The organism is Alteromonas sp. ABV4_150 (assembly GCF_056311745.1).
Genome location: NZ_CM149971.1, coordinates 2,940,732 through 3,171,417, shown reverse-complemented (window position 1 = coordinate 3,171,417; position 230,686 = coordinate 2,940,732). Strand labels below are relative to the sequence as shown.

Here is a 230,686-nt window from a genome sequence, read left to right as displayed (position 1 = left end):
ATCTTTCTTGAACTCTTCAACTAGGTAGTTAATAACACGGTTATCGAAGTCTTCACCACCAAGGTGTGTGTCACCGTTAGTTGCTAGTACTTCAAACGTGTGCTCGCCATCTACTTCGTCGATTTCTATGATAGAGATATCGAAGGTACCACCACCTAAGTCGTATACCGCAACAACATTGTCGCCTTGCTTTTTGTCCATGCCGTAAGCAAGAGCAGCAGCAGTAGGCTCGTTGATGATACGCTTAACTTCAAGACCTGCGATACGACCTGCATCTTTAGTCGCTTGACGCTGAGAGTCGTTAAAGTAGGCAGGAACAGTGATTACTGCACCAGTTACTTCCTCGCCAAGATAGTCTTCAGCGGTCTTCTTCATTTTCTTAAGTACTTCAGCAGAAACCTGAGGAGGCGCCATTTTTTCGCCTTTCGCTTCTACCCATGCGTCACCGTTATCAGCACCTACAATTTTGAAAGGCATGATGTCGATGTCGCGCTGTACTTCTTTATCTTGGAAGCGACGACCAATTAGACGCTTAATAGCGAATAAGGTGTTTTCAGGGTTAGTTACCGCCTGACGCTTCGCTGATTGACCTACAAGTGTTTCACCATCGTTTGTGTAAGCAATGATTGAAGGTGTTGTACGATCGCCTTCCGCGTTTTCAATTACGCGAGGTTTGTCGCCGTCTAGAACTGCGACACATGAATTCGTTGTACCTAAGTCGATACCAATGATTCTACCCATTTCGTGTCTCCGAATGATTTTCTTAATACTGTACTTTTAGTGGGGTTATTCCCCGTCTTTTCAATAGATGCCAGTAAAAAAACTGACATTTTTGTGTGTTCGTCGCAAAAAGCGTCTTAAGCCTGCGTATCCACACCGCCGCTTGGTGCACGCGATACCATAACCATGGCAGGGCGTAGCAAACGACCATTAATTTGATAACCTTTCTGCATCACAGCCATCACTGTATTTGGCTCGTGGTCTGCACTTTCTTGCATAGACATTGCCTGATGCAAATCAGGGTTAAAGGTTTCACCCTGCGGATCAATAAGGCTTAATCCAAATTTCTCAATAGTGCTTAAGAAAGTTTTGTGGGTCATTTCCACACCTTCTAAAAGCGGCTTCACAGCTTCATTATCACCATCGGTCATTTCGATAGCGCGCTCTAAGTTATCGATAACAGGAAGCAATTCGCCAGCAAAACGTTCAAGCGCAAATTTACGCGCTTTTTCTACTTCGCCTTCAGCGCGACGACGTGCGTTATCAGCATCTGCGCGAGCTCGAAGTACACCATCCTGCTGCTCTTTAATGGTTGCTTGCGCTTCAGAAAGTGCGGTTTCTAATTCGTAAATGCGCTGCGCATTTTCGTCTAGCTCTACACCTTCTGCTTCTGATGCTTCTACCTGCGCTTCATCAGCATTAATTACAGTCTCATCTACTGTATTTTCCTGTTCTGCCTGCACGTCGCGATTATCGCTCATGCCTACCTCCAAACGTTTTTCTTAATTAGGCGATGCCCAATAACACTAAAATTACTGGGAATAACTTCGTTGCGCTTAGTTATGGGGCTAGTTTTAAGGTGATCAAGGGTATCCACAATAATTTTGTGGACGATTTTAAAAAATACTGAGAAATTTTAGTTTTAATTTAAAAACTACTCATGACTCTAAGTGATGTGTTTAAAACGAAGCGTCCTGAATTCTCGCTTCCCACTTTTATTATCAAATATTTTTTGATAAACATTCAAAAACAAGCCTGTTACTGTTTGCAAATTATATCTCTACACTTCTCCTGCCAGTCGCAATTGAGCTGTACCGACTTTTTACCCCGTACCAAAAATTGGAGAAGAGAGATGATCAAATTAAAGCAACTTGTTATCGCTACTACTGTTGGGCTAAGCATGTTAAACGGCGTGGCCTTCGCTGCTACTGAAGTAGGCCCATTAGAGCCTGTCACCACATTTGAAGATGTGAGAGGTGCAGGTATTACCATTACTCCATCTGGCCGATTACTCATTAGCATGCACCCGCTTGATAATCCAAAGCTAAAGATTGTTGAGGTAATGGCTAATGGATCTAAACAACCCTTCCCTAATTTAGATTGGGCAGATGGCCCAGAAACTGGTGATGTGGGCTTTAGTGCCGTTATTGGTATACACAGCGATAGTCAAGGCATTGTCTGGATGCTAGACATGGGAAGTGAAACCTCACCAGCCAAACTCGTTGCGTGGGATAGCAATGAAAATGCCCTGCTTAAAACCATTGAACTTGATAGCAAAGCACTTAAAGCAAATTCGTTTGTTCAAGACTTTGTTATTGATGAAAAGCACAACAAAATTTATATCGCAGACATGACATTTGGCAACTTTGCTGGTGCAACAAAGCCGGCAATTATTGTCGTAGACACCGAGACGGGCGAATCTAAGCGCGTATTAGAAAGCGCTTCTTACCTTATGCCTGAAGATAGAGAGCTTGTCATTGAAGCATCGCTACTTGCCTCTAAAACCGATGATGGTAAACCAAACCCACTTAAATTTGGTTTAAATCCAATAGCCTTAGACCCAGCCTCTGACACACTTTATTTTGGCGCGTTCACCGGCACCAAAATTTATCAAATATCAACATCCGCTATCGCCGATACGTCGCTATCAGACAATGAACTAGAGAAATCTATCCAAGTATTTGGCCCCAAAAACCCTAGCGACGGTATTGCACTAGCGCCAGGAGGCGGCGTGTTAGCCACCGATTTAGAAAATAACGCGGTTGGGTTAACAACTAAAGGAAAGTATCAAACGCTTATTCAAGATAAGCGCCTGTCTTGGCCCGATAGCCTTGCAACAAGCAACGGTTATGTTTACGTCACTCAAGACCAGCTGCATCAGCACCCAGCTTTCAGCCAAGGGCTAGGTAATGCCAAGCCACCCTATGTGCTTTATCGCTTCCGCTTTGAGCAATAAATATAGATAGAGAATCAAACCTATTCTCTCTATTTATCCCTAATTATTCTAATCGTCTCGGGGGGGGGGCAATCAGCCCCTTACTTTTACTAATAACTGAATTTATGTGAGGAAACTGGAAGATGTGCCACATGTGAAAACCGTGTTAATGTAAACGTATGAATAAAATAAGTTTTCGAGAGAACTAATTTGTGCGTCCAACTGCACGAACTATCTACTACATGGAATATCTATGCTAAGTATCTGGACGGTAGGCACTATTGTCGGTTTCTACCTTCTCGCGCTTTTCGCTTTAGCATTTTGGGGCGACAAGCACTTACGCGATAATCGGCAGCACCCTGTGCTTTATAGCCTAGGACTTGGCGTACACTGTACATCTTGGGCTTTCTTCGGCACCACGTCGCAGGCTGCCCAATATGGCTGGGCAGTTATTCCCACCTATTTAGGCATTATGCTCACCATGGCATTTGCCTTTCCTGTAGTGCTTCATATAAGTCGATTATGCCAGCAACACAACATTAGTTCGCTAGCTGACCTCATCTCACTAAAGTACCAACACTCTCATCTAATCGCCGCACTTATCACTTTGCTATGCTTTTTTGGCGTTGTGCCCTATATAGCATTGCAGTTAGACGCCATTACGAAATCGATAAATTTGCTTACCGCAGAGCCACAATCAAGCACACCATGGTTAAGTATTTACGTAGCAAGTTTACTGGCCATATTCGCCATAACTTTTGGTACGCGTACGCTAAACTTGACGGAAAAGCATCCTGGATTACTTCTAACCATTGCTTTCGAGTCGGTGGTAAAGCTTGTGGCGCTTTTGGCAGTAGGCGTTTTTGTTTGCTTCTTTTTATTCGATGGCGTTTTAGATTTAGTTTCTAACGCCTCGTCAAATGACAGTGCCAGAGACGTCATTTACGCTGATAGCGCACCCTGGGTTTATGCATCACATGTAGTTCTTGGCATTTGTTCCATGTTCGTACTACCTAGGCAGTTTCATATGAATTTTGTCGAGCAAAATGGTGAGAGCGAACTTCGTACTGCAAGGTGGTTGTTCCCACTCTATCTACTCGGTATGACGTTGTTTGTTATCCCCATCGCCCTTGCCGGCAAAATGCTGCTTCCGGCAACAGTAAGTTCAGATGCCTACGTACTCGCCCTGCCCTTATCGACCGAAAACATCGCCCTTTCCGGCTTTGCTTTTATTGGGGGATTATCGGCTACCACCAGCATGGTAATTGTAGCTACCCTAGCCCTTGGAATCATGATTTCTAATAATGTGGTCACCCCACTTTGGCTAAAAGCACGCTTGAAAACATCACCAAACCGCTCTATGGAGCCAAGCAATATTCTCTCTATCCGGCGACTTACCGTTTTAATCGTACTTAGCATCGCACTGTGGTATCACTTAAATGTTAGCCAAGCTGCGCCTTTGGTGAAAAGCGGCGTAATTGCCATTGCTTTATTGGGGCAATCTATGCCTGCACTTATGTTTGGTATTTACTGGCAACGGAGTACGAAAACTGCAGCTATTTGCGCATTGCTAGTGGGCTTTGTTTGTTGGGCTGTATTTCTACTCTACCCCAGTTTAATGTCTAGCTACTATTTTAATCCAGTACCTACTGACCAAGCTTTGGGCCTGGGATTTGCTTATTCATTAATGGCCAACTGCATAACCTTTATTGCCGTAGCGCTGATCACATCAGAACGTGGCGCTAAACAGAATAATGCAGAAACACCACATGACGGTGCTCCTCATCTACTCGTAAAAGTCCGTGATTTAATAGCGCTTACCGAACGTGTTCTTGATACCGGTACTCATAGTCAACTTGTGCAGCAACTTTCTGTAGATGTTAACCGCGCCGCAAGCAGCGGATATGCAAGTCAGGCTCTTATTGACAGAGTGAACAAACTGCTTGCCGCCCAAGTGGGAGCACCGAGTGCGCGAATTTTATTGGGCGCGATTGCAAATACCAGCAGTGATAGCTTGCCTGAACTGGTTGATTGGGTAGAAGAAGCGTCCCAATCGTTTCAATTCAACCATGAAGTACTTCAATCGTCTGTGCAAAATATCGAGCAAGGTATAAGTGTACTTGATGACAAACTACAGTTGCTGGCATGGAATGATAGATACGTAGAGCTTTTTGCCTATCCCAAGGGATTTCTCAAAGCAGGCATGTCTATCACTGAAATACTCAATTTCAACGCCAAGCGCGGTTTATTTAGTTCCACTAATATAGAGCCCGAATCTATCACTATTCAGTCTGAAATTGATAAACGCGTTAGTTTTATGTTGGATGGTAGTCGCCACAAATTCATAAGAAAACAAGCTGATGGAAAAGTAATCGAATTAAACGGCGCTCCGCTACCTGGTGGAGGATATGTGACTACTTACAGTGACATAACTGAGTACATCGCAATTCAACAGCAGCTCGAAAACTCGAAATTGGAGTTGGAGGAACGGGTAGCTATGCGCACCGCAGAGTTAGAGGAGGCTAGGCGTCAGGCAGTGCTGGCAAATGAGAGTAAAACGAAGTTTCTCGCAGCTGCCGGCCATGACTTAATGCAGCCTTTCAATGCGGCGGCGTTGTTTGCCTCGATGCTTAATAAAAAAACTGAAGGCGGTGAAATGGCAGACCTGTCTGAGGGAGTCGTCAACTCGCTTGATAGTGCTCAGAGTATACTTACAATGTTACTGGACATAACTAAGCTAGACGCTGGTGTATTAAAAGTTCAAAGAAGTATTTTTCCTTTGAATGAAATCTTATCTTCATTGGCTCAAGAATTCAGCATTATTGCTGAGCAAAAGGGACTCAGCCTTAGCTACATCCCCTCAAGTTTATTTGTATATAGCGATAAAAATTTACTGAGAAGAGTTGTACAAAATTTACTGTCCAATGCCGTTCGCTATACGTCAAAGGGAAAGATAGTAGTCGGTATAAGAAGAGCAGCATGTTTAAACGAAAACATTCAAAAGTCTAAAAAGATAAGAATAGTAGTCTGCGATACCGGTAATGGTATCGCCGCCGATGAGCAACAAAACATTTTTAGTGAATTCCATCAGTTAGATAATCCAAATAGTAGTGAAGGCATCGGTTTAGGTTTAACGATAGTTGAACGAATATGCCGCTTGCTAGGCCATCGAATATCACTAGAATCAACTATTGGGAGAGGCAGCTGTTTCTCCATTCATCTAGATTTAGCGCATACACCTGAGCCATGCAACCACCAACATATTGCTCATAACCCACCTTTTCAGCTATCAAAAAATTCTGAGTTCAATGCCAATTCGCCTTCAGCTTTTTTACTTGGGCGCTCTGTATTGCTTATAGAGAATGATGATCAGGTCGCAGCAGCAATGCGTTCATTGCTAGGAGATTGGGGAGCTGAGATTTACTGGATTAAAGGACAGCAGGATAACCTGCCTATTAGAAAAAGCTTTGACGTACTAATTGCAGACTATCACCTTAATGCAGGTGAGAAAGGCATTGAGTGTGCAGACCTACTTGCTCAAAACGGCTTTTTGTTCCATTGCACGCTGCTCATTACAGCTAATCGTAGTCATAAAGTGCGGGAGGAAGCGGCTTCACTAGGTATGGCTTACTTACCGAAACCTGTAAAACCGCTCGCGCTGAAACGTCTATTGAAACAAGGTCTTGAAAAATAACTACTCTGGCAATCCAATATGCATTTTAGCGGTGCTATATTCCAACGTAACAACAAAGTCTTTTAACAGGTCGTAACCAATGAGTCCAACGACTTTCTTACCACCGAGTCTGCTTCCTAATTCTTTGTATTGGCTTTCTATATGTGTCTTTTGACCTTCAGTAGGAAAACTCACCTTAACATCACTGATCTCATACGGCCCAAATTTGACAGTGTCAGCTGTTGCAAACTCATTAACACCAGAACCGTTTACTCCATAAGATTCCGACGTCGCCTCAACTTTATCTAATAGACCAACTCTAGATGCCACTTTTCTGTCAACAAATAATGAACCCGAATTACCTGTGTCAATAAGAAGCCAATGTGCTTTACCGTTGATTTCAATTTCCGCAATAGGCATTCCACTCCCCTGCTGGACCACAGTGCGAACATTAGCCACATCGTACATATTCACGCTGTCTCTAGTTATCAGTCTCATTTTTTTGTTGGGGTAGTCTAATTGAACAATGAAGTTTTGAAAAAAGCTTGCCCCTAAAAGCAGACCGTTTGAATGATGGCCTAGGTTTCCTTCAACCAAGCTATCGAGTTCGAAATCTGAGCCAAATATATTTACTTTCACATTATTAAATGTGCTTCGCTTCTCAATTTTATATACTCCCTGAATCTTGACCGCTCTTCCGCCATCTAACTCAAGGTCATGTTTTCCAATGAACGCTTTATTAATACTGTTTATCTGCGCGCCGGAATCGAGCATAACGCGAGACTCTATACCCTCTATGGTTACAGGTAAAAATACGTGGCCTCTGTCGAGTGTAAAGTCAGTCCAGTGAGTAGCTGCAGCGCGGCAAAAGAGAGGGAGAAATAAAGCAATTAATAGTGCAGAACGCTTCATAAAAGTCCTTTTTATTAAATTTTGATTTTTTGGTTATCTGAAGTAAAGCTAACACATAGTTTTTGCGACTACTATTCCTACAGAATATTCGTTAAATTTTAACAACCAGGGCGCTAGACATGCATCGCATTTTTGAACGCTATGCCCGCCTTGGTTCTATTAATCACGCCAAGCTTTCTTAACACCGCAGAGACATGTTGTTTAACGGTAGACTCAGAAATGTCGAGTTCGTAAGCAATCTGCTTATTGAGCAAGCCATCTGATACCATGCGAAGTACTTTGAGCTGATGAGGCGTGAGTTGTTTCAATCTAGCCGTGAAATCACCTTGGTCGGATACACTTTTCGCACCAGAGACAGCTGAATTTTGTAGCGAACCCGAAGGTATCTGAACTGATGGAGGTATCCAAGTTTCCCCATCCAATACTGTATTTACTGCGTCAATAATGCACTCAACCGAGGCAGATTTAGGAATAAAACCACTTGCACCTAGTGCAAACGACTTTGCCATGACGTCGGGTTCTTCTTGTGCGGTAATAACCACTACTAGGACATCAGGGTATAGCGCATGTACTTGTGCAAGGCCATTTAACCCTTCGTTGCCTGGCATGGTAAGATCTAAGAACAGTAGGTCTATGTCTTGATCTTCCTCAAGATGAGAAAGGGTACTTGGGAAGGTAGACGTCTCAACAAGCTCTAGGTGCTCCACGCTAGTTAATGCATGACACATAGCGGCCCTAAACAAAGGATGATCGTCAGCAATCAAAATTTTTACGGACATAATGCTATCAACTTGTAACTACCTTGTTAATTAACATACTATCACGCCGGCCTAAAAAGGTTAATGCTGTAGCGTAACTAGTTACACAAGACCTTCGCCCCCCAATATTCTCGTAGGTATCAATCGGGTAAAAGCGAACGCGCCTAAGCACAAAGGCTTAGGCGTGATGAACGTCGTTAGGTTTACTTAAGCTCTATCGTTTAGAATCGATAACCTACCGTAAGATGCACTGTACGTGGATCACCGTAATAACCGATAAGTGTTGTATCGCCTCCGAGACCTGGCCCAAAGTTGCCCTCACCGTCTTGTGTGACAAAGTCATATCCACCAACCAGATACTCTTCATCGGTCAAGTTTTTCACATGTAATCCGGCATACCAGTCGCCTTCAACACTCTCCAAGCGCGCGCTTAAATTCACCATACCGTAAGCATCTTGTTGAATAAGGTCGCTGGTTTCAAAGATAAGGTAATCATCGCGGAAGTAATAATTGGCGTTGAAGGTAATATCTCCGAAGCTCGTTTCTAGAAAGTAATTAGCATTAAAGTTAAAGGTATTCTCAGGTGTACTGGCTAGGCCAATCAACGGAGGAATGGCATTGTTTTTCTTAATCTCGAAGTCAATATAGCCGTAAGCAACATCAAACTGCAGGTTATCGGTTGCTACCCACGTCATTTCTAACTCGGCACCTTTGGCGGCAGTTTCTGCTGCGTTGCGCAGACGCTGATCAAGTGCGGTAGGATCGGACAAATCCCCTTCTACACCAATGTACTGACGATCTTTGTGATCATATGAAAATAAAGTGACATTCATACGAAGCGCGTCGCTTAAATCGCTTTTCACGCCCACTTCGAAGCTATCTACGACTTCAGGTTCAACACCAGGCTCATTGGTTTGAGCACGAGGGTTAAAGGTGCCCGACTTAAAGCCTTGTGAGTAACTTGCGAAGAACATGGTATCGCGGTTCATTTGATATTCCAGCCCCACTCGCGGGGTAAAGCGAGACCAGCTTTCTACAGCCGGCGCATCCAAGACATCATCACCATTAGTGTCTGTCCCCAGTACCTGAGGAACTAACTGTCCGTCAGGGCGCACATAGCCATCTACCCAGTCTGTGTAAGGATAAACATTGGCAAATATCAAACCGTTGTTTACAAATGCGCTCTTTTCTTCATCGGTGTAACGGGCACCAAGAGAAAGCGATAGCTTATCGGTAACGTCGTAGTTCATTTGCGCATAAGCAGCCCAGCTTTCTGAATTATTGCAGCCCGTCACCTCCCTGGTTAATCCTGGCGCTCCTAATGATTGACCGAGCACACCTAGGATTGCGTCAAAGTTTCCGCAGCTTTCACCGTCATAGAAGTATAAACCGGAGACAAGGCTGAAAGTATCTCCAATGTAGTTAGCTTGAATTTCATGAGTATCGTTACTGTCGTCGTACTCTGCCGGTACATCGAAAATAGGCAAGGGTGTATTGTCGAAATCGATGTTGGTAGGTGAATAGCTTTCTCTGTGCGAACCAATATATTTAAGCTCTAAATCATCATTCACTTGGTATCGCGCAAGCCAATTATAGCCTTCTAACTCAACTTTATTCCACGTCGGAAGGCTAGTATAGGAATCGAAAACCGAATCAGGTACAGGCGCATCTGTCAAAATACTGGGAATTAAACGATAGCCGCCTTTCGCGTTTGATGTATCTTCGGTTTTATCCCAACCAATGCGGAAAAATAGATCTTCGCTTGGATGAATCTCAAGTGTCACACGGGCTGCCCAAAGATCTTTGTTATAGTTTTCTTTGTCTTGGTTAGGCAACGCGCTTACTAAGTATTCGCCGAAACCATCGCGGTTTAGATTGGCATAACCCACGCCAAGGTACACCGTATCTTCAATCAATGGAATTTGACCGGTCACTCTAATATCTCGCTGACTGTAGCTGCCTACGGTAGCCTCAACATTCATTTGCGTATCGCCAGTCATTTCTTTAGTGACGTATTTAACTGCCCCACCAATGGTGTTCTTTCCGTAAAGGGTTCCCTGCGGGCCCCGTAATACCTCAATACGCTGTACGTCTAACAAATCAAGTACGGCCCCTTGTGGGCGAGCAATATACACATCATCCACATAAATACCTACGCCGGGTTCATAGCCCCATAGCGGGTCTTGTTGGCCTAATCCGCGAATAAATGCTGTCAAAGTGGAATTGGTACCGCGACTGGTTTGTAGCGTAGTGTTGGGCGAAAACTGCTGCACTTCAGTCAGCACGCTAATCCCTTTTTCGCCAAGTTCAACCGCACCAATAGACGTGATAGCTACCGGCGTCTCCTGTAGCGACTCTACAGTTTTTCGCGCTGTCACCTCGATGCGTTCTAGCTTTCCCTTTTGCTCTTGTGCGTCAGCATTGACTTGATCATCCTGTGCGAATACTGGCGCTGTACTTATTACGCTAGCCACCGCAAGGGCACATAAGCTACGCATGGGACGTTTTACTGTAACTCTATTAAGTTCTTTTGTCGTAACAGCGGCTGAATACGATTGATAGGGTGATACCAAGCTATAAATGTGTGTTGATTTAGACATAGTGAGTCCTTGTTGTTCTAAGTTTTAGGGCCTGTTGGTCTTTGCTGTCCTTCAAATGCTGTACTTCAAAGATCAGCAGGCTCACGTCACTGTCGGGTGTATTGCCTACGGTCAAAATCACTTTAGTTAATTAATTGTTAATAGTATGTAGTACCATCGTACTATGGGATTTTTAGAAAAGTAACGTCAAACTTTATGTCTGTTATGAATGCTTTTTATTTGATTTGCATACACTTTGTGGTTTTGGGTGTGAGCAAATCTTTAATCGACTTAACTGTTTCGGATCATCTGCGGTCACAGATTTTTTAAGGATAATAACTATGTTAAGTATGATTGGCTTAGTAGGCGGTCTGTTGTTGCTTATTGTTTTGACAATACGCGGAATGAACCTCTTTATTGCTGCACCTTTGTGTGCACTTGTGGTTGCCATCACCAATAATATTGGCGTATTCACTGGCGATGTGAATTTTGTTCAAACCTATATGAGCGGTTTCTCAGGCTTCATTGCTTCTTGGTTTTTCATGTTTTTACTTGGCGCATTATTCGGTAAATTCATGGAGGATACAGGGGCCGCGGATGCTGTTTCTCGCTGGATCATCACCAAGATTGGTTACAAGCGCGCTGTGTTAGCTGTTGTGCTAGCTTGCGCTATTTTGACCTACGGTGGTGTAAGCGTATTTGTTGTTGCGTTTTCCGTCTACCCAATGGCGGTAAGCTTGTTTAAGGATGCCAACCTGCCCCGCCGCTTTATTCCAGCAGCCATGGCGTTTGGATCGGTTACATTTACGATGACCTCGGCGGGCTCGCCCGAGATTCAAAACTGGATCCCTATAAAGTATTTAGGCACCTCACCTTTTGCAGCATGGGAAGTTAGCCTTATCGTCGCCATTTTCATGGCATGCTTCGGCTACTGGTGGCTGGCTAAAATGATCAGAAAAGCCGTTAATAACGGCGAGGTGTTTGAAGCCAGAGCAAGCGACCCTGAAGTGCGAGACAGAGCGCTCCCCCACCCACTTACCGGCATTGTGCCCTTAGTGGTTGTACTAGCCATTTCATTTTTATTCCACGAAGAGCTAGCTCAGCTTGCCCTTATTCTTGCATTAGGCGGCGGCGTGCTGTGTTTGCTGGCTATTAACTACAAGCATTTTCACAGTTTACCAGCTGCCATAAATGCAGGGACGACTGGGGCATTGATTGCCATAGGTAACACTGCCGCTGTTGTAGGGTTTGGCTCTATTGCAAAAAACACCGAAGCGTTTCAAACAACGGTAGCGCTTATGACCCAAATTCCTGGTAACGAACTGATTGGTGCCGCCATTGCAGTGAGTGTTATTGCAGGGTTGACCGGCAGTGCATCAGGCGGACAAGCCATTGCCTTACCCTTGGTGGCTCCACATTACCTTGACCAAGGCGTAGAGCCAGAGCAGCTACATAGAATTGTGTCTATATCATCTGGCGCGTTGGATTCTTTACCTCATAATGGCTATGTAGTGACCACCATACGGGCCATTTGCAACGAAACCCATCAGGCAGCGTATTGGGCTGTGGGTGCACTGACTGTAGTAGTGCCAGTGATTGGATTGGCAATGGCAATTGGCTTATTCAGCTTTATGTAGCATGAGCTCAGCCGGCAAAAACGAAATTGAGCGAAGGGTTAGCGCTGATATATTCGTAGCCAGGGCTACTTTACATACAGGCTCTGTTGAAGGAAGTCAGCGCCTTGGAAAAGGATTGAGGGTTAAAGAAAATGAACTGGATAACTAGGCGTACTCAAAAACATATGGGGAGTGAAAGTAAGCGCAGCAGCCAGCGTTTAGAGGAGCCACGTGTTTTGAGGTCACAAAAATATATGACATCTACCAACCTGATAAGTTTGTACTTAGCTGGAAATTTACGCGTCCTATTGGGGTTGCTTGCGTCATTTCTACTAACGTTACACGTTCAGGTAACAGCTAGCGAGGTCGAGCAAAAAGATGCTCTGATAGTAGAAAAGCAGATATTTGAAATGCCTCACTTCACAACCTTTGGTGGTAAACAAATCAAAAATGTAAAGGTAGGTTGGGAGGCATACGGAACACTAAACGATACCAAGAGTAACGTTATTCTCATAACTCATTACTTTTCAGGCTCTTCTCATGCAGCGGGGAAGTACAATGAAAACGATCCAGTACCGGGTTACTGGGATAGTATTATCGGCCCCGGGAAAGCCATTGATACAGAGCGCTTTTATGTAATAAGCGTAGACACTTTGGTCAACTTAAATGCTTACGACTCTAGCGTGGTCACCACCGGCCCAGCATCAATAAATTCAGACACGGGAAAACCGTACGGACTGGACTTTCCCGTTGTCACCATACGTGACTTTGTAAATGTTCAGAAAGCTCTTCTTGAAAGCTTGGGTATTAGCAAACTTTACGCGGTTGTCGGGCCTTCTATGGGCTCCATGCAGGCAATAGACTGGGCGAGCGCCTATCCCAACTGGGTCGAGCGTATGATTTCGGTTATCGGCGCAGGTCAAAGTGATGCATGGACCACCGCAGCACTGGAACACTGGGCAACACCAATAACGCTTGATAAAAACTGGAACAATGGTAATTACACCCAAAAGCAGGCTCCCCTTGATGGCTTAGCGGCCTCGCTTATGCTCATTACGCAAAATGCTCTTACACCTTCGTTTTTCAATGAACAGGGCAACCTATTGGATTTTAGAAATATTGAGTCGGCGCCGCTTAATGACATACGCCAGTCACACAGTATTGTGAGCTGGCTTCGCGAACGAGCAAAAGCTCGCGCTAAGAAAATGGATGCTAATCACCTTTTATATTTGGTTCGCGCTTGTCAGCTTTTTGTTGCTGGACACCAAGATGGTCTGGAGCAAGGGTTGGCGTCGATAAAGGCAAAAACGCTTTTTATTCCAGCTCAAACGGATTTGCTTCTCATGCCTTACTTATCACAAAGTGCACATCAAGAGCTTATTTCAACTGATATCGACAGCACATTAGTTACGCTAGATGGCAAACTAGGGCATTTAGAAGGAGTAACCAACATATCCGCTCAAGCCAAGGCCATTCGCCAATTTTTAGAAAATGATAAGGCAGCAATGCAATGATAAAATCTACACCCTTTTTACGCCACGCGCTGTGTCTTTCTCTGTTAAGCGCTAGTGCGCTTAGCTTTAGTTCGTCAAGTTTCAGCGCAGATGCATCAGCGCAAGGTGATATTCCTTCGCTTACCCTCGATTTAGAGAACGTAACCGTATCTGGCTTGTCCTCAGGCGGTTATATGGCAACACAATTCCAATTAGCACACAGCGATTGGGTGAATGGCGTTGGCGTGATTGCAGGCGGACCCTACTTTTGTGCTCAAGGTGATATAACCACTGCGCTTGCACAGTGTGTAAATAAGGTCGAGGGAGAAATTAGCCTTAAAGCACTAAACGAAAAAGCTAACCAATACGAAACTGACGGAAAAATAGCGTCGCTTTCTAATATGAAAGACGCAAAAGTCTGGCTTTTTCACGGCACGCAAGACACCAGAGTGATTGCGCAAGTGAGTGATTTGCTGTTTGAGCAATACAAATTGTGGACAGACACGGCAAATATTACCTACGTCAACGATAAACCCATGGCACATTTGTTTCCCACAGAAAAAAACGGCGTGAACTGTATGAAATCTGAAAGCCCCTTTATTGGGAACTGCGACTACGATGCAGCAGGCGCCATGCTCTCTCATCTTGTTAAAGATGTTTCGACACCAGACGCTTCACTTTCAGGGCAATTACATTCTATTGATCAACAAAAAATAGCCGGGAGCGATGCAAAAACACTAGCAAGCGAGGGCTTTGTGTACGTGCCAAAAAGCTGTGCACAAGGCGAGCCTTGTAGAGCCCATATAAGTTTTCACGGCTGTAATCAGTATGCCGGTGCCGTTGGCAATGCCTACACCACTCAAACAGGGCTGAATAAATGGGCTGATGACAATAATATTGTTGTAATGTACCCACAAACGAAAAAGTCGCTGTTTATGCCGCTAAACCCTCAAGGCTGCTGGGATTGGTGGGGCTATGCGTCTAGCGATTATGCGAACAGAGACGGCGCGCAGATAAGGGCGGTAAAAAATCTGCTGTTTTCATTAAATAGCGTACCTTCATCAACTAACGCCGCCGGGAGTACCAATGAATAAACGCACAATATTTATCACGGGCGGCGCAAGCGGCATTGGCTTTGGCATTGCCGAGTCTATGATGGAACAAGGCCACCATGTGATCATCGCTGATATAAATGAACAAGCGGCAAAAGATGCCGTGACAAAGCTTGCACATTTAGACGGCTCTGCCAGCGCAGTGGCTGTAGACGTATGCAATGCAGAGCAAGTCGCAGCACTGCCAGAGGTATTAGGAAAGCTTACCGTCGATGTATTAATCAACAACGCAGGACTACAGCACGTTTCTCGTATAGAGGATTTTCCTTCTGATAAATGGCAGCAGTTAATTAACATTATGCTGGTTGGCCCTGCTCTGTTAACCCAAGCTTTTTTGCCAGCAATGCGAAAGCAAAACTACGGACGCATTATCAACGTAGGCTCTATCCACTCTTTGGTAGCGTCGCCATACAAATCCGCTTACGTAGCGGCAAAGCACGGTTTACTAGGTTTCGCAAAAACCATCGCGCTTGAAACAGGTGACTGTGATGTAACGATAAATACCCTCTGCCCTGCGTATGTTAAAACCCCCTTAGTAGAACAACAAATTGCCGCGCAAGCGAAAGAGAATAACGTAACCGAGGAAGAGGTAATAACAAAAATCATGCTAGAACCCATGCCTAAAAAACAATTCGTAAGCGTTGAAGAGCTTGCAGATACCGCAAGCTTTTTAATGTCCACTAGTGCCCGCAATATTACCGGGCAAACCATGGTACTCGACGGGGGTTGGACGGCCCGATAGTTGACTGTGCCTATAGCACTTTACTATTGGTAGTTGTAGCGTGCCGCTTCGTATGAAAAAGACTGCAGGAACAGTCTTTTTTCGTTTTAACTTCTAGCAAAAACACTAGTCCCAGAGTGAGACATAGATAGCGACCATCTCTTCAATCGTAGGTACGCGAGGGTTATTGCCCGGAGAGCCTGATGCCAATGCTTGCTCTGCCATTGTTGAGGTCGAAGCAAAAAACGTCTCTTTATCAATTCCGAACTCGGCTGGAGTGGGCACTTGTAAATCAGCATTAAGTGCTTTTAGCTCATTGATAAGCTTTGCGTTCGCCACATCATCTGAGTCACTGTGCTTAGCGACACCCATCGCGCGGGCACATTGTGCATAGCGCACTGGTGCACTTGGAGTTGAAAAAGCGGTTACAGCAGGTAGCAGCATGGCGTTAGACAAACCATGTGGCACATGGAACGCAGCACCGATAGGCCGGCTCATTCCGTGAACAAGGGCCACTGAGGCGTTTGAAAAAGCAATGCCCGCGAGCGTTGAGCCCAGCATCATTGATTCTCTAGCCGCTTCATTTGTAGGGTCTGCAAATACAGTGCGTAGGTTAGGCGCAATTAATGCCATGGCCGATAACGCCTGTGCATCGCTATAAAGATTGGCTTTGCGGCTTACAAACGCTTCAATAGCGTGGGTGAGTGCATCAATGCCAGTATCGGCGGTAACGCGTGCAGGCAAGCTTTGCGTTAACGAATAATCGACCAGTGCTGCCGTTGGCATAAATCCTAGGCCAACACACAACATTTTCTCTGTTGTATTTTCGTCAGTAATAATAGTGAATCGCGTTGCTTCAGAACCTGTGCCCGCCGTTGTAGGAATAGCGATAACTGGCAATCCTGCTTCATCGACAACTCGTGGGAATTTGTAGTCTCGCATTTCGCCGCCGTATTTGCCCAATATGGCAATGGCTTTTGCGCTATCGATAGGGCTTCCGCCACCTAAGGCGATGATGCTGTCATAATCATCGGCAAGAAATACATCCACACCTCGGTTAATCGATTTTACCGTTGGCTCTGGGACCGTATCTGAAAACACATCTGCGCTAATTCCAGCCTCTTTTAGCACTCGTACTATGGCAGTGCTGTATCCCAATTCAACCATCACCTTATCGGTAACCAATAACGGTTTGTGACAATTAAGACCTTTAAGGGTTTCAGCAACCCGCTGACTCGCTCCCTTCCCTACGTGCATCACTCTAGGCAGAATAATTTGATGAGACATGCTTCCCTCCAGTATTTACGTTTCTCCAGCATACCTGCAGCAACGCTCAAAGCAACGAACATGTAAAAATAATGTTATTTTCTCTAGCTCTGTGTTTTATTTTTAGGTGTTAATTGAAAGCATTGTGCTTCTTGCGCAATTAACTGATGGGTAAACACTTGTTATTAGATCTGATAATGCTACAGCGAAGTCTTGTTTTTCAGTATTTATAGCATCACCTTATCTGAAATGAGTGATAGACTGGGCGAGACACTCTTCTGGACTAAGACTATGAAAAAATTCGGTATAACTTCATTGCTTATAGCAATTATCGCTTTAGTGATCTGGCAATGGCCGAAACCTAATGCACCTTTACTTTCTTCAAATGAGGCCATGCCAGCCATGGAGAGTTTGCCCGACAATTTCTTTGATACGCAAGTAAACCCTGTGTTGACCCAACGCTGTGTGGTGTGCCACGCCTGTTATGATGCGCCATGCCAGCTTAAAATGTCTTCACCAGAAGGTATAGCAAGAGGCGCTAATAAAGAAAAAGTGTATGAAGGCACGCGACTCACTGCCGCTCAACCAAACAGAATGTTTCTCGATGCTCACGGCGTGAATAGCTGGCGGGAGCGTGGCTTTTTCGATGTATTGCCAACAAAAGAAGATTTCAACACTGCGCCAACACAATCCTCAGTGCTAGCGCAAATGCTTTTATTGAAGCAACAGCACCCTTTGCCCAATACCACTCATTTAGATGACAGCTTCGATATAAGTCTGAGCAGACAAAACCAATGCCCCACGATAGATGAAATGGGCGAATATATAGCTGGTCAGCCTTTAGGAGGAATGCCCTATGCTCTGCCTGCGCTATCGGATTCTGAGCATAGTACGCTTATTCAATGGTTAACCCATGGTGCGCCTTTGCCCTCGCCTAAGATGCTCTCACAAGAACTAAATGAGAAAGTATCTGACTTGGAAGCATGGCTAAATGGGGATAGTAACAAGATGCAGCTCTCTGCTCGTTACATTTACGAACACCTGTTTACATCGCATCTCTACTTCGAAGATATTTCAGAAAAAGGGAAAACGCCTCAGTTTTTTAACCTAGTGCGTTCGCGTACTCCACCTGGACAAGCGTTAGACATCATTGCAACTCGAAGACCCTTTGATGATCCTAAGGTCGAACGCGTTTACTATCGCTTGCAGCCTGTGCATTCTGCTATCGTGAGCAAAACACACCAAGCTTACGCTATTAATCAGAATCTTTTGGATAAATGGCAATCTTGGTTTGTCGATGCAGAATTTATTGTCGAAACCTTACCTTCTTACAAATCTGAAGTAGCGGCAAACCCTCTAACGGCTTTTACTTTATTGCCGGTAAAAAGTCGTTATCGATTTATGCTTGAGCGTGCTCAAAACACTATTATGGGTTACATCAAGGGCCCGGTATGCCGAGGACAAGTCGCACTAAACGTGATTAACGACCGGTTTTGGGTGTTCTTTGTCGACCCAGACATAGCAGCTTCTGAGAAAGTGAATGCTTTTTACGCGTCCCAAAAGGAAAACCTTCACCTTCCTGCCGAAAAAGACAGCTCTGCGCTAGCGATAAATTGGGCAAAGTATGCTAAACGCCAAGGCGACTATATGCGTGCAAGAACAGCATTTCTAAATAGCGAGTTTAAAACCGGAGAACACCTAAACGTATCGAGTATTTGGGACGGCGACGGTAACAACACCAATGCTAGCTTAACTGTATTTCGCCACTTCGATAACGCCACTGTAGCAAAAGGATTGGTGGGTAAACCGACTAAAACAGCTTGGATTATTGACTACGCCTTATTGGAACGTATTCACTACTTACTGGTGGCAGGCTTCGATGTTTACGGCAATTATGGCCATCAACTGATGACCCGTTTGTATATGGACTTCTTGCGTATGGAAGGTGAGTCCAACTTCCTCAACCTGCTTCCTTCGGCATCTCGTCAGGAACTCTTAAATGACTGGTATCAAAAGGCCAGCCCCGAACTCACTGATTATTTAGAGGGTGATTTTAATAGTTTCGAACAGCCTACAGGCATAAAATATGAAACAAAGCGCCCGCAAAAAGAACTCTATCAGTTGCTATCGAAGCACTTAGCAAAGGTTCAGCCACAAGCCTCGACATACAATAAACAGCTGTTATCAACCCAACAGTATGAAGCGCTAGCGAGTTTAAACTCACTTCCTGCTCAGCAAGCCACACTGATGCCTGAAACGACCATGATTGTGGTAAAAGATGACCAAAATTCAGATAAGATAGATGTGTTTACTGCCCTCAGAAACAGTGCTCACTATAATGTAAACAGTCTGTTCGATGAAGAGGAAAACCGCGAGCCATCTAAAGACTCAATTACTCTAGTGCATGGGCTATTAGGTAGCTATCCCGATGTGTTTTGGTACATCAACGCCTCGGAGGTCACCGCATCGATAGAAAAGCTGAATGCAGTTAAAAGTGAAGCTGATTACCAAGCTTTCCTCGACAAAGTAGCTATGCGCCGAACAAACCCTAACTTTTGGGTCTTTAGCGACAAATTGATTCAGTGGTCTGGCGAGCACTACCCTATTGAAGGCGGCCTCCTTGACTATAATCGATTAGAAGATCGCTAAACCTGGCACTCTACATCGTTTTACGCTTTTCTTTTGCAAAATACCTGTGCTAATGTCCGACCATTGGAAATGAAAGGACATTAGCATTCCATGCCCTATCAAACCGTTGCTTTAATTGGAAAACCTCAGCACGCTGCAACTCATGACAGCTTAAATATTCTTGCCGAATATTTATTAGCTAAAGGCTGTAAACTACTCGTTGAGGAAAGTATTGCTGAAGAGCTTGAAACTGAAAACGTTAAAAGTTGTAACCTTGTCACTATTGGTAAAGAGGCTGATCTTGCTGTTGTAGTAGGTGGTGACGGCAGCATGCTTGGCGCTGCACGTGTACTGGCGCGTTTTGACATTCACGTTGTAGGCGTAAACCGCGGTAATCTCGGATTTTTAACAGATATTCACCCTGATGATATTGTTCAACAGCTTGACCTTATCTTCGATGGCGACTGCGTTGTTGAAGAGCGCTTCTTATTAGAAGTAGAAGTTTATCGGCACGAAAAGCTGAAAAGTAACAACTCTGCCGTAAACGAAGTGGTGCTGCACCACGGTAAAGTTGCTCATATGATGGAATTTGAAATTTATATCGATGAACAATTCGTATTCAGTCAGCGTAGCGACGGATTAATTGTCGCCACACCTACAGGCTCGACTGCATACTCCCTATCTGCCGGTGGCCCTATCATTATGCCAAAGCTGGATGCACTAACGCTGGTGCCTATGTTTCCTCACACACTGAGCAGTCGTCCCATTGTTGTTGATGCTGACAGTCAGGTATCGATGAAAGTATCAAAGGTTAACAGTGACTCGCTGCAAGTGAGTTGCGATAGCCATATTGTTCTACCCGTACTTCCCGGTGATGAAATTCGCATTAACAAGAGCGTAGACAAGCTTCATCTTGTTCATCCTAAAGGCTACAGCTATTTCAACGTACTTCGCAAAAAGCTAGGTTGGGGCAGTAAGCTTTACTAGTCTTATTCCCCATTCCTCTCACCTAACGTGCATTTATTACATTAGCCTGTAGCTTTTTCTTAATCGCTACAGGCTTGAAAAATAAAGATTTTTTAATCTTATAGAATTTCTCCAATTAAAACTTGTACTTATAAAAATCTCAGATTTCGGCATACCCGTTGCAACTGTCAAAGTAAGTCGTTGGCACAGGGTCAGTGAAATTTTGACCCTCTTGATGTTTTTCATCGTGCTAATTTATTTGCATTCAATAGGAGATATCATGAGTAACACCAATATCAAATTTACAGCCCCAGGAATGGATAACGATGCTGCTGCCAAAACAATTAAGGTATTGGATCAGCGATTGGTTGCACTATTAGATTTACAGCTAACCCTGAAGCACATTCACTGGAATGTAGTAGGACCAAATTTTATTGGCGTACATGAAATGCTAGACCCTCAGGTAGATGCAGTACGCGAAATGACAGACACCATTGCCGAACGTATTGCAACGTTAGGCGGCGTACCAAAAGGCACACCAAAAGCTATTGTTGAAGGTCGCAGCTGGAATGATTACGAACTAGGAAAAGGCTTAGTGCTTGACCACCTTAAAGCACTAGACGCTGTTTATGACGGTGTAAATGGTGACCATAGAAAAGCACTAGAGCTTCTTGGTGAAATTGATCCAGTATCGGAAGATATGATCACCGGTCAGCTAGCAGACTTAGAACAGTTTCAGTGGTTTGTACGCGCACACATTGAATCTGGAAGCGGTGAGTTGCAGCAATAAGCTTTATTATTAGTTTTTATATAGTTATCTGACTATTTATAATCCAATTAAAGTTGGAATTCGAAAGGAGAGCTTAAGCTCTCCTTTTTGCTATCGCATTTCACTTAGAATAGTACTGTATAAATTTCTGTAAAACACGCTCTCTCATTAATTTCGTTTCTGCAGGTTACTCATAACCCCACATAACCTAGCGAACATATAATATTGATTCTTCAGTCTTTATTATCTTCTTTCTTAATTTTAGCGAAATTTTTTCACGACTTAACTTTACACAGTCAAAATACTGTATATATTATCAGTTACTGTATATATCATCATGTTCAACTTATTCGAGTGTGGTTATGTTAGCGCATCTTTCTATTTCTAATTTTGCTGTTGTAAAACAATTATCGGTTCAACTGGAAAACGGGTTGACTGCAATAACCGGTGAAACCGGCGCAGGTAAATCAATTGCTATTGATGCGTTAAGCTTGTGCTTGGGTGAACGTGCCGACGCAAATGCTGTGCGTAAAGGAAGTACGAAAGCTGAAATCATCGCACACTTTTCTTTGAGCAGTAACGCGTTAGCTAAAGCTTTTCTCGATGAACATGAACTTACCTCAGACGAGGATGAAAACAGCTGCTTTATTCGCAGAGTAATTTCTAAAGAAGGTCGTTCAAAAGCGTTTATCAATGGTATTCCCGCTTCACTTCAGCAGTTAAAAGGCTTAGGCCAATATTTATTAGCCATTCACGGTCAAAACACACACCTGCAACTGTTGAAAGAAGATCATCAAAGAGATTTAGTTGACGGTTACGCTAAGCATGATGAATTGTTAGTGCAAGTTAAAGAAACCTACTCTCTATGGCGTGATAAGCAGCGCACGTTAAAAGCGCTTCAAGAACAAGCCCAGCAGCGAGAAGATAGAATTCAGCTGTTAACCTATCAGGTTCAAGAGCTCGATGAATTTGCTATTGAAGAGGGCGAGTTCGAAGAGTTGGAAGTAGAGCACAAGCGCTTAAGCAATGGTCAAAGCCTTTTAGAACAAGCGCAGACTAGCGTGTACAACTTATATGAGAATGATGAAGGCAACGCTTTATCAGTAATTCAAAGCAGCATTGAGCGTTTGGGCGAATTAGAAGCCCATGATGCAAGTCTAACGCCTATGATAGCGTTACTAAACGACGCGGCAATTCAAGTAGAAGAAGCTGCGGGGGAGCTGCGCAGCTACTGCGATCAGTTAGAAATTGACCCGCTTCGTCTACAGCAAGTTGAAGCGCGCTATGCAAAGGCAATGGAGCTGGCACGTAAACATAACGTTATGCCAGAAGGGCTGTATCAACACCATCAAGAACTAGCCGCCGAATTTAACTCGCTGGCTGAACAAGAAACCCTTTTAGGAACACTTGAAGGCGAAGTAGAAGAAGCGCGAGCAACATACCTAACTGCGACCAAAGGGTTGTCTGAAAGCAGACAACGTGCTGCAGGTAAATTAAGTAAAGATATTGAGGACCAGATTCGTCAAATGAATATGCCTCATGCAAAAGTCGATATTCAAATTCAGTACGACGAGCTTAAGAAGCCTGTTAGCACAGGTCTTGATACTGTCGAGTTCAAAGTGTCTACCAACCCTGGCCAAGATGCAGACAAGTTAGAAAAAGTGGTGTCAGGTGGTGAATTGTCACGTATAGGGCTAGCTATCCAAGTGATCGCAAGTGACAATCACGCTACGCCTACTATGATTTTTGATGAGGTCGATACAGGTATCAGCGGGCCAACTGCGTCTATCGTTGGCGGTCTGTTGCGCAAACTGGGCAAGCAGTCACAAGTAATGTGTGTAACGCATTTACCACAAGTAGCTGCACAGGCGCATAACCAGCTTTTCGTTACTAAGCTTACCGATGGGGAAAGTACAGAAACTCAAATGCTACCGCTTACCAAGCAAGACCGCATTGATGAGTTGGCGAGATTGCTAGCCGGTGACAAAGTAACCAAGTCTGCCTTAGCAAACGCAAAAGAACTGCTAAAAAGCGCAGCATCGAACTAAAATGCAGTTGATTGGTCATAGTTGTCAATGTAGCATGCCTTCGCGCTTGCAATAAAACAGCCTCGAAATTCGCTTCTGCGGAATTCCCTGGCACTAACAAAGGCAATACTGGACAAATTAACGCATGAAGTTGCAACACCTATTAGTAATTCTTGGTATCACACTTACATCAACCGCTTGCTCGAACTGGATATATCGTATCGACGTTCCTCAAGGAAACTTTCTTGATCAAAGAGACGTTAAAAAACTGCGCGTTGGAATGACAAAAGAACAAGTTGTTTATGTACTAGGCAACCCCGTTGTTCAAGACTCATTTGACGACGACACTTGGTACTACGTTTACGATATGAAGCGCGGTATGGAAAAGCGTGGTAAAGATTTTCAACAGCAGATGGTGATAAACTTCGTTGACGACAAAGTGACCACGGTTGAAGGAGACTTCGAATTATCGGAAGACTTCAACACGCCACTTGATAACTAATCATATTTAAAAAGGTAGCTATTTCACGCTACCTTTTTAGTTTCGCATGTTCTTGGTAACAACGTCTGCTTTTCGAGTTACATCACTTACCTGATTGAGGTCTACATGGAACACAGTTTTTGGCACAGTAAATGGCAGAAAAATGAAATTGGATTTCATGAACCCGAAGGCAACGCGCTTCTTATCAAATATGCCTCTTCCCTGTTGGATGCTGAAAACTCTCACTCAGCTTTGAAACGCATATTTGTTCCGCTATGCGGGAAGACCCGCGATATCGGCTGGCTACTTTCCCAAGGTTGTGAGGTGGTAGGTGCTGAACTGAGTGAAATGGCTATCATACAGCTATTTGAAGAGCTGGGAGCCGAGCCTACCGTTACCCCAACAGCTAAGGGTAAGGTTTATGCTAAAGACGGCTTAACCATACACGTGGGCGATATTTTTAAACTCACATCAAGCGACATAGGTGACGTTACTGGTGTTTACGACAGAGCAGCTTTAGTTGCACTGCCTAGCCCCCTTCGCGAGCAATACGCTGCACACCTAATTGCTATTACTCAATGCGCCCCTCAGCTAATCATTTCATTCGAGTATGACCAGAATGAAATGGCCGGCCCTCCCTTTAGCGTAAACGAAAAAACCGTTGACGCTCTTTATTCAGCGGAATACAACATCCAAAGGTTAGAGCGCTCGGTGCTTGAAGGCGGCTTAAAAGGAAAAGTGGACGCTGATAACTTAGTATTTCACCTAGTCGCTAAATAACCTTATTTTGCATTAAAACTCACAAATACTCGACTAAAGCGTTAATAGCTTACCTGTTTAAAAATCGCTTTATTTATTAAGTGACGTTAAGCGCTAAGAAAAACGTGTCTATATGGGGTGTTATTTTTCTCGCCATGCCCGGTCAATAGTGTCCGAAAGTGGTTGAAGTAAATATTCTAGAGCGGTGCGTTCACCGGTTTGTACAAACACTTCAGCTGGCATCCCTGGAATAAGACCATCTGAAGGAAGTTTCGCTAGCTCTTCAGCTGCTATACTTACTCGAATTATGAAATAAGTCATACCCGAACGCTCGTCTAACATACTGTCGGCTGAGACATATTGTAGCTTTCCTGTCAGTTCAGGTGTCGTCCTTTGCTGAAGACCAGAGAGTTTGACTCTTGCACTCTGCCCCACCAGTAAGTCATCTACATCCGTAGGTAATACTTGCCCTTCAACAATAAGCGCGTCATTGTCTGGAACAATCTCCATAAGCAGTTGCCCTGGGACTACCACTCCTCCTTGGGTATGCACATTTAAACCAACAATTAATCCATCAACCGGGGCTTTAACGACCATTTGTTGCAGGTGGTGTGTTGCAGCATTAGCACGCTCTTGTAAATCAATAATCTCTGACTCAACATCTTGCAGTTCAGCCAGCACCTGCTCATGGAAACTACGCCTCACTCGGATAAGCTCTAAGCGCTTTTCATCAATACTCGCTTTCGCACTGGCAATAGACGACACAAGTTCGCCAGCCCTTCCCTCAAGTTGGGCCAAATTCCTTTCTAGCTCAAGCAGACGCTCATTTCCGACTAACCCTCTAGCTTTAAGGTTTCTAAGATTTACCAGTTCGTCTTTACTTATCCTAATTTGGGTTTGAGTAGAGGTTTGTTGACTTTCAAACCCCGATATTTGTGATTTGAGGTTTTCAATTTGTTGATGCAGAATTTCTTGCTGGGATACCTGCACAGAACGCCGAATCGAAAATAAAGATTGCTGAGCGTCAATAAGGCTATTTTTATCTTCATGCTCTCTATGCAAAAATCGCGTAAAATCAGGCTGGTCAGTATTGTCCCTCTCGGCTTGTAAACGACTACGTTTCAACTCTGCTGTGAACAGTGCCCCCGCGACAATTCCTAATGAAGACTTGGCTTGAACGGGATCTAAAATTACCAATGTATCGCCCTTTTTCACTCTCTGTCCGTCAGAAACTATTATTTCGTTAACAATTCCTCCGTCAAGGTGTTGAATTTGTTTACGGTTGGAGTCTACTTTCAGTTGGCCTACTGCGATAATAGCACTGGCGAGTTTCGCAGAAGACGCCCAAGCCGTCGCTCCTACAAGAAATACCAGTAAGATAGTTACGCCAGACACAATGGGCCCCTTCAGTGATGTCTTTATTTTAGGTAAATCGTCGTTAGCTATATTCATTTTTAGGTACCTGTTTTTTGAACAGCAGGCCTGACGAGTTTAGCCATAATTTCATTGGTGGGGCCAAAAGCAGCGAGTGCACCGTTTTGCATGACTAATAACTTATCCGTTAAGTTCATGAGAGCTGGGCGATGCCCTATCACTAGAACTGTGGCACCATTTTCTTTCAGAGATTTTATCGCAGCAGCGACGGTACGTTCTGCCTCAGCGTCTAAAGAAGACGTGGGTTCATCAAGTAGAATGAGCTTTGGCAACCCAAAAACTGCCCGCGCTAGCGCTATTCTCTGCCTTTGCCCACCAGACAAAGCGTCATCAAAGTTATCCGCAGCAAAGTTATAGCCATTATCCAAGCCAAGGATCATTTCATGTACTCCAGCAAGCTGCGCTGCCTGCATGATTTCATTTGGATCTGCATCGGTAAAACGGCTGATGTTCTCCGCGATTGTTCCAGGAAAAAGCTCCACACTTTGCGGTAAGTAACCAATGTGAGGCCCTAGTAATTTTCTGTCCCACTGAGCGTATGTCGCGCCATCAAGGCGAATATCACCATGGGTAGGCTCATAAAGCCCTAAAAGCAATTTACCTAAGGTACTTTTACCCGCTGCATTGGGCCCTGTTATTCCAATTACCTCACCCGGATTTATGGTTAAACTTACATCTCTTATCAGTGGCTTTTCACTGTTCGGAAACTGAAAGATAGCGTTTTGAACGGTTAACTTGCCTTTTGGCTCTGGCAACGCCAGCGGTTCAGTCAAGGGAGGTAAACTACCTTGATATTCTAATAATCGTTCCCTCGCGTCACGGGCGGCAACGACTAAGCGCCACCCACTTATTGATGCTTCAATAGGTGCTAGCCCTCTTCCCATTACAATTGAGGCTGCAATCATCACACCAGGTGAAGATTCTTGCTCTATCACAAGGAATGCCCCCATTCCTAAAATGCCTACTTGAAGCGCAAATCTCAGGCCTTTCGATATTGCCGAAATGCCGCTACTACGGGAATTGGCAAGGCCTCCAAAACTCAAGCTTTTTAAATGTGGAATATTCCATTTAGCAAGAATATGGCTGCTCATCCCCATTGCATAAACTGCATTCCGGTTTTTTCCGCACACATCCGTATAGCGGTGAGCTTGGCTAGATGCATTTTGACTGTCTTTTTGCGCGACGCGGGTCATTTTCTCGCCTAAAAGCGCCAGGCTAAAAAGTACAATCGCGCCTGCCAGCGCAATATGCCCTAACATTGGATGCAGAATGTAGATTAACGCTAGATAAAGCGGTGTAAACGGTGCGTCCATTATTGCGGTGAGTGCCGGTGATGAAAGAAAACTGCGCACGGTGTCTACATCACGTAGTGGCTGGCTATGCCCTCCCTGTTCAATAATTTTTTTAAACAAGTAACCGCTCACTGTTTTATCGAAGGCATTACCTAAACGAGCGAGTAAGATCCCGCGAACAATATCTAACGTGGCCAACACAATCAGTGCAACCAAAGCAAAAATAGTCAGGAAAAGTAGAGTGGCATGACTGCCTGAAACCAATACTCGATCATAGACCTGCAGCATGTACAGGGGGGAGACCAGCATCAACAGGTTAATGGCTAAACTAAACAGAAAAACATAGAGGAGCGCTGACTTAATGTTAGCCAACGCTTTATTCACAGGCATCAATCCATTGCCATTCTTCATAGTCACTGTCCGTAATGTTCAAGGCGTGCTTAGATTTAGCGGTTTACACTTTTCTTCGAACAAGCATCAATATCAAACCTAATGACAGAATTGACAGCGCTGAAGGTGCATTAGCTTGAACGACTGGCTCGCCCTCTATTTGGAATGCAAAATCAACACCCGACTGAGAATAGTTGGCAGCTCCCGATGGAGCGAAAGGGTTTAATGACCAGCTATACTCGCCAAAAACCGATGGCATTGATGCATAAGCCCATCCAAAAGCAAGTTCATTGTTGAGAAAGGGATCTGCTCCAACATTAAGAAAGTAATCGCCGGGTCCTAAAGTAAAGTTGACCAGTTCGATTTCGTGACGAAACAATAAACCATCGCCAACTCCCGTTTTAGAAAAAGTTCCACCAGTACCCGAAGCGCCTGTTGCACTAAACAATGGTGAATTGTGATCGAACCCAGGTTCATCTCGATATAAGCGCAGCGAAATGTATTCACTCCCAGTTAAAGATGGAAGGTCGAAAGACCAAAAACTAATTTTGTTAATAGTGGTCATCTGTGTTAGAGAAAAGTCCTCTAAAAGGGAAGGAGGATTAGTTAATGAGAATGTATTATCGATAAAAGATGTAGCGCCACCAACTGTTGGAACTAAAGGCTCGTTATTTACTATTAACGCAGCGCTAACACTTGCAGAACTTAAACTTAGTATGCATGCCAGTACGGACAATATTGATCCATACTTAGATAACGAATGTTTCATATATCTTCCTTAATCTCGGTGTAATTTGCTATCTAACTAACCAACTATAAGTCTTCATACAAAACGTTACTGCTTGTTTGCAACCGCGTGACCTTACTACCTTGTAGCTTCTATTTTAGCAATTATTAAGCCACTAAATTTTTATTTAAAATTCAATAAGCTAAAAATCAAGTTGGGTGTCACCACCCAACATATGTATAAAAATCAGACACCCTATCGAATTAAGTAATCGTCATATTGCGTAAACTGACTTTCACTATCATCGAACTCTAACGCTAGTTCAGCGATCAATGCCTGTTTTTCATCGCTAGTAGTAAGTGCAGCCGACTGCTCGCCTCTCTGTAAAGCGTAATTCAGCGTCATCGCTTTGCTCATACCACCGCTGTTCGTTGATAGTTGGGCGAAATCAAATTCAACATTGCCCTCAACCTCACTTGTTAAAGATAAACTGCTCTCGGTAGGTGTTTCTTGGGCATCTATCGCGTCAGGTACTACAGGCAATGTCGAAACAATTCCTCCTTTATCCTCAATAGATTTTACTGCAGGTTGAGTTTGCAAATCCTCACCCGCCATTATCAACTCGCTCGATACTGCTGATAGGCTCTCATCTTGCTCATCTTGCTCATCTTCAGACTCAATCGGGTATGTTATTACAGGCAGTGTAAACATAATATCGTCATCAATTTGAATGACTTTCCCTACTGATTCGAGTAGTGGGACTTCACCGTCCGAAGCCGTTTCACCTAAGCCTACAGATACGCTTTCGTCTGGTTCCTCATCCGACTCGATGGGCTCTCCCACCACCGGCAGTGTTGAAACGATACCTTTCTTACCCTCAACTGCCATGGCCGAATCAGAACCAACATCGCCTGTACCCGCCAACTGTTCGTTGGTATCAGGTGAAATTTTTTCGCTGTCATTTTCATCTGACTCAACAGGGTCTGATACTACAGGTAATGTTGACATCACGTCTTTACCATGAGCTGCTAGTGCCACCTCCTGCGTGTTGTCGTTATCGTCGGTTGCAGCTGCAACATCTAATGCCATTACAGATGCCCCAACCAACCGAACTGGGGTAGGCAATATCGACTTAACTTCATTTTCAGTTTGATCAGGAGTGGTTACCACATTTGGCAACGGCGTTGCCGTTGAACTATTGTCCAATTCATCAGCTGGGCTAATTAACTCTGGTATAGGCAGAATAGACATCGTAGCGTCTGGCGTTACTTCTAAAAACTCTTCAGCTACATTTACAACATTATCGCTACCACGGAAACCAACTTGAATAGCATCAATAAGTAATTCACTGCCTGTATTAGCCTCTCCTGACGCTGCAACGCCATTGTCGTCAGCATAACTTCCGTAGACAAACTGTCCGTTGACATCATAAGCACCTGCAGTGATCACAAAGTAGTCAAATGCATTTTGAGTAGTGAAGCTCATTGAAACCTCGCCACTAGCGCTACCGTTAACCAAATATTCATCAACCAGATTACCGCTTTCATCAAAGAACTGAACTCTGGCTTGCTCATCAAGATTGCCGGATTCATTAGTATACAAATCAGTAAACATAATCTCGCCACTCATCGCTGACGTATCGATATCGAATCGGATTCCCTCGGTACCGTCTAACTGCTGGAAGAAGGAGCCCGTTTGTGATGTGCGACCAGATACACCTAAATGTCCGAAAGCAACATCTTGCCCCTCAATACGCCATGAGTCCCAACCAACGAAAGACATTGCTGACCATGCTTCATTTAAGTCGGCGGTATTTGCTTTATGTGCTAGTGTGATTCCTTCGTCGGTCCAACTATTCTGCCAAGCATAGGGGTCAAAGAAATTAAAGAATAGTGACGCATCACCAATGCGGGTTCCTACGTCTACATCATCTACAACGCCCACATCATACGTGCCAGACGCAGTGACAAGCTGAACACTAACTTCGTATAGACCAAGGTCACCGTACTCGTGTAACAAAGCATTTGGATCGTTAAAGCTTTCAGACGTGCCATCTCCCCAATCTACTATCACTTCTAAGACAGGCTCATCACTGGATATTTGCAAATCAAGCTGCACTTCTTGGTCTCGAAGGGTAAATTCCTGAATAGAGCCCGTTGCCGTAGGTTCGCTGATTTCTTCGTTTACCGTAATCGTGGTGCTGGCAGCAACAAACTCTCCATCTTCATCAGTAATAAGGAGCTCTATAGTCGGATTAGTAATTGCTCCGTCATAGCTATGAACGTAATCCCCTGCTCCGGTGTAAACAGAAGTTGTTCCATCTCCCCAGTTGATAACGGCGTTTGAAATGGTATCGTCACCCGGCTCCACAACCTCGCCAAAGTTGATCGTAAACGGTGCATTAGCATCGACGCTTGCGTCCGATGCAACTGACGTAGTTGGCGCTACATTGTTGATCGTGACATCAATCGTGCCTGCGTCAAACGTGCCTTCGTCATTGACGATCTGCACACTGATAGTGGCACTGCTATTACCGTCTGCGAAGGTGTGGGTAACATCACCTAAATCAGCTACCGACTGAACCGCTGAACCATCACCCCAGTCAATAAGGTATTCGGAAACCGGATCATCACCGGGCTCCACCAAGTCAGCTAACGTGAGGGTGTACACACTGCCTTCGTCTGTCTCACTGGCGCCACTTACCGTGATAGATGGGGCTACGTCATTCACTGCAACGCCAAGGCTTGCTGCCGTGTAAGTGCCGTCTTCATCTGTCACTATTAAGCTAATAACTGGCAAGCTATCACCATCAGCAAAGGTATGGCTGTAATCACCTGCTCCTGTGTAGGCTGTGGTCGTGCCATCGCCCCACTCTATAACCGCATTGGTCACCGTGTCATCGCCAGGGTCAAGGATGTCGCCAAATGTGTAAGTCGCTTCGGTGCCTTCATTGACCTCGATAGGTCCGCTTATACTACTCACAGGTGCTACATTATTTACTGTGACATCAAAGACCTCGGTATCAGATTCACCTTCCTCATCGGTCACCGTAATTGACACGGTTTGCTCAGATGCGCCATCGGCAAACACCGTCGACACATCAAAGCTGTTCGACGTTGTAGCAAAGCTCTCATCAACGTTACCGTCATTATCCCAGTCAATATCTACGGTATAGCCTGCAGCTCCATTGTCCTCACCGTCAGTGAAGTTAATAGTGCGAGTAAAGGTATCACCTTCATCAATTACAGCATCTGCCTGTGAAGCTACATCCACGGTATCCGCTGGCGCACTCACACTCACTGCCTGCGTAGCGACATCGCTAAACACACCGTCTTCATCTTCCAAACTAACGCTGATAGTAAAGTCACCCACTGTGGTATAGGTGTGCGACACATCGCCCACACTGCTGTAGGTTTCTGTTGTGCCATCACCCCAGTTTACGGTAATGCCATTTCCAACAATAGTGTCATCGCCCGGGTCGATTATTGCCCCTAGGTTCAGGGTATACGCGGTGTTTTGAATACTGGTCAACGCGCCTGTTAATGCTAACGTTGGCGCTACGTTGTTGATCGTGACATCGACGGTCCCACCATCAAACGTGCCTTCGTCATTCACGATTTGCACACTGATAGTGGCACTGCTATTACCGTCTGCGAAGGTGTGGGTCACATCACCTAGCTCGGTAACTGACTGCACAGGAGTACCATCACCCCAGTCAATAAGGTATTCGGAAACCGGGTCATCACCGGGCTCTACCAAGTCAGCTAATGTGAGGGTGTACACACTGCCCTCGTCTGTCTCACTAGCGCCACTGACGGTGATGGATGGGGCGACGTCGTTCACTGCAACGCCAAGGCTTGCTGCTGTGTGGGTGCCGTCTTCATCGGTTACTATTAAGCTAATAACTGGCGAGTTATCGCCATCAGCATAGGTATGGCTGTAATCACCCGCTCCTGTGTAGGCTGTGGTCGTGCCATCGCCCCACTCGATAACCGCACTGGTCACCGTGTCATCGCCAGGGTCAAGGATGTCGCTAAAGGTGTAAGTCGCTTCAGTGCCTTCATTGACTTCGATAGGTCCGCTTATACTGCTCACAGGTGCTACGTTATTTACTGCGATATCGAAGGCCTCGGTATCAGACTCACCTGCATCATCGGTCACCGTAATTGACACGGTTTGCACAGATGCGCCATCGGCAAACACCGTCGATACATCAAAGCTGGTCGACGTTGTAGCAAAGCTCTCATCAACGTTACCGTCATTATCCCAGTCGATATCTACGGTGTAGCCTGCGGCTCCATTGTCCTCACCGTCAGTGAAGTTAATAGTGCGAGTAAAGGTATCACCTTCATCAATTACAGCATTGGCCTGTGAAGCTACATCAATCGTATCCGCTGGCGCACTTACGCTGACCGCCTGTGTTGCGACATTGCTAAAGGTACCGTCTTCATCTTCCAAACTAACGCTGATAGTAAAGTCACCCACTGTGGTATAGGTATGCGATACATCGCCCACACTGCTGTAGGTTTCTGTTGTGCCATCACCCCAGTTCACGGTAATGCCATTTCCAATAATGGTGTCATCGCCTGGGTCGATTATTGCCCCTAGGTTCAAGGTATACGCGGTGTTTTGAATACTGGTCAACGCACCTGTTAATGCCAACGTTGGCGCTACGTTGTTAATGGTGACATCAATAGTGCCTGCGTCAAACGTGCCTTCATCATTCACGATCTGCACACTGATAGTGGCGCTGCTGTTGCCGTCCGCAAAGGTGTGGGTCACATCACCTAGCTCGGTAACTGACTGCACAGCAGTACCATCACCCCAGTCAATAAGGTATTCGGAAACCGGGTCATCACCGGGCTCTACCAAGTCTGCTAGTGTAAGCGTGTATACACTGCCTTCATTTGTCTCACTTGCGCCACTTATAGTGATAGATGGCTCTATATCTTCGACATCTACGATAAGCGTGGCTGCGACATGAGGATCAGCATCTTCGTCTGTGACTAGGAGTCTAATACTGCGTGTAGCATTTCCATCTGCAAATGTATGAGCGTACTCTCCAGCCCCAGTATAGGCTGTGGTTGTGCCATCGCCCCAATCGATTACAGTATCGGAAATAGCATCATCACCAGGGTCGACGATATCACCGAAGGTGTAGGTCACCTCGCTGCCCTCATCAACGGAAGTCGGGCCTGTGATAATAGAAGACGGCGCCACGTTAAGAACATTGACAAATTGTGTCCCCGCATTTTCAAAAGTACCGTCATCATTGACGACATCGACCGAAATATTAAAGCCGAAAGGGCCGTCACTGTAGACATGAGTCTGCGTACCAAATTCATCACCATCGATGGTTTCAACTGTACCGTCACCCCAATCAATAACGAACTCCTGAATGGGATCATCACCTGGCTCAAACACACTAGCGGTAAGGCTATATACAGCCCCTTCGTTAACTGAACCTCCACCATGAAGATTAAGGGTAGGTGCTACATCGCCCACAGTCACAGTAAACGTTTCTGTATCTGTTTGTCCGTTCACATCGTCAGATACGGTAACAGTGACATCATAAACGCCGTCATCGGCAAAATTATGAGCAATGTTAAAGTCTCGACTGAATATGGAAACGTCATTCTGAACACTACCGTCTCCCCAATCGATGGAGTAGGTCCAGCCATTACTATTCTGATCTGTTGGGTCAGTAAACGAAATAGCCTGAACGAAAGTAGCGCCCTCATTTGCAGTTGCATCAGAGATTGCCTGAACATCCAAAACTTCGGCAGGTACACTGACTTGCACGTCTTTTGTTGAAACACCTTCGTATGTGCCATCTTCGTCGACAAGGTCTATAGAGATTTCGTAATCGCCGGGAGTGGCATAGACATGGGTAACATCACCAGGGCTGTTAAAGGTTTCAACGGTGCCATCTCCCCAATCGACGATGAAGTCTGTCACTGTGTCATCGCCAGGGTCGCTCGGATTGCCTAACCTTAGAGTATATACCTGGTCTTGTTCGACATCATTGTTTCCGAACAGACCTATTGATGGGGCAACATTGCTGATAGTTGCTTGATACGTTTGTGTCTCTATTGCTTCGGCTGTACCTGATTGGTCGTCTACCGTAACCGTAACGGTGTAAACTCCATCGTCAAGATAACGATGGCCGGTATTAAGCGTGCCTGAATTCGTTGTATATTGAGAGGACTCACCGTCTCCCCAGTCCACGTTTACCAGAAGTGTATCACCATCAGGATCGGTGAAGTTTATTGTGTGACTAAAACCAACTCCATACGACTCAGTTCCCGTATCGTCGGCACCTACGCTCATCCCTGGTGCGTCATTTACAGGTAATACAGTAATATTTGTTGTAGCGGGCTCAGCAAAGTTTGCCCCATCACTGCCCGCCCAAGTAAAGCTATCTAGTCCATTAAAATCTTGATCGCCAAGATAAGTTAATACACCAGCTTGAAGCGCATTTATATCAAAAGTCTGTCCTGGCGCTATAGCCACACCATTGAGTGCAAGAACACCGCTGATGGGAAGTGTGATAAACGCAACTTCTTGAAGTAGCTCCCCTTCAGGGTCAACAAATGCATTTAAAAACTCGTTTGCGTCGATAACAATACTCTCGTCTTCGCTTCCTTGAACAACAAAATCCGTGGTTTGAGGTACCTGATTACCGAAACGCTGCATGATGACATCATAGCCATCAGCGTTCCCCATCCACGATGTCCATGACGCGATAAACCCGCCATCGCTTAATGCTGCCAGGCTTGGCTCATACTGTGTGCTACTAGTATTTTGATTTATCAACTGTGGAAGGTCTATAAGGCGCCCACCTTGGTCAAACTCTTGCACAAACACGCCGTCGCCACTACCGTCATTGCCAGTAAAGGCAATGGCAAAACCACCACCAGCAAGCGCGACAATGCTTGGGTCATATTGAGAATATAGATAGTCTTGATTGACCCTAAACTCTTCGCCTACTGCAACGGATTCGCCTGCGGCGTTAAACGTAAAGCGTTGTGCGTAAACGCCCGAGTGATATAGGTCGGCCGTATTATCAGTCCAAGTAATAACAAAGTCTCCGTTGGCCAGCCCAGCAACTGCGCTTTGCGTCTGGCTTCCGCTTACCGATGTATTGACTTGGAATTCGCTACCAACTGTATTGCCGTTGGCGTCGAATACCTGAGCGAAGATACCGGTACTGCTAGCATCTGGGCTTTGCCACGATACGACATAGCCACCTTCAGGTAACCCTGTCGAGCTCGCTAGGGCACTAATATCGGCAGTGTCCTGATTACTCGAAACCGAAGTGTTCACCAGCAATTCGCCGTCTAATGCTTGACCTGTGGCATCGAAGCGCTGCATCGCAACACCCCACCCGCTATTATCACCAGTATCCGAATCAAATGTCTGCCAAACAACAGCAAACTCACCATTTGGTAAAACTGCGATTTGTGAATGACTTTGGGTGCTCGAAGCTTCTGTATTCACAACAAACTCAGCACCATTGTGCGGAGCCTGATTAAATGGCGTACCGTCATTATTAAACATACGCCCAATGACTGAAGACCCTGAACCATCTTGCGAAGAGTCAGAAGAGGTCCATGTCATTACGAAAGTACCATTATTTAATGATTGCACGGTAATATCGTTTTGCGTACTAGTGAGTGTTGTATTCGCTATTTGATTAGAACCAACTGGATTGTTTTCGTTGTCATAAGTTTGGAAATATACATCGCCGCTTTCACTGTCTTGCCAAGAGACAATATAGCCATCAAGTTCTCCGTTGCTGTCATACAGTGCTGATGTCTGCGATGCTGATTGGTATCCAGAAGTATCTGTGTTTACGGCTCTCTCTGGTTGTAGCGTCGGTAAATTGCCATCCAAGTTTTGAGAAATATTAACGACAATAGACTGCGCTATACTTGAACCGCCTGCGCCATCAGTTAAGCGTACGCTATAGGTACGAGTCGATTCTGGAGCATCCGAGATATTTCTGTAAGTGACAGCTTCGAGCAGGGACTCTATGGCCTGTGCACTCGCATTAGCATTAAACGTAACCACGAGAGCAGTGTCGTTGGTTCCGCTAGAGTCTAAGGTACCAATCACCGTGCCTTCATACAAAACGTCGCTGCCAGACACAGCAATTTCGTTTGCACCAGAGCCTTGATTTTGAATCCCTAAGTTGTCTTGGGGGAAGAAAGGCTGACGTCCAAGCTGGTCACCTTGTCCATAAGAGGAAATACGTGCAATCTCTAGTTGTCCACCTGTAAAATCGGTCGTATCGATATCTGCGACACCGGCACCGATAAACAACAGCTGGGGAGCAAAGTTAAGACTGGATTCACTAAACTCAATGGAGTTAGATGCAATTTCAACGACAGGCGCTTGACTCGTTTCAAACTGGCCATCACTGCCAAACATGCGCATAAGAATGCCATAGCTGTTTGCTTGATCCGGTTCGGTGTTATAGCTCGTCCAGGTGACTGCGAATCCACCGTTACTCAGTGCAGTTATGCTAGGTTCATAGTTTCCGTTAACATTGTTAGTCTCTGCGCGTTTTGGACCGTCAACAATATTGCCACCATTGTCGAACTGCTGAACAAAAATACTGTCCGGATTGTTTGAATCTAAGTAGCTTACAGCAAAACCACCTCCGACTAATGCGGTAACATCGGGCTGGTACTGTGCGCCACTTGTCTGCTCGTTTACGCGCAGCAATTCTCCGACAGCTTGACCGTTTGCATCGAATAGCTGAGCAAAAACGCCAGCGTTACTGGTATCGTTGTTGTCAGTATAAGTCACAACAAAACCACCATTGTCTAGTGCTGCCACTTTCGGCTGGTACTCGCTATCACTGGTATCGGCCACTGTAATTGCACCTGAGAATGTACTACCATCGTTGTTAAAAATTTGAGCTTCTATGTCAGAGCCTGTTCGATAGGTAACGACCAGCTTTCCGTTGGCTAACTCAGTAATATCCGGCTCACTCTGAGTACCGGAGGTTATGGCGTTGGCAAGAGTTTCGTTTATAACGCGGTTTCCATTAGCGTCAAACGTGGTTAAAAAGGTACCGCTGTTGTCGCCTACACCGTTGCCGCTGAAAATGGCAGCAAACCCACCGCTAGCCATTGATGTCAAGCGCACCTGTGACTGGGTGCTAGACAAAGTATCGTTGATAATAAAGTCGTCGCTTTGCTGCACGCCATTTAAGTCGAATAGGCGACCAAATATACCCGAGCTATCGTCTTCCCCACGACCTTGCCAGGCAACCACAAACCCACCAGCCACTGCCGTTACACTTGGGTAAGTCTGTTCTTGTGGGGTGTATTGATTAACAATAAACTCGTTACCTATTGGTGAGCCATTGGCATCAAAGCGCTGCCCCACAATACCACTACCCCAACCATCCTGATTCTGCGATTGCCAAACTACCACTAGCGAGCCATCTTCCAATTCTGTCACTTCTGAATACTGCTGGTTGTTTTCTTGGAAAGTATTGACCTGAATTTCGTCTCCCTGGGGCGACGCGCCATCGGCAACGGGTTCAACGACAAAGTTAATCGCATTATTTGATGTGCTGTTGCCTTCGCCATCGGTTAAGCGCAGAGATATGGTTCGTTGAAGCGTAGGGCCATCTGAAGAGTTGAGGTAGCTTAATGCTTGAAGTAGAGCGTTTATGCTAGCTTGATTTGCATTGGCATTAAAATCAATATGAAGTTCACTACCGTTAGCGCCATCTTTGGTAATGCTGGCGAAAGCGGTACCTTCAAAAGAAATAGTACTTCCAGATACACTGATCTCTCCTAAACCGTTCCCGGAACTTAATACAGAAAAATTATCCTGTTCATTAGCACTGACAAATTGACCTTGTGCACCATAACCAGTAATCACAGTAACGGTTAGGCTACCACCGTTAAAGTCATTAGATTCAGCGCCGAATAAATCAGCACTAGAAATAAATGCTTCAGGGGTATCAGACTCGGTCAAGATGATTTCGTTAGGCAAACCAGCAATTTCAATTTGACCCGAGCCATCAGAAAATTGACCGTCACTGCCAAACCCTCGCCAGAATACTCCATAGGAATTGTTTACCCCAACTTCAACGTTATAACCGCTCCAAGCAGTAATGTAGCCACCGCTGGACAAGCCCAACACAGCAGGCTGCCAATCGGTGCTGACGTTATTAATGTTGACCTGATTGTTACCGTCAATAGCGTTTCCGGCAGCATCAAATTCCTGGGTAAAAATGCCATCAGGTGAGGCACTTGAATAGTAACTTACAACAAATCCACCTGTAGCCAGCGCATCTACTTTAGATTGAGATTGACTGCCCAACGTCCCTTCGTTCACCCGAATTTCATCGCCAATTATATTGCCACTTGAATCAAACAGCTGTGCAAATACACCTGAACCATTGCCGTCATTATTGACCGTATAAGAAACTACAAAGTTTCCATTAGACAGAGCCGTGATATCTGGCTCCCGCTCTGTCGTTACGGGGCGGTCAATAATAATTTCTGGCGCTAGTGTGGTTCCGTCTGCATTAACTAAACGAATGGTTATTTGATTACTACTTTCGTATGTGACAGCAAGTTGCCCGCTAGCCAATTCTGTGATCGAAGGATCAAACTGTGACCCACTCGTAGATTCATTGATTAAGAACTCTGCGCTTAACGGTGTACCATCTTCATTAAATAAGCGGCCAAATACCCCGCTGCTGTCGCCGACACCATTACCTTCCCAAACTGCTGCGAATCCACCGCTGCTAAGCTGGATAATTTGCGGGTCGTTTTGAGTGGAACTTGTGGTTTCGTTAATTACAAATTCACCACCAACTGGTTCACCAAATTCATCAAATCGCTGCGCAACGATACCGTAACCGCTGCCATCAACACCGCCAGTGTCTGACCATGCTACCACAAACCCATTGCCGTTAGCCGCTACTGATGGCAATGACTGTGAACTTAACGTGCTGGTATTGATAGCGATTTCATTGCCAATGGGCGCACCATTATCACTGTATCTCTGAGCGAAGATACCTTGGCCATTTCCGTCTTGATTGGCATCAGACGTCCAGACCATTACAAACCCGCCACTTGCCATTTCAGCTAATGCTGGTGTGGTTTGGTTGCCCAACTCAAAACTGTTTGCCTGTATGTCGCTAGTCTGTGGTGAGGAACCGTTCGCTACTTCCGTGATGTTTAGCGTAACAACCTGATTTGCGCTAGAACCTCCATCACCGTCGGTCAAACGCAACGCGACTTCTCGACTGGCCTGTGGAGAGGTAGAAAGGTTTGAGTAACCGATTGACTGCATTAACGCGTTTACAGCTTCTAATGTTGCATTTGCATTTAAAGCGATGTGTAAACCATTCCCCGCTTGCCCATTTTGTGTAATGGTGCCTATTGCGGAGCCCGCATAGCTCACCGTACTTCCTGAAACCCCAATCTGACCCTGTCCGACACCTTGATTATCGATAGTAAAGTTATCATCAGCAAACTCTTGATTTGTATTTACGATATCCCGATACCCACCCACAATATCGACTGTTAAAAGGCCTCCATCAAAATCTGCCGAATTACTATCAAGAACATCAACATTGCTGAAAATAAACTCAGTATTGGCACTTTCAGTAATCGTGATTTCCGCTGGAATATTTTCAATCTCTGGGCCATCGCTACTACTGAAATCACTAGCAATGCCAACTAGCTGTTGACCTATTTCATAGGTGCTATTAGCAGGTGATGTAAGATTATATCCAGACCAAATAACTGCAGCGCTCTGATTTCCAACACTCACAATTGTAGATTGGTGGTCTGTACTCGGCCCCGAGCCAGCTAAAACTGGCCCATCCACTTTTGTAGGGGTAGTACCTGTAGCTTCAAATTCTTGGACGTACACGCCCGCATTTGCCCCCCAAGTAACGGCGAAATTACCATTATCCAATGAAGCTATGTCAATGCCATCATTAGAATTCCAGCTTGTTTCGCTGGTGTTAACAATAAACTCATCGCCGATAAAGTTGCCGTTTGCATCGATGCGTTGACCGCGGAACCCCCAAAAATCTTTTGCAAACTCATCAATATAGTGCCCCCAAACGAGTACAAAAGTGCCGTCATCAAGCGCAGTCACTGCAGGTTGGTTCCATACATTACCTTCTGACGTATTTACTTTGAATTCAGAAACTAGCTCTGTTCCATCTGCAGGATTAAAAATTCGCGCAAATACATCGTCACCTGAGTTGCTCTTCCACGTTGCTACCACAGCGCTTGCTGAGGCTGCTAAGTCGGCATTGCTTTGAGAGCCCGAAATTGACGTGTTCGCTAATAATTCAGTAGTTGTGGCAACACCAGCATTATCAAAAAAGCGCATACCAATACCAATACCGCTCGTATCGCCTGTGGCACTATCGTAAGTGTCGAACGCTACGACGAAGCCGCCGGTAGCCAGCGCAGTAACGACGGGGGTCCCTTGCGTGCTGGATAGGTTTTCATTAACAATAAATTGGTCGCCAAGGGCTTGACCAGAAGCAGTAAAGCGCTGGGCATAAACATTTATGTCGCTGTTGGACTCGCTAGTAACACTCTCCCAAACCACGACGAAAGACCCATCACTGAGTCCTGCAACGTCAGCGTTGGTTTGATTGCCGAAGTTTTCCGTGTTAACCACGAACTGGTTACCAACTGCTTGTCCATTTTCATCAAAGATTTGTGCAAATATTCCATTGGAACTGCCATCAAGACTGTTTTCGCCAGTCCAGGTAACGATATAACCCCCACCCGATAACTCGCTGGCAGATGGTATAGTCTGGTTACCAGCAGTCACTTGGTTAATTAGAGTCGGCTCACCAACAAGGTCAAAGTCATTTACAGACTGCTCAAAATTAAGGTTGTAATCTATATTCGTTGAGGTGCTGTTAGCACTGTCGTATACATAGAGCCTAACACTTCTGGTGTTAAGAGCGCCTGAATCGCTGCTATAGCCCAGTGCTTCAATTAAAGCTTCAACTGCTTCATCGGTAACGCCAGTCGTAAAATCAATACGCAGGTCATTGCCCGCTTCTCCATTGTCAGAAGAATCAATTGAGGCAAACACAGTACCTTCATACGAAATAGTAGAGCCACTCACACTTATTTGGCCATAACCCGTTCCTATGTTAAGCACGCCTAAGGTATCTTCGAATGTCTCGTTGTTTGAAATATAACGCAACGTCAAATACCCACCGTCTAGGCTATTTGCCCCCTTGTATTCAAAGTTAATGTTGCTGTCTAATAACGCCAGCTGACCTACAACATCCGACTCGTTGAAGGTTACATTCCTGTCAAAGTCTTCCATTAAAAAGTCTGGCGCAGACACCGAAGAGCGTATATCAATAAAAATGGCATTTCCCTGAGTAGCTGCACCATTGCCGTCGGTCACGCGAATCGAGATAGTCTCGTCATTTTCTACATTGTTTTGAGAGGCATAAGTCAAATGCTCTATCAATGCATCAATAGCTATTGACGTTGCGTTAGCGTTGAAAGTGACAGATACCCCATTGCCGTTTGCGCCATTTTCACCACTCGAAATTTGCCCGATCGCTGTTCCCTCGAAACTGACATCACTGCCACTTACAGAGATTTGACCAAGTCCCGTGCCGGTTGTCTCTATGTCAAGCAGGTCATCAGCATCGCTTTGGGTAAGATAGAACACCTCTAACATACCGCCGTCAAAATCATCGCTAATGTGAGTAAAATCCACGTCCGCATCAATTCTCACAGGCGTTGATGCTACTGAATTTACAATCTGCCGCGTATCAGTCAGGTCATCCAAGCTAGGTGGCGTAGAACGGTTGAAATCGTTGGGGTTACCAAAAATGTTTTGAAATACGCCCCAGCTGCTATCATCGGGTTCTAAAGAAGAGTCAGCCCAAACTGCAATAAAGTTGTTTGACGATCCCAAGCCAGTTAGAGAAATATTATCAACACTGGACACTGAGGTACTGCTAGCTAGCACTTCGCCGTCAATGGGAACCCCATTACCGTCGAACTCTCGAATGAATGCACCATTATTGTCCCCAACGCCATTACCCGTCCAGCCAACGACAAAGTTACCATTAGGTAAAGTCGCGACGCTAGGCTCTGTTTGATTTCCTGTCAGCGTTTCATTTACCTGAATGAGATCGCCGTTAACGGTTCCATCTGCATTGTAGCGCTGGGCAAAAACGCCATCATTGCTGCCATCTGTGCTTTGAAACACAACGACAAAACTGCCATCTGAGAACGCCGCAACCTGGTTATTTTGTTGTGATCCATCTAACAATAAGTCTATTTCGCCACCAAGTGCATTGCCATTGTTATCAAAACGCTGCATTACTATGTCGCTACTGTTTCCCCCTGCTTGAGTAGAGGAATACCAAGAGACAACAAAGCCACCGCTAAAGCTGCTAATAGACGAGTTGTATTGTGTATTTGAACTCGTAGTGTTGGCCGTAAATGATGCGCCTGCGGGCGTACCATCAGCATTGAAGATGCGCACTGATATACCCCAGCCGGAAGCATCGCCGCCGCTGTCAGACCAAGTTGTTGCAAACTTTCCATCTGACAACGCGACCACGTCCACCAATGACTCTGTGTTGTCTGAGCCATCTCGCAACAAAAACTCTGAGCCTAAAGGTGAGCCATCTGACGCATAACGCTGTGCAAACACACCGCTGCTATCCGAAATACCATATCCATCCCAAGTGATGACAAAAGAGTTATCGCTTAAAACAGTCACAGCCGGAGCTGATTGAGCGTTTGTGGTTGTTGTATTGACTAAGAACTCATTACCCACAGGTAGTCCATTAGTATCAAAACGCTGTGCATAGACGCCCCAACTACTGTCATCTTGGTTAGTCGAAACCCAGGTAACCACGTAACTGCCGTCCGAAAAACTCGCGACATCTGGAGTGAATTGGCCCCCGGCTGTAAATGTATTGACTAAATCTGGCCCAAATACAGAATCAGTTCCATCGGTGTCGGGTGAAACATTTACGATAATAGTTTGATTACCGGTACTGCCTCCATCACCATCTTCTACGTTAAGAGACAGGATTCGCTGTGCGTTTGGTGCTTCTGATACATTGGCATACGTTAAGTTTTGAACTAGCGCTTCGATAGCTTCTGATGTTGCATTGGCATTTAATTCTATGCGCAGCTGAGTGCCATTTTGGCCATCGTTAACGATACTACCAATCACAGTTCCGCTATAGGATATCGTTAAACCCGATACCCCAATTTGACTTGGCCCGTTACCTTGATTATTTACGCCTAATTGATCCTCTTCCCCACCAAACTGGATGTACCCAAGGGTAACAACACCACCGTCAAAATCGCTCGAGTCGCTATCTTGTAGCGACACCGCTGCATCCAAAATTTGAGGTGCATTGTTTACTACGTTTTCAGCAAATGTTACTTCATTGGCAAAACCTGAAAGCGTAGGATTTTGGTTTGTCGATTGGCTTCCAAAGAACGACTGGAAAACACCATAACTATTTCCATCGGCGCTATTTTGATCGTGGTAAGTGATGACATAATCGCCGTTACCCAGCGACGCCACACTGGGGCGGGTTTGCGTGCCGGATTGCTGCCCTATATTGACTAATTGGTCGCCATCTAAGGGCTGCCCATCTGAAGAAAATTCACGTCGAAATACGTCGATACTATACGCAGAGTACCAAGTGACGACAAAATTGCCGTTTGGTAGATGATCAATGCTTGGGCTGTTTTGACCAGAAGCTGGATTTTCATTTACAACGAACGTTTGGCCCTGCGCATTGCCCGTAGCGTCATAACGTTGCGCTAATATTGCACTACCACTGCCATCTGACAGGTTTGTCGTATCCTCCCATGCCACAACGAAGCTGCCATCTGCGGCATAAGAAACCTTCGGCGTGGCCTGATTGCCCGCCGACAAACTGGTTACCTCAATTTCTGAGCCTAACGGTGTTCCATCGTTAGCAAATTGCTGAACAATAATTTCGTTCGACGTACTGCCATTGTGATTATCGGAATACCAGGTAATTGCAAACCCAGTTGATGACGCATCAATACTGGGGGAGTACTGAGTACCAGTGACTGTAGTATTTGCAACTAATTCGTTGGTTACGGCGGTTCCGTCATTTTGGAATATTCGATATGAAACGCCCCATGAACTGCCGTCTCCACCAGCCGAGTGCCACGTTACTGCAAAGTTACCGTCAGACAGTCGTACCACGTCAGGAAGTTCTTGCGAGCTAGATACAAAGTCATTAACTTGAAATTCATCACCTAATGCCAAACCATTTGCGTCGAATAGCCTTGCTTTAATTTCGACGTTATCATTTGTCCCATGTCCCCGCCAAACCACCACATACGAACCATCAGCAAATGTGGTGACTTTGGGGTCATTATCTGTTTGACCTGCAGTTACGGCTGATTCTTGACTCACAAGAAATTCTGTACCTATAGCATTGCCGTTGGCACTAAATCGCTGACCGTGAATACTATAAACACCATTGTTATTTTCTTGATCTTCACTTTGCCACACCACGACATAACTGCCATCATCAAAAGCAGCAACATCCGACTTCTGTTGAGCTCCATTGGTGAATGTATTGACTAGAGAGGAGGTAAAAGCAGTGACTGTCGAGTCAATTTCAGCGCTAATATTGACAGTAAAGTCAATATTTTCGCTCGATGCACCATTTGCATCGGTAAGCCGCAGGCTAATGCTGCGCGCTCCTTCGGGGCTATTAGAGGTGTTTCGGTAACTGGTTGCTTCCAATACGCCCTCAACAGATTCTGTTGTCGCATTGGCATTAAAGGTAATAACAAGCTGACTACCGTTTTGCCCATCACTTAGAAGCGTACCAATTTGAGTTCCCTCATAAAACACCGAGCTTCCCGAAACGGCCACTTGTCCTGCAGCATTACCCTGATTGAATAGCCCCAATTGATCGTCGCTAGAACTCCCAACATTATAACCTACGGTGAGTGTGCCGCCGTCAAAGCCTACACCTGACACATCAGCTACTGATACACCAAGCTCCAAAGGCACAAGACCGGCATTGACCAGTGCCTCATCAAAGTTATAGCTAGAAGCGAAACCCGTTATCTCTGGTCCAGTTGCATCGGCAAAAGAGCCAAAACGATTAAGGCTGATATCGGTGTTATCGAATCCGGTGCCGCTTTGTTCAAAAGCGATGAAGTAATTGTTGCCCGAACCAATAACAACAGGATTATCAACAGATGTATTTATATTTGATTCAACCCGTAACTCACTGTCTATAGGCACTAAATCAGAAGTAAACTCGCGGCGCATGATGCTGCCTAAATTCACATCGTTCCACGTAAATACGTAATTGCCGTTACCAAGTTGAGCGATATCAGGGCGGTATTGAGTGCTTAAGTTATTTTCATTAATAACGATTTGTGCCGTAAGTGCACTATGAGAGGCATCAAATTTTTGAGCGACAATACCATAACCACTTCCGTCAGCGTTCCCTGAGTGGTCGACCCACGTTAGTACATAGCTTCCATCGGCCGATGCATTCACTTCGACGCTGAGCTGATCTCCAGCCTGACCCAACGTAATATCAAGTTCTGCACTGGCAAAGGTGCCATCATTGTTTACCGCACGAGCAACGACATCACTCGAACTTCCGCCAGTCTGCGTACTTGAGTACCAGCCCACAATATATCCACCATCATACGAATCGACGGAAGGTGCATATTGGGTGCCAGTAATAGTGCTATTTACGACAATTTCATCGGTAACGGGAGCTCCGTTGGAATCGAAAATTCTTGTTACGATGGACCATCCACTACCATCGGCACCCGCACTTTGCCATGTTACCGCGACATTGCCGTTTGACAGACGGGTAATCTGACTGTCAGATTGCGTACTTGACGTATATTGATTTATTTGGAAATCATCAGTGGCAGGGGTACCGTCAGAATTGAAGATTCGCCCGTAAATACCTGAACCGTCTTGCCCAACCTCTCCAGCGCCATCCCACGTGACCATAAAGCTACCGTCAGAAAAAGTGGCGACCTCAGCATTCTGTTGCGTTGAGTCACTGGGTAAAAAGTCGGACTGGTTTATCTGAAGTTCTAAGCCAATAGGCTCACCATTGGCATTAAAGCGCTGGGCATGTATTCCGTAATTATTGGTATCGTTTTGTGAGTAGCTATCCCAAACAACGATAAAACTACCATCGTCGAACTCGCTGATAGAAGGACCGGACTGTGTTGAGTTAGTAAAAGTGTTTATCCTTTCTGTTGTTCCTACTGACGCAATTGAATCATTAGTTTGTTCAACGATAATTTCTGTTACAACATTGCTACTTGTGTTGCCTGCACCATCGTCGAGTCGAATAGAGATCGTACGCGTTGCTTGAGGGCTTTGTGAGCTGTTAGCGTATTGAACATTTTCCAGCAACGCTTCTATAGACTCTACATTTGCATTGCTAGTTAAATTAACAATTAAGTTGCTGCCGCTATCCCCACCTTCAACGATAGTGCCTATCACGTTTCCTTCATAGGTAATCTGATTACCGGACACACCAATCTGCGAAGACCCAGTCCCCTGGTTACGTATCGAAAGTGAATCTTCGCTGCTACCTCCTACCACATAAGCAATGGAAAGCTCGCCTCCATCATAGTTTGCAGTGTCTGTGTCTACCACTGCGACAGCAATATCAATGATTTGTGGGGCAGCATTTACTACATTTTCATCGAAAACGACTTGCTCAACCATACCTATAACTTCTGGAGGGATATCTACAATAGGGTTGTTTGTCGTGGAGAAAACGCGCTGCACAATACCTGCTTGTGCACCATCATCAGTGGTAAAACTGTCTGAGTCCCATGTAATAACAAATTCACCGTTTGAAAGTGCAGTGATATCGGGGGTGTATTGGCTTCCATTAGAATTCGACGCTGTGGTTGCAAGCGTTTCAATACCAATAGGCGTGCCATCTTGCGCAAATTGTTGATATACGACACCCGATTCAAAACTGCCGTCTAAGGTAGTTCGACCGTCCCAAGTCACGACAAAAGTATCGTCATCGAGCACAGCGACATCGGGCCTGTTCTGCGAACTACTCGTTGTGGTATTTACTAGAAAAACGCCCGATGCGTTGGTTCCATCAGCATTAAAAAGTTGTGCGTAAACTCCGTCACCTGAACCATCAAAGCCAGAATTTTCTTCCCAGACAACGACAAAGTCACCATTGCTAAAATATTCAATTTTGGGGGTGTCTTGGTCCCCACCAGTTTGAACTCCAACCTGAACTGTCGGACCTTCGGCACTTAATTCATTATTGAATTGCTGGAATCGAACCACGCCGTTATTGCTACTTGGATACCAAGTAGCTGCGAACCCTTCAGCATGGGCACTTATATCTAAATAATAATTAGTTGTGTCGCCCTGTACGGTAATTGCCTGTTCTGTTGAGACTGCAGTTAGTGAGCTATCGAATGCTCGAAAAACAAGCTCAGCATTATTACTGCTGTCGCTACGCCATCCTATGACTATATTGCCGTTGTCTAAGGTTGCGATATCCGGATAATCTTGTGTAGAAGATGTATCTGCATTTATCAGTACGTTAGCTGTAGTAGGCTCACCGGATGCATTGAAATGTCGAGCAAAAATTCCAGCTCCGTCCCCCTCACCAACGCCATGCCAAGCCACCACAAAACTACCATCAGCCAGGGTAGTCACCTTGGGATTTTGCTGATTACTATATGAGTTAGACGGAACATTCACTTGAAACTCATGCCCTATTGGTGTGCCATTTGCGTTAAACCGCTGGGCATAAATACCATATGAATTTCCGACATCTCGTGTTGAATGCCAGACAGTAATATAGCTGCCGTCAGCAAACGCTGCGGTATGATTGGCACCTATACTGTTGTTGATAATAGAGTTGACTAAACGTTCGTTGCTGATAGGAGTTGCCATAACTTTTGTCCTTAAATATTGAAATGACGTGTAATTTGATTAGTAACCCACCACCAACAACGAGTAGGTTTGAATTTTGTTTTGATTAAATGATTTTCTGAACGGCTCAGCTCACAATTAGTGAGCGCGCGAAGGGAGTTAAGAGTAAGAAAGAGTAAGCTGAGAAATATTTCGAATACAACAATGCCATGAGGACAACGTTGCGTTACTTCCTTAAAAAATATGTTCATCCTTGAAGATAGCCTTTTTTTAATTACTTTGAATGTAACTAAAACAACTATCAATTTTCGCCGTAGAAGGGCTTGCGACAACTAAACGTAATACCTACTGCACCACGCACCAATATTGATTATTTAGCGTTTCGCCTTGGTAGCATAAACCATACCCACATTAAATAGCGTATATTTTTCATACAACTATAACTTTCACAATGTTGTCTGCTTTTTGAACTGTAAATAATTTCGACACCTGTAAGAATAAATCCAATTCATTTGTATCAGAGGCCCAGCAGCGCCTCAACACCAAACAATATCGCACCTATTAGACCGCCGACGATAGTGCCATTAATGCGCACTTTTTGAAGATCGCGGCCAATATTTAACTCTACCTGCTCAGCCATTTCACGTTCATCCCAACTATTGATGGTGTCGCGAATGTGACGGGTTAGAAATTCAGCCAACTCAGGCGCCATATATTTAGCCGCTTCTCCAATGTGCTTATTGAACGCTTTTGCTAGCTCACTGTCTTGCGTTAACGTGGTACCCAAATCGTTTAAAAGGCTCGACACCTTTGTTTCTGCTTTACCATTTTGCTGTTCAAGAGATGTTAAAAGCCATTGATGAAACTTGACCCATGATTGCTGAACATACGCGTTTAACGCTGGGTCATTAACGATTTTTTCGCGATAGCTGTTTACCTTTTTCTCCATTAACGGGCTGTGTTGCAATTCGTAGAGGAATTCATGTACTTGCTCGTCAAACGCATGTCTAATAGGATGGTGCTCATCTTCGTATATATCTTCTAAGATACTCGAAACCGCTTTAACAGCGATGAGAGCCCCCTGCTCGCTTAGCCAGCTAGACGGCAATAGCTTTTCAATACGACTGTATTCGGTTTTTAGCCATACCACTAACGTGTCTGCTATATATATTTGGGTTTCTGGCTCTGCAAGCAGCGTGGCTAACTTCCCTAACACCCTATCAAGCACAACTTGGTGCTGGCGCTCCTTCGTAACAGCGCTCAACGAGGTTGCCATCAATTGCCTAAGATCAAGTTGTTTAATGCCCTTCTGTGCGGTTTTAGCGATAAACGCTTTCACAGGTTTGTCATCGAGCACGCGCAGAACGCCTGCAAAAGCATCGCATAGAAAGCGACTTAAACGAGTAGCGTTTCTGTCTTGTGACAACCATCTTCCAGCGCCCTTCGCAGGGTCGCTGTCTCGAATCAGTTTTTCTATCGCCTCGGGGTGAAAGAATTTTTCCTTAACGAACAATGACAGGTTATTAGCAATAACAGACTTGTTACTAGCCACAATATTGGTGTGCGGAATAGGGTACTTCGCTGGAATTGGCTTGAACAACGCGGTTACGGCAAACCAGTCAGCAAGACCACCGATGAGCGCCGCCTCACTCGCCATTTTTATAAGCCCTAACCACCATGCACCCTGTAAATTTGGGTAGAACTTGGGTAGTAATACTGTAAAGACAAATACGCCTGCGGCAAAAACCAAACAGGCCAATGCGAGCCTTTTGGCTTTGTTCAGCTGTGCATATTTGTCCGTCATAAACTACTCCGTTTAAATTACTTGTTTACCATCTTGGTCAATTAGTGGTGTACCGTCTTCTTTAGCAAAAGGGCCTTGTGGCCATACAGGCAAAATATCCAGTACAGCCTCACTTGGGCGGCATAATTTCACTGTTTCTTTCGCGTTATCAGAATAGGAATTACCTTCAACTCTCCCAAGAGGTAAAGAAACTGCTTTTTCGTGTTCACCTTTGGGAATGCAAACAATAGGCCTATTCACTAAAACGGGATGTTCCAGCATCAATTCAAAGATGATTTCGTTACTCACTGTTTCATCAAGTAACCCTAATTCAGCAGCAGGCGACTTTGTTGTGCGAAGCGCTTGTCGAGGGTTAAGGTTAGCTGCATTCAATAAATAAGTTAGTTGTTCACGTTCCCACCCAACACGTAAATACTCAATAACCTGCACCTCATACCCTGCGGCCTTGATCACCGCCAGTACATTCCTAGACGTGCCGCACTCTGGGTTGTGATAAATCTTTATCATCGCTTCTAACCTCACTAAAAAGTAAAAACCACATATACCAACATACTATTAAAATTCGAGGACAGACACTCGCAAAGGCTAATACCTTGCCTGTACTCGTTGGACACACACTCAAATAGCTACCTGTACTTCTTGGACACACACTTAAAAAACAACTTGTGGCCAAATACAATTCGAGGACGGACACTCACATAGGTTAAACCTTGCCTGTATTCGTTGGACCCACACTCAAATAGCTACCAGTACTTCTCGGACACACACTCAAAAAAGCAGCTTGTAACCAAAAAGATGTATTCACATTGAGTGTCTGTCCATTTCTTTAAATAATTTCTTCAAGCGAGTGTCTGTCCCCTTCTGAGCTTAGGGCCATGTGGTACAAAATGGTCAAATTCGCCATCCGGTGGCAGATGAAACTATAAAATTAGTCATTACACCATTGAGGGAGTCTCCTCCCTTTGTCATATTAAACTAACCTTCTGATTTTAAATGCTTTTTAAGAGTGGCATGATACGTGAAATGTATTTTATAAATACACAACAAAATTTGTGTTTGATAACAATACCGTTGAAGCGTGTTATTAAGTATTTATAAAATAATCAAGGATATAAGAATATGAAAAAGTCTATTATTGCTAGTGCAGCTATGTTGCTTTCAACCTCTTTGCTTACTGGCTGCGTTATCCATGTTGGCGACGCTAGCGCATTAGAAGGCAGCGATTTCAGTTCTATTCTAGGCAATATTGACATAGCTGAAGGGAAACACGCTGGCGATATTTCTTCTGTTAATGGCAATGTGGAAATTAGCGATCATGGTGGCGCGGATGAAGTCAGCATCGTTAACGGCAATCTTGAAATGGGTAGCCATGTGTCTGTCCGAAATATCGACATTGTAAATGGCGATGTAAGTGCAGCTTCACACCTCAGTGTGCTTAAGAGTGTAGAGACCGTGAATGGAAATGTTACGCTTCCTACGCAAAGTAGAATTGGCGGTAGCGTTGAAACAGTGAATGGAGACATAACAGCCGTTGATACAACCATTGAAAAACACATCAAAACACTCAACGGCGATATTACTTTGTCTGGCTCTTCTCACGTTTTAGGCGATATCGTATACAAGGAAAGTGAAAGCTCTTGGGGTAACAAGTCGGATAACAAACCCACTCTATCAATTAGTGCCTCGGTCACTTTAGACGGTAGCATTATATTGCATCGCCCTGTCAACCTAGACATTGAAAGTGACGAGTTAAAGCAAAAAGTCGTTGTAAGCTACGGCGGTGCAAAGTAACGTAGCCGCTTTAACAACAAAGTTTAATGTTTCGGAAATACATGACTGAACATGAAAAAATGCTCGCTGGCGATTTATATTACCCGTCAGACAAAACCTTAACGGCATTGCGTAAGCAATGCCGTATTCAATTAGACGAGCTTAATGCAACTTGCCAAAGCGACCACAAAAAACGTACTAGATTGCTAAAACAGTTGTTTGGCAGCACAGGGAAAAGACTGTACATCGAGTCTTCGTTTAAATGTGATTACGGCGAAAATATTCACGTAGGCGAAAACTTTTATGCCAATTTCAATTGTGTCATTTTGGATGCGGCAAAGGTAACCATTGGTGACAACTGTATGATAGCGCCCCAGGTAGGACTTTATACAGCCACCCACCCCATAGACCCCGCGCAAAGAGCAACAGGTATAGAGTTCACCAAGCCTATTACTCTCGGCAATAACTGCTGGATTGGTGGGATGGCCGTGATAAACCCTGGCGTGACATTGGGTGATAATGTGGTTGTGGCTTCTGGCGCGGTGGTAACCAAATCTTTTGGAGATAACCTAGTCATAGGCGGTAACCCAGCCAAAGTAATCAAAGAGATTGAACCCGTCGCTCAAAGTGTTTAACGATTTAGCCGATGCCTTTAAGAATGGAAGCTTTTATGAAAAAGGCCTTTTTCAACGAACTCACCATTCCCCTAATCACTGAGTCAATTTTATTTGCTGAAATAAGAAGTGTTAAAAGGCCGCGGATGTAACCAATAAAGCGACCTTAAATTGATGTCGAATACAACGAAACAAGACAAGGCTAGTAAACTTAACGCTAGCCTTATTCACCTTATTATTTACACCCTAACAAAATATCAACTTTGCTAAGCCCTAATCCCAGCTGGGAGCAAAATCAGGGTTAACAATACGTTCGCCATTATCAAGGTCGTCAATAAGAATAAGCTCTTCTTCACTAAGCTTAACACCACCATAAGCTAAATTCTCCGCTAGGTGTACTTCACTGGTTGATGAAGGAATCGCGTAAATGTGACGTTTCTCCATCCACGCCAATACCACTTGCGCCGGCGTAGCGTTATGGTTTTGAGCAATGTTTAACAGCGTTTCGTCTTTCATTACTTTTCCAACAGCAAACGGCATATACGCGGTAGCTCTAATACCTTTTTCCTTGCCAGCTTCCACAACTTTTTTGTTTTGCATGAAAGGATGAATTTCAATTTGATTGGTGTAAATTTCGCCTTCACCTAAAATTTCTTCAGCTTTTTTTAGCAAATCGATAGTGAAATTAGATACCCCTATATGACGCGTAAGTCCTAGCTCTTTTGCCTTGGCAAGATTACCTAAGTAACTTTCTAGCGAAATATCATTTCCTGGATACGGCCAATGAATAAGAAGTAAATCTACATACTCTAGCTTCAGCTTTTCTAAGCTTTCGTGAACACTGGGTATAAAGTGATCGTCGCCCAAGGATTCATGCCACACTTTGGTGGTAACAAATAGCTCGCTCCTTTCTAGCCCGCTGGTTTTTATAGCATCGCCAACTTCAGCTTCGTTATCATAGATTTGTGCGGTATCGATGTGCCTAAACCCTACTCTTAGGGCCTTACTTACTGATTCACGGGCCTCGTCACCTTTTAAACGAAACGTTCCCATTCCTAGTTGAGGCATGTCTTTCATAACAATCTCCTATTCCGTGTGCCTTTAACTACTTGACGTAGCTGATTCGTAAGTTCCTACGCCACGGTTTGAAAAGAAGATCGAAACGCGCTTAATGATTTATAGGATTATTTCAACAACTCTTGTTGTTATTGGACATGTGTTTGACAGTGGTATAAAAAAAGCCGATAGCATTTGCTAGCGGCCTTAATTAAGTACTCACATAGATATCGTTGGATACTATTTACGTTTGCCTGGACGCCCAGCTCGCTTATTCAAGCTTTGTTGCTTACGCACCTTATGCTTTTTAACCGAGCGACGCATACGGCTTAAACGCGCATGGTCAAGCTTACCCTGTCGTACGTTAACCATAGTTTGCGTTTCATCCGGCAATTGAACATGGCTACGAAGCGCGTTTACGTCTTCTAATACTAGCTCTACCCACGCACCTTGCGGTAGACGCTTTTGCAGTTCAATTGGGCCATACTTAACACGGATCAGGCGGCTAACCTGCACGCCTTGCGACTCCCAAAGACGACGCACTTCGCGGTTACGCCCTTCTTTCAACGTCACGTTGTACCAACGGTTCATGCTTTCATCTTCAGCATGCTGCGGCGTAGGCGCACCTGAAATTGTCAGGAACTTTGCTTCGCCGTCTTCCAGCTCTACCCCTTTTTGAAGGGTGTTTAGCGTTTTGCCCGTTACCTCACCGAATACACGCACTGCGTATTCGCGTTCTACTTCACATTTTGGGTGCATTAGGCGGTTTGCCAATTCACCATCGTTGGTGAATAACAGCAGGCCACTGGTGTTCATGTCTAGACGACCAACGGTGATCCAGCGCCCTAATCGAATGGCGGGAAGGCGGTCAAATACCGTATCGCGACCTTCAGGGTCGTGACGGCTACATAATTCACCTTCAGGTTTGTTGTACATCAACACGCGGCAGATTGGCTGTTCTGTTTGACGAGATAGCAAATGACCATCAACACGAATTTGTGCTGTGTGATCGACTCTATCTCCTAATGTCGCTTTAGTGCCATCTACCGATACTCGGCCTTCTTCAATCCAACGTTCCATTTCTCGTCGCGAGCCTAGCCCTTGGTTAGCCAGTACTTTTTGCAACTTTTCAGTCATGGGTTTTCACTCTTTAATTGCTTGTTTACGGTCGCACGGTCTATTCAGACGGTGCCTCATTTAACACCTTAAGCGGCGAGTCTGACGCAACGCTTTCTGCCATGTTTTCGAAAACGTCTGCATTGGGCAAATCGCTCAACGACGTCATCGAAAAATAGTCCAAAAAGCTTTTGGTAGTTGCATAAAGCGCTGGTCGCCCAGGCACTTCTTTGTGGCCCACTACCTTTACCCAGTCTCGTTCTGTGAGTGTCTTAATAATATTACTGCTTACCGCCACGCCCCTGACCTGCTCTATTTCTCCGCGGGTTATAGGTTGACGATAGGCAATGAGTGCCAAGGTTTCGAGCATTGCTCTAGAATACTTTGGCGCATTTTCCTGCCACAATTTGCTTAACCACGGGCTTAACGCATCTAACGACTGAAAGCGATAGCCACTTGCTACTTCCACCAGTTGAATGCCTCTTGGCTGATAGTCTAACTTTAGTTCGTTAATCACCTTACTCAAGGTTCTATCAGCGACGGTAAACTCATTGAGTACCGTTTCTTTTAAATGCTGCTTTGAAATAGGCTTATCAGCAACAAATATTGCTGCCTCTACCAATTGTTTAAGCTGCGCCGTGTTAATTTTCTTCATGGGCACCTAATTTTACATGAATTTTTGCATAAGGACCTGCCTGAATGCATAAAATTAGCTGTTCTTTTACTAATTCTAAAATTGCTAAGAAGCAAACCACTACGCCAGCTTTACCTTCTTCAACCGTAAATAGGCGTTCAAGTGGCGTATATTCTGTTGTTGTGAGTAACGACAAGATGAGCGACATGCGCTCTCGCGTGCTCAGTGCTTCCCGTGCAATGGTATGGTGTTCAAACGCTTCAGCGCGCTTCATGGCCGCACTGAACGCCAATACAATTTCAGCTAAAGACACATCGGGCTCAATGCGAATTGGCGCCACATTCTCACTTAGTTCAACGTGAGTGGTGAAAATATCCCGCTCAAGTCTAGGCTGTATATCTAAATCTTCCGCCGCCTGCTTAACTAGCTCGTATTCTTTTAATCGGCGAATAAGCTCTGCGCGAGGGTCTTCTTCTTCGTCGGAATCATCACTGCGTTTAGGTAGTAGAAGCCTGGACTTAATTTCTGCCAATATGGCTGCCATCAGCAAGTACTCTGCCGCTAGCTCTAATTTTAGCGACATCATGGCATCCACATATTCCATATACTGCTTGGTAACATCAGCGATGGGCAGTGTGGTGATATCAAACTTTTGTTTTCTAATCAGATAAAGCAGTAAGTCGAGCGGCCCTTCGAAGGTTTCTAATATGACCTCTAGGGCATCGGGGGGAATGAAGAGATCTTCAGGCTTTTCAATTAGCGCTTCGCCATTAATAAACGCAAGTGGCAACGGCTGCTGAACAGGTGTCGAAAGCCCCTTCTCAACAGAGGCATCATTATCGTTATTATTGTCTTCAACAAGCTCTGACACAGTTCCACAACCGTTTTTACGCGCTAACAAAGCGGCGATTATTGATATTATTATTTACGCGTTCACGCGAGGGCCTGTAGTGCTTCGCTGTACATCGAAGCGCTAAAGGCCCTCGCAACATAGCTTACGGTTTCCTGCTATAACTTTCACCTGCAACAAGCAAAAGAAACTAGTTAAAATAGGCTATCTACAACAGCCTGTTTGAAAAACAGTCAAAAAAGTTACTCAAAGGGAGACGGATCGCCCGTGCCATGTCGCACAATTACTGGTGTGTCTTCCGACAAATCAACCACGGTAGTGGGCTGCTCACCAATGTAACCACCGTGAATAATAAGCCCTACTTGCTTTTCTAAGTTGTCGCGAATGACATCTGGGTCTGATTCAGCCATGGTGTTACCTGGCAAAATCAAAGACGTAGACATCAACGGCTCGCCCAGCTCTTCCAATAATGCAAGTGCAATAGCGTTGTCGGGCACGCGAATTCCAATGGTTTTACGCTTAGGGTTTTGCAACCGCTTTGGTACTTCGCGGGTCGCTTTCAACACGAAGGTGTAACGCCCTGGTGTATTGTTCTTAATTTGCCTGAACGCCGTGTTGTCTACCTTTGCGTAAATTGATAGCTCAGACATGTCTCGACACATTAAGGTAAAGTTGTGATCTTTATCGATTTGACGAATACGACACAACTGTTCAAGCGCCTTTTTGTCTTCCATTTGGCAGCCTATGGCGTATCCTGAGTCTGTCGGATACACCACCACCGCACCCTCTCGAATTAACTCACAAGCCTGACTAATTAGGCGCTTTTGCGGGTTGTCGGGGTGCACATAGAAAAATTGACTCATAATTACTTCCTTTTCTTAAACGCGCAGAACGATACTACTTTGCCAACGAGGTAAGTGCCTGTCCACTCGTAAAGCTTGCTGGTTAAGCTCGTTGGTAAAACTCGCTTTTAAGCTTTTTACCAACCAATTCTCGGCATTTTAATTAGCTTTAGCGCCCATCAACCGTACGTCAACCATTTGCCTTACCTTGCCCATTTATACCGAGAGCGCTGCAAATTAGATTTCCATAACTCTCGGCCATCTGCCCTTCAAATTGTTTCCAATTATGCCATACGGGTGTGAGCTTACTGCTAATGCCGAGGTTCTTACCCAGCTCAGTCCAACGAGACGGAAAGTGAAAATCAGAGCCCGCCGATGCTAGTAACTGATGGGTTTGTGCAAGCTCATTAATAAGCTCTTGTTTGGTTTTATTGATACCTGGAAATGCGGTTTCAATGGCGTCGCCACCGGCTTGTTCGAACAAGGCCACCAAACGCCGAAGCCACTTCGCTGTCATATCATAATGGGCTGGGTGAGCCAGTACGGCTTGTCCACCTGCATCGTGTATCCACTCGATAGCCGTTTCGATACTTGGCCACTCTGCTTTAACTGCCGCGCGTTTGCCTTTTCCTAAATACTTTTTAAACGCGGCGTCCATACTTGGCACACCGTAATTGTTTACCAATACTCGCGCAAAGTGCGCCCGTGTCACCTGGCCAACGCCCGCTAGCGCTTTTGCTCGCGTTAGAACACCTTCAAACCCACACTTTTCGAGCTTATCAGCAATTTTTTCAGCCCGGGCTTCTCGGGTTTGAGACTGGCCTTCAAGCCGCTCAAGAAACGTTGGGCAGTGTCTGTCCACATTTAATCCAACGATATGGATATCGAAACTGTGCCAAGTGGTGGAAATTTCAACACCATCAATAATAGTTAATGCACGTTTTTGCTTCGATTGGGTAGCATGTGCTTCTTCCAAGCCGGCTACGGTATCGTGGTCGGTAACGGCAAGCGCATCCACCTGCATGGTGTGCGCGCGAAGGATTAATTCTTCTGGCGTTAAGTGACCATCAGAAAATTTTGTGTGGCTATGTAGATCTATTTTCAATGTCTTATGCAAATTTTAGGTTGACACAAAGGGCAATTTGTTTTCTTCTATACACACAAAGTATACGTACTAACCGCTTCAAATCCTATTGAAGTTTGGAAAAACAACGAGTAATTCATGCATTCATACAATATTTCAACAGCAATGACAGTTGCAGCTTGGTGGTGGCACTCCCTAACTTAACGGGCGGTGTGCACTGTAGTGCGTGAATGAATACACATAAAGGCCCGTTTATACGGGCCTTTTTTTTGTCTTTTTGCAGTTGGAGAGTAGCAAAAATGAGTTTAGCGGAACTGGGGATTTCCCCAGGTAAGGTAGAGACAATTGAGCAGGTGGGACACTATGTCGATGATCCACTTGCTGCGTTTGCCCACCTTTGTGGCAATAAAAATAACGCACTGCTTTTAGAGTCGGCAGAAATTGATTCTAAAGACGATTTACAAAGCTTGTTAATGGTTGACGCAGCACTGCGCATGGAATGCCGGGGCAACCGCGTTGAAGTGAAAGCACTGACAGGCAACGGCGCTTCAGTGTTACCTTTATTTGTTGACCACGCCCCTGACGGCCTACACATTAAAGAAAGGACAGACACTTCGATTACGATGGTGTGTGATGAAGCTGACGGTGAACTTGACGAAGACAGCCGCTTAAAGGCCGCAAGCGTAATGGACGCGCTTCGCATTGTTATCAATAAGATTACGCCAATCCGCCAACATCCCCACGCCATTTTCTTAGGCGGTGTATTTGCCTACGACATGCTAGCAGGCTTTGAAAAGCTACCTGATGTTGCAGAAGGTGAAAATGACTGTCCAGACTTTGTGTTTTACCTGGCAGAAACTTTAATTACCGTTGACCACCAAACCCGCGAGACCCATTTAATTGGCAGTGTTTTTAGCGGACAAGACGTTGCCCAGCAATACTTTGCCATTGCTCAGCGCTTAGAAGCAATTCATCAGCAGCTACACGATATGCCTGCCAAGCCCGTGCTAGTGGGTGCAAATACTGTAAAGATTACTGATGTAGAAAGTGAAGCGCAAAGCGGACAGTCACTCGTTTCCAACTCAGAAGACCAAAACGAAACCGAAAACGGACAGTCACTTTCTTTTGACCCAAGCGTTGAAGTTAGTGTTGATTTAAGTGATGAACAGTTCTGCAACCATGTGTTGGACTTAAAACAGCACATTTTAGCTGGCGACATTTTTCAGGTTGTGCCCTCGCGCACATTCTCTCTCCCCTGCCCGTCGCCGCTACTTGCTTACGCTAAACTTAAAGAATCAAACCCAAGTCCTTACATGTTTTACATGCAAGATGCCGCTTTCAGCATATTTGGCGCCTCTCCTGAATCAGCGCTTAAATACGAAAGAGAAAGTAATCAGGTAGAGATCTACCCGATTGCCGGTACCCGTCCACGTGGCAAGCGCCCTGATGGCAGTATCGACAGAGATTTAGACAGCCGCATTGAGCTTAACCTTCGCGAAGACACCAAAGAAAAGTCTGAGCACATTATGCTGGTTGACCTTGCCCGAAACGATGTGGCGAAGGTGAGTCGCCCGGGCACGCGCTACGTGAAAGACTTGCTAAAAGTTGATCGTTACTCTCACGTGATGCACTTGGTGTCGCGCGTGGTTGGCCAGCTACGTGACGACTTAGATCCACTGCACGCTTATCAAGCCTGCATGAACATGGGCACCCTGGTTGGCGCACCAAAAGTAAGCGCAGCGACGTTAATTCGCGAAGTAGAGAAAAAACGCCGCGGCAGTTATGGCGGCGCGGTTGGCTATTTGAATGGTCAAGGCGATATGGACACTTGTATTGTCATTCGTTCAGCGTTTGTGAAAAACGGCACGGCTTATATTCAAGCGGGTGCAGGTGTAGTATATGACTCTGTTCCACAAGCTGAAGCTGATGAAACTCGCGCTAAGGCACAAGCGGTAATTGGTGCAGTAAGAGCAGCGCTACAAGAAGAAGCTGAAAGTATCAACGTTGCATTAAATGAAGGAGGCAACGCATGAATCAGCAAGTGACCACCCTATTTTTGCTCGACAATGTAGACTCATTTACCTACAACCTTGTGGACGAACTGCGCACCTTAAACCTAGACATTAAGGTCTATCGCAACACGGTTTCAGCAAATGCTCTGTTTGAAAGAATGCAGGAACAAGCAACGAAAGGCCCAGTGCTTCTAATGTTGTCACCAGGTCCAGGCGCACCAAGTGAAGCCGGCTGTATGCCTGAGCTACTTAAAAAAGTACACGGCGTGTTCCCCGTAATTGGTATTTGTTTAGGCCATCAAGCTATTGTTGAGCATTACGGCGGCACCGTAGGTCGCGCCAGCCAAGTGATGCACGGCAAATCTTCTGCCATTACTCATTCTGAAGACGCTATGTTCAAAGGCTTACAGCAGCCCTTACATGTCGCACGCTACCACTCTTTAGTGGCACATTCATTGCCTGAAAACCTTACTGTGTGCGCGTCTACAATAAACGATGACGGCAGTGAGGCCGTAATGGCAGTTTACAACAGCGAAGATCGCATGCTGGGTTTCCAATTTCACCCAGAATCTATTTTAACAGCCCACGGCAGTTTGCTGTTAAAGCAAAGTATTGACTATTTAACGTTACAGGGAGCGAACCATGCTTAACGCAGGCCCTCTACTAGAACAAATTATGTTGCGAGAATCACTGTCGCAAACCGAAGCATACAGCTTGTTTAACAGCATCATGCACGGTGAGCAAAGCGAAGTGATGATTGCTTCAGTGCTGACTGCGCTGAAAATGAAAAAAGAATCTCCCAGCGAAATTGCGGGTGCAGCGAGTGCTATGGTTGCCAATGCACTGCCCTTTCCCACACCGTCTTATGAGTTTGCAGATATCGTTGGTACAGGCGGAGATGGCCACAACACCATTAATATTTCCAGTGCAGCCGGTGTAGTTGCCGCATCTTGTGGCGTGAAAGTGGCGAAACACGGTAATCGCAGTGTATCGAGTAAGTCTGGCTCTGCTGATTTATTTCGCCAGTTTGGTCTTAATTTAGAAATAAGCCCAGAAACATCCCGCAAGTGCTTAGATGAAGCAAATTTCACATTTCTTTTTGCACCAGTTTATCACGCCGGTATGCGCCACGCAGCCCCCGTGCGCGCTGCGATGAAGACCAGGACCTTGTTTAATATACTGGGGCCGCTGGCAAACCCGGCAGGTCCAACTCATGGCGTTTTCGGCGTATACTCGCCTGAACTGCTTGAACCTTACGCAAAAACCCTTATGCTGCTTGGCCAACACCGCGCAATGATAGTGCATGGCGATGGCTTGGATGAACTGGCGCTGCATGGCGAATCAATGATTTACGACCTTGAGCATGGCGATATTCGCAAGCTTACCGTTACCGCCGAAGACTTCGGTTTACCGCATTACCCTCTTTCTGCGATTGAGGGCGGTGAACCTGAAGAAAACCGACAGTTTGTTGAAGCAGCGCTAAACGGCGAAGGCAAAGAGGCACACCGTGCCGCTATCGCTATGAACTGCGGGGCGCTGTTGAAAGTAACCGGCAAAGCATCAACCTTCAAAGAAGGGGCTGAAATGGCGATGAACGCTATGGCCGAAGGGTTACCCATGCAGTTATTAACGAAGGTTGCCAAAATTACTCAGGAGGTAAGCACAAATGGCTAATGTGCTTGAGAAAATTGTTGCAGACAAACGAGAAGAAGTGGCCGCACGCAAAGAAGCTTTGCCGCTAGAAAGCTTCAAGGCGAATCTAGTTCCTTCTGAAAAGAGTTTATTTGCCGCACTTAGTGAACCAAACGCAGGCTTTATCTTCGAATGCAAAAAAGCATCGCCATCAAAAGGCCTTATTCGAGAGCACTTTGATTTAGACGAGATCTTAGCGGCTTACACGCCTTATGCTGCCGGTATTTCTGTGCTGACAGACGAGAAGTACTTCCAAGGTAAATTTGAGTACTTAGCTTATGTTACTGAGCGTGTTGCTCAGCCTGTGCTTAACAAAGATTTCTTCGTTGATACCTATCAAGTGTATCTAGCCCGTCACTATAATGCCGACGCAGTGCTATTAATGCTTAGTGTGCTAAATGATGACGAGTATCGCGAGTTGGCAAGCGTTGCCAATGCTCTGTCATTAGACATTCTTACCGAAGTAAGTAATGAAGAAGAAATGGAGCGCGCTATTGCCCTTGAAGCCAACATCATTGGTATCAATAATCGCAACTTACGCGACCTTTCTACCGATTTAGCGACCACCGAACGCCTTGTGCCCATGCTTGAAAAAGCCACGCACGACTACGTGGTTATTTCAGAGTCGGGCATATACACACACCAAGACGTGCTTCGTTTAGCGCCTGTATCCCAAGGCTTTTTGGTGGGCAGTGCGTTAATGGCAGAGTCTGACCTACCGCGCGCTGTGAAAACGTTAGTGAATGGCGCAGTTAAAGTGTGCGGGCTTACCAGCCCCGAACAAGCACAAATGGCGTTTGATAAAGGCGCAAGCTTTGGCGGGCTTATCTTCGCCGAAAAATCGCCACGCTGTGTGAGCGAAGCACAGGCTTTGACCATAACGCAAGGCGTTGACGGTGCATTTGTAGGCGTGTTTGTTAATCACGACATCGATGACGTTGCTTCTCTTGCTGCTTCACTCAATTTGTTTGCCGTTCAGCTACACGGTAGCGAAGATGACGCTTACATTTCAGCGCTTGCGGCCAAGCTTCCAGAAAGTTGTGAAATTTGGAAAGTCGAAGGTGTTAAAGCAACTTCTTCTGAGGCTCTACCTGAAACAGTGGACAGACACTTAAAAAATAGCCTTGTAAGCCGTGTTCTTCTGGATTGCCAAGTGGGTGATGCTAAAGGCGGTACAGGCGAAGCGTTCAATTGGCAGCTATTAAACGATATCGAAGCGAAGCATAAGTTAGTGCTTGCTGGCGGTATTAACGCCCAGAACGTTGCAGATGCTATTGCAACAGGCTGCGGTGCTATTGATGTAAATTCAGGTGTAGAAACCGCACCCGGCATGAAAAGCGAAGAAAAACTCGACGCGCTTTTTGCCATTTGCCGCCGTTACTAATTTAAATACAGGACAACGTAATGAACCAGTTAGATACAAAATTTGGTGAATTTGGTGGCATGTACGTGCCCGAATTACTTATTCCAGCGCTAGACCAACTGGAAAAAGCATTTTTGGATGCCAAGGACGACCCAACATTTAACGAAGAGTTTTTATCTCTGTTAAAAGACTATGCGGGTCGCCCAACGTCAATGACGTTAACTCGCAATCTGGTAAGTAACCCAAAGGTAAAGTTATACCTTAAGCGTGAAGACTTACTACACGGTGGTGCACACAAAACTAACCAGGTGTTGGGCCAAGCGCTACTTACCAAACGCATGGGTAAAAAAGAAGTTATCGCCGAAACAGGAGCAGGCCAACACGGTGTTGCAACCGCATTAGCATGTGCGTTGTTGGGGCTTAAAGCACGTATTTATATGGGTGCGAAAGACGTTGAACGTCAAGCGCCAAACGTGTTCCGTATGAAGCTTATGGGCGCAGAGGTTATTCCTGTAAACGCAGGCTCAGGTACGCTTAAAGATGCCGTAAACGAAGCCATGCGCGACTGGTCAGCGAACTATGATAAAGCGCACTATTTGTTAGGCACAGCCGCGGGCCCTCACCCGTTCCCAACTATTGTTCGCGAATATCACCGCATGATTGGTGAAGAGACTCGCGCTCAAATTATGGAAAAAGAAGGTTGCTTACCTGACGCCGTAGTAGCGTGTGTGGGCGGTGGCTCAAATGCTATCGGTATGTTTGCAGACTTTATTGATGAGCCATCTGTACGCTTAGTGGGCGTTGAGCCTGCGGGTAAAGGTGTGCACACCAAAGAGCACGGCGCAACTATCGTGACGGGCACAAAAGGTATTCTTCACGGCGCTTACACCTTTATTATGCAAGACAAAGAAGGCCAGATTGAAGAAAGCTACTCAGTATCGGCTGGTCTCGACTACCCTGCTGTTGGCCCTCAGCATGCTTATCTTCATGACATTGGCCGAGCAGAATATGTAGCCGCAACTGACGAAGAAGCGCTGAACGCATTCCAATTGCTTGCCAGAAAAGAAGGCATTATTCCAGCCCTTGAATCGTCTCATGCTCTAGCGCACGCGCTCAATATGGCAGATGAAGCGGAAGAAGAAACCATCATCGTAGTTAACTTATCAGGTCGTGGCGACAAAGATTTAGCGCACGTCATCAACATTTTAGGGGACGATTTATAATGGATAGATATGCACAAATGTTTGCAGGCCTTGATGAAAAGAACCAAGGCGCTTTCGTACCTTTTGTAATGGTGGGTGACCCCGATTTAGCGCAATCTGAAGCCATTATTTGCCAGCTAGTAGAAAGCGGTGCAGACGCTCTTGAGTTAGGTATACCTTACTCTGACCCCATCGCTGATGGACCTACTATTCAAGCTTCTGCCATTCGCGCTCTAGAAAGCAAAGTGACAGTAGCGGATTGTTTGGGTGTGATTTCACGGGTTCGCGCAAAATATCCAGATGTGCCTATCGGTTTGCTACTTTATAGCAACTTGGTAATGGCACGGGGCGTAGAGAACTTCTATAACAAAGCTCAGGATGCAGGCGTTGACTCAATCTTAGTTGCAGACGTTCCAATTCGCGAAGCAGCACCTTTCCAGAAAGCAGCCGAAGCAACGGGCATTTCACAAATTCTGATTGCACCACCTAATGCAACCGATGAAACCATGGAAAAAATCGGGGAATACTCAAAAGGTTACACGTATTTGCTGGGTCGTGCGGGCGTTACTGGCGCAGAAACTGCCGCAAACGTGCCTGCTTCAGAGCTTATTGAGCGCTTGAATAAACACAAAGCAGCACCAGCATTGTTGGGCTTTGGTATTTCTACACCGGAACAGGTTAAATCTGCTATTGACGCCGGTGCCGCTGGCGCAATTTCAGGCTCGGCGACAGTGAATATTATCGCTGCCAATTTATCGGACAGTCACAAAATGCTAAGCGAGCTCGGCAGCTTTGTTGAAAGCATGAAAGCAGCTACGGCAAAAGGATAAACGTATGCTATATATGATTTGTGCAACCGATGTAGTGGACAGTCTAGAAAAACGCCTTGCGGCGCGCCCAGCTCACCTAGAGCGTTTGAATGCATTAAAAGATGCGGGCCGATTAGTCATGGCTGGCCCCTTCCCTGCTGTAGATAGCCCAGATCCAGGTCCAGCTGGCTTCACGGGCTCGCTAGTGGTAGCAGAGTTTGATTCACTAGAAGCTGCTCAAGCATGGGCAGACGCTGACCCGTACATCGAAGCAGGTGTTTATGAAAATGTTGTGGTTAAACCTTACAAAAAGGTTTTGCCTTAACTTTTAGCTAAACGCTATGTAGTAAACTTCGATAAATAATGAAAGCCCCTTAAGACCGAATAGCTCCGGTTTTGAGGGGCTTTTTGTTGCTTCAACAGTAATGAAGCTAACACTTATTTATTAAACTAGTGTGGACAGACACTCACTTGCTAGACTAATGAGGGCACACTCGTAATTGTTTGCCAAGCTTCCTTTGGTTGATAATGGGCAGTCATTTATTAATCAGCCAACAATCGCAATAAACAATCCCTTGTGGACAGACACTCGCTCCTCTGAGTATGTGTCCCAGCGCCTCGAAGCTTCGCCATAAAATTGGCCCATAATACTGCGTTTAAAGATCGACCTTTTCGTGTTCACCCATCTCTTCTGGTTTTACCGTTTTACCAGTAAGCATTTTAAACATGCCTTTGAGTGAAGGGTCTGCATCCCACACTTCTGCATCTATAAGTTCGAAGCGAAGCATTAATAAAGAAGGATCATCTCTACCTTTCTCGAACCATGCTTCTACTGGATTAGACCAGTGTTTATCAATCACCTCTTTACGTGACTCAACAGTGAGGTTGCCTCGTATACAAGCAAATACATCATGACCTTTGGATGCAAAATGAACCATGGCTTTTCCACCTTTAGCAATGCGATTGTCTCGACTAGTGTAAAACCAAAACTCGCTATCAGCGTCTTTATCAAGTTGGGCGTACATAGGCTCGGCATGCATATCCTCGCCTACCAGACTTACCATTACTTTTGGACTATCTGACATTGCTTTCCACATTGTTTTCTTAATATCGCTAGACATAGCTCCTCCTTGTTGAAAATAAGTGTCTGTCCGACGTTACTATTGAATGGAGCAGTTGAACAAAACGCCTTATTTTCATTTTATTGATTCATCTGAAGCTTATGCCTCGCACGTGGCATGCCAGAAAAGTCAATATCATCCCGCACAACTGCCAAAAGAGTTATTGATAAACGTAAGCTCTTCACTACACGCCAGTTAGGTACAGCTATGGACACACACTCGTACATCCAAATGAGCGTTGTGAACTATTTATCAAAAACCGAGGACAGCCACTCGTTTGCACGATAAACATTGGTCCCCCTTAATAACAATCAACAAAGTGCAACAAAGTGGACAGACACTTTTTCAAAGTAGGAGTAAAGATTACTCAATATGACTTACTAACGAGAGCACTTAAATATATGCGTCGCTTTGAAGCTTAGAAATAGACTTGTGGGCAGACACTATCATTTTGGCTTCCGGCCTCTTAGCAACTAAGTGTCTGTCCACAATATTTGCTCTTTCGTAAATGCCATTTACTTAAGGCTTATATACAGCCTTTGCTCCGCAAGGTAGACTAAACCCAGTTCAGAATGGGTTCAGTTAACCAAGTTATACTTATCTGTAGTTTGGCCTGAGTGGGATAATAATTGTGAGGTTGTATGAAACTATCGCTTCGTGTTGCAGTAGTTTGTTTAGTGTTAGCTTTGTCTAACACAGCGCCAGCTCTGGCGTTTCAAGGCTCTGGCGGCGATATATCAAAAAGCGAAGCTGCTGAGCGCGCTCGCGTTGCTGTAAATGGACGCGTCTTAAAAGTTGAACAGACCTCAAAAAACTACCGGGTAAAAGTACTTAAAAAGTCAGGGCGAGTAGTATCAGTAGACGTAGACAAACGCTCAGGCAAGGTAAAAAAAAATAAAGATAAGGACTAATATGCGTATCCTTGTAGCCGAAGACGATAGCAGATTATTAACCCAGCTTGATGCGCTCCTTCAGCAAAATGGCTATAGCGTAGACCTCGCAGATAACGGTGAGCACGCGCTTTTTCTCATTAAAGAATATAGCTATGACCTGGCTATCGTCGACATCGGCATGCCAAAGCTAGACGGATTTGAGGTTATACGAAAAGCCCGTCAAGCTGATATTTCCTGCCCTATACTCATTTTAACTGCTAGGGATAGGTGGCAAGAGAAAGTGGAAGGCCTTGATGCCGGAGCCGATGACTACCTCACCAAACCCTTTCATAACGAAGAGTTACTTGCTCGAACAAAAGCACTAATTCGACGAGCTTCAGGGCAAGCGAACCCGACCATTCAGTTCGGCCCTATCTCGCTGGATACCGTTAGTGAAGAACTATCGTTAAACGGTCAAGCTCTTGATTTAACAGCTTACGAATACAAAGTCATGGAGTACCTTATGCTTAACCCGCAAAAGGTCATCTCAAAAACAGAGCTAACCGAGCACATTTATGACCAAGATTTCGATTTAGATAGTAATGTCATAGAGGTTTTCGTGGGAAGACTGCGGAAAAAGCTGGACCCGACCGGTGAGTTAAAGCCAATAGAAACCCTTCGAGGTAGAGGCTATAGGATAAATAGAAGTTTATGAGGCAATTGTCGCTACGTCTTCGGAGTATCTTTCTAGCGATTGTTCTTCTAGCGTTATTTGCGCCCTTTACTGTTGTCATTTTAGACGAGGCATATACTGATAGCCTTACGCAGGCCAAGATGAGTGAGCTTAGGTTGATGAACTTAGGTCTGTTATCGGCGTTCGAGTTAGATGGCGACCTGCCCTATATGCCTGAAATTTTATACGAAGAGCAGTTAAACCTTCCGGGATCAGGTTATCTTGGCGTGATTGTGTTTCGAGACGAAGTAATTTGGCAGTCAGCCTCAGCTCTTGAATATACCTTTGCACCACCTGAGATAGACGTTGCAGTCGGTAACGAGTTATTTTTGGATTCCCATACACCTAAGTTTGAAGAAGATTCCCAGTTTTTTGTATATGCATTCACTGCAGAATTTGCTTCAAGTAGAGACTTCGAGCCTGTTCGGTTTTATATATTTAACAATAAAGCACTTTTTGAAGCAGAGCGGAATACGTTCTTAGACACGACGTGGCAGTGGATTTTCACGCTCTGTATAGCACTCCTAATTTTTATTATTATCGGGGTTAGCCTAGTACTTCTTCCTGTTAGGAAGTTAATTGACGAAATTTCACAAGCCTCAGGTGGACATAAACGCCAGTTAGAATCACGCTATCCAGTTGAATTCGATTCCTTAAAACAATCCATTAATGGTTTGCTTCAAACTGAGGCCGCCCAAAGGGCGAGATATAAAAACAGTTTAGGAGACTTAGCACATAGTTTGAAAACGCCTTTGGCAGTAGCATCGGGCACTAGCGATTTACCTACTGAGGTAAACGAAGCATTACAGCAAATTGACCGAATCATTAAACGCCAGCTGAAAAGAGCGAGTGCTGGAAAATCTGGCTGGCAACAAGCTATCTATATATTACCCATTTTGCACAAGCTTGCCGATGCAATGGACAAGGTCTACCAAGATAAAGCCCTTATTATTGAGTTTGAACTGGATGAGGATACTCAGTTTAAAGGAGACGAGACCGACTTCATGGAACTATGTGGCAACCTTCTAGACAATGCATGCAAAGCAGCTACCAATAGAATTATCGTATCAGCGTCGAAGCGTGCTGGTTGGCTAACAATTAAAGTAGAAGACGACGGCCCTGGTATTCCTGACAACAAAAAGGTGCTTTTGTTAGAGCGAGGAACTCGACTTGATACCTATACAGAAGGCCACGGAATAGGCATGGCGTTGGCGGCTGATTTAGTTTCAATCTACGAAGGTCGAATGCTCATCGAGGACAGTTCGCTTGGCGGCGCTCGTATCGTTATTCAATTCCCCAATCACGAATAGTGCTTGAAAAAGTACAACGAAGTTTGTGCATGACCGTTAAATCCTTGAGCTTTCAGTTGCTCAAGTATGAAAGTGGACAGACACTCGAGTTCCTGCAAAAATTTGGTGAGTATGGAAAGTGGACACACACTTATTCTTGCGCAAAAGTTTGGGGCAGACAGACACATTCTCAATTGACTGATTAGCTAGAGACCAATAAGAGATTTTTTTAAATCGATTGAGTGTCTGTCCACTATCGACTTTCAAACAAGTGTCTGTCCACTTTCTACTTACACAAAGTTACGACGCAGACTTCTCACCTTCACTCGATAACAGCACCGCAAGCCACTTGCTCTCCTCGCGAGACTCTAGAGCTATTTTTACCACCATGGTTAACGGAACTGATAGCAACATTCCAACGGTGCCTAGCAGCCACCCCCAAAATATTAGCGAAAGGAATACCACAAGTGTAGAGAGCCCCATGCCTTTACCCATCAATCTCGGTTCCACCATATTTCCCATGATGGTGTTAACAAGCACAAAGCCAAGTGCTGCGAAACCTGCTGAGGCTGGACCAAGCTGAACAAATGCGATGAGTACAGCTGGCACAGCTGCAATGATAGATCCAATGTTAGGAATAAAGTTGAGCATGAACGCCAACACAGCCCAAAGCATGAAATGATCTACTCCCATCACATACAACCAAATGCCAATAATTAAACCTGTCCCTAAACTGACCACAGTTTTTATCGCTAAGTAACTGTTCACAGAACGAATAAATCTGTCGATATGCTTTAGTTTCATTCCAGGATCTGCAAGGGCAATATGCAACCGGCGTGGGATACTGTCAGCTTCAAAAAGCATGAAAATGACAGTAAGAAGAATAAGGAAGAGATTTGAAAGTACGCCGCCCATCCCGCTGATGAAATTTGTTGCTACAGACATAGCCGTTGCGGGGTCAAGGTGCGAAGCAATTAACTCTCTATTGATGTGAATATTAAATTCAGCCAATTTGGACACAACCCAGGCAAACTCGGTATCAAGCTTACTTCTGTATTCTGGCAGATTTTCTCGAAACTCGGTCATAGACTGGCCAACTAAGCCAGCTAAAAGAAAACCAAAAACAACGATAAGCAGTATAACAAAAGTTATAGAGAGCCATTTAGGCACGCCGAATTTAGAGGTCCAGCGTATAATCGGACTACACGCGATTGCTATAAAAATAGAGAGAAAAAACGGTACCATGATTGTGCTGGCGGCTTTAATTCCGGCCATCACTACCACTAAACACGCTAAAACGATAAGAATCTTTGCTGTTGGCGAGCGTAGTTCCATTGACATTGTGTGCTACATTCCTGACTGAAACGACAACACTTTACAACGACTTATAAACAACTACAAACAAGAGACTTCAATGAACTTTAATCTTGCCACTATTAAAATTAAAAACCTAAGACTACGCACATACATTGGCATCAATGAAGATGAAATAAAAAACAAGCAGGATGTTGTTGTTAACGTGAAAATTGATTACGACGCTGAAAAAGCCACAAACACCGACGATATGAGTGATGCGCTTAATTACAAAACGATTACAAAGGCAATAATCAAGCTTGTAGAAGACAACCGCTTTTCTCTTCTGGAAAAACTTACCGCCGATGTGCTAAGCATTGCCGCAGAACACTCTTCGGTGCGCTACGCTGAGGTTGAGGTCGATAAGCCACATGCCCTTAGATTTTCTGATTCCGTGTCCCTGACACTATCTTGCAATAAGACGGGATAAGGTCATACCTCGAGGAGCTAATTGTGAACATTCTTTTGACCGGTGGAACAGGGCTGATAGGAAGCGAATTTATTCGTCAATATTCTCGAGAACATGAATTCACGGTGATTTCTCGCGACTTTGCAAAGGCAAAGAGCCAATTGGGGGATAACGTCAAAATCGTCGAGAACGTTTCTTCGATAGAAAATTTTGAAAGTTTCGACGCAGTAATTAATTTAGCTGGTGAGCCTATCGCCGATAAGCGCTGGACAGACACTCAAAAGAGAATAATTTGTAATAGCCGCTGGGACATAACTTCTGAGCTAGTCTCAAAAATAAATAGTTGTGATGCGCCTCCGCCTGTTTTCTTATCGGGCTCCGCGATTGGTTTCTACGGCAATCAAGGAGACAAGCTTGTAACTGAAGAAACGCCTTCTCATAACGAGTTCACCCATGAACTGTGCGCTAAATGGGAGACTATTGCCCAAAGTGTAGGTCAAGCTAAGACACGTGTCGTAACGCTTCGAACTGGTGTAGTTCTCACCGAAAAAGGCGGAGCGTTAGGAAAAATGGCACTACCGTTTAAATTGGGAGCCGGAGGTACACTTGGGAGTGGTAGTCAGTATTTGGCCTGGATCCACTTACAAGATATGGTGCGTGCTATCTCCTTTTTGCTCGAGAATAGTGCATGTTCTGGTGCATTTAATTTAACGGCACCGGAGCCTGTAACGAACAAGATATTCTCTAAAGCGCTCGCAAAATCACTTAACCGACCTTGCCTGTTCAATGTCCCGGGCTTTGTTATGAAAATAGCAATGGGCGAATCGTCGACGATGATACTTGAGGGGCAAAGAGTCATTCCTCAAAAGCTTACTACCGCCGGCTTTAGTTTTGACTTCCCTTCCATCGACGAGGCGCTAAGAGAAATATATCGCGCATAGTTGAATTACTGAAATTCGTTAAGTGCCTTGTGGACAGTCACTTGAATTGCTAAGCAAGTGTGTGTCCACATTTATTGCACAACATTATCGCGAGGCACTCTGCTTAGTCACAGGCCTCAAAAACTTCTATTTACTATCAAACCAGAGCACTTCTCAAACTCTTCGAGAAAACCATTCTTTTGTAATTAGTGAACTTTGCTGTGAAATGCACTGTGGACAGACACTCATTTGAATTGAGTGACTGTCCACTGCCCTTAATCTAAACGGCACTTAACCGAGCGTCTGTCCGTTTTGTATTAAAGCGCATTTTAAACTAACGCAAGAATACCTAAACCATATTCCGCAGCATCTGACCGGTATTAAGCGTAAGCAAACGCCAGCATCCAAACGCACCTAATATGCCTACAACGACAGCGCCAACGCTTGGCGCTATTGCCCAGTATTCTGGGTGTAAGCTTGCTTCCATTTGGAATACAGAGGTTTGAAGTAAATAAAGGCTCAACTCATTGGCCATTGCTGCCATAAAGCCTGCTACTACACCAATGATAACAAACTCAAAAATAACACTTTTTCTTATCAACGCCCCCTTTGCACCGAGCGTCCGAAGTATGGCTATTTCCTGTCTGCGTTCATCCATACTCGCCTGTACTTGTGCAATCAATACCAGACTGCCCGCGAACAGTACCAACACCAAAATAAATTCAACGGCAACAGACACCTGATCCACAATCTCTCGCAACTGATTAATTCGAGCATCAACGTCGAACATAGTTATTGATGCAAACGGTTTAAGTAGGTTTGTTAACTCTGCCTTTCTCTCGGTAGGAAGGTAGAAACTAGTAATATAAGTTGGGCTAAATGCGGCCATTGCCTCGGGGTGAATAACGAAGAAAAAGTTAGGCTGCATAGTCTGCCAATTCACAGTACGAATACTCGTTACTTTCGTTTCGACAATCTCGCTGCCCACATTAAAAGTAAGCCGATCGCCCATTTTAATGTTCAACCTTTCTGCAACACCTTCTTCAACAGAAACGGGGAACCATCCTTCGCTGTATTGTGTTTCCACATTTCCATGCCAATTCCCTTCAATAATCTCGTTTTCTTTTTGTAACGCGTTACTCCAAGTTAGGTTCGCTTCTCTGCCTAGGCCTCTTCGACCTTCACGATTTGGCTCGTCTTCTTTAGAGACTTCAGTGTTTACTCCTTCCCCATTTACCGAAACAAATCGGCCTCGAATGACAGGATAAAACTCTTCGATTTTTACGCCATTGTCAGCGAAGTGTCTGTCCAACTCGGGTTGAATATCCGGCGTAATGTTAATTAAGAAGTAATTCGGTGTACCTTCTGGCAATTGCGAGCGCCATTGCGAAACCATATCGTTGCGCATTACCAGCACCACTAAAAGCAACATAATGGTAACGGAAAAGCTAATAAGCTGCACGCTGTTGTCCATTGCACGTCGCTTAATACGTGCCCATGCCAACTGCCACGCCCCCATTCTTCCACTGCCGAGCTTGCGACCTACTGCAATTAAGATATACGTAGCACCAAGCAGTCCGAGCACCAGGGCAGCGCCAGACACAAAAAGAATAGCGCTAATTTTTAAATCGCGGCTGTACATCCACATCAATAAAAATATCGCACCACCGGAAGCCACGAACTGAATGCTTCTGGAACGTAAATTCGCTGAAATGTCCTTTCTTAATACGCGAAGCGGAGGAACTGAAAATAGCTGTAAAAGCGGATATAAGGAAAAAAGCAATGCACACGTTGCACCTGTAGCAACGGCGATTAAAAGTGGCCGCCAATGCCACACGTCAAGAGATACATCCACTCTGTCAGCTACAAGTGAAACCACCACTTGTTGACCGATAAAACCGATAACGAGGCCGATAAAAATACCAAGCCCAGTGATGAATAAAATTTGGAATAAATAGACTTTTCGAATGGTGCTGCTTGTTGCCCCCAAGGTCTTCATTATTGCTACGGGATCAAAGTGACGTTGAGCATAACGCTGAGCAGCAACGGCAATGGAAACGGCCGCTAATACTATTGCCAACAAGCTTGCTAACAGAAAATAGCGCTCAGCACTTGCGACAGAGCGCCCTATCGCTGACTCGTCATCTTCGACTGTACGCCACGAGTGTAAATCGTCATTTAATTGGGGTAATAACCAGGTATTGAAGTTTTCTATGTCACCCGCATCACCGGCAAAAAAGCCCACATAACGAGCGCGACTCCCTGGCCCAGTAATCGCAGTTTTTTCCAAGTCGTTTAAGTTAATCAGAGCAATAGGATCAGTATTAAACACGCTGAAGCCGGCATCTGGAATATCTACCAGCACATGGGTGACGGTAAAAGTTCCATCTCCAATTTCGATACTATCGCCAATAGAAAGCCCCAAGCTCTGAAAAAGCCGAGACTGTACCCATGCTTCCCCAGACTGAGGTAATTCTGCAGTATTGCGTTTTTCTCCAAAAGGCTGGTCGGTAATATTGACTGTCCCTTTCAGTGGATAAGCGTCATTCACGGCTCGTAAATCAACAAGCGACATCTCGTCGCCTTTAAACACCATTGAACGTGTTGCCACCTGCTTTGCCGTCGCAAGGCCCTCTTCTTGGGCTCTAGCTAACCACTCCTCGTTTATAGGGTCATCTGAACGAAGTTGCGCATCTGCTGCAATAAATGCTGCAGAGCGAGACTTTAGTGCGCCCTGTAAACGCTCACTGAAAAGTGACAGCGACAATACGGCTGCCACAGATAGCACAATGGCCAGCAATATGATGGTCAGTTCACCACGTCTAGCCTCATGCTTAAAAAGCCGCCAAGCTAAATTAAAAGACGTCGACATCTAAACCGCCTCTTTCTTATTCATTGTGTTCGCGGCAGTTGTTTCAACTAATTCACCAGCATTCATAGTGAGTTGCCTGTCACAATGTTCCGCTAGCTCGTTATCATGAGTTACAAGTACGAGAGTTGTGCCTTTTTCTCTATTCATCTCGAACAACAGCGCTTCGATTTTTTCACTATTTTTGGCGTCTAGGTTGCCGGTAGGCTCATCGGCGAAAAGTATTTTGGGAGAGGTAATAAATGCTCGCGCTATGGCAACGCGCTGTTGCTCGCCCCCGGACAACTGGTTAGGGAAGTGATGTGCGCGATGTTTCAATCCGACTTGCTCTAGAATATCCAAAGCTAGTGCCTTTGGGTTATCAAGCCCTGCAATTTCTGCCGGTAGCATCACGTTTTCCAAGGCTGTTAAGCTTTGAACTAACATAAAGCTTTGGAAAATGAAGCCTACTTTATTTCCTCTTAAAATTGCGCGCTCTTCTTCATTCATGCTGTGAAGTGCTTCACCATCTAAGAAAATTTCCCCTTCTGTAACTTGGTCAAGCCCAGCTAACAAGCCCAAAAGGGTTGACTTACCCGAGCCTGACGCGCCAATAATGGCAACGGACTCACCAGACTTGACTTCAAAAGAAATAGGACGAAGGATCTGCAGTGAACCTTCACTCGTATCCACTACTTTGGTTACAGCATTAGCTTTTATCATAAGAGGTCATCAATTCGTGTTTGTTAAATTTCGTTATTTGTTCGCTTTTTTACTTATTCTTTTAATACCCTTTCAAGCGCTATCAGATCAAGCCGAGCAGAGCGACACAAGCGAAAATGCGGTTTTACTTATCTTAGGTGACAGTTTATCCGCGGCTTATGGATTACAGCAACATGAGGGTTGGGTCAGTTTGTTACAAAAGATGTGGCAAGACGACAACATTCCGATTGATATTGTAAATGCTGCGGTAAGCGGAGAGACCACTGACGGTGGTTTAGCGCGATTTCCCCGTTTATTAGAGCAACACAACCCTACCCATGTATTGATTGAACTGGGCGGTAATGACGGCCTTCAGGGGCACAATATCGGTAAGATTAGGGATAATTTAGATTCGCTGGTAAGTGTTGCGAAGGAGAGTAATGCCGTAGTGTTTCTGCAAGAAATGCAAATTCCTTCTAATTATGGCAAGCGCTATACGCAGATGTTTACTCAAAACTTCAATAAAGTAGCGGAAGCTCAGGACGTTCAAAAAATCCCCTTTCTCCTTGAAGAAATAGCGCTAAATAAGGACTTAATGCAAAACGATGGTATTCATCCAAATGCTGAGGCACAGCCTTTGATCGCTAATTTTATGGACAGACACTTAAGAAGTTTAATTCTTAGCGCTCAATAATTGTGCTAATCTTATTAAGTGATTTTTTAAATGCGAGGTTTGTTTATGGACGTTTCTTCTGTTAATTCGTCTCCTGTTTCCACTGTCTTAGAATCGCCACAGCGACCTACTCAACAGGTTGAGCCCCGTAATGTGCAAGAAAGTCGCGAGACTCAGCCTCAGAGCACACAGCAGACCTCAAGCACTAACGATGGGCGTGTGGGTTCTAGAGTTGATGTGTTTGTGTAATTTTCTATTGAAAGAAAGTTGTTAGGGACAGACACTCGTTCAGATTTTTGTCTAGTTTCCTAGCAAGTGGACGTGTATGTGCAAAATAATGGAATTAGAAAGGACAGACACTTACTAGATAAGAGTGTCTGTCCTTTTTCCTTTTAGCCTATTTGACGCAACGATGGATTTTTATTCGTTGTGAGGCTCGAGTGTCTGTCCACGATTTTAAATCTTAGTTATTCAACTTCTACTAATATTCATTATGAGACTTAATTGAAAGAGCTCTTATTTGAAGAAACCGCTCCTAAAACTGTCCTAAAGACCACTTAACATTGACGCCGTAAATCTCATAATGCTAATAAATAGATATGGGATACGGACATGCCTTTACCTCGTTACAAGCAAATAAATACTGATGTTACACCTTATTACCACTGCATTTCTCGCTGCGTAAGGCAATCTTACCTCTGTGGTCGCGATGCCCGCACTGGCATAAACTATGAGCATAGAAGAAAGTGGATTCAAGACAGGCTCCATAAGCTTTCTCAAGCTTTTGCCATCGACTTATGCGCCTACGCTGTCATGCATAATCACATTCATGTGGTATTGCATATAGCCAAAGGCAGAGCTGAAGGCTGGACGATGGATGAGGTCTTGCTTCGGTGGAGGATGTTTTATAAATGCCCGCCCGTAGTGCAGCGATATTTAGAAAACTTTGATTCTGTAACGTTAGATGAGCTAGCAGAATTAAAATCACTATCTGTTATATATCGAGAGCGACTTCAAAGCATCAGCTGGTTTATGCGTATGCTCAATGAATATATTGCTCGAAGAGCTAACAAAGAAGATGAATGTAGGGGCTATTTCTGGGAAAGAAGGTTTAGGTCACAAGCTATACTCGATGAGAAAGCACTGGCCAGTGTAATGGCTTACGTCGATTTAAATCCCATTCGAGCAAAAATAGCGACGACGCTAAGCAACTCTCACCATACTAGTATCCAATATCGCTTGAATGCCAAACGCTCGAATAAAACGCCTAAGTTTTTGATGCCTTTTAGCGATAGTCACCACAAGAACACCGTGCCGTTGCCCTTCGCATTTACCGATTATTTGCAGCTTATCACTGATACGATGAATGCGGAGAGTAATAACGATACCTGCAAAGTCCCAAAGCTTCCCAACCGCTTGTTAAGTAAGCTTGGAATGACAAAAGAGAACTGGCAGCTAGTAACTAGTAATTTTGAAACACTTTTTACTGGGCCTGTCGGTTGCCCCGAGATGATGGAGAATTTCGCCAGATGCTGCCAAAGGGCATGTCGCCCAAACGTTGCAAATGCTCAAAGGTATCTGTCGTGAACCTCTAACACCATTGCAAAAATACTTGGCTAAATATCGGCTTGGCGTGCAAGCACATCAACAATGTCCTGAGATTTCGTTAGGCGCCTTATGTCGTTGAATAGAACTTCAGCTTCAGGGTATTGTCTTTTCAGATAGCCGCACCATTGCTTAATTCGGTTGGGGTAATATTTGCCCTTATCACCAAAAATTTCGTAGCCAGAGTATTGAATCAGCAAAGCAGCCAGTTCAGACCATGGCATAGGTGCTACGCCCTCTTTAATACTCAGCGCCAGATTAGGCATTGCCAATGCACCTCGTCCAATCATCAGGTTGGTACACTCTGATTGGCTCTGACAACGCTGAGCGTCTTCAGCGTTCCAAATTTCACCATTTGCGACAAGTGGAATATCGGTATGTTGTTTTATCTTCGCTATCCAGTCCCAATACGCCGGTGGTTTATACCCCTCCGTTTTGGTCCGCGCATGAACAACGAGTTCAGAAGCGCCCGCTTCAGTGATAGCTATAGCATTCTCGATAGCTAAAGATTTGTCTTCAAAACCTAGTCTGATTTTGGCTGAAACTGGGATTTCTGCAGGAACAGCATCCCTTACAGCTTTCACAATGTCATAAAGGGTTTGGGTTTCTTTCAACAAAACCGCCCCGCCCTTACTTTTATTAACTGTTTTGGCAGGGCAACCAAAATTAAGGTCAACACCAGGAGAGCCCAGCTCTATCGCGGTTTGTGCATTCTCTGCAAGCCACTGTGGATGTTGTCCTAATAATTGAACTCGGACAGGCACACCTGCCGGAGTTTTGCCATCATTATGAAGCTCAGGGCAAAGTCTATAAAACGTTTTCTTTGGTAATTTTTGATCGACAACTCTTACAAATTCAGTAACGCACTGATCGAAACCACCCACGCGAGTGAGCATATCTCTCATTAAGTGATCAACAACGCCCTCCATAGGGGCAAGCATTACTTTCATTGCAAAAATCTCAGTTTAATAGAACATAAAATCGGCGCAGGAGTTTAGCAAAAAGCACTTATATCAGCCAGGCTTTGATGCTTAGTTTTTCAACTTCTGTGACTGTCTATTTAAGGTGCATTTAAGGTGGTTTTAAATTGCAGCTATTTAAATTTAGTAAGTGTCTGTCCGCCAGACACTTTACTTCATGTGGGAGTGAGGCAGGCTTCTAATTTTATACGAATAGAAAAGCTTGTGTGTCTGTCCATACGTAGAAAATTCTTGATAGAAGTCTGCACTTAGCCTATTTACGAGGCTGTGACTGGGTAGCGGCTTCCTTTTCTAAATTTTCAAGACGAGTGAATACGGCCTTCTTTTGATTATCGGTGTATGTCCGCCAATTAATGATTTCTTCAATCGCACGTTTACATCCAATGCAAATGTCCTCTTCGCTTAACTTGCACAAAGCTACACATGGGGAAACTGAGTTCATAATACTTTTGTTTTATCTAAACCGTCTTTTTTAATCTGTACTCGCGAAGATGCGATAGTCGCCATTGTAGTCTCAGATAGTTCTTTATTGGACCACAAACAAACATGACAACCAAAGCGCGATTCAAGATATGAGGAAAACTCAGTGTCTGTCCCACAGTCATACCTCACTAAATTTTGCTTTTTACCGTCGTAAATAACCGCAGAATAAGTAAACACAAAGAGCCTCCTAAAAAAGAGTCTCAAATATACATCTAGACGTCTAAACGTTCAAGCGTCTAATTTAAATAATCGAGTGCAGCGCAAATTGCGGCCACCTGAGCATCATTGCAATTCTCGGGTGTCGCATTATCGCTATCGGGATAGACTTCTGTGGTTGTGACGTACTTAGCATCTGTCATACCTCCACAAAGATACAACGACTTCTTGTCATAGCAAATTACACCTTCGCTCACCACATCCGCACCTATAATCTTTCCGTTTTCATCGGCCGGTGCGATATGCGTTACTTTTTTCACAGCCTCAATAACTGCTTTTTGAAACTCTATTTGAGGACTTGGAGTGTTAGCAACCGTATAGAAACCATCTGGAATGTTCCAGTTATCATGGGTCACCCCATCCCGTGCAGCCAGTGCTGGCCTAAACTCACTATTGTCCGTGTCTGTCGTTTCATGCAAATCAATATGAAGCGTAAGAGATAACGCTAAATCAGATACTAATTGCATAAGCTGAGCGGACTCTGGTGCAGGAGAATCACTGTAAAACGAGCGATTTGGATCTAATGCCAGCGGATTCCATCGATTTATAGTTTCGTAGCCCCAGGGACTTACGCATGGCACAACAACAATATTTACGTGGTTAGCATATTCAGACAGCTTTGTTTCAATAAATTGTAGCGCACCTTGCACACCACTGGTTTCGTAGCCGTGTACACCGCCTGTAACAAGTGCAGACGGCTTTTCAGCGTCAAAACTCTTAGGAATGACAACATATAGTGGGTAACGCGCTGTATCGTAAGGAAGTGCCCCATACTGCTTTAACTCAAAACCTTCAGGGATAATATTGAAAAGTTTATTAAGTACTTCTTCCTGATAACTTCTTTTCACAGTCTGCTGTGCTTTCCATTGGGCTTTTTCTTCTTCGTCCCACGGCTCACCAGGAGTTCCAATTGGATAATTCTGCATATAACACCTCTTTTGTATTTTTTAGATCATAACAGTTCAGCAAGCTCGCGTATCTATCACACAAAAGTTTCTTAAACGGTTGTGACATGAGTTCTTTACGCATTGAACCTTTGAAAAGTACTAGCGCGAGGGCATTGACGCCTCTTTGATAAGAATTGCAAATTCCGATGAATATGATCGGTGTATGTCTAGGTAGATGGTTTTAAGAGGAATAGAAGAGTGTCTGTCCACTGAAGCTTTCTTAAGATGGCTTTGCATTTATTTGCTTACAGATTTAATTGAAGTGTCTGTCCACAGTGTTTTAAGCCAGAAACAAAAAAACCAGCCGAATGGCTGGTTTTTTCGAAATGGCGTCCCCTAGGGGATTCGAACCCCTGTTACCGCCGTGAAAGGGCGGTGTCCTAGGCCTCTAGACGAAGGGGACTGAAAATCTTCTTTCGAAAGCACCGCTTTCGAGATTTTCAGTAAGGCGAAGTGAGCTAGCGAACTGAGCGACCTTGCCTTACTAAAACTTTCAGTCAGAAGTTGATTAATCAACTCCAGCCTATTTCACAGTTTTAATCGACTGTGATGCGATAAAATGGCGTCCCCTAGGGGATTCGAACCCCTGTTACCGCCGTGAAAGGGCGGTGTCCTAGGCCTCTAGACGAAGGGGACTGAAAATCTTCTTTCGAAAGCTCCGCTTTCGAGATTTTCAGTAAGGCAAAGTGAGCTAACGAATTGCACGACTTTTCCTTACCGAAACTTTCAGTCAGAAGTTGAATAATCAACTCCAGCCTATTTCACAGTTTTAATCGACTGTGACGCGATAAAATGGCGTCCCCTAGGGGATTCGAACCCCTGTTACCGCCGTGAAAGGGCGGTGTCCTAGGCCTCTAGACGAAGGGGACTGAAAATCTTCTGTCGAAAGCTCCGCTTTCGAGATTTTCAGTAAGGCAAAGTGAGCCAGCGAACTGAGCGACCTTTCCCTACTGAAACTTTCAGTCAGAAGTTGAATTATCAACTCCAGCCTATTTCACAGTTTTAATCGACTGTGACGCGATAAAATGGCGTCCCCTAGGGGATTCGAACCCCTGTTACCGCCGTGAAAGGGCGGTGTCCTAGGCCTCTAGACGAAGGGGACTGAATTCTTTTTCGATACTAAAGTTTCGAAATTTCAGTCCGAAGTTGTGTTAGCAACTTCAGCCTATATCAAACCACAACTCAATGTGACTTGGTGGAGCCAGGCGGGATCGAACCGCCGACCTCCTGCATGCCATGCAGGCGCTCTCCCAGCTGAGCTATGGCCCCATCATGGTGCCAGTCATTTTGTGTGACTGTTCCGTGACAGCGGGGCGCATTCTAGGCATCCCCCTCTGTCATGTCAACGCTTTTTTTATGAATTTTCTCTGTTTGCTATAAAAGTAAGCGCTTTGTCGATTCTCTCGCCAATTTTCTCTTTTGAGATAAGATTCAACGTGATATCTAGAGACGGTGAATTACCACCACCTGTCACAGCTACACGCAGCGGCATGCCTACTTTACCCATGCCTACTTCCAGTTCTTCAGCCGTACTATTAATAGCGGCTTGAATATTTACTGGATTCCACTCTTCAATTGCCATTAGTTTATCTTTAGCAAGCTCTAATGGACCTCGAGCGACTGGGCGAAGGTGTTTTTTCGCGGCGTTCGCATCGAAATCTTCATAGTCTTGATAAAAGTATGTAGAAATCTCTGCTAACTCTTTAAGCGTTTTAACTCTATCCGCTTGAATAGCAATTATCGATTCAAGCGCTGGACCTGTTGTTAAATCGACATTTAACTGTTCGAAATGCCATTTAGCATGTGAAGCAACCTCACTTGCCGGCAACGTCTTTATATAATGCTGATTTAACCAGATTAGCTTTTCTGTATTAAATGCAGACGCAGACTGCCCTATTGCATCCAGACTAAATTTCTCAATCATTTCGTCGACAGAGAAAACTTCTTGATCGCCGTGAGACCAGCCCAACCTGACAAGATAGTTTAGTACCGCTTGTGGTAGGAAACCGTCATCACGATACTGCATTACACTTACTGCACCATGTCGTTTTGACAGTTTTTTACCATCATCACCTAAGATCATAGAAACGTGAGCGTACTCTGGAACAGGTGCATTTAGGGCTTCGAGTATATTGATTTGACGTGGCGTGTTGTTTATATGGTCTTCACCGCGTACTACATGGGTAATCCCCATGTCCCAATCATCTACAACTACACAGAAGTTATAGGTAGGCGTGCCATCAGTGCGCTGAATAATGAGATCGTCTAGCTCTGTATTGCTAATTTCAATTTTTCCGCGCACGTGATCATTAATAACCACTTTGCCTTCTAAAGGATTTTTAAAGCGAATAACAAACGGCTCACCTTCAGGGTGATCCGTTCTGTCTCTCCATGTGCCAGGATAACGAGGCTTTTCACCGCGCTCTTTTTGCGCTTCACGAATTGAATCTAGTTCTTCAGAGCTCATAAAGCATTTGTACGCTTTACCTTCATCCAAAAGCTGCTGAATAAGTTCTTTATATCTATCAAAACGATCGGTCTGATAAATCGGCCCCGTATCCCAGGTTAAACCTAACCATTGCATACCGTCTAAAATAGCCTGCTTAGCTTCTTCAGTTGAACGCTCAATATCAGTATCTTCAATACGAAGAACAAACTCACCGCCTTTACTTTTCGCAAGAAGCCAAGAATAAAGCGCAGTTCGTGCGCCACCAACGTGAAGATAGCCTGTTGGGCTGGGTGCAAATCGTGTAACAACCGACATGGTCACTCTCTATTGTTAATAGTATTTCTAAAGATGCGCGCATTCTACCAGTCTCCGCGCGACTTCAAAAGTAAGTTGAGAATAGATGGAGAAGAAAGTGGACAGACACTAATTTTCCTTAATTAATTCTTCAACAGCTTTTTTAACTAATATGGGACACAGTTAATGACCATCTACTGCTCAAAAAGCAGAAAACGGACAGACACTTTTTTTGTTTAAAGGTGGGTGTCTAATGAGCAAGTATGAGTGCTTTGGGCCTTGGTCGCATTTAGTTCTAGATTAATAAGTGTGTGTCCAATTTAAATTATGAGTGTGTGTCCGATTTAAATTTTAACTTTGAGTGTGTGTCCGATTTAAATTCCTGTGTAGAAGTGTATATCGACTTTAAGCGGAACTAAATAAGGATACCTTTGCACACACATCTAAATAAGTGTCTGTCCACTTTGGGTACTCAAAAACGCTGCTCTTTTCATCAATTTAGTTAAGATGTGGTCAGAGTGGCTAAATTTCGGGCACACAGTCATTTTTCTTTAATTTTATTGTTGACACTAACGGAACCGACTCTATAATACCGCCCCACTTGCTTAGGCAAGGTTTTACAAAATATGGACGCTTAGCTCAGTTGGGAGAGCATCGCCCTTACAAGGCGAGGGTCACTGGTTCAAGCCCAGTAGCGTCCACCACTTTCTCACAGTGGTTAAATAGTGAAATCAAAATACGGACGCTTAGCTCAGTTGGGAGAGCATCGCCCTTACAAGGCGAGGGTCACTGGTTCAAGCCCAGTAGCGTCCACCACTTTCTCACAGTGGCTAAACAGTGAAATCAAAATACGGACGCTTAGCTCAGTTGGGAGAGCATCGCCCTTACAAGGCGAGGGTCACTGGTTCAAGCCCAGTAGCGTCCACCACTTTCTCGCAGTGGTTAAATAGTGAAATCAAAATACGGACGCTTAGCTCAGTTGGGAGAGCATCGCCCTTACAAGGCGAGGGTCACTGGTTCAAGCCCAGTAGCGTCCACCATCTCCTCTTAGTCTTTTCAAAATCTAACACCTATATCATCGTATAAGTTAGAATCGTCACTTGTTTGTGTAGCAAATCCAGAAAATGAATTCACTCACAAAACCGACCAAACCTTTTATAGAAATGTCTGCGCCGATAATGCTCATGGTTATCACTCAGCTTTTAAAAAAAGTGTAAACAAGCACTCAGCCGCCCAATTCATCGCGACATTTGTTTACCTAAATTCATCCAAAAATAACCTCAACTATGCGATAGTCTCACTGACGAGCTATACTTTAAAAATAATTATCGTGGTATGGTGAAATCCATAACGTCCTAAAGGCTACCCTTTAATGAAGCTCCACTTAGCTAGAAATACTAAGTTGTTAATTGCCGAAGATCAGGTGCTGGCAAAAAGCCACATGCACTACGCGCTTGAGCAGCTAGGTTTCAGGAATATGGACTATGTTGATAGACCCTCTCATGCCCTGTCAGCGTTACAAGAACACACTTACGACGCCATCATTTGCTCCTATAACTTACGCTCGGAACAAGGCGGTTATTTTTTACTCGAGCAACTCAACGAGTCTCACATGCTGCCCCTCACTAGCGCATTTATCTTCACTAGCGCAGACACTTCAGCAGATATTGTTCACGCGATTATCGAGTTACAGCCAGATGAATTCATTGCCAAGCCATTTTCCGTTAACGAATTAGACCGTCGACTTTCCCGTGTTTTAGCAAGAAAAAAAGCCTTTAAAAATGTTTATTCATTCATGGACAAACAGGACTATGAAAAGGCCCTAGCTGAGGTTGAGTATTTCTTATTGCAACCCGAGAACGCTGAACACTTTCCTTTAGCAATGAAGATAAAAGGTGATTTGTTTCTTATCACCGAGAGGTTTCAGGAAGCTATCCCTTTCTTTGAATCAATAATAAACATTCAAGATTTTAGCTGGGCCAAAATGGGGATAGCAAAAAGCTTTCTAGCGCTTAATGAACTTGATGATGCAGAAAGAGAAATTATCCAACTGGCAATGCGCCCCGATTCTGCATTAGAAGCATACGACTTACTCGCCAAACTGCAGATTAAGCAATCAGCGTTTGATGATGCACTTGAATGTACTACGCTTGCATGTAATATTTCTCCACAGAATATTCCTCGACATCAGATGGCGATAAACCTTGCTCGCATCACACACGACTATGAAAGTCAGTTTAACAGTGCGAAGAAAGTTGTACGCTATGCAAGAAACTCTATCTACGATAAACCAGATATTTATCTAACAGCAGCAAGAGCCGGTGTTGATTTTGCGATGACGTCTGAGCCAGAATACGTAAACGGCGTTGTTAAACAAACCAATGAATATTTACGTCAGTTGAAAAGAGCTCACCCTAAAGCAGCGGTAAATGATGAATTAACAGTGATCGATGCCCGACTTCACTACTTAAAGGATGACACAGTAAAAGCCCAAATGCTGCTGTCAGATTTTCACACAGACCACACTCAACATCACTCCACGGAAGCATTACTTGATAGAGCCAAAGCGCTTCATGAGGTTGGACTGAAAAAAGAATCTATAGCAATCTTAGATGCTATTTCTTCAAGGCAGAATGAGAATGCTGATGAGTTAAATCTAATGGCGACGTACTTAAAGCAGGAAAAAGAAGAAAAAGAAACGATTACGCTAAGTCCTAAAACACTCAACAACACGGCTGTCGCCCAGTATAAACGAGGCAATCTGGAGCAATCTTATACCACCTTTGCTCAAGCATTTCGGGTTATGCCTAAAAATCCCTCAATTGCACTAAACTATCTTCAAGCCATTATTAGAGCGAGAAAGGCAAACGCGCCTATGCTTTCTGACACAGTGGCTGCTATTAACAAATGCAGAGAAACACTTGAAACAACGACCCTATCTGAAGACCAGAATGCGCGCTATCAGAGCGTGAAGAACATATTGAAGAATAAATAACTTCAACAACCGTTTTTTTGTTTTACGACGGGCCTGTTTAGTTAGTATAAACTACCACTGTCTCGTGATAGAGTTTGTCAATGTATTCAAGTTCGTGGCTAAATGTCATTCCGAGCTTTTTCATAATATTGATAGACGCGCTATTTTCTGGATTAGCGATGGCCGAAAACTTTTCCACGCCAATGTCATATAAGGCGTCTTTTATTGTCTGCGCAGCCTCAGTGGCATATCCATTGCCCCAAGTATGACGTTTAAACCGCCACCCTAATTCCATATTGTCACTTTCAGGATGTTGGGTAAAAAAGCCAAAAGGACGAACCAAAATCCACCCTATACTTTCTTTTTCAGCCAGCGTTTCTACACGCCAAAGCCCCCAGCCTAAAGCTGGATTGGAATAAGCTTGGAAACGGGGAACAAATATGTCTCGGATATCTTCTTTTGAAGACTTCTTACCACCACTTATGTACTTCATAACAAGCTCGTCTTGGTCGAGCTCCCATAGGAAGTCAGCGTCTTTTTCGGTGATATAGTGGTAGGAAAGACGCGCACTGTCCTTGATATGCATATACTTCCTTTGTCTTTATTATTCTTAATATGTTCTCACCGGAGAATATAGCTTATTTTTACAACAAACCAAACTTATTCTATGTTTTTTATTTCGGCCTTCATTTTCCTTTAACGCAGGAGTAGTTTGCTAGCCTCCCAACATGGCTAGGTGCTTCGTTGCTCCAGTTTTTCCCTCATGGAGATAATGGGTTTCGTGCTTTTGCCCCAGCACACTTTGTAGGAAGACAACCACGTCATCCACATTACCATTTGCAAGAAGATGCCTCATATCTATGCCATTTTCGCTGAATAAGCAAAGATGTAACTTGCCTGGCGCGGAGACACGAAGACGATTACAAGTTTTACAAAAATCTTTGCTGTACGGCATGATTAAACCAATCTTGCCCGCATAGTCCGGGTGATAGAACTCTTGCGCTGGCCCAGCATCTTTCCTACGCAATAACGGCTGCCACCCCATATCTAACAGGGTCTTTTTCAATGGTGAACCGCTTTGATGCTGTTTATTGAAAAATTGATTTAAATCGCCTGTTTCCATTAACTCGATAAAACGGAGCGTTACCGGCATATCTTTGAGCCAAGCAAGAAACCGATGTAGGCGGCTATCAGAAAAGTCGTTGAGTAAAACAGAGTTAACTTTCACGTCAAGATCGGCATCAATGGCCGCATCCAACCCTCGCAGCACCGCTTTTAACTTATCCTGTCCTGTTATAGCAGCGAATTGCCGGGGGTCTAGACTATCGATACTGACGTTTACTTGATCTAAGCCTGCATCTTTCCATTGGTGGGCAAACTTTTCCATTCGCGCCCCATGTGTTGTCATCGCTACACGCTCTATACCCGGCGTATTACTAGTTAGTTGTAAGATATCAAGGAAGTCTCTTCGCAGGGTTGGCTCGCCACCTGTTAGACGCACTTTGGAAGTACCTAGCTGAGCAAACGCTTTGAGTAAGGTATCAATTTCGCTAAGTGTCATAAACTGATCGCTCGTTGGGCCTTCGTACCCATCTGGCAAACAGTACTGACAGCGAAAGTTGCACGCTTCGGTCACTGACAAACGCAAATAGTGAAACTGTCTACCGAAACTATCTTCTAACAAACCAACTCCTTAACCCTTTGCTGCTTTATGAGTCGCTAAAGAGGTTTTTGACGTTACAAAACCTAGCGATCAATTGAATAAATAACAAAGTAACTAAATTAAACTACCTCTAGTGTACGCGGGGAGAAATAAAAATTAAACACATTCGTTGCTATAAATAAGACCATTTTAATCTCTAGCCTATTTCAAAACGTACCACAAAAGGCGAGAATAATTGTATATGGGCAAGCTTGTTCAATTCCTAATAAAGGTGTTACACCAAATTGTTTTCCGAATCTTCCCGCTCTTAGTACAGTAAGCTAAACAATAAAGCACACTATAAAATGAGAAAAAACCGTTTTCATACGAATACCGATGAACCTGTTAAATGGCACGTTCTATCACAACTTTGGCCTTATCTTCTCGAGTTTAAGCAGCGTGTATTTTTTGCCCTGCTGTGCCTAGTAGCAGCAAAGCTTGCCAGTATTGGTCTTCCCTATGTGCTGAAGTATACCGTTGATAGCTTAAATGGAGATTTAACTACGCTAGCTTTAGCGGTTCCTATTAGTTTAATCGTCGCTTATGGGACGCTGCGCTTACTCAATGTTTTACTCGGCGAAGTGCGAGATACGCTATTTGGTCGCGTTACTGAGCGCGCCATGCGTCGTCTTGGGCTTAAGGTTTTTAAACATCTACACAACCTTGACTTAGGCTTTCATCTAAATCGGCGTACAGGCGGTTTATCAAGAGATATCGAGCGAGGCACCAACGGCGTAAGCTTTTTAATGCGCTTTATGGTGTTTAATATTGTCCCCACTCTCTTAGAGATCGCCCTTGTCGTCGGTTTGCTCTTATTCCAGTTTGGCGTATCTTTCGCACTAATAATTGTGATTAGCGTAGTGGCGTACATTGGCTTTTCGATGAAAGCCACCGACTGGCGCACACGCTTTGTCACACAAATGAACGAAGCAGACTCAACTACGAATTCAAGAGCGGTAGACAGCCTGCTTAATTTTGAGACAGTAAAGTATTTCAATAACGAATCGTTTGAAGCCAATCGGTACGATACCGATTTAGCTGCATGGGAGAAAGCGCGACGGAAGAACCGCTTATCGCTATTCGCATTAAACGGTGGTCAAGCCGCCATCATTGCCATTGCCATGACTTCAATGATGGCAAACGCTGCTTTCGGGGTTATAAATGGCGAAATGACCATTGGCGACTTTGTACTAATTAACGCCTTCACCATGCAGATTTTCATGCCCTTGAATTTTTTGGGTTTTGTATACCGTGAAATTCGTGGCAGCCTTGCCAATATCGATAAGTTATTCGACCTTCTAGCTCAAACACCAGCTATTAGAGATGCAGAAGACGCCACCGAATTAACCTGCGTCAACCCAGCACTACGCTTTAATAACGTGTATTTCGCCTACAACGAAAATAGAAAAATATTAAACGGGTTAAGCTTTGACGTACCGCCTGGCGCCAAGGTAGCAGTAGTTGGTGAAAGCGGCGCAGGAAAATCAACGCTGATGAAACTACTCTTTCGGTTTTATGAGCCTCAACAGGGCGAAATCACGATAAATGGAAAAGACATCACATCGGTTACGCAACAAAGTCTGCGTTCACATATCGGCATTGTCCCTCAGGATACGGTGCTGTTTAACACTACCTTGCTGGAGAACATTCGCTACGGTAACCCTGATGCCAGCGATGAAGACATTAAGCAAGTTATCAAACTCGCGCATCTTGAAGCATTTGTAGAAAGCTTGCCTGATAAGCTAGACACAACGGTAGGTGAGCGAGGCCTAAAACTTTCTGGTGGCGAAAAGCAGCGCGTATCTATCGCAAGGGCCTTACTTAAAGGCGCGCCAATCATGATTTTTGATGAAGCCACCAGCTCGTTAGACAGCACATCAGAACGAGCAATTTTGTCAGCCCTTCGCGATGCGGCCAAGGGGCATACTAGTTTGGTCATAGCCCATAGACTGTCCACTATCGTTGATGCCGACAAGATCCTCGTACTTAAAAACGGTACCATAGTAGAGGAAGGGACACACACTTACTTACTTGAACAAGGCGGTGAATACGCAACCCTTTGGCAAGCCCAACAGCGTGAAGACGACGAAGTTAGTTCAAATAAAGATGTAAAAGGTAGTTAGAAGATGGACCCAACGCTTATCAAAGCAGCCATTAATCAAGTGATGCCGTTCGGAAAATATGCTGGAAGACGCCTTTTCCATTTACCAGAGCCTTATTTGGTTTGGTTTCACAAGCAAGGCTTTCCAGAAAACAAGCTTGGTGAACAGCTCGCTTTAATGTATGAAATTAAGCTAAACGGTTTAGAGTCTGTTGTAGAACCGCTATTAAGTGACGACTAGCAATCACAAGGGGACTCAGCGTCCCCCCTTGTTAAAATGAGTAAACACTAACCACACGATGAATTATGTTTGCAAGACCCAGAAAACAACGTCGAAGTGACGTAAACGAACGCATCAAAAAAATTCACAGCGCCATAGCTGACAAGTTGCTATCTCATCCTGAACTTTTTGAACAAGCTGAACACACTTTAGAAACCCGATATCAAAACAAAATGATGCGTTATGGTAGCTACCTGCTTTGGAAGGGGATTATAGAAGCCCGCAATGAGCCTGACTTATTTAAAGCCCTGTTATTAGCCGATGATGAGCGCACCGCTAACTTAAGGCGAGAAACTATTTTCACGGGTATATTGAGCGAGCAAGAAAGAGAACAGCTGCTATAAAAAAACGGGCAGCGTTTGTTCCGCTGCCCGTTTTTCATTTTTGAAAATTAACACGCATTACGCATTACGCATTACGCATTACGCATTACGCATTACGCATTACGCATTACGCATTACGCATTACGCATTACGCATTACGCATTACGCATTACGCATTACGCATTACGCATTACGCATTACGCATTACGCATTACGCATTACGCATTACGCAAATGGTCAGCCACTAAGAATGCCATTTCAAGTACTTGGTCTGCATTTAAGCGTGGATCGCATTGCGTTTTGTAGGCTTGCGCTAAGTCTTCATCGCTAATTTCATAAGCACCGCCAGTACACTCCGTTACGTGCTGACCGGTCATTTCAAGGTGAATACCACCTGCGTGAGTACCTTCTGCTTCGTGAGCTTGGAAGAACTGCTTAATTTCTTTCAAAATTGCATCGAAGTTACGGGTTTTATAGCCGCTAGATGCCGAGAACGTGTTGCCGTGCATCGGGTCAGAGCTCCACACTACGTGTCTGCCTTCAGCTTTCACTTTACGCAATAAGCGTGGCAAATTGTCGGCCAGATTATCGGCGCCCATACGCGTAATTAGCGTTAAACGACCTGGGTCGTTTAACGGGTTAAGCGCATCAATCAAACGAATAAGCTCGTCTTCTTGCATGCTTGGCCCCACTTTCACACCAATTGGGTTGTGAATGCCTCGGAAAAACTCAACGTGCGCATGGTCTAGTTGACGGGTACGCTCGCCAATCCACACCATGTGAGCCGAACAATCGTAAGGCTTACCGGTAAGGGTATCGATACGTGTTAGCGCCTGCTCATAGTTCAACAGCAATGCTTCATGCGACGTAAACAGCGAGGTTTCATGTAGCGTAGAACTGGTTTGTGCGTTAATACCTATAACATCCATAAACTCAAGGGTATCTTGAATACGGTTGGCCATGTCAGAATAACGCTCTTTAAGCGGGTTATTTTCAACAAATGCCATGTTCCAACGGTTCACTTCGTGAAGGTCGGCCAAACCACCTTGGGCAAACGCGCGAAGAAGGTTCAAGGTTGAAGCGCTGCGATGATACGCTTCTAGTAAGCGATCAGGGTCTGGTCGACGGGCCGCTTCAGTAAACTCAAAGTTATTGATGATATCACCGCGATAGCTTGGCAAGGTCACGCCACCGCGGGTTTCAAAATCTGATGAACGCGGTTTAGCATATTGTCCCGCCATACGGGCAACCTTGGTTACCGGGCAACGACCAGCAAACGTAAGCACAATAGCCATTTGAAGAATTACTTTGAACGTATCGCGAATTTTAGGCGCGTTAAATTCGTCAAACGACTCTGCGCAGTCACCGCCTTGCAAAAGAAAGCCTTTACCCAAGCTCACTTCGCCTAGCTGACGTCTAAGTTCACGGGCTTCAGCAGCGAATACGAGTGGAGGATAAGAACTTAGTGTTTGCTCTACTTCATTTAAACGTACTTTGTCATCGTACTCTGGTTGCTGAAGAATAGGTTTATTTCTCCAACTGTCTACTTGCCAATTACTCAACGGTGTTCTCCTGAATAAAAAACGTAGGGCAAACGTTTTACTGAAAATAATTATTGAAACTCAATGCTTCGAATAAAAAGACTGTAGCGCGCTTCACAGTATGCCTGTAGCGCATTTTTATAATCAGCCTAATGCGAAAATACGAATCTTAAAATGTGATGGCACTTTACCACATTTATTCTAAGGAAATAGGTGCGCAAACTTGAATTTCTAGAAAGTTATCGTGCTTGCTTATAGCAAAATGGCATTCAAATACCTTCTCAAGGTTTACCTGGGTTGCCACATCTTTCGGCTCACCCATCGCTACAATACCCCCTTTCTGCATTAACCATAGACTATCGCAGTAATTTGCGCTCAGTGCGATATCGTGAGACGTAATGAGTATCGTATTTCCTTTACCACAAAGGAATTTCACCAAGCTAGCCAATGCGTATTGATGCCTAATGTCAAGCCCTTGCAGAGGCTCATCTAAAAACGCTATACCCTCACCCCGCTCTAACTGGGGCCAAATTTGTAAGAGCGCTCGACAAATTTCTACCCGCTGCCGCTCGCCGCCAGAAAGCTGGGTAAGGATTTTGTTTAAAAAGCCTGACACTTCAAGGGCCTTTTCTAAAACCGGAGGAATGAGCGAAGACTGTTTTTCTACTGTATAAAAACTTAAGTATTCCTTAACTGAAAGGTGAAAACCACTTTCACTTTGCTGAGCTAATAAAGTACGTACGCTGGCAAGCGTAGCAATAGACCAACTATCCATTGGTTTGCCATGCAGCATCACCTTACCTTCATCAGCTTCAATAAGACCCGCAAGGGTGAGTAGCAGCGTTGACTTCCCTGCCCCGTTTGGCCCTATGATATGAATACATTCGCCCTTTTTCGTGCTTAAGCCTTCCACCCGCAGCCGTGACCCAATGCTTACGTTTTGCAGACTTAAAATCAATGGGGCATCCGAAGCTTTTTCGCTACTGTTGACGCAAGGCGCTCTGTTGTAGCTGACTGCATGACGTTCACCAGTGCTTTGCTCTTCATTACGATAAGAATCAGGTTGCTTTTGCGTAAAAGGATTCGGGGACGTCATTTCATCAGCCTTTGAGCTGGCCTTTTGCCAGCGCCCAAATAAGTAACGGGCCACCTAACGTTGCTGTAACCATAGAGACAGGAAGTGTAATAGCGCGAGTCATTTCAGAGCATAGCGCTACCAACATTAAAAGGCTTGCACCGCTTAACGCACTTAACGGCAACAAATGGCGATTGTTATGCCCGATGATCAGACGCAAAATATGAGGTACGAGTAAGCCTACAAACGCAATAGACCCAGCCATCGACACCGCCGTCCCCACCGCGATAGCGCAAATAATCAGGGCGCGTTCGGTAAGTTTTTCCACATCCACACCACTACTTTTTGCCGCCAGTTCACCTGCATATAGCTTATTTAAATCACCTGCAAAGAAAAGCTGCAAACCCACAGCGATAACTATCAACGGGCCTCCAACCGATAAAATTAACCAGTTAGTTTGATATAAGCTGCCCATTAGCCAAAAAGTGAGGTTGCGAAGGGCATTAGCGTCGCTGAACATATAAAGCCAGGCAATAACCGCCCCACTAAGAGTAGATATGGCTATACCAGCAAGAATAACAGCAGTGGACGAGCCGACAAGTTTTCTAGCTAACCGGTAGATAATAAATGTAGATAACAGAGCACCTACAAAGCACCCAAAGGGCAGTAAATAATGCAGGTACGCTGTAGCCCATTGAGGCGTTAACAATAGCAATAGTGCAGCAACTAAACTTGCTCCACTGGTTATACCTATGATTCCTGGGTCGGCTAGCGGATTACGAAGTACCACCTGTAATGTGGCCCCACTGACAGAAAGCGCAGCGCCTACTAAGCATGCGGTAAGTATAAGCGGTATTTGAAGCTGTACGATAATATGCTGCCTTAAGTCAGCAGCCGTGTTAGCAACCCCTGTCACGCCAATGATACCCACCACGCCAACGGCTAATAAACAAAGTAGCGTTATTACAACCAAAGATAGGCCTCTGCGTTTAGTTTCTATGGCTCTCAAAATCGGCTCTCAACATCGTTTATCAAAATCGCTTCTCAATATGCGTTCTAGGTTTGGCTCGCAATGCCGCTTTTCAATTTTGGCCTTTTATACAGGTTCTGAATATGGCTTCCGGTTATAATTGCTGGGTTTGTTTGATGTGCGCAATCAAACCGTCCGACGCTTCTTCAATTAAGTCTAACACCAACTCAAAGCCGCGCTTTCCTCCGTAGTATGGGTCAGGCACTTCTTTGTCTTCTGCGTTTACAAAATCGAGAAATAACTTAATTTTATCCTGGTACTGGCTTGGCGACATACCATGCAAATTTGCAAGGTTGCTGTTATCCATAGCTAAGATATAGTCGAAGCGCTCAAAGTCACTTTCATCCACACGGCGGCATTTAAGCCCCTTAAAGCTGTAACCTCTCTCTACTCCAGCTGCCTGTGAACGCTTGTCGGGCGGGTTGCCAATGTGGTAACCATGCGTTCCAGCAGAATCAATTTCAATATTTAACCCGGCTTGTACAGCTTTGTGCTTGAACACCGCTTCTGCAGTTGGAGAACGGCAAATATTACCCAAACACACGAACAACACCGATGTAGATTGTTTCATTCAAAATCCTATTTAAACGCAGTGACGGAGCGCGACTAAACTTTGTACCCAGTTTCGCGTATGATACGCCGTCAGAAAAATTGTGGAGTTAGTATGACCGCACATGTACTTATGCTAAGTAGCTCACGTCAAGGCGACGAGGCTTACTTAGAGCACGCTAGAGCACTTATTTTTGCACACTTAGGCGAAATTCGCGACCTTCTATTTGTTCCTTATGCCGCCGTCACTCAAACGTACGATAGCTATGTAGACGCCGTTGCTACCGCACTGCCAGAGTGCAAGGTTACCGGGCTACACACCACAGAAGACCCTGTGGCCGCCGTGAACAATGCAAAGAAAAACGGCCAAGCCATTGTTGTAGGCGGTGGAAACACCTTTCACCTGCTTTCTACCCTTTATGCAAACGCGCTTATTGTGCCACTAAAGCACGCCATCGCCGATTGCACGCCTTATATTGGCTGGAGTGCAGGTTCGAATATTTGTGGTCAATCAATTAGAACCACTAACGACATGCCCATTATCGAGCCGCCGAGCTTTGATGCACTAGATATCGTGCCGTTTCAGTTAAACCCGCATTACACCGATTATCAGCCGCCGGGTCACAATGGCGAAACCCGCGACCAACGTTTGGCAGAGTTCACCACGCTAAACCCAACAATACCAGTCGTTGCTATTCGCGAGGGCACAGCGCTACGCCTTACTAATAATCAACTTACCCTAGTGGGTGAAAAGGACGGTTTTATCTTTCTAGGTGAAGAAAAAACGCCAATTAATTCAGGTGATGATTTAACTTATTTGCTTGATAACGGCGAATAACGCCTCATCGTTTGGCGCTACCTGGTAAGGAATTTCTGCCAGTAGCGGCTCGGGTAACATGGCTTTAAGAGAATGAAGATTTTCTTGGTATCGCGTCATGTTACCTGTGATGTCGTTCGCAACCCATCCTTTAATGGTAAGTCCATCGGCGCGAATTGCTTCTGCAGTTAATAACGCATGATTTAAGCAACCCAAACGCATGCCTACAACTAAAATCACATCCATTTGGAGTGTTTTCACGACATCAGAAAGGTAGTAAGTGGGCGTATATTCATCACCTAACGTTAGCGGTAAACGCCACCCACCTGCACCTTCCATTAAGAGAAGATCTGGTTGATAGGCGTGCAGTTTATCAAGGCCTTGCGCAATTTTTTCAAAGGTTAACGCCACGGCTTCTTCAAGTGCAGCAATATGTGGAGCAATAGGCGGTCTCAATGCGATAGGATTTATTTGATGCAAAGGAAGGGTCTGTCCACTGCCGTCCAAAGAAAGTGTCTGTCCACTTTCTTGGCTTGTTTCACTTAGGCCTTTTAATTTGGAAACTTTTGAACTTTGAATAGCTTTGTTTGCGCGTGTTTTGGAGCACGCTTTCTGAATATTTAGCGCATCTTCGTTAACCCACTCGCCGTTTATCTGTTCGCATCCGGCTGCAATAGGCTTGTAGCCGATGGCGCTTAACGAGGCTTTTTGCGCAGCTTGTAGTAGTTGGCAGGTAACATAGGTTTTACCTACTTCGGTGTCGGTACCGGTAATGAAATACTGCTTCATCGTTTTTCCAATCTGAAATGACTTACGCGGTAGGTAAGCGGTAACTTACTTTCTACACCGCTCATATTGCTGTAAGCCATGGCTAATTTTTTAATATCTCGACGGGTGAGCGGCGGTTGTCTTTGGCCGGTCTCACCTGCCCCAACCCCCTTCACAGAGCGCAATAGCGACATAATATCGCGGTGAGTATCGACATAGTCCTTAGTAATCACCCGTTGCAAAGAAAGGCCCGACTGCTTAAAGCCATTTACCCACTGTGCGGTTGTTGGCATATAGGTTTCAGCCTGTGGAAGCTGCGCTACTTTGCGCGCCGTTTTAAGCTCACTAAATGAACCCGCCACCATAATCGCCAGCTCGGCAATACCACTCTTTTCAAGCACTCGCGCTATCTCATTAGCAACAAGGTTAGTATCGCTAACCCACTGAAGCGCCATAGATGAAAATACGGTTGAAAATTGGCTATCACAGAAAGGCAAATCGACAGCACTACCTTCTACGAAAATGGGGTCAGAGTACATTTTTCTGGCCTGCGCCAACATGCCCTCGGCAATATCTACGCCAGTTGCAGCTGCACCTTTATTTGCAAGCGTTTGGGTATGAATGCCAGTACCACAGCCGATATCAAGAGCCGTACCCTGCAGGTCTATCGGTAAGTTCGCTAATGCCTGCTTAGCAATAATGCGCTGAACACCCGCAATACTGTTGTACTGCACAGCCGCTTTTGAAAAACGATGTGCCACGTCCTGCTCATTAATTGTTGAAGCAGTATCGTCGCGTTCAGCTTTTGCAGCGCCTTCAGCTGCAACATAGCCTTCAGTCTTAGCGCTCTCCTCTGCACTCAAATGTGCCGCAGCTTTGGAGGAGCAATCAGAAGGGTAAGCAGTTTTAACTGTGAGAGCCCCTTCAGCGTTGGTCGCCCTGTTAAAATCGAGAGGTGCCTTGGTCGAAAAAGCCCCGTTTGCCTTAAAAGCCGCTTGGGCCTCATCACGCGACAGCTTAGCGTCGAAGACACTTCTCGATTCTGCCGGCATAGCAGCTTTTACAGCGGGACTTAGTGACATGGTTACATCTCTTGTTTACTTACAGAGCCAGAAGCACAGATAGCGCTTTCTAATCCTCTTTTTTCTAAAGTCTCACTTAACGCCAAGTGATTAAGTGAAAGTTCTAGCGCATCAAGCAATACGTCAATATCTTGTGATGTATGATTTGACGTAAGTGTAATACGCAGCCTGTCTTGGTTTTTCGGTACAGTAGGCTGCCTGATAGCCGTTGCCCAAATGCCGCGCTGTTTTAGCCCGTCACTTAGTGCAATTGCGCGTTCTGGGCTACCAACGATAATAGGCTGAATCGCGCTTTGCGATTGCCCCAAAGTGATTTCAATTGGTGCTTTGTCTTTCTCGCTTGAATTGAGTGTCTGTCCAAAACGTTTTTGAAACGACTCTCTGAAATAGGTGATATTGGTTTGTAGCGTTTCGCGGCGGGCAGTATCACTGGCGATATGAGTGAGGGAGTACAAAGTAGCCACCGCTTGTGCTGGCGGCATGGCAGTGGAATACACGTAGTGCTTCGAAAAATTCACCAGATAATCAATTAGGGTTTGGCTTCCTGCAATAAAGGCACCGGCCGTGCCCACTGCTTTGCCAAATGTTCCCATAACAATAGGCGCTTGTTGCTGGCTTAAGTTTAGTGCTTCTGCTGTGCCAAAACCGTTGTCACCCAATACACCCATTCCGTGTGCATCGTCTAACATGAACCATGCATTATATTTAGCGGCCAGTTCAGCGATACCTTCGCAAGGCGCTACGTCACCGTCCATACTAAACACACCTTCACTGGCAATCAGAATGTCTTGCTGGTTTGCATCAGAATTACCAACCGCATCGGATAGCTGGCTGTGACAAACGTTTGATAGCATGCTCTCTAAATGACTGAGATCGTTATGCTTGAAACGGCGAAGCTTAGCGCTGTCAGATACACATTGCGCGCCCTCTAAAAACGAAGCGTGCATGAGCTTATCAGTAATGATGTGCCCTGCTCTCGCGATTTTATTGGGGTGAGACATGTGAGGAAAAAGTGCCATGCACAGTGCCTGATTGGCGGCAAAGCCAGAGTTAAACAACAGCGCAGCTTCTCGGTTTAACCCATCGGCAATGTAGGCTTCTAGCGCCAAATGAGCCTGTGTGTGCCCAGTTACCAAAGGCGATGCACCACTACCACCACCAAATTGCGCTAGCCCCTCAACCCAACTTTGCAATACACCCTCATGCTGGCGCATGCCTAGGTAGTCATTGCTTGAAAAATTAAGGTAGTGCTCACCGTTAATACAAATAATGCTGTCTTTTTCGTATTGTTGGCAGTGGCGCTGGCGCAGCAAGCCTTGCTCGGCACGCGCGCTCAGCGAATCGTCTAACCAGTTAAAGGCCATTACGCCTCCGTCAAATGTTGTTTCTTTGGCGCTACCTTAGGCTTGGTTGCATCAATAAACAAGTCGTTACTGTCGTCGGCTTGTTCTTGTTGCTGGGCAATTTCTTCTTCTAACACTTGTTGATGTGCTTCGTCTGAGTAATCCCTTGTACGCTCAGTATTAATACCAAGCTTTTTGAACAGCATTACATCTTCATGGGTATCTGGATTTGACGTGGTTAACAGCTTGCAGCCATAGAAAATAGAGTTCGCGCCTGCCATAAAACAAAGCGCCTGCATTTGTTCGTTCATTGCTTCGCGGCCTGCCGACAAGCGCACATGTGACTTAGGCATCATAATACGAGCAACGGCAATAGTGCGGATAAACTCAAAATAGTCCAAGTCTTCTACACTATCGAGTGGCGTACCTTTTACTTTAACCAGCATGTTAATAGGTACACTTTGAGGCTGCTCAGGAAGGTTTGCTAATTGCACTAACATACTAGCGCGATCGCTCACCGTTTCTCCCATGCCAACAATTCCCCCAGAGCAAACATTCATACCTGCAGCACGCACGTTCTCTAACGTATTCAATCGGTCTTGGTAAGTACGGGTCGTGATAATATCGCCGTAGTATTCCGGAGAGGTATCAAGGTTGTGATTATAATAATCAAGGCCCGCTTGCTTTAAGGCCACTGCTTGGTCACGGGTTAACATACCCAACGTCATGCAGGTTTCTAAGCCTAAGCTTTTCACCTCTTCAACCATTTTTAAAATGTAAGGCATGTCTCTGTCGCGTGGATTTCGCCAAGCAGCCCCCATACAAAAACGGGTAGAGCCCACTTGCTTTGCTTCTTTCGCACGCTGAATGACCTTTTCAATTTCTAGCAGGCGCTCTTTTTCAAGGCCCGTATCATAACGGGCACTTTGTGGGCAGTATTTGCAGTCTTCAGGACATGCACCGGTTTTAATCGACAAAAGCGTGCTAACCTGCACTTCATTCGGATTAAAATGCTGTCTATGCACTACTTGGGCATTAAACAGTAAGTCGTTAAATGGCATGGCAAACAAAGCTTCGACTTCGGCTTTGGTCCAATCGTTTCGAATAGTTGTCGTTTGCGCAGAAGGCGCACTAGCCAGCGTCATTGACTGTCCTTTACTAATTATTATTGCTGGCTTAGTCTATGCCCCAATATCGAGTTGTCAACTCTGACCAATTTAAAACCTTTACTAACGGTTATTTTGTGAACAATACAGAATTTGATAAGCAACACATTTGGCACCCCTATACCTCGGCGGTTAATCCCCTTCCCTGCTATGAAGTAGTTGGTGCAAAAGGCGCTGAACTTACCTTGGCCACAAGTGAAGTGCTAGTAGATGGCATGTCTAGCTGGTGGGCAGCTATTCACGGCTACAACCATCCTGTGCTCAACGATGCTGCGCACAAGCAAATTGACGCATTTTCTCACGTTATGTTTGGCGGTATTACCCACCAGCCGGCGGTAGATTTGTGTAAATCGTTACTGAACATGGTGCCGGCAGGTTTAGAGCGTGTATTTTTAGCAGACTCTGGCTCAGTGTCTGTTGAAGTAGCTATAAAGATGGCTATTCAGTATTGGGCATGCCAAGGGCGCTCAGAGAAGTCACGCATTGTCGCGCCGCGCAATGGCTACCATGGCGACACCTTTGCCGCAATGAGCGTGTGCGATCCCGTTAACGGCATGCATAGTTTATTTGAGGGTGTACTAAGCAAGCAGATTTTTGCGCCCGCCCCTCAAACTCGCTTTGGCCAAACGTTTAGCGAAGATGACATTCTTCCACTTGAAGAGACTTTTGAAAAGCATCATCACACTATGGCTGCCCTTATCCTAGAACCTGTTGTTCAAGGCGCGGGAGGCATGCGTATTTATCACCCCGAATACTTAAAGCGCTGTCGACAGCTTTGCGATACCTACGACGTACTTTTAATTTGCGATGAAATTGCTACTGGATTCGGCCGTACAGGCAAGCTCTTCGCTTGCGAGCATGCAGGTATTTCACCTGACATCATGTGTTTGGGTAAAGCGATTACGGGTGGTTATATGACACTGGCTGCGACCTTGTGTACCGAAGACGTGGCTTTAGGGGTTTGCCAAGGGGAGCCTGGCGTATTTATGCACGGCCCCACATACATGGGCAATCCGTTAGCCTGCGCGGTGGCCAATGCCAGTCTGTCGCTAATTAACGAAAATCATTGGCAGCAACAAGTTCCTGCCATTGAGAAACAATTACAAACCGAATTGGCAAAATGTGCAGACTTGCCGCGAGTCGCTGACGTAAGGGTGTTAGGTGCTATAGGGGTAGTCGAGACGGTAAATCCCGTCAATGTTGCCGAAATTCAACGCCATTTTGTGAAACATGGCGTGTGGATACGGCCATTCGGGAAATTGGTATACATTATGCCTCCTTACATCATATCTTCCGAGCAGTTAAGTAAGCTAACCCATGCAATTTACACCGCCTTGAAATAGTGTGTGAGATTGTTACGCTAACTATCTTCTTCTTGGGTGAAATATGAGTTTTGAACGACGATTTGACGCCAGATGGCCCGTGGGTTGATTTTTGCTATAGAGTGAACATTCAACTTTAAAGCGGGTCACTAGTTGGATCATTAATGCAGAGTGTTTATAGCGAGATTTGAATGATAGTACGTGTTTTAGATAAAGTTGTATTTGCAGTTTTGTTTATCATTACACTTCAAGTCCCTATCTTGGCGGATCATTATCGTCAATACCTCAATGGCTATTATGACGCACTGAGAGATGAGGTTTCCAGTTCGTCAGCGCTTGCCAAACAGCATGGCTTTTCTTCTGTGGAAGCCATGCTCGACAGTTTACAGAAAAATAGCGAACCGGTAGTGCGTGAAAATGCGTCAATGAAAGCAAGCCGTTTTGCACAGATCACAACATTAGAGCAAGGGATGAGAAAACTCGAGCACGGCCACTACTTCGAAAAGCTGGTGTTTATGGCCTCCCCTTCTCAATACGGTACGTTAAATCGCGTACTCGACAACTTCAGCCCTTCCGTACCGCTAACCCCTTCTTCAATTGTTTTTAGCCTCGTTACCGCTATTTTAATTAATTTACTAATTTGGACACCGCACTTTTGCTATTGCCAAGTTAAGAAAATCAAAGACAAGCCCAAACGCTATTCTTATAAATAGCGAGCCAATCAGGACTGCGCTTCTTGCAAAACAACGAAAATTGAATAGGCAAGGGACAAGCTTTTAAAGAAGCCTATTCAGTACTTTCTAAAGCTGATGGCTTTTCACAATTTTTCGACCGTGATGCTGAGGCAGCCTTCGCTTCAGCTGTAATGCCAATTCTCGATGAGTTTTTTATAAATGGCGACAGTCACGTCACCAGCCTAAGACTAGAACAGGTTCGACAAAAATATTTTCCTCCGAAGTACCGATAATTTTTACTGGGTTAACATCTCCTGTTAAATTCGGTTAAGAGAAAAAGCCCTGCTTCTAGTTCTCTTTCGAAATTCTTTTATTCAGCGGTTTGAATTTATAAACAAGCTTTGCCCCTGTTTTTCTTAGAGCACAGTTTAAGAGCTGAGAAAGTACTTCCAAACCTACAAGCGCGCAGAAAAAGGATTCTCACCTTTTTATTGAACGTGGCATCAATAATGCAACTCATTATTCAACGGTGAGATGCGAATAACTGGCTTATCATTCTTTAGTAGATGATAAACAGCTAAATATCAGCAACTTATCGAATGAAATTACGAAGGAGAAATTATTATGCCTACAGATGCTCAATTATTAATCGGGAAAGTGTTGCAAATAAAAGACAAAATTGTTGCAAAACGTCATTGCATCCCAAGCGACCTGGAAGCGGAATGGAACGCGTTAAGTAAGCAAACTGCATGCTTTGAAAGTGAAGCGCTTTATCAGAGTGCAGTGAAAGGCCAGGAAATGAATAAGCACATTGATTATTCAGGTTCGGTGAAAGAGTTGTCTCAATTAGTAACGCAGCTCAAAACACTGAATAAAAAGGTTAACGTTACACAAGTGCATCACTAAGGCTTGGGGCGTTTAACTTTTCCTCAAACCTTAGCTTGATATTGGCGTTACTTTTTATTTTTTAGGAGGACCAATGTTCTTACTTTACGCGTGCCATAACTCGCAAGCCTTAGAAAATCTTCGCGAGCGACCGGAATGTGTTGATACTCGACAGGCTGCCCCTCACTCGCATCTGGATCGTGCAGATAATAGCAATGAGAATCGCAGCTAGTCACCGCAACCCAATGGGGAACCTTTTTCTTATCGAACGCGTATGTGCTGATTAAGCACAATACTGCCCCGCCAGCTTTAAGGGTTTGGTCGATAACATCAACTCGCCAGTCAGAGATTTCAACAGAAATGCCTTTTCTACGCGCCTCTGCCATAAACTGCGATTCAACATTTTCGACTATCGCTTTCTTGTTAGTATCTCTAACGCTATCAACAAAAAGCGGGACATCCTGATTGATGACCACTTTCGCTGCATAACCTTGGTTTACCGCGGCGAGCGCTAATCCCACCGGGTGGCAACCGCCATGACCTGACATCATAAATATCGTGGTAGCAGTACGCCACAACGATAGTTCTTTTTCTTGGGTCATTTCATAGCGATTGTTCAATGCACACATTGCCATCATTAATGCTGACGGACCGCAGGTAAAATCAGTCGTCTGTTGGTACCACGGATAAACCTCTGGCTTTACCGACTTGCTTGCCACCAATACCTTTTGCATACGTAATGCGTCAGTGTGATCGTCGTAGTAATCGGTATACATACCAAACTGACTAAACCCTAACTTTTTATACAGAGCAATGGCGCCAGCATTACCTACTGCCACTTCCAGGCGCATAAATCGCTTTCCCCGCAAAAGCGCCCGCTCCCCCAAGCTATTTATCAGCTTTTCAGCGACGCCAAGCCCCCTCGCCTCAGGCAAGACTGCGATAGAATACAGTCGAGTGAGCTGCGTTCCACGACGCAGCAGCAACAGTCCATAGCCAACAATACTATTTACACTCGGCTTATTTTTGTCGAGGTTAGAACTTGAAGTCGACGGCTCACGCTCGGCCACAATAAGCTCTGCGTGTTGGGCATCAATGTAAAATTTGAAACGGCTTTTACTTAGCCTGTCGGTGGTGAAACAAGTTTGCTCAATGTGCTGAAGCGAAGCAAGATCGTGTAATGTCGCAACGCGTAGCACTACACTCGACTGCGTAGAAGGCACACCGGCACCATTTGTCGATTTAGTATTAGATGCGCCCTCAGCTAGGCCATATGCACGATTTGCGCTTTCCTGTGGACTTGCATTATTCACTTCAATTACTCGCTCAGCCGATGTGATCATCGCCCTCTTTGCTCCAACCTGTCAGCAAATTCCTGCATAATTAATTCGTACAGTTCTTTGCCTAAATATTTGTCTTCAACACCCGAGTCGATACTTGGGTTGTCGTTCACTTCAATAACATAAACCGCGTTATCGGCTTGCTTGATATCTACACCATATAAGCCATCACCCACCGCTTTAGCGGCCTTGATAGCGGCTTGTAGCACCGGCTTAGGTACTTCAAACGTTGGCATTGTGGCAAACCCACCCGAAGAGAATCGATCGCCCTGGTGGTTGTATATCTGCCAGTGGTTGCGCACCATAAAGTACTGACAAGCGTAAATAGGTTTGCCACCTAACACACCGATTCGCCAGTCGAACTCAGTGAAGATATACTCCTGAACCAAAACAAGCGCCGATTCAGCCAGCATTTGTTCTAACCGCGTTTTTAACGCCTCTTTATTTTCAGCTTTGTGCACACCGCGAGAAAACGAGCTTTCTGGCAGCTTTAAAACTAGCGGCAAACCAAAATCGGCAATGAGTTTTTCGCATACTTCATCGGTAGCGCTCGATACAAACGTCGCTTTCGGCGCTGGCACTTTCTGATAAGCAAACGCATCCTGCAGGTACACTTTGTTACAGCAGCGCAGAATTGACTGCGTGTCGTCCATAACCACAATGCCTTCTCGCTCTGCTGCACGCGCTAAACGGTAAGTATGATGGTCAATCGCCGTCGTTTCACGAATGAACAATGCATCATAGTGACCCAATTCTTCTTGCGACAGGCGACTCACCACATCTGCGCGAAAGCCCACTTTTTCAGCGGCTTTCACAAAGTTTTTAATGGCGCGTTCGTCACTAGGCGGCGTGCTCTCTTCTGGGTTAACCCAAATGGCCATATCCCAACGAGTACGTTTGCTCGTTTTACCGGCTTTCCACTGTATTTTGGTATGTGCTTCTAATTGCTCAATGAAACGCGCTTGTTGCTTGGCGTTTAAGTCCTTAAACGCTTTTGCCTGTACGCTTGCAAAGCCTTCAATTTGTACTTTACCCGTGGCTTTAGGCGACACTTTCGTATCGGTAACTGTTGGGCTTAACACCAAAACAGGGTACGGGTATTTTTCAAACGCTTGGCGCGCCAAACGCTTAAAGCGCTGATCTTTCACTTCGCCGAAAAGTACTAATAAAGGTTCATCAGTAATTTCCGTATTGTCTTGCGATACCGACAAGGAGAAGACGATGCGATCAATACTTTTCTCTTCAGCCATGCGTAAATCGTTAATGGTATTTACAGAAGGCAATACAGAGTGATTACGTGCCTGAGCCAAAAGTGAACAATAGTACCCTTCACTTAAGTAACGCGTGGTATCACATATATTGATAACCCGTGTTTTGGGCTCGTTCAACTTTGGGAACTCAGCAAGGTAATCTTGAAAAGTCAGCACGGTTAAAGCTGTGTTACAAAAAGGAGTAACATCATCAGTAACAATCAGTGTATTGTGCATGTAATTCGCTTCTAAATAGTGTGTTGTCAGGTACAATTAAGGGTGTGTTTGTTCAATTTACAAACACGATTAAAGTGCGCTGAGTTTACGCTTTACTCGCCATTTGCATAGCATTATCAGCACGGCTTTTTTTCATCGTTAAGACAACAAAAACTTATGTGCATTTGAATAGGTTGAAGCTACTTTTATTTATTGGGTTTGCCTATACATTGAGGTAACCACGCAAGACACGAAGGGTTTAAGGAGTAAGTATGTTACTAGCCAGTCTGGCTATTTTGATCGGTTTACCGGTACTGCTTTGGAGTGCAGGGAAATTTGTAGGCGGTGCCGCATCAGTCGCGAACCATTTTGGTGTTTCTCCCCTCTTGATAGGTATGCTTATTATTGGGTTTGGTACGTCCGCTCCTGAGATCATCGTCTCTATATTCGCCGCGTTTCAGGGTAACTCTGGCATTGCGTTGGGTAATGCCTACGGCTCGAACATCGCCAACATTTTGTTAATCTTGGGCTTGACCGCTGTCATTAGCCCTATCGCAGTTAGATCTGAAATTATCAAAAAAGAATTACCCGTATTACTGGGTATCACCTTTTTCGCTGTTTGGCAGATATGGGACTTAACGGTTTCCAAAGATGATGCATTTTCTTTACTTGGACTATTTGTACTGCTGATTTCATGGAGCATCTATCACGCAATGAAAGGCGATAAAGACGCCCTTGCCGATGAATACGATGAAGAAATCAATAGTAACGAAGGCACCGTTAAAACCCACGTTATGTGGTTAATAGCGGGTTTATTGTTACTTGTTGCAAGCTCTCGCATGCTGGTATGGGGCGCGGTGGAATATGCAACCTTTTTCGGAGTAAGCGATACAATAATCGGCCTTACCGTGATAGCTATTGGTACATCACTACCTGAACTCGCTTCATCATTAATGGCAGTTAAAAAAGGCGAACATGATTTAGCGATTGGTAATGTCATTGGCTCTAACATGTTTAATACCCTAACCGTTGTGGGTATTGCAGGGACGATACAACCTATGACCGTAGGGGCTGAGTTCTTATACCGTGACGCTATGGTTATGTTTGTCTCTACTGTCGCCCTTTTCATTTTCTGTATCGGTATTAAACGTCAAGGCCGCCTTAATCGCCTGGAAGGTGGCGCATTTGTGCTTGCCTACGCTTCCTATACCTATTGGCTAGTTCAGGCTGCGTTTGTATAAGCCGCGAAACTTCAATCATGTAATTAAAAAATAAAACTGAAAACAAAAAGCTTGGTCGCTCTACTGACGTAAAGTGCCAGGCTTTTTCAAGCTCTCCACCGTTTACTTTCCATATTTAAGCAGCGCTATAAGCCCAATGTAGTAGCAAGGGTAATTAAACTAATTGCCACAATAGCAAACAAGATTATAAGGTTTACACCGAAAGAGTCTGTGCGTCGACGGTTGCGTCTTGCACGCATCACAATGCTAACAAGAGTCACTATTAAGCATACCTGCAGCATAATAGTCATGGCAGACAAGTGACTTTCAGACCAAGATGAGTCCCCTTCAATTCCCCAGTACTTCTGAACGCCACTTATGAAGTCGGGCCTTGCGTAGTGAAACAATATAAGAACCACCACCATTCCCACCCATCCGAAGACATTGAGGCCAAGCATTACTTTGTAAAAAGGTGTTTTTGACCGAGGTGTCGAGCGCCGTTCAGCTAATTGCTCGTAGGTCATAGAGCGCCTTTCAATATCGCTCTTTTTAGGAGGCTGTGACGCACTTGGCAATTCCTCATGCGTTTGCTGCGGATCAGGTACCGACGTGTCTGAATCATTTTTATTTCCCATTTGTCACTCTGTTCTCTGGCATCCCGCTTTATGTTGGGTATACTAGCGTGCTATTGGATTGTATTTCATTGGTTATTTTTACAACGCTGAAGCGAATTCCGTTCGGTGTATCACGTTATTTATACTTATTTCTATAGATCGCGATACATGAATGGCATAAAGAGGTGAACCGTAACTTCAAAATGCATTTCACCGACATTAAGTACTTATCGGCACAGCAATCCAAAACATTGACCATATAGCAAATTTTAGTGCATTTTTTCATACATAGTTTAATGCACTGGGTTGATACACTCGATGCGTATTCGAGCAACAACATAAGATTAGTAAGACGGAGAAATTAACATGACGCATGCGCCCGTAGTTGACGTGCTTAAAGGTAAGTACGCCGTTGGCGAATCGGTAACCGTTAAGGGTTGGGTAAGAACACGCCGCGACTCTAAAGCGGGGTTATCATTTATTGCACTACACGATGGTAGTTGCTTCGATCCTGTACAAGTTATTGCGCTAAATTCTCTGTCAAATTATGCCGATATCCAGCGCCTTACTGCTGGTTGTTCATTGTCGGTAACCGGTACAGTGAAAGAATCGCAAGGCCAAGGTCAATCGCTAGAGATTGACGCTACCGAGGTAGAAATTGTAGGTTTAGTAGAAAACCCTGATACCTACCCAATGGCGGCAAAGCGCCACAGCATAGAGTATCTTCGTGAATACGCACACCTGCGTCCGCGCACCAATGTTATTGGCGCAGTTACCCGTGTACGTAACTGTTTGTCTCAGGCTATTCACCGCTTCTTCCACGAAAAGGGCTATTATTGGATTTCTACGCCAATTCTAACGGCTAGCGATACAGAAGGTGCAGGCGAAATGTTCCGCGTATCAACACTTGATATGATGAACCTTCCGCTAGACGATGAAGGCAATGTTGATTACTCAGAAGATTTCTTCGGTAAAGAAACCTACCTTACGGTATCAGGACAGCTTAACGTTGAAACTTACTGTACAGCTATGTCTAAGGTGTACACCTTCGGCCCTACGTTCCGTGCAGAGAACTCAAACACATCTCGCCACCTTGCCGAGTTTTGGATGATTGAGCCTGAAGTGGCGTTTGCTGAATTGAAAGATGTAGCACAGCTTGCTGAAGACATGCTGAAATATGTGTGTAAGGCCGTGCTTGAAGAACTGCCTGACGACATGGCGTTCTTTGCTCAGCGTATCAAGAAAGACGCCATTGAGCGTTTAGAAAAGTTAGTAAGCTCTGACTTTGTTCGCATGGACTACACAGACGCTATCGAAATTCTGCAAAACTGCGGCAAAGAATTCGAATTCCCTGTTGAATGGGGTATCGATTTATCTTCTGAGCATGAGCGCTATCTTGCAGAAGAGCACGTTGGTGCGCCAATTATCATGCAAAACTACCCGAAAGATATTAAAGCGTTCTACATGCGCATTAACGATGACGGTAAGACTGTTGCAGCAATGGATGTACTTGCGCCAGGTATCGGTGAAATCATCGGTGGTTCACAGCGTGAAGAACGCCTAGACGTTTTCGATGCACGCCTTGACGAAATGGGCCTATCGAAAGAAGACTATGCGTGGTACCGCGACCTTCGCCGCTACGGCACCGTACCTCACTCAGGTTTCGGTCTTGGGTTCGAGCGTCTTGTAGCATACGTAACCGGCATGCAAAACGTACGTGACGTTATCCCATTCCCACGTACACCGGGTAACGCTAAGCTTCTAAGCAGTTGTTCGCTAGATTTAAAAGCCCGCATGTAGATTGCTACATGCGGGCTTTTTTACTTCTTGAACCGTTATTACCTCAGCGCTAGTTTACGAACTTACTGAAATACCAATTGCAGCAGAGCGACAAGGTTCAACCGTGTAAATAAATCCCTCTTCCACTTCATCTGTCTTTTCAATCTGCAAAATTTCGTAATCGTTAAGCTCTATAACGCGGGTTCCCTCAGGATGAGCACAGCGTGAAAGTGAGTCGGCTTCAAACTCATAAATGAAATAGGCTAAGGCGCGTCTTTGTGACTTTTTGTAATCAACACTCTTTTGTTTTGCGTTAGTCAGTAGCGTGGTTAAATCTTTTTCTAACTCAGAAATATCTTCCGCTTGTTCCTTAGTAAGTTGCGCTTCACCATTTTCAAGCTCATTTTCCGTTACGTTTTCTATGCTTATTAAAGGGTTAGCACTTTCACTACTAAATTCAGAGAGTAGCCCAACTTGCCCAGCTAAAACTCCCAACTGCAGCGCCACGCCCAGTGTCCATGCTAGCCTTGCCAATGTGGTAGAGGTAGCAAACCGATAGTGTTTTGGATGCCAAAACCGCGCAACGCCAAACGGCTTCAATAACAGTAAGAAAAACAGATAGAAGATAATAAGAAGCATACCACCCACGAGCCCTAACATGGTGGTAACAAAGAACCAGCTTGGCACCATAAGAATAAGCGCAAAATTGTGACTGTAGGGCAAGGCGTTTGCTGATACGCCAGTTATACTATTCACCAACCCACTTGCAGAGGCCAGTGCAAAGTTTGCGATGATTGCGTATACAAACAGAATCACAGCTTTACCTGGTAAGCTGTTCCATAGTGTCATGAACCTGGGCCATGTCTCGCTAACAATGCCCGTAAGTGCAAAACCAAACATTATTGCTTCAAACAGTCTACTTTCTATGTTCAGAAATATTTGCAACAAAAGCATGCTGGTTGCTAAAAAATAACATCGCTGAGCAAAGGTAATACTCATCCAAAAACGCAAAAAACCAACACGCCTTTTCAGGAATAAACGACTTACCTGCTTCTTAGTTTTTCCATATACACTACGAATTTCGTTTGCTATTTCCATCACTTAATCGTCAATTATTGTTGTTATACGCTTAAATACGACTGGCTATACTTCCCGACATGCCCGCAATAAGCTATGCTGTTGATTCTAAAAATCAACGGGTTATACCTCTAGGCTGCTATCTATCATACAACGAGCATACAAAAAGTGGCGTGCAAAAGTATATGGCTGAATCAAATACGTTATCTATAGTTTGTGAGCAATGCCATACTAAGGTACACATTCCCGTCCTAGCATACAGGCAACGGGCCGTGTGCCCAGTATGTAACCACACACTAATATCTCATCGCGATGGCGCAAGCGAAAAGTTGCTCGCTTATACCTTCAGTGCGCTGATATTTTTATTACTTTCGTTACCTTTTAACTTTCTAACATTTAAAGCAAGCGGCCAAAAGCACAGTATTGATTTGCCCACTGGTATTACCGTACTCATCGAAAACGATTATTTATCACTAGCGATAATAACCAGCTTAGCAACATTATTGCTTCCCGGAATGGTATTGGCAGGCCTGTTATTGCTTTCTTTAGCTCAAATTCAAAACCGTCGCCCTTTTTACTTACCTCGCCTTTACAAGCTTGTAAAGGCGCTTTTGCCTTGGAGCATGGCTGAAATTTTTCTTGTGGGTACCTTGGTCAGTCTTATTAAAATTACCGAGCTGGCCGATGTTTCTATCGGCCTGTCTTTCTACGCCTTTGTAGGCTTCTCAGCATTTACTGCGCTTTGTATATCACAATTTGATACCACACGTTACGCTATGTGGATGTCACAAGGGCAACCTCCGCAACCTAAACCACTTTGCGAAACACAAGCAAAAGCAAGTATTCAGCGAACCTGGGCGCTGTTATTAACCGCTTGTATTTTGTATATTCCTGCTAATGTACTGCCAATTATGTATACTGAGTTTTTTGGCCAAGAAACACCAAACACCATTATTGGCGGGGTGATTTCGCTGTGGGAATCGGGGTCGTACCCTGTTGCATTGATCATTTTAGTTGCCAGTGTGGTAGTGCCTGTTGCAAAAATAATTATTCTTGCTTGGCTCAATTTTTCCGTACAACGTGAGAAAACCACTTCAAAACAATTACGTATACGTTATTACCGCATCACCGAAGCGATAGGCCGCTGGTCGATGATAGACGTTTTTGTTGTGGCAGTACTGGTGTCTCTTATTCAAATGGGCAACACCATGTCTATTTATCCGGGCCAAGCGGCACTTGCCTTTTGTGCCGTAGTATTTGTAACAATGATAGCCGCGATGACATTTGATTCGAGGCTTATTTGGCAGCAGTGGAAACAACTACCATGACCACAAACGATCCCAACATTAACGAGGCAAAAGTTAAGCCCACTTCATCGGTCTCTCGCATTTGGATTATTCCAATTCTTGTTATCGTTATTGGTGGCTGGATGGTCTATTACCAATGGAAAAACCAAGGCCCGCTTATCACCATAGAGCTTCAGTCAGCAACAGGTATTGAAATCAATAAGACTCCGATTAAGGTGCGCGACTTAGATATTGGCCAAGTGAAAAAAATAACGTTAAAGCCTGATCTCGACGGGGTACTTGTTACTGCAAGAATCGATGCTAGCGCTTCTCATCTGCTAAATGAAAATGCGAAGTTTTGGGTTGTGGCTCCCCGTATAAGCTTTTCAGAGGTATCTGGGCTCAACACGCTTTTATCTGGCAGCTATATTGCGATGTCGGCTCATGATAAAGGTGAAGAGCGCCTTCATTTTACCGCGCTTGAGCGGCCACCTGTTACGCCTCCTGGCACGCCCGGGCTACATGTTATGCTAAAAAGTGACGACGAATTTGCCTACAAGCCTGGCGACCCTATTATCTATAAAGGGTTTAAAGTTGGCGAATTTGAAGATGCCACCTTTAATATTGAAGAGCGTGTTGTGTATTACGATGCTTTTATAGAAGCGCCCTACCACAAGCTCATTACCAACACGACGCGCTTTTGGGATGTTAGTGGTGTTAAATTATTATTGGAATCGAGCGGTGTTAGCGTTGAAACAGGCAGCTTAGAAACCCTTTTGGCCAATGGCATCACCTTTGGCATTCCCGAAGGCGTTCCAAAGGGTGAACAAGTCCTCGACAATGCCTTCTTTACTATTTATGGCGACAGCACAGCTGCCTCAGATGCACGCTACAAAGTCGCCGCAGAATATTTGTTACTTATTGATGAAAGTGTACGGGGGCTCACCGTTGGCGCACCGGTTGAGTACAGAGGTATCGAAATTGGTAACGTCACTGCAATTAACTCCTTTCCTGCCGTTGAAGGCAATATTTTGGAGCGGGATTACCCAATACCTGTTCTTATCAATATTTATCCTGGAAAAGCACGACAGCCCGATACAGAAGAAGGACTCAGCGCCATAAAGCAAACGATAAGAAACTGGCTAGAGAGAGACCTTCGTGCGTCGCTTCGCATGGGTAATGTGTTAACGGGTGGTCTGTATGTTGACTTACAGCATGTGCCAGATGCTGACAGTAACAGTGAGATAGTAGTAATAAACAGCTATGAAGTGATCCCTACTGTTAGTAACGAATTCACGCAGTTAACACAAAAAGCCGACGCTATCTTAGATAAGATAAATCAGCTTCCGCTTAAGGAAATGGTAGAAAATGTTCAACTTGCCGTTGAGGATATGCGTTTAGCGGCAGAGTCAGTTGAAACCGCAAGCAGTGACTTTGACCTTCTGATTGAAGACATTGATGCCAAAGCGCTCAACAGCAATCTAAATCAAGTGCTTGTGAGTCTTGATGGCTTGCTCAAAAACTACAGCGAAGGTGGGTTTAATCAATCGGAGATAAAAGAAACCGTTGATGCCCTTCAAGAAACAATGCGAAATATACAACCGTTGCTATTGAAACTGAATCAATCGCCTAATAGCTTAATTTTTTCACAGGATAGCGAAGCGGATGTTCAACCTAAAGCTAGAAATTAGAGATATGCGTTTTTTCAAGTTTGAAAGTTAACACAGCTTACTTGGCATAGAAAATGCTATAAAATGCTATAAAAAGTGCTTAAAAAACACACTTTACATATCTGCTAATTTTCACAATATGCCAATGCTTAATTGCTCTATGGTCTAATGTGAAAGATTGTGAATACAGTGTAGATTATTACCAGTACATCCGCCGTTCAAGGATGAAGGACTCAAATCGAATGATAATGCAGTTTACATCAGGCTTGGCTTTTTTAAGAAAACAGGCGTTACAAGTTAGTGTATTAGTACTTACATTTCTGTTAATACAGGGGTGTACCTCTTCACCTACCTCACTTAATTACTATTTGCTTCACTCAACCGATAGCATGCCCTTGATGCATAGCACTGCCAAAAAAGTCATTACTTTAGATAAAATAACCCTGCCGGAGTATTTAAAGCACAGAGGGTTAGTGTACCAAACGAGTGACACCAATTTGCACATTTCAACTCGTCATTTATGGGCCGAGCCAGTGGAAGAAGGCGTAACAAAAGTGCTTACAAGCGCATTGGCCGATAAAAAAATATCACTTAATCGCGGGGACCAATATCTTAGCGAAGAGTCAACCCACTTATCTTTACACATTGAGGATTTTATTAGTACCTATGAGGGCGACGTCGTATTCTCTGGTCAGTATACAATTAGCAGTACAGCGAACGGTACCTCTATTCATCCCTTCAAATTCAACGCAACAATAGAAAGTGACGGGTTTTCATCAAGTATTAAAGCTATGAGAAACGCGATGACTCAACTGGCTCAACATGTTGACCAGGCCCTTTAACACTTTACAGTTATGCTTAGTATTTTAAAGCAATATGTTTTTAGCGGTGTAAGTCGCCACTACAAAGACGAAACTAACAGACGCATCATGGTTGTCAACTTATTCGCCGCTGTGGGTATGTCTATTACGTTTATTCTGGGTTGTAGAGCGTTCTTCGCAGCTGAATATTCTCTTTCAACAACTCTTTTCACCGCCAGCGTCGTTTTCGCCATATCTCAGCGATTGCAGGTACGTGTAGCAACGCCACGCGCGCGCACGGCCTCCATAACCTTATTAATCCTCTGCCTAATGGTGCTCACGTTATTGCTACTCATAACGGGCGGTAAAGATAACACAGGGCCTTTGTGGATATATTTAGTTCCCCCTGTCACCATGTTTTTTGCTGGGTTTATTCGCGGATTATTCTCACTTATCGCGTTCACCTTAGTGAGCGCAATCGTCATGTTCGGGTTTGATGAGGCTATACTGGTTACCCAATACACCTACGCATTTAAAACAAGGCTGCTCTATTCATTTATGACAGTCTCCTTTCTATCTGCTTTTTACGAGTATAGCCGCCAAAAAAGTTACGATACTGCACTGTACTTAAGCGAACAATTTGAGCGTCAGGCAAAACATGACCACCTTACTCAATTATTGAACAGGCGCGGTGCACAACAATGCCTGGAGCGAGAATACGCCAGAGTTGTGCGCAACAAGAGCAAGTTTTCAATCGCTATTGCCGATATTGACCGTTTTAAACGTATTAATGACACCTTGGGTCACGAGCAAGGTGACGAAGTACTGGTACAAATATCTAAAGTGTTCACCTCCCGTCTTCGCAAGCAAGACATAATCGCGCGGTGGGGCGGTGAAGAGTTTATGTTTATATTTAATGACACTGATGAAACAGGTGCTGTGCAGGCACTAGAGCAAATAAGAGAAACATTAAATCAAGCTCCCCTTAATATTAACGGCCGTGAATTTCACGTAACAAGCAGCTTTGGCGTAAGTGAGGTGACACCGGGTACTGATATCTCCTGCGCTATACGGTGTGCTGACAAGGCGCTGTACTACGCTAAGGATAATGGCAGGGACCAAGTTTGTAGTATCTCGAGCATCCCCCCTTCTCCTCTTTCCGAACAGCAAACTTCGTTTTAACGATCTATCTCCCTTTACACAAAATTGACTCACGTTTAGTTACATTTGCGCTGTATTCCTGAAACACTTTAGCGCTACACTATGCTTGGTATTCGTTATAAAAGTAGATCAAGCCATGAAATGGATGAAAGTTGCATTACCTATTGGTGTCTTACTGGTAGGTTATTTAGGAATGAAAGGAATCGAAGCGTCTGCTTCTGACAGCGCCATAACAGAGGAAGTTGATACTCGCCCAACCGTCACTATTGAAACGTTATCGCCAGAAGACGTGCGCGTACAACTCACTTCCTATGGCGAAATCATGCCTCTTGAAACCACAAATCTTGCTGCGCAAGTATCGGGTGAAGTCGAGAGGTGGAACCCCAAGTTTGTAAGCGGTGGTTTAGTCAGGCGTGGCGAAACCCTGCTTGAAATAGAAGCCGATGCCTATGAAGCGGCCCTTTTGTTGGCAGAAGCAAACTTAGCGAGTGCACAAGCTCAGTTAATTCAAGAAGAAGCGCAAGCAGATGTGGCGGCAAAGGAAGCGAAAACAATGCCTAATGCACGGGTTACCGATTTGTACCTTCGCAAACCACAAGTAATGAGCGCAAAGGCAGCGCTTAAATCTGCAGAAGCTCAACTAAAAATAGCAAAGCGCGATTTAGATAACTGTAAAGTAAAAGCCCCATACGATGCGCTTATTGTCTCAAGAGACATCAGCACAGGTGACTATGTGACTCAGGGTTCACCTGTCGCAGTCCTTAATAACATAGAGTATGCCGAAGTCACTTTCCCTATTGCCGGGTTCGACCGCGTTTTTCTTTCAGATAGTACAATAGGAAGTGAAATTGCCATCGAAGTCGATGACATTCAGGGCGCTACGGTAAAAGGCACCATCCACCGAGATACCGGCGTTGTAGACAACACCACGCGCATGAGTTATTTCGTGGCACGCATTGAAGACCCCTATGCAATTAACTCATCTAAACCTATCGTTAAATTTGGTTCGTACAGCACGATCGCTTTTGAAGGTAAAACGTTAAGTGACGTATACCGTGTACCACAGGAGTTGGTAACCAATCGCATGCTGTGGACCCTTGACGATGAAGACCGATTGAAATCTCATAAAGTTGAGGTTGTCCGTGAAGAAAATGGCGACTTTCTTATTCAAGGCGATTTTAATGCAAAGAAAGTGGTAATGAGTCTTCCTGAATACCCGCAAAACGGCATGCCGGTAAAAGTTATTGAGACTACGGCTGAAATCGTGACAGCACAAGCTAACTAAGGAGCTGTCATGGAAAATCACAACGATACACAAAGCGGCATTATTTCTTGGTTTGCAAGAAACTCTGTAGCGGCCAACCTTTTAATGTTTTTCATTATTGTCATGGGTATTGCCAGCTATTTTACTATTCAGCGCCAGATGTTTCCTAACATCGAAATTAATTACATTACTGTTGAAGCCAACTACCCCGGCGCGTCTCCACAAGAGATTGAAGAAAGTATCTTCATCAAAGTTGAAGAAGCGGTAAAAGACATCACTGAAATTAAGCGCACCGTATCCAGAGCATTTCGCGGTGGCGGTGCAGTCACCTTAGAAATTGATACTAAAGCTGAACTGACTGACGTTCTAGACAAGGTCAAACTTCGCGTAGACAGCATTGCTACTTTTCCTGCGGGTATGGAGCCTGTCAACGTTTCGCAAGTAGAGTTTCAGCAGCAAGTTATCGAAATGCCTATTGTTGGCGACTTGCCTTTATCAGAGCTAAAAGTGCTGGCTAAAGAAATAGAAGATGAACTACTTCAGCTTGGCTCCATTTCTCTGGTGGAAGCCAATACACCCGATGATGAAATTGCTATTGAAATTAAGCCCGATACGCTAAGAAAATACGATTTAACCATTTCCGATGTTACCCAAGCTATTAATAGTTATTCAGCAAATATTTCGGCCGGCCAGCTAAGAACTAATTCAGGGATAGTGTCAGTTCGCGTTGAAAATCAATACTACAGCGGCGACGAGTTCAAACAAATCCCCATTAAAATTGGCACTGGTGGCGCGAAAGTAACGTTAGGTGATGTTGCCTATATCAATGATGGATTTGTTGAGGGCGAACGTTACTTTAAGTACAACGGCATGAACGCCATCTACATTGCTGTAAAAGCCACTAAAACCCAAAACACCATTCCTGTAGCTGAAACTGTAAAAGCCTATATCGACCAGAGAAATGAGACCCTTCCTCAGGGCGTCAGTCTAGAAGTTTTGGTGGATATGACCTACTACCTTAATGCACGCCTAGACATGATGTTATCGAATCTTGTTCAAGGGTCTGTACTCGTCGCGTTTATGCTTACCCTTTTCTTGCGCTTTCGTTTGGCGCTATGGGTTATGGTCGGCTTACCGGTGTGTTTCTTAGGTGCAATGATGCTGATGCCTGTTTTCGGCGTGAGCATTAATATTCTTTCGCTCTTTGCGTTCATCATGGTGCTGGGCATTGTAGTGGATGACGCCATTGTTATTGGAGAAAGTGCCTACACCGAAATTGAAAGCAAGGGCGGCGGCGTCGATAACGTGGTTCGCGGCGCTAAACGCGTGGCAACCCCTGCTACCTTCGGAGTATTAACTACTATCGCGGTATTTGCTCCATTTACACTGAGCAGCGGCCCTGAAGGTGCATTTTTCTATAACATCGCTGTAGTAGTTATTTTGTGTTTGGCGTTTAGTTTAATTGAGTCAAAATTAATCTTACCCGCGCATTTAGCCCACACCAAGTTCTCTCCGGTGCGACAGGACAGCTGGCGTGCACGCTTTAACCGAGGATTCTTTGCGTTCGTAAATGGCCCTTACAAGCGTACTGTTACAAAAGCGATTGAATGGCGCTGGGCAGTACTTATGATATTCGTGGCTATGCTAATGCTAAGCATGGGCCTGATTGGCGCAAACTATGTACGCATGGTGCCAAATCCTAAAGTGCCACACGACTTCCCTAGCGTAAAAATAGAGATGAACGAAAACGTCTCTGATATGGCTACTATTAATGCGCTTAAAGTGGTGGAACAAACGATTCTGGACGTTGAAGAGCAGATCATAGATGAATTTGGCCAGGGCATGATACGCGATCGTCTAGCTTTTAACGAAGATAGAACTGAAGGGCGCATACTCACACCACTGGTTAATGAGGAAGACCGCCCTATCGACACCTTTGAGCTTGCACGACGCTGGCGCGAAGCCATTCCAGAAATTACCGGTATGAAGTCTTTTACCGTGGTTGATGATGTAAACGGTGACGGTGACGACGGTGAGTTCGGTTATCTACTTTTTGGCCCAGACATTGACACCTTAAACGCGGCTGGCCTTAAGTTCATTGAAATGCTGCAGCAGCAAGAAGGCTTGTTTGACGTAAGCTCAACTATTGACCCGCCGAGCAAAGAAGTGCAAATGACGTTACTTCCGGTTGCCTACGATCTAGGGCTTACACTTTCTAATATCGCCTCTCAGGTTGGCGCGGGCTTTTACGGCGGCGAAGCACAGCGTGTTATCCGCAACGGTGAAGAAGTTAGGGTCATGGTTCGCTACCCTGAACTTACCCGCGAACGTTTTGCTGACTTGAAGTACTCTTTAATCAAAACGCCTAACGGCCAAGAAGTGATGCTTGGTGACGTGGTGGCGTTAGAAGAAAAGCCCGGTATTAGCTACATTCGTCGAGAAGGTGGTTACCGCAGCGTTTATGTTTGGGGCAACATTGATGAAGAAAAAGTTGAACCTAATGAGGTCGTCACAGAAATTCAAGATAAGCTACTCCCTCAACTTAAAGAGTCGTTTCCTTCGGTAATGACAGAGCTTGGCGGTGATATTGAAGAGCAGCAGGCGCAACAAAACGAGCAAATACTCTTCTTCTTAGCGGCCATGATCATGGTGTATATCCTTTTAGCTGTTCCGCTAAAAAGTTATGGACAGCCACTTATCATCATGTCGGTTATTCCATTTAGCTTTACAGGTGCAGTGTTCGGCCACTTTGTATTAGGCCTAGATTTATCGATGATGTCTAACTTTGGCCTTATCGCAGCTGCCGGGGTGGTAATTAACGACTCGCTGGTTATGACTGACTTCGTGAACCAGCGCCGTGCACAAGGCTACAGTGTTAAAGAAGCAGTCACTGAGGCCGGTACCGCGCGATTCAGGGCAATTACGTTAACCTCAATCACAACGTTTGTGGGTGTATTGCCAATCATGTTTGAAACCAGCCTGCAGGCAGCATTTGTAGTGCCCATGGCTGCAGCGCTTGGCTTTGCTGTACTTTATGCCACTTTGGTGACTTTAATCTTAGTACCTTGTTTGTACCTGATATTGCTCGATTTACGAGGCCCTTTCTCGTACATTAAAAGTTTGATTACACGCAAAAAGTCAAGCAACGGCGTGGTAAGTAGCGGTGTGAATGAAGCATATACGACTGACCCTTCGGGCTCGGCTGAATAGCGGCTGGCATTTTCAATGTAGCCATTCTCAAGTACGCCTTATAAGCGCATTAAACTTTTAAAAATGAGCCTTCAAGGCTCATTTTTTTCGAGCCTATTGAAAGGAAAACACAATGAACAACGCAATTTCAATAAGACCAGCAACGCCCAGCGATATTTCACAAATTCGCCAGTTTATTTTAGAACTTGCCATATATGAAAAGGCTGAGCATGAAGTAGAAGCCTCAGAAGAAGCGCTTTTAAAAACACTATTTGGCGAAGATTCCACCGCCCACTGTGTTATTTGCGAAAACAATGACGCTCCTATTGGCTTTGCTGTGTACTTCTTCAACTACTCAACGTGGCAGGGTCGCAACGGACTTTATCTTGAAGATCTTTATGTTTCACCGAAATCTCGTGGCCTAGGTGCGGGTAAAGCGCTGCTGCAACATTTAGCAAAAACAGCGGTAGAAAACGACTGCGGTCGGTTTGAGTGGAGTGTTTTAGATTGGAATAAACCTGCTATTGATTTTTATGAGTCCCTAGGCGCTAAACCAAAGAGTGAATGGCTAGGCTATCGCATGGATGGACAGACACTTATCGACTTCGCAAAACAAGGTTAACGCTGTCTTTTCGCAATTGCTTATAAAATAAAAAAGCCATTCGCTTTCACGAATGGCTTTCAAATTCTACGTGTAACCTTTCTGTTTTACTTAGAAAGAACCAATCAGAGATAAACGCGCGTTGATAGGCGCTCCTACTGTAACCTGATGCGTAGAGTGTGCATTAGGGAAGTAAAGCGTATCAGTTAGGTTTTCAACGTTTAGCTGAAGTCGTGTCTTGTCGCTAAGTGTGTAGTATGCTGATGCATCAACACGGGTATAGCTAGGCAGTACAGGTGATGTTGCACTTGTCGATACCTTGCTTTCGTCTTGGTATGTTGCACCAATGCCGAAGCCAAACACGTCATTCACTTCGTAAGTTGTCCATACTGACATGGTGTTTTCCGGTAACTCGCGAAGCTCCACACCACTTGCATTTTCGCCATCAAGGTTGCTGTAGTTAGCTGTAACGTACCACTTATCAGTGATATAACCTTGAAGCTGAAGCTCAAAGCCTGACACATCTGAATCCACTTCGATGAAGCTTTCTATGTCATTAGGATCGTTATCAAGCGACGTTTGCTCATTTTCAAAAATAGCAGCTGTAAAGCTCATGCTGTCATTGAAGTCCCACTTAACACCAATTTCTTGGTTGGTGAAAGTATCTGGGTCAAGTGCGTCTGCATCACCGTTGATATTCGCATACTGCTCACCACTGCGTGGTAGAAACGACTCGCTGTAGCTCGCATAAATTGAGATATTCTCTTGAGGCTTGTAAACAAGACCCGCACGTGGCGATACTTCTTCGTCTTTTCTGCTTCGCGTTTCAGCCGCTACAACATTAAACACTTCAATATCGAAGCTATCAAAACGTGCGCCTAGCACTAGGTCAAAGTTGTCTGATAGCGCAATTTCGTCTTGCACGTAGAAAGAGTAAACGTCAAGGTCTACGTGTGTATCGTCGTTCACATCACTAAAAGTAGCAGAAACCGTTTCGCCAACTGAGTTGGTACCAGTTAGACCTCTGAAACTAAGTGGGCGCGATACATTAAACATCTCCTGATCGTTTCGCAGCGTATCGTCAGGATCATTAGCACCTATACGAGAATCGAACTCTGGGTTATAGCGGTCTTGATTCGACTTGGTATTAATAACCTCACCACCAAAGATAACCGTATGCTCAATGCTGCCCGTTGCGAACTCGCCTACTAAGTTTGAAGACAAGATAAGGTTTTCACGCTGCGTAGTATCTACATAACCATCAAGGGTTACTACTTCAGTGTCTGCGTCATAAGCCGCGGCGTAAAAGTTTGAGTAAACTTTGTCGTAGTCACCGTAAAAGGCGTTGAAGTTACCTTTTAGGTTGTCAGAAAAGGTGTGTTCAACGTTTGCACGAAATACGTCAGCACCAAGAGTTTGGTAGTTATTTTCTGGGTCGCCAAATACGATTTCTTCAAATGCTTCTACTGGCTCGCCGTTCGCCGTTGGTACACCACGGTCAATGAAGCGCTCATGATCGATATATTCGTATGACACATCAACAATGGTATCGTCGCTTACTTCAAAGCGCGCAGTTGGGTTAAAACCATAGCGGTCGCCATCGTAGAAGTCACGGTGGTTATCGAGGCTTTCGTACATAGCATTAATGCGAAGCGCAGACTTGTCGCCTGTATCAACATTAGTGTCTAGCTGAAGGTTGTAAGCTCCAAAGGTGTTAGCAGAAACGTTATAATTTACAAATTTTTCGCCCGTTTTCGCTTTTTTAGATACACGGTTTAGGATACCGCCCGTACCGCCTCGGCCGAATAGCAATGCATTCGGTCCACGAAGGATTTCTACTTGTTCAACATTGTAAAGCGCACGGTAGTATTGAACGTCGTCGCGGTTACCATCTAAGTAGAAGTCGGCTGTTGAACGTACTCCACGAAATACCACCGCGTCACGGTGACCCTCACCCTGAGAAGTGTTAACACCTGGTGCGTAGTCAATAATTTGTCCGATACTTGTAATACCGCGCGCTGTAATTTCTTCAGCAGTAATGATTGATAAGCTTTGCGGTACGTCGATGATAGGCGTAGGGCTTTTGATAGAGTTCGACTGGTTAACTGAAAGGTACTTACCTTCTACTGTTAGTCTTTCGATGTCTTCCATATCAGCAGCTAGCACAGCTGGGCTTAATATTATCGCAGTAGCAATACTCGTAAGTTTAAATTTCAAAACTACTCTCCAAGTGTTCTCAAAGTGTTGTGTGTTTATTGGCAACCAAGAAGCTTATTTTTCGCGATGTTTTTAAGTAGCTAGCTTCATCTAGCTACTGAACATTCAACTCGCCTTGCAATTGCAAATAATAATAGTTGCTATTTGTGGTTTGGATAATATAGAAAAAATGACAAGATGACGAGAGCAAATACAGTAAAACTTTAAAACTCTTTATAACTTTTCTTAATCAACGGCTAAAAAATCGGCTTCCCAGTCAAAAAAAGGGCAATAAGCATACAAAATAGTAGGGGCTACTGAACTGATGACGCCATGGGAGGGAGGTAACGTTGAAATGGCATCTTTTAGCCTGTTGCTGCCATCAATTTTTTTACTATGACGTTTTGTGATGCGAGCAGTTAGGGAATTGGGAAGTAACAGATAAGATAATGAGAAACCTAGTTAACGTGTTTATAACGAGTACAAACTTTAGGGTATTTACAATAAAAACTAGCCGCTAAGCAGTAGCATAACGGCTTAGAATGAGCGCGACGGTATTCTTCGCTACATTTTTCTTGTCATTATTGCTTAGGGTATCTTCAATTTTAAAAAGCTGAGGCCAAAAGCACTTCCCTTTTACTAAGCTTTCAATTTCCTCAACAACTCGGTCTAAATCATCAAAAGCAATTTTGTTATCTGCTTTAGCATCTTTCAAGAAACGATGCATTGCCGTTTCTTGGGCTTTTAGCTGTGCTACTTCGTCTTTTAACTTTTCCGGCTCGTAAAAGAAATGGCCAATAGCCACCCGCGCTAGGTCTAAATGGGACTCGCTCACCATAAACTCTATATCTTGCAAGATAAGGTCTTCAAGCTGCTCATCGAGCGCAAGCGCGCTATCGTATGCTTTATTAATGTTGAGAATAGCCGATTGCCACTGCTCTGTAACCAAGTGCATCACCAACTCTTCCTTAGTAGAAAAGTGGTTATACACTGTGCGCTTTGACACGTTCGCCAATTCAGCCAGCTTATCCATACTGGTGCCGTTTACGCCAAACTCTTGGAACGCCTGTGTAGCCGCCTGAATGATGGCTTCGCGTTTTATATCACTACGCGTTCTTGTATTGCCTACCATGTTGAAAGTCTCAAAATAAATCCCCTATGCTTTGCCCGTCATTTCGCGAGCTCGCTTGCTTTCCATTTTACACCGAACAGTTTACTTTTCAATGCGAACGCACTAAAATGCACTCACCAGTTTACTTTAGGTGATAACTGCTTATTCACTCTTGTGCTGAAGCATTATTACTTGACGTTCTCATGTCTATACTCTATTTACCCTGACAATGGATTACACACACCTATGTCCATAATGCGATTTTCTCACATTCTAATTTTAAGCGTTTTATCGGTTTCAACCCTGACTGCATGTTCTCAAAAAGAGCCCGCTGAACAACAATCAAGCGCAACTCCTCGCTACGTGAAGCTTGCTACGGTAAGCAGCATTCCCGACTTTGACGAATTCACCTTCCCTGCCGTTGTTTCTGCTGTTAAGACTGTAGATTTAAGCTTTGAAGTTTCTGGTCGCCTTATTCAAACTGATTTGGTGACAGGTAGCGACATAGAAAAAGGAAAGTTACTAGCCACTATCGACCGTAAACCATTTGAGCGCCGTGTTGAAGAGTCGAAGACACGTCTAGACCAAGCAAAACGTGAACTAGATAGAATTAAAAAGATGTTCTCACAAAAATTGCTAGCGCAAAGCGCTCTAGATACCGCGAAAACATCATACGAACTGGCGGTTATTGACCTAAAAAATGCCGAGCAGGATTTAAGCTATACACAACTTTATGCCCCTTTTGACGCCAAAGTGTCTCAACGCCTTGTTGAAAACAACAGCTTTGTTGCTGCAGGCACCCCCATTGCTCGCCTGCAGGATGTTTCTAAAATTTACTTCAACATTAATGTACCCGAGCGTTTGCTCACCGCTAATATTGGTCGTGGTATTAAACAGGCAAGCGCCACGTTAGCCACCAATCGCAGTCAGTGGTATCCAGTGAATTACGTAGAGCACTCCACGCAACCCGACCCCGTTTCGCAAACCTATGAAGTGGTATTTGCTATGGAGCCTCGTGAAGAACTCCCGCTTACACCCGGCGCCCGCGCTGTGGTTAAAGTAAGTTTGCAAGGAAGCCTATACCCTGAAGGCTTTGTTGTGCCAGTAAAATCCCTTGTTGGTAACAAAAGCTCAGGATTTGCGGTATGGGTATATGACGACGAAACGAGTTCGGTGACAAAAACACCTGTTGACGTTAATCATATTGAAAACGAGCTAGCGATTATCGAGAGTAAGAGCGAAGGCAAGATAACTCTTGGCCAGCAAGTGGTAGCTGCTGGAGCAACACAAATGCGTGCAGACATGAAAGTACTTCCTTACCAAGGAGAGAAGTAATTTATGGATATCGCACGTTATTCAATTGATAAGCCCGTCAACATTTGGCTTATGGTGGTGATTCTGCTTCTAGGCGGCATTTTGGCTATGAGCAAAATTGGTCGCTTGGAAGACCCTGCGTTTACCATCAAACAAGTAAAGGTATACACAAACTATCCTGGAGCCAGTGCTAAAAAAGTAGAACGTGAAGTCACTGAACGTTTGGAAATTGCCATTCAGCAAATGCCGCAGTTAAAAGAAGTGACGTCAGTTTCATCACCGGGGCTTTCTGAAATTACCGTTGAAGTTAAGAGTACTTACGACAGTAACCTCTTGCCACAGATATGGGATGAATTAAGAAAGCGCCTTCGGGACACTGCCAGTTCACTGCCCACCGGCGCACAAGACCCCATCGTGTTCGACGATTTTGGCGATGTATACGGCCTGTATTACGCGCTAAGCGCGCCAGATTTTGATACGCGAGAACTTCGCGAGTTTGCCCGCATTATACGCCGCGACCTGCTTACTACAGAGGGCGTAGCAAAGGTTAATGTGACAGGTGTTCAGAAAGAGCAAATAGTGGCGTATATCAATCCATACCAACTAGCAGGCTTAGGCATTTCCTTTCCTGATCTCGCCGCCCTTTTTGAAGATAACTTAAGGCCCTTTAACGGTGGCCGTATTAAAGTAGACGAAAAGAATGTACGTTTAATTGTTGAGCGCGCACCAGACAGGCTTGAAGAAATCTCAAACCTTTCTGTGGTAGTGCCGGGCACTAACCGTTCACTTAGAGTTGCCGATATTGCCACATTGAAATTAGAGCCCGCGGACATACAGCCAGTTCATGTGCGCTACAATGGCGAAGAAGCGTTAACACTTTCTGTCTCAGCCTTAACTGATGTAAATATTGTTGACGTAGGCGAGCGCGTTAACGCAAAAGTGGAGAAACTACTCCAAGAGTTGCCTGTTGGTATTACGCTTACGCCCATATACGACCAAGCATCGGTGGTTGATGAGTCGGTAACTGGCTTTATTAATAACCTTGTCATGTCAGTCGCTGTGGTTACTTTAACCCTGTGTTTGTTCATGGGATGGCGCTCAGGTGTAGTCGTTGGCTCAGTCCTTCTTGTTACCGTGCTAGGTACTATTCTTGTGATGTGGTTGATGGATATTCAGCTTCAGCGTATATCCCTTGGTGCTATGGTTATCGCCATGGGTATGCTAGTAGATAACGCTATTGTGGTTGCTGAAGGTATGATGCTTCGCATGGCCACTGGCTCAACCGCTAAAGAGTCTGCCAGCTTTATTGTTAAGCGTACGCAGTGGCCTTTACTTGGCGCAACCGTTATCGGTATTGCGGCTTTTTCAGGCATAGGCCTTTCAAACGATGCCACCGGCGAGTTTCTTTACTCGTTATTTGCCGTAGTCTTAGTTTCACTAATGATCAGCTGGGTATTAGCAGTAACGTTAGTGCCTGTTCTCGGCGCGTATTTCTACCGAAAAGGTATGGGTCAGACTGCAGGCAACGAACTCTCAGCATCGCAGCGCTGGTTCAAGCGCACGTTGTTAGGCGCACTTAAACTTCGTTGGGTAACTATTGGTGCATTATTTGTTATTACTATCGTGGCTTATGGAAGCTTTGGTATGGTAAAGCAAGGTTTCTTCCCTCCATCAAATGCCCCGCTATTCTTTGTACATTATTGGGGCCCACAAGACAGAGACATAAGAGCCACTGAAGTCATTGCCAAAGAAGCTGAATCACGCATTTTAGCAATGGAAAACGTGACGGCTGTAACTACCTTTATTGGCCAGGGCGCAGATCGCTTTACCCTCACTTATGCACCTAAAAGCGCTAACGAAAACTATGCTTTTTTCATGGTTCGGGCGAATGAACTGGATAACATCCCAGCCATTCAAGAGAAGCTTAGAAACAAGCTTACTGACTTAGATTTCGACGCCAATTTCTATATGGAGCGCATGCAGTTTGGCCCCGGCTCTGGTGCAAAACTTGAGGCCCGTTTTTCAGGCCCAGATACTGAAGTGCTTCGTGAATTAGCGGAAAAAGCTAAGGCTTTGCTCTTTGCTGACGGAGAAGTAAAAGACGTGCGCCATAATTGGCGTGAAAAAGGCTTTGCCATCAACACGCAGTTTGATAACTACAATGCAGGTATTGCTGGCGTATCGCATAGCGACTTTAGCCAAACCATACAGTATGCAAGTAGCGGCGTTCAGCTAGGTACAGTACAAGACGGCGACTATGCCTACAACATTGTTGCAAAAATGGGTAAAGCAGAAGATACCGAGCTTCAGTCAATACGCGAGTCGCAAGTTTGGTCTACGCAGCAGCGACAGTACGTCCCTTTCACACAGGTGTCGCAAGGCTTAGAGCTAATGACTGAAGAAATGCGTATTCACCGTCGCGACCGTGTGCGCACCATTACGGTGGAAGCGGAGCCGGGTGACCACGAAACTGCGGCTAAAGCCTTGGCTAGAATTCGCCCGCTTATTGAAGACATTGACCTGCCATCAGGGTATTCCCTGGAATGGGGCGGCGAATTTGAAAGCTCTAGCGATGCACAAAAAGCGCTGGGCGCAGGCTTACCCGCAGGCTTTTTAGTTATGTTTATTATCTCGGTATTGCTCTTTGGTCATGCACGCCAGCCACTTATCATTTGGCTTGTGGTACCTATGGCGGTTGTAGGTGTTGTCACAGGCCTTCTTAGTACAGATATGCCTTTTGGCTTTATGTCGCTCCTCGGCTTCTTAAGCTTGTTTGGAATGCTTATTAAGAATGCCATAGTGCTTATTGAAGAAATTGACCTTCAGATAGAAGAAGGGTTGGCCATTCGACAAGCGATAGTCGATGCCACAATAAGCCGTGTACGTCCTGTGTCATTGGCGGCAGTTACTACCATACTAGGTATGGCACCACTGCTATTCGACGCCTTCTTTGCTGACATGGCTGTGACGATTATGGGCGGGTTGGCGTTCGCCACGGTACTTACACTGATCGCTGTGCCCGTGCTTTATAGCCTTATGTTTAAAGTTAGCTACCGCAAAAGCTAACAAATCATCGTTGGCCTTTCTACCGAAAAGCTTTTCTTGCTCTGGTGGAAGGGCCTCTATGCCTAAAGATTGCAGGGCATCGTTAAATTAATACAACTAAACCAAGTCAAACAAATAGTACAAAGTAGGGCTAAATAGAGCCGAGTTAGCGCTTAGCCTCCACCCTACTTTGCATAAACTTCATCACATCGCGCCACGACACCATGCCAACTGGCTGCGTATCTTTATCGATAATGGGGATACAGGAAATCTTATGTGAATTGAAAAGCTCAATGGCCGCAAATACTGAATCAGTGGGATTCAGCGTAATCACTTCACGAGTCATAATTTGATGGGCACGTTTATCCAGCGTTGCGCGATCAAGCATTCGCTCACTTAACGTGTCGACGAAAGGACTAACTGATTTCATTAAGTCTCTATCAGATATAATGCCCTGAAGTTTATTATCGTGAACCACAACCAAATGATGAAACCCCGTTGCTGCGAATAGCTCTCTTAATGACTGCAAGCTGTCGTCCATGTGCACACTGACTACACGAGTAGACATAATTTTAGCAATGCTCATCAAGTCTCCTTTTTACTTTCACTCTACTTCTTCGTATTAGTATTGGCATCAAGCATATGGGTTATCGCCCATGGCCACTGCAACGCAGAATAACCTCAAGTCTAGCTCAAGCTGATGGTAATCCGGCTCCATGTAGCAACAAAGTTTGTAGAAAGCTTTGTTGTGGTCCTTTTCTTTAAAGTGCGCCAACTCGTGTACTACTAAGGCCTTTAATAAAGGCTCAGGTGCACGCAGCAAATCACTATTAATGGCTAAGTCGTGTTTGCGCGTTTTACCTTGCATACGGTAGGTATGCGTACCTAACGCATTGGTAACCATATCTCCCTGTTTCTTAAACGCGGCGCGCCCAAATGGGGGCGCATTTTTTAAGTACTGCTTTTTAAAATTCGTCGCGTACTGGTAAAGCAGCTTATCTGTAGTTATATCATGGGCTTTAGGATATTTTTTCAACAAGTAGCTTTTTAGCCGATTGTCTAAAATTAGCTGTAGAGCTTGTTCTACAATAGTTGAAGGGTAGCCATTAAAATACCGGGCATATTCATTCACGTTTAGTTCTCCTTTGCACAGAGAATTATAAAACATTTGAACTGTGTAGATAGCACTGACCTTTGCCAAACGGCACTTTTAAATAAAAGATACAAATAAAAAAGCCGCAGTAAAGATTACTGCGGCGAAGGGTGTGCTAAGGGAAGCACTACGGGAAGTTTGTTTACCTAAACTTCAAAGGAAAAAACTAGTCTACGGTAACGACGACTTTGCCTACTGCTTTACCGCTTGCTAAACGATCGTGAGCCTGTGCGATTTGCTCGAATGTATAGTCTTCAGCATCAATAATTGGCTTTAGTGCGCCTGCATCTACAATACTTGCCAGCTCGTTTAGAATTTCGCCATGCGCTTCACGGCCCACGTTGTGGATCATAGGCAACAACATAAACACTACGTTCAGGCTTAGCCCGCTAAAGTGAACAGGCGACAAGTCGGTTTCTAGTAAAGATAAAGTAGTCGAAACCTGACCGTTTAATTTGGCAGCAGCGAACGAGTTTTGAAGGTTATTACCGCCGACCGTATCGAAAATCACGTCAAAACCGTTACCGTCTGTGTATTTACTTACGTAGTCTTCAACTGATTCACTACGGAAATCGATGTAGGTTGCACCTAAAGATTCAATAATTTCTTTTTGCTCATCAGAGCCACCCGTCGCAAATACGGTAGCCTTCATATGCTTGGCAAGCTGTACTGCTATATGTCCTACTCCACCAGCACCGCCATGAACGAGTACTTTTTGCCCCTCACTGGTGAGTGCGCGAGTTAGCCCCTCAAACGCGGTAATACCTACAAGAGGAATGGCTGCCGCTTCTTTCATAGAAAGAGACGAAGGTTTGTGAGCGATAAGGCGAACATCGGCCAGCATTTTTTCTGCAAGTGAGCCTTGTAAATCGCCAAGACCACCGGCACAGCCGTAAACTTCATCACCTACTTTATAGTCTGTAACGCCTTCACCAACAGCTTCAACAGTGCCTGCGAAGTCCATACCTAACACGCCTGGTAGTTGTGGAGCAAAGGGTAAGTCGGCACCCGATTGACGAATCATCATGTCGATTGTGTTAACGCTGCTTGCTGCAATACGCACAATTACGTGGCCAGCCTTTACAGAAGGTTCTGCAATATCGTTTTGAGTAAATTGTTCTGAACCGCCAAATTCGTTTATTACCATCGCTTTCATGATTAAGCTCCTTTAAAGCCTGTTGTTTGGGTACGGAACTAATCATAAGCACTAGAACTCTAGATGATAATTAGGGTATAAAGGCATACAGTTTTTAGATTTTATTGATAATCCAAATGAACATAGAACACCTTAGGCTTTTTGTGCGTATAGCGAGCACAGCTAATATTAGTTTAGCTGGGCGTGAACTTAATATTTCACCGGCTGTGGCGAGCGCGCATATTGGTAAACTGGAAGAAACGCTAGGTGTTCGGCTTATTCATCGAACCACCCGAAAAGTGTCGCTTACCGATGATGGAAAGCTCTTTCTTCCCCATGCGCAAGAAGTGTTAGACAGTATTGAAACTGCGCAAGCAGCTGTTGGCAGCGGCGCGCAAACACCGCAAGGTACATTACGCGTCACCGCCCCTGCTTCATTTGGTCGAATGCATTTAGTCCCTGCGATCCCTGACTTTTTAGAACAATACCCACAGCTAAATATCGATTTCAGGTTCAGCGACAGTATTTTAGATGTAGTAGAAGGTGGGTTCGATGTCGCCATTCGCGACGCAGAATTAAAAGACAGTAATTTACACGCGAAAAAACTCGCTGATGACAAACGTATTATTGTGGCGTCAAAAAACTATATTGAAAAATACGGTAAGCCAGAAACGCCAGCAGATCTCAAAAATCACAAAATAGTTAACCTTACCGGCTTAGAAGTGTGGGACTTTAAAGGCAGCCAAGGTGTCACTTCAATTAAAACGCCTAATCACTTACGTATGGACAATGGCGAAGCGGTGCGCGACGCCTGTATTCAAGGCTGTGGTATTACCCTTACTGCTACCTGGTGCAGCTACCCTCACTTAGAAAGCGGCGAATTAGTTCAAATACTACAAGATTACCCGCTTGCTACCGATTGTGCACTATGGGCAGTGTATCCTAGCAACCGTTTATTAGCCCCTAAGGTTCGCGCGTTTATTGATTTTTTGGCTGAGCGCTTTGGCGGCACGCCGTATTGGGACGAAAAGTTAAACGGCGTAGTTCTTTAAGATTATCTAATTTTAAGAAAATTGGTTTTCTTACTTTTTTGATTAGCAAAACAAAACACCAATTTTTCAGTAGCTTCTTCGTTTCTCTACTATGCTTGTACTAAAGTAAAATTGTCAGAGCATTGCTTTTTAGGCAACACTTCACGCAGACTTCAAATTGGGTAACACAATGATGAAAAAGCCGTACTTGCTCTTCACGGCCATCTTTAGCCTGCTGCTGGCTAACGTTGCAGCAGCAGAACAAAGCAAACTTAACATTAGCGGCTTTGGTACGCTTGCAACGGCCACAGCAGATACACGCACTTATCAATTTCGCACCGACCGTTCACAAGCAGAATCTGCAAAAAAGGATGGCTTTGCGTTTAAACCTTTAAGCCTTATTGGCGTGCAGCTTGATTACAGCCTGTCAAACAATCTCGACTTCGTAGGGCAATTTGTTTATAGAGAGCAAGATGAGCAGGACATAGACTCAATAACGCAGATGGCTTTTTTGCGCTATGACGTAACGACTTCGTGGCAGGTTAGAGCGGGAAGACTTGCAGCCGATATCTTTCATTTTAGTGATACCAGAGACGTATCTATCGCCTACCCTTGGGTAAAAGTACCCACGGAAGTTTACGGCATTGTTCCGGCTAGAAGTCTTGATGGCGCTGATGTAAGGTACTCTAAACGCTACGAAAACTTTAACTTATCGGTTAAAGGATTTTGGGGTAAAGGAGAGAGTGACTTCTCTAGTGTCGATTTCGAACCCATTACCTTTGACAACCTGCGTACGCTAGGCATTGAATTAACCGCTTTTGATTGGAGCGTAGCGTTAAAACACACGCGCACAGAAGCTGATAACGATAATTTCGATATAGCACAAGTCACCTCTGCTGTAGATTTATTGCAACCTTTCTGGAGCGGCGCGGCTGATTTTTCGGATTCACTGCAACTTCGCGACGCCACTATTCAGTATACCTCTCTTTATGCCAACCGTTATATAGGTGACTGGGAAGTATCCGGTGAGCTTTCGCATATTGATTCAGAATCTGTCGCACTAAGGCCTTCTTTTAACGGCTTTCTAAATATTAGTTACCTTTATGGTGCGCATACCTTTTACGGTCTATTTTCTTTTGCAGAAACTGATACCTACTTTCTTAGCGAAGAACAGCCTGAATTTCCCATCATTCCTACTACAGCTGAGCTAGCTATGCTTGTTGAAGAAGTGGCCAGCACATTAGCTCACCGACAGAGGACATTCTCGGTGGGCTGGCGCTGGGACCTACGAGAAAATCTAGCCTTTAAAGCACAAGTTGAACGAACTGATGTGAAAGCAAGAGGAACAGGACTTCGTGCCCGTGATGGTTTAGTCGTTGACGATGAAGGCGGTATAGCACACACCCTATTCCTCGCATTAAGTTTTAGCTTTTAAGGGGAATGAACATGAGTTTGTTTAAACGCATCCCCTTAATTATAGCCCTAGCGCTATTTATGCATAGCGCGGCTTCTGCGGCGCAGTCACAAGAGAAAATTGTTGTAGTGACCAACCTTAACAATGATGTGCAGGTATTGGACAAAAAAGGCTTAATTGACCTATTTATGGGTAAGTACTCAGCGTTTCCAAATGGCAAAGAAGCCACGCCTATTGATGTAGAATTAGATTCAGAACTGAAAAGCCAGTTCTATAAATCTTTAGTGGGTCTCCCCCTAGCAAGGGTAAATGCGTATTGGTCGCGACTTAAATTTTCTGGCCGTGTTAAACCTCCCGCGGTAGAGCAAACCATAGACGACGTTAAGGTGCGGCTGAAAGAAGACGTATCGGCACTGGCCTATATTTATGAGTCGACTGTGACCGACAGTATGAAGGTAGTATATCGTTTTGATTAATATACAAGGTCTAGGTTTTCGCTTTTCGCTATTTTTAGTCGCTGCGGCAATGTTAGTGGTGTTTACTACCGCTGAATTCTTTTATCGCGTGACTTATGAAAACGAAATAAACGAAGCTAACAGGGATATCGAAGAGCTTTATCAAACCGTTGGTGCAACCGCATCCATCGCGGCTTTTTTAGAAGATGAAGACTTAGCAAAAGAAGCCATTAATGGTTTGGTTAAAACTGACAAAATTCTAGCGGCCTCTATAAAAAGCGAGGCCCTTTACTACCAGACGAATGTAACTGAAGCTATCAATAAAAGCATCGAACCTCGGGTGTTTGTGGTTAGGCACCCTTTTATGCCAGAAGAATCACTTGCTGAGGTTAATGTCTACCCCAATTTCGAATACATCATCCAGCAGGCGGAAAAAATAAGTAGCGACAACAATTACTCATTATACGCTGAAGCACTGGTTGTAGGTTTTGTTGCTTTGTTGATTACCTACTACATCATTATTTCCCCTATGTTACGAGTAGGCCGCTCGTTACACCAAATCACACCTGGAACATCTCAAAGGATCCCAACGCCTAAATATCACTCGCGCAGTGAAATAGGCAGACTCGTTTACGACACCAACCAGCTGCTGAACAAAGTCGAAGAGCAATTTACACAAGAGCGTCAATTAAGAGAAGAAATAGAGTTTCTTGAAAAGCGATTTAGAATGCTATTTGAGAACGCCAAAACTGCAACCGTGTTAATGGCTGAAAACGGCACTATAGCGCTTCGAAACGATGCGTTTAATGATTTAGTAGAGAAGACTGGGCTCGGAATACAGCAAGGCTACGGCGAACTGCTAGACGAATTATTCGAAACGCCAGCGGCAATGAAATCCGCGCTTAATGAAGCCTTTGCGCGAAACGAGTTTGCTACAGGCGAGTACAAGCTAAAAAGCAGAGCAACCGACAGTGCTATTTGGGTTCAACTTATAGCTAGCCCCTTGCTAACAGAAGAAGGTGAACGTTATTACCAGCTTACGTTAAATGATATTTCTAGTCGTAAACATGAGCTACAACAACTTGCACTACAAGCGGATTTTGACGCGTTAACGGGGATCTACAATCGAAATGGTGGCGAAAAGCTCATTGCTAAACTCATGAGAAAAGAGCATCAGTTTGCTTTGGCACTTATCGACCTTAATGGATTCAAAGCGGTAAACGATATTTATGGCCATGATGCAGGGGACGAAGTTCTCATTTTTGTTGCTGAGCAATTAAAAGAAAAAATACGCAAAAACGATGTCGCTATACGTTGGGGCGGCGATGAATTTATGTTGTTACTGCAAGCTGATGATGAAGCGTCTGTTAAAAGGGTTATAGAAAAAGTGAACGCTGGCGTTAAACAACCTTTTTATTTTAATAACGATATCAAGCCAACGGTGGTTTCTATGAGCGTCGGCGTTGCCTTTTACCCTCAAACAAGTCGAAATTTGCATGCACTGATTAAGCTGGCCGATATTGCTATGTATAAAGCGAAACAAAATAAAGTATCGGCGCCAGACGACTACCTTATCTTTGCTAACCAGTGCAGGCTAGATGATGAAGATATGAGTTAGCGCTCTTCACGCCAAACTAATATTTTACCAGCATTCTACTTTCAATACTTTTACGCGTTGTACTTTTAGCGCCTTCTTCGCTCATGTCTAATGCACTGTGCGCTAAGTGGGGGATCCCACTGTTATCGTAAATATTAAAAATAATACCTTCATCCACGCGCATTTTAGATTTATAGAACCAGCGATGTTGAGGGTTAGGTGCTACGCCTAAAATCTCCCCTTTGCGGTCTGGATACCAAAGCTCAATGTTTATCCAGTCTTCGACATCCATGGAGTCAGGGCAGATAAAACCTAAGGGAGAAGACATGATAGTGTTTTCAACGGGTCTCCACAGGTTTACGAAACCAAAATGCCCTTTGTGATATTCGCCGGCTTTTTCTTCTCCAACTAAATCGATAAGACGCTTTTGAATGCCTTTTTCACTGTAATCATTGTGCACGTTTCTCGCAGGTCTGCGCGACGCGTTTTCATCATCTATACGTACAGTGTGATCAAATACCAAGACTTCTTTCGCACCAATTTGCGTTTGGAGCATTTCCACTATTTTACGATTATATAGTGCTTCTACATCTTCATTGAATGGGTACGGAACCGCTTTAAGCCCCTCTAAAAAAGTAATTCCATGGGTTTGGAAACCAATATTCGCGTCGCTATTTCGTATGTCGTAGACATCAACATTGGTCGAGAAAAGTTCAGGCGATATCAAATTGCCATCAATACCATCTACGTCAAACTCAAATGCCTGTGTAAAAGGCTTTCTTACATGGTAATTAACTGAAGCATTCATCTTATCTCCCCCCATTAAAAAGTTGCACGCTATTCGTTTTTAAGACGAAGCGTTAAATAGGTCGAGAACTATACCTACAGCAATTTGAATGGAAAACCCCATAAGTACTGAAGCAGTATTTAGTTTTTATTGATAATTTATTGGCATACTTCAATTTTCAACAAAATCTATATTCTGACTCTATAAATAACGCATTTTTAAAGTTTAAAAAGTGCAATATTCTTTTGCCATCGACGCACTGTCATCAATGCAAACGAGTAACCTGCGCCGATACAGTGCATTTAAACGGAGAATATTTATGACCCTTTCAATAACGCAAAGAGCAACTATAGATAACGTTGAAGAAACAAACGGAGCCTTGCAACAAGCACGCTCGCTAGTCCTTCCTAGCCGCGATGAAATGTTAAAACGAGCGCCCTCGGTTCAACGCTTTTGGGACAGCAACCGCTTATTACTAAAGAGCGCATGGCAGGAATGGGATGAGCAAAACGAGCAATTAGCTGAGTGGGTAACAGAAAACTTGATAAGTGAACCGCTTCGCAATGCTGTTACGCTAGCTTGGGAAGACCCAGCTAAAGAACAAGCTGTAGCAAATTTATGGGAAGAGGTTCTGCCAGGTGTATATCAGGCACAGCTATTTGATGTTGAAAAACTTCATCTTCTGCGCGCTTATTTAGACGGTGTAGCCGATGCCGGCATACCCCTTCGCCCTCCTTACGGTATTGCGCTAAATCGCAACGGCGGCATGTTGGATGCACGTTCTGAAGGCTACTTGGCCGCACCTGCGTTCCAAACGTTTTATAACCTAATCATGGACAAGTACATGCGCCCTATTTCGCGTTTGCTATTTCCTGAAGCAATGGGGTTCGATAGCCAGACGTTTGGGTTTTCAATTCAATATCAGGAAGGCATGGACACATCGCTTAGACCGCACACTGACGCGTCTGCTGCGACAATGAATATCAACCTAAATGTGCCAGGGGAAACCTTTATAGGGTCGGAAGTTGACTTCTTTAATCAGGAAACGGGCAAAGTGACACGTACAGTGTTTGCACCTGGTGTTGCTATGCTTCACAGAGGCAGTGTACCTCACGCCGCGCAGCCAATTACGGGTGGCAGCAGAACTAACATGGTGCTATGGCTTTATGGCGATAGCATGCAAATTCCACGGGGCGTTTTACCATCGTCAAAAGCTGATGCTAAAGCTAGGTGGACGGTACCCCAGGTAGCAAAGGATAGTTTTGCGCCGTTTTAAATATACGAAAAAGCCGAGTTATTCATTAACTCGGCTTTCATTTTTACTAATACTTTTAATGCGCTTGTGTACGTAAGCGCTAAAATTATTAACGTTACTCGCCAATAGACTTACCCAGCATACGCTTTAACGTACCGTCTTTATCAATAATGTGATGCTTAAGCGCGCCAGCAATGTGTAGCGATAAAGCGACAATTACGGTGTATCCTAAATAGAAGTGAATCGCCCCACCCAGTTTAGACAGCTCGTAATTAATAGGCAGCGTTTTTTCAGGGTCATCAACACTATAGTTAGGCGCAAAAACGTCTAATCCGAAAACGGATAAGCCGTGCCCTCCGAGTACCGAGGCCATCAAACCTGATATAGGCATCATTATTGTTGCGATTATTAGAACCCAGTGCACCACTGTGGCTAACTTGTGTTCAATGGGTTTGTAGTTAGCAGCTGCACTGGGCCAGCCGTTCTTCATACGCCATATTACGCGGGCTAACGCGACAAATAAGATGATAAAACCAATGGCCTTATGCCATGGATAAAGCGCATAAACACCGTTTTCTGACATGTAAATGCCGGTAGCGAGTAACCCGATAATGGTTAACCCCACCACCCAGTGTAAAAATACGGTTGTCGTAGCAAATTTGTTGTGGCTATCGTACTGCATGCTTTCCTCACTTTTTGTCCATGTTAAGAACTACATTATTCGTCTAACGTATCTCAACATTTTATAATCCCTCACACATTGTGAGGGATTACCAATAAGTATCAAAGCAATTTGTAGGCCTATTTTTCACTAGCAAGGTGTTTGAAGTTTTGTCTATTTAATCAGAGCGTAAAATAGAGAAGCTAATTTTACCGCGCATCAAAAACGTTAATGCGCCGCGATGATGGCGTCTAATTCGGCAATTAACATTTTAATATGAGAAGGATCATTAGCAAACGGATGTGGTGCTGCAAAGGTATTGTGGTCATTATCAAAGTAATCTCCTGCAACATCGGCAAACCGGTCAGAAAAAGCGGCATCCATAAAAATTTGTGCGCCAAGCTTCAGGTCGCCCCCAGCAATACCGTAAGCGCTTTTCACCATTTTGCTGCCCAAAAGCGACTTCGGATTTACCGATACCATTTTAGGGCCATTATTTTTGTATTTACTGCCCAAGTTCATGGTCCACATGGTAATCGCTAGCTTGCTTTGCGCGTAGGCAGCACCATCTGAGAGCTGAATTTCACCGCGTAACGCGCTCCAATTAATAGGAGCCTGTGCAGCCGATGACACATTTATCACTCTACTTTGTGCATCCATTACATCGATTAACCCTAAAGTGAGCATATAAGACGCTATGGTGTTCACCATAAATCTGGCATCTAGGCCTGCGCTTGTGACGGGGTTATCCATTGTAAATACGCCGGCATTATTTATTAATACATCTAGATGTTTGTTTTTGGCTTTTACTGCAATCGCGAGTTGCCTTACATCATCGAACGAAGATAAATCGGCTTGAACAGTATCAAACGTACTTCCTGGAAATTGAGCCTCTAGCGCACCTTTTATATTCTCCAGTTTCGCGTTATTTCTACCGTGTAAAATTACGTTGTGACCTTCTTTGCCCAACATTTTTACCGTCTCTAGACCAATGCCGTCAGTGGCACCTGTTATCAATACTGTTTTCATTATTACTCTCTACCCGTTAATCTTCTCAAAAAATTCTGGCTCAATCTTTCTTTTAATTAATTGCCTAACGTTAAGTTATCAATAATGCCTAAACTCGATAAGCGCAGGTTTTGTTAAAGCAGTTTCAAGGTAATCTATATAATAAACAGCTTACATTTTCATCGTGTTTAAAATGCTTATATCAGCAATAGATTATTTATAAAAACCATCTAGCCAGCGCGCCAAATAACACTTAGACTGCGGAGATAAAAATAAAAACGACAGGTATTGCGCCAGTGCGCTAGGCACGCGGCGTTCGACATCACTTTTATGTTTTTCCAATACACGCCAATTTATTAAAAGGTTAGGGTATTGGCCAATTGCTACAAACATAAGTGATGAAGTACTTTTCATTTTAGTAACAAGGGTTCTCAGTTTAATGTCACAACAAAAAGTAGGTTTAGTGGGCTGGCGCGGTATGGTTGGCTCAGTTTTAATGCAGCGAATGCAAGAAGAGCAAGATTTCGCGCACATTGAGCCCACCTTTTTTACCACCTCTCAAAAGGGTGTTGCAGCGCCAAACTTTGCTGGCAAAGATGCGGGTGTTTTAGAAGATGCGCACGACATCGAGGCGCTATCAAAACAAGATATTATTGTTACTTGTCAGGGCGGCGACTACACGAAAGCCGTTTATGATGACCTTCGTGCGTCTGGCTGGAATGGCTATTGGATTGACGCAGCGTCAGCCCTTCGCATGAAAGATGATGCGGTTATTGTACTAGACCCAGTGAACCGTAAAGAAATTGATAGTGGCATTGAAAAAGGTATTCGCACCTACGTAGGTGGAAACTGTACCGTTTCCCTTATGCTGCTTGCGCTAGGAGGTCTATTTGAAAAAGACCTTGTTGAGTGGGCATCGCCAATGACTTACCAAGCGGCTTCAGGCTCAGGCGCTAAGCATATGCGTGAACTTATTAGCCAAATGGGCGCTATTCACAATAATGTAAAAGATAAAGTAGAAGATCCTGCTACCGCAATTTTAGATATCGATCAGCAAGTGTCTGAGTTTATTCGAAGCGCAGACTACCCAAGTGAGCAATTCGGCGTTCCTCTTGCAGGAAGCCTGATCCCGTATATCGACTCACAACTACCTTCAGGTCAAAGCCGTGAAGAGTGGAAAGCCCAAGCCGAAGCAAACAAAATTCTAGGCATAAAAGGCAGCGAAGTGCCTATCGACGGTATTTGCGTACGCGTAGGCGCCATGCGCTGTCACAGCCAAGCGATTACGCTTAAATTGAAGAAAGATCTGCCGGTTAGCGAGATTGAAGAAATCTTAGCGAAACACAATGACTGGGTAAAAGTCGTTCCTGATGATCGTGAAGTGACTATGCAAGAACTCACGCCAGCCAAAGTGACTGGCACCCTGTCTATCCCAGTAGGTCGAATTCGTAAGCTCAACATGGGCCCTGAGTATATCTCAGCGTTCACCGTTGGCGATCAGCTTTTATGGGGTGCCGCAGAGCCGCTTCGCAGAATGCTGCGCATTGTGCTTGAGCAAAACTAAAACTTAATTTTACTCAGTAAAACCTAAAAGGCCTTACCATTGACTGGTAAGGCGTTTTTTATTTCTAGTATTCCTCGTAATGTACGTAAAACATTAGAAAAGAGTATGATACTAGTTAGCCGACTCAGACCAAACAGCAAGTTCATTGCCGCCAGGCTCTACAAAATGAAAACGGCACCCACCGGGAAAATCAAATAATGGTTTGGTAATCGTTCCGCCCGCGCTTTCTACATTACGTTGTGCTTTAGCAATGTTACTAGCATAAAGTACTAACAAGGGCGCCCCGCTCTCTGCTTTTGAAACCCGTTCCGCTGCAAAGATGCCGCCATCTAACCCTGAATTTCTAAAGGCACTATACTCACTACCGTAGTCAGTAAAGCTCCAGTTAAACGCAGATTCAAAAAACGTTTTAGATGCGTTTAAGTTTAATGACCCAAACTCTACGTAGTTGAGTTTAATACTCTCATTCATTTTCTCTTCTCCTTGAAATGTTGTCGTACCTTCGAATAGTTTAGACTTATTGACTAATTTATAAACTACCTTAATCGTTTAATATAGAGGTTACAATCGCATGGGAGGCGCCTGACTTTGACCCGTTTTTTTTGTTCTACATTATTATGCGTGTTTGCAATAAGTTTTGCTGCGTTTCATGTTCACGCTTCGATAGCTGACCGGGTTAACGAAATCAGTCGGCAAGTAGAAACAGCCTCGCCCATGCCGATAGGCGCTGCGATTGATGAGTTAGAAACGCTCTTGGTATCAGATACGTTAAAAGTAGACGAGAAAAGAGCGGCCGCCGCCTTATACGCTCGCTACCAATTGTTAATCCATCAGCGACCGAATGAAAATATTTTAGGCGTATTAAAAGAACTAGAAGATAAGTCCAGAGATGGCCTCATTATCGCAGCAGGAATAGCGAGAATGTATGGCATAAGTGCAGACTACACAGAAGCTTACAAACGTTTCGACGCTTTAATTTCTTTCCCATCCCTTCCCGCTGACATCAAAGCCTTTGCCCTTATCTATCAAATTCTTACTTACAGTGAGGGGCAGGTTTTCGCTCCTAATGCAGAGCTTATTAATACGGTTAATGATTTGCTTATCACTCATGAACTTTCTTACCTCAGGCCTCTCTACGATTCTATCGTGGCAGATTACTATCAGTCGGTGAAGGCCTACGAGCTTGCATTGCGCTTTTACGAAAAGTCACTAGCAGGCGCCCAAGCGGCCAATCAACGAATCTTAGAAAGCGACAACCTTTATGCCATTGGTATTCTATACCGAAATTTAGGTGATTATAATAACGCCATTGGCTACTTCGAACGCGCCGTTGAACACGATAAAAAAATTGATATTAATTATTCAGAATTTCTAGCAACCTACGGGATAGCGACCACTTACTATCGTGCTGGAGAATTAAAAGCTGCAATAGCGTTATCTGAAAAAGTACTAGCCCACCCTCTTTCTTCATCTTTTTACAATAGTGAAATTTATCGCTTGAAAGCAGAAGCACATCTTACTTTAGGTGAGTTAGATGAGGCCAATCAGTCGCTAGCCCTTGCACGCGAGCTTTATGATGAAAATCGGGAGGATGAACAAACGACATGGCGTGCCCAATTAGATAAAACTGCGGCTTATATCACCGCAGCAAAAGGTGATTATAAATTAGCGTTCGAACAGTTTGAGGTGTTTCACGAAGCGTATTTACAAGCAAAAAAGTACGAAGATTTAGAACTAATTGAAAGCGCTAACTTGGTTCAACAAATTACCCAAGAAAAAGAAAGAGCAAACTTACTTGAGAATGAGAACAAAGCTTTTGAAGAAGCGTTAAAGTTGAAAAACGAAGCGCAACAGACACAAGAGTTATTCTCAATGCTACTTTCTGTATTGGTCGCATTAACGATGGTTACCATTGTAATCATTTTAATTCTGCTAAAGAAATCAAAACAGGCGAATGCACTGTACTCGACTGCAAAAGACAAAGCCGAACTACACAGCCGCATCAAGTCAGAATTTATATCAAATATTAGCCATGAGATCCGCACGCCTTTGAATGCCATAATTGGCTTTGGTCAAACCGTAGCTAAACGTTCATCGGATTCAGAAACGAAAGATTTAACAAAGAAAATCGTCACTGCGTCAGAAATGCTTCTACAGCTTATTAATGACCTACTGGACTTTTCGAAAATAGAAGCCGGCAAACTAACGTTAGCTATCGGGCCGCATCACGTAAAATCGAGTATAAGTACATTAATCGACATTTTTTCTGACCAAGCGCAGCGCAAAGACCTGAACCTAGTGCTAAATGTTGATGAAAACCTCAAAAATGAGCTGATGTTCGATGAACTCAGATTTAAGCAAATTATGGCTAATTTGATCAGTAACGCCATAAAGTTTTCTATAGAAGGCATAGTCGAGATAGGTGTTCGCGTTACTGAGGCTTGCGATAGTCATTGCACCCTTCATTGCTGGGTCAAGGACAACGGTATTGGCATATCTAAAGAAAATCAGGCAAAGCTGTTTACGCCTTTTACGCAAGCGGAAAGTTCTATCGCGCGAAAATACGGCGGTACAGGATTGGGGCTTAATATTACCAACAACCTGCTTAAATTAATGGGCTCTTATTTAACTGTTGAAAGCGAACTTGGCAAGGGAACCACATTTTCATTTGACGTAAGCTTTGCTAAAGCTGCTGACGCAGACAGTATGCCTCCTGCAGCTAACGAAGAGGACTCTCACTATTTATTGGCTGGAAAGCGAGTTTTATTAGCCGAGGACAATGATATCAACGTAGAGGTAATGAAGGCGTTATTGGAAGAGTTTAATTTGGATCTGCACTATGCGTGTAACGGACAAGAGGCCATTGATGCAATGGCAAACCAAGAATTCGACTTAGTTCTTATGGATGTCCAGATGCCGCAGGTTGACGGCATAAGCGCAACACGATACATCCGCCAAACCCTTACGAAAAATACGCCGATCGTGGCGTTGACTGCAAATGCAATGCAGCAAGATATCGACGAATGCTTAACCGCGGGCATGAATGCTCACGTTGGTAAACCGGTTGATAAAGTGCACTTGGTGAATACACTTCAAAAATTCCTTTTACCCGATTAATCGCTATTTATTTGTTGTGCACAAATAGATAGCTAATCAGTTTTTTCCTGACGGTAAGTTTTACTGATGTTTTTTAGTAGGTAGCAAAGCCTCTGCCGATAGACACGGGCTTCCTTGTTGCTTTTGCTCATTCTGTTTAACTAGTTCAACAATATAGGCGTTGACCGGTGTCGCGATATGATTCTTTTTGCCCAACCTGACTATCTCACCGTTTAAGTAATCTATTTCAGTACGCCTTCCTAGTACCAAATCTTCATACATGGACGAGCGAGCCTCCGGGTCGATCTTAAGCGTTGATGCAGCAACTGCCTTGAACAAAAAGTTAGGTAATTTCATGATTGTCGGCATCAGTTTTGGAATGACTTTACCAGTTCTTGCAGGTGTAATTCCTTCCGCTTTTAATACTGCTAACGCCTCAGACAATACCTTTGCCATTACCAGCCTGTATTGCCTATTCCCTAGCTGCGATTTCAGCGGTATGCCCGACAAAGCATTTACCGCGTTATTCAAGTTCATAATGAGCTTGCCATACTGCACCGCTGCCATATCTCTATAAACCGTCACCGGCAAGGAAGCGTTTTCAAGCGCCCTAACCAACTCTACACAGTGATTATTGGGGTCTTCTATGGCGATGTTGCCTTCTGTACCACAATGGAAGTGTCCTTTTCCTTTGTAGAAAACGTTGAAAGGCACCATGCCTGCAATAACAACTTGTTCTAGATGTTGTCGTAGTAAATCAGCATTGCGCACACCGTTTTGCAGACTGACAACAAGTGCTTGAGGCTTTGCAAACTGATTAATTATGCTGGCAGCACTCTCGGTATCTTGGCTTTTAACACATAGTAGAATGATCTCTGCATTAGCTAAGCTATCGTTATTTAATGAAAAACTGACGTGATGAGCGTCGCTCATTTGATTGCGGCCCTTCCAGTCTGTCACTTTCAAGCCATTTGCTGCAATGTCGTTGCATAATCGCTGTCGACCAATAAGTGTAAGCGTATTAGACCCATTAAGCGCAAAGCCGGACGCCAACAAACAACCTGCAACATAACAACCAATACTACCCGCGCCTAACACCACGATATCCATTGATACTTTTCCTATCATGCCTAACTTTCTGTTATTAATTCAGACTGCTTCGTAACGATCGAAATGTAAACATAAAAATCACACAGTAATAACAAAAAACGTTTTGTATCAGTTATTTCCTATTAATGTGATTCAATCTTTCAATTTTCCCCTGACACGTGATCTCCTTACAATTAGACCAAGTAGTCAACTTATATATGGTCAAATAGAGGGTCATCATGTTCGGTCAACAATCTGCATCAACTAATGCTCGTAACGCTGAAAATTCTGCTAATAGCAAAATTGCTTTAGTCGCAGAAGGTGGCGGTCAACGCGGTATTTTCACAGCAGGTGTACTTGATAGATGGTTAGATGCAGGGCATGACCCCTTCGATATCCTTATTGGCACATCGGCAGGTTCGCAGAACTTAACGAGCTTTGTTGCACGTCAAAAAGGCTATGCAAAACGTCTTATTCGCGGCTTAACCCGACACAAGCGCTTCTTTCAGATGGGGCGCGGTTTGATGGGCAAGCATATTGTCGATTTAGACTGGTATTTTGATAAAACCCAAGAAGCTAACCGTTTATTAGATTTAGATATGGCTAAAAGCAATGTGGCAGACAGAGAAATACTGTTTACGGCTACGAACTCTAGAGACAGAAAAGCATATTTTCTAAACCCTATGAAGAGCCAAAACAACTGGGTTGAATTGATTAAAGCATCGAGCGCACTGCCCTTGTTATACAAACAAGGCGTTCCGCTTCACACTGAAATTGAAGCCAAGCGAGCTGCAAATACTGATTTTTACCTAGATGGTGGTTTAGCCGCACCTTTACCCGTAACAGAGGCTTATAACCGGGGCGCTACAAAAATCGTAGTGATTAGAACAGTGGACGAGGGTTTTCAAGCACAATCACCCTGGCTACAAAAGCTAAGCGCAGTAATGTGTGCAACGGGTACCTGCCCAAAAACTATCGACTATTTACTGCAGCACGAACATGCGTATCAAAAAGAATTAGCGTTTATCGAAAATCCACCTGAAGGAGTTGAGGTAATTCAAATTTTTGCACCTAACAAACTTCAAAGTAAGCTGTTGGGCAGCACAGATGCGCAGCTTCGTCACGATTACAATCTTGGCAAAAAGGCTGGCATTACTTTCTTAGAAGCAGAAAGTGCATCAGAAGCTCAATTTGAAAGCGAAACTGTTGCGGTAATTAGCGCCGAGAGCGAAGCGAAAGCGTTAGGCAGCGATAATATTCGCGTTGCGAAGAATATTGAAGAGGTTAAAGATAAAGAGGTGAAGGTAAAACGACCTTTACTTTCATTGCCCTTCCCTATTCGTTTGAAACAGAATATGAATAAGCAGGGTAAAGACGAGCGGATATCGGCATAGTTAATAGTTACCGCTGCTCTATTTACTATTGGGGCAGCGGTGCGCCCTTTTACCTATTTGACAGCAATGCTTCACTTCACCTATGAAATAGCGAAGCTCTCGTTACCTCTGAGGCAGCGAAGCTTTTTTTACCTCTTGGGTAACGAAGCTACCCAGCCATCAAGGCTCTCGAAAACGCCCACTGCTTTAGAAAAATCGTGATTAGCCGACAAGGGTGTGGGTATAGCCACTGTTTCAATTCCTGCACTAACGGCAGCTTGCAAACCAAATTCAGTATCTTCAACTGCCATAACTTCATGAGGTGCCAACTGCATTTGGGATAGGGCTGCTAAATAGCAATCAGGTGACGGTTTACCTTTAACTACATCATCAGAAGAAACAATACACTCAACGATATCTTCTAAACCATAGAAAGACACTGTTTTTTCAACCGCTAAACGAGCACCTCCCGTTATTATAGCTACGCGCAAGTTATGAGATTTACAGAGCATAAGGGCTTCTTTTGCGCCAGGCATTAACGGAAATGCTTGGCGCTGTAAAAATTGAAGTGTCAGCGCCCTTCTCTTCTTGAAGAGCTCTTGGGGCGTTAGAGCAAGCGAGAAATCCCGAATGATATCACTAGCATTGTTCATTACCGAGATGCCGGCCATACGCGTGTGGTAATACTCGAATATTAGTTCTTTGCCCATACCTGCAAGCATGGTTTTCCATAACTCGAAATGCGTCATTTCAGAGTCGATAAGCGTACCGTCGTGGTCGAAGAAAATGGCTTTCACGGTACACACCGTAAAACTAACTTAAATGACATGGAAAATAACCTAGTGGATATGTGTAAACGGTTTTCACTGCACGAAAAAGCGTAAGCAATTGAAAGATATAGAAAATAAATACGAATAAAAACTAGCCACCTTGACAGCAAATAGAAAAGTATTTATAAAACGCTTTTTCACTATTTCATCAAGTAAATCATGTCAGAATTATCAACACCTGTAAAACAAACCGAAGCACACAAACTCATCGAAAGCCTATTAAAATCTAGCGATCCTACTGCCGAGCTAGATAAAATTTCTGAAGAGTACAACATCGCAAATTGGGGCCAAACGAATGCTGTTTCTGCCGACCTTTACGATGCCGTACGCGACTTACTTGGCAAAGGTGTAGTTACAGGTAACGACCTTGTTGCGGGCAAAGACACCATGGATCCAATTGTACATAAAGTACAAGCGGAAACAGAAACGCTTATCGCTAATCCAAGCGAAGCAGATGCTGACCGAGTTCAAACTTTTGTACTTGGTTTCTTACGTACATTCGTAAGCCAACTACTTCACCCAGGTACTAAGAAAGCGATTTACGCGAAAAAGCTTCCTGATCTAATTAAAGTTCACCAGCAGGTTGCTAAGTAATCAAAATTAAGCAAATGCTTCTACGTTAATAGAAAACGTAAGTTAGATATCGCGTCATATATTGTTGATTGAAACCCGCTTAATCGCGGGTTTCTTTTTGACTAAATCAATATGCTTTTCAGACCTTAAACAATTCCACCATTAGCCCGTATAACTTGACCATTTATCCAGATGCCGTCTTTGCTGCATAGGAAGGCAACGACATTAGCAATATCCTTTGGCGTCCCCAAACGTTCTAACGGCGCCATGTTTTTTAACTTCTCAACAAAGTCTTCCGACTTGCCTTTCATAAATAGTTCAGTATCAGTGGGGCCTGGTGCAATAGCGTTTACAGTAATGTCTTTTCCACGCAGTTCTTTAGACGTTATAGCAGTCAAGGTTTCAACACCAGCTTTTGTTGCCGCGTAAACACCATATTTTTCTAGCTTAAGACCAACTATGGAGGTAGATATATTTACAATTCGCCCACCATTGTTCAATCGATTTACCGCTTGCTGCGTGGTGAACATAACGCCTTTAAGATTGATATCCACATGCTTATGAATAGTATCTTCACTCACATCTGCGATTGCGTCCATCGATAGAACACCAGCATTATTAACGAGTATATCGACCGAACCAAATTGCTTTTCGGTCTCATCGAATAGACGTTTTACATCATTAATATCAGACACATCAGCTTGAATGGCACAAGCTATACCGCCATCCTTCTTGATTTCATGCACCACACTTAGCGCTTGCTCTTCACTCCCTGAGTAATTCACAACAATCTGAAAGCCATCTTTACTCAACTTTTTAGCAATTTCAGCACCTATGCCTCGTGATGAGCCTGTAACTATCGCTGTATGTTTAAAAGTTGTCATAGCGCACTCCTTGTTTAAAACGTTACTCTTTTTACGTTACTGTAAAAGTAATAGATTGCGATTTATGCTGACTTAGCGAGGAATTTGGTTGAAATGAATTTAGTTGCGTTTAAGACTAGTAAAAAAGCCCGCATTGCTGCGAGCTTCTTTCCTATATATAACTATTTGTCTTGGTAGTAGCAAAATACCGCTTTTGTACCACCTCGTTGATTAACCGCAATTTCGATATTTAAATGGGCCATGGCTTCAAGATAGGGTGCGCTTTTCAAAGCCCCCACATCTAGCGCTGCAAAACCGACTTTATCGACAAGTCGCATAACCATTTCTTTCGCTACCGCATCATCACCTGCTACAAAACCCGTTGTCGGTGTACCGCTAATATTATGGTACTGAGGTGACATAACATCAGCAAAAATTGTGTTAAACGCTTTCACTACATGTGCGGATGTCGCTCGTTTTGCTATTTCCTCAGCAGCAGAAGTACTTTCACCCAGTAGCAAGGGTGACCAGTCATCGTTAAGTGGATTTGTGCAATCGATGATTATTTTGTCTGCTAGAGATTCCGCTTGTTCCTCAACTAAAGCCAATGCCGCTTTATAAGGTAAAGCTAAAGCAACTGCGTCGACTTCTTTAAAGCCATGCCCAATGAGCTGAGTATCATAAACAGTCGCACCTGCATCGCCTGTGGTGGAGTAAACCGTCACTTTATAATTAGCGCGGTTAAAAAGATGCGCTAAATTTTTACCCACGTTTCCGAACCCTACTACCGCAATATTATTCATTTCTTAACCCTTTAGTTGATGTTAATTGGAGAAATCAGTACATTTAGAACACCGGTATCCAATGGATACCGAAAACCAATTTAAAGACTAAAGACGTTGCCTTCAATTAGGCACTTTGAGGTAACTAGTGATTACGGAAGAAAACGACCCCTCACCTAATGTTTACGCAAAAATTTGCCCTTCCAGGCAGGTATTAGCGATGATTGGAGAAAAATGGGTGGCATTAGTGGTAGTTGCACTCGATGGCAATACACTTCGATTTGGCGAACTTAAACGCCAATGTGAGGGGATTTCACAGAAAATGCTCACACAAACACTAAGAAAACTAGAAAGAGATGGATTAGTAAATCGAGCGAACTATACGGACGAGATGGTACTTCGAGTGGAATATAAACTGACTGAGCTTGGAGAAACGTTAGTGCCAGTAATAAAAACAGCCATTGAGTGGGCTCAAAATAATTTACTTGAAATTGAACGTGAGCGAGTTAAAACACTAACAAAGCATTCTGAGTAATTGGTAAGCTAAAGAACAGCGTTTAAAACAAAAAACCGGCGTAAAGCCGGTTCTTTGTATTTGGCGGAGAGAGAGGGATTCGAACCCTCGATACGCTATAAACGTATACACACTTTCCAGGCGTGCGCCTTCAGCCACTCAGCCATCTCTCCAAATTTTGTATCAAGAAGATTTCAACTACGAAAACCCTTGAGCGCGCGTATAGTAGGTAAAGCCGCGCGCTTAATCAAGAACTTGCTGGAAAATATTCAACAAGTGCTTATAAAACGTGCGCTTATAGCCCGCCTTTCGCTTTTAACTCGGCTGAGAAGTTAAGCATGCGATCAAGTGGAATAAGTGCACCTTTACGCAATTCATCATCAACAAAGATTTCGTGCCCATCAGTTTCGCCCGTTAAAGACGCCTTAATCGCCTCTAAGCCGTTCATTGCCATCCAAGGGCAGTGAGCACAGCTTTTACATGTAGCGCCGTTACCGCCCGTTGGAGCCTCTATAAACGTCTTCTCTGGCGTAAGTTGTTGCATCTTGTAAAAGATGCCTTTATCGGTAGCAACAATAAAGGTGTCGTTATCCATGGTTTGCGAGGCTTTTATTAGCTGACTGGTTGAGCCAACTGCGTCTGCCATCTCTACTACACTTGCGGGTGATTCAGGGTGAACTAGAACCGCTGCGTTTGGATATAGCGCCTTCATATCGGCAAGTTTTTGCGCAGAGAATTCATCGTGAACAATACACTCGCCCTGCCACATTAGCATGTCGGCACCGGTTTGCTTAGCAATGTAAGAGCCTAGGTGTCTGTCTGGACCCCAGATGATCTTCTTGCCTTGACTGTCTAAGTGCTCAACAATTTCCAGCGCGATGCTTGAAGTCACTACCCAATCAGCGCGCGCTTTCACAGCGGCCGAAGTATTCGCGTAAACCACAACGGTGTGATCAGGATGTTGGTCACAAAACTCGCTGAACTCTTTTACCGGGCAACCGATATCAAGGGAACAGGTCGCTTCAAGGGTAGGCATTAGCACGGTCTTTTCTGGGCTAAGAATTTTTGCCGTTTCGCCCATAAAGCGAACGCCAGCAACAATTAATGTTTGCTCTTCTACATCTCTACCAAATCGCGCCATTTCTAAAGAGTCCGCTACACAACCGCCGGTTTCTTCAGCAAGCGCCTGAATTTCATGGTCGGTATAATAGTGTGCGACAAGCACAGCGTTACGGGCTTTAAGTAAAGCTTTGATCTCAGCCTTTAATTCAGCTTTACGTGCTTCTGACAATGGCTGTGGTTTTGCTGGGAACGGGTACTCTACCTGATCCACTCGAAATGCTACTGACATTAACCTACATCTCTGTTGCGACAAGGGTGCGGATTATACCCAACTGTCATAAAAATTACACACTACCTATTCAACATAAGGGTAATTAAATAGTCGTATTTGTACTTACTCTTCTACTACATGGGGTTAAGTTAACCAGATCAAAGTAAAAATGAGATGAGTGACAGTGCAAAGAGAAATAAAAGTTGGATTTCAGAAAGTGCGATTTGAGTAGTGTTGTTTGAACATTAAGAATACTTGATGGTGGGTCGTGCTGGATTCGAACCAGCGACCAATTGATTAAAAGTCAACTGCTCTACCAACTGAGCTAACGACCCATCAAGTGACACATAGATAAGTTTAGCAATTCAAATGATGGTGGGTCGTGCTGGATTCGAACCAGCGACCAATTGATTAAAAGTCAACTGCTCTACCAACTGAGCTAACGACCCATCATTTGATGCTAGGAGAGAAAGTGGTGGGTCGTGCTGGATTCGAACCAGCGACCAATTGATTAAAAGTCAACTGCTCTACCAACTGAGCTAACGACCCTTTCTTTCCTGTTGTTGCCTGTGTCTTGGCAACGGCGGCATATAATACTCAGATTTTTATTCGACGCAACCCATAACGTCCTTTTATTTTCATTTTTCTGTCAAATTACGACTAAACGGTCAAAATGAAAACAAATCGCTGAGTATTTATACCAGTACTAATTGAGTTTAGTCAGATATCTACGAAATACAGTGAAATTTAGTGCAGAAGTTTTATGCACTCTAAATGGAATTTTTTGAAAAAAACTTTTCTCTAACTCATAAAAAAGCCTCTTTAAAAGAGGCTTTGTTCATTACAAGTTATTTAACCGAGATTCAGCGAGGCGTTTTGCCGATGAATCAGGGTAATCATTTACAACTTGCTGGAACAGCTGTCGCGCTGTTGAACTGTCTCCCGTTCGCTCAGCAATGACACCTAATTTTAATAAGGCATCAGGACGCTTAGCAGAATCGGTAAAGCGATTAGCTACAATATTAAATTGCTCACTTGCTTCGCTCCACTGCTGCTTATTAAACAGCAGTTGCCCTAACCAATAGTGCGCGTTTGGTGCGTAACCACTGTTGGGAAAGCGTGAAATGAACGATTGAAACGCAGGAATGGCTTTATCGTACTCACGAGACTTAAGGATCAAATTCACCGCATTTTCGTAGGCTTCATCTTCACCTGCTTGCGGAGCTTGCGTTGGCGTAGATGCTGTTGGAGAGCTCACAGAGCCCGAATCAACACCTGCACTAGGCATGGCGCTACCTTGTAGCGCGCCGCTTTGCTTAAGTGCTTCCACGCGTTTATCTATTTCAAGGTAAAGCTCACGCTGACGCTCAAGTACTTTTTGAAGTTCATTGGTATTAACTTCAACCGCACCACGCAGCTGGTCGACTTCCATTTGCATATTGTCTAGCTGCGTTTGAAGCCTGTGTTGCATTTCGGTTCGGCTCTTAACAATACGCTCTAGCACAACAATACGCTGTTCTAATTCACTGCCGCCATTGGCGTCTACCACAGGCGCTTGCGCAAATGCGGTAGAAACAGCAAGGGCGGCACATAAAGTGACGCCCATTTTTACTGTCTTATTCGTTAGAATAGTCATTAGCGGTAAACAACCACTCCGCGACGGTTTTGAGCAAATGCATACTCAGTAGAACCCATCACTGCTGGTTTTTCTTCGCCGTATGAAACTACTGTTACTTGGCTGCTGCTTACGCCAGCATTAAGTAGGTAAGTTTCAACAGACTGCGCACGACGTTCGCCTAGTGCAATGTTGTACTCAGGCGTACCACGGCTGTCAGTGTGACCTTCAATAGTCACTTTAGTGCTTGGGTTTTTCACCAAGAACGCCGCGTGCTTGTCTAGAATACGCTGAAACTCTGGCTTGATGCTTGAGCGGTCAAAGTCAAAGTAAACAGTTTGTTCGTTCTTCAGCGCTTCCATTTCTTGCTGAACCATTTCTTCTTGACGCTTCATACGCTGTGCAGCTTCTGCTTTAACGCGCTGTGCTTCTGCTTCACGTGCTTCCGCTTCCGCAGCCGCTTGTTCTTGTGCAAGGCGGTTACGCTCTGCTGCCAATTCTTCTTCGCTAGGGCCTGAAGAACATGCCATCATTGTCACTACTGGCAATGCGATAATGAAGCTCTTCATCACTTTATTCATTTGCATCCTACTAATCCTTAAATTTTATTGTTTAGTCGTTAAATTGTTAGAACAAAAATGGTGACCAACTTGGCGATTTAACTTGCCCATTGGCTGCTGGTAACCTAGCTTTAAAACGCCCATCCAAAGAAACCAGTGACAACACTTGGGTCCCCTCGTGAAGGGTGCTGTATATAATCATGCTTCCATTCGGCGCTACACTTGGTGATTCATCTAAGTACGTCCGTGTCAGTACTTGAGGTGATCCACCATCCAAAGACTGCTTAGCAATGTGATAGTTCCCATTAGTCTGGTTTACCATAATCATTTGCTTGCCGTCAGGGGTTAGCGTACCGCCAAGGTTTTGCTCACCAACGAAGGTAACGCGCCTTACTTTCCCAGAATTTAAATTTACGCTATATATCTGGGGTTTACCACCCCGTTCCGAGCTAAATATTAAACCGCTGCCATCGGGTAGCCACGCAGGCTCCGTATCAATCGCTCTATTACGTGTAACTCGGCGAAGATTTTTCGTCGCTAAGTCCATTACATAGAGTTCAGGGTTTCCATCTTTCGATAAAACCATAGCAAGTTGCTTGCCATCTGGTGAAAACACCGGGCTACTATTTATTCCAGGGAAATTAGTAATGCGCGTACGTTCGCTGGTGTAGATATTCTGAATGAATATTTGCGGTCTACGATTTTCAAAACTCACATAGGCAAGCTTCTCGCCATCAGGCGACCACACTGGCGACATAAGCGGCTCTGGCGAAGACAACAAGCGCGTTTCGTTCTCACCATCGTAGTCTGCAATGACTAATTGGTAAGGTTTTTCAACCGTGTCACGGTCGCGAACAATGACGTAAGCAATTTTCGTTAAAAATGCACCGCGAACACCGGTTAATTTTTCATAGACAATGTCGCTAATTCGATGCGCATACTGGCGAAAATCTCGGCCGTTGATCACTGCCTGACGGGCAGCTAGTACGTGATCATTACTCGATACCAAATTGCCGTCTTTGAGTACTTTAGCTTGCCCATTGTCAACTTGCCCTTTAAGTACATCAATCAACTCATAGGATACAAGGTAACGGTCACCTCCTTGTGGCTCAATACTTCCTACTAAAACCGTGTCCACACCTAAGGTTGCCCATGCAGTGAAAGACACTTGCTCCGCTGTCTCCGGGTACTGTGGCATTTTGTCGACAGATACCGGATTAAACTTACCACTACGCATTAAGTCGGCCATCACCACTTTAGAAATATCGCCAGGCATACTGCCCTGACCTTTCCATTTAAATGGCACAACCCCGATTGGACGTGCACTATCTACGCCCTCGGTTATCACAATTTCTAAGGATGCAAATACTTTGACACTAAAGGCCATCGTAATAAGCGCTATCCATAAACCTAGTTTTTTCATACCACTATAATTCCACTTTTAAAGTAATGTCTTTTAGCTGCTCGTATACATCTGGTGCATCTGACACAGGTAGCTTTTCAGCGCGGCGCACTGCACTTTCAGCGGCTCGGCATAGCGCGTCGTTGCCGCCTAACACACGAATGCTGGTTACAAATCCTGTGGTCGCCAGCCGTATATTCAAGCGACAGGTTTTACCGCTATAGCTGTCGTCTGAATACAAGTTACGCTTAATGGTTTGCTGAATTAGCGCAGTGTAGCGCTCAACTTCAGTTAACACTTGCTTTCGTCTACGTTCTCGCTGAGCCGCTTGCTCTTGCGCTAACTGCTCTTGCATGATCCTTTCCATCTCTGCACGTTCAGCGGCTTCTTTCTTCTTACGCTCGGCCTCGGCTTTCGCTTTTGCTTCACGTTCCTTGCGTTCTTGTTCTTTCTGAGCGGCAAGGCGTTCTAACTCTTTTTGGCGTTTCGCTTCAGCAGCTTCTGCTTCACGCTTTTCTTTCGCACGCTTTGCTGCTAGCTGTTGCTGACGTTTTTTCTCTGCCGCCGCTTCTGCTTTTCTTTGCCTTTCTTGCTCTTCGGCTCTTGCTTGAGCTTCAGCTTGTGCCTGCTCCCTTTTTTGATCCGCAATCGCTTGCGCATCAATAAACGTCGCTTCTATCACAGGCGCATTCGACGGCATACTCGGCAAAGGGTCAGGAGAGAAACTGACGCTAATTAGCAACAGCGCAGCAATAAAAAGATGCAAACCAATGGACTTGTACAAACCTACTTGTTCTGGGCTTATATTGCTGGCTTGCTTGGCACTTTTGCCGTTCTTTTTATCACCACTTACACCGTTACTCGCGTTGTTTGAGTGGCTAGAGGTTGACGTGCTTTTCGACACTTCAGGTTTTGACATATCTATATTACTCAACTGGATCCGTCATTAACCCTACTGAAGGCACACCCGCCTGCTGTAATAACACCATTAGCTGTATCACTTCGTTATACGCTACTTGACCATCGCCTTTTACCACTACGGGCGTATTGGGCTCTTTGGTCAATTGTGCTTTTACAATAGCGCCAAGCTCTTCTTCGCTAATTGGCGATTCCTGGTCTTCCCCTACATTAAGGAAGTAGCGTCCTTTAACATCCACTGACGCAATAATAGGTGGTGTATCTTCTTGCTCTATCGGGTTGGCACTTGCTTTAGGCAAATCTACCTTTACCCCTTGAGAAATAAGCGGCGCCGTTACCATAAAGATAATAAGCAACACCAACATCACGTCGATGTAAGGCACTACGTTTATCTCTGATACCGGCCTGCGGCGTTTTCTTACATACATAACAAGTCCTCCGTTTGGAATGTAAACGCTTAGGCTTGTTGTTGTGCTTGCGCAGCAACGGCTTGGCGGTGAAGAATTGCAGAGAACTCTTCCATAAAGTTGCCGTAGCTATTTTCTAGCTTCTCAACTTGGTGGCTGAAACGGTTGTATGCGATTACAGCTGGGATTGCTGCGAATAGACCAATAGCGGTTGCGATTAGTGCTTCTGCGATACCAGGTGCAACCATTGCAAGGGTAGCTTGCTGTACTTCACCTAGTGCGATGAAGGCATTCATGATCCCCCACACAGTACCGAATAGACCAATGTATGGACTGATTGACCCCGCCGTGGCTAAAAAGGGTAAACGGCTTTCTAATTCTTCGACTTGGCGAGACATAGAAACGCGCATGGCACGGTATGTACCGTCAACAATGCCGTTGGTGGCGGTGTTGGATTTGCGCAGGCGAACAAACTCTTTGAAGCCTGAGCAAAAGATGCTGCCCATGCCTGTTAGGTTAGTTCTGGCAGAAAGCTCTTGATAAAGACGGTTAAGGTCAGCGCCTGACCAGAATTTATCTTCAAACTGACGCATTTCGTTGCGTGCCGCCGACAAAGCTTTGCTGCGTTGGAAGATAAACGTCCACGACGCTATCGACACGCTTAGCAACAAAAGCATAACTAGTTGAACAATAAAACTCGCTTGTAAAAACAAGCCAATAAAAGTGAGATCAGATGACACGCGAAATTTCCCCTAACAAAGTACGTGGTAATCTTTTTGGCTTCATAACGGCCAAATCGACGCAGGCAACCTTGATATCTCCCGATACCAATGTAACGCCTTGTTCATTTTTAATAATTTGTTGAAACGTCATACTAGCGCCTTTCAATTCTACAACGCGAGTTTCAATACTCAACAGTTGATTGAACCGTGCAGGCGCATAGTTATGCATTTCAACGTGTTTGACGACGAAAGCGATGGATTGTTCCATCAGCGTGTCTTGTTCAAAACCTAGCTCGCGAAGCCACTCTGTACGGGCTCGCTCCATAAACTTTAGGTAATTCGCATAATAGACGATACCGCCTGCGTCGGTATCTTCGTAATACACTCTTACCTGATGTAAATGCATAACTATTCCTTCACCCAAAAATTTAATAATCCAAAGCAGAGTTAAAATAACTAATTAGCGCGACAAAATGCAGAACAAAAACACTCCACAAGCCCCACCAAAGCTAACATTTAATCAAAAGTAAACCAATATTAAACACCTAGTTAACACATTAGTTTTTCTAATTCAAAACAACAATTTTACTCAATTGTAGTTTTTTCTTCTCTCTCTATAATGCACAGCATCAGTCGTACAGAGCGTGATGGTGCTTAGCACGGTCATGCAAGAGTTATTCTCCTGTTAGACATGAGTTCCCTGGATTTATTTCCTTCAACACTTGTTGTTTTAGCCCGCTCTATGAGCGGGCTTTTTTTTGCCTGTAATTTAGCATCCGTACAAAACAAAATACTGGCGGCCCATGCTTAACTTGCGCTATGAAATAATTCGCCATTCAATCTTAATGCTTTGAACTTACAGCTTGCCCCATACGAGCATTTACTTATAGCGTTTGAAACGGCTTCTGTATTTTATGTGTTGCCAAAAAAAGCCCAGCAATCCTGCTAGGCCTTTAAAACGAATCTAAACCTTCTTACAAAGGGACGGTAAATTATTCAGACGGAGCGAAGCCAAAATGAAGATAAGCGCGTTGCGACACAATACGGCCTCGAGGCGTACGCTGCAAAAAGCCCTGCTGAATAAGGAAGGGTTCAATCACGTCTTCTATGGTTTCTTTTTCTTCACCAATGGCTGCTGCCAAATTGTCTAAGCCTACTGGCCCACCATCAAACTTTTCGATAATAGCTGTAAGCAATTTACGATCCATGTAATCGAAACCTTCTTTATCAACGTCAAGCATATCCAGTGCCTTCGCTGCCGTATCGGCCCCCACCGTGCCGTCTGCTTTAATTTCTGCGTAGTCTCGAACACGGCGTAACAAACGATTTGCAATACGCGGTGTGCCCCGCGAACGACGAGCCACTTCTTGCGCACCTTCCTCGTTCATGTCTAAATTCAGATAGCTCGCACTTCTTGCCACAATACTGGTAAGGTCTTTTACGTTGTAAAACTCTAATCGTTGAACAATACCGAAACGGTCTCGTAATGGCGACGTTAGCGAGCCTGCACGGGTGGTAGCGCCTACAAGCGTAAAAGGAGGAAGGTCTAGCTTAATTGAACGGGCGGCAGGCCCCTCACCTATCATAATATCAAGCTGGTAGTCTTCCATTGCTGGATAAAGGATTTCTTCCACTACTGGGCTTAACCTGTGTATTTCATCAATGAACAATACATCATTGCGCTCTAGGTTGGTAAGCAGCGCGGCAAGATCACCAGCTTTCTCTAGCACAGGCCCTGACGTGGTTTTGATGTTTACGCCCATCTCGTTAGCCACAATATTCGCCAAGGTTGTTTTACCTAAACCAGGCGGGCCAAAGATAAGTAGATGGTCGAGCGCATCATCGCGATTACGTGCCGCCTGAATAAATATTTCCATTTGCTCACAAACGTGAGGCTGCCCTGTGTAGTCTTCCAACATTTTAGGGCGAATGGCACGGTCAATCACCTCGTCTTCGGTACTGGCGTCAGGCGTAATCAGTCTGTCTGCTTCAATCATGATAGTTCTACTTTAGGGAATAACACGAAGACAGCATAACGACATTATCGCTGCCTTCACTACGGGCTATTATATAGCGGCTTTTAAGGCATCGCGAATTACCGCTTCGCTTTCCATACCTTCAGTGTATACACTTTCAACCAGCTTACTGGCCTGTGCTGGCTTATAGCCTAATGCGATAAGTGCGCTTTGTGCCTCTTCACGGGCGTCGTTTACTTCAACAATTGTGTTATTCGATAACAGGTCACTGCTAGGCGGTGGCATCACAATGCTTTGCGCTTTACCAAACTTAGCGAGCCTGTCTTTAAGTTCGACCACTAAACGTTCGGCAGTTTTCTTACCAATGCCCGGTAAACTTACTAATGCTGAAACGTCTTCATTTTGCACACTTGCCAAAAACTGCCCAGCCGACATACCTGATAAAATAGCTAAGCCCAGTTTAGGGCCTACACCGTTCGCTTTTATTAACTCGCGAAATAAGCCTCTTTCCATTTTATCAGCAAAACCAAACAGCAACTGGGCGTCTTCACGAACCACGAAGTGTGTGTACACCACCACTTCTTCACCCACCGCGGGAAGCTGGTAGAAACTGGTCATAGGCATGTGAATTTCGTAGCCAACGCCGGCTACATCTACAAGAATTTCTGGAGGCTGTTTCTCAGCCAACGTACCGCGAATTCGTCCAATCATGAATTATCTCTGTAAAAGCGTGAGCTTTAAGCAGTACTAGCGCAAACGACCACGAACGGTTTTTCGGGCTTGCCCTGCCATGTTTATCAGGCTCTGTTCGGTGTGTGCATGACACAAGGCAACGGCTAATGCATCGGCAGCATCGGCCTGTGGCGTGCCGCTTAAATTCAGCAGGTGTTTTACCATGTGCTGAACTTGCGTTTTATCTGCACCACCTTTTCCAACTACCGACTGCTTAATTTGCCTTGCACTGTATTCAGCTACTGGAAGCTGCGCTTGAGTGGCTGCAACGATAGCTGCACCTCTCGCTTGACCAAGCTTTAACGCTGAATCAGGGTTTTTCGCCATGAATACTTGCTCAATAGCAAACTGTTCAGGCTTATATTGACGAATAATATCGCCAACCCCGGTAAAGATATTAGCAAGACGAGAAGGCAAATCTGCCGTACCAACGCGAATGCATCCGCTTGCTACATACACCAGTTTACCTTGCTTGCGTGCAATTAAACCGTAGCCTGTGATCCGAGAACCTGGATCTATACCCAGTATAACCATTAAGGCACACTCGGTACAAACAAAGATACCGCTTCTTTATTCGAAGGAGACCATAAACGCGCGAGTGCTTCGTCTTTCGACACCCACTCGTACTGTAAGTGCTCTGTTAAGACAATAGGTAAATCGCTGTTTATTTGGAGGGAAAATACGTGCTCTGTGTTGTGCACAGTACCTGGGGGATAACGGTGTAGCCAGCGGCTACGAATAACATATTTGTTTTGCTTACCGTGATCGTTAACAACAAATCCGTGTGCTCTGGCATCAATGCCAATTTCTTCACACACTTCACGATATGCCGTTTCTAAGGGTAACTCCCCCTCTTCTAACGCGCCGGTTACCGACTGCCAAAAGGTGGGGTCGTCTTGTCGTTGTAAAAGCAGCACTCGGTAGTGTTGGTCATACAACACTACCAGTGCAGATTCAGGCTTCTTATACGCCATAAATTACGATTGCTTTTTCACCGTTGCAATAGCTAGCTCTTCAAGCTGCTGTGGGTTTGCAGGGCTAGGCGCCGATGTTAACGGGCATGCCGCTGTGGTCGTTTTCGGGAACGCCATTACATCGCGAATAGAGGTTGCGCCCGTCATTAGCATTACCAAACGGTCTAGACCAAACGCAAGACCTGCATGCGGTGGCGCACCAAAGCGAAGTGCATCAAGCAAGAAGCCGAATTTGTTCTTCGCTTCTTCATCGTCAATGCCAAGAATGTTGAATACTGTAGACTGCATGTCTTCATTGTGAATACGTACAGAACCGCCACCTAACTCAACACCGTTCAATACCATGTCGTATGCATCAGATAAGGCTTCAGCTGGGTTAGCTTTAAGTTCTTCTGGCGTTAGACCACGTGGTGCAGTAAACGGGTGATGGATAGCGTGAAGCTGACCGTCGAACTCTTCAAACATTGGGAAGTCAACAACCCAAAGTGGCTTCCACTCGCCTTCAAGAAGCTCAAAGTCTTCACCAAGCTTCAGACGAAGTGCGCCCATCGCTTCGGTAACCACAGTGTAGCTGTCAGCACCGAACAATAGAATATCGCCACTTTGTGCGCCAGAGCGCTCAATGATTGCGTTAGTAATGTCTTCCGTTAGGAATTTAAGGATTGGCGACTGTAGGCCTTCAAGACCAGCGCCAGCATCGTTAACTTTAATCCATGCTAGGCCTTTCGCGCCGTAAATACCTACGAACTTGGTGTATTCGTCAATTTGCTTGCGCGAAAGTGACGCACCGCCCGGTACGCGAATAGCCGCAACGCGACCTTTCGGGTCGTTGGCTGGGCCGCTGAATACTTTAAAGTCAACGTTAGCAAGCAAGTCTGCAACGTCTGTTAACTCTAGCGGGTTGCGCAAGTCGGGCTTGTCGCTACCAAAGCGCTTCATCGCTTCTGCATAAGTCATACGCGGGAAGTCGCCAAGATCAACATTAAGCATTTTGTTGAACAAGTCGCGGATCATGCGCTCGGTAATAGACATTACGCCATCGGCATCTAAGAACGTGGTCTCAATATCGATTTGAGTAAATTCTGGCTGACGGTCGGCACGTAAGTCTTCGTCGCGGAAGCACTTAACAATTTGATAGTAACGATCCATGCCCGACATCATCAGAAGCTGTTTGAAAAGCTGTGGCGATTGCGGAAGTGCAAAGAACTCACCTTTGTGTGTGCGGCTTGGCACTAGGTAGTCACGTGCACCTTCTGGCGTTGCCTTAGTAAGAATAGGTGTTTCAATATCAAGGAAACCTTCTTCTTCTAGGAAGCGACGTACAGCACCGGTTACCTTTGCACGGAATTGTAAGCGTTGGCTCATTACAGGACGGCGAAGGTCTAGGTAACGGTAACGAAGGCGCTGTTCTTCTGAGTTTTCTTGATTCCAGTCCAGTGGAAGCACGTCAGATTTGTTGATCACTTCAAGGCCTGTGCCTAGGATCTCAATCTCGCCAGTGCGCATGTCTTTATTTACTTGACCTTCAGGGCGCGCACGCACTTTACCTGTTAGCTTTACGCAGAATTCGCTACGCAACGTGTTAGCTACCGATAGCACGTCTGGTAAATCTGGGTCGAACACCACTTGTACGATACCTTCGCGGTCGCGTAAGTCGATGAAAATTACACCGCCTAAATCGCGACGCTTATTAACCCACCCGCAAAGGGTAACTTCTTGTCCAATGTATGATGAATCGATATTCCCACAGTAATCTGTGCGCATGGTCCTTGACCTCTGATGTTTTTTCTTGCTTCGCATGCAGTGAATTGGCGTTCAAAACCCCTTACTTTTGGGCTTAAGACTTTGCCAAAAATCGCGTAAACTTGCTGGCCAATAAACTGGCCCGCCCACAACATGCATAATGTAATGATTTAAAGGCCGCATAGTATAAACAAATGCTTGATAAAGCCCAATGACAAATATGCACAAATCAGCCATATCACAAGGAAATCTCTATATTGGATTGCCAATGTGGCAACACAGCCATTGGCCAAGCACGTGGTTTGCTAATTATCCCAAGTCTGATAATGGATTGTCGCTGTATGCCAAGGAGTGTAATACGGTTGAAGGGAATACCACATTTTACTCTCTTCCCCACCAAGGCGCTGTAGCGAGATGGTGCGATTCAGTACCCGACCACTTCAGATTTACTTTCAAGTTTCACCAGAACATTACTCATGTACATCAATTACAGCATTGTGATGAAGAGGTTGCCCAACAGCTTGCTTTGTTAAGCCCGCTAACAGAAAAGCTAGGCGTCATGATGCTGCAATTGCCCGCTTCTTTCGGGCCAGAAAAGCTTTCCGTTCTGGATACATTTTTAGCCGCACTGCCGCAAGAAATAAACGTAGCGGTTGAAGTGCGACACTTAGCGTTTTTCGCGAAAGGTGATGCAGAAAAGGCACTTAACCAACTTTTAATTCGACACGGTGCAAATAGAATCATTATGGACACCCGAGCGCTATTTACTGGGTCTTTAGATGCAGGGGGAACAAATAGGCGAGCAATACTAGAGGAAGTGCGAGAGAAAAAGCCCCGTGTACCGGTAAACGTTATCGCTACTGGCCATACTCCCATTGTGCGTTTTGTCGGGAACGATGTGGATGACGACAACGACCGCTGTTTGTTACCTTGGGTGAAAAAAGTGAAGATTTGGCAAAGTGAAGGAAAAGACGTGTACTTTTTTTGTCACCGCCCAGACAACAAAGATGCTCCCAGGTTAGCGCAGCAGTTTATTGATTTGTATAACAACGATAACCCATTACTCAAGCTAGAAAACCTGTCTATCAAAAGCCAGCCAGAGCAGAGCGCCCTGTTTTAATCAGTCGCCATTAGCGGTTAATCGATTAAGTTTAGTTTTAATAGATAGCGTTTTTCTAATTTAGCGGTAAACTATTGCTCTTATCTATTTTGGTACTACACCATTATTTACCGTGAAATAACCTCAATGAACCATGAATATGAGAAAGCGCGTATTGCTGCGCTTGAATCGTTAGATATTTTAGATACTTCCCCAAGCGAACAACTTGACGAACTTACCAAAGCTGTACAAGAAGAGTTTAATGCTAAAACCTGCTTAGTAAGCCTCGTTGCAGAAGATCGTCAATGGTTTAAGTCTCGCCAGTGTATGGATGCTGCAGAGACACCGCGTAATATTTCCTTTTGCACCTACGCGATAGCCGAAGAAGAGTACTTGATTGTTCCCGACGCTAAAGCGGATAAGCTATTTGCTAATAATCCGCTGGTAACTGGCAACCCTTTTATTAGAGCTTACGCTGGTGCTATCTTACGCAACAAAGATGGCTATGAATTGGGCACGTTATGCCTACTGTTTGATGAACCACGTGACTTTACGGTACCTGAGATAGAAAGCTTAAAAAACCACGCCCGCACAGTTGAAGCCATTATTTTTTCAGAACACCTTCCAGCATAACCCCAGCCCTACGCTTTTCGTATCGCAAAACAAAAACGCATCACTAAAAAGTGATGCGTTTAACAACTCTCTCAACTCAACTATGGCTATCTGAAATCAGCTGCGTCTAACTCGTGCTTTTTCATAAGCTTGTGCATATCAGTTCTATTTCTACCAGCAAGCTCCGCAGCGCGCGTTACGTTGCCGTCGGTCATTTTAAGCAGCTTGTGCAAGTATTGCTGTTCAAACGCGTCTCTAGCCTCTGTAAGCGTTGGCCAGCTTTGTTTAGTAGCAGACAAGGCCTGCTCTACTAAGTGAAGCGGAATCACAGGCGTTTGCGTTAACGCAACACACTGCTCGACCACATTCACAAGCTGGCGCACGTTACCTGGCCAAGATGAGGTTACCAGCTGTTGCATAGCGTCATCAGAAAATTGGCTTACATTCACGCCATGACGCTGCGCGCTTTGCTGCAGCAGCGAGCGAGCCAAAAGTGGAATATCTTCACTTCGCGATTTCAGCGACGGAAGTTTTAGGTTCACCACGTTTAGGCGGTAATATAAATCTTCACGGAAGGTGCCTTCTTCCATTTCTTTATGCAAGTCTTTGTGCGTTGCAGAAATAATACGCACATCGATGTCGACGTGCTTGCTGCTACCTACTGGACGAATTTGGCGCTCTTGTAATGCACGCAGTAGTTTTACCTGCAGCGTCATCGGCATATCGCCAATCTCATCCAAGAACAAAGTACCACCGTCGGCTTCTCTAAACAGACCTGGGTGAGCGGCTACAGCACCGGTAAACGCCCCTTTAGCATGACCAAATAGCTCCGACTCAAGTAAGTTTTCAGGCAATGCCCCACAGTTAATAGCTACAAATGGCTTGTCGCTGCGGTTACTGGCTTTATGAATGGCGTTAGCAAGCAGCTCTTTACCTGTACCGCTCGCACCGCTAATAAGTACAGACACCTCGCGCTGAGCTATGCGGAACGCCTGGTCTAGTACATTTAGCATTTCTGGGGAACGGGTGATGATGTCCTTTGCCCAATCCCCAGGCTGTGCAGCTTGAGACTGGCTAAGTGCTTTTTGCAGCAGCGCGCGTAATTCGTCGTGATCGACAGGTTTAGGCAAAAAACCAAATACACCACGCTGAGTGGCTGCTACCGCATCAGCGATGGTGCCGTGAGCCGTCATCAGAATTACAGGAATATCTTTTCTAATTCCCATAATTTCTTCAAACAAACTCAGACCATCTAAGCCCGGCATACGCAAGTCACTTAATACTACATCGTAGTTGTCGTTTTGAAGCTTTCTTAACGCCGATTGACCGTCTTCCACTGCGGTCACCTCATAACCTTCGCCTTCCAGACGAATGGTTAATAAGCGCAATAAGCTTTTATCATCATCAACCAACAATAAGTTAGGGTTACTACTCGCCTTCTCGCTCACTGTTGTGTACTCCTGTTTTTGTCCATCAGTGTTGCTTCTATTTGCAACAGTTCTTCTAATTTTTTACGCAGATTAACGGCTTCTTGCTCTAGTGCCTTAACTTTCTCTCCACGAGATGTATTTTCTTGTTCCAACACAACCATTGCAGACTCAAGCTCCATTATCTGGTTGTTTTGCGAAGCTGCAATAACATTAACTACTTCATGTGCTTCTACCGTGAATGCGCCCGCGATATCATTTAATGCTAGTTGTGCGCGCAACCTATCTTGATAAGGGGTGTCAGTGGGCAGTGTTAAGATATAAGCATGGATGGTATCAAACGCTGAGCCCCCTAATGCTTTTAAAGCCTGCTTACGCTCCATCCAAGGTTGGTTGGCTGCAGCAATCCACGTATTAAGCCAATAAGCCGCATCACAGTTGTATTTGAAATCTTGAGGCGGCTCGTCAAACAAACAGATACCACGTTCTATTTTTGTTACGGGTGTCACTTCTTCGGGCTCACCCGTGTTGCTGCTGTTTCTGGTTAAACTCTGACATCCTGTCAGTACCAGTAAGGCAACAATTAAACCACTTATTCTCATTTTATTTTTCCTGTTGCGGAATGGTCACTCTAAAGCAAACATCGGCATAGTCTACATCTACCACTTTTACATCACCATGCATTAGTCGAGCGCAATCGGCAACAATTGATAATCCTAACCCCGTTCCGATAACATTGTCGTTTCTTGGCTCGGTCCCGCGGATAAAAGGTTCAAACAGCGTGTGTACTGATTCCGGCGCTATGCGTTTTCCTCTGTTGGCGACGTCCAGTACAAGATTATCACTTTCGGTATAAAGGTTAATATTTATCGGTCTTCCAACCGCACCATGCGCAACGGCATTGGACACTAAATTGTCAAGTATTCTTCTGAACAGCTCCTCGTCTACATGTACTAAAGACGAGGAAATATTGACATCTACCTCTCTATCTTGAATAGCAAGGGCATAATCTTCTAAACAGGCGGTGACTAACTCATTAGCATTGCTTTCGATTATTTTAGGCTGTGCTTGCTGTAATAGCAGATTGTAGTCGAGTAGCTTTTCAACCAAAATATTGAGACGCTGAGTACTCGCGGTGAGTAGTGAAAGAACTTCACGTTGACCATTATTTAATTCGCCAACAACATTTTCAGACAACAAACTACAGCCTTCTTTAATGCTGGCTAAGGGTGTTTTTAGTTCGTGTGCTGCATGCCGCAGTAAAGCTGTTCTGATGTGCTCTAGCTGCTGTAGACGATCGTAAAGCCAGTGCAAATCCTTCTCCACATCAATCAGCTCTCTCGGTGCCTGCTTAGACAACGGAGGAAGCTCACCATCACTGTGCGCCATGATCCGAATAATTTTTTTGAGGTTATTGACAGGATTTACGATCAGCTGGCTTCCCAGCAAGATAAGAAGTAACGAAACGCTAACCAGCATTGCAGTTGACCATGCTTGTTTTGCCTGCATGGCGTTAAGGTCGTCTTGTTGTACTTTGACCCGCTCTGTAATAGCCGATTCTACATCGTCCCGTAATTGTTCTACACTCTCTCCCACCGACGCTAAATACGCGTTGAGCAGAAGTTGGTCTTCAATGGCACGATATTCCGCAAGTTGATTGAGTTGCTCAGATAAGCGAGAACAAGTTGCAGGCACCGAAAGCGCCTGGCATAAGTTATCTGCCGCTACAGCAAATTGATCTATTGCATTGTCAGAAAGTTGCGCAACCCTATCGTTACGCAAAACGGCAAACTGCCTAATGCTTCGCTCCACATCAATTACCGCATTATCAAGTCGCTGCATGTCACTAACAACATCAACCACAAAGCGCGTTTCGAGGGTGGTCATTTGACCCACCTTGGCTAAGTCACTTTGACTTTGCCAAAGAAGCGCAATAAGAGGAATAAGGGCAAGTACAAAACTTCCTAACGTTAACTGCCTTAGTGAACCAAGTTGTACCAAGCGTTCACCAAACGATATCTTGTTTATCAGAACCTTACCCTCATTGCTATTGATATTAATATCTACTCACTTGCGGTGAGATTTTCATTTCCAGGCGTCAGCTTGCTCTTTGCCATTTCTGCTTCAGAAAGTTTGCCGTCTTCGTTGTCGTCAATAAGTCCGAAGTTACGCAGTAGCCCTGTATGTCTAACTGCTTCCTTAAGTGAAATAAGACCATCTTTATTTACGTCTAATTTCTGCATCAGCGAACGCGCTGGTGTAGCATGCGCATCGGCGACTGAAATGGCCTGTACCGCCGCAACGGCACAAATTGCTAAGAAAACTTTTTCGAGACGTTTCATCATGAATCCTCCACTAAACGCTTTTTAAATTCCTTCTTAATTCGACAATTGCTAATCTTCGTCGATTAACAGCAATCGGTCATATGGATGTTACCATTGGTCTTCAATTAACCACTATATTTAATGCATTCAAACCTATAATGCTATTTTCAGACCAAGACAAACATTATATTTTAAAACAAGAACTTAATAACCCTCCTATAAGCTTATAGCCTATAGCCAAAGGATAGGTGTTGCAATAAAGAAACACTGAGCGTGAACATATGTCGGCATCAATGCCGACATATGATTGTTAGCATCAAGCGAACTGTTCCGCCTTATATTGGCAAGGGGAAGTAATGAGATCATTGATAGGAATAGGTTTGCTGAACATAAACCCCTGAACATTGTCACAACCGTGCTCTATCAGATAGTGCCATTGTTCAAGGTTTTCTATCCCTTCCGCGCAAACAGAAAGTGATAGGCGTTTTGCCAAGTCAATGATAGCCCCTGTCACTAGTCGGCTGCGTACTGAAGATTGGATTTCCGTTACAAACTGTCTGTCGACTTTAAGGGTGTCTATATTAATTTGAGTGAGATAGCTTAAAGACGAATAACCCGTACCAAAGTCATCAAGCGCAATCGCACACCCCATATTGCTTATGCGTCTGAAAAACTTATTGGAGAGTGAGAAGTTTTCAAGGTAGGCGCTTTCGGTAACTTCAAATTCAATATTTTCTGGGTTTACGTCATTAAGCATAAAGGTGTTGTAGATATGATCAAACAGTTGATTACTTCTCAAATCATGGCCAGATAAATTAATAGAGGCCCTGAACGCGCCTGTAGCCCAGCGTTTGAGGTCGGGCATATCCATACACACACGATTAATGACCCATCGTGTTATAGCCGTGATCTTCCCGCCTTGCTCCGCAATTGGAATAAACTCATTTGGCATAACAAGGCCAAACTCAGGATGCTGCCAACGAATCAATGCTTCAGCGCCAATTACGTTGCCGTCGTTGTTGACCTTTACTTGGTAATAAACAACAAATTCATCATTCACTATCCCTTGCTCTATGCCGTTAGCCAAATGAAGTTTACGTTTGTGAGATTCCACCATATCTGGCGTAAATAGAGTATAACTTCCCCTTCCTCTCGCCTTTGAGCGGTACATGGCCAAGTCTGCATTACTCATGAGTTCACTTAAATCATAACCGGCATCTGAAGCTGTTGCTACGCCAACGCTCAGTCCTACAGTAAGTGAAAGTCCTCTAAGCTCAAATGGCTCATCGAAGGCTGTGATTAATCGCGTTGCTAAACTCTTCGCTTGATCTGCTGTCGCATCTCTATCTGGGAGTACTAAAAACTCATCGCCCCCTAAGCGGGCAAACAAGTCACCGTCTCTAAGTAAACATTGCACCCTATCTGCGACTTCTATCAAGATAAGATCGCCGGTCTCATGCCCTAGCGAATCATTTATCCCTTTAAAGCCATCAAGATCAAAAAACAGCAGTAATAAATCTTCGTCGTTTCTCTTTGCTCTGGCTAATTCCAGTCTTAGATTATCAAGAACAAACTGCCTGTTAGGTAACCCTGTCAAACTATCAAAATTTGCAAGCCGAGACATTGTCTCTTGCTGATCGACCAAAGTTTGTCTTTGTTCAAAATTTACCAGTAACTCGACTTCAATAGCATCTAGTAAACTATTAATATTGGTGGCAATTCTGCCAATTTCATTAGATGCATCTAGCGAGCTTCTCAGCGCGTAATCTTTGGTTTCAAATACATCTTGTGTGAACCGCCCTAGCGAGGCTAAAGGTGAAATCAATCGGTATAAAATAAAAATACATATTCCAGTGCACAATAGCCACAATGCAAGAAACACCGGTAATTGCTCCAGGAGCTGTCGAGCGCTATTCATTGATTGAACGCGGCTAGCGTCGATATAAATAACAACGTGCCCCATAGGGTAAAGGCTGCTACCAACAATTTGATGGGCGACGATAACATCCTCGTACTGTGTTATGCCGAAGGGAATATTGTATGGCGACTTAGGTACTAAAGCGTCGCTTGTTTCGAGTACTCTCTCGGGTTGAACGGCAGAAATAACGTTATAATTATTATCGTAAAGCGTTGCCGATAAAAGATACTCGTGTTCTTTTATCGGCTGAAAAAGAGTAGAGAGTAGAGTGATGTTACCAGGATTTCTTTCCATCATCACAGACAGCTGTAGAGCAAGAGAATTACTTAAAGCGGCGGTGTTGTTTTTCACTACCTCTATAACAGACTCGCTATTATCTAATTTATTAACGATAGCGATCGATATGATTAAGACAGCCGAGGATAAGGCAACGGCAAATCCAATGGGTACTTTCAATGTTTTCAACACTAGTGTGTCCTTGCTTACTACCTTGATTAAAGCGGTACATGCAAGGTTGACATTTCCCTTAACACAGCCACTTTTTTATTGTTTTGACCGCAATAGTATGTCACGGACAACAAAATTAAAAATGGATTTTTAAAGGTATTCATTTCAGTCGATTTAATGTTGTTTATTTAGCACCATCAACGACTTCAAGTTTTGTTTTAATGAACTGGCTGTGAGGAACATATAACAAATCTGCGATTTGTCTAATTGTACTTTCTTCCAATGGCGCTAGCGACTTATCGGCGTACGCTATGATCCAAAGACTTTTAATGACGCTCGCTTTTTCCTCTGCGGAATAATGTTTATTAAGAACTTGAGTAAAGTGAACAAGGTCGACTGCATCATCGGCCGTTTGGTGGCCTCGTTTTAACAAGAGCGCCATTGCCTCATCATCGACATTTACCAAATGTCTAAGCTGCTTTTCATATTCTTCTTTTTCAGTTTCCGTCACCTGATTATCTGCGCTAACCAGTTCGCTAAGCAGTGCTGCAATAGCGAGCTCTATTGAATAGGTAGGTTCTGCTTTTTTGTGGGACTCTTCAAAGAGTTTTAGAAAAGATTTCAGCATAAGTCCTCGGTTTTAACGTTATAGTGATATAGTTTTCAGCTAAGGAAACTAAGTATTTAGATTATTCTTACTGAGAGGAAGAAGATTTCGATTAGCAGGCTTAATAATTGGATAACTATCGGTAATAAAGCTAAAAAACTACTGACTGGCAAGTTGCTAACTTTGGGTACTTAATAGGCATGTTACTTTGCTTCCGTTTTTTTCAAACCATACTCGCTCACATAGTGTGTTAATAAGGGGGATGCCACGACCGTAACACTCATCATTAGATGAGCGAGTTCCAGCTAAATAAGTTTTATTTTCCCACATAAATCCTTGCCCACTATCTTCAACCGAGAGCAACACTTCATTCCGTTCAGGCAAAGATTCTACTCTTATGATGATTCGGCCATGGTTTAACTGTTCTAGTGATGCTTCTCGCTTCTCATAATATTGCTGAAAGCCCGCACTGTCTTGTTTTAGCCTAGATTCGAGTTTCAATAGACCGTGCTCAAGTGCGTTATTAAAAAGCTCTGACAACACGGTATATAGAATAGAACGGACACCTTGTATACCCTCACACTGTCCTACTAGTTGAAGGACACGTTGAAGAACATCGGGCTCCTTTAGGTGGGGCGCATCGAGAACAATTTCATGCACTGATGGAAATGCCTTCGCTGCTTGCCTATGCAACGCCATTTTAATTGGTTTTGAGGTAAATATAACTACAGTGACGTCATCGTGGAATTTCGATGTTTCGCAATGTGCTTTTGCCGCGTTAAACAAAGATTTAGCATTGATAGAACGGCTCTTTGTCATGTGCTCTTTTATTATATCGACTAGCCCGTCTTCCAACAACATATCACCATCGTCATTGGCGATTTCTATGAGCCCGTCGCTGCATACAATTAATTGTTCATGATGGCCCAAATGAATTGTGTCAGTATCCGTGTTTAGTTCATGTTCTTGCAAAATGCCCAAAGCCATATGGCGAGAGGTAAATTTACGCAGCCCCACATCCGATGCGGCAGGAATGATGACTGCAGGCATGCCCCCTTGCCATATAGTTATGCGATTCCCTCCCGCATTAATCTCACCAACAACAGCTGCCATAAACATGTCACTAGGCAAAAACTTGATGAGGATTTGATTTAGCTCACCAACAATCTCAGATACAGATACGCCCTGTTGACTTAACTCTTGAAACGCACGTGTAACGGGTAACGCGCCAATGGCCGAAGCAAGGCCGTGTCCGGTAAAGTCACCCACAATAAAATAAATTCCTCCACTTGGGCTTGCTTCACAGAGAAACAAGTCGCCGTTGAAGGTTTCTGCGGGCTTTAGAAAATAGTCGAAGTGACCTTGTACGTCTGGATGATTAACAATGGCATGACTGAATATATGTTCAACAATGGCATGCTCACGGGCAACTCGTTGGTTGAAGAGTCGTAATGTTTTGTTTTGTTCTTCAACATATTCGCTAAGGGCGCGTATTTTCAAATGCGCTCGGATTTTTGCAATCAAGATATGGCGGTCGAAAGGTTTAGTTGCGTAGTCATTGCCTCCTACCTCCAGGCAGCGCACCAAACTGTCTTTGTCTTCTAACGCAGTGATAAAAAGAATGGGAAGATAAGGGCCTGTTGCAAGTTGTCGAATTTTGGGCGCCACATCAAAGCCTGACAACCCCGGCATAACCACATCAAGCAGAACGAGATCGGGTTGCTCTTTAGTAAACTTATCAAGCGCTTCTATACCATTGACCGCTTCCACGCATTCTTTATAGCCCGCGTTATAAAGCATGTTAGTCAACAAAGTACGGTTGATAGCCTCGTCGTCAACAATAAGGATTTTCAAAAGAGGATCCCAAAAGACTATTTGATGTCGAACTTCTTATCGAACCGAGATATTTGAAGGATCTTAGCTACTTGCGGTCGGGCATTTTCGATACTGTAAGTGAGCATTCGTTCAGAGAGCGTTTTCTGCATGTTTAGTAACATGCCTAAGGCTGAACTATCCATGTACTCCGTACGAGACAAGTCAACAGTGATATGACTCACATCATTATTAAGCTCACTGTAGGCGTTTCTAAAGTCTTCTACTTTGCTGAAGTCGAATTTGGGACCTACTTCGATAACTAATACTTTTCCTTGATTCTGATAGCTTGACATTATTTCCATCTGCTTTCCTTAAATTTGTCACCATAAATGCTTCAATAGATGCTTTTATCTTTGCTATCCTTATCTTAGTTGAACTTTTCCACAACGCCATCGAAGCCTAGTTAAACTTTCGTATTATTACGCAATAGCTAATGCATTAAAGATGGTTTTAAAGAATTTTTTGAGGTAATTATGCAAGATTGGCAAGACGCTCTTTTAGTTTACAGTACAGAGAGCGGCAAAATAAAGCCTGAGCAAAAAACTGAGCAACGTTCAGTTTCTACTGACGGCGTAGTCCGTATTCATCGAGAAACAAAAGGTCGCAAAGGAAAAGGCGTATCTTTGATTAAAGGGCTGGATCTTCCTTCCGATGAGTTAAAGAAATTGGGCTCGGAGTTAAAAAAGAAGTGTGGCTGCGGCGGCGCTGTAAAAGATGGTGTCATTGAAGTTCAAACCGATGACAGAGAAAAGTTGCGCACGCTACTTGTAGATAAAGGGTACAAAGTAAAGCTTGCTGGTGGTTAGCGTTTCTAGATCACTGGTTCGCTCTCACTTTTTCATAAACATATAACAAAAAGAGTCTGAAATGGAAAAGCTGTCAATTTCTGATTTACATATTATTTTGGTTGAGCCTTCAGATACACAACGAAAAATTATCACTACGTTGCTGTTGAAAGAAAACGTTAAGGAAATTGACCCCGTCAGTACCCTTGCCGAAGCGCGCTCAGCAGTTAAAGCCCATGGCGCTGACTTAATTGTTAGCGCAATGTACTACGAAGACGGAACCGCATTAGAACTACTTAAATTCATTAAAGAAGATGATGAATTTAAGAGCATTCCTTTTATGCTTGTGTCTAGTGAAAATCGTTTGAGCAAGTTAGAAGAGTTTAAACAAGCGGGTGTTGCCGCTATTCTTCCGAAACCCTTTGAACCTCTTCATTTGTCTCGAGCGCTAAATGCCAGCCTTGACCTCATAAACCACGATGAGTTAGAACTAGAATTGTTTGATGTGCACGACGTTCGTGTTCTGCTTGTTGATGACAGTAAACTTGCTCGGAATCATATTAGACGAGTACTCGAAGGAATGGGACTACAGCGAATTCAAGAGGCAGAAAATGGAGCCGCAGCTCTTACTTTGATAAAAGACCAAGCTTTCGACTTGGTTGTGACAGACTACAATATGCCGGAAATGGACGGTCGTGAGTTGTCTGAATTTATTCGATTTAACCCAGAAACTACCCACATCCCTATTATTATGGTGACATCTGAATCGGCTGATAGCGCCCACATGGCAAACATTCAGCAAACTGGGGTAAACGCTTTGTGCGATAAGCCGTTCGAGCCAAACGAAGTGCGCCAAATGCTTTCCGCACTGCTGGGCAACTAACATTCGACAAGTCCTTTTTAAGTTATCGCCGCTTTTCGTACAAGGCTACGGTTCGCGGCAATCTTATTTTTAGTACTTTTTCAAGTCCCTCATATCAAAAACAACTATACATTTTGTAAAAATGGGTTGACACACATGGGGCTTCAACATACATTCAACGTTATGAAACAGAATATAAAGCACGTAGCATTTTTCTTTTTTGCGTTTACATCCTTTAATTAGGGAGGCGCTGCTACATGCATGAAAACCTCCCACTAGGGAGGTTTTTTTTTAGCAATATTTTTATACGACTCGCACGGGAACGATATGTCAGACAATGCACTAGATACTGTTAGAAAGCGTATTACCGCCTTAGACAGTGAATTACTTAAGCTACTTTCAGAACGCAGAAAATTAACCAACGAAGTTGCTGAGACGAAAATAAAGCATCACATCCCAGTGAGAGATCAAAAGCGCGAAGAACAGTTACTCGTTCGCCTTATCAAAGAGGGGCAAAATATAGGGTTAGATCCCCATTATGTAACACAAATTTTTCACGTCATTATTGAAGATTCTGTTTTGAACCAGCAGGCCATGCTTGCAGAGCGTGCTAACCCGGGTAGCACACTGCCGTTAAACCGCGTGGCATTTTTAGGTGACAAGGGCTCTTATTCATACTTGGCTACACAAAAGTACTTTTCGCGTAGACCAGGCGAGTTGCTAGAAATAGGTTGCCAAAGCTTTGCTGAAATCGTTCATAAAGTTGAAAGCACAGAAGCTGACTATGCAGTTCTGCCTATAGAAAATACAACCTCGGGCAGTATCAATGAAGTGTACGACCAACTTCAGCATACTCAGCTTAGCATTATTGGCGAGCTTACCCACCCTATTCGCCATACTTTATTGGTAGGAACGAATACCAGTATCGATAAGATTAAAACACTGTATGCACACCCTCAGGTATTTACTCAATGCAGCCACTTCTTAGCAGAACTCGGTAACGTTGAAGTCAAAACCATGGACAGCACCAGCTCTGCCATGTTGACGGTTAGCGAGCTTCAGCGCGACGACGTAGCAGCTATTGGAAGCGAAGCTGGCGGCAACCTTTACGGTTTAATGGCTATTAAGAGTAATTTAGCCAACCAAAAAGAAAACCACAGCCGCTTTATCGTTGTGGCGCGTAATCCAGTAGTAGTGCCTTTACAAGTGCCGGCTAAAACGACCCTTGTCATGTCTACCATTCAAAAGCCAGGTGCGCTTGTTGAAGCGCTACTTGTGCTAAGAGAAAACAGCATTAATATGACGAAGCTAGAGTCCCGCCCTATTCCGGGCAATCCTTGGGAAGAAATGTTCTACATTGATGTGGAAGGCAATGTAGAAGACGGCCCTGTACAAAATGCCCTTGATGCATTGCGTGGTATTACGCGCTACATCAAAGTTCTGGGATGTTACCCAAGCGAAGAAATTAGTCCAACTAAAGTAGCCGCGGCAAGTGCACTGACTGAATAACACGAAAAAGGCGAGCTCAATTGCTCGCCTTCTTATTCACTCGATTATTTTACTTATCTCTTAGAAGCTGACCATCATCTGCCTTTAACAGCATTTGTTTGCTATCAACTAAGCACTTTTTCGCATAGTCCCCAAACCATGCCCCCACCTTCATGAACTGCTCGACAAAACCTTTTTTGTCTCCATTTTCCAGCAACGATAAAGCGATACCAAAACGCTCGTAAAAACGGCGTAGTAGCGCAAAGTTGTCAGGGTTATTGAAGATAATATCGGCATACAGTTGTGGCGATTGGGCAAACAGCCTTCCAACCATTGCCAGCTCTAGCCGATAAATAGGCGAACTAAACATAGTGAGTGATTCTAGGTTAGGGTCTTCACCTTTTAAGTGTTGCCCATACACAAAGGTGTTGAAATGGCGCATGACCTGTATATACGCCATGGCTTGATCGTGCTCTTGTGCGCTTGAGTCATGAATTGTAGCCCCCCAAATTCGCATTTGTTCGACCAGCCAGCTGTACTTGTCGCTGTCACGACCGTCGCACACTACCACTACCTGCTTAATCATGCCTGGTGCGTCTGGACCAAACATGGGGTGTAATCCAACGACAGGGCCGCTATGTACGGCAAGCATTGCCTCAAGAGGCTTAACCTTGATACTGGTTATATCTGCTAGCACACAGCCTTTTGGCAGCATAGTTAGCTTGCTAATCACAGCTTCTGTTAGATTAATAGGTACTGCAACAACAACCAGCGAAGCACAGCTTAGTAATGATGTTGCTCTGCCATTTTCCCAATCGTCTTTTTCAACGACCGAAACCTTGTAATTACTTCGTTCAAACAAGCTCACAAACACGCGGCCAAGCGCCCCTGCTCCACCAATAACAACAACGTTATCAATGTCAGGTTTTACACAGCGGTATTTGTTGTTTTGCGTGTGATAAGACTCTCGCATTACGCGGCGTAAAAGGTCTTCAGTAAGTTCGGGAGAAACACCTAGCGCTTCGGCTTGAGCTCGGCGAGAGGCGATCAGCGCTTTTTCACGCTCTGGCACATATACGGGCATGCCAGCTTCGGCCTTTATTTGACCAACTTGGGTAGTAATTTTATTGCGTTTTGCGAGTAATTCGACAAGCTGGGTATCCAGCTCGTCGATACCTTCACGCAGCGAATCTAACTGTTTTAAGTGCTGCGATAAATCGGCCATTCTGTCTTATCCTTGAATCAAATGGCACGGCTTGTGGCCAACATTACCTGGCCACATTTGGCGTTACTTGGATTTACGCCACCGTGCGCTTATTTTGGCGTAAGGGTAACACAGTTATTAACTTATCTCTGGTTTGAGATATCAAGCTCTCTGTTGTTTCCCAATCGATGCAACCGTCTGTAATTGAAACACCGTACTCTAATTCTTCAGGCTTTTTACCTTCCGCTTTCTGGTTACCGGGCTTCAAATGGCTTTCCAACATTACGCCAATGATTGACTGATTACCTTCTAGAATTTGGTTTACCACGTTCTGCGCAACCAACGGCTGACGGCGGTAATCTTTCGAGGAGTTTGCATGGCTGCAATCAACCACTAGCCCCGCAGTCAATCCAGCATCCTGAAGCTCAATTTCGCATTCTGATACACATACCGAGTCGTAATTTGGCTGCTTACCGCCGCGCAAAATGATATGGCCGTCTGGGTTACCACTGGTGCCGATAATACTTACCTGGCCTTGCTTGTTAATTCCCATAAAACGGTGACCTGACGCCGCTGATTTCAGCGCGTTAATTGCAATATCAAGGCTACCATCTGTACCGTTTTTAAAGCCCACTGGCATAGATAGGCCACTGGCCATTTCGCGGTGAGTTTGTGATTCAGAAGTACGCGCACCAATAGCCGCCCAACTAAATAGCTCAGCAAGGTATTGCGGACTAATAGGATCTAACGCTTCCGTCGCAACGGGTAACTCTAGTTCAGCTAACCAAATTAAAAGCTCTCTTGCTTTGCGAAGACCTGTTTCAATATCAAACGTACCGTCAATATGAGGGTCGTTGATTAAACCTTTCCAACCAGTCGTAGTACGCGGCTTTTCAAAGTAGACGCGCATTACGATAAATAATGTGTCTTTGCATGACTCGTGAAGTTCTTTGAGCTTAAGCGCATATTCTTTAGCTGCTTCAATGTCATGTATCGAGCATGGTCCACACACTACGAGTAGTCGATGGTCTCGGCGATGAATGATGTCAGATACGATTTTTCTAGACTCAGAAATAGCCTCTAACGCTTTGTCTGAAACAGGCAATTCAGCACTAAGCGCTTCTGGGGTAATAAGTACGTCTTCTGTACTTACGTGAACATTATTTACGGTGTCCTTGATCATGGGAGTTCTCTTACTCTCTTAACTACAAATAAAAAACGGAAAATTAAACGCCAAAAGAGTGTGCAATCTGCATGTAAACTTTATTGTACAACCAGCTTTTTCTATATTTCTTTAACGTCATTGACTTTTTAACAATTTAAGCATAACAGCGCAAGCAATAACGAATAATACTTTAATCTAGGCTAGATTCGAAGTGAATGAACATGACTGAATGGCAATAGCGCGCTCTGCTAGTCCACTTTTTAACCAGCAGTGAGGTTTATTCAACATAACCTCGTTAGCTTATCGTTTTATATCTGTAATTTATATTAAGCGTCCAATAATCCGAAGGTTTGATGAGATAATTGACCAACATAAATAAGCTAAATTTCTCATCTATCGCCAGACTTTTGTATCATAGTGCCATTAGAATAAAACGAGAAAACAATGCAAAATTTAGCCCTCACTTACACTGGTAATGTCGCTATTTTAACCATGCAAAATGGTGAAAACCGTCACAACCCTCTCTTTGCAAAAGAGATGCTTTCAGCGTTAGATGCTATTAAGAGTAATGATAGCTGCAAAGCGCTGGTGATCACATCAAACGATGAGAAATGCTTTAGTCTAGGTATAGACACAGACTGGCTTATGCCGGCCATGAAATCGGGCCGCACTCAAGAAATAAAGCAATTCATGCATGATATGGATGATGTATTTAAGACACTGCTTCTATACCCGCTACCTGTTATCGCCGCTATCAATGGCCACGCCTTTGGCAATGGAGCAATTTTAGCGTGTGCTTGCGACTTCAGGTTTATGCGTTCAGATAAAGGCTTCTTCTGTTTCCCTGAAGTCGACTTATCTATTCCTTTTTTACCCGGAATGATTGAGTTTGTTAAAAAGGCGATGCCTTATTATAGGTTTAACGAAATGAAGCTTTCAGGAAGACGGGTTTCCGGTAAAGAATTAGAGCAAGATCATGTGGTAGAGAAAGCATACGATAACCAAGAAAGTTTGCTAGAAGGGGCAGTTAATTACGCTAAAACCTTTGATAAAAAGCGAGGCATATTTGGCGAACACAAAAAACGTCTGCACAGACATATTATCGATACTATCGACAGCGAAAATAAGCCTTTAATAGAAGCACTTTCACTTATGGCGTAGTTATTTATGCGGGACTGGTATTAAATCTTATAAGGCTGTGTATACCGAGAAGTAAACGCAGCCTTACGAAGTAAAATTTATACACGAACTTACATATTACTATTTTCTCTCAATGCTTTGGCGTCCGTTTTCTGAACAAATCCACATTCACTCCCCAATGAAGTGACGCTATCCGCAATAAAACGGTTACACCAACAGAGCCCAAAATGCACCAGATATATGGAATATCCACTGCAAATAGCGCAGCATATGTTAGCCCTCCAGCAAAGCATGCACTCGCATAGACATCACCACGCATAACATAAGGCATTTCTCGGCACACCACGTCCCTCATTAAACCACCGACGATTCCCGTGGTCATTCCCATAGTTAAGGCAACAATCATCCCTGTGCCGCTGATCAAGGCTTTCTCAATGCCTATGACGTTAAATATGGCAAGCCCTATTGTATCAATCAAAATGAAGTAAAAGTTTGAAGGGGATGGGAAGTGACGTATTAATATCACTGTGACGAAGATCGCACTGTAAGTCGCTAGAAGGTATTCGGAGGATTCTACCCAGAATATAGGTTTCCCCAAAAGTAAATCTCTTAGCGTGCCGCCGCCGAGCGCCGTCATAACCCCCACAACTACTATTCCGAAACCATTAATATTCTTTTCGTGTCCTAGCAGTGCACCGGAAATAGCGAAGAAGGCAACACCAATGATGCCTAGCACAATAAAATAATCTGAGCTCATTCTTCACTCTATTAAAAAACATTAATCTTTGTATCCAATAAAGTAGAAAAAGGATCGAATTTCAGGCACAAAAAAGCCCGCTTAACGCGGGCTTTTTCGAAGTTAACAATAACGCAAGGATTAGTAATCTTAGTTAAGCTTCTCTTTGATACGTGCAGATTTACCTGAACGCTCACGTAGATAGTAAAGCTTAGCACGACGAACCGCACCGCGACGTTTCACTTCAATTGAAGAAACTGCCGGGCTGTGTGTTTGGAACACACGCTCAACGCCTTCGCCGCTAGAAATTTTACGCACGGTAAAAGACGAGTGCAGACCACGGTTACGCTTAGCGATAACAACACCTTCATATGCCTGAAGACGCTCTTTGTCACCTTCGGTAACGCGAACTTTAACAACTACTGTGTCACCTGGACCAAACGCAGGAACATCAGTCTTTAGCTGTGCTTCTTCGATTTTTTTGATGATATCTTGACTGACTTTGCTCATCATATCCTCTCGTCCTAGTTAACTGTCATCTTGCTGCAGTTGCGCTTGGAATAATTCAAGCAAACGCTGCTGCTCCTCAGTCAGAGCTAGGTGATTTAACAATTCAGGGCGACGCTGCCAGGTTCTACCTAATGACTGCATCAATCGCCACTGCCTAATTTTTTCATGGTCCCCACTTAACAACACATCAGGTACCTTCTGACCATCGAGTATTTCGGGCCGCGTATAGTGCGGGCAATCCAAAAGACCGTCTGTGAAAGAATCTTCAACTGCTGAAGCTTTATGCCCCAACACGCCAGGAACTAATCGAGCAACCGCGTCCATAAGGACCATTGCTGGCAGTTCACCGCCGCTTAACACGTAATCACCAATAGAGACTTCTTCATCTACATGGCTTTCGATTACTCGCTCGTCGATGCCTTCATATCGACCGCAAATTAAAATTGTGCGGTCAATGTTAGCAAGGCGCTGTACGCCTGCTTGGTCAAGGGGTTTCCCTTGTGGTGATAAGTAGATCACCTTACTTTTTTCGCCACCAACTTTCTTGGCAGCTTGTATTGCGTCGGTTAGCGGTTTTACCATCATCAGCATACCGGGTCCGCCTCCGTAGGGGCGATCGTCTACTGTACGATGGCGATCATGTGTAAAGTCACGGGGGTTGAAGGTGTCAACCGATAACGTTCCAGACTTAACTGCTCGACCTATAACACCCTGTTGGGTAAAAGGGGCAAACATATCTGGAAACAGGCTAACAACGCCGAACCACTTTTCCGGTGTCACTTAAAACCCCGGGTCCCAGTCAACTTTAATGACCTTCGCTTCCTTATCCACCTCTTGTACGACTTCGTCGAACACAAAAGGTAATAGTCTTTCTTTTTGACCAAAAGCATCGCCTACATTCGCTTTAACGTGAATCACGTCGTTAGCACCTGTATTAAACACTTCTTTCACCACACCCAAGTCGTAACCTTGCGTTGTTACTACTTTCATGCCGGTGAGCTCACGCCAATAAACCCCTTCGTCACCTAAATCAGGCAGCTGTGAAGCATTTATGTTGATATCCAAGTTTTTGATGCGCTCGGCATCATCTCGACTATCAACGCCCACAATTTTTGCAACGAGGCTTTTACCGTGCGGTCGCCACTGGTCAATTTGGTATTCTTTTTCTTCGCCAAGAAACCATGGCGTGTACTCGAAAATACCTTCTGGCGTTTCTGTATAGCTGTTGATTTTGACCCAACCTTTAACACCGTACGGTGCGCCAATTTTGCCAACAATCACTTTGTCAGACGCTAGACTCATCTATACCACCAGTTAATAACAGCTTACGCTGCAGATTTTTTCGCTTCTTTTACCAAGCTAGAAACGCGATCTGATAAGCTCGCGCCTACGCCAACCCAGTAATCTACACGCTCTAGATCTACGCGAAGACGTTCCGCTTGACCTTGTGCAGTTGGGTTGAAGAAACCGATGTTTTCAATGAAACGACCGTTTCTTGCACGACGGCTATCAGCCACCACTAGTTGATAAAATGGACGCTTTTTCGCGCCACCACGCTGTAAACGAATAGTAACCATAAATGCCTCAAACTCGTTGTAGCGTTACCGTTAACTTAAGCCTTCATTCAGCGGCTAAAAATTAGACGCCAATTGGAAGGCCGCCGAATTATACGGATATCACCGTTCAATGCAAGTAAAAGTCTTGTTTAACTTATAATATTTAGTAGGTAACTCACGATCAGAGCAACGCAAAGAAAACACCGTTTGAACACATCTCATTTCTTTTCACGACGGTGATAGATAGCGCAAGGTTACACTTACGTCATTCTTTCATCACCTTTACCTTTACTGGCCGCTTAACCAAAACCCTGAATTCTTCACTAAAGTTAACGCTACATATGTTTAGCTTGGTCAATTTAGTACGTTACTCGTCTATTGCTCCACCCAATTCTCATCCCAGCGTAAATACTGCAGCTGTAGTCGCATTGGTCACGTCCAATGTACACGCTTTACCGTATAATTTAGTCTTCAATGTCAAATGGCACTGTAAATTCAGTGCTGTAAATAAGTAATGCAAGCAACGAGGTAATTTTGACGACACCGCTACCAAACGTAACAACGAAGCAAGTCTTACAGTGGATAGGCTCTCATTTACTTCAATATAAAATGCGAGTTTTAGGCGCTGTCATTGCCCTTTTTACCGCAGCCATAGCATGGCTTTTGCTTGGACAAGGCATTAAATACGCGATAGATAGCGGCTTTATCGAAAATGCTGCCGACACCTTAAACAAAGCTACGGTTATGGTACTTGCTATAACCATCATCGCCTGCCTCGCGACCTATGCGCGCTTCTACTTAATGACTTGGCTTGGCGAACGGGTTAGCGCTGACATTAGAAACCAAGTATATGCGCATCTTCTCTCGCTTCCGCCGTCATTTTTCGCAGAGCTTCGAACAGGAGAAGTAATATCTCGATTTACCAGCGACACAACAATCATTCAAACAGTTGTGGGAATGAGTTTATCCATGACGCTACGCTCGGTTGTGACTTTTGTCGGCGCACTCGCGCTTATGACGTTATCTAGCCCCCTACTCACATTTTGTGTGATCGTCGCCGTACCTGCAGTACTCGTTCCTATTAAAGTACTCGCCCCCCAGGTCCGTCGCTATGCAAAAGAAAGCCAAGACAAAGTGGCTGACCTAGGCGCGCTTATTGATGAAAGTTTACATGAAATAATGACAGTACAAGCCTACACAGCTGAAAATGCTGAGCGCCTACATTTTTCTAGAAAAGTTGAGCTTGCTATGGACGTAGCCAAAAAGCGCATTCATTACCGTTCATTGTTGATTGGCTGCATTATGTGTATCAGCATGACAGCTATCATTTTTATTGCCTGGGTAGGCGCTAGACAAGTACTCGACGGAACCATGACGGTCGGCGAGCTTTCAGCCTTTCTTTTCTATGCCGTGATGGCTGGCGGCAGTGTGGCCACAATTAGTGAAGTCATAGGCGAAGTACAGCGCGGTGTGGGGGCAAGCGAACGATTGTACGAACTATTTACTACTGAGTCAGCTATCAAACCTTTATCAGATGAGGCGAAGAAAATTACAGAGCCTGAGCACGCAGAAGAATCTAACCTTAAAGAGGCTGAAAATAAGGTTTCAATTTCAAAGGCTGCCCCTAGAATTCAGTTGGACAAGGTCAGCTTTGCATATCCAGATAGTAAACCATTGTTTGATAACTTGAACATTGATATACAAGCCGGAGAACGCCTTGCTTTAGTTGGCGCAAGTGGTGCAGGTAAAACCACCCTCTTTCAATTGCTAATGCGTTTTTACGACCCAAGTAGCGGGCAAATTCTGTTTAACGGAATGCCTATTAATGAAATGCCCGTTGATGTCTTGAGGCGACATATTGCGATAGTAACTCAAGAGCCCGTGGTGTTTGCAGATACCGTAATGGAGAACATTCGTTACGGCAGCCCTGAAGCAACCGACGAAGCCGTGGTGAATGCGGCGAAGCAAGCTTTTGCTCACGAATTTATTGATAGCCTTGATGAACGTTATAACACGCAACTAGGCGAAAGGGGCGTGAAGCTTTCTGGTGGGCAAAAACAGCGTATCGCGATAGCACGCGCTATTTTGGCCGATCGACCTATCTTACTTCTCGATGAGGCAACAAGTGCCCTTGATGCTATGAGTGAGCGTATGGTTCAGCAAGCCATAGACAGATTAATGGTAGGCAAAACAAGCATTGTCATTGCCCATCGTCTGGCCACAGTACAGCATGCTGATCGTATTCTTGTCATGGATAAAGGTCAGGTTGTGGGAAGCGGCAACCACGCCTCTTTGATGAAAAGCGATACCCTGTACAGGGAATACGCTGAACTGCAATTGCTTAGCTGAACCGCCTGTGGTGCTATACGGTACAAACAACAGGGTTAACCAATCGGCTAATAAACATCCGTTTTGGTAATACAAAAATAAAGAGTTTAATACTCTCTCTATGTTGATGAGAAGTATAAGCTTAACTAACGCTACGGGTTTAAAATGAAAAATTCAGTCTATGGTGCATTAAAGACATGGACACGTCTTTGTGCTCTTTTTTTATTGATGGTGCCAACTGCAAACGCGCAGTTCATGGGTGACAGACAGGCTAAGCTTGTTGTGACAAAGCCCATTCAGTTTATGAACGAGACACGAAAAGTAGAGGCGGTTGGTAGTGCTGAAGCCGTACGCTCTATTGTGTTGTACCCAGCAGTTTCTGATGAAGTAATAGAAATAAATTTTGTTCCTGGTCAATCGGTGGAAAAAGGCAAGGTATTGGTTCGCCTTGACGATAGACGGCAGCAAACTGCATTAAAGCGCGCCAAGCTCACCTTAGAAGACGCACAGCGCACGGTAGAGCGATTAGCCTCAAGCTATAAGCAAGGTGCAGTCCCCGTTAGCGAGCTAGACTTAGCCCGCACTCAACGCGACCTTGCGGAGGTCGCATTAGAAGAAGCGAAAGCAGATTTAGAAGACAGACATATTGTCGCGCCTTTTGACGGCATTGTTGGTATTACTGACGTTGAGGTAGGCGATCGGATCAATGAACAAACGGTTATCACCACGCTCGATAATAGAAGCAAACTTTTTATTAATTTTAAAGCCCCTGAAGCCGCCCTTCCGGTTTTGCTCAACGCGCCGAATGTCACACTAGAACCATGGAGCGATAGGGAGCAATTGGTGAGAGCCGAAATTGCGCAAGTCGATTCTCGTATTAACGAAGCGGACCGCACCCTGCGAGCTCGAGCATTATTAGACAACTCGTCGGATAAATTCCGTCCAGGTATGAGTTTTAGGGTTAATTTGAGCATTGAAGGTGATCGCTACGCGGCCGTGCCTGAAGCTGCATTACTATGGGGAGCAACCGGTGCTTATATTTGGCTTGCCGAAGATGGGAAAGCGAAACGTGTGGATGTAAGTGTACATCAGCGTTTAAGAGGAACTATCTTAGTTTCAGGCGATATAGAAGAAGGTGATGCGTTAATTTCAGAAGGTGTTCAGCGCTTACGTACAGGCCAAGAAATTACCACTGAATTGGCCGGAGGGCCTCAAAGTGAGTGATCCAAATCTATCGTCTTCAGTCAGTGATCTTCCCTCGCTCTCGATACGACGCCCAGTTTTAATCGTCGTTCTAAACCTGCTTATTGCCATTGCTGGTCTTGCCGCTTTGAGCGGGCTTGAAGTTCGAGAGCTTCCCGATGTTGACACCCCTCGTGTTACTGTAACAGCGCAGTTTCCCGGCGCTTCCCCTGAAACCGTGGATGCTGAAGTGACCGGTCGCTTAGAGGGGGCCGTTGCCCGCGTAAGCGGTGTGAAAAATATATACGCACAAAGCGAAGAAAACTCTGCCCGTGTACGTGTAGAGTTTCGTCCTGGCGTCAACTTAGAAGATGCCGCGAATGAAGTCCGTGAATCTGTAAGTCGCGTACAGCGTCAACTTCCTGAGGACGTTGAGCAAGTGGCAATCATTCGCGCAGATAGCGACGCTCAAGCGGTAGTTAGCCTTGCTATCTCTAGTGATACCCTAGATATGGAAACCCTCACCGAACGTGTCGATACAGATGTAGCGCCTTTGTTTCTCAGTATTCCCGGTGTTGCGGACGTTACTCTCAACGGCGATAGAGAGCGTGTTTTGCGCGTATCCGTTGACCCGCTTCGCCTTACCAGCTTTAGTCTTTCCATGAGCGATATAGCCGACGCCTTATCGCTCGCGCCTTTTGATGTTCCCGCTGGCAGTATACAGTCGGCTGAACAGGCGCTTATCGTGCGCGCTGATGCAACGTCAGTCTCGGCTGAAGATGTGGGCAATATAGTTGTAAGTGGCGACATTCGCATTAATGATGTCGCCAGTGTTTATTTTGGCCCCGCCGATACGACCAGCGTGGTTCGCTTAGACGGCACACCTGTTATCGGTGTAGGTGTGATTCGACAGGCTAGCTCTAATACCATAGAGATTTCTGATGAAGTGCTAGCTATGGTCAAAGACCTAGACAAACGCTTCACCGACATGCACATAACTGTAACGGCAGACGACGCGGAGTTTATTAGAGACTCTGTTAAAGAGGTTGTGATATCGCTTAGCCTTACCGTTGCTTTGGTGGTAGTGACGTTATTGGTATTTATTGGTTCATGGCGCGCGACCATTGTTCCGGCGCTTTCTATTCCTGTTTCACTGGCAGGTGCCTTAGCAATTATTTGGGGCATGGGATTTTCAATTAACATCCTTACCCTGCTCGCCCTTGTTTTGGCTACGGGTATGATTGTGGACGATGCGATTGTTGTTTCTGAAAATATTCAGCGACGAAGAAGCATGGGCTTGGGTGCTCGTGCTGCTGCTGTAATCGGCACACGTGAAGTATTCTTTGCGGTAGTGGCAACCACCGCAGTGCTTGCCTCTGTATTTATCCCCATTGCATTTCTACCTTCAACCGCAGGCCGTTTGTTCAGAGAGTTCGGTGGAGTATTAGCTGGCGCTGTCGTTATCTCTTCTTTTGTTGCGCTTTCTTTGGTACCAGCACTTACCGCACGCCTTAAGGTAAAAGAGACAAAAAGCGGCGGCTTGTTTAGCAAAACCTTTGGACGCTTTGGTAATGCGTGCCTTGGCGTATACCAAGCTTCACTGTTAAAAGCCCTTAAGTACGGCTGGGTAGTAGGCATACTTAGCCTAGCTGCTGGCGGTGGTGCTTATATATTGTCACAAAATATCGATAATGAGCTTTTGCCAAGTGAGGATAGAGGCACAATTCGTATATTTGCACGCGGCCCTGATGGCGCTGGGCTGAACTTTATGGATAGACAAGCAGAAAAAATGGAAGAGCTGCTGCTTCCTTATGTTGAGAACGGCACCATAGATTCAATTTATACGGTGGTTGGCTCTTGGGATCCGAACATTGTATTTATTACCGCACCGCTCAAGCATTGGGATGAACGGGATAAGTCACTGCAAGATGTCGTTAACGAAATTCGCCCCAAGCTACAGCAAATACCCGGAGCTCCTGGTAACGCCTTTGGTGGCAATAGTCTTAACTTGCGCGGTCAAGGTGGCGGCTTAGAAATAGCACTTACTGGCGATACCTATGAAAATATCTTCTTAGCAGCACAGGACTTCTCACGACTGCTTGAAGAAAAGCTGCCCGAGCTGGGTAGACCCAGAATTAGCTACGACCCGACGCAACCACAAATGCGCGTAAACATAGACCGTCGTCGTGCAGAGGAGTTGGGGGTGCCGCTTACCGACATCGCCAGTACGCTGCGCGCTGCCGTTAATGGCGATGACATTGCTGATTTAAACGTAGGCGATCAGGCCATTCCTATTATGCTGCAAACTAATAATCGCAGTACGTTAGACCCGTCCGAGCTTACCAGCCTGTATGTAAAAAGCGTTGACGGAAACCTAGTCCCCCTTTCTAGTGTGGCATTTATTAGCGAAGAAGGCGTTGCCGCTGAACTAGAACGTCAAGCCCAACGACGGGCAATAAAAGTAGAAATGGAACTGCCAGAAGATGTGGCACTCAGCGAGGTGGTAGATCAAATACGTACACTAGCGCTAGACACTCTGCCCGATGGCGTTGGATTGGTCTTTTTGGGTGAAGCACAGACCTTTGAAGAAACGTCTAAGCAGGTCGCCCTCACCTATATTTTAGCCTTCGTCATCGTATTGCTTGTACTAGCCGCCCAATTTGAAAGCGTAAATAGTGCTGTTGTAGTTATGCTAACTGTGCCCTTTGGTATTGCTGCCGCCGTTTATGCGCTGTTTTTAACCGGCACTAGCATTAATATTTACTCGCAAATCGGACTAGTTATGTTAATCGGCCTACTCGCCAAAAATGCCATATTATTGATTGAGTTTGCCGATCAGCTACGCGATAAAGGTTTTGATATCTATGACGCTATTGTTGAAGCAGGAAAGGTGCGTTTACGCCCTATTATGATGACCTTGGTATCTACAATTCTAGGTGGCCTGCCGCTGATACTATCAACTGGAGCAGGTGCAGAAGCACGTAACGCAATTGGCTGGGTTGTGTTTGGCGGACTTGGTATCGCGGTGGTATTTACCCTTTACCTTACGCCTGTGCTTTATTTAGCGCTTGCCCGTTTTACCAAGCCTCGTGCAGATGAAAGTGCTAAACTTGAAAAAGAGATGGAAGAAGCGAACGCTCAGCACTCTTAAAATTTTCCCGCTTAGATAGGCGCTAAGCCTATTTAAGCGGTGCTTAATGTTTGCGCGGTGTTTACGTGCTAAAGCCGTGATAAAACGTTGTTTTTGCTACTACTGTGAGACGCAGTGTGCATCAAGAAATAAAGGAAGCGCCTAAGTCAGTGCGTAGTAGCAAACAAAATTGTTATTACGCACTGACTTAGGCGCTTTTTTTGAAATACCGCAGAAATACGGGTGATAACTGAATCGCTTATAAACCTAAGATTATTAATAGGTTTTACAAAAGGCTTTAACCCTAGTCTTGCCTGTAAAGGCCAGAAGCTGATCTACCATCCTCTCGAAGTAAGGGTTATACGTGAGCCTTGCATACACTCTTTCTTCTTTATCACTGCTAAGCCTGTTGTTTTCGACCTCTGGTTCAAATCCCCAAGGCCCATACCATACCTCTTCCCCTGCTTTACAGCGCGCTTCAGCATCACTTCCTTGGCCGTTGTCACAAATGCGAAACTTACTTTCCGTTCCATACAAGGTGTTTTGTTCAGAAAAAAGTGTACTCATATGAGAAGCCGCACTAATTCGCTGCTCGGGTAAATTCATGGTTTGCATGATGAGTGTATTATCAGGCACTTCAGGTTTCTTCTCTCCCTGCCACAATAGACACTTACGCGGATGAATGAAATTATCTCTAAATTGTTCAGCAATATTTTTGGTATCAACCACGCTGTCTTTTTCGCCCACCACCATAATTACAGGAAGGTTCAAAGTTCGCTTTCCTTCTGATTGAGAAAACAACTCTTGAAGCACGTTTACGCTTTCCTGATAGGCAGCGAAACCGGGCATAGCGGTTGAATTATAACGGCTGGGGTTATCTTCCTCTTCTACGTTAGGCCACGGAAACAATGAATCGATATAAGGGGCCAAACGGGACACAAAAAAGCGTGACTTAAAGGCCGGTGAAAAATGCATAAGCCCTTTAATATCGAGCTCGTCGGCCATTGAAAAACTTGCAATAGTGGTTAAATTTGCCCCCGTTGAAAAGCCGCCGATATAGAGGTTATCTACTTCTTCAGAAAACAGTCTTATGTGATGATTGGATTCTTGCTGCCACTGCTCATAACTGACATTTAACATGTCCCCTGGCTTTGAGCCATGCCCAGGTAACAAAATGGTTCTTACATGTATGCCTTCATTACACATGGCGTTTGCCACATCGCGAAAAAAATAAGGTGAATCGCCGAGACCATGAACCAATAACACACCGATGTCGCGGTACTGTGTGCCACATTCAAAGGGCATATTCATGGTAATCTCTTGCGTTTTGTTGTCGGATATAAATGCTCTGTGCTTTAAAAGGTAGCTTTCAACGTCTTTTAGATAATCGTCGAAGGGTTGCACACCAACGGGGAACGCTTGGGTACTCGCGCTAAATTGAGATGCACTAACTTTAGCACTGTGAAATGAATAACAACCGCTTAGCATAAGCAGTATGAGAGAAGCAGCACATAAACGCGCTGCTTTCTCTGAGCGCTTTGGCATTTTTAGGCGCATTAGTTGGCGCAACTTTTTTCGCATTAGTTAGAAAGACACCTACGATGCTGTAAAGCGTTTATTGTAATGTATCTTTACCTGAAATTAATGCCTTGGCGAGTAATTTATGAGTGAGTAATGATAGAAGCTCGGTTTCTTCTTCACTTCGCTCACCATCTACACCGGTAATCGCCATAGCTACCTCTAACGTTTTTTCTGCATTAAAAGATAGATCATTTTTAAGGCTTTTTAGGAAAGTGACAGTATCGCCAGTGTCTATGGCCTTTCGAGCTTGATAAATAGTATCGTTAAGAAATGCTTCGCGACAGATTGGACTTTGCCAATCTAACGACTCAACCATAGCATTCAGGTAGTCTTGCTCAGTCAATGTTACCATTCCATCGACCTGATAAAGTAAAACTGAAAGTTTGATAAGGGCTTGGTTAAAGCTTTGTTGTTCTGATAATTGCATAACTCTCTTCCTCTTCGTACTGTACGCATCAGTACCACAACATGCTCTGCATCCTAGCAGTAGCGTAAATTTTCTGTGCCTACATCGAATTGTTAAACATCGAAAGCATTAAAACGCATATTGTCTGCTTTAGGACCTGCCAGTCTTTACTCTGGTTCCAAAGGTTACAGGACAAATAATGTAGACCACTCGATTGACGGTAACATTACGCAGCGATGAAGCTTTTAGTTCACAATGTTAAATAAGTGTAAACACCTATTGCATTATAGGTCTTTTTTAGCAGGTTCCAAGTGAAAACCATCGCAAAATTTAGCCGAATTTTGTGAAATTTCACATTGATTAGATGTGGGAGTTGAGTTTAATTTTCTGCTAATTACAGCTAAACAAAAAGTCTGGCACCCCCTTGATTTATGGGGCCAGACTTAATTCGACGAGCTTTAACCGCGCAGGAAATTCTACATCAACGCAAGCCCAGCGTGATGTCATTTATATAGAAGTTACCTGTATAGATTTTATCGTTATTACCATGAGATTCTAATGCAAAAAACTGCTTATCTTCATCGTTAAGGGCTTGATACCCCCCGATTACCTGATAAATCCACACTTCAGGATCGAAGTCTAGAGCATGCTCTTCAAAATAACTAAGTGCCGTTTTAGGCTGGCCTGAATCAATTACCTCACAGAAATAGGCTTCTACTGCCTGCTGTAGCGAATCTTTCTCTAGCGACAAAGTAGATTGCTCGGTCACATCAATGTCAACAGGCTTAGTATCTTCGTTTTTAGGCTGACGTTTGTGTACATGAGTCAATGACGCCACTATATTTTGATAGTCGGCTTCATGTTCTACGTTATTCACGTCAGGCGCCGCATTAGCAATAATCGAATCTGATTGATTAAACAATACTGGCACATTGGTCAGATTAGCGTAGTTACCCGGTGCAAAATCAGGCTGCTGCTCCATGTGTAGCAAAAACCCTTTAAGCAAACGTGTGCGACCTTGGAACTCTCTGAACCGGCCCAACAAGTCTAATAAGCGTGCCTGTACTACTGATAACTCCTGCGCGGCTTTGGCAAAGCGCTGCTGAAGGGATACTACCAGTAAATGGCGTAGTTCACGATTAGACCCAGCCAGCTCACTTAACTCATCGAAACGGAAACACTCAAGCTGAGCGAGCAAATCTGTTACCTGCCCCTGTGCTAATTCGTTTTCGCGAATTTTAGCTTCAACTGAAGACACATAGCCGAATTCATTGTTAATACGGCCGAACATCACACGTACACTATTACTTAGTGATTCAGAAAGCTGATAGACGTGTTCAGTTAAATCCCCCATGTGGGCTGCCGCTTCATTGTACTTGTTGTAGTGAAGGGCTTCCTTATAGTGCTCGGTTAACGTTTTAAGACTAGCCAGCGACGCACCAATATTCGCATTAATTGTACGGTTACGTTCGTCTTGCAAGCTTCCTTCTAAAAGCGTTCTTACCGCACTTTTTAGACGCAATTCACTTTGCGCTTCGGGGCGCCATAAGACCCCCAATTGAACAAGCTGCTCCAATACCTTTGGGCTATGGTCGCGCTCTTTCACCGAACCATTAACATACGCCTGCATAATAAGGTCGCTGTGACGCCCCAGTGCATTAAGTAGTTTGGTCCCCGCCTGAATTAACACCTGGCTCATATTAAGCTACCTTGCGAAATAGCGGCCTCCGCCTGCTCAGATAAACTCAGCGCTTCAGTTTCATCAATGAAACGTAGCATTTCGTAAAGGTGTTCAATTTTACCGGTGCCCAAATAAATCTGTTTATCTGGGTTTGGCTTAATCAGATAACCCATTTCGGTCAAGCGTTTAAAAACCTGCTTTAGCTGTCCATCTAAGTTCACGCTGGTAGAGCCGAACATACGATAGCGCGAAATTTTCTCTAGTTGCTCTGCATAAGCCGGCGTGTCTTCAATGGTTGTTTGCAGCTCGTTTAATCGAATCGCGCTACCCATGGTAATGGGCATATCAGATTCATTGGCTTGCTGAACCAGCAGCAACCACTCTACCAGAGGTACTAGGTTAGATGCTGTATCTTGAAACTGCTGTGTAAGCACTTTGCGCTCGTTCTCACCAATGGTGAGAAAGCTGGCAAAGAATACGTCACCCTCAGCGGTGGTCGATAATGTACGGTTTAATAGCGCTAAATGAGGTTCTAACTGAGCAGCGTTGTCTCTTGATTTAAGAAAACGCCATGCCTCTTCATCGGTCACCTGACAAATAAACGCGCCTTGTAAAAGTGCACTCAGTACACGGCCTTGTTCTGTCATCATGCTGATGTCTCCTCACCTGCTACTTCACCGTTCTTTTCAGCTTCTTTTTTCAGTTTAATGCGCGCCCCTATAGAGCTTGCTTTGGGCTGAACCACCTGCAGTTGGCGGGTTACCTTATCTATCAAGTAGCGATTTTCAAACAGCGTCAATACTTCTGATTCTGGATTAGGGAATGCGCCAACTACACTGATGTTATTGTTTTGACACGCTTCAAAGATTTTCTTCACGTTGTTTTGGTGAAGTGTACCGAGTTCATCGATAGGCCAATGCACTGTGGCGTCGGCATCGCCGCGCAGCAAACGGGTGAAAGCAAGTAAGAATTTACACAAGATAAGGTAGGCCATACCGTGGCTTGATGATTCATTAAGCTGGCGGTCGGTACGGATAACAAGGTCGCTGTTCCCCTCACGTAGATGAAGCTCGATATCAAGTAGCTTACTGATGCCGCCCGTAAGCGCTGCACGGCCAAGAATATCCAGTACTCGGCGCATACTCTGCCCATACTCTTCTTCCGGCAGCTCGTTTGTCCCCTCTTCCATCCAGTGTTCATAAAGCTTTCTGAATTGCTCGAGTTCAGGCCAAAATTCAAGTTCGCTAATACGTGAACGAATTTTAACGGCAGAATCTGATACACCATCAAGGGAAAGATCGCCGTCTACCTCTTGGGTAATGCGGCGGCTTTGCGACACAATGCGTTTATCGATATCGGCAAGTACAAAGTAGTATTGCGAAAGATCGGCACCAAAGATACGGCCTTGCTCACGCAAGCCCTGTAGCTTCTGCGGAACAATCACGTTTAGAAGCTGTGCTAAATGCGACACCATACGGCGATGATCAAAGCTCTTCACGCCGTGGGCGTTCAGCGTTGCACACTCTTCACGGGCGCGCTCCCACGTATCAGATAGCCCTGTACCCGCTTGCGCAGCTATAAGCTGATCAAACCGTTCTACATAAGCTCGCACATCGCTCAATAAGTTTTCGCGCTCTTGAAGCTGGCTTTGCACTTCTGAAATACGCTGACCAATACTGACATCATCGTGCTTAATTTCAGCCGTTTCATCACCTGCTTGAAGGGTAAGCTTGGCAAGAGATTTACTTAAGGTTTTAACCTGTTCTAGGTGCTCACTGGCAGTTTTAAGCGTAGTTTCAAGCTGCCCGTGCTGCTCTTGAAGCTTTTCGCGGTTAGCTTTATAGGTTGCTTGTTTGCTGGCTAAATTACGCTCAGATTCGCCCAATAACTTACGCGACTTAGACAAGCCTTCCTGCCATATCACTTTTTGCTTAGTAAATACGTTGGTGTACCAACGCTCGTAGTCGGCTACTTTATGACGATGAGTTTCAGTGCGCGTAATGTCTTCTTTAAGCTTATTGATTTGCTTTTTAAGCTGACCTATTTCATCAACATCCACACCGCGATTGCTCAATTCGCTTTCTAGCCAATCTTGCATATCTTTGCGGTCTTGGGCAGCACTGTCCTTCGCTTTGCGCATATCGCTATCAAGCTGTGAAATACGCGCTTCGCTATCAGCGATAAGCTGCTGCCAATGAAATTTGTGCTCGGTTTCGGCTTCTCGCAGCTGATCTTTAATTTCCTCTCGGCTAAGCTCAAACTGAGCTTTTACTTGCTTTTGAGACTGCTGATTCGCTTCAAGCTTAGTTTTGGCTTTTTGCTTGCGTGCAGAAAGCGCCTGCTGATATTCGCTAAGTATCGTATCGCGGTCTTGCTGTGCACGTTTACGGCTGGCTTCGGCACTTTTAACGGCGTTGTCTTTTTGGGTAACCACAAGTTCGGCGTTGCGCACATCTTCGTTCGCTTTCGCCAAGCGCTGTTCGCATTCGTTTTGCGCAGCAAGGGCTGCGGCTTGACGAATTTCAGCTTCTTGCTGTTGCTGCTTAAGCGCTTGCTCGGTAAAGGCATAGTCTGGGGTATCAAGTTCAGTAAGCGCTAACTTAACGCCCATAAAGGTATCGCTGGCGCCTTGTGCGCCCTTTGCCATAGCAGGCGCTAGATCAGTGCGCTCTAGTAGTTCAGGGCGCACAACTTTACCTAAGGATAACTCCCAGTCATCGACATTGGCGCGCAAGAACTCAAGTAGCGAGCCTTCGCCAGGGTAAAGAAGCGCATTAATTTTGTTAACCGCTTTTTCTTCTTGTTGAAAGGCGTTGCGTGCCTTATCTAACGCATTTGAATATTCTTTGCGAAACTCGACTGACTTACTGTGCGCCTGCTGCGCTTGTCGCAGCTCACCCCGCGCTGCATCTTCATTGATAGATGCTTCTTTAATGGCCGCATCAAGAAAATCTAGCTGGGATTGTTCAAACTCGTTGTAGCCTGCATTGCTAAGTGACGCTTTAAGTTCAGCTTCAGCAACTTTTAGCTCATTCAAACTATTTTGGTAATCGTTCTGAAGCGCGCTTAGCTGGCTATTGTAGTCGCTCTGAATACGACTTAATGCTTCACGCTCGCTCTGCTGCTGCTCAGCTTTATTCTCTGCGGCTTCTTGGCGTGCGGCTGACATTTCTTCTAGAGTAATTGACAGCTTTTCACCTAGCTCAGCCAAGCGCTTGTTGTAGGCCGACTCAATATCTTGGTGTTTTTCAGTAAGCAGTACATAGCGACTATCGGCCATGGCCTTTTCATTTTGCCACTGCGACAAATTTGCTACATCTTCTTTAAGCTGCTCAATATTGTCGTCTTGCCACTTATCGAATTCACGCTCTACCGTATCAAGTTCACTGGTGAACTTCTCAACATCAGCACGGGCAGAGGAAATAACCTGGTTTAGGTGATCGCGGGTATCGCCCCACTCGCTGTCCGTTTGTTTGCGCTGGAAGCTATTTTCATCAAGCTCGTTTTTTGTGGTTTCAACACGCGCGGCTAAATAGGTCTTATCAAGTTCAAAGCTATGCTTTAGGTTAGCGAGCACTTGCTCAGTGCTTGTTAAGGCCATGTCAGCTTGCTCGAGTTTTGAAAACTCGGGGCGAATTTTGTCGAACTGTTTAATTAGATGACACTCTTTAATCCAGTCATCAACACGGTGTCGGCTAAGACCTGAAGTAGGTGGCGTGACACCATCTTCTTCCAAAATAGCGGCAATCATGGCTTTGATGGTTTCCATTTTGCCTTCTTTGGAATGCACCGCCTTTGCCAACTTTTCGATATGGCGCATGTGTTTCGACGGTTCGCAAAGGCTAAAGATTTTAGCGTAGCCTAATAGCTCACGGGCATTGTTACTCTGGTTAAGCACACCGTGATCGTTTTGAATGATTGCGCGGAAGTCTTTGGTATTAAGCAAGCTCGTAACCAATATGTTGTTACGCTTCATGGCACGTGCAAGCTCGGCGCTGCTTACACTGGCGTGTTTGCCGTTCTTTTGCTCTATTAAATAGTCACTGATTTCAAATGGCTTGCCGATTAAACGATAATTGACGCCGGTACCATTTGAGCTTAACACTGCTTGGCACAGGTCACCTTCAGCACGCGTGTATTCATAAATAATAAAGCTAGATAAACGAGGCAAATACCAGCGTTCAAAGCTGTCACGGGTTGCCGGCACCACGCGACTAGGATACTCGCCGTAAAACACGGGAATAAGTCGTTGAAGCGTGGTTTTACCCGACGCATTGGTACCACAAATATTGGTGTGTCCATCAAGCTTTAGCTCGACCACGCCTGGTAAGTGCGTGTCGATAAGAATAATACGTTTTAAGCCTGCCATAGTGTTCCTGTATCAATAACTCTGCCGCGTGAACGCTCACACAGCACAAAACTGTACCTGCTTTGATAGGGTAAAAGTTGCATACCTGAAAGAAAGCGAGCACATGCGCACGATGTAGCCCGTCAGTGTATTATGAATTCATGAATTTGCACAGATGCGCGGCGATTTGTTGGTTACAAAGCGCGCTATGGCATCAAGTTTTTCTTCTGTTTCTATCTTTCGATATTTATCTTTGTCTTTTTGAAAACTCGAACTTCAAAACTTTTTCTAGATAGTTTGATTGTTAAACTTGCTGGTTAACCAATTTTAAAACATCTTATTAACCAATAACAAACATTTGGTAAAAATCGTGTCTACGAATAATAAAAACAAAAACGTCTTACAAGAAACCCTAATAGTACTTTTTTACTTCTTTTTAATTGCACTGGTGGTAACAGCGGTATCGGCCTGTGGAAGTAGCAGTCAGAGTAATTCTCCTTCTCAACCTGTCGCTGTACCTGACTCTCAAGGTGGTGGAGAAACCCTGCCGGAAGAACAAGAAGACTTTACCCTTGTGTCTGAAGTTATACTCAGTGCCACGGGCGCCGCAAGCGCGAGCGAAACCTACGCATCAATAGAAAGCGTGTTTGGAGAAGGCAGCATAGAAGCACCCGACTTGTTCGCTGGCGATCATACTTCTACGCCCCATATTTTAGAGGAAACCGATAGCGTTGTAGGCCCCCACTTTGTGTTTTTAGCCCACCGTGATGACGACTTCAACAAAGGTGAACAGTCTGATCGCCAACGCAACGAAATAAAAACTTATGATAAAAGCGATGACGAAGTTCTCGGGTTTGAAGGGGAAACCATGCAGTTTGAATGGTATTTCTATGTCGCCAGCGATATGTCTTTAACCAGCAAGTTTAGCCACTTCTTCCAGCTCAAGGCGCGAAACGACAGTGAAGACAATAGTAATGGTAACGACGATCAGCCCGTCATAACCCTTTCTGCTGTCGAAAAAGACAGCTCCGGTAAAGAACTCCAAGTAAGGCACAGCGTAGGGTTTAACTCTGACGGTTCTCGCACCAGCGATGCCTATTTGGTCCGAGCAAACTGGAGCGATATCGCCGATGAGTGGGTTAAGGTATTTGTGCAAGCAACCTTTGCCGAAGAAGGCCACTTTATCATGCAGATAACCCGCGTTAGTGACGGCGCAACTGTCATAGATATTAATGAGACAAATATAGATATGTGGCGAGGTGTGTCTGACGAGGATTTTATCCGCCCCAAGTGGGGTATCTACCGCTCTACCGCTGAAACAGATAAATTACGCCAGCAAGAAGAACGAGTGAAGTTTGCCGATTTCGTTATTAGAAAAGGTACGCTTTGATTTGCAATTAAAGCTACTCAAACGATATTTTCATTTTAAGGGACATTTAAGGTAGTAAACAGGCGTCTATACGAGCTATTTAAAAAAAAGCGGTAAGCAATGCTTGGATTAACTTACCGCACTCAATTAACTTTGACAGTGTGTTTTTAAAACTATCACGTTGGAAGGCGCTATTATGCGCCTTCCAAACACTGCTTAACCTATTTAACAGCTAGTACATTCACCGACTCTGGCGCGGGATACATCATGCTGAAAGTCGGCGCAATGTCACCCGAGGCTGAATTTAAAATGTTATCGAAGCGAAGGATCATACCGTTTGATTTTTCCGCTACATAAACATGACCATTGCTGAGCATTAGATCTACTGGGTTACCCAACATCGAACTAGGACCTGCGATATTAACCGAGACATCAGTTAAGCCATCTGCATTGCCAGCACCAGGAATGACATAAAGTTTGCCGTCTGTTGCATCTGCAGCGCTACCAACGTCAGAGATAACAAGGCTATCGCTTTGGCTATCGTAGTCTATACCATGAATGTTTGTTGGCGCCTCAAATGCAGCACCGCCGCTAGCTGGTACGATTAATCTATCCTCACCGGTAATAACGGTCTCACCACTTTGCAGCCTGCGCATTACTTCTTCAAAAACTGCCACAGAACCGTTGGTTAATGCTAAATACGCGCTGTCAGTCGATGGGTCGTAATCCACATCCCAAGGGCGAGCCCCGTTAGCGGCTTCAAGTGTTAATAGAGGCGCGACATTACCCGATGCGCATGGCGAAAAAGCTCTTACAGCAGGCGTGTTTTCATTAACATCAGCCACAAATACCACACCGGCTTCAGAAGCAATGTCTAATCCCTTGGGTGCAATCAGCCCGGTTTCGCTACCCATAATCATGTGGTCGTAGCTATCGCTGTACGTCATCCCATCGCGCATAGTTTTCAAGCGATTGATGACTAGTAAGCCGCCTGTTGATGTATCCACATCATCAAAAGTGATAACACCGTCACCACTTGCCGTAAACGCGGCACTTTCAATGCTCATACCTGCGTTAAAAGCGCTCAGTTCACTAGACAATGTAGCGCTGTATTGGGCAACCTCACCTGTTGTCGCCCCTTCTGTTGAAGGGTTACTTGATACCGAGAGCCCCATAATAGGCATAGTCGTTATCCCGTCGTCCGAAGCGTCTTTCATTTCATCTAATTCTTTGAATTCAGCTAAAGACTCCGGCTTCACCGATGGCGTTGATAACGTCGGTGCAATATCACCGCTCTCTCCGTTGAAAATATTTGAGAAAACCAGAATGGCGTCGTTTGATTTTTCTGCCACGCGAAGGTCAGAGCCCGTTAGAATAATATCGACAGGATTACCAAGCTGAGTCGACGCTCCACCGATTATCCTTGTTGGTACAACAGCTCCGTCAGCCGACGAGATATCTTCTAATACAAAAATTTGACCGTCGTCTGCAACTGCTGCATCACCCACATCAGAGACTACCATGCGGTTAGACATAGGCTCATATACAATACCATGAAGGTTAACTGATATTTGATTGCCATCTGCATCAGAAGGCACCACCGAGCGCATTACTGTGGGCGCAAAGCCCGAACCAGCTACGTTGTCGTATACCGCTAACGTACCATCGGTTAGAGCCACAAATAATCTATCGTTTTGTTCGTCGTATGCCAGGTCCCATGGTTTTGCGGAAACCATAATCTCAGCTACAGGCGCAACGTCTCCCGATGCTTGCCCTCCAAAAACGCTTACCTTTTGACCGTTAAAATCAGCTACCATTACTAGGCCAGCATCTTCAGCAAACGCGATACCTTTGGGGTTGACCAGACCTGTTGCTGTACCGGTTATTTCGTTACCCGTATTCATCATGTAATCTGTTTGTGCATCAAAATTACACTGCGTTCTTAAAAGCGGTAAGTCACTGTCACCCGCTTGAATAAGAGAACCTTTATTAGTGAATACGATGCCTTCATTTGCGCCAGTGGTTACCGTACTTAGCGCGTTAGCGTTTTGGTCGACAGCTGTTACGGTATTGCGATTATCGTCACCATTATTGGCAACAAGAAAAGTGGCAGCAGCAAAGCCAGGCGCGCCGTCTTGCCCTGGTGCTCCATCTTGGCCTGGTGCGCCATCAACACCATTTGTGCCATCCAAACCGTCGGTCCCGTCGTCACCATCACAGGCGCTTAAGGCAAAAACCATAGCCGTTGCTAATAATGACAATTTCATTTTTTGTTGCGAAGTTTTATTGAATTCCATCTTCATCTCCATACTTGTTGTTTTTGAAGAGACGCTGTCAACCGCGAATCTTTGCGATAGATACTGCTCACGTCCTATTCAATAAGCCTTACGAGCCACATTTGATATTGGATGCAACAAAAACAAAAAAACCTCAACGCATTGCTGCTATTGAGGTTTTTGGTAGTGTAAGAACTATAGCGAATTAGCGTGGTGGAAAGCCGCCGCCTCCGCCGAAGCCTCCACCTCCAAATCCACCTGGACCGCCCGGACCACCAAAGCCGCCACCGCCCGGAGGCATCATGCCTTTCATCTGGCGCATCATTTTCTTCATTCCGCCGCCAGACATCTTCTTCATCATCTTCTGCATTTGCGTAAACTGTTTAAGTAAACGGTTTACATCTTGAATTTGGGTTCCCGAACCTGCCGCAATACGACGCTTACGTGAACCTTTAATCATATCAGGGCGCGCACGCTCAGCTGGTGTCATTGAATTAATGATGGCTTCCATTTGATTGAACTGCTTGTCGTTCGCCTGATCTTTAATTTTATCAGACATACCGCCCATGCCAGGCAGCTTATCAAGCATTCCCATCATGCCGCCCATGTTCTTCATCTGCTCAAGCTGATCTTTAAAGTCTTGCAGATCAAAGCCTTTACCCTTCTGTACCTTTTTGGCCAGCTTTTCGGCTTTTGATTTATCTACTTTACGCTCAACCTCTTCGATAAGGCTAAGCACGTCACCCATGCCCAAGATACGAGACGCAACACGCTCAGGGTGGAAAGGCTCAAGTGCATCAACCTTCTCCCCCATACCAATAAACTTGATGGGTTTACCGGTAATGTGACGAACCGACAGCGCAGCACCACCTCTTGCGTCACCATCTGCTTTGGTCAGTATTACACCGGTTAGCGGTAGCGCGTCGTTAAACGCCTTTGCCGTATTCGCAGCGTCTTGACCTGTCATGGCATCAACCACGAACAGAGTTTCAATTGGCTTAACAGCAGCGTGAAGCTCTTTAATTTCATCCATCATGTCGTTGTCGACGTGCAAACGACCTGCTGTATCCACTAGCAGTACATCAAAGAAGTTCTTCTTCGCTTCTACGATGGCATCGTTAACGATATCAATGGGCTTTTGTAAAATAGTTGACGGGTGAAAAGCAACATTCACTTCACCAGCAAGGGTTTCAAGCTGCTTGATAGCGGCGGGACGGTATACGTCGGCACTCACTACCATTACTTTCTTTTTCTCGCGCTCTGTTAAGTATTTGGCAAGTTTACCTACAGAGGTGGTTTTACCCGCACCTTGTAGGCCCGCCATAAGAACGACAGCCGGAGGTTGAGTTGCGAGGTTAAGCTTTTCGTTTGCCTCCCCCATCACAGACTCTAGTTCAGACTGTACAATTTTAATAAATACTTGGCCAGGCTTAAGGCTCTTGGTAACTTCGGTACCAACTGCACGCTCTTTTACTTGAGCAACAAACGACTTTACTACTGGAAGCGCGACGTCAGCTTCAAGTAGCGCCATTCGCACTTCGCGTAGCGTTTCTTTAATATTGTCTTCAGTAAGACGCCCTTTACCGCTGACATTTCGTAATGTCTGGCCTAAGCGTTCTGATAAATTCTCAAACATAGTATGAAACTTCTTTTTATTTCAGACGTAATGCCCGCATTGTAACGTAAAAGCGAACGGTAACGTACCCACAATTGCGGTTAAATTTTTAAACTTATGTGCTGGTATCTATTGTTTTTTTGCTGCCATTCTCAGACTCTGGTGCACGGCAAATGTTAAGAAGCAAAAAATTCATGCGCTCTTAATACCCACACTAAAAGTGGGTGTGAAACAAACAAAATCAAGGAGATGGTTGAATTTACTTGCTAGTTGAAGTATCAATACCGACTCAATCGGTGAAGACATCACCTACCTATTACAGGACGCATCATGAACACCCTTTTCGCCATTTCTGCCGCTTTACTCTACGCATTAGCTGCGGCAGTACTTATTGGCAAATTCGTACACCAAGACGGCCCGAATAAGCGATTAGGGCTATCCATCGCTAGTGTTGGGGCAATTGCACATATCGCCTTTCTCACCAAGGTTATTATTGTCGCGCCTGGGCAAGACATGAGTGTTACCAACGTGCTTTCATTAGTGTCGTGGATAATCACTGTTTCCATGCTTATATTTGCCCGCGCCATCCCAAATCTTATTTTACTTCCGGTTGTGTTCGGCTTTGCAAGTCTAACGGTACTCGCCTCACAATTTATTCCCGTGTCGTACATCATGCATATAGAGCTTCAGCCGGGTTTGGTTATCCATATTAGCTTGTCGTTGTTTGCTTACTGCACTTTGGTTATTGCATTCCTATATGCGCTTCAAATGTCCTACATTACTTACCGACTAAAGCAAAAAGGTGCGGCGTTACTCCATTCGTCACTACCTCCTCTAATGTTAGTGGAGAATATATTATTTAAGCTGTTGCTTGCTGGCACCTGCCTATTAACGGTATCGCTGATTAGCGGGTTTGTTTTCTTAGAAGACATGTTCAACAAAACCTACGCACATAAAACAGTGCTTTCCGCTGCTGCGCTTGTGGTTTTTCTTATTCTTCTGATAGGTCAAAAACTAAGAGGATGGCGAGGACGCCAAGTCATTGTGATGACGGTATTAGGTGTTACGCTGTTATCTCTTGCCTATTTTGGTAGCAAGTTGGTACGAGAGTTTCTTCTCTAAATAACGCGAGCTTTAGCCGCCTAGACTATTAACCGCATTGCTAGGTGGCTCTCAGTTTACGCTTAACCTTCTGAGTATTTAGGGTGATATCAACAATTTCCCCTTGAAACTCATCCCTCAAATCAATACATTTGAAGCCTTAGTTTGTATAGGAAAACCTTAATTGGACGACATATCAACGAGTACGCTGTTTATCGCGCTCGGCGTACTCATATTACTATCTGCGTATTTCTCTAGTTCAGAAACAGGCATGATGTCGATAAACCGCTATCGACTCAAGCACTTGCAGGGAGAAGGCAACCGCTCAGCTATGCGTGTTGCTAAGCTTCTAGAACGACCAGACCGCCTTATCGGCCTCATCCTCATCGGTAACAACCTTGTTAACATTGCGGCTTCTTCGCTTGCCACCATACTTTGTATTCGCCTATTTGGTGACTACTGGGGGCTGTTCGCTGCAACCTTTGGCCTAACGCTAGTTCTACTGATTTTTGCAGAAGTCACACCGAAAACGCTGGCGGCACTTTATCCAGAAAAAATAGCCTTCCCTAGTTCTATCATTCTGCTTCCATTACTCACCCTACTTTACCCTTTTGTCGCAGCTATCAACGGTATAACTAACGGCATTCTTGCACTGCTAAAAATTAGCCCTGCAAATGGCAATGATGACTCATTGAGTAGAGAAGAATTGAGAACCGTAGTGTTTGAAGCTGGCGCTATGATCCCTAAACGTCACCAGGACATGTTGGTTAGCATTCTGGATTTAGAAAGCGTCACTGCCGAAGATATCATGGTGCCTCGCGCTGAAATTTTTGCTATCGATATTAATGATGACTGGAAGAAAATTCAAAAAGCACTGACCCATGCACAGCACACCCGAGTGTTGTTATACCGTGATAGTGTTGATGATGCCGTGGGGTTTGTTCACGTGCGTGATGCTCTGCGACTTTTATCAAAAGATCAGTTTACCAAGTCAAGTCTGCTTCGCGCTGTGCGGGAAATTTACTACACCCCTGAATCTACGCCACTGCATACGCTTATGTATAAGTTTCAAGCGGAAAAAGAGCGCATTGCCCTAGTGGTAGACGAATATGGCGATATCATGGGTCTAGTGACGTTGGAAGATATTTTAGAAGAGATTATCGGTGACTTTACGACCAGTATGGTACCCGATCACAGTAAAGAAGCCCACGTACAGCAAGATGGTTCGGTACTTGTTGATGGTAGCGCTAACGTGCGCGAATTAAACCGCGAAATGGACTGGAAATTACCAACCGAAGGACCGAAAACCCTTAACGGCCTATTGCTTGAGTATCTTGAAGATATTCCTGAAAACAAGGTCAGCGTACGTTTAGCAGGTTACCCACTTGAAATTGTGGATATTTCAGAAAGCATGATAAAAACCGTCAGAATTATGCCGGAGTATTATATTGCACCTAAGGAGTCGAACAGCGACCACTAAGCGATGTGGCGCTTGTCGTATTTTCGGCCCTTTCAGTTAGCCTTTTGCTTCATCAGCGAGTCGCTGCGCTCGATTTGCCAGCGCTCTCGCTTTCGCAGCAGCGACTTTATCTGACAACTCAGATAACTTGGCAATAATATCCTGCGTCTCCTCATCTTCACGTAAATCAGCCTCCGCCATATGCGATTGCAATGAACGCTTAAGGAGCTCAGGAATAGATTTGCTGTCCATTTCCCAACCCTTCAGTAGAATAAACTTTGACACTCTCAAAGAGGCTATCGACCGAAGAGAAAGATACTTAACTACTAATTGTTCAGTTTTTGCAAAATTGGGGATGAATTAACTATACGCTTTAGACGCCTTGGTAGTGGGTAATTAAGGTGCCTTTATGCTCGTTCAATGAATACTTGATAACAGCAATTGATGCTGTAGAAAACAAGCTGGTAGTGTAAGACTGGCAAAGTTCATCTACCAGATAGCTAACCAGCGGCATGTGGCTTACCACTAGCAGTTTTTTGATTGGCTTTTTTGAATTAACCGCAGCATGAAGCAGACCGTCAATATAGTCACTTACCAATCGCGGCGAGCCCTCTGGAACAATATCTTCATTACTTTCAACTTTACCCGCTTCAACGTCTAGCGACACCATGTCGAAGGTTTGTTTTGCTCTGCGATAGGGGCTTACAAGAGCTAAATCAACAATACCCTCTGTACAATACTGGTCTTTTAACCACAGAGCTGCCGCCTTGGCCTGTTCTCGGCCTACTGACGTGAGCTGTCTATTTTTGTCATCGAGTCGAGGTGCTTCTGCTTCACCGTGACGCATAATGAAAAGATAAATGTCGTCGTTGCTACTTTGACCTGACATAACATTGCGCATAGTATTAATGAAAGTACGCTAAAGATATCAGAGAGCTGAATCTACGCCTAGCGCTAAACCGTGAATAATGAGAATTCTCGACTATTATTTAAGGTTTTGTGAAGATTATCTTAATAGATGCTCCAGCAGTAAGGTGCTTTTGACCATATATGAGAAAATGTGAATAACTCGATCAAATTAGAAAACGCGCACAACATAACTTTGCCCAACGGCCTGCGTGTTATGCTGTGTCATACGCCTGAGGCAAATGAGTCTTTTGTTTCTATGGCGGTACGGGCAGGACATTTCTACGACCCCAACGATTGTCATGGATTAGCTCACCTTTTAGAACACATGCTTTTCATGGGGAGCCGGCACTTACCCAAACCTAATGCAATAAATGGCTTTATTGAACAGCACGGGGGCAACATAAACGCTTGGACTGGTACCGAATACGCCAACTACCATTTTAATTGTAGTAGTGACGCGATTGCGCAGACCTTACCTGCCTTTGCGGATATGCTTAGACAGCCCTTATTTGAAGAAGAAGCGCTCAACAACGAAATAAAAAACATTCATGCGGAATTTGAGTTTAAGAAAAAAGATGACCTTCGTCGCCTTTACCAAATTCACAAGGAAACCTGTAACCCAAAGCACCCTTTCGCTAAGTTCTCAGTAGGTAACAGCGATACCTTTTCTCAACATGGATGCGCTGCGCTAAAGCAACAACTCAAAGCACTTCATCAAACTTATTATTGTGCAAAAAACATGTGCCTGTGTATTGCTAGCACTATGCCTTTGCCTCAGCTTGAGGCATTAGTGCATCAATGTTTTGCCAGTATGCCGGCAGGACAGTTAGCGTCAGATGACTGGCCAGCACTTTACACCGAAAATGAATTGGGGATACAAATTAACATACATCCGCTACAGTCAGCAAAGCGGATGATAGTGACGTTTGCCCTACCCGCTTTACAAAATGACTATAAAACAAAGCCGTTAAACTATATTAGCCATTTAATTGGCGATGAGGGCGAAGGTAGCTTACTAGCCTACCTTAAAGAAAAGGACTGGGCGCTTAATCTTATTGCCGGTTCGGGTATTGAGGGAGACAAGTTTAAAGACTTCAATGTGAGTTTCCAGCTTACTCAAAACGGATTGGAAAACAAAAACCGTGTATTGGAAGCACTATTTAGCTATATCTCAGTAATCCGAGAGGCATCCCACGAAGATTGGCGCTTTCACGAAAAATCAAAGTTAAATACTCTAGCCCTTGAGTACGAAGAGAATATCAAGCCACTTAGCGTGGTAACAGAATACGCACAGCACCAGTTTATTTTTGGCCAAGACGAATTAGGTAAACTTCGCTCGACCATAGACAGCTATGACAAAAACGTCATTGAACACGCTTTATCCTATTTCACTCCAGACAACATTCGTCTGAAAGTTATTTCGAAAGACGTAAAAACCACACAAGTGTGCGCGTTCTACGAGGCGGAATACAGTGTAGAGAAAATTGATCCCGCACTTTTGCAAAAGCTTGCTTCACCAAAGGCTATTAGTGAATTACAGCTTCCCCCACCCAACCCTTATTTAGCCAACGAATACAGCCTAATATTGCCCGAGACTGGCTTCAATATTCCTAATAAGTTGGTGGATAATGGCGGTTATCGTTTTTGGTTTGCTCAAGACCAGCAGTTCCATAGCCCCAAAGGTGATATTTATATCTCTTTTGACGTAGCGGAATTTTCTGACTCTTTACTAGCTGTTGCTGCAAAACGTATATGGCTTGGGGCGTTAAATGATTACCTGCAGGCGAAATATTATAGAGCCGAAATAGCGGGCCTGCATTATCGTATATACGGACATCAGGCGGGATTTACACTTCACACCCGAGGCTTCACTAATCAACAAACTTTATTGGCCAATCAGCTCCTCGCTGCGGTGCTTGATTTCATACCTGATGAAAAAACCTTCGAGCATCACAAAGCGTTGCAAATTCAAAGCCTACACAATTCGCTGTTAAATAAGCCTACTAACCGCTTATTTTCCCGATTGAGCGTACTTATCCAGCGCAACACTCAGGCGCCAGTAGAGCTATTAGATGTAATAGACAGTATCACCTTCGAGCAAATGCTCAACTGCAGGAGTCGCGCTCTCGGGCATTACTTTATTGAAGCATTTATGCACGGAAACTGGGCTAGCGAAGAGGCAAAAGCCTTTTCAATGAATCTTTATGAGCAGTGCACAAATGCCCGCGGCGGCCCGCTTTCACGGGCTGTATCTAAACTTCCCGTGGGGGGCACGCTTTACCATGAAGTGCTTTGTAAGCACGATGACGCAGCGGTAGTACTCTATCTTCAAGCCCCCTCACCGAGCTTAACCGACACGGCGCTTTGTATGGTACTAGAGCAAATGCTAGCCGCTCCGTTTTTCAATTCTTTGAGAACAGAACAGCAATTAGGTTATATTGTGGGAACTGGCTACGTTCCGCACAACCAGCACCCTGGTATGGCCTTCTACATTCAAAGCCCGCAATGTAGCCCGAAAAATTTGTTAGATGCTATGACAGAATTTCTGTTTCAGCAGCTAAATGAAATTGAGTTCTATCGCTTCTACTGGCCGACGATTCAACAAAATTTAATAAAACAGCTAGAAGAACGAGACCTAACGCTATCCATGAAATCTCAGCGACTATGGGTGAGTTTAGGTACACAAGACTTAGGGTTTAATAGAAACGTTAAATTAGCAGAGCGAGTGAAAGAGCTAAGTTTTGAAGAGATCCAAGATTTTGCGCACCAGCTCGCTAAGCGCGAACGCTGTGGAGAGCTTGTCCTGTTTTCAAAAGGAAAGTTTGAAGCAATTCCAACTCAAGAGAAGCGTACAATAAATAGTATTTCCCACTTCAAGCAAGAGATACCGTACTACTGACCACAATGCCACTGAGTATAGCGCCCTAATGAAGGTTAGTTTAGCGCCTTAATTAAGCGGAAAGTCTGCCGCCTTTATTGTATGAAAGACTTCAAATTTGTCTGTAATACTCCCTCTTCTGTCAGCATTTTACAGAAAACAGATGCTAACCTGCGATTTAAACGTCAAGTTTTTGACTAATATGTCGATAAATAGACACCGGATTTACCTGAAGTTGCTTAATAAGTAACCCAACGCCCCTTCTAACTCTAAAAAGTCCTTGTAGAGGCTCAGTTAATTCGGCATATTTATTATTCTGGTTGTTAGGGATGCTGCCAGTAAAAAATAAAAAAATAATAAATGGCGTATGCCAAAGGTGTATAGGTGCGCTCAACCCTAATCTATTCAATGCTGCTTTTCTCGTTGGCTTTGTCAGGATTTCTCTGTAATCCTGCGAAGGCGATAGAAGTTTCTGATCTTCATTTCACAGAATTAAACAAGCAACACGGCCTATCAGACACCGCAGTGCTAGACATTGTGGAAGACCATATGGGGTTTATTTGGCTTGCGACGTCAAATGGCCTTAATCGCTATTCGGGTTATGACGTAAAGCAATACCATCCATCAGACGTTGACCCTAATTCCTTACCTTCCGGTTACATTCAAACACTATTTGTCGATTCTGAAGGGCAACTGTGGGTTGGAACGCATTCAGGGCTGGCGCTCTACCAGCCAGAGACAGACAGTTTTAAAGTCTTCAATAAAGACAACTCTGTGATAAAGACAGACTTTATCACTGCAGTTTCGGAGGCTAAAAATGGAGACATTTTATTCGCGGATAAGAAGTTTCTTTACCGCTATTCAAAACAAACTTCACAAATAAGCGTTCTTGTTCAAGTCTTTAAAGAAGAAAGCTTTATAAAGGTGATTTTTGAAGAGGCCAACCGTATATGGGTTGGATCCAATAAATTCGGCGCTGCACTAATAGATACTGAAACGCTGGAAGTTCACAACGCGAGCAGAGTCAACCCCTGGGGGGTTTCTTTAGATATAAGAGCCCTTCACGATATCGCTGTAATTAACGGCAATTATTGGTTAGCAACCAATGAGGGCCTTATTGTATTGGCTTCTAATGGTCGTATTTTAAAGCAGATTAAAAGCAGTGATTTGGGAGTCACCGAAGAAGTTAATTCTTTCTCAATCTCTGTGGTAGATAAAGATATTTGGGTGGGCACTTATATTGGACTTTTTTTATTGTCAGATGCTGCTGAGGCGACAATATCTCCCGATTATCGACCTGATTATTTGCATTTAAATTCAGATATTTATAGTTCTACTGGCATTCCATCGGCCATCGTATTTCGAGTTATTGAAGACCGCACGGGTGTAGTATGGGCCGCCACCTTTCATCGCGGTGCTTTTAAGTACCACCCCGAATATGCCAGTGTACATTTTCAACCTGTTTACAACTCCGAGCGCCACAGCGACGATAATTATTCTACCTTGTGGGGCTTTGCCGAAAGCAACGATAAAACACTCTACCTAATTTCTCAGCAAAAAGGGCTAGGTAAAATATCCCGAGAAACAGGCAAGGTATCCTTTTTCAAGTTTTTCGAAGAAATGGACCCCGCCATACACTACTGGGACATTGAAATTGATGAACGAGATAATATTTGGATTGCTTCGTCCGCTGGCTTACTCGTGCTAAAAGATAATGGAGACAATCTAGAATTAGTACATGAGTATTTCAAAGGCTCATTCATAGATTATATTTTCAAGGGCGACTCATCCATTTGGCTACAAATGTTAGATGGCCGTATCTTTTCTGTAAACACTAACTCTAGTCCTAACCAGATACAAAATAACGAAGCGATAAAAACAGCAACAATTGAACAAACAAGAGGTATATTAGCAATTTATGAAGATGACAAAAATAATATTTGGTTTAGAGCAGGTGAAAAGCTAATTATTTACTCAGTAAATAAGGGAAAAGTCATTCGAGTCTTAGACTCATCCAACGGAATAAATTCATTAGTCTATGGCGTGCATGAAACTCCTTCCGGCTTATGGCTGACAACACGGTCAGGTGGCGTTATTCAGCTAGATAAAAAAAGCTACGCTCTAATTAATAAACAAAAAAGAGACAACCAAAGTGGTTTTATAACTTCAACAGTAGCTGTAGGAAACAGCATTTGGTATTCCGATGCAATGGGCGTGCACAAGGTTCATCTACCTTCGCTCAGAGAGGCCGATAGTATTCCTAACGCCCAGTTGGAATTTAACTCACTTGGTGAAGGCGCCGTCATTGCCACGTCTGATAAGACAATTTATTTTGGTGGTAATAAAGGTTTTGTTAAAATTTCAAAGCAGGCTATAAGCGCAAGTGACCAAGTTGAGCAAACCCTTCGCCCTCAACTTTATCAAGTTAATGTTTTTGGCTCTTTGGCTAAGACTAAACGCAAACAAGTCGAAAATGACGAGGCTTCAAGCTATTTATCGTTAAAAGAAAATATCACTTACGAAGAACAGTTAGCACTAAAGCACGATGAAACCCGCTTTAGTATTTCTTTTGGGCTTGTTAATCCGGTTTATCCAGATCAAGTGACTTATAGGTACAAGCTTACCGGCTTTGAGAGCGAATGGATTTACGTCGACAAAGAACGTACTGCTCAGTTTAACAATATTTCTTTTGGTAACTATACATTTTCAGTGCAAGCGAAAGAGCCCGGCAAAGCTTGGTCTGAAAGCAAAAATTTGAAAGTAACCATTGAGCGCCCCCCTTGGCTTCACACCGTCGCACTTGTTTTTTACGGTTTAGTTGCATTGGCTATTTTCGCCTTCATTTTACGACAATACCAAATAAGAAAAGCAAATCAGCTTGCCATAAAAGAGTCGGAAGAGCGTTTAAAGCTAACCCTGTGGAGTTCAGGCGATGAGTTATGGGACTGGGATGTGTATCGAGGTCAGGTATATCGTGCAAACACTTGGGGTACGCTGGACTTCCCTCAAGACGATATACGCACTACCGGCGCTTATGATGCCAATATTCACCCTAACGACATTATCCGAGTCAAATCTGCGCTCAGAGAGCATTTAGAGGGCAACAGTGATTTTTATGAATTGGCCTACCGTGCCAAGACGTTTAAAAATCAGTGGATATGGATCCTCGATCGCGGAAAAGTAGTAGAGCGCGACCACAACGAGCAGCCGGTGCGAATGACGGGCACGCTCAAAAATATTCACCACTTAAAAGAAGCTGAAGAGCAGCTTAACCTGTTTAAGCGCTCGATTGAGAACATTTCTGAAGGGGTATTTATTACCAATACCCAATTCAAGTTTATTAGCGTTAATAATGCATATTGCAGCTATACCGGCGAAACTCGTGACCAAGCACTTGCCAGCTTTATGCATTTTCATTTATACCCCGATGCCTTTACCGAGGAAATTAAGAAAACCCTCAAATCTAAAGGCAACTGGTCTGGTGAAGTAGAGAGCGTACGAGTAAACGGAGAGCGCTACGAAATGGAGCTCAATATTGATGCTGTGCACGATGAAGACGGCAAAATAAGTCACTTTGTCGGGGTATTCAGCGACATTACGTCTCGTAAGAGTACTGAAAAAGAGCTTTTAAAACTTGCCAATGTCGACCCGTTGACCGAACTTCCTAACCGTTCATTCTTCCAAGCAAGTCATCAAAACTTGGTACGTAAGTCCAGCGCTCATTCCTTACTTTGCTTGGACATGGATAACTTTAAAAAGATAAACGACTCACTGGGCCACCAAACCGGCGATATTCTAATTAAGCAAATTGCTAAACGGCTACAGCGTATTACGGGCAAAAACGCCACTTGTTATCGCCTAGGTGGAGACGAGTTCAGTATATTGATGGAAGATAATGCTGATATTCATACGGTAACCCACTATGCACAAAGCTTATTAGACACCTTATCGCGCCCCTTTATTATCAATAAACAAGAGTTTGTGCTAGGCGCGAGTATTGGTATCGCCTTCTACCCTGACGATGGTGAATCGCCTCAGGAAATGCTGAAAAATGCCGATACAGCAATGTATTTTGCCAAAAATAACGGCGGCAACAGCTATCAGTTCTTTAGCGGTGAAATGAATCAAAACGCGGTTAGGCAGCTGCAAATTGAAAATTTGATCCGTCAAGGTATTAAAGACGACCTGTTCACCGTTTACTACCAGCCTAAAGTAGATATAGCCTCTGGTAAGTTAGTCAGTATGGAAGCCCTAGTGCGTTTCGAACACCCGCAAAAAGGTATAGTAAGTCCGGGGCAATTTATTCCGTTAGCAGAGCAAACCGGCCAAATTATTGAGATTGGCGAGCAGGTACTTCGCAAGGCCTGCGCCGATACTAAACGCTGGGTTAAGCAAGGTTTGTTTAGCGGGCGCGTTGCCGTCAATATTTCGGCAAAACAGTTCGAACTGCCAGATTTGGACGACAGAATAAATAGAATACTAAGCGATGTCGGTCTGTCCCCACTGCATCTTGAGTGTGAAATTACCGAAGGAACGCTGATGGAAAGCCCTGAAAACGGCCTTCAAATGATGACGCGACTACGCGAACGCGGTATCCATCTTGCACTAGATGATTTCGGTACCGGCTACTCATCACTTGCGTACCTAAAACGCTTCCCTTTAAACACCTTAAAAATCGACAAAGCCTTTATTGACGATATTGCAAAAAGTAACGTAGACCGCCATATGGCTGCGGCCATCATCAACATTGCGCACAACTTAGGCCTTAAAGTTGTCGCCGAGGGTGTAGAAGAAGAGTCTCAATTGGACATACTGCGTCGCTACGACTGCGAGATGTTGCAGGGCTTCCTGTACAGCCGCCCGTTAAATGCAGAACGTTTCGAAAAGCTGCTTACAGAAAATCAAAAGCTGCATACACTATTAGGCAGTAGCCAGTACTAACGCTTTCATTGCTCCTTCAACGCTCTTTCCAGAGGGCACCCTTTACCCTTTTAGCGGCAAGCTAAGGCAAAACTCTTCCCTTCCAACCTTCGTATATTAGACTTTAGTGTCATTATAATGGCGCTAGCGCTTTTTCTACTTCCACCACAATAACCAAAAAAACATAAACCTCTGATTTGTAAGCACTATATTTATTCCTGTCTATGTTGGCACGTATCTAGCTAATACTAGGGAGCCGGTAACCAATATAAAAATCGGCTTTGTTTGTTCGTTCAAAATAATAATCAGAGGAAATCAACATGTTAAAAGAGTACGCAGTTGCACTAGTACTTTCTACCGCTACCCCAGTTGCTGCCGACACGCAAGAAGGCGCTAAACAAGCTCCTGAGTCGCAAAAAGAAACCACTACTCAACCCGAATACATTAGACCTCAAACAGGTGGTGCCGGTCATGGTGTAGGCTTATAATTTGAAGCTGAAACGATTTTCAAAAAAAGAGAGTACATACTCTCTTTTTTTATATCTGAAGATAATAGGATAGGTCTATTGAGCGTAATAGCTATACTATGCTGCAATATAAAGATTATTAAACCCCACCGCATTGCGCCAATGCATGTGGCGAGAGATAGAAAACATAGGTAATAAGATTGGACCTAACGCAAAACCCGCTATTGCCCACTTCTTCGCGTTCATTCCCCATTTAAACGCTTCCACATAAAAATACAGAGAAAAGATAACGCTTAATACCACGAGTGAAATCACAATGCCTCCAGCTGTTTAACCTAGTTATGCGCAGTTTCTTGTTTCCATCAATTATCCAAGTTAACCCATTGATAATTGACGCCAACAATTTGACACGTTTATTTTTTAATCACGCGAATTCTACCCAAAATAGAACAATAAACCAGCAAAAACATATATTAGACATAAAAAAACCGGGCAGAGCCCGGCTTTTAACATTTTTTAAACTTAGCTATAAAATTTTTGATCGTTTTCCGCCATTTTTACTAACACGTCGGCAGGCGTAAACTTATCACCTACTGCTGTAGCATAATGGTTTAAACGAGCAACTACGTGCTTAATGCCCAATGTGTCCATGTAGCGGAATGGGCCGCCTAGGAATGGAGGGAAGCCAATACCAAAGATAGCACCAATGTCGCCATCGCGGGCATTGCGGATAACACCTTCGTCTAAACAACGTGCAGCTTCATTTAACATCATAAGCACGCAGCGCTCGGCAACTTCTTTTTCACTTAACTTGGCAGCCGGTGATAGCCCGAGTAATTCGTAAATTGATTCATCAACTTCTTTACCTGGCTTCTTACCCTCGTAAGAATAAAATCCTTTTTGGTTCTTCTTACCTTTTCTGTTATCTGCTAGCACTTTATCAAACGCGCTTGGCGCAGTGAAACGCTCGCCGAAGGCCTCTACAAGGAATGGAATGATCTTAGTACCTACATCAATGCCCACTTCATCAAGCAGTTTCACAGGGCCCACAGGGAACCCAAACTTAACCAAAGACTTGTCGATGTGTTCAATTGGCTCACCATCAAGAATCAAGTTTGCCGCTTCGTTCATATAAGGTGCCAAAATACGGTTTACGTAGAAGCCCGCACCATCCTTGACAACTACCGGCGTTTTGCCTTGCTTTTTAGCAAACTCTACCGTAGATGAAATGACTTGGTCCGACGTTTTGTCGTGTGCGATAACTTCAGCCAACGGCATTTTGTCTACTGGCGAGAAGTAATGCAGACCAATCACGTTTTCAGGACGTGCTGCCTTAGCTGCAATTTGTGTAATAGGAATAGACGATGTATTGGACGCGAAGATCGTGCTTTCTTTGCAGTTCTCTTCAATATCCGCCACCATTTTCTGCTTAAGGTCTAGATCTTCGAAAACCGCCTCAACCACGATATCAGCATCTTGGTAGCCGCTATAATCTAGCGTACCGGTAAGAAGCGCTAACTGTTTCTGCATTTCACTATTGCGCATGAAACGCTTCTTCACCTTTTTGTTTAAGATGTCATAGCTATATTTCATTGCATTGGCAATGCCTTCAGCACGCACGTCTTTAATACGCACAGGTACACCGGCTTTGGTCGACGTTACATAGGCGATACCACCACCCATTAAACCACCGCCAAGCACACCGACTTTCTTCATTTTTTCAGGTTTAACACCTTCAACGCCGTTTTCTTTCTTCATTTCAGTTGTCGCAAAGAAAATCTGACGAAGTTGGAAAGATTCCGGCGTCATCACTAGCTTGCCAAAGGCTTCAGCTTCGGCTTTAAGCCCCGCTTTCATCCCTTCGTTCATGCCCGTTTCAATTACATCAATAATGTAACCTGGCGCTGGATAATTACCTTTGGTTTTGGCAAATGTCGCTTCCCGCGCTTTTTTGAACATCATGTTACGGCCCGGGCCTGTTTTTTCTAACATTTTGTCCATCACACTCTTTTGCGGCGCTTCTCTTTCTGGTTTGCGTTTAAGCGCAAACTGTTCAGCTACCTTTAGCAAAACACTGTGAGGTACCACATCATCTACAATACCGTACTTTTTAGCTTGCTTAGCGCGTGCTGGAGACCCAGTAAGCATCATTTTCATCGCTTGCTGAATGCCAATTAGGCGAGGAAGGCGCTGAGTACCACCACTGCCTGGCAACAAGCCAAGCTGCACTTCCGGTAGACCTACCTGAGTACTAGGTGAATCGGTACATACACGGTAGTGACACGCTAATGCTAGCTCTAAACCACCGCCTAACGCTGGGCCGTGAATAGCCGCAACGAAGGTAGCCTTCATGTTCTCAATTCTATCGAAAATAGCTTGGCCGCCAGCCGCAATCGTTGTGGCGTCTTCAGCGGTTTTACACGCCGCTAGCATGGTGATGTCGGCACCTGCTACAAATGAGTTTGGCTTGCCGCTCGTCAGTACCACACCTTTAATGCTGCTGTCGCGCTCAATATCATCGAGCATGGCAGATATTTCGTCTCCAAACTCAGCTTTAAGTGTGTTCATGCTCTCGCCAGGTACGTCCATGCTAAGAATAGCAATGCCATTATCTTGCTTGGTTAACGTAAATGCGCCTGATGTTGGCTGAACTTCATTTGTCATTTCTTGTTCCTGACTCATATTATTCTGTCTCCACAATCATTGCGGCACCAAGACCACCCGCAGCACACGCAGTCAATAGACCTGTTCCACCGCCACGGCGATTTAGTTCGTTAAGCATTTGCGTAATCATGCGTGTACCGGTTGCAGCAAACGGGTGACCATAGGCAATTGAACTCCCCATCACGTTGAACTTGTCCATGTCAATTTCGCCCGTCGCTTTGTCGCGGCCGAGTTTCTCTTTTGCGAACTTGTCACTTGCAAACATTTTAACGTTTGCCAAGGTTTGCGCTGCAAACGCTTCGTGCATTTCAATTAGCGTTAAGTCGTTTAGGGTCATGCCTGCGCGGTCTAGCGCAATAGGTGTCGCGTACGACGGTCCCATTAACATGTCTTCCCAAACATCAATTGCCGAAAACGCGTAGCTCTTAATGTAACCAAGCGGCGTATAACCTAGCTCTTTCGCTCGGCTTTCTGTCATCATAAGCACTGCAGAAGCGCCATCGGTAAGCGGTGTAGCGTTTGCAGCGGTTACCGAGCCATACTTTTTATCGAAAACTGGGCGCAGTTTCGCATAGCCTTCAAGCTTAGAATCGAAACGTACGTTGTTATCGCGCTCAAGCGCACCTTTATACGGTTCTGCGTAAGCGGTCATCACTTCGCTAGACAGCTTGCCTGCTTCCCAGCTTTCAGCGGCTAGGCTGTGCGAGCGATGCGCGAGCTTGTCTTGTTCTTCACGAGAAATTTGATGCGTTTTCGCCATTTGCTCTGCCGTTTGTCCCATCGACAAACCGGTAGAGTACTCAGCTACAGCAGGAGGTACTGGCGCTAAGTCTTTTAAGCTTAAACGCTTGAAGATGTTTAGCTTTTGGCCAAGGGTCTTGGTTTTCTGTAAATCAACCAGCGCACGCGCAAGATTCTTAGAAACCCCAATAGGTGATACCGACGTTGAATCAGCACCACCAGCAATGCCTACCTGTACCGTACCAGCCATCATGCTTTCTGCGATGTTTACCGTTGACTGAAAGCTCGTCGCACATGCACGAGATACGCTGTAAGCGTCGGTATGAATATTCATGCCCGTGCCAAGGACAATTTCGCGCGCAATGTTTGGCGCTTCAGGCATTTGTACTACTTGACCGTAGACAACCTGGTCAACCCATTCTTTTTGAACACCATGGCGAACGAGAAGTTCGTTTACGACCATTTTACCTAGATCAACAGCCGGAACACCGTGGAAATATGTAGCCATTTTCGCAAACGGAGTACGCAACCCCGCGACAATGGCGATGCGATCACCCTCTCGGGTAGTAACTGATTGTTTTGTTGCCATAATGCACCTAAATTGATGACCACCTTAAGTTTGAGCTTAATACTCCAAAGTGGTCTGACCTGTAATAAACCCGATTTTTACAAACAATGAACAAAATAGCAAATAATGCAGGGTTAAGGGCAATATAAATGAAACTAAAGTTTGCACTGTTCACAAATTTTGATCATTGGCTGCTCTTGGAATTAAAGAAGCTCGCTTTGCACTCAACCGCATATCGTATTTTTATTACTGTTTGACGACTTGAAGAAAGATAGAATGAACCTTATATGGAAATGAAAGTCTGTTTTGTGTCATTGTGACGAGCAAAAGTTATTTAAATTAGTATGTAATTTACTTTTTAGCTAAGCGATCACTTTATAAGATAGTAGAAAACTCTATCGTTCAAATGACACTTCCTGATAACGAGAACTCAAACGGAAATTTTGCATTATGGCAGCAGCGCAATTTCAACAGTTACACGCTTATTTAGACCAGCAGATAATTGGTCAGCATGCGTTAACCAAAAGCCTTCTTATCGCTCTTTTGGCCGACGGCCACCTTCTGGTAGAAGGTCCTCCAGGGCTTGCAAAAACACGCGCAATCAATGCACTTGCTAACGGTATTGACGGAGATTTCCATCGCGTGCAATTTACTCCAGACCTTTTGCCTGCCGATTTAACCGGTACAGACATATACCGCCCAGAAACCGGCGAGTTTGTTTTTCAAAAAGGGCCGCTTTTTCACAACTTAGTGCTAGCCGACGAAATTAACCGCGCACCAGCAAAAGTGCAGTCGGCCCTGCTTGAGGCCATGGCAGAACGTCAAATTACGGTAGGCAGTAAAACCTACCCTCTTCCCCCGCTATTTTTAGTAATGGCAACGCAAAACCCGCTAGAGCAGGAAGGAACTTATCCACTACCTGAAGCACAGCTAGACCGATTCTTAATGCACGTGGACATCGATTATCCTGGCGCCGAGACAGAGCTAGAAATATTGCGTTTGACCCGAGGTGAAGCCCTTTCAGAACCGCCTGTTACACCACCAACGCTAACTCAAGACGATATTTTTACGTCGCGCAAAGAAGCGTTGTCTTTGTATATGGCGCCTGAGTTAGAACAGTATTTAGTTCAATTGATTATGGCCACACGTCAGCCTGCAAATTTTGACGCGGAATTAGGCCAGTGGATAGCGATGGGAACAAGCCCTCGAGCAACCATCAGTCTAGATCGCTGTGCACGCGCTCACGCATGGCTTAGCGGCAGAGACTTTGTTGGCCCTGATGATATTCAAGCTGTGGTTCACAACGTGCTCCGCCACCGTATTATTCTGTCATATCAAGCCGAGGCTGAAGGCGTAACGATTAACGACGTACTTGATAAGATTGTTGCAACTGTCGCAGTCCCTTAAGCTATGGTGAATGTACAAGCGCAGCTAAATAAGCTGCAAAGTAACGGGGTGTCACTGTCTACCGCGGAGCTACTTCGCTATCAACAGTTGGCTAAGCTTTTTAGCTTAGCGCCTAAACGTATGCCACAAGCTAAACTTGCTGGAAGTTATCTCACCAAGCACAAAGGCCGAGGCATGGAGTTTGATGAGGCCCGTCATTATCAGCCCGGTGATGATATTCGCGCTATTGATTGGCGCGTCACTGCGCGCACGGGTAAAACTCACACTAAAGTGTATCGGGAAGAGCGTGAACGCCCGGTTTTTCTATTCTGTGACTACCTACCTTCAATGGCATTTGGCACGCAGCTGCTTACTAAAGCGGTGCAGGCAGCGCATGTATCTTCATTAATAAGCTGGTCTGCTGCCGCTCGTGGCGATAAGGTCGGCGCACTGGTATTTAATCAGCAACAGCACAAAGAAATTAAACCACTAACTCGCAAAAAGGCCGTGTTGCACGTGTGTCATGAACTTATGGCATTGCACGAACAGAGCGCGCAATCTGAGCCGGACAAAGACAAAGACGAACAAGCTTTTGCCGATGCGTGTGCTAGGGCAAGACGACTAGCAAGGCCGGGGAGCCTGGTTTACCTCGTGTCAGACTTTCAGCATTTAAGTATCCAAGCTATTCAACACTTGAGTCACTTAACACGACACTGTGAAGTAAGGGCTATCGTAATTAACGATCCAATAGAACACGCCTTGCCACAAACCAGTTCATTACAAACCGTCAGCGTTTCTGATGGCCGAAACCAACAACGCTGGGTGTTAGGCGACAATACCGAGCAACAGCAATATCAAAAGTGGCGCAGTGAACACAACAGCGCGATTTATAGCACCTTGCGCAAAAATAATATCGCTCGATTCAGTGTTTCAGCGGGTCTTCCCCTAGACGAACAGCTTCAAAGTATGCAGCAAGAACAAAGGTTGGAGCTTAATTAATGCAGAGCAGTATTCTTTCAACCCATTTTTTATCAAGCTTTCTATCTCGTTTTGCTCAATCGATGCCACCGGCAAATCAAATGCCAGTGCCCCCTCAGCAGCAAGACCCACTTGCTCAACTGCGCGATATACACGTACCTACAGAGGTCAACATTTGGCCATTAGATTGGGGTTGGTGGGTCGCAATCGCAGTATGTTTAGTTGCTCTATTTTGCCTATATAAAGCGATCACTGCTCACATACGTCACAATAAGGCACGTAAGCAAGCTTTAGCCTTACTTGAATCGATTTCAGCACAACAAAGCAATTGGCCCGTGGCGTTAAACTCAATTCTAAAACGCACGGCTATGAACTATTACCCAACTCAGCAAGTAGCTGGGTTATACGGTAAACAGTGGCAAGCGTTCTTAACCTCTGCCTTGAAAAGTAGTGATAGCAAACTTGAAAGTGATTTAGGTTTGTTAGTAAGCAATGTTTATCAAGCCACCCCCAACCCTAGTGATTTTGAAACCTGCAAAGGGGCAGTAAAAAGCTGGCTTTCAAAAGCCAAACTGCCTAAACACAAGGGGGCTTACGGCGGTGTGAATGATGGCGGTCTAAACGATGGCTGTCCTCATGATAAACAAGCCAAGGAGCCACATCATGCTTAATTTTGCTTGGTGGTGGGTCTTTTTCGTACTCCCCTTACCTATTATCGTTCGCCTGCTTTCTAAAAAAGCACAAGACATGCCTATGGCTGCACTGCGGGTTCCTAATTTGCGACCTGGTGATGTGTCAGAGCAAACCCAGTTGAAACAAACCAAAATTCCGCTAGTGGTAAGTAGCTTGATATGGCTGCTGCTAGTAATGGCTGCCGCACGCCCTCAATGGTTAGGAGAGCCTGTTAGCATACCGAACGAAGGTCGAGAAATGATGTTAGCGGTAGACTTATCGGGCAGTATGAAGATAGATGACATGCAGCTAAATGGCCGACAAGTTAACCGTTTAACCATGACTAAGTCGGTGGTTTATGACTTTATTCAGCGTCGCGTTGGCGACAGAATTGGCCTTATCTTGTTTGCCGATACCGCGTACGTTCAAGCGCCGCTTACCTATGACAGAGATACTGTTTCTACACTTCTCAGTGAAGCTGTCATTGGGTTGGTTGGCGAACAGACGGCCATTGGCGATGCGATAGGTTTAGCGGTGAAACGCTTTGACGAACGGGAAGAGTCTAATAACGTGTTAATTCTTCTTACTGATGGGCAAAATACTGCAGGAAATATTACACCCGAGCAGGCGAAAGAGTTGGCAATTAGTAAGGGTGTGAAGGTTTACACTATAGGCGTGGGCGCAGATAAAATGCTGATCCAGAGCTTTTTCGGCAGCCGACAAATAAACCCGTCGCAAGAACTTGATGAAGGCATGTTAACCGACATTGCGACTAGCACTGGCGGCCAATATTTTAGGGCTCGAAATGCCCAGGAACTTCAGGCTATTTATCAACAACTTGACGCGCTTGAGCCTATTGAAGGTGAAACGCGTAAGATGCGTCCATTGAGCGCACTGTTTTACTATCCCCTTGGGGCGGCGATTTTACTGTCAGCACTATGGGCATTCTTGACGGTTCTTTTATCAACATTTCGTTGGTTCGCACAAAGACGAATTAACTCGTCCCAGCCACACCCGAATTCAGCTGATTCAATACAAGCAGCACAAACAAATAGGGAGACGAAGTAATGGAATTCGACTTCTTAAACCAATTTCATTTTTTACGCCCCGAATGGTTTATCGCGCTCGCTCCCCTGATGCTGCTTGTGTTTTTAATTAGAAAAACCACGGCTAAACAATCTGGCTGGCAATCTGTGATTCCTTCTCACCTATATCAATACATGGTGATTGGAAAAAACGAAATGGGCGCAAAACCTCCAATGTGGATGCTTGCTTTTGTGTGGATTGTGAGTGTGATAGCACTCGCTGGCCCAACATGGGAGCGCCTGCCGCAGCCGGTTTACCAGTTGAAAATGGGACACGTTATAGTCATAGATATGTCGCTTTCAATGCGCGCTACCGATATGACACCAGACAGGCTTACTCGCGCTAAATATAAAGCGATAGACCTAGTCAACGCTATTGGTGAAGGTGAAATGGGCTTGGTTGCTTACGCTGGCGATGCGTTTGTCATTAGCCCTTTAACCGAAGACGCAGGAAATATCACAACCCTAATCCCAAGCCTGTCACCGGAAATTATGCCCGTGCCGGGCAGCGACCCTCTCCTAGGTATAGAGAGTGCGTCAGAGCTTCTCACGAATGCCGGATATAACTCAGGCATGATTTACTGGATTACTGACGGTATAGAATTGGAGCAACAACAAGAACTTCAAAAATATGTGGCCTCTATTCCTTTTACAGTAAATGCACTTACCGTTGGGACATCTGAAGGCGCGCCTATCCGCCAGCAAAGCGGCGAGCTATTAAAAGACTTCACCGGCAGCATCGTTATACCCAAGTTAAACGAAGGCGCAGTGAAAGGCGTGGTTAAAACGAGCGGCGGACGCTTTGAATCCTTTACATCAAACGACACCGATATTGATGCCCTCGCCTCGGTATCTCTACTAGATAAAAGCGACAGCGAAGAGAACGAAGAAGAGAGTAATTTGCAAGGAGACCAATGGAAAGAAGTTGGCCCTTACTTGCTGCTTATACTTCTACCGTTTGCCGCCTTTGCATTCAAACGCGGATTAGTTTTCATCGTGTTGGTAGGTTTACTTAGCCCCTCTATGATTAAAAACGCCCATGCTTTGCAAAGCGCACAATCTTCAGAAAATGTTGGAATGTCACAAGACATAGACGCACCGCAAAGAACAACGGCAACGGCAAATAAACCTGATTCACTCTCATGGTGGCAAACGCCATTTATGAATGACAACCAAGAAGCATTAAACAGCTACCAGAGAGGCAAGTACAAAGACGCCGTTAATCAGTTTAATGACGACACCTGGAAAGCATCATCACTTTATAAATCAGGTGACTACGAAGGTGCATTAAATGCCTTCAAAAGCATTCCTGGCCCCGAGAGCCTTTACAATCAAGGCAATGCACTGGCAAAACTCGGTAAGCTTGAAGACGCTATTAAGAAATATGATCAGGCGTTAAGCGAAGTCCCAGATTTCGAAGATGCAAGAACCAACAAAAAGATTGTCGAGGATTTGCTGAAGCAGCAGCAACAGCAGAATCAGGAGCAAAACCAGAACGAAAATGGCGATGACGGCGAACAGAGTGACTCGCAGGATAATGGCCAAGATAGCTCTGATAGCTCTAATAGCAAACAGCAACCAGGGGACCAGAACAATCAGGAAGGTTCAAACGAGCAGAATGGTCAGCAAGACAATAATGAGGGTCAACAGTCTGATCAAAGCCAAGCTAATGATGAACAGCAAAGTGGCGGAGATAACTCACAACAGCCTGATGATTCCGAGATGAACAGTCAGAACGAGTCATCAGACTCTCAGCAGCAAAATGCAGAACAAGAGCAGTCTGACCAAGGTGATAGTGCACAGCAAGACAGCGCGCAAGCACAAAAAGACGAACAACAAGCAGAGCAGGAAGCACAGGCAATGCAAGGTCAAGAGACTGAGCTTACCGACGCAGAAAAAGAAGAGCTGCAGCGAATGGAGAGTTTAATGCGCCGCGTGCCAGACGACCCTGCATTCCTACTAAAACGAAAAATGCAATTAGAAGCACAAAAACGTCAGCGTCAACGTATGCCTTCAAACCGGAGTGATTGGTAGATGAGAGCCTTATTACAATCTACACGTATAGTTTTTTTATTAACCCTACTCTTAAGTACGGCGGCTTATGCCGATGTAAATTCGCTGGAAGCCACCATTGATAGAAACCCTGTCATGTTGGATGAAGCCATTCGCTTAACGGTTACCGCAGACGGCAGCGCGGACAGAGATGCATTCGACAGCTCTCCCCTGCTTAAAGACTTTGTGGTCGGAAGAACATCAGTAAGTAGCCAAACCTCAATTGTCAATTTCGACACCAAGCGCACCACCGTTTGGACCACTACGCTATTTCCTCGTAAGGAAGGCACGTTCACCATTCCTTCATTAACCATTGAGGGAAAGTCTACCCAACCTATTCAGGTCAAAGTTATTCCGGTTCAAGAACAAAGTAATGTCGCCCGAGACTATTTTGTTACCACGGATATCGACTTGAAAGAGGCCTATTTAAATCAACAGCTGCTTTACACGGTTAAGCTGTTTCTTTCTAGCAATATTGAGCGCGGCAGCCTACAAGCACCAGAAATGCAAAATGCGGAAATCACCCAGCTAGGAGAAGATAAACAGTATACAGATATAGTAAACGGAAGACGGTATCAGATTATTGAACGTCAATTTGCTGTTGTGCCTCAAGCGTCCGGCGAGTTCACGCTAAGAGGCCCTATTTTCACTGGCGAAGTTATGGCTGCCAATACTAACCAACGTTTTGGCTTCTTCAACCGCACCCAGCAAATTAATCGGGTTGGGCCCGACATTACGGTGAACATTAAGCCCATTCCTCAGGGGATAGATTACCCTTGGTTACCTTCTGAAATGGTGCGAGTGGATGAAGAATGGCCACAAGGTGATAGTTTTGTAGCAGGTGAACCAGTCACCCGTATTGTTACGCTAACCGCATTGGGCGTAGTAGAAGAGCAGCTTCCTGATATTCCTGAGTTTTATCCGCCAAACTTTAAGCTGTACCCTGATCAATCTAATACTACGACAGTCGAAAAAGACCAGAGCTTAATTTCACAGCGCCAAACGTCGCTGGCGATCATTCCAACGCAGCCAGGTAATTTTGTCTTACCTGAAATTACTATTCCTTGGTTTAATACGCTTACTCAGCAAACTGAGTATGCCACTATTCCCGCTCGTTCAATTACGGTAGCGCCAGCGTCTGGCGCAAATAATGCCAATACTCCGAATAGCTTAGACACTCCATCAATGAGTAGTGCAAGCAATGAAGATATTCAAAACGATGTACCGTCAACTGCAACGCAGGCTAACGCTATTGCTAGCAATGAGAATAAACCATTAAACAGCGCTTCAAGTAAAGTCAATACTGACGAAAATACCCAGCTTAATTGGATGGTAACTGGAGCACTACTTGTACTGTTCGTCATAGCGCTTACAGGATGGTTAGTTACCTACAGAAAGCTTAAAAAGGCTCAGTCTATGGGACCTGGGATCACTCACAGAACCGGTTCTGCCCAGCGCCCCCCCTCTTATGCTCAGTGGGATGAAAAAGTACAGTTTCAAAACCTTATGTCAGTAATAAAGGCAAAGGACACACGTTTACTTACGCCTGCTCTTAAACAGTGGATAAACGCGTTAACTTCGGGTAAAGCGCAACTTTCGCAGTTTGAAGGAATCAACGCTAGTGTTAATGAGCTCTATGCACTGCGCTTTTCAGCCAATAAAGCTGACGCTAACACCCAATCTAAACAGGTCATGAAAGCTTTAGATAATCTTTCACATGAAGCTAAGCTTGCCCGCAGCGAATGGAAGCAAAAAAGTGAAGGGAACAATAATACGCTATCTGCCTTATATCCTGCTTCATAAAACGCATTTCATTTGCCAATACACTAGAATTTGCGTAATGAAAGCCCTTGCAACTAGCTAAATCACAGTGGCAAGGGCTTCGTAACAAAAATGTTTGCGTTCGAGAAACAGACGAGCCTTTGAGCCTTATTGTCCTCTTTAAGGCTTATTAACCTTAAAAGCTTTAGCTTATAAAAATAATCAATTAAACGCGACGGGGAATACAATGAAGAAAACACTATTAAAGCTAACGCCAATTGCGTTGGCCATTACCACGCTTACGGCTTGCTCTCCAGCAAATGAAACCGCGCAAACAGCGCCAGAGCCAATTCAAACAGAAAAGCCTGCTGGACAATCTGAGTCCGAGCGTTTAACTGCTTTCTTTGAACGTACTTTTGAAGAAGACCTTAAGCGCTCTCCCCTATTCCAGAGTTACCTCGGTAAAAAGTGGGATTATGACAAGTGGGACGACATCAGTGATGAGGAGGCCGATGCCCGTGTTGCTATCGCCAAAAACCGTTTAGAGAAGCTTAATAGTTTCGACACCAGCAAGTTAAGCGAGCAAGAAAAGTTAAGCTTGCGCCTGTACAAGCTCGGCATTGAACGTGACTTGGCTAACGACGAATTTAGACACCACCGCTACATTGTGCATCAGTTCCGCGCTGCGCATACCCAAGTGCCCAGCTTTCTTATCAATATTCACAGTGTAAAAAGCAAAGAAGATGCTCAGGCATATATTGGTCGTTTAGACAATGTACGCACCTACTTTGACCAAGTTATCGAACAGATGAAAGTTCGTGAAAAAGCTGGCGTATTCCCGCCTGCATGGGCTTATGATCAAATGATTGATGCGTCAAAGAACGTGATTACCGGCGCACCGTTCGATTCTAGCGAGACACATTCAACTATTTGGGATGATTTTCAAAACAAAGTAAACAACCTTGATATTACAGAAGCTGAAAAAACCACGCTGCTAGGTGAAGCAAAAGCCGCTTTGGTAACGTCGGTCATGCCATCGTACGAAAAGTTTATTGAAGAACTAGCCCATCAGCGTGAAGTAACCCCTGAAGGCGATGGTGTATGGCGCTTACCTAACGGCGATAAGTGGTATCAAAATCGCCTTAACTGGTTTACTACTACGGACCTTACTGCTGAAGAAGTCCATCAAATTGGCCTAGACAATGTAGAGCGTATACACAATGCCATGCGCGACATTATGAAACAGGTGAAATTTGAGGGTACGCTGCAAGAGTTTTTTGTTTTCATGCGTGAAGACGAACAATTCTATTTACCTTCAACAGATGAAGGCAGACAGCAATATCTTGATATGGCCAAAACCGCCATAGACGACATGCGAGCAGCTATTCCTGAGTACTTTGGTATTCTTCCAGAAGCGCCAATGATTGTTAAACGCGTCGAAGCATTCCGCGAACAGTCTGCGGGCAAAGCATTTTATCAAAGTCCAGCGCAAGACGGCAGCCGCCCAGGTATTTACTATGCAAACCTCTATGATATGAAAGCGATGCCGACGTATCAGCTAGAGGCGCTGGCCTATCACGAAGGCATTCCTGGTCACCACATGCAGCGTGCAATTGCGCAAGAGCTTGAAGGTGTTCCACAATTCCAAAAATTCTTGAGTTTTACCGCTTACACAGAAGGCTGGGGCCTTTATACCGAGGAACTCGCAAAAGACATGGGCTTTTATGAAGACCCGTATTCTGATTTCGGTCGCCTAGCCATGGAACTATGGCGAGCTTGCAGGCTTGTAGTTGATACGGGTATTCACGCGAAGAAGTGGACCCGTGAAGAGGCCGTAGATTATCTCATTGAAAATACGCCAAACCCTGAATATGACGCGCAAAAAGCCATTGAACGCTATATTGCCATGCCAGGACAAGCCACTGCCTATATGATTGGCAAACTAAAAATCATGGAGCTTAGAGCGCATGCTCAAACTGAACTTGGTGATAAGTTTGATTGGAAAGGTTTTCATGATGAGGTGCTAAAATACGGTCCGGTACCACTTTCTATATTAGAAGAAAATATCAACGCCTGGATTGCCACTCAAAAAGGAGCTTAGCATTCCTAAACAGGTGCTCTGATCACTCTAATTGAGATAAAAACGCGCCTTTCGGCTAACGAAATGGCGCGTTTTTTGTGCCATAGTGAAAATTCTTTAAGTTTTTGGATTTTTTTATGTTTGGGCGAAATAAATCTGATAGTGGTCAGGTCTTATCGGATATGAAAGCAAAACACCAAAGATATGAAGCACTGGTAAAGGCATTCCACGCCGACATTTACCGCTATGCATTCTGGCTTATAAAAGACCAGAGCATTGCCGAAGATGTTGTACAGGAAACGTTTTTGCGTGCTTGGCGATCGTTAGACGCCTTAAACGACGAAAAGGCGGCAAAGTCATGGTTGATTACCATTCTTCGCCGTGAGAATGCTCGCAGGTTTGAGCGCAAGCAATTCGACACGGTGGATATTGACGATTGCCATATTCAAGATGATACCCAGCATGCCGACGGTGACCTTAAAGACAGGGAGCTTCAGCGGCTGCTAGGTGGGTTGAGTGTGGAATACCGCGAACCCTTAATCCTTCAATTGATTTTCGGGTTTAGTGGTGAAGAGATTGCCAACCAATTAGGGCTTAATAAAAACACAGTAATGACGCGTTTATTCAGAGCGAGAAACCAGCTGAAAGAGGCATTAGAGAAACAAAATGAACAGAGAGGTCGTATAAATGGATGAGTTAGAATTTAGGCGTCGAATCTACGCCGATCCAGAAACGACTGACAGTGATGTTGTAGAAGCAGCGAAAGCGGATGAAAGCAAACGCAATTTCTGGAATGAACAAAAGCAGTTAGATAAGCAATTAAAGCAAGCTTTAAAAGTCGATGTGCCAGAAGACCTTGCTAGCAAGCTCATTTGGCAACAGTCGACTGACGAGTTCAATCGCTACAAACGCAGAAGTCGTTGGTATTTGGCGATGGCCGCATCTGTTGCTTTCACTATAGGTATCGGACTTACCATGTGGTACCACCAACCGCTTAGTATTGGTGGTCAAGCGTTAGCACATATGCAGTATGCCGAAATGGAAACTGCGCATTCGCTACTTCCAGCTGATTTGAATATGGTCAATGCAAAGCTAGCAAGCTTTGGCGGAAGCTTCAATGAGATGCTCGATGGCGTTGAAGTGGTGAACTATTGTCACTTAAGTACAGTGAGAAGCCTGCACCTTATCGTTGATACGCCACAAGGAAAAATGTCGGTATTTGTTGTTCCTGAGCGCGGTGATGTCACTGTACCTAGTGAATTTTCCGACGACCAGTACCACGGCGAAAGCATAAAAATGAGACACGCCAACGTCATGATTGTTGGCGACAAGGATGCCGACCTGAGTGAAATGAAAAAAGCCGTCTCTGAAAGGATTCAATTTTCGGCTTAAAAAAGCCTGTACCCCGTTCCAAAAAAAGTGCTGAATTTATGCACTTCCCTTCGTCGGCCCACTGTGGCCGATTTTTTTTACCTAAATTTAAGGTGAAAATACGTTCAATAAAACCTATACTTTAGGATTAAAACAACCGTTTTAATTTTCAGCAAACATTTCAGCTTATCCGCAGTATAGAGGTAGCAAATTCAATGGCCGCTTGGTGTCGTTTTACAAGGGTGAAGTTTTGTCTACTTTTCATCATTTTTTTCAGTCACTCGCCTCACGCACAGTTAGACAACAATTCTGAGAAGTTAAGGCTTAAAAAGTTAGATGCTTATAGTCGGTTAGCAGCAGTAACTATTTATAACTGGAACACTGAATCTGATATCGATAACGACCAGATAAAAGCTAGAATTGAAGACTTACATATTCAAACTGATGATAGTAGTGAAGGCATCATCTTTAGACATTTATTAGCTACGGGGACAGCTAACGAAACGGAAGGTCCTCGAGTTCCCATATACGTTAAGTCACCGTTATTAGAGAGCCACTGGAGCGAGCTAAAATCGCTCAATACAGATTTGTACGCTGCCGCAAGGGCATATTATATCTATGCCAGAGCAGTTAACGACTTTGACAGTTCCTCGCTGCGGATCAATGTCACATTGCCTGCGCTCAGGCGCTTAAAACGTGAAGTTCTGGAAACGGGTAGCAAATCAGCAACTGCCATAGCCAGCATATGGCTGTCTATGGAACTCACCCTAGCGAACCCCATTCAGGCAATCAATGAACTAGAGTACGCACTCCCCCATTTGCCCACACGCTCTTCTAGGCTTACTTTAGAAAATGCATTAGATAGCGCTACTGCCCATGAATGGCTTCGCATCGCTTTTACTGAGTTATCGGTACCAAGTCGAGCCTTCACTCATTCAATGAAGATAATCGAGCAAAGCAAGTTGAATGATGCATTCGTTACATGGGCGTACTTTACTTCGGTTGACTCTCTTCTTCTTCAAAGTAAATATGGAGATGCGCTTCTTATCTCAGATAGGGCCCTTGAGTTCGTAAAAACTAGAAATTCCGAACTTGAAATGTTTCTAACCCTCTATCAACGACTACGAGTACTCATGATGGGTTTTCGGCGAACCCATGATAGCGAAATATTGTCCGTCATAAACAAGATAGATACATTAGATATAGATAAAACTAAAATTAATCCAGAAGAGCTTGTTTATCTTTATCAGTCTTATAAAGCCATTGTTAAAAATAATGAAAGACAGCTCTCTCTGTCAGTTAATAAATTCGAGGATGTGGTTCTAAAGAAGCTAACGGCAGCCGAGTTTAAGAAAGAATATCTGCTACGAAAAGAACTCGAACTTATAAGAATTTACGATACTGCAGGCAATTACGAAAAAGCCTATGAGCATTCAAAAGCATACAACCAACTTCTCTTCGAGAAGAACACAGAGCAATTTCAGTTTTCTTCGTCTAATTTTTCAAACAGTATCGCTAAGGACATCGAACTAGCCCATTATCGGCAAAAAGAAATTAATGCTCTGCGCGACGAGAAAGAAGGGCTATCCACCGATAAAGAGGCAATGAAAACCACCATTTTTGCGCTTATTGTCACTATTCTTCTTATACTCGCTTTGTGGCTTTGGATTTCAAAACGGCAAAGTGATTTACTCGCAGAGCGGGACTCTCTTACTGGCGCCCTCACCCGTCGCGCAATGTTGAATAGCCTTAAGAAGTCGCTCAAAGGCAACAATACCTCGTGCATCGCCCTGCTTGATGTTGATAACTTTAAAAAGATTAACGATAGATATGGTCACACCGTAGGCGACGAAGTGTTAACTACACTCACTCGAATCATCAAAAATAGAATTAGAAAATCAGATAAGCTTTGCCGATACGGTGGTGAAGAATTTTTGATCTACTTCTCTGACTCGGATGAACAATCGGCCAAGCGTATACTCGATGAGTTAAATGTGGCGCTTTCTCACCAAAAAAACTGGACGCATACCAATAAGAAGTTTTCAGTTAGCTTTTCTTCCGGTCTGTTAAATGTTAACGGAGAGACTAACTTGGATACCATTATCAAAGCCTGTGATGAGCTCCTTTATAAAGCAAAAAGGTCAGGCCGTGCGCGAGTAGAATCTTTCGCGTATTAAAAATTTTGCCAAACTTAATTCACCTTTAGTCGTATAGAAAACAAGCAAGGTCACTGACTGACGTAGAGACTCTGCGTCATAGGTGTTAGCATGAGATAAAAAACATAGGGAATTTATATGGCTACTGGCACGATAATCTCGTTGGGTTTGTATTTCGTTGTAATGTTGGGAATAGGCCTTTTC

The 230,686-nt window shown here is 44.5% G+C and carries 178 protein-coding genes and 13 tRNA genes (2 of these 191 only partly in view); 88 read left to right on the top strand and 103 right to left on the bottom strand.

Annotated features, from left to right (window positions below):
* Both dnaK and grpE read right to left on the bottom strand, forming a co-directional pair.
* On the bottom strand, positions 1-741 hold the 5' end (the start) of the coding sequence (gene dnaK / locus ACYX4M_RS13770; protein WP_461851163.1) for a molecular chaperone DnaK. The gene continues 1,188 nt to the left of window position 1, outside the view; only the first 741 of its 1,929 coding nucleotides appear in the window; it begins with the start codon at positions 739-741; its stop codon lies off the left edge, out of view.
* Positions 742-857: 116 nt separating this feature from the next.
* Positions 858-1,481, bottom strand: coding sequence for a nucleotide exchange factor GrpE (gene grpE, locus ACYX4M_RS13765; RefSeq protein WP_476080527.1), 624 nt, complete (start codon positions 1,479-1,481; stop codon positions 858-860).
* A 371-nt stretch (positions 1,482-1,852) separates the two neighbouring features.
* Between grpE and ACYX4M_RS13760 the strand changes: the two genes are divergently transcribed.
* Entirely contained in the window at positions 1,853-2,956 is a 1,104-nt protein-coding gene (locus tag ACYX4M_RS13760) for an L-dopachrome tautomerase-related protein (protein ID WP_476080526.1), read from the top strand.
* 232 nt (positions 2,957-3,188) lie between these two features.
* Positions 3,189-6,629 (top strand): PAS domain-containing hybrid sensor histidine kinase/response regulator, encoded by a 3,441-nt coding sequence (locus ACYX4M_RS13755; protein ID WP_476080525.1) that lies wholly within the window; start codon positions 3,189-3,191, stop codon positions 6,627-6,629.
* Here ACYX4M_RS13755 and ACYX4M_RS13750 read toward each other — a convergent pair whose 3' ends face one another.
* From ACYX4M_RS13750 to ACYX4M_RS13740, 3 genes are all read right to left on the bottom strand, one after another.
* Complete coding sequence (locus ACYX4M_RS13750) at positions 6,630-7,520, bottom strand: aspartyl protease family protein (RefSeq protein WP_476080524.1); 891 nt, start codon at positions 7,518-7,520, stop codon at positions 6,630-6,632. It abuts the gene before it with no gap.
* A 113-nt stretch (positions 7,521-7,633) separates the two neighbouring features.
* The gene (locus ACYX4M_RS13745) at positions 7,634-8,299 is read right to left on the bottom strand and encodes a response regulator (RefSeq protein ID WP_476080523.1); all 666 of its coding nucleotides are present in this window, start codon (positions 8,297-8,299) and stop codon (positions 7,634-7,636) included.
* Positions 8,300-8,499: 200 nt separating this feature from the next.
* Complete coding sequence (locus tag ACYX4M_RS13740; RefSeq protein ID WP_476080522.1) at positions 8,500-10,878, bottom strand: TonB-dependent receptor; 2,379 nt, start codon at positions 10,876-10,878, stop codon at positions 8,500-8,502.
* A 320-nt stretch (positions 10,879-11,198) separates the two neighbouring features.
* Here ACYX4M_RS13740 and ACYX4M_RS13735 point away from each other — a divergent pair, with 320 nt between their 5' ends.
* From ACYX4M_RS13735 to ACYX4M_RS13720, 4 genes are all read left to right on the top strand, one after another.
* Positions 11,199-12,494 (top strand): GntP family permease, encoded by a 1,296-nt coding sequence (locus tag ACYX4M_RS13735; protein ID WP_476080521.1) that lies wholly within the window; start codon positions 11,199-11,201, stop codon positions 12,492-12,494.
* A 233-nt stretch (positions 12,495-12,727) separates the two neighbouring features.
* A complete protein-coding gene (locus tag ACYX4M_RS13730; RefSeq protein WP_476080520.1) occupies positions 12,728-13,987 on the top strand; it encodes an E22 family MetX-like putative esterase in 1,260 nt (419 codons plus the stop codon).
* Entirely contained in the window at positions 13,984-15,060 is a 1,077-nt protein-coding gene (locus ACYX4M_RS13725) for an extracellular catalytic domain type 2 short-chain-length polyhydroxyalkanoate depolymerase (RefSeq protein WP_476080519.1), read from the top strand. Before ACYX4M_RS13730 ends, ACYX4M_RS13725 begins: the two co-directional genes overlap by 4 nt.
* Positions 15,053-15,820, top strand: coding sequence for a 3-hydroxybutyrate dehydrogenase (locus tag ACYX4M_RS13720; RefSeq protein ID WP_476080518.1), 768 nt, complete (start codon positions 15,053-15,055; stop codon positions 15,818-15,820). The genes ACYX4M_RS13725 and ACYX4M_RS13720 overlap by 8 nt, the downstream gene beginning before the upstream one ends.
* 105 nt (positions 15,821-15,925) lie before the next feature.
* Here ACYX4M_RS13720 and ACYX4M_RS13715 read toward each other — a convergent pair whose 3' ends face one another.
* Positions 15,926-17,086 carry an iron-containing alcohol dehydrogenase gene (locus ACYX4M_RS13715; RefSeq protein WP_476080517.1) on the bottom strand — a complete coding sequence of 387 codons (1,161 nt, stop codon included), beginning with the start codon at positions 17,084-17,086 and terminating at the stop codon, positions 15,926-15,928.
* A 270-nt stretch (positions 17,087-17,356) separates the two neighbouring features.
* Between ACYX4M_RS13715 and ACYX4M_RS13710 the strand changes: the two genes are divergently transcribed.
* From ACYX4M_RS13710 to tmpT, 6 genes are all read left to right on the top strand, one after another.
* A complete protein-coding gene (locus ACYX4M_RS13710; protein WP_476080516.1) occupies positions 17,357-19,714 on the top strand; it encodes a fatty acid cis/trans isomerase in 2,358 nt (785 codons plus the stop codon).
* A gap of 90 nt (positions 19,715-19,804) precedes the next feature.
* Positions 19,805-20,680 (top strand): NAD(+) kinase, encoded by an 876-nt coding sequence (gene nadK / locus ACYX4M_RS13705; protein ID WP_334060485.1) that lies wholly within the window; start codon positions 19,805-19,807, stop codon positions 20,678-20,680.
* A 259-nt stretch (positions 20,681-20,939) separates the two neighbouring features.
* Positions 20,940-21,449: a DNA starvation/stationary phase protection protein Dps gene (gene dps, locus ACYX4M_RS13700; protein ID WP_014976104.1), complete on the top strand. Its 510-nt coding sequence runs from the start codon at positions 20,940-20,942 to the stop codon at positions 21,447-21,449.
* A gap of 341 nt (positions 21,450-21,790) precedes the next feature.
* Entirely contained in the window at positions 21,791-23,476 is a 1,686-nt protein-coding gene (gene recN / locus ACYX4M_RS13695; RefSeq protein WP_476080515.1) for a DNA repair protein RecN, read from the top strand.
* A 124-nt stretch (positions 23,477-23,600) separates the two neighbouring features.
* Positions 23,601-23,957, top strand: coding sequence for an outer membrane protein assembly factor BamE (locus ACYX4M_RS13690; RefSeq protein WP_334060483.1), 357 nt, complete (start codon positions 23,601-23,603; stop codon positions 23,955-23,957).
* A 105-nt stretch (positions 23,958-24,062) separates the two neighbouring features.
* On the top strand, positions 24,063-24,716 hold the full coding sequence (tmpT, locus tag ACYX4M_RS13685) for a thiopurine S-methyltransferase (protein WP_476080514.1): 654 nt from the start codon (positions 24,063-24,065) through the stop codon (positions 24,714-24,716).
* A gap of 120 nt (positions 24,717-24,836) precedes the next feature.
* Here the strand turns inward: tmpT and ACYX4M_RS13680 are convergent, their stop codons facing one another.
* The 6 genes from ACYX4M_RS13680 to ACYX4M_RS13655 form a co-directional block, all read right to left on the bottom strand.
* Positions 24,837-26,147 (bottom strand): HlyD family type I secretion periplasmic adaptor subunit, encoded by a 1,311-nt coding sequence (locus ACYX4M_RS13680; protein ID WP_476080513.1) that lies wholly within the window; start codon positions 26,145-26,147, stop codon positions 24,837-24,839.
* A gap of 2 nt (positions 26,148-26,149) precedes the next feature.
* Positions 26,150-27,832: a type I secretion system permease/ATPase gene (locus tag ACYX4M_RS13675; RefSeq protein WP_476080512.1), complete on the bottom strand. Its 1,683-nt coding sequence runs from the start codon at positions 27,830-27,832 to the stop codon at positions 26,150-26,152.
* Positions 27,833-27,875: 43 nt separating this feature from the next.
* Entirely contained in the window at positions 27,876-28,580 is a 705-nt protein-coding gene (locus ACYX4M_RS13670; RefSeq protein WP_476080511.1) for a hypothetical protein, read from the bottom strand.
* A gap of 213 nt (positions 28,581-28,793) precedes the next feature.
* Entirely contained in the window at positions 28,794-48,515 is a 19,722-nt protein-coding gene (locus ACYX4M_RS13665) for a beta strand repeat-containing protein (protein WP_476080510.1), read from the bottom strand.
* A 496-nt stretch (positions 48,516-49,011) separates the two neighbouring features.
* Complete coding sequence (locus ACYX4M_RS13660; RefSeq protein WP_476080509.1) at positions 49,012-50,298, bottom strand: DUF445 domain-containing protein; 1,287 nt, start codon at positions 50,296-50,298, stop codon at positions 49,012-49,014.
* A gap of 12 nt (positions 50,299-50,310) precedes the next feature.
* Positions 50,311-50,805 (bottom strand): arsenate reductase family protein, encoded by a 495-nt coding sequence (locus tag ACYX4M_RS13655; RefSeq protein ID WP_476080508.1) that lies wholly within the window; start codon positions 50,803-50,805, stop codon positions 50,311-50,313.
* 612 nt (positions 50,806-51,417) lie between these two features.
* On the opposite strand from ACYX4M_RS13655, the gene ACYX4M_RS13650 reads away from it, so the two are divergent.
* Both ACYX4M_RS13650 and ACYX4M_RS13645 read left to right on the top strand, forming a co-directional pair.
* On the top strand, positions 51,418-52,089 hold the full coding sequence (locus ACYX4M_RS13650) for a DUF4097 family beta strand repeat-containing protein (protein WP_476080507.1): 672 nt from the start codon (positions 51,418-51,420) through the stop codon (positions 52,087-52,089).
* A 41-nt stretch (positions 52,090-52,130) separates the two neighbouring features.
* Complete coding sequence (locus tag ACYX4M_RS13645; protein WP_476080506.1) at positions 52,131-52,703, top strand: sugar O-acetyltransferase; 573 nt, start codon at positions 52,131-52,133, stop codon at positions 52,701-52,703.
* Between the two features lie 252 nt (positions 52,704-52,955).
* Here ACYX4M_RS13645 and dkgB read toward each other — a convergent pair whose 3' ends face one another.
* From dkgB to ACYX4M_RS13615, 6 genes are all read right to left on the bottom strand, one after another.
* The gene (dkgB, locus tag ACYX4M_RS13640) at positions 52,956-53,759 is read right to left on the bottom strand and encodes a 2,5-didehydrogluconate reductase DkgB (RefSeq protein WP_476080505.1); all 804 of its coding nucleotides are present in this window, start codon (positions 53,757-53,759) and stop codon (positions 52,956-52,958) included.
* A gap of 219 nt (positions 53,760-53,978) precedes the next feature.
* Entirely contained in the window at positions 53,979-54,875 is an 897-nt protein-coding gene (gene rluB / locus ACYX4M_RS13635; RefSeq protein ID WP_476080504.1) for a 23S rRNA pseudouridine(2605) synthase RluB, read from the bottom strand.
* A gap of 40 nt (positions 54,876-54,915) precedes the next feature.
* On the bottom strand, positions 54,916-55,509 hold the full coding sequence (gene scpB, locus ACYX4M_RS13630) for an SMC-Scp complex subunit ScpB (RefSeq protein ID WP_476080503.1): 594 nt from the start codon (positions 55,507-55,509) through the stop codon (positions 54,916-54,918).
* Positions 55,496-56,359 carry a segregation and condensation protein A gene (locus tag ACYX4M_RS13625; protein ID WP_179982916.1) on the bottom strand — a complete coding sequence of 288 codons (864 nt, stop codon included), beginning with the start codon at positions 56,357-56,359 and terminating at the stop codon, positions 55,496-55,498. Before ACYX4M_RS13625 ends, scpB begins: the two co-directional genes overlap by 14 nt.
* A 221-nt stretch (positions 56,360-56,580) precedes the next feature.
* The gene (locus tag ACYX4M_RS13620; protein ID WP_014948946.1) at positions 56,581-57,201 is read right to left on the bottom strand and encodes an L-threonylcarbamoyladenylate synthase; all 621 of its coding nucleotides are present in this window, start codon (positions 57,199-57,201) and stop codon (positions 56,581-56,583) included.
* A 169-nt stretch (positions 57,202-57,370) separates the two neighbouring features.
* Entirely contained in the window at positions 57,371-58,285 is a 915-nt protein-coding gene (locus ACYX4M_RS13615) for a PHP domain-containing protein (protein WP_476080502.1), read from the bottom strand.
* A 278-nt stretch (positions 58,286-58,563) separates the two neighbouring features.
* On the opposite strand from ACYX4M_RS13615, the gene ACYX4M_RS13610 reads away from it, so the two are divergent.
* The 7 genes from ACYX4M_RS13610 to ACYX4M_RS13580 are packed head-to-tail and all read left to right on the top strand — an operon-like array spanning position 58,564 to position 65,667.
* Complete coding sequence (locus ACYX4M_RS13610; protein WP_476080501.1) at positions 58,564-60,297, top strand: anthranilate synthase component 1; 1,734 nt, start codon at positions 58,564-58,566, stop codon at positions 60,295-60,297.
* The gene (locus tag ACYX4M_RS13605) at positions 60,294-60,926 is read left to right on the top strand and encodes an aminodeoxychorismate/anthranilate synthase component II (protein ID WP_101563971.1); all 633 of its coding nucleotides are present in this window, start codon (positions 60,294-60,296) and stop codon (positions 60,924-60,926) included. Before ACYX4M_RS13610 ends, ACYX4M_RS13605 begins: the two co-directional genes overlap by 4 nt.
* Positions 60,919-61,950 (top strand): anthranilate phosphoribosyltransferase, encoded by a 1,032-nt coding sequence (gene trpD, locus ACYX4M_RS13600; RefSeq protein WP_014948943.1) that lies wholly within the window; start codon positions 60,919-60,921, stop codon positions 61,948-61,950. Before ACYX4M_RS13605 ends, trpD begins: the two co-directional genes overlap by 8 nt.
* Positions 61,943-63,352, top strand: a complete 1,410-nt coding sequence (gene trpCF, locus ACYX4M_RS13595) for a bifunctional indole-3-glycerol-phosphate synthase TrpC/phosphoribosylanthranilate isomerase TrpF (protein WP_476080500.1) — start codon at positions 61,943-61,945, stop codon at positions 63,350-63,352. Before trpD ends, trpCF begins: the two co-directional genes overlap by 8 nt.
* A gap of 20 nt (positions 63,353-63,372) precedes the next feature.
* Positions 63,373-64,554 (top strand): tryptophan synthase subunit beta, encoded by a 1,182-nt coding sequence (gene trpB / locus ACYX4M_RS13590; protein ID WP_476080499.1) that lies wholly within the window; start codon positions 63,373-63,375, stop codon positions 64,552-64,554.
* Positions 64,554-65,363 carry a tryptophan synthase subunit alpha gene (trpA, locus tag ACYX4M_RS13585; protein ID WP_476080498.1) on the top strand — a complete coding sequence of 270 codons (810 nt, stop codon included), beginning with the start codon at positions 64,554-64,556 and terminating at the stop codon, positions 65,361-65,363. Before trpB ends, trpA begins: the two co-directional genes overlap by 1 nt.
* Before the next feature lie 4 nt (positions 65,364-65,367).
* A complete protein-coding gene (locus ACYX4M_RS13580) occupies positions 65,368-65,667 on the top strand; it encodes a YciI family protein (RefSeq protein ID WP_476080497.1) in 300 nt (99 codons plus the stop codon).
* 331 nt (positions 65,668-65,998) lie between these two features.
* Here the strand turns inward: ACYX4M_RS13580 and ACYX4M_RS13575 are convergent, their stop codons facing one another.
* On the bottom strand, positions 65,999-66,463 hold the full coding sequence (locus ACYX4M_RS13575) for a pyridoxamine 5'-phosphate oxidase family protein (RefSeq protein WP_476080496.1): 465 nt from the start codon (positions 66,461-66,463) through the stop codon (positions 65,999-66,001).
* 641 nt (positions 66,464-67,104) lie between these two features.
* Here ACYX4M_RS13575 and ACYX4M_RS13570 point away from each other — a divergent pair.
* From ACYX4M_RS13570 to ACYX4M_RS13560, 3 genes are read left to right on the top strand one after another with little or no spacing between them, the layout of a single operon-like run.
* Positions 67,105-67,374, top strand: a complete 270-nt coding sequence (locus ACYX4M_RS13570) for a PepSY domain-containing protein (RefSeq protein WP_476080495.1) — start codon at positions 67,105-67,107, stop codon at positions 67,372-67,374.
* Position 67,375: 1 nt separating this feature from the next.
* Positions 67,376-68,050 (top strand): response regulator transcription factor, encoded by a 675-nt coding sequence (locus ACYX4M_RS13565; RefSeq protein ID WP_014948936.1) that lies wholly within the window; start codon positions 67,376-67,378, stop codon positions 68,048-68,050.
* Positions 68,047-69,378: an ATP-binding protein gene (locus ACYX4M_RS13560; RefSeq protein ID WP_476080494.1), complete on the top strand. Its 1,332-nt coding sequence runs from the start codon at positions 68,047-68,049 to the stop codon at positions 69,376-69,378. Before ACYX4M_RS13565 ends, ACYX4M_RS13560 begins: the two co-directional genes overlap by 4 nt.
* A 279-nt stretch (positions 69,379-69,657) precedes the next feature.
* Here ACYX4M_RS13560 and ACYX4M_RS13555 read toward each other — a convergent pair whose 3' ends face one another.
* Positions 69,658-70,698 carry an AI-2E family transporter gene (locus ACYX4M_RS13555; protein WP_014948934.1) on the bottom strand — a complete coding sequence of 347 codons (1,041 nt, stop codon included), beginning with the start codon at positions 70,696-70,698 and terminating at the stop codon, positions 69,658-69,660.
* A 73-nt stretch (positions 70,699-70,771) separates the two neighbouring features.
* Here ACYX4M_RS13555 and folX point away from each other — a divergent pair, with 73 nt between their 5' ends.
* Positions 70,772-71,140 carry a dihydroneopterin triphosphate 2'-epimerase gene (gene folX, locus ACYX4M_RS13550; RefSeq protein WP_012517852.1) on the top strand — a complete coding sequence of 123 codons (369 nt, stop codon included), beginning with the start codon at positions 70,772-70,774 and terminating at the stop codon, positions 71,138-71,140.
* 23 nt (positions 71,141-71,163) lie between these two features.
* Positions 71,164-72,060, top strand: a complete 897-nt coding sequence (locus ACYX4M_RS13545) for a TIGR01777 family oxidoreductase (RefSeq protein WP_476080493.1) — start codon at positions 71,164-71,166, stop codon at positions 72,058-72,060.
* Between the two features lie 328 nt (positions 72,061-72,388).
* On the opposite strand, the gene ACYX4M_RS13540 is transcribed toward ACYX4M_RS13545, so the two are convergent.
* Together ACYX4M_RS13540 and ACYX4M_RS13535 are read right to left on the bottom strand one after the other, a co-directional pair.
* A complete protein-coding gene (locus ACYX4M_RS13540; RefSeq protein ID WP_476080492.1) occupies positions 72,389-74,911 on the bottom strand; it encodes an ABC transporter permease in 2,523 nt (840 codons plus the stop codon).
* Positions 74,912-75,610 carry an ABC transporter ATP-binding protein gene (locus ACYX4M_RS13535; RefSeq protein WP_476080491.1) on the bottom strand — a complete coding sequence of 233 codons (699 nt, stop codon included), beginning with the start codon at positions 75,608-75,610 and terminating at the stop codon, positions 74,912-74,914. It abuts the gene before it with no gap.
* A gap of 16 nt (positions 75,611-75,626) precedes the next feature.
* Here ACYX4M_RS13535 and ACYX4M_RS13530 point away from each other — a divergent pair, with 16 nt between their 5' ends.
* The 3 genes from ACYX4M_RS13530 (at position 75,627) to ACYX4M_RS13520 (ending at position 77,849) form a co-directional block, all read left to right on the top strand.
* Positions 75,627-76,283, top strand: coding sequence for an arylesterase (locus ACYX4M_RS13530; protein WP_476080490.1), 657 nt, complete (start codon positions 75,627-75,629; stop codon positions 76,281-76,283).
* A gap of 45 nt (positions 76,284-76,328) precedes the next feature.
* On the top strand, positions 76,329-76,511 hold the full coding sequence (locus tag ACYX4M_RS13525; protein ID WP_202940837.1) for a hypothetical protein: 183 nt from the start codon (positions 76,329-76,331) through the stop codon (positions 76,509-76,511).
* A 363-nt stretch (positions 76,512-76,874) separates the two neighbouring features.
* Entirely contained in the window at positions 76,875-77,849 is a 975-nt protein-coding gene (locus ACYX4M_RS13520; protein WP_476080489.1) for a transposase, read from the top strand.
* Between the two features lie 29 nt (positions 77,850-77,878).
* On the opposite strand, the gene dusC is transcribed toward ACYX4M_RS13520, so the two are convergent.
* The 10 genes from dusC to gltX all read right to left on the bottom strand — a co-directional run bounded on the left by dusC (position 77,879) and on the right by gltX (position 83,257).
* A complete protein-coding gene (gene dusC, locus ACYX4M_RS13515; RefSeq protein WP_269349395.1) occupies positions 77,879-78,817 on the bottom strand; it encodes a tRNA dihydrouridine(16) synthase DusC in 939 nt (312 codons plus the stop codon).
* A 283-nt stretch (positions 78,818-79,100) separates the two neighbouring features.
* Entirely contained in the window at positions 79,101-79,289 is a 189-nt protein-coding gene (locus tag ACYX4M_RS13510) for a DUF1289 domain-containing protein (protein WP_476080488.1), read from the bottom strand.
* The gene (locus tag ACYX4M_RS13505) at positions 79,286-79,507 is read right to left on the bottom strand and encodes a hypothetical protein (RefSeq protein ID WP_476080487.1); all 222 of its coding nucleotides are present in this window, start codon (positions 79,505-79,507) and stop codon (positions 79,286-79,288) included. Before ACYX4M_RS13505 ends, ACYX4M_RS13510 begins: the two co-directional genes overlap by 4 nt.
* Before the next feature lie 59 nt (positions 79,508-79,566).
* Positions 79,567-80,472, bottom strand: a complete 906-nt coding sequence (locus ACYX4M_RS13500; RefSeq protein WP_476080486.1) for a M14 family metallopeptidase — start codon at positions 80,470-80,472, stop codon at positions 79,567-79,569.
* Between the two features lie 348 nt (positions 80,473-80,820).
* Positions 80,821-80,896 (bottom strand) — tRNA-Glu (locus ACYX4M_RS13495).
* Positions 80,897-81,053: 157 nt separating this feature from the next.
* A tRNA-Glu gene (locus tag ACYX4M_RS13490) sits at positions 81,054-81,129 on the bottom strand.
* Positions 81,130-81,286: 157 nt separating this feature from the next.
* A tRNA-Glu gene (locus ACYX4M_RS13485) sits at positions 81,287-81,362 on the bottom strand.
* 157 nt (positions 81,363-81,519) lie between these two features.
* A tRNA-Glu gene (locus ACYX4M_RS13480) sits at positions 81,520-81,595 on the bottom strand.
* Between the two features lie 91 nt (positions 81,596-81,686).
* Positions 81,687-81,762, bottom strand: a tRNA-Ala gene (locus tag ACYX4M_RS13475).
* Between the two features lie 85 nt (positions 81,763-81,847).
* Entirely contained in the window at positions 81,848-83,257 is a 1,410-nt protein-coding gene (gene gltX, locus ACYX4M_RS13470; protein WP_476080485.1) for a glutamate--tRNA ligase, read from the bottom strand.
* A gap of 607 nt (positions 83,258-83,864) precedes the next feature.
* Here gltX and ACYX4M_RS13465 point away from each other — a divergent pair.
* The 5 genes from ACYX4M_RS13465 (at position 83,865) to ACYX4M_RS13445 (ending at position 86,231) form a co-directional block, all read left to right on the top strand.
* Positions 83,865-83,940, top strand: a tRNA-Val gene (locus tag ACYX4M_RS13465).
* 36 nt (positions 83,941-83,976) lie between these two features.
* Positions 83,977-84,052: transfer RNA gene (locus ACYX4M_RS13460), tRNA-Val, on the top strand.
* Between the two features lie 36 nt (positions 84,053-84,088).
* Positions 84,089-84,164, top strand: a tRNA-Val gene (locus tag ACYX4M_RS13455).
* Between the two features lie 36 nt (positions 84,165-84,200).
* Positions 84,201-84,276 (top strand) — tRNA-Val (locus tag ACYX4M_RS13450).
* Between the two features lie 332 nt (positions 84,277-84,608).
* On the top strand, positions 84,609-86,231 hold the full coding sequence (locus ACYX4M_RS13445; RefSeq protein ID WP_476080484.1) for a response regulator: 1,623 nt from the start codon (positions 84,609-84,611) through the stop codon (positions 86,229-86,231).
* A 37-nt stretch (positions 86,232-86,268) separates the two neighbouring features.
* On the opposite strand, the gene ACYX4M_RS13440 is transcribed toward ACYX4M_RS13445, so the two are convergent.
* The gene (locus tag ACYX4M_RS13440) at positions 86,269-86,796 is read right to left on the bottom strand and encodes a GNAT family N-acetyltransferase (protein WP_476080483.1); all 528 of its coding nucleotides are present in this window, start codon (positions 86,794-86,796) and stop codon (positions 86,269-86,271) included.
* Between the two features lie 129 nt (positions 86,797-86,925).
* Positions 86,926-87,894, bottom strand: coding sequence for a GTP 3',8-cyclase MoaA (gene moaA, locus ACYX4M_RS13435; protein WP_476080482.1), 969 nt, complete (start codon positions 87,892-87,894; stop codon positions 86,926-86,928).
* Between the two features lie 323 nt (positions 87,895-88,217).
* On the opposite strand from moaA, the gene ACYX4M_RS13430 reads away from it, so the two are divergent.
* From ACYX4M_RS13430 to ACYX4M_RS13420, 3 genes are all read left to right on the top strand, one after another.
* On the top strand, positions 88,218-90,035 hold the full coding sequence (locus ACYX4M_RS13430; protein ID WP_476080481.1) for an ABCB family ABC transporter ATP-binding protein/permease: 1,818 nt from the start codon (positions 88,218-88,220) through the stop codon (positions 90,033-90,035).
* 3 nt (positions 90,036-90,038) lie between these two features.
* Entirely contained in the window at positions 90,039-90,254 is a 216-nt protein-coding gene (locus ACYX4M_RS13425; RefSeq protein WP_476080480.1) for a DUF3820 family protein, read from the top strand.
* 65 nt (positions 90,255-90,319) lie between these two features.
* Positions 90,320-90,637: a hypothetical protein gene (locus ACYX4M_RS13420; RefSeq protein ID WP_476080479.1), complete on the top strand. Its 318-nt coding sequence runs from the start codon at positions 90,320-90,322 to the stop codon at positions 90,635-90,637.
* Positions 90,638-90,834: 197 nt separating this feature from the next.
* Here the strand turns inward: ACYX4M_RS13420 and ACYX4M_RS13415 are convergent, their stop codons facing one another.
* From ACYX4M_RS13415 to ACYX4M_RS13400, 4 genes are all read right to left on the bottom strand, one after another.
* Positions 90,835-92,178 (bottom strand): class II 3-deoxy-7-phosphoheptulonate synthase, encoded by a 1,344-nt coding sequence (locus ACYX4M_RS13415; protein ID WP_476080478.1) that lies wholly within the window; start codon positions 92,176-92,178, stop codon positions 90,835-90,837.
* A gap of 175 nt (positions 92,179-92,353) precedes the next feature.
* The gene (locus ACYX4M_RS13410; RefSeq protein ID WP_476080477.1) at positions 92,354-93,253 is read right to left on the bottom strand and encodes an ATP-binding cassette domain-containing protein; all 900 of its coding nucleotides are present in this window, start codon (positions 93,251-93,253) and stop codon (positions 92,354-92,356) included.
* Between the two features lie 4 nt (positions 93,254-93,257).
* A complete protein-coding gene (locus ACYX4M_RS13405) occupies positions 93,258-94,205 on the bottom strand; it encodes a FecCD family ABC transporter permease (RefSeq protein WP_476082882.1) in 948 nt (315 codons plus the stop codon).
* Between the two features lie 151 nt (positions 94,206-94,356).
* The gene (locus ACYX4M_RS13400) at positions 94,357-94,833 is read right to left on the bottom strand and encodes a low molecular weight protein-tyrosine-phosphatase (protein ID WP_476080476.1); all 477 of its coding nucleotides are present in this window, start codon (positions 94,831-94,833) and stop codon (positions 94,357-94,359) included.
* Between the two features lie 93 nt (positions 94,834-94,926).
* On the opposite strand from ACYX4M_RS13400, the gene pepE reads away from it, so the two are divergent.
* Positions 94,927-95,649: a dipeptidase PepE gene (gene pepE, locus ACYX4M_RS13395; RefSeq protein WP_476080475.1), complete on the top strand. Its 723-nt coding sequence runs from the start codon at positions 94,927-94,929 to the stop codon at positions 95,647-95,649.
* Here the strand turns inward: pepE and bioD are convergent.
* From bioD to bioB, 4 genes are read right to left on the bottom strand one after another with little or no spacing between them, the layout of a single operon-like run.
* A complete protein-coding gene (bioD, locus tag ACYX4M_RS13390) occupies positions 95,620-96,417 on the bottom strand; it encodes a dethiobiotin synthase (protein WP_476080474.1) in 798 nt (265 codons plus the stop codon). The genes pepE and bioD overlap by 30 nt on opposite strands.
* The gene (locus ACYX4M_RS13385) at positions 96,414-97,478 is read right to left on the bottom strand and encodes a methyltransferase domain-containing protein (RefSeq protein WP_476080473.1); all 1,065 of its coding nucleotides are present in this window, start codon (positions 97,476-97,478) and stop codon (positions 96,414-96,416) included. The genes bioD and ACYX4M_RS13385 overlap by 4 nt, the downstream gene beginning before the upstream one ends.
* Positions 97,479-97,480: 2 nt before the next feature.
* Complete coding sequence (locus tag ACYX4M_RS13380; protein WP_476080472.1) at positions 97,481-98,842, bottom strand: aminotransferase class I/II-fold pyridoxal phosphate-dependent enzyme; 1,362 nt, start codon at positions 98,840-98,842, stop codon at positions 97,481-97,483.
* Positions 98,842-99,966: a biotin synthase BioB gene (gene bioB / locus ACYX4M_RS13375; protein WP_014976059.1), complete on the bottom strand. Its 1,125-nt coding sequence runs from the start codon at positions 99,964-99,966 to the stop codon at positions 98,842-98,844. The genes ACYX4M_RS13380 and bioB overlap by 1 nt, the downstream gene beginning before the upstream one ends.
* A 98-nt stretch (positions 99,967-100,064) precedes the next feature.
* Here bioB and bioA point away from each other — a divergent pair, with 98 nt between their 5' ends.
* The 3 genes from bioA (at position 100,065) to ACYX4M_RS13360 (ending at position 102,889) form a co-directional block, all read left to right on the top strand.
* Positions 100,065-101,330 (top strand): adenosylmethionine--8-amino-7-oxononanoate transaminase, encoded by a 1,266-nt coding sequence (gene bioA, locus ACYX4M_RS13370; RefSeq protein ID WP_476082881.1) that lies wholly within the window; start codon positions 100,065-100,067, stop codon positions 101,328-101,330.
* A 170-nt stretch (positions 101,331-101,500) separates the two neighbouring features.
* Positions 101,501-102,022 carry a DUF2937 family protein gene (locus ACYX4M_RS13365; protein ID WP_476080471.1) on the top strand — a complete coding sequence of 174 codons (522 nt, stop codon included), beginning with the start codon at positions 101,501-101,503 and terminating at the stop codon, positions 102,020-102,022.
* A gap of 585 nt (positions 102,023-102,607) precedes the next feature.
* On the top strand, positions 102,608-102,889 hold the full coding sequence (locus tag ACYX4M_RS13360) for a hypothetical protein (protein WP_476080470.1): 282 nt from the start codon (positions 102,608-102,610) through the stop codon (positions 102,887-102,889).
* A gap of 47 nt (positions 102,890-102,936) precedes the next feature.
* Here ACYX4M_RS13360 and ACYX4M_RS13355 read toward each other — a convergent pair whose 3' ends face one another.
* Both ACYX4M_RS13355 and ACYX4M_RS13350 read right to left on the bottom strand, forming a co-directional pair.
* Entirely contained in the window at positions 102,937-104,211 is a 1,275-nt protein-coding gene (locus tag ACYX4M_RS13355) for a GNAT family N-acetyltransferase/peptidase C39 family protein (RefSeq protein WP_476080469.1), read from the bottom strand.
* Positions 104,208-105,695, bottom strand: a complete 1,488-nt coding sequence (locus tag ACYX4M_RS13350) for a RimK family protein (protein WP_476080468.1) — start codon at positions 105,693-105,695, stop codon at positions 104,208-104,210. Before ACYX4M_RS13350 ends, ACYX4M_RS13355 begins: the two co-directional genes overlap by 4 nt.
* Positions 105,696-105,946: 251 nt before the next feature.
* Here ACYX4M_RS13350 and ACYX4M_RS13345 point away from each other — a divergent pair, with 251 nt between their 5' ends.
* On the top strand, positions 105,947-106,915 hold the full coding sequence (locus ACYX4M_RS13345; protein WP_476080467.1) for a calcium/sodium antiporter: 969 nt from the start codon (positions 105,947-105,949) through the stop codon (positions 106,913-106,915).
* 125 nt (positions 106,916-107,040) lie between these two features.
* On the opposite strand, the gene ACYX4M_RS13340 is transcribed toward ACYX4M_RS13345, so the two are convergent.
* Positions 107,041-107,529, bottom strand: coding sequence for a hypothetical protein (locus tag ACYX4M_RS13340; RefSeq protein WP_476080466.1), 489 nt, complete (start codon positions 107,527-107,529; stop codon positions 107,041-107,043).
* A 345-nt stretch (positions 107,530-107,874) separates the two neighbouring features.
* Between ACYX4M_RS13340 and asnS the strand changes: the two genes are divergently transcribed.
* The gene (gene asnS, locus ACYX4M_RS13335; protein WP_476080465.1) at positions 107,875-109,308 is read left to right on the top strand and encodes an asparagine--tRNA ligase; all 1,434 of its coding nucleotides are present in this window, start codon (positions 107,875-107,877) and stop codon (positions 109,306-109,308) included.
* Between the two features lie 54 nt (positions 109,309-109,362).
* On the opposite strand, the gene ACYX4M_RS13330 is transcribed toward asnS, so the two are convergent.
* A complete protein-coding gene (locus ACYX4M_RS13330; RefSeq protein WP_476080464.1) occupies positions 109,363-110,241 on the bottom strand; it encodes a hypothetical protein in 879 nt (292 codons plus the stop codon).
* Between the two features lie 308 nt (positions 110,242-110,549).
* On the opposite strand from ACYX4M_RS13330, the gene ACYX4M_RS13325 reads away from it, so the two are divergent.
* From ACYX4M_RS13325 to ACYX4M_RS13295, 7 genes are all read left to right on the top strand, one after another.
* A complete protein-coding gene (locus ACYX4M_RS13325; RefSeq protein WP_476080463.1) occupies positions 110,550-111,692 on the top strand; it encodes a paraquat-inducible protein A in 1,143 nt (380 codons plus the stop codon).
* Positions 111,689-113,341 (top strand): intermembrane transport protein PqiB, encoded by a 1,653-nt coding sequence (gene pqiB / locus ACYX4M_RS13320; protein ID WP_476080462.1) that lies wholly within the window; start codon positions 111,689-111,691, stop codon positions 113,339-113,341. The genes ACYX4M_RS13325 and pqiB overlap by 4 nt, the downstream gene beginning before the upstream one ends.
* 221 nt (positions 113,342-113,562) lie before the next feature.
* On the top strand, positions 113,563-114,162 hold the full coding sequence (locus tag ACYX4M_RS13315) for a PqiC family protein (RefSeq protein WP_476080461.1): 600 nt from the start codon (positions 113,563-113,565) through the stop codon (positions 114,160-114,162).
* A gap of 12 nt (positions 114,163-114,174) precedes the next feature.
* Positions 114,175-115,302 (top strand): sensor domain-containing diguanylate cyclase, encoded by a 1,128-nt coding sequence (locus ACYX4M_RS13310; RefSeq protein WP_476080460.1) that lies wholly within the window; start codon positions 114,175-114,177, stop codon positions 115,300-115,302.
* 115 nt (positions 115,303-115,417) lie between these two features.
* Positions 115,418-116,566: an efflux RND transporter periplasmic adaptor subunit gene (locus ACYX4M_RS13305; protein ID WP_476080459.1), complete on the top strand. Its 1,149-nt coding sequence runs from the start codon at positions 115,418-115,420 to the stop codon at positions 116,564-116,566.
* 9 nt (positions 116,567-116,575) lie between these two features.
* A complete protein-coding gene (locus ACYX4M_RS13300) occupies positions 116,576-119,755 on the top strand; it encodes an efflux RND transporter permease subunit (protein ID WP_476080458.1) in 3,180 nt (1,059 codons plus the stop codon).
* A 112-nt stretch (positions 119,756-119,867) separates the two neighbouring features.
* Positions 119,868-120,356, top strand: coding sequence for an N-acetyltransferase family protein (locus tag ACYX4M_RS13295; RefSeq protein WP_476080457.1), 489 nt, complete (start codon positions 119,868-119,870; stop codon positions 120,354-120,356).
* A 90-nt stretch (positions 120,357-120,446) separates the two neighbouring features.
* Here the strand turns inward: ACYX4M_RS13295 and ACYX4M_RS13290 are convergent, their stop codons facing one another.
* Together ACYX4M_RS13290 and ACYX4M_RS13285 are read right to left on the bottom strand one after the other, a co-directional pair.
* The gene (locus ACYX4M_RS13290; RefSeq protein WP_476080456.1) at positions 120,447-122,552 is read right to left on the bottom strand and encodes a TonB-dependent receptor; all 2,106 of its coding nucleotides are present in this window, start codon (positions 122,550-122,552) and stop codon (positions 120,447-120,449) included.
* A gap of 496 nt (positions 122,553-123,048) precedes the next feature.
* A complete protein-coding gene (locus tag ACYX4M_RS13285) occupies positions 123,049-123,663 on the bottom strand; it encodes a TetR/AcrR family transcriptional regulator (RefSeq protein ID WP_476080455.1) in 615 nt (204 codons plus the stop codon).
* A 225-nt stretch (positions 123,664-123,888) separates the two neighbouring features.
* Here ACYX4M_RS13285 and ACYX4M_RS13280 point away from each other — a divergent pair, with 225 nt between their 5' ends.
* Complete coding sequence (locus ACYX4M_RS13280) at positions 123,889-124,977, top strand: efflux RND transporter periplasmic adaptor subunit (protein ID WP_476080454.1); 1,089 nt, start codon at positions 123,889-123,891, stop codon at positions 124,975-124,977.
* Between the two features lie 3 nt (positions 124,978-124,980).
* Complete coding sequence (locus ACYX4M_RS13275) at positions 124,981-128,022, top strand: efflux RND transporter permease subunit (RefSeq protein WP_476080453.1); 3,042 nt, start codon at positions 124,981-124,983, stop codon at positions 128,020-128,022.
* Positions 128,023-128,167: 145 nt separating this feature from the next.
* On the opposite strand, the gene ACYX4M_RS13270 is transcribed toward ACYX4M_RS13275, so the two are convergent.
* The 3 genes from ACYX4M_RS13270 to ACYX4M_RS13260 form a co-directional block, all read right to left on the bottom strand.
* Positions 128,168-128,587 (bottom strand): CBS domain-containing protein, encoded by a 420-nt coding sequence (locus ACYX4M_RS13270; RefSeq protein ID WP_476080452.1) that lies wholly within the window; start codon positions 128,585-128,587, stop codon positions 128,168-128,170.
* Between the two features lie 48 nt (positions 128,588-128,635).
* Positions 128,636-129,133, bottom strand: coding sequence for a M48 metallopeptidase family protein (locus ACYX4M_RS13265; RefSeq protein ID WP_476080451.1), 498 nt, complete (start codon positions 129,131-129,133; stop codon positions 128,636-128,638).
* A 187-nt stretch (positions 129,134-129,320) separates the two neighbouring features.
* Positions 129,321-130,310 (bottom strand): zinc-dependent alcohol dehydrogenase family protein, encoded by a 990-nt coding sequence (locus ACYX4M_RS13260; RefSeq protein ID WP_476080450.1) that lies wholly within the window; start codon positions 130,308-130,310, stop codon positions 129,321-129,323.
* 116 nt (positions 130,311-130,426) lie between these two features.
* Between ACYX4M_RS13260 and ACYX4M_RS13255 the strand changes: the two genes are divergently transcribed.
* The 4 genes from ACYX4M_RS13255 to ACYX4M_RS13240 all read left to right on the top strand — a co-directional run bounded on the left by ACYX4M_RS13255 (position 130,427) and on the right by ACYX4M_RS13240 (position 134,807).
* Positions 130,427-131,341, top strand: a complete 915-nt coding sequence (locus ACYX4M_RS13255; protein ID WP_476080449.1) for a LysR family transcriptional regulator — start codon at positions 130,427-130,429, stop codon at positions 131,339-131,341.
* 169 nt (positions 131,342-131,510) lie between these two features.
* Positions 131,511-132,755: a hypothetical protein gene (locus tag ACYX4M_RS13250; protein ID WP_476080448.1), complete on the top strand. Its 1,245-nt coding sequence runs from the start codon at positions 131,511-131,513 to the stop codon at positions 132,753-132,755.
* An 11-nt stretch (positions 132,756-132,766) separates the two neighbouring features.
* On the top strand, positions 132,767-133,210 hold the full coding sequence (locus ACYX4M_RS13245; RefSeq protein ID WP_476080447.1) for a hypothetical protein: 444 nt from the start codon (positions 132,767-132,769) through the stop codon (positions 133,208-133,210).
* The gene (locus ACYX4M_RS13240; protein ID WP_476080446.1) at positions 133,203-134,807 is read left to right on the top strand and encodes a sensor domain-containing diguanylate cyclase; all 1,605 of its coding nucleotides are present in this window, start codon (positions 133,203-133,205) and stop codon (positions 134,805-134,807) included. Before ACYX4M_RS13245 ends, ACYX4M_RS13240 begins: the two co-directional genes overlap by 8 nt.
* Before the next feature lie 16 nt (positions 134,808-134,823).
* Here the strand turns inward: ACYX4M_RS13240 and ACYX4M_RS13235 are convergent, their stop codons facing one another.
* Positions 134,824-135,594 carry a CmcJ/NvfI family oxidoreductase gene (locus ACYX4M_RS13235; protein ID WP_476080445.1) on the bottom strand — a complete coding sequence of 257 codons (771 nt, stop codon included), beginning with the start codon at positions 135,592-135,594 and terminating at the stop codon, positions 134,824-134,826.
* 298 nt (positions 135,595-135,892) lie between these two features.
* On the opposite strand from ACYX4M_RS13235, the gene ACYX4M_RS13230 reads away from it, so the two are divergent.
* A complete protein-coding gene (locus tag ACYX4M_RS13230) occupies positions 135,893-136,849 on the top strand; it encodes a 2OG-Fe(II) oxygenase family protein (RefSeq protein ID WP_476080444.1) in 957 nt (318 codons plus the stop codon).
* Positions 136,850-136,943: 94 nt separating this feature from the next.
* On the opposite strand, the gene ACYX4M_RS13225 is transcribed toward ACYX4M_RS13230, so the two are convergent.
* Entirely contained in the window at positions 136,944-137,510 is a 567-nt protein-coding gene (locus tag ACYX4M_RS13225) for a cytochrome b (RefSeq protein ID WP_476080443.1), read from the bottom strand.
* Between the two features lie 207 nt (positions 137,511-137,717).
* Positions 137,718-138,521 (bottom strand): SDR family NAD(P)-dependent oxidoreductase, encoded by an 804-nt coding sequence (locus tag ACYX4M_RS13220; protein WP_476082880.1) that lies wholly within the window; start codon positions 138,519-138,521, stop codon positions 137,718-137,720.
* 415 nt (positions 138,522-138,936) lie between these two features.
* On the opposite strand from ACYX4M_RS13220, the gene asd reads away from it, so the two are divergent.
* Positions 138,937-140,061 carry an aspartate-semialdehyde dehydrogenase gene (gene asd / locus ACYX4M_RS13215; RefSeq protein WP_476080442.1) on the top strand — a complete coding sequence of 375 codons (1,125 nt, stop codon included), beginning with the start codon at positions 138,937-138,939 and terminating at the stop codon, positions 140,059-140,061.
* Positions 140,062-140,172: 111 nt separating this feature from the next.
* Here the strand turns inward: asd and ACYX4M_RS13210 are convergent, their stop codons facing one another.
* Positions 140,173-140,532 (bottom strand): VOC family protein, encoded by a 360-nt coding sequence (locus ACYX4M_RS13210; RefSeq protein WP_474807856.1) that lies wholly within the window; start codon positions 140,530-140,532, stop codon positions 140,173-140,175.
* Positions 140,533-140,649: 117 nt separating this feature from the next.
* Here ACYX4M_RS13210 and ACYX4M_RS13205 point away from each other — a divergent pair, with 117 nt between their 5' ends.
* Positions 140,650-143,178, top strand: coding sequence for a hybrid sensor histidine kinase/response regulator (locus ACYX4M_RS13205; RefSeq protein WP_476080441.1), 2,529 nt, complete (start codon positions 140,650-140,652; stop codon positions 143,176-143,178).
* A gap of 60 nt (positions 143,179-143,238) precedes the next feature.
* On the opposite strand, the gene ACYX4M_RS13200 is transcribed toward ACYX4M_RS13205, so the two are convergent.
* The gene (locus ACYX4M_RS13200) at positions 143,239-144,267 is read right to left on the bottom strand and encodes a 2-dehydropantoate 2-reductase (RefSeq protein WP_476082879.1); all 1,029 of its coding nucleotides are present in this window, start codon (positions 144,265-144,267) and stop codon (positions 143,239-143,241) included.
* A gap of 218 nt (positions 144,268-144,485) precedes the next feature.
* Between ACYX4M_RS13200 and ACYX4M_RS13195 the strand changes: the two genes are divergently transcribed.
* Positions 144,486-145,640, top strand: coding sequence for a patatin-like phospholipase family protein (locus tag ACYX4M_RS13195; RefSeq protein ID WP_476080440.1), 1,155 nt, complete (start codon positions 144,486-144,488; stop codon positions 145,638-145,640).
* 128 nt (positions 145,641-145,768) lie between these two features.
* Here the strand turns inward: ACYX4M_RS13195 and ACYX4M_RS13190 are convergent, their stop codons facing one another.
* Positions 145,769-146,416, bottom strand: a complete 648-nt coding sequence (locus ACYX4M_RS13190; RefSeq protein WP_476080439.1) for an HAD family hydrolase — start codon at positions 146,414-146,416, stop codon at positions 145,769-145,771.
* Positions 146,417-146,608: 192 nt separating this feature from the next.
* On the opposite strand from ACYX4M_RS13190, the gene ACYX4M_RS13185 reads away from it, so the two are divergent.
* Positions 146,609-147,043, top strand: a complete 435-nt coding sequence (locus ACYX4M_RS13185; protein ID WP_476080438.1) for a hypothetical protein — start codon at positions 146,609-146,611, stop codon at positions 147,041-147,043.
* A gap of 125 nt (positions 147,044-147,168) precedes the next feature.
* Here ACYX4M_RS13185 and ACYX4M_RS13180 read toward each other — a convergent pair whose 3' ends face one another.
* Both ACYX4M_RS13180 and ACYX4M_RS13175 read right to left on the bottom strand, forming a co-directional pair.
* Positions 147,169-147,906, bottom strand: a complete 738-nt coding sequence (locus ACYX4M_RS13180; RefSeq protein ID WP_476080437.1) for an SDR family oxidoreductase — start codon at positions 147,904-147,906, stop codon at positions 147,169-147,171.
* Between the two features lie 161 nt (positions 147,907-148,067).
* Positions 148,068-148,688, bottom strand: coding sequence for an NADPH-dependent F420 reductase (locus ACYX4M_RS13175; RefSeq protein ID WP_476080436.1), 621 nt, complete (start codon positions 148,686-148,688; stop codon positions 148,068-148,070).
* Positions 148,689-148,815: 127 nt separating this feature from the next.
* Between ACYX4M_RS13175 and ACYX4M_RS13170 the strand changes: the two genes are divergently transcribed.
* Complete coding sequence (locus tag ACYX4M_RS13170) at positions 148,816-149,202, top strand: winged helix-turn-helix transcriptional regulator (RefSeq protein WP_476080435.1); 387 nt, start codon at positions 148,816-148,818, stop codon at positions 149,200-149,202.
* Between the two features lie 61 nt (positions 149,203-149,263).
* Here ACYX4M_RS13170 and ACYX4M_RS13165 read toward each other — a convergent pair.
* The 17 genes from ACYX4M_RS13165 to aspS form a co-directional block, all read right to left on the bottom strand.
* A tRNA-Ser gene (locus ACYX4M_RS13165) sits at positions 149,264-149,354 on the bottom strand.
* 122 nt (positions 149,355-149,476) lie between these two features.
* Positions 149,477-150,532 carry a quinolinate synthase NadA gene (gene nadA / locus ACYX4M_RS13160; RefSeq protein WP_136780932.1) on the bottom strand — a complete coding sequence of 352 codons (1,056 nt, stop codon included), beginning with the start codon at positions 150,530-150,532 and terminating at the stop codon, positions 149,477-149,479.
* Positions 150,533-150,773: 241 nt separating this feature from the next.
* A tRNA-Lys gene (locus tag ACYX4M_RS13155) sits at positions 150,774-150,849 on the bottom strand.
* Positions 150,850-150,887: 38 nt separating this feature from the next.
* Positions 150,888-150,963: transfer RNA gene (locus ACYX4M_RS13150), tRNA-Lys, on the bottom strand.
* A gap of 24 nt (positions 150,964-150,987) precedes the next feature.
* Positions 150,988-151,063 (bottom strand) — tRNA-Lys (locus ACYX4M_RS13145).
* Between the two features lie 292 nt (positions 151,064-151,355).
* The gene (gene ybgF / locus ACYX4M_RS13140; protein WP_476080434.1) at positions 151,356-152,150 is read right to left on the bottom strand and encodes a tol-pal system protein YbgF; all 795 of its coding nucleotides are present in this window, start codon (positions 152,148-152,150) and stop codon (positions 151,356-151,358) included.
* Positions 152,150-152,716, bottom strand: coding sequence for a peptidoglycan-associated lipoprotein Pal (gene pal, locus ACYX4M_RS13135; protein ID WP_014948870.1), 567 nt, complete (start codon positions 152,714-152,716; stop codon positions 152,150-152,152). The genes ybgF and pal overlap by 1 nt, the downstream gene beginning before the upstream one ends.
* Before the next feature lie 40 nt (positions 152,717-152,756).
* Positions 152,757-154,112, bottom strand: a complete 1,356-nt coding sequence (gene tolB / locus ACYX4M_RS13130) for a Tol-Pal system beta propeller repeat protein TolB (protein ID WP_476080433.1) — start codon at positions 154,110-154,112, stop codon at positions 152,757-152,759.
* Between the two features lie 4 nt (positions 154,113-154,116).
* Positions 154,117-155,010, bottom strand: coding sequence for a cell envelope integrity protein TolA (gene tolA / locus ACYX4M_RS13125; RefSeq protein ID WP_476080432.1), 894 nt, complete (start codon positions 155,008-155,010; stop codon positions 154,117-154,119).
* A 7-nt stretch (positions 155,011-155,017) separates the two neighbouring features.
* On the bottom strand, positions 155,018-155,437 hold the full coding sequence (gene tolR, locus ACYX4M_RS13120; protein WP_014948867.1) for a protein TolR: 420 nt from the start codon (positions 155,435-155,437) through the stop codon (positions 155,018-155,020).
* 29 nt (positions 155,438-155,466) lie between these two features.
* Complete coding sequence (gene tolQ / locus ACYX4M_RS13115; protein ID WP_014948866.1) at positions 155,467-156,156, bottom strand: protein TolQ; 690 nt, start codon at positions 156,154-156,156, stop codon at positions 155,467-155,469.
* Positions 156,146-156,544, bottom strand: coding sequence for a tol-pal system-associated acyl-CoA thioesterase (ybgC, locus tag ACYX4M_RS13110; RefSeq protein ID WP_014948865.1), 399 nt, complete (start codon positions 156,542-156,544; stop codon positions 156,146-156,148). Before ybgC ends, tolQ begins: the two co-directional genes overlap by 11 nt.
* A gap of 586 nt (positions 156,545-157,130) precedes the next feature.
* Entirely contained in the window at positions 157,131-158,135 is a 1,005-nt protein-coding gene (gene ruvB, locus ACYX4M_RS13105; protein WP_476080431.1) for a Holliday junction branch migration DNA helicase RuvB, read from the bottom strand.
* A gap of 69 nt (positions 158,136-158,204) precedes the next feature.
* Positions 158,205-158,825, bottom strand: a complete 621-nt coding sequence (ruvA, locus tag ACYX4M_RS13100; RefSeq protein ID WP_269916132.1) for a Holliday junction branch migration protein RuvA — start codon at positions 158,823-158,825, stop codon at positions 158,205-158,207.
* Between the two features lie 36 nt (positions 158,826-158,861).
* Complete coding sequence (gene ruvC / locus ACYX4M_RS13095; RefSeq protein ID WP_476080430.1) at positions 158,862-159,380, bottom strand: crossover junction endodeoxyribonuclease RuvC; 519 nt, start codon at positions 159,378-159,380, stop codon at positions 158,862-158,864.
* Positions 159,380-159,820 (bottom strand): dihydroneopterin triphosphate diphosphatase, encoded by a 441-nt coding sequence (nudB, locus tag ACYX4M_RS13090; protein WP_476080429.1) that lies wholly within the window; start codon positions 159,818-159,820, stop codon positions 159,380-159,382. The genes ruvC and nudB overlap by 1 nt, the downstream gene beginning before the upstream one ends.
* A 3-nt stretch (positions 159,821-159,823) precedes the next feature.
* The gene (gene aspS, locus ACYX4M_RS13085) at positions 159,824-161,584 is read right to left on the bottom strand and encodes an aspartate--tRNA ligase (protein WP_476080428.1); all 1,761 of its coding nucleotides are present in this window, start codon (positions 161,582-161,584) and stop codon (positions 159,824-159,826) included.
* A 247-nt stretch (positions 161,585-161,831) separates the two neighbouring features.
* On the opposite strand from aspS, the gene ACYX4M_RS13080 reads away from it, so the two are divergent.
* Both ACYX4M_RS13080 and ACYX4M_RS13075 read left to right on the top strand, forming a co-directional pair.
* The gene (locus ACYX4M_RS13080) at positions 161,832-162,683 is read left to right on the top strand and encodes a DUF72 domain-containing protein (RefSeq protein WP_476080427.1); all 852 of its coding nucleotides are present in this window, start codon (positions 161,832-161,834) and stop codon (positions 162,681-162,683) included.
* A 126-nt stretch (positions 162,684-162,809) separates the two neighbouring features.
* Positions 162,810-163,295 (top strand): GAF domain-containing protein, encoded by a 486-nt coding sequence (locus ACYX4M_RS13075; protein WP_476080426.1) that lies wholly within the window; start codon positions 162,810-162,812, stop codon positions 163,293-163,295.
* Positions 163,296-163,381: 86 nt separating this feature from the next.
* Here ACYX4M_RS13075 and ACYX4M_RS13070 read toward each other — a convergent pair whose 3' ends face one another.
* The 8 genes from ACYX4M_RS13070 to ACYX4M_RS13035 form a co-directional block, all read right to left on the bottom strand.
* Positions 163,382-164,722 carry a sigma 54-interacting transcriptional regulator gene (locus tag ACYX4M_RS13070; protein ID WP_014948857.1) on the bottom strand — a complete coding sequence of 447 codons (1,341 nt, stop codon included), beginning with the start codon at positions 164,720-164,722 and terminating at the stop codon, positions 163,382-163,384.
* On the bottom strand, positions 164,719-165,303 hold the full coding sequence (locus ACYX4M_RS13065; protein ID WP_476080425.1) for a hypothetical protein: 585 nt from the start codon (positions 165,301-165,303) through the stop codon (positions 164,719-164,721). Before ACYX4M_RS13065 ends, ACYX4M_RS13070 begins: the two co-directional genes overlap by 4 nt.
* Position 165,304: 1 nt before the next feature.
* On the bottom strand, positions 165,305-166,702 hold the full coding sequence (locus tag ACYX4M_RS13060; protein WP_476080424.1) for a sensor histidine kinase: 1,398 nt from the start codon (positions 166,700-166,702) through the stop codon (positions 165,305-165,307).
* Positions 166,703-166,764: 62 nt separating this feature from the next.
* The gene (locus ACYX4M_RS13055) at positions 166,765-167,046 is read right to left on the bottom strand and encodes an EF-hand domain-containing protein (protein ID WP_476080423.1); all 282 of its coding nucleotides are present in this window, start codon (positions 167,044-167,046) and stop codon (positions 166,765-166,767) included.
* Between the two features lie 295 nt (positions 167,047-167,341).
* Positions 167,342-169,411 carry a putative bifunctional diguanylate cyclase/phosphodiesterase gene (locus ACYX4M_RS13050; RefSeq protein ID WP_476080422.1) on the bottom strand — a complete coding sequence of 690 codons (2,070 nt, stop codon included), beginning with the start codon at positions 169,409-169,411 and terminating at the stop codon, positions 167,342-167,344.
* Positions 169,412-169,574: 163 nt separating this feature from the next.
* Positions 169,575-170,018, bottom strand: a complete 444-nt coding sequence (locus ACYX4M_RS13045) for a tellurite resistance TerB family protein (protein WP_476080421.1) — start codon at positions 170,016-170,018, stop codon at positions 169,575-169,577.
* A 156-nt stretch (positions 170,019-170,174) separates the two neighbouring features.
* Positions 170,175-171,851, bottom strand: coding sequence for a SpoIIE family protein phosphatase (locus tag ACYX4M_RS13040; RefSeq protein WP_476080420.1), 1,677 nt, complete (start codon positions 171,849-171,851; stop codon positions 170,175-170,177).
* A gap of 17 nt (positions 171,852-171,868) precedes the next feature.
* Positions 171,869-172,174: an STAS domain-containing protein gene (locus tag ACYX4M_RS13035; protein WP_476080419.1), complete on the bottom strand. Its 306-nt coding sequence runs from the start codon at positions 172,172-172,174 to the stop codon at positions 171,869-171,871.
* A 171-nt stretch (positions 172,175-172,345) separates the two neighbouring features.
* Here ACYX4M_RS13035 and yciH point away from each other — a divergent pair, with 171 nt between their 5' ends.
* The 3 genes from yciH to pheA all read left to right on the top strand — a co-directional run bounded on the left by yciH (position 172,346) and on the right by pheA (position 175,028).
* Positions 172,346-172,678 carry a stress response translation initiation inhibitor YciH gene (gene yciH, locus ACYX4M_RS13030; RefSeq protein ID WP_334057818.1) on the top strand — a complete coding sequence of 111 codons (333 nt, stop codon included), beginning with the start codon at positions 172,346-172,348 and terminating at the stop codon, positions 172,676-172,678.
* 61 nt (positions 172,679-172,739) lie between these two features.
* The gene (locus tag ACYX4M_RS13025) at positions 172,740-173,540 is read left to right on the top strand and encodes a response regulator (protein ID WP_476080418.1); all 801 of its coding nucleotides are present in this window, start codon (positions 172,740-172,742) and stop codon (positions 173,538-173,540) included.
* A 306-nt stretch (positions 173,541-173,846) separates the two neighbouring features.
* The gene (gene pheA / locus ACYX4M_RS13020; protein ID WP_334057815.1) at positions 173,847-175,028 is read left to right on the top strand and encodes a prephenate dehydratase; all 1,182 of its coding nucleotides are present in this window, start codon (positions 173,847-173,849) and stop codon (positions 175,026-175,028) included.
* Positions 175,029-175,077: 49 nt separating this feature from the next.
* On the opposite strand, the gene tyrA is transcribed toward pheA, so the two are convergent.
* Positions 175,078-176,232: a bifunctional chorismate mutase/prephenate dehydrogenase gene (gene tyrA, locus ACYX4M_RS13015; protein WP_476080417.1), complete on the bottom strand. Its 1,155-nt coding sequence runs from the start codon at positions 176,230-176,232 to the stop codon at positions 175,078-175,080.
* 73 nt (positions 176,233-176,305) lie between these two features.
* Entirely contained in the window at positions 176,306-177,394 is a 1,089-nt protein-coding gene (locus ACYX4M_RS13010) for a 3-deoxy-7-phosphoheptulonate synthase (RefSeq protein ID WP_476080416.1), read from the bottom strand.
* A gap of 426 nt (positions 177,395-177,820) precedes the next feature.
* Between ACYX4M_RS13010 and ACYX4M_RS13005 the strand changes: the two genes are divergently transcribed.
* Complete coding sequence (locus ACYX4M_RS13005; protein ID WP_476080415.1) at positions 177,821-178,537, top strand: enoyl-CoA hydratase/isomerase family protein; 717 nt, start codon at positions 177,821-177,823, stop codon at positions 178,535-178,537.
* Positions 178,538-178,646: 109 nt separating this feature from the next.
* Here the strand turns inward: ACYX4M_RS13005 and ACYX4M_RS13000 are convergent, their stop codons facing one another.
* The 5 genes from ACYX4M_RS13000 to rpsP form a co-directional block, all read right to left on the bottom strand.
* A complete protein-coding gene (locus tag ACYX4M_RS13000) occupies positions 178,647-179,273 on the bottom strand; it encodes a trimeric intracellular cation channel family protein (protein WP_476080414.1) in 627 nt (208 codons plus the stop codon).
* Between the two features lie 129 nt (positions 179,274-179,402).
* Positions 179,403-179,762: a 50S ribosomal protein L19 gene (gene rplS, locus ACYX4M_RS12995; protein WP_024015986.1), complete on the bottom strand. Its 360-nt coding sequence runs from the start codon at positions 179,760-179,762 to the stop codon at positions 179,403-179,405.
* Positions 179,763-179,780: 18 nt separating this feature from the next.
* The gene (gene trmD, locus ACYX4M_RS12990; protein ID WP_014948834.1) at positions 179,781-180,542 is read right to left on the bottom strand and encodes a tRNA (guanosine(37)-N1)-methyltransferase TrmD; all 762 of its coding nucleotides are present in this window, start codon (positions 180,540-180,542) and stop codon (positions 179,781-179,783) included.
* Entirely contained in the window at positions 180,543-181,064 is a 522-nt protein-coding gene (gene rimM, locus ACYX4M_RS12985) for a ribosome maturation factor RimM (protein WP_179982811.1), read from the bottom strand.
* Between the two features lie 23 nt (positions 181,065-181,087).
* Positions 181,088-181,339, bottom strand: a complete 252-nt coding sequence (gene rpsP / locus ACYX4M_RS12980; protein ID WP_105931878.1) for a 30S ribosomal protein S16 — start codon at positions 181,337-181,339, stop codon at positions 181,088-181,090.
* A 513-nt stretch (positions 181,340-181,852) separates the two neighbouring features.
* Here rpsP and ACYX4M_RS12975 point away from each other — a divergent pair.
* The 3 genes from ACYX4M_RS12975 (at position 181,853) to ACYX4M_RS12965 (ending at position 187,979) form a co-directional block, all read left to right on the top strand.
* Complete coding sequence (locus tag ACYX4M_RS12975; RefSeq protein ID WP_476080413.1) at positions 181,853-183,667, top strand: ABC transporter transmembrane domain-containing protein; 1,815 nt, start codon at positions 181,853-181,855, stop codon at positions 183,665-183,667.
* A 144-nt stretch (positions 183,668-183,811) separates the two neighbouring features.
* Positions 183,812-184,870, top strand: a complete 1,059-nt coding sequence (locus ACYX4M_RS12970; RefSeq protein WP_476080412.1) for an efflux RND transporter periplasmic adaptor subunit — start codon at positions 183,812-183,814, stop codon at positions 184,868-184,870.
* Positions 184,863-187,979, top strand: coding sequence for an efflux RND transporter permease subunit (locus ACYX4M_RS12965; protein ID WP_334057801.1), 3,117 nt, complete (start codon positions 184,863-184,865; stop codon positions 187,977-187,979). The genes ACYX4M_RS12970 and ACYX4M_RS12965 overlap by 8 nt, the downstream gene beginning before the upstream one ends.
* A 255-nt stretch (positions 187,980-188,234) precedes the next feature.
* Here the strand turns inward: ACYX4M_RS12965 and ACYX4M_RS12960 are convergent, their stop codons facing one another.
* From ACYX4M_RS12960 to ACYX4M_RS12940, 5 genes are all read right to left on the bottom strand, one after another.
* On the bottom strand, positions 188,235-189,539 hold the full coding sequence (locus ACYX4M_RS12960; RefSeq protein WP_476080411.1) for an alpha/beta hydrolase: 1,305 nt from the start codon (positions 189,537-189,539) through the stop codon (positions 188,235-188,237).
* Positions 189,540-189,573: 34 nt separating this feature from the next.
* Positions 189,574-189,966, bottom strand: a complete 393-nt coding sequence (locus ACYX4M_RS12955) for a TerB family tellurite resistance protein (protein ID WP_476080410.1) — start codon at positions 189,964-189,966, stop codon at positions 189,574-189,576.
* Between the two features lie 460 nt (positions 189,967-190,426).
* Positions 190,427-191,644 (bottom strand): phosphoenolpyruvate carboxylase, encoded by a 1,218-nt coding sequence (locus tag ACYX4M_RS12950; RefSeq protein ID WP_476080409.1) that lies wholly within the window; start codon positions 191,642-191,644, stop codon positions 190,427-190,429.
* Complete coding sequence (locus ACYX4M_RS12945) at positions 191,641-192,276, bottom strand: condensin complex protein MksE (protein WP_014978725.1); 636 nt, start codon at positions 192,274-192,276, stop codon at positions 191,641-191,643. The genes ACYX4M_RS12950 and ACYX4M_RS12945 overlap by 4 nt, the downstream gene beginning before the upstream one ends.
* Positions 192,273-195,995 (bottom strand): ATP-binding protein, encoded by a 3,723-nt coding sequence (locus ACYX4M_RS12940; RefSeq protein WP_476080408.1) that lies wholly within the window; start codon positions 195,993-195,995, stop codon positions 192,273-192,275. The genes ACYX4M_RS12945 and ACYX4M_RS12940 overlap by 4 nt, the downstream gene beginning before the upstream one ends.
* Before the next feature lie 349 nt (positions 195,996-196,344).
* On the opposite strand from ACYX4M_RS12940, the gene ACYX4M_RS12935 reads away from it, so the two are divergent.
* Complete coding sequence (locus ACYX4M_RS12935) at positions 196,345-197,364, top strand: heparin lyase I family protein (protein WP_476080407.1); 1,020 nt, start codon at positions 196,345-196,347, stop codon at positions 197,362-197,364.
* Positions 197,365-197,564: 200 nt separating this feature from the next.
* Here the strand turns inward: ACYX4M_RS12935 and ACYX4M_RS12930 are convergent, their stop codons facing one another.
* Both ACYX4M_RS12930 and ffh read right to left on the bottom strand, forming a co-directional pair.
* Positions 197,565-199,640 carry a YncE family protein gene (locus ACYX4M_RS12930; protein WP_476080406.1) on the bottom strand — a complete coding sequence of 692 codons (2,076 nt, stop codon included), beginning with the start codon at positions 199,638-199,640 and terminating at the stop codon, positions 197,565-197,567.
* 184 nt (positions 199,641-199,824) lie between these two features.
* Positions 199,825-201,255 carry a signal recognition particle protein gene (ffh, locus tag ACYX4M_RS12925; protein ID WP_476080405.1) on the bottom strand — a complete coding sequence of 477 codons (1,431 nt, stop codon included), beginning with the start codon at positions 201,253-201,255 and terminating at the stop codon, positions 199,825-199,827.
* A gap of 309 nt (positions 201,256-201,564) precedes the next feature.
* Here ffh and ACYX4M_RS12920 point away from each other — a divergent pair, with 309 nt between their 5' ends.
* Positions 201,565-202,356, top strand: coding sequence for a cytochrome C assembly family protein (locus ACYX4M_RS12920; protein ID WP_476080404.1), 792 nt, complete (start codon positions 201,565-201,567; stop codon positions 202,354-202,356).
* Between the two features lie 163 nt (positions 202,357-202,519).
* The gene (locus ACYX4M_RS12915) at positions 202,520-203,815 is read left to right on the top strand and encodes an HlyC/CorC family transporter (RefSeq protein WP_476080403.1); all 1,296 of its coding nucleotides are present in this window, start codon (positions 202,520-202,522) and stop codon (positions 203,813-203,815) included.
* Between the two features lie 36 nt (positions 203,816-203,851).
* Here the strand turns inward: ACYX4M_RS12915 and ACYX4M_RS12910 are convergent, their stop codons facing one another.
* Both ACYX4M_RS12910 and sixA read right to left on the bottom strand, forming a co-directional pair.
* Complete coding sequence (locus tag ACYX4M_RS12910) at positions 203,852-204,046, bottom strand: hypothetical protein (RefSeq protein WP_014997798.1); 195 nt, start codon at positions 204,044-204,046, stop codon at positions 203,852-203,854.
* A 121-nt stretch (positions 204,047-204,167) separates the two neighbouring features.
* Positions 204,168-204,683 carry a phosphohistidine phosphatase SixA gene (sixA, locus tag ACYX4M_RS12905; protein WP_476080402.1) on the bottom strand — a complete coding sequence of 172 codons (516 nt, stop codon included), beginning with the start codon at positions 204,681-204,683 and terminating at the stop codon, positions 204,168-204,170.
* A 171-nt stretch (positions 204,684-204,854) separates the two neighbouring features.
* Here sixA and ACYX4M_RS12900 point away from each other — a divergent pair, with 171 nt between their 5' ends.
* From ACYX4M_RS12900 to ACYX4M_RS12890, 3 genes are all read left to right on the top strand, one after another.
* Positions 204,855-207,602, top strand: coding sequence for an insulinase family protein (locus ACYX4M_RS12900; RefSeq protein WP_476080401.1), 2,748 nt, complete (start codon positions 204,855-204,857; stop codon positions 207,600-207,602).
* Between the two features lie 363 nt (positions 207,603-207,965).
* Positions 207,966-212,522 (top strand): EAL domain-containing protein, encoded by a 4,557-nt coding sequence (locus ACYX4M_RS12895; RefSeq protein WP_476080400.1) that lies wholly within the window; start codon positions 207,966-207,968, stop codon positions 212,520-212,522.
* Positions 212,523-212,821: 299 nt separating this feature from the next.
* Positions 212,822-212,989: a hypothetical protein gene (locus ACYX4M_RS12890; RefSeq protein ID WP_476080399.1), complete on the top strand. Its 168-nt coding sequence runs from the start codon at positions 212,822-212,824 to the stop codon at positions 212,987-212,989.
* 96 nt (positions 212,990-213,085) lie between these two features.
* Here ACYX4M_RS12890 and ACYX4M_RS12885 read toward each other — a convergent pair whose 3' ends face one another.
* The 3 genes from ACYX4M_RS12885 to fadI form a co-directional block, all read right to left on the bottom strand.
* Positions 213,086-213,283 (bottom strand): hypothetical protein, encoded by a 198-nt coding sequence (locus ACYX4M_RS12885; protein ID WP_461851276.1) that lies wholly within the window; start codon positions 213,281-213,283, stop codon positions 213,086-213,088.
* A 207-nt stretch (positions 213,284-213,490) separates the two neighbouring features.
* Positions 213,491-215,632 carry a fatty acid oxidation complex subunit alpha FadJ gene (fadJ, locus tag ACYX4M_RS12880; RefSeq protein ID WP_476080398.1) on the bottom strand — a complete coding sequence of 714 codons (2,142 nt, stop codon included), beginning with the start codon at positions 215,630-215,632 and terminating at the stop codon, positions 213,491-213,493.
* Positions 215,633-215,651: 19 nt separating this feature from the next.
* Positions 215,652-216,962 carry an acetyl-CoA C-acyltransferase FadI gene (gene fadI, locus ACYX4M_RS12875; protein ID WP_014948809.1) on the bottom strand — a complete coding sequence of 437 codons (1,311 nt, stop codon included), beginning with the start codon at positions 216,960-216,962 and terminating at the stop codon, positions 215,652-215,654.
* A gap of 429 nt (positions 216,963-217,391) precedes the next feature.
* On the opposite strand from fadI, the gene ACYX4M_RS12870 reads away from it, so the two are divergent.
* The 11 genes from ACYX4M_RS12870 to putP form a co-directional block, all read left to right on the top strand.
* On the top strand, positions 217,392-218,348 hold the full coding sequence (locus tag ACYX4M_RS12870) for an AAA family ATPase (protein ID WP_014948808.1): 957 nt from the start codon (positions 217,392-217,394) through the stop codon (positions 218,346-218,348).
* A gap of 3 nt (positions 218,349-218,351) precedes the next feature.
* Positions 218,352-219,326: a DUF58 domain-containing protein gene (locus tag ACYX4M_RS12865; protein ID WP_476080397.1), complete on the top strand. Its 975-nt coding sequence runs from the start codon at positions 218,352-218,354 to the stop codon at positions 219,324-219,326.
* Positions 219,326-219,976: a DUF4381 domain-containing protein gene (locus ACYX4M_RS12860; protein ID WP_476080396.1), complete on the top strand. Its 651-nt coding sequence runs from the start codon at positions 219,326-219,328 to the stop codon at positions 219,974-219,976. The genes ACYX4M_RS12865 and ACYX4M_RS12860 overlap by 1 nt, the downstream gene beginning before the upstream one ends.
* Entirely contained in the window at positions 219,969-221,045 is a 1,077-nt protein-coding gene (locus ACYX4M_RS12855; protein ID WP_476080395.1) for a vWA domain-containing protein, read from the top strand. The genes ACYX4M_RS12860 and ACYX4M_RS12855 overlap by 8 nt, the downstream gene beginning before the upstream one ends.
* Positions 221,045-223,096: a vWA domain-containing protein gene (locus ACYX4M_RS12850; protein ID WP_476080394.1), complete on the top strand. Its 2,052-nt coding sequence runs from the start codon at positions 221,045-221,047 to the stop codon at positions 223,094-223,096. Before ACYX4M_RS12855 ends, ACYX4M_RS12850 begins: the two co-directional genes overlap by 1 nt.
* Entirely contained in the window at positions 223,097-224,917 is a 1,821-nt protein-coding gene (locus ACYX4M_RS12845) for a BatD family protein (RefSeq protein ID WP_476080393.1), read from the top strand.
* 205 nt (positions 224,918-225,122) lie between these two features.
* Positions 225,123-226,976 carry a DUF885 domain-containing protein gene (locus ACYX4M_RS12840; RefSeq protein WP_476080392.1) on the top strand — a complete coding sequence of 618 codons (1,854 nt, stop codon included), beginning with the start codon at positions 225,123-225,125 and terminating at the stop codon, positions 226,974-226,976.
* A 116-nt stretch (positions 226,977-227,092) separates the two neighbouring features.
* Positions 227,093-227,650, top strand: coding sequence for a sigma-70 family RNA polymerase sigma factor (locus ACYX4M_RS12835; protein ID WP_179982788.1), 558 nt, complete (start codon positions 227,093-227,095; stop codon positions 227,648-227,650).
* Complete coding sequence (locus ACYX4M_RS12830; protein WP_476080391.1) at positions 227,643-228,347, top strand: DUF3379 family protein; 705 nt, start codon at positions 227,643-227,645, stop codon at positions 228,345-228,347. The genes ACYX4M_RS12835 and ACYX4M_RS12830 overlap by 8 nt, the downstream gene beginning before the upstream one ends.
* A 221-nt stretch (positions 228,348-228,568) precedes the next feature.
* Positions 228,569-230,503 carry a GGDEF domain-containing protein gene (locus ACYX4M_RS12825; protein WP_476080390.1) on the top strand — a complete coding sequence of 645 codons (1,935 nt, stop codon included), beginning with the start codon at positions 228,569-228,571 and terminating at the stop codon, positions 230,501-230,503.
* A 117-nt stretch (positions 230,504-230,620) separates the two neighbouring features.
* A protein-coding gene (gene putP / locus ACYX4M_RS12820) for a sodium/proline symporter PutP (protein WP_476080389.1) crosses the window boundary here: on the top strand, positions 230,621-230,686 show its 5' portion. Its footprint extends 1,440 nt past the window's final position; the window shows 66 of its 1,506 coding nt (coding positions 1-66); it begins with the start codon at positions 230,621-230,623; the stop codon falls past the right edge of the window.

Bases quoted from the DNA above. Each gene is read 5' to 3' on its own strand.
- ACYX4M_RS13720 (WP_476080518.1), top strand. From the start codon at position 15,053: ATGAATAAACGCACAATATTTATCACGGGCGGCGCAAGCGGCATTGGC.
- ACYX4M_RS13270 (WP_476080452.1), bottom strand. From the start codon at position 128,587: ATGAGCATTGCTAAAATTATGTCTACTCGTGTAGTCAGTGTGCACATG.
- trpCF (WP_476080500.1), top strand. From the start codon at position 61,943: ATGGCTAATGTGCTTGAGAAAATTGTTGCAGACAAACGAGAAGAAGTG.
- ACYX4M_RS13420 (WP_476080479.1), top strand. From the start codon at position 90,320: ATGTTTGCAAGACCCAGAAAACAACGTCGAAGTGACGTAAACGAACGC.
- ACYX4M_RS13310 (WP_476080460.1), top strand. From the start codon at position 114,175: ATGCTTAGTATTTTAAAGCAATATGTTTTTAGCGGTGTAAGTCGCCAC.
- ACYX4M_RS13010 (WP_476080416.1), bottom strand. From the start codon at position 177,394: ATGATCAAGGACACCGTAAATAATGTTCACGTAAGTACAGAAGACGTA.
- ACYX4M_RS13225 (WP_476080443.1), bottom strand. From the start codon at position 137,510: ATGCAGTACGATAGCCACAACAAATTTGCTACGACAACCGTATTTTTA.
- ACYX4M_RS13065 (WP_476080425.1), bottom strand. From the start codon at position 165,303: ATGAGAATAAGTGGTTTAATTGTTGCCTTACTGGTACTGACAGGATGT.
- scpB (WP_476080503.1), bottom strand. From the start codon at position 55,509: ATGAAGAAAATTAACACGGCGCAGCTTAAACAATTGGTAGAGGCAGCA.
- ACYX4M_RS13175 (WP_476080436.1), bottom strand. From the start codon at position 148,688: ATGAATAATATTGCGGTAGTAGGGTTCGGAAACGTGGGTAAAAATTTA.
- ACYX4M_RS13365 (WP_476080471.1), top strand. From the start codon at position 101,501: ATGATAGTACGTGTTTTAGATAAAGTTGTATTTGCAGTTTTGTTTATC.
- asnS (WP_476080465.1), top strand. From the start codon at position 107,875: ATGACGCATGCGCCCGTAGTTGACGTGCTTAAAGGTAAGTACGCCGTT.
- ACYX4M_RS13325 (WP_476080463.1), top strand. From the start codon at position 110,550: ATGGCTGAATCAAATACGTTATCTATAGTTTGTGAGCAATGCCATACT.
- ACYX4M_RS12835 (WP_179982788.1), top strand. From the start codon at position 227,093: ATGTTTGGGCGAAATAAATCTGATAGTGGTCAGGTCTTATCGGATATG.
- ACYX4M_RS12970 (WP_476080412.1), top strand. From the start codon at position 183,812: ATGAAAAATTCAGTCTATGGTGCATTAAAGACATGGACACGTCTTTGT.
- trpD (WP_014948943.1), top strand. From the start codon at position 60,919: ATGCTTAACGCAGGCCCTCTACTAGAACAAATTATGTTGCGAGAATCA.
- tolA (WP_476080432.1), bottom strand. From the start codon at position 155,010: ATGTCAAAACCTGAAGTGTCGAAAAGCACGTCAACCTCTAGCCACTCA.
- tolR (WP_014948867.1), bottom strand. From the start codon at position 155,437: ATGTATGTAAGAAAACGCCGCAGGCCGGTATCAGAGATAAACGTAGTG.
- ACYX4M_RS13385 (WP_476080473.1), bottom strand. From the start codon at position 97,478: ATGTCACTAAGTCCCGCTGTAAAAGCTGCTATGCCGGCAGAATCGAGA.
- rplS (WP_024015986.1), bottom strand. From the start codon at position 179,762: ATGAGCAAAGTCAGTCAAGATATCATCAAAAAAATCGAAGAAGCACAG.
- sixA (WP_476080402.1), bottom strand. From the start codon at position 204,683: ATGTCAGGTCAAAGTAGCAACGACGACATTTATCTTTTCATTATGCGT.
- grpE (WP_476080527.1), bottom strand. From the start codon at position 1,481: ATGAGCGATAATCGCGACGTGCAGGCAGAACAGGAAAATACAGTAGAT.
- ACYX4M_RS13285 (WP_476080455.1), bottom strand. From the start codon at position 123,663: ATGGTAGGCAATACAAGAACGCGTAGTGATATAAAACGCGAAGCCATC.
- ACYX4M_RS13300 (WP_476080458.1), top strand. From the start codon at position 116,576: ATGGAAAATCACAACGATACACAAAGCGGCATTATTTCTTGGTTTGCA.
- rimM (WP_179982811.1), bottom strand. From the start codon at position 181,064: ATGAGTCTAGCGTCTGACAAAGTGATTGTTGGCAAAATTGGCGCACCG.
- ACYX4M_RS13440 (WP_476080483.1), bottom strand. From the start codon at position 86,796: ATGCATATCAAGGACAGTGCGCGTCTTTCCTACCACTATATCACCGAA.
- nudB (WP_476080429.1), bottom strand. From the start codon at position 159,820: ATGGCGTATAAGAAGCCTGAATCTGCACTGGTAGTGTTGTATGACCAA.
- ACYX4M_RS13425 (WP_476080480.1), top strand. From the start codon at position 90,039: ATGGACCCAACGCTTATCAAAGCAGCCATTAATCAAGTGATGCCGTTC.
- ffh (WP_476080405.1), bottom strand. From the start codon at position 201,255: ATGTTTGAGAATTTATCAGAACGCTTAGGCCAGACATTACGAAATGTC.
- ACYX4M_RS13645 (WP_476080506.1), top strand. From the start codon at position 52,131: ATGACTGAACATGAAAAAATGCTCGCTGGCGATTTATATTACCCGTCA.
- gltX (WP_476080485.1), bottom strand. From the start codon at position 83,257: ATGTCGGTTGTTACACGATTTGCACCCAGCCCAACAGGCTATCTTCAC.
- tyrA (WP_476080417.1), bottom strand. From the start codon at position 176,232: ATGGCCGATTTATCGCAGCACTTAAAACAGTTAGATTCGCTGCGTGAA.
- ybgF (WP_476080434.1), bottom strand. From the start codon at position 152,150: ATGACTATTCTAACGAATAAGACAGTAAAAATGGGCGTCACTTTATGT.
- pal (WP_014948870.1), bottom strand. From the start codon at position 152,716: ATGCAAATGAATAAAGTGATGAAGAGCTTCATTATCGCATTGCCAGTA.
- ACYX4M_RS13570 (WP_476080495.1), top strand. From the start codon at position 67,105: ATGAAACTATCGCTTCGTGTTGCAGTAGTTTGTTTAGTGTTAGCTTTG.
- ACYX4M_RS13380 (WP_476080472.1), bottom strand. From the start codon at position 98,842: ATGGCCTTTAACTGGTTAGACGATTCGCTGAGCGCGCGTGCCGAGCAA.
- ACYX4M_RS13055 (WP_476080423.1), bottom strand. From the start codon at position 167,046: ATGATGAAACGTCTCGAAAAAGTTTTCTTAGCAATTTGTGCCGTTGCG.
- ACYX4M_RS12940 (WP_476080408.1), bottom strand. From the start codon at position 195,995: ATGGCAGGCTTAAAACGTATTATTCTTATCGACACGCACTTACCAGGC.
- ACYX4M_RS12890 (WP_476080399.1), top strand. From the start codon at position 212,822: ATGTTAAAAGAGTACGCAGTTGCACTAGTACTTTCTACCGCTACCCCA.
- ACYX4M_RS13620 (WP_014948946.1), bottom strand. From the start codon at position 57,201: ATGAGTCAATTTTTCTATGTGCACCCCGACAACCCGCAAAAGCGCCTA.
- ACYX4M_RS12855 (WP_476080395.1), top strand. From the start codon at position 219,969: ATGCTTAATTTTGCTTGGTGGTGGGTCTTTTTCGTACTCCCCTTACCT.
- ACYX4M_RS13410 (WP_476080477.1), bottom strand. From the start codon at position 93,253: ATGACGTCCCCGAATCCTTTTACGCAAAAGCAACCTGATTCTTATCGT.
- ACYX4M_RS13305 (WP_476080459.1), top strand. From the start codon at position 115,418: ATGAAATGGATGAAAGTTGCATTACCTATTGGTGTCTTACTGGTAGGT.
- ACYX4M_RS13430 (WP_476080481.1), top strand. From the start codon at position 88,218: ATGAGAAAAAACCGTTTTCATACGAATACCGATGAACCTGTTAAATGG.
- nadK (WP_334060485.1), top strand. From the start codon at position 19,805: ATGCCCTATCAAACCGTTGCTTTAATTGGAAAACCTCAGCACGCTGCA.
- tmpT (WP_476080514.1), top strand. From the start codon at position 24,063: ATGGAACACAGTTTTTGGCACAGTAAATGGCAGAAAAATGAAATTGGA.
- ACYX4M_RS13520 (WP_476080489.1), top strand. From the start codon at position 76,875: ATGCCTTTACCTCGTTACAAGCAAATAAATACTGATGTTACACCTTAT.
- ACYX4M_RS12850 (WP_476080394.1), top strand. From the start codon at position 221,045: ATGGAATTCGACTTCTTAAACCAATTTCATTTTTTACGCCCCGAATGG.
- ACYX4M_RS12930 (WP_476080406.1), bottom strand. From the start codon at position 199,640: ATGGAATTCAATAAAACTTCGCAACAAAAAATGAAATTGTCATTATTA.
- dusC (WP_269349395.1), bottom strand. From the start codon at position 78,817: ATGAAAGTAATGCTTGCCCCTATGGAGGGCGTTGTTGATCACTTAATG.
- trpB (WP_476080499.1), top strand. From the start codon at position 63,373: ATGAACCAGTTAGATACAAAATTTGGTGAATTTGGTGGCATGTACGTG.
- ACYX4M_RS13735 (WP_476080521.1), top strand. From the start codon at position 11,199: ATGTTAAGTATGATTGGCTTAGTAGGCGGTCTGTTGTTGCTTATTGTT.
- rpsP (WP_105931878.1), bottom strand. From the start codon at position 181,339: ATGGTTACTATTCGTTTACAGCGTGGTGGCGCGAAAAAGCGTCCATTT.
- ACYX4M_RS13275 (WP_476080453.1), top strand. From the start codon at position 124,981: ATGGATATCGCACGTTATTCAATTGATAAGCCCGTCAACATTTGGCTT.
- ACYX4M_RS12920 (WP_476080404.1), top strand. From the start codon at position 201,565: ATGAACACCCTTTTCGCCATTTCTGCCGCTTTACTCTACGCATTAGCT.
- bioB (WP_014976059.1), bottom strand. From the start codon at position 99,966: ATGACGCTGGCTAGTGCGCCTTCTGCGCAAACGACAACTATTCGAAAC.
- ACYX4M_RS13680 (WP_476080513.1), bottom strand. From the start codon at position 26,147: ATGAATATAGCTAACGACGATTTACCTAAAATAAAGACATCACTGAAG.
- dkgB (WP_476080505.1), bottom strand. From the start codon at position 53,759: ATGAAAGACATGCCTCAACTAGGAATGGGAACGTTTCGTTTAAAAGGT.
- ruvC (WP_476080430.1), bottom strand. From the start codon at position 159,380: ATGGTTATACTGGGTATAGATCCAGGTTCTCGGATCACAGGCTACGGT.
- aspS (WP_476080428.1), bottom strand. From the start codon at position 161,584: ATGCGCACAGATTACTGTGGGAATATCGATTCATCATACATTGGACAA.
- ACYX4M_RS13750 (WP_476080524.1), bottom strand. From the start codon at position 7,520: ATGAAGCGTTCTGCACTATTAATTGCTTTATTTCTCCCTCTCTTTTGC.
- ACYX4M_RS13315 (WP_476080461.1), top strand. From the start codon at position 113,563: ATGATAATGCAGTTTACATCAGGCTTGGCTTTTTTAAGAAAACAGGCG.
- ACYX4M_RS13185 (WP_476080438.1), top strand. From the start codon at position 146,609: ATGTCAGAATTATCAACACCTGTAAAACAAACCGAAGCACACAAACTC.
- ACYX4M_RS13000 (WP_476080414.1), bottom strand. From the start codon at position 179,273: ATGAGCTCAGATTATTTTATTGTGCTAGGCATCATTGGTGTTGCCTTC.
- ACYX4M_RS13180 (WP_476080437.1), bottom strand. From the start codon at position 147,906: ATGACAACTTTTAAACATACAGCGATAGTTACAGGCTCATCACGAGGC.
- ACYX4M_RS13745 (WP_476080523.1), bottom strand. From the start codon at position 8,299: ATGTCCGTAAAAATTTTGATTGCTGACGATCATCCTTTGTTTAGGGCC.
- ACYX4M_RS13500 (WP_476080486.1), bottom strand. From the start codon at position 80,472: ATGCAGAATTATCCAATTGGAACTCCTGGTGAGCCGTGGGACGAAGAA.
- ACYX4M_RS13260 (WP_476080450.1), bottom strand. From the start codon at position 130,310: ATGAAAGCGATGGTAATAAACGAATTTGGCGGTTCAGAACAATTTACT.
- ACYX4M_RS13655 (WP_476080508.1), bottom strand. From the start codon at position 50,805: ATGATAAAGATTTATCACAACCCAGAGTGCGGCACGTCTAGGAATGTA.
- ACYX4M_RS13555 (WP_014948934.1), bottom strand. From the start codon at position 70,698: ATGTCAATGGAACTACGCTCGCCAACAGCAAAGATTCTTATCGTTTTA.
- ACYX4M_RS12950 (WP_476080409.1), bottom strand. From the start codon at position 191,644: ATGAGCCAGGTGTTAATTCAGGCGGGGACCAAACTACTTAATGCACTG.
- asd (WP_476080442.1), top strand. From the start codon at position 138,937: ATGTCACAACAAAAAGTAGGTTTAGTGGGCTGGCGCGGTATGGTTGGC.
- ACYX4M_RS12845 (WP_476080393.1), top strand. From the start codon at position 223,097: ATGAGAGCCTTATTACAATCTACACGTATAGTTTTTTTATTAACCCTA.
- ACYX4M_RS13330 (WP_476080464.1), bottom strand. From the start codon at position 110,241: ATGCTTTTGTTGCAAATATTTCTGAACATAGAAAGTAGACTGTTTGAA.
- ACYX4M_RS13540 (WP_476080492.1), bottom strand. From the start codon at position 74,911: ATGTCGACGTCTTTTAATTTAGCTTGGCGGCTTTTTAAGCATGAGGCT.
- ACYX4M_RS13280 (WP_476080454.1), top strand. From the start codon at position 123,889: ATGTCCATAATGCGATTTTCTCACATTCTAATTTTAAGCGTTTTATCG.
- ACYX4M_RS13715 (WP_476080517.1), bottom strand. From the start codon at position 17,086: ATGTCTCATCAAATTATTCTGCCTAGAGTGATGCACGTAGGGAAGGGA.
- ACYX4M_RS13340 (WP_476080466.1), bottom strand. From the start codon at position 107,529: ATGGGAAATAAAAATGATTCAGACACGTCGGTACCTGATCCGCAGCAA.
- ACYX4M_RS13740 (WP_476080522.1), bottom strand. From the start codon at position 10,878: ATGTCTAAATCAACACACATTTATAGCTTGGTATCACCCTATCAATCG.
- ACYX4M_RS13230 (WP_476080444.1), top strand. From the start codon at position 135,893: ATGACCCTTTCAATAACGCAAAGAGCAACTATAGATAACGTTGAAGAA.
- ACYX4M_RS13445 (WP_476080484.1), top strand. From the start codon at position 84,609: ATGAAGCTCCACTTAGCTAGAAATACTAAGTTGTTAATTGCCGAAGAT.
- ACYX4M_RS12910 (WP_014997798.1), bottom strand. From the start codon at position 204,046: ATGGACAGCAAATCTATTCCTGAGCTCCTTAAGCGTTCATTGCAATCG.
- ACYX4M_RS13235 (WP_476080445.1), bottom strand. From the start codon at position 135,594: ATGAATGCTTCAGTTAATTACCATGTAAGAAAGCCTTTTACACAGGCA.
- ACYX4M_RS13045 (WP_476080421.1), bottom strand. From the start codon at position 170,018: ATGCTGAAATCTTTTCTAAAACTCTTTGAAGAGTCCCACAAAAAAGCA.
- trpA (WP_476080498.1), top strand. From the start codon at position 64,554: ATGGATAGATATGCACAAATGTTTGCAGGCCTTGATGAAAAGAACCAA.
- folX (WP_012517852.1), top strand. From the start codon at position 70,772: ATGAACTTTAATCTTGCCACTATTAAAATTAAAAACCTAAGACTACGC.
- ACYX4M_RS12830 (WP_476080391.1), top strand. From the start codon at position 227,643: ATGGATGAGTTAGAATTTAGGCGTCGAATCTACGCCGATCCAGAAACG.
- ACYX4M_RS13605 (WP_101563971.1), top strand. From the start codon at position 60,294: ATGAATCAGCAAGTGACCACCCTATTTTTGCTCGACAATGTAGACTCA.
- ACYX4M_RS13035 (WP_476080419.1), bottom strand. From the start codon at position 172,174: ATGGAAATAATGTCAAGCTATCAGAATCAAGGAAAAGTATTAGTTATC.
- tolB (WP_476080433.1), bottom strand. From the start codon at position 154,112: ATGAAAAAACTAGGTTTATGGATAGCGCTTATTACGATGGCCTTTAGT.
- ACYX4M_RS13195 (WP_476080440.1), top strand. From the start codon at position 144,486: ATGTTCGGTCAACAATCTGCATCAACTAATGCTCGTAACGCTGAAAAT.
- ACYX4M_RS13255 (WP_476080449.1), top strand. From the start codon at position 130,427: ATGAACATAGAACACCTTAGGCTTTTTGTGCGTATAGCGAGCACAGCT.
- bioD (WP_476080474.1), bottom strand. From the start codon at position 96,417: ATGAAGCAGTATTTCATTACCGGTACCGACACCGAAGTAGGTAAAACC.
- ACYX4M_RS12960 (WP_476080411.1), bottom strand. From the start codon at position 189,539: ATGCGAAAAAAGTTGCGCCAACTAATGCGCCTAAAAATGCCAAAGCGC.
- ACYX4M_RS13755 (WP_476080525.1), top strand. From the start codon at position 3,189: ATGCTAAGTATCTGGACGGTAGGCACTATTGTCGGTTTCTACCTTCTC.
- ACYX4M_RS13200 (WP_476082879.1), bottom strand. From the start codon at position 144,267: ATGGATATCGTGGTGTTAGGCGCGGGTAGTATTGGTTGTTATGTTGCA.
- ACYX4M_RS13710 (WP_476080516.1), top strand. From the start codon at position 17,357: ATGAAAAAATTCGGTATAACTTCATTGCTTATAGCAATTATCGCTTTA.
- ACYX4M_RS13580 (WP_476080497.1), top strand. From the start codon at position 65,368: ATGCTATATATGATTTGTGCAACCGATGTAGTGGACAGTCTAGAAAAA.
- ruvA (WP_269916132.1), bottom strand. From the start codon at position 158,825: ATGATTGGACGAATTCGCGGTACGTTGGCTGAGAAACAGCCTCCAGAA.
- ACYX4M_RS13345 (WP_476080467.1), top strand. From the start codon at position 105,947: ATGTTACTAGCCAGTCTGGCTATTTTGATCGGTTTACCGGTACTGCTT.
- ACYX4M_RS13690 (WP_334060483.1), top strand. From the start codon at position 23,601: ATGAAGTTGCAACACCTATTAGTAATTCTTGGTATCACACTTACATCA.
- ACYX4M_RS13670 (WP_476080511.1), bottom strand. From the start codon at position 28,580: ATGAAACATTCGTTATCTAAGTATGGATCAATATTGTCCGTACTGGCA.
- nadA (WP_136780932.1), bottom strand. From the start codon at position 150,532: ATGTCAGTAGCATTTCGAGTGGATCAGGTAGAGTACCCGTTCCCAGCA.
- ACYX4M_RS13730 (WP_476080520.1), top strand. From the start codon at position 12,728: ATGACATCTACCAACCTGATAAGTTTGTACTTAGCTGGAAATTTACGC.
- ACYX4M_RS13675 (WP_476080512.1), bottom strand. From the start codon at position 27,832: ATGAAGAATGGCAATGGATTGATGCCTGTGAATAAAGCGTTGGCTAAC.
- ACYX4M_RS12865 (WP_476080397.1), top strand. From the start codon at position 218,352: ATGGTGAATGTACAAGCGCAGCTAAATAAGCTGCAAAGTAACGGGGTG.
- ACYX4M_RS13210 (WP_474807856.1), bottom strand. From the start codon at position 140,532: ATGAATGAGAGTATTAAACTCAACTACGTAGAGTTTGGGTCATTAAAC.
- ACYX4M_RS13610 (WP_476080501.1), top strand. From the start codon at position 58,564: ATGAGTTTAGCGGAACTGGGGATTTCCCCAGGTAAGGTAGAGACAATT.
- ACYX4M_RS13565 (WP_014948936.1), top strand. From the start codon at position 67,376: ATGCGTATCCTTGTAGCCGAAGACGATAGCAGATTATTAACCCAGCTT.
- fadI (WP_014948809.1), bottom strand. From the start codon at position 216,962: ATGGCAACAAAACAATCAGTTACTACCCGAGAGGGTGATCGCATCGCC.
- ACYX4M_RS13535 (WP_476080491.1), bottom strand. From the start codon at position 75,610: ATGATAAAAGCTAATGCTGTAACCAAAGTAGTGGATACGAGTGAAGGT.
- ACYX4M_RS13760 (WP_476080526.1), top strand. From the start codon at position 1,853: ATGATCAAATTAAAGCAACTTGTTATCGCTACTACTGTTGGGCTAAGC.
- ACYX4M_RS12955 (WP_476080410.1), bottom strand. From the start codon at position 189,966: ATGCAATTATCAGAACAACAAAGCTTTAACCAAGCCCTTATCAAACTT.
- ACYX4M_RS13525 (WP_202940837.1), top strand. From the start codon at position 76,329: ATGGACGTTTCTTCTGTTAATTCGTCTCCTGTTTCCACTGTCTTAGAA.
- ACYX4M_RS13725 (WP_476080519.1), top strand. From the start codon at position 13,984: ATGATAAAATCTACACCCTTTTTACGCCACGCGCTGTGTCTTTCTCTG.
- ACYX4M_RS12945 (WP_014978725.1), bottom strand. From the start codon at position 192,276: ATGATGACAGAACAAGGCCGTGTACTGAGTGCACTTTTACAAGGCGCG.
- recN (WP_476080515.1), top strand. From the start codon at position 21,791: ATGTTAGCGCATCTTTCTATTTCTAATTTTGCTGTTGTAAAACAATTA.
- ACYX4M_RS13560 (WP_476080494.1), top strand. From the start codon at position 68,047: ATGAGGCAATTGTCGCTACGTCTTCGGAGTATCTTTCTAGCGATTGTT.
- ACYX4M_RS13080 (WP_476080427.1), top strand. From the start codon at position 161,832: ATGTGGCAACACAGCCATTGGCCAAGCACGTGGTTTGCTAATTATCCC.
- ACYX4M_RS13295 (WP_476080457.1), top strand. From the start codon at position 119,868: ATGAACAACGCAATTTCAATAAGACCAGCAACGCCCAGCGATATTTCA.
- pqiB (WP_476080462.1), top strand. From the start codon at position 111,689: ATGACCACAAACGATCCCAACATTAACGAGGCAAAAGTTAAGCCCACT.
- ybgC (WP_014948865.1), bottom strand. From the start codon at position 156,544: ATGCATTTACATCAGGTAAGAGTGTATTACGAAGATACCGACGCAGGC.
- ACYX4M_RS13575 (WP_476080496.1), bottom strand. From the start codon at position 66,463: ATGTCTAGCGATATTAAGAAAACAATGTGGAAAGCAATGTCAGATAGT.
- ACYX4M_RS13650 (WP_476080507.1), top strand. From the start codon at position 51,418: ATGAAAAAGTCTATTATTGCTAGTGCAGCTATGTTGCTTTCAACCTCT.
- ruvB (WP_476080431.1), bottom strand. From the start codon at position 158,135: ATGATTGAAGCAGACAGACTGATTACGCCTGACGCCAGTACCGAAGAC.
- ACYX4M_RS12870 (WP_014948808.1), top strand. From the start codon at position 217,392: ATGGCAGCAGCGCAATTTCAACAGTTACACGCTTATTTAGACCAGCAG.
- ACYX4M_RS12860 (WP_476080396.1), top strand. From the start codon at position 219,326: ATGCAGAGCAGTATTCTTTCAACCCATTTTTTATCAAGCTTTCTATCT.
- ACYX4M_RS13025 (WP_476080418.1), top strand. From the start codon at position 172,740: ATGGAAAAGCTGTCAATTTCTGATTTACATATTATTTTGGTTGAGCCT.
- ACYX4M_RS13250 (WP_476080448.1), top strand. From the start codon at position 131,511: ATGATGAAAAAGCCGTACTTGCTCTTCACGGCCATCTTTAGCCTGCTG.
- ACYX4M_RS13360 (WP_476080470.1), top strand. From the start codon at position 102,608: ATGCCTACAGATGCTCAATTATTAATCGGGAAAGTGTTGCAAATAAAA.
- pepE (WP_476080475.1), top strand. From the start codon at position 94,927: ATGACCGCACATGTACTTATGCTAAGTAGCTCACGTCAAGGCGACGAG.
- yciH (WP_334057818.1), top strand. From the start codon at position 172,346: ATGCAAGATTGGCAAGACGCTCTTTTAGTTTACAGTACAGAGAGCGGC.
- ACYX4M_RS13245 (WP_476080447.1), top strand. From the start codon at position 132,767: ATGAGTTTGTTTAAACGCATCCCCTTAATTATAGCCCTAGCGCTATTT.
- ACYX4M_RS13660 (WP_476080509.1), bottom strand. From the start codon at position 50,298: ATGACGGACAAATATGCACAGCTGAACAAAGCCAAAAGGCTCGCATTG.
- ACYX4M_RS13005 (WP_476080415.1), top strand. From the start codon at position 177,821: ATGCAAAATTTAGCCCTCACTTACACTGGTAATGTCGCTATTTTAACC.
- ACYX4M_RS13665 (WP_476080510.1), bottom strand. From the start codon at position 48,515: ATGGCAACTCCTATCAGCAACGAACGTTTAGTCAACTCTATTATCAAC.
- fadJ (WP_476080398.1), bottom strand. From the start codon at position 215,632: ATGACAAATGAAGTTCAGCCAACATCAGGCGCATTTACGTTAACCAAG.
- ACYX4M_RS13355 (WP_476080469.1), bottom strand. From the start codon at position 104,211: ATGATCACATCGGCTGAGCGAGTAATTGAAGTGAATAATGCAAGTCCA.
- ACYX4M_RS13075 (WP_476080426.1), top strand. From the start codon at position 162,810: ATGAACCATGAATATGAGAAAGCGCGTATTGCTGCGCTTGAATCGTTA.
- pheA (WP_334057815.1), top strand. From the start codon at position 173,847: ATGTCAGACAATGCACTAGATACTGTTAGAAAGCGTATTACCGCCTTA.
- dps (WP_014976104.1), top strand. From the start codon at position 20,940: ATGAGTAACACCAATATCAAATTTACAGCCCCAGGAATGGATAACGAT.
- ACYX4M_RS13400 (WP_476080476.1), bottom strand. From the start codon at position 94,833: ATGAAACAATCTACATCGGTGTTGTTCGTGTGTTTGGGTAATATTTGC.
- ACYX4M_RS13350 (WP_476080468.1), bottom strand. From the start codon at position 105,695: ATGCACAATACACTGATTGTTACTGATGATGTTACTCCTTTTTGTAAC.
- ACYX4M_RS12840 (WP_476080392.1), top strand. From the start codon at position 225,123: ATGAAGAAAACACTATTAAAGCTAACGCCAATTGCGTTGGCCATTACC.
- ACYX4M_RS13510 (WP_476080488.1), bottom strand. From the start codon at position 79,289: ATGAACTCAGTTTCCCCATGTGTAGCTTTGTGCAAGTTAAGCGAAGAG.
- rluB (WP_476080504.1), bottom strand. From the start codon at position 54,875: ATGACTGAAAAGTTGCAAAAAGTACTGGCTAACCAAGGGCTAGGCTCG.